Below are 178,838 nucleotides of genomic sequence, written 5' to 3'. Positions count from 1 at the left end.
TCGCGCACCGGCATCGACTCGTGCCAGTCGAGGCCGAGTCGTGGCATGTCCAACGAGACCGTGGCCTCCTGGGTGTGGTGAGGGTCGAGGTTCACCACCATCAGAACCGTGTCGGACTCGTCGCGCTTGCTGTACGCGATCACCGCGTCGTTGTCGGTGTCGTGGAAGTGGAGATTCCTGAGCCGGCGCAGTGCGCTGTGCTGCCGTCTGATCCGGTTCAGGGAACTGATGAGAGGCGCGATGGAACGTCCGTCACGCTCGGCGGACTCCCAGTCCCGGGGCCGCAGCTGGTATTTCTCCGAGTCCAGGTAGTCCTCACCGCCCGCCCTGAACGGCGTGTTCTCGCACAGCTCGTATCCGGCGTACATTCCCCAGGCCGGCGAGAGGGTCGCCGCCAGGACGGCCCGTACCTCGAAAGCCGGCCGGCCGCCGTGCTGGAGGTACCCGGGCAGGATGTCGGGCGTGTTCACAAAGAAATTGGGACGCATGTACGCGGCGACGTCGTCACTGGAGAGTTCGGTGAGGTATTCGGTCAGTTCTTCCTTGGTGTCGCGCCAGGTGAAGTAGGTGTACGACTGCTGGAAACCGACGCGTGCCAGGGCATGCATGATTTCCGGGCGGGTGAACGCCTCGGCCAGGAAGATGACATCGGGGTCCGTGCGGTTGATGTCCGCGATCACCTGCTCCCAGAACAGCACCGGCTTTGTGTGCGGATTGTCCACGCGGAAGATCCGTACACCATGGCTCATCCAGAACCGCAGAATCCGCCCGGTCTCGGCGACCAGCCCCGGCATGTCCTTGTCGAAGGCGATCGGATAGATGTCCTGGTACTTCTTCGGCGGATTCTCCGCGTACGCGATCGTGCCGTCCGATCGGTGATGGAACCACTCCGGGTGCTTCTCCACCCACGGGTGGTCCGGTGAGCACTGGAGGGCGAAGTCCAGGGCGATCTCCATGCCCAGGCTCTCGGCCCGCCGTACGAAGGCGTCGAAGTCATCGATCGTGCCCAGATCCGGGTGGACGGCGTCGTGCCCGCCCTCCGGTGAGCCGATCGCCCAGGGCACCCCGACATCCCGGCGGCCTGCCGACAGGTTGTTGTTGGGGCCCTTGCGGAAGGTCGTACCGATGGGGTGGATCGGTGGCAGGTACACCACGTCGAAGCCCATTTCCGCGATCGCGGGCAGCCGTCGCGCGGCGGTCCGGAAGGTGCCGCTGACCGGCGGCTTGTCGGGCTCCACCACCGCGCCCTCCGAGCGCGGGAAGAACTCGTACCAGGAGCCGAACAGCGCCCGCTCCCGCTCCACCAGCAAGGGCAGCGGCGCCGATCGGGAGACCCGTTCCCGCAGGGGGTGGTCCGCCAGCGCCGCGTCCACGTCCGGGGTCAGGGCGGCGGCGAGACGGGCGATCGGCGGCCTGGACTCGTCGCGCAGAGCGTCCACGGCGGTCAGTACCGCTGTTCTCCCCGCCTCGTGCGGGACCCCGGAGGCGGCCCGCTCGTACAGTTCGGCGCCCTCCTCCAGGACCAGTCCGACGTCGATGCCCGCCGGAATCTTGATGCCGGCGGTCCGGCGCCAGGTGGTCACGGGGTCGGACCAGGCCTCCACCCAGTACACCCAGTCGCCCACCGATCCCGGGGTGACGTCGGCGCCCCAGCGGTCGGTGCCGGGGGCCAGTTCGCGCATCGGGGTCCAGGGGCCCGTACGGCCCTGGGGATCGCGCAGGACGACGTTCGCGGCGACCGCGTCGTGACCCTCGCCGAAGACGGTGGCGGTGACCTGGAAGGCTTCGCCCGGGACCGCCTTCGCCGGGCGGGTGCCGCGGTCGACGGCCGGTCGGACATCCACCACAGGGACGCGGCCGATCGGGACGATGGGCACGCGGCCAACAGGGGGGACACGGCCGTCGGCCGGGTTGTCGGTCATGGATCTCACCTCCGTCGTCTGCTGCGAACTACTGCGCCTTCTTCGCTGTGCTTGCGTCCTTCGCCGTTCTCGTTGCTGTCGCCGTTCTCGCGCCCGGTCCGAACCGGGCAGCAGCGCGGGAGGCCCCGTTACGCCACAGGGCTTGTCGCGAGACCGTCGGAACGGCCGGGCCTGCCGGACTTGGCGGGGCGCCTGGCGTTGGCCGAGCCGCCTTTGGCCCGGTCGCGGCGGCGGGCGCCCGGCCCGACCGACAGGTAACGCTCGGCGGCGTGCACGGCCTCCCGCGCGCAGCGTTTGCCCATGAGCACGCACAGCGTGTATCCCGTGTCCTCGAAATTGCCCCGCGCCGCACGGTCGGCGGGGGCCGCGAGCATCATGCGTTCCCAGGCTCGGTACAGCTCGAGATGCCTGGCGACCTCGGCTTTGGCAGGCAGCAGCATTTCACTGGTCACCTTCCACTCCCTCGAATGCGCACGGTTCGCCCGGATCGTGCGTGAAGCCCGTGCGCGGAGAGGCATCGACCGACTACAGCGGCCGACGCCCTCACCCATGGTGCACGCGGTGACACCCAACGTCCTGTTGTCGCTTCAACTACATGCGGCGCTCTCTCGTGTTGCACGAATGGAGTACCGCTCCCACTCTGGGACTGACTCAGAAGCGATCACTGCTCACGCTTCGTGTTCGGGGCTCGGCCCGCAGGGGCGAGGAGGAGCAAGAGCTTCGCCGGTGAGGAGCCAACGACGATGAAGACCGTAGTGCCCTGCTACTACCACCTCGACGTGGAAGTCAGTTCGGAGCGGGTCGACCAGGTCAGGCGCATTCTGGCCGCCCATCTCCGGTACTGGAACCTTGGGAACCTCGTCGAGCCCGTCTGTCACTGCGCCGATGTGCTGCTCCGCTCGATCGGGGAGCACGCGGCCGACAAGAACACCACGATCGAGATGTGGTGGAACGGCCAGCACCTCATCACCGCCGTCGCCGACAACGACGGCGGGTTCCACCCGGAGTCCGCCACGCCCGGCTGTCTGGCCCGCATCGCCGCGCTGAGCGACGGCTGGGGCTGTTGCGGCACGGACACCGGCGGAAAGATCGTCTGGTTCTCGCGCCGGGCCCGTGCCATCGAGCGCGCCCCGCTGGTCCCGGCGGGCCCCGCGCCGAGTCTCCGCGAGGCCCGGCGGACGCCCCGCGAGATGCCCGTACCGGCGATGGCGATTTCCACGCCAGTGGGCTTGTTCGAGGACGAGGTCGTCGCGGCGGCCTCCGGGTAGATCCGGTCTCCGTCGAGAACGCCGCACCGGCCCGCAACCGCTCAGGCGGTCGCGGGCCGGTGGCGTTCCTCGCCGGGGCGCCCCGGCGGGAGAGTGGAGCCCGGGGTCCGCCCAGGTAGGCCCGGAGATCGGTCTAGCCACTCGGGCAACTCCGTCTGTAGGCGATGTCCTGGACGTAGCGGTCCCAGTCGTCCCGCGACAGCCCTGTGGTCACGCGACGGCAGACGGTCCGCGCCGCACGGTCCGGGGTGATCTCGTACGTCTGCAAGGGGGCGTGGTCCCCGGCGGCGTAGAGGGTGCTGCCGTCGGGGCCGAACGCCAGCGCGCGGACGGTGTCGCCCGGTGTGACGAGCGGGGATCCGATCCGTCGGCGGGAGGAGACGTCCCAGAGCTGCAGGGTGCCCTCGTCACCCGCGACGGCGAGCGTGCGGCCGTCGGCGGAGAAGGCCAGGGCCGACACGTACTGGTAGGTGGTCGTGTCCGGGTCGGCGAGTACACCGAGCCGTCGGCCCAGCCGCCCGTCCCAGAGGACGACCCGGCCGGAGCCGTCACCGACGGCCAGATGATCACCGTTCGGGCTGAACGCCAGGGCTGTGGACTTGCCGGGGCTTCTGACGGGTGGCAGCCGGGTGGCCGCGGGCATGTGGTAGGCCTGCCCGCGCTCCGTGACGAGCAGGTCGCCGTCGGGGTGCGAGGTCACCGCGCCGACGGAGCCCGGGAGCGTGCCGACGACGGTCCGGCGACGAAGGTCCCAGATACGGGTGGCCTCGGACATGGCCCCGGGCAGCGAGGAGAGGAGCAGCGTCCGGTCGCCGGTGCCGAAGGAGATACCGGTCAGTGGCTCGGGGCCGACTTCCTCGGAGCCGAGGGTGCTGGTGACGCGCCGCCGCGCAATGTCGTAGAGGGACAGCTCGGTCGCGGCGGTCGGCGACGTGTAGTTCCCCACGCCGTAGGCGAGTTCTCGGCTGGTGGAATCGAAGGCGAGCAGGGCATCGCACTCTCCGTACACCGCGGTTCCCGAGGGGACCCGGCACGGCAGACGCGGGGGTTCGGCCAGTAGTCGTCCCGTGCGTCCGTCGACCACGCGGAACCGGAGGTGCTTCCCGTCCTCGTCCGCGCGGGCGACGGCAAGAGTCCTGCCGTCCGGGCCGAACTCGACGGCCAGGGCGGGGGACGGCTCCCAGCGGGTGTGCACCACGCTGCTCACGTTCAGTGTGTGGACGGCGGGTCCCCATGAGCCCTCCGGGCCGCCGAGGTACCGGACGATGCCGGCCTCGGTGTCCACCCTGATCTCCTGGACGGTCTCGCCGGCCAACTGGTGCCGTACGACCGGGAAGTCGGGTGAGTCCATCCGCCAGACCAGGATCTCCTCGCCGTCCGACGCCACCAAGAACGCGCCGTCCGCGCTGAGTTGAGCTACCTTCAGGCCCGGGTACGCGACCGCAGGCAGCTCCTTGCCCGACGCGACCTCCCACGCCCGGAATCCGGTGGCGTCGATCAGCCCCAGATACTGGCCGTCGGGTGTGAACCCGGTCCGTTCCTTGACGCACTGCTCGATGGTCGCTTTCGGCAGCCAGGGCGCGGCCAGGCGGCGCTTCTCGGCGACATCCCACAACTCGAAGCGCTCGCCCGGGACGCACAGGGCGAGCAGACGGTCGTCCGCGCTGACCGTGGCATCCGTGAAGGCGGGGTCGTCCGTCAGGGCCGTGCCTCGGCCGTCCTTCCGCTGCCGGTTCATGTGGGCCGTGAGCCTCGCCCACTCCACTTGGGCGCCGGTCGTCGCGTCCGTCCTCGCGTCCGTGTCGCGCGCGATTTCGAGGAGCTTCCGCCGGGATCGGGCGTCCCAGAGCTGCACCCGGCGCTCGGATCCCTCGGCGTGGTAGACGAGGAGGCTGCGACCGCTCGTCCCCATCTCGACACCGCCGTCGGCGACCGCCAGCGGCGCCCCGTCCCGGCGCCCCGTGGCGAGGTTCCGCAACGCGGCCCTTCCCTTGTCGAACTCGGGGATCCACGACGCGCCCGCCCGGATGAATCCCACGTCCTTCGCCGCCCCGCCGAGTCCGGGCCAGGTGGCCGTACGCCGTCCCGCCCCCACGTCCCACCGGGTGACCTGATCGGCGCCGACGCTGAGGAGCGTGCGGCCGTCGGCGCTGAGATGCCGCATGGTCTCGTCGGTGCCGTCGGGATCGGTGAACACGTCCTGGTTCCGCTGCGCCGCGGCGCCGAGCAGCGCGGAGCGCGTCTCGGGCAGGTCGGCGACGCGCCACGCGGCGAGGCCGATCCGCATCGCCGTGACCGGGTCGGACAGGCGCAGACTCTCCGCGACACCCGCGAGTCGCCTGGCCTCCGCCTCGATCCGCCGCCGCTCGCCGGACTGGTTCTGCTGCCAGGCGACGAGCGCCGCGACAAGGCTGAGCACCACGAGGACGGACAGCACGACCGTACGGGTCCTGCGGCCTCGCTGCTCACCCCGGCGGGCGTCGAGGCCGGCGTCGAGGAACTCCCGCTCCAACGGGGTGAGATCGTCCGTGGCACCGAACTGCTCCTCGGCGGTGGACAGTCGCACGCCCCGGTACAGGGAACCCGCGTCCCGTCCGAGGTCCTGCCAGGTGGCCGCCGCCTCGGTGAGCCGGTGCTGGGACCTGAGCCGCTCACGGTCCTCGTCGATCCAGGTGCGCAGCCGGGGCCATGCGGTGAGCACGGCCTCGTGGGCGAGGTCGACGGTGTCCTCGTCGAGCGTGACGAGCCGGGCGCGGGCGAGCCGTTCGAGCACGACATCCGTGTCGGCGTCCGTAGCGCCGCCCAGCGCGGTGAGTTCCGTGCGCCGAGTCGGACGGCGTGTGTCCCCGGTTCCCTGACCCGGGCTCACCAGGCGGAGCAGGATGCGACGGGCGGTGTCGGCCTGCCCGCCGGTGAGGCTCTCGTAGAGTTCCTCGGCGGTGCGGGCGATCGCCCCGTGAATGCCTCCCGCGGCGTCGTACGCGGCCTCGCCCAGGGCTCTGCCCCGGCGTCTGCGCCAGGTCTCCCGCAGGGCGTGCGACATGAGGGGCAGACCACCGGGCTCGTCCTGGATCTCGGCGATGATCCGCGAGGTCAGCGTCCGCTCGACGATCAGGCCCCCGAGGGCGGCCGGTTTCACGATCGTCTCGCGCAGCTCTTCCGCGCTCATGGGAGCCACCAGGAGCGTGGCCTCCTGCGCGGCCTGCGCGAGTCGGCGGTACCGGGCGCAGTGGCCGTAGAAGTCGGCGCGGACCGCTATCACGACGCGGATGCCGTGATCGGGGCGGACGGCGGTGAACAGCAGGTCGAGGAAGCCTTTTCGCTCGGCGGGATCGGCGCAGAGGGTGAAGAGTTCCTCGAACTGGTCCACCACGATGACGGTTCCGGGGCGGGTGGTGCCCGGATCCAGGACGTCGGCGTGGGTCTGCGCCGGGTGCGCTCCCGGGGTGAGGATCCGGATCGTCGCGGGCCGGACACGCGGTGGGCCGGTCTTCCGCAGGCGGGGGATGAGACCGGCGCGCAGCAGGGAGGACTTGCCACTGCCTGACGGGCCCGTCAGGACGACGAAGTCCTTGTCCCGTACCAGGTCGACGAGTTGGCCGACGAGGTGGTCCCGGCCGAAGAAGCGTTCGCTGTCGCTCGCCTCGAACCGGGCCAGGCCGGGGTAGGGAGCTTCTGCCTCGTCGTCGGCCGCGCGGCTCTCCTCGGCCGTGTCCTGGGCGGCCCGGTGCCACCGTCGTTCCCACTCGTCGCGGTCCCCGCCGCAGGCCTCGGCATAGGCGAGGGCCACCGGCAGCGAGGCCAGCCGCTCTCCGGCCGCCGCGTGTGCGAGCGTGCCCGCGGAGTAGTGCGCCTGCCGGGCCATCGCGCGGTAGGTGATCCCGCCCGCCTCCCGACGCAACTTCCGCAGTTCGTACGCGAATTGCGCGACAGGTCCCTCGGCCGGGTCCAGTGGCCGCTCACGACGTCCCATGGCATCCCCCGTCGCCGTGTGCACCTTTCGCCCCGCACGCTACGAATCCTGGCGGCGGTGGGGAAAGGGGCATGGCGAGAACCCACCACTCGTGCCGCGAAATTGTCTGAAGTGGCGACAGGGGACTGCCGGACAATGGCCCGACCGTGAAGGCTGAGGTCATGGCGGGCCGGTGCGACCGACGTGGGCGTACGGGGGAGCACGGGGGAACAACGGGGGAGCGTTCCGCGGTGCCGGCCCGCCGACGCCGGACTGGGGACAGTGCCGGGCGAGTGGGGTTCCGGGAGGCCGGGGCAGGGGGAGCCCGGCCTCCCGGAACACCACGACGAGCTTCTAGTGGGTGGGCGGACCGACGCGGGCCTCTCCGTACGGCACGAGGCGTACCGGTCCCATCAGCCCGTACGCCTGCCGTGCCAGGCCGCCGTACACCCCGGGATCGCCGACCCGCAGCCGGTTGGCGAGCGGGGTGGCCACCTCGACCTCGATGACGTTCTGCCCGCGGCGGAGCAGGCCACCGAGGTCCACCACCGGGTGGATCTGGTCGACCGGGCCGAGGCGGTGGCCGTTGACGGTGACGCGGCAGGTGTCGGTGACGGCGCCCAGTTCGAGGCGTGCGCCGCGGCCGCCCGTCCAGGCGTCGCCGAGTGTGACCGTGGTGCGGTAGCGGCCGATGCCCGAGACGTCGGCGAGTTCCGGGATCTGCGACCAGGGCACCAGGGCGTCCAGGGTCAGGTCGTGCTCGACGACGGTGGTTCCGGTGGCCGTGGCGCCGGGCTGCCAGTCCTGTACGCGCAGGTGCCAGGAGGTGAGTTCCGTCGGCCCGGGAACGTCGTCGAGGGACGTACGCACCGTGCGTCCGTGGGACAGCTCGGTCCGGTACGTGCCCGCCGTCGTGGCGCGGACGGTGAGTCCGGCGTCCGCGAAGCGCACCTCGTGGGCCTCGCTGGCGACCGCGTGCGGTAGCCAGCCGTTGCGGTCGCCGAAGAGGCCGGGGCGCCCGATCGCCACGACGAGGGTCTCCGCGGGCTGGAGAGTGACCCGCACGGTGACCGTGTCGCCGTCCTCCGTGTACAGGGCGATGCGCTCGGCTGCGCCGGTCCACGGGTCCAGCAGATACGGCACCCCCTTGGCCGTCGTGCGATGCAGGGTGACGTCGTGGTCGATGGCGGCCACCGGCGGTTTCACGGTTTCGGCGTGCTTGCCGTTGCAGAGGTAGTAGTAGTCGACGCCGTCGGCCACCCGGTGGGCGTTCAGGAGGGTGGAGGCGGACGCGTATCCGGCGTCGGGCCGTACGCCGAGTTCGGTGAGCGCGGCCGGCACCGCGGTCTTGTCGGTGACGCGACGGACCCGCGGCTGGGCGAGCAACTCCGCCACCACCGCACGCAGTTCGTCGGTCTCGCCGTCGGCGGGGATGCCGGACGGCACGACGGCGTCCCACGCTCCGAGCAGCACGATCGGCAGTCCGGCGCGGGTGAGGCGCAGCAGGGCCCGCGCGTCGTGCAGGGCAAGGGTCACGGTGGAGCCGTGGAAGAAGTCGCCCTCGACGAACAGGGCCTTGTAGGCCGGGCCGTCGGGTGTGAGCCGTCCCCTGCGCACGGTGGCGGCGGGCAGGTCGAGCAGCGGGCCGCTGAGGAACTGATGGGTCCAGCCCAGGGTGATGCCCGTGGCGGTGAACCAGGAGGCGCCGATGCCGGTGGCGGTGTAGCCGGTCTGCCGGAACACGGCCACGTCGGCTCTGGGCCGGCCGATCTGCAGCACCTGGTGGACCCGCCCCAGGTAGCCGGAGACGTCCGGCACGTGCTTCCAGGTCGGATGACGCGGTCCCCAGGACTCGCCGTAGCCCACCGTGCCCTTGTACGGGGTGAAGGCCGCGTATCCCGGCCAGTTGACGCCCGGCAGCTCGGCGTAGGAGAAGCCGTGTACGACGGTCTGGTTGACGCCTGCCGCGTAGGCGCCGCCCATGGTGCGCAGGAACCGCTGCCAGGTGGTGCTGTAGGCGCTGCCGGAGTAGGCGCCTGCCTCGCACGAGAGCACGGTGTGCCCGGCCATGTCACGGCCGCCGGCCAGACAGCGGTAGTCGTCGAGGTTCTTGAAGCCCAGTGACTCGCCCTCGGCGATGTCCAGGAGCGCGGCCGATGCGATGGCGTCGGTCTGCAACCCGTAGGGCTGGGAACGCAGTTGAAGGCCTAGCGAGTGCGCCCAGGTGCGCAGCGCCCCGACGTGGTGCCTGTTGAAGAGAGTGGAGACCGTCTCCCAGAAGTCGTGCCGGATCTGGCGGGTGGCGGCCGCCTCGAAGGCGAAGACCTGGTTGCTGTTGTCGAGGATCACGGCGGGCAGCAGCGGCAGCAGGGAGCGGCCGGTGTGCTCCCGGAACGCGTCGGGCAGGCCGGGCGTCCACTGGAGCCCGTCGGTCTCCAGCTCGATGGAGTCCTCGAAGAGCGCGCCGCCGGAGACCTTCAGCAGGCGGCGGATCGCCGGGGTGAGGAGGTGGGCCTCCCAGAAGTCGGTCACCGCCCGGGTGCCGGCCGCGCTGAAGTGGTCGACGACGTAGGAGGGCGGGTCGGTGTGCGGGCCGGCCTCCGGTGTCTGGCCGGAGCCGCGCACCCAGTACGCGATCAGGACCCAGGTGCCGTCGTCGGGCGCGGTCCAGCCGATCGTGCCGTCGGAGACGGCGGCGGTGAGGTCGCGGACCGAGTCCTGGTCGAGGCCGGTCTCCTTGCGGGTGGAGTTCGCGGTGTTCACCCGCGCCGCCTGCACCAGGAGCAGCCGTTGCTCGGTGACGCCGGACGCCGCCTCGTGGACGGGCCCGGGGACGGGCCCGGAGTAGGCGGTGCCAGGGGCCAACGTGAGGGCCCCGTGGGCGAGTTCCTTGACGGCGGCCTCGCTGTCGGGGGTGATGCCGGGAACCGCCGCGGGCCACGCGGGGCCGACGGTGAGATCGATGGTGAGGCCGCGTCGGGCCGCCTGGCTCAGCGCGGCCTCGACACCGGCGACCCAGGAGGGGCTGCCCCAGCCGTGGCGCTCGGTGTCCAGCACCGACGGGTCGGAGACGCTGTGGTGCACGGCGGCTATCTCGGCGCCGCCGAAGCCCGCGTCGGCGATCTGCTCGACCTCCCGTCTGATCTCGTCGGGCCGCACCAGGCCGTCGGGCCACCACCAGCGGAACTTCGGCCGCACCGCGCGGCCCGGCTCGGCGAAGCCCGAGGCGGCCCCGGCGGTGGAGGCGGCCGCGGCGCTTCCGGGTCCCGCCCAGGTGAGCGCACCCGCCGCCGCTGTCGTGGCCGCGGCGGCGAGCAGCGTACGGCGTGGAATGCCCGGCCGGTGAACTGCGGTGAGGTCGTCCATGGTTCCTGTCACTCCTGGAGGGCAGCACGAAGAGACCCCCTGAGGGGCCTGGCGGTTGAATCGTTTTAATCGCTGCGAAAGTAAGTCTCTCGATCAAGAGGCGTCAAGAAGCGTGCACGACGCGGATTCCTGAGGAGAGCCGACCGGGCGGCGCGGCTGCCGCTCGTGACCCGGGACCTACCGGCGGATGTCCTCCACGTCGCCGAAGCCGTCCGTCCGGCTCCAGCGCAGCCGGGTCAGCCACTCGGTGGACGAGCGGGTGAACGTCAGGCGCTCGGCGCCGTCCGACGCCTCGACCTTCGCCCAGCCGTCGAAGCTCTCCTTGAGCTTCGTGTCCCACTGCGACAGGCCCTTGGTGCCGACCGCGGCGATGGACTCCATCGGCGGTTCACCGTCGGAACAGTAGGGACCCCAGTCGGCGATGGCCGCGACCGTACCGCCGTCGAAGGCCTTGAGCGTGATGCCCTGGCACGGATCGGACTTGGTCGCGTGGACCAGACGGGGCTTGCTCCACGCCCCGCCCGCGGAGTCCTGGTGCTGCTCCATGAGCCCGCGCTTCGCGGCGTAGTACATGCCCACGCGGCGTCCGTCGGCCCACTCGATCTCCTCGACGAAGCGGGCGTGCGACGGTGAGGGGCGGGCGGTGGGGGAGGCCTGGGCGGTGTCGGGGCCGGGCGAGGCGTCCCCGGCCCCCGATTCGGTGCTCCCACAGGCCACGACGGCCCCCAGGAGAGCCGTCACCCCGGCCAGCCGCGCCGGACGGACCCCGTGTACTCGTCGCATGTCTGTCTCCCCGGCCCTGACCACGTCAGGCGTCGTACGAATGGCTCAGGTGAACACGACGGCTCACCTGAAGACATTGTCCGCGTCGTCCCAGCTGTAGGGATCAGCGGCCGAGAGATTGCGGGGGATTCGCGAGGACGACTGGTACATGGCCTCGATCTCGGCGGCGTAGCGGTCCGCGATGGCGTCCCTGCGCAGCTTCATCGAGGGGGTGAGCATGCCGTTGGCCAGGTCGAACGCTTCCGGGAGTACGCGGTACACGCGGATCGACTCCGAGCGCGACACGGTGCTGTTGGCCGCGGCGACGGCTCGCTTGACCTCTTCGCGCAGCGCGTTCTCCTCGCGCATCTCGCGGTCGTGCACCTCGCCCGGTATGGCGAGGACCGAGCGCCAGTGCGCCAGGAAGTCCGGATCGAGCGTGATCAGCGCACCCACACAGGGCCGGTTGTCGCCCACGACGACCGCCTGATGGATGAGCGGATGGACCCGCAGCCGCTCCTCGAGAGCCGCGGGAGCCACGCTCTTGCCGCTGCTCGTGATGACGATGTCCTTCTTGCGCCCGGTGATGCTCAGATAGCCCTCGCTGTCGAGCCGGCCGATGTCGCCGGTGGCCAGCCAGCCGTCGTGCAGCGCGGCCCGGGTGCTTGCCTCGTCGTTGATGTAGCCCTGGAAGACCGAGGGTCCCCGCACCAGGATCTCCCCGTCCTCGGCGACGTGGACCTCCATGTCGGGCAGGGGGCGTCCGACGGTTCCGAATTTCTCCCGGCCCACCGGCTGGGCGGTAATTCCCCCGCTGGTTTCCGTGAGTCCGTATCCGTCGTGGACGAAAATCCCGATTCCCGAGTAGAAGAGGGCGAGTTCACGGTTGAGGGGTGAGCCGCCCGACACCGCGCCGCGGACTCTTCCGCCCAGCCCCGCACGCAGCTTTCGGTACACCGTCTTCTCGTAGAGGGCGTGTTGCAGCCGCAGATCGAAACCGGGGCCCGGACCGGTTCCCAGCCGCTGTCGCTCGGCGGCCGCGGCGAAATCCTGCGCCGTGCGGACCGCGCGCTCGAACAGGACGCCGCGGCCCGCCTCCTGAGCCTTGCGCAGGAAATTCTTGTAGATCTTCTCGAAGACGGACGGGACCGCGTAGAGGAACGTGGGGCGGAAGGAGAGGAGTGCGGCGGACAGCGTCTCCGCGCGCAGATCGGGCACGTGCCCCATCAGTATCCCGCCGCGCATGCACAGCCCCTGGATCATGAGGCCGTACACGTGCGAGAACGGCAGGAAGGCGAGGATGGCCGGCTGCTGCCCGGGGGGCGCCACCGTGTGACCCCACCCGGCCAGCAGGGTGTCGCAGGAACTCGCCAGGCTGCGATGGCTCAGGGCACATCCCTTGGGAGGCCCTGTCGTACCCGAGGTGTAGGCGATGACCGCGGTCGAGTCGGGCAGCACGATCCGGCGCATCGACTCGACGGTGGTGAACGGTACCGACCGGCCCAGCTCCATGAGGTCCGTCAGGGCCCCGGAGTCCAGCTGCCAGACGTGCTGCAGGGCCGGCAGCGAGGCGCACACGGAGCCGACCGTCATGATGCCCTGCTCGTCCTCCACCACGACCGCGACGCAGCCGGCGTCCTTGAGGATCCAGCCGACCTGCTCGTGCGACGACGTCGGGTAGATCGGCACGATCTCGGCGCCCACCGACCAGAGCGCGTAGCTGAGCACGGTCCACTCGTAGCGGGTGCGCGCCATGACGGCCACACGGTGGCCGGGGAAGATCCCGGCCGCGATGAAGCCCCGGGCCACGTCCACGACTTCGTCCCGCAGCTCGACCGCGGCCACCGGCTCCCAGGCCCCCGGAGCGGCGTCCGAACGGCGGGCCAGCTGAGACAGGGTGGGATCGCGTTCAGCCGTCTCGAAGAGACTGTCCGCGAGCCCTCCCTGCATCAATGGCCGAGCCGGTCTGACAACTTCCAAGGGGTGCATGTGCCGCTCCAGTAATTCCGCGCAGAGCGCCCCTCCGATGGAGTCCGGAATCGAGGCGTTCGAAATCTAGCCCACGGCGGCGGTGGGTGTAGCACGAACCGTCGAACGCCTGGCTTGATGTCCTTTCGGGAAAGAGCGGTTCAGGTGGTGCCGAGCCACTTCAGCCCGTCGAGCAGGAAGCGGTTCTGGGTCGCACTCGCGAACGTGGACGACAGCGGGGTGTTGGTGGCGTAGTCCATCGCGTTGTGGCCGAAGTTTGCATACAGCATGCGGTACTTCGCGTTCGTCCACAGGATCGGGTAGTACCCGCTGTACCAGGTCTGGTTGGGATCCGTGCCCAGCGGGAAACTGCTCGCGTCGACCGAGGCAAGGATCTTGATGTCCGGATTCCGTCGTAGGTCGTTGGACCAGCTGTACCACTCGCTCACGGACGAGGTGAACGTGGCGGGCAGGTTCCTGGTCGAGGCGTGTGTGCGGTCCTCGGTCCGCAGGACGGCGGTCGTCGGACCCCAGGTGTTGGACCTGAAGTTCCCGCTGCCGAGGAACTGCTCGTGGTACCAGGGCCAGTTCTGCGCCTGGGTCGTGAACGCCGAGACGTGGAAGCCCAGCCAGCCGCCGCCCCCGCGCATGTACCGCTCGAAGCCCGCCCGCTGGTTGGCGGTCTGCGGCAGATCGTCGAGGAACAGCACGACCTGGTACGCGTTCACGCCCCCGTTGGCCAGCAGGTTCCAGTCGGTGCTCGACGTATAGGTGAAGCCGTTCTCGGCGGCCCGGGCCGGGAACCACTGGTTGGCCTCACGGACGAAACTGATGTGCGCGGCGTCCCACGTACCGCTGTAGAGGGCGAGCACCTTGAACGGGGCCGCCGTGGAGGCCGCCTGGGCGGGTGGCGCGGCGAGGCCCAGCAGGGTCGCCAGCAGTACGAGGACCCGCAGCGCGACGCGCACCGGACCGGAGGATCTGATTCCGAGCATGGAACGTCCCTTCCTTCTCGCGATCACAGGCCTGTGGCCCAGCCGGTGGGGAGGGCGGCTGCCTGAGTGGCCTTCGTGGGCGGAGCCGCTGCCACGGCGGACGCGGCCGACGCCACCGGGGCGAGAGCGGTGAGGGGCGTGGGTATCCGACGGCCGGGCGATCTCGTCGATCTGGGCACGGATTCTCCTGCGTGAGTGGGGGGTTGAGGAGTCGCCGTTCATGAATATGAACGTTGGGCGCATGCGTGGGACCTCGGCGATGGGTGAACCTAAAGGTCTGAACCAAGCCCGTCAAGATCTGAAGCAAGGACAGCAAGAAGTCGCCCTGCGCCCGCAAGGAGTTGAAGGCGGTACGCCCGGACAAGCCGCCGAGAAGCCCCCTGGGAGCCGCTGGGCAGGAACCGGGAATCCGGGGAGAGGCCGGCCGGGAGGCTGCCGGAGGAGCGGTGGACCGTCCTGCCTTGGACGGGCGGTCCGCCGCACTCGTCATTACGATGAGAGAGATCGTGGTGCCGTCCCGCGGGTCCGCGTGCCAGGGGGCCGACCGACGTCAGGAGGGCCGCCGTGAGCGCGATCGCGGTGAAGTCCGCCCAGCTGAGGAGCGGGCTCGTCCTCCCGTACGCCGAGTCGGGCCGTCCGGAGGGCCTTGCCGTGGTCTTCGTGCACGGCCTCGCGGACTCCTGGTGGACGTTCGAACCGCTGCTCCGGCAGCTCCCCGCCACGGTGCACGGGTACGCGCCCACGCAGCGGGGCCACGGCGACGCCGAAGTGCCCGCGGACGGCTACGGGCCGGAGGACTTCGCGAACGACCTGGTGGACTTCCTCGACGCGGCCGGAATCGACCGGGCCGTCCTGGTGGGGGCGTCGAGCGGAGGGGTGGCCGCTCGGATGGTCGCCGGCAGCCATCCCGACCGGGTGGGGGGTCTCGTCCTGGCGGGCGTCCCCGCGACGCTCGCCGACAAGCCCGGCATCACGGCCCTGTGGGAGAGGATCCAGGAACTCGAGGACCCCGTGCCGCGCGCTTTCGTGGAGGACCTGCTCGGCGACCTCGCGTCCCGGCCGCTGGGCCGCGGAGTCCTGGCGACGATGGCCGAGGAGAACCGCAAGGTGCCCGCACGGGTGTGGCGGGAGACCATGCGCGGCCTGCTGGAGTCGGACCTCGCCGCGACACTGAGGGGAATCCTCGTACCCACGCTCGTTCTCTGGGGCGACGCGGACAGCGTGCTGCCGCGCGCCGACCAGCAGCGGATCCTCGACGCGATCCACGGTTCGGCCCTCGTCGTGTACGAGGGCGCCGGGCACCTTCTCTACTTGGAGGAGCCAGAACGGATCGTCCAGGACGTCGTAGGCTTCGCCGCCCGGGTCCTGCCGGCCCGCCCCGGCGGCGGGGGCGGGCCTTCCGTGTGACGTCGGGTCAGGCGATGGGTCAGGCGTTGGGGTCGAACGCGATCCCGGACGGCTTGGCCGAGGACAGGTGCGAGTTGAACGTGCTGTCCTTGATGCCGAGCGTGGCACTGCCGAAGTTGTACGACGTCAGCGTGTCCCGCACGCCTGCGGGATAGCCGTTCCAGCCGACGAGCGGCGGGTACTGCCAGGTCCCCTTGTGGTTCTCCGGCGGCTCGTCGCCCGCGGTCGCGGCGCGGAAGCAGTGCGTGCTGATCCCGTCCTTGTGGTAGACGATCTTCGGGTGCGTCCCGTCCCAGCGGATCGCCGAGCGGTTGTGGACCGTGAACGAGCCGTGGTTCGACGTCGAGACGTACTGGGCCACGTTGTTCTGCACCCAGACCACGACGTGCTCCCAGTCGTGCCGATGCCCGCCGAGACCGCTGCCGGCCACGGCCTGGTCCTTCTCGAAGTAGAGCGCGTAGACGATCGCGCACCAGCCGTTGTTGCACTTGGAGCGCGAGTAGCCGTTGGTGTTGTCGAGGTCCGAGGCGTCGCGGCACTGGCCGTTGAGGGCGCCGCTCGGGTTGAGGCCGCCGTTGACGGCGCCGCCGGGGCCGATCGCGGGCGTCGAGTAGCAGCCGTCCGTGTCGTAGTCGTAGGCGGGCTGGAACGTCTGGTCCAGCCCGTCCGCGTTGGCGGGCAGTGCGCCGGGCGGGGCCGCCAGGGCGGTGGACGGGAAGGCGAGGACCAGAGCGGCGGCGCCCGCGAGGACGCCGAGTGATCTCCGGCGCAGACGCCGGGATCCGGAAAGCTTCGATGCGGGACTGCCGTTCAACGTGTCCTCCTGATCGGCCCTGTGCGGGCCAACGCCCTTTGTGACATGTGCAGTTCAGAGTCCCGGGTTTTCACTCGCGTGCCAAGAGGCCGCAGGCGTCACATTGGTTAAGGACCGCCCAACACTTGGGCGCCGCGTCGCGAAAGAGCGCCACGGAGGGTGGGGTTGATGGGAAGGTGGGCCCCATGAGCGCGCCGCGGATCACCGGGCTCGACGGTGACGAGCACACCGCGCCCGACCTGCCCGCATCGACGGCAACGGGCGGGCGGCCAGGCCGATCCGAGGTGCTCAAGCGCTTTCTGCGGCACCGGCGTTCGCTCTACGTGCTGGCCGTCGTCGCGCTCCTCGCCCAGATGGCGGTCGCGATGGTCACCACGGCCGTCGAACAGACCCCGACCATCGACGAGCCCGTGTACGTGGCCTCGGCCGAGGTCTACCTCAAGGAGCACAGCCTCCGTTACAACCCCGAACACCCGCCCCTGGGCAAGCTGATCATCGCCTCCGGGCTGGTGTTCACCGACGCGCACCTCGACTCGGGCTTCGTCGGCAGCCAGTCGGCCCTGGGGCGCAGCCTGCTGTACGAGTCGGGCAACGACCCGGAGCGGCTCATGCTGTGGGCACGGCTCCCGGTGATCGCGCTGACGCTGCTGTTCGGGCTCGTCGTCCTCGCGTTCGCCCGCGATCTCACCGGCGCGGCGGGCGGGTTGGTGGCCCTCGCCCTGTACGCGTTCTCGCCGGACGTCATCGCGAACGGATCGCTGGCCACGCTCGACGTCCCCGCGGCCGGCTTCCTGCTCACGTCCGTCTGGCTCCTGTGGCGGGCGCGGCAACGACCGTACCTCTGCCTGCCGCTCGCCGGGGTGGCGGTGGGCGCGGCCGTGGCCACCAAGATGAGCATGCTCGCGGTGGTTCCCGTCCTGATGCTGCTGGCCGTCCTGTCGTTCTGGTATGCCCGGCGGACACCCGGGCTCGACCCACGCGAACGGCTGCGGATCCTCGCGCAGGGCGCCGCGGTCGCCGTCGGCCTGGCCCTCGTGGCGGTCGCCGTCGTATGGGCCACCTACCTCGTCGTCGACCCGCGCCTGCACTGGACGCAGCCCGAGAACGTGCCGGACATCCGCGGGACGCGCGGCCGTGTCGCCGCGTGGCTGCCCTTCCCGGAGGCCTACCGGGACGGCATGCGCATCCAGTTCGGCTTCGAGTACGACATCTGGCAGGGCTTCCTGTTCGGCCGGCTGTACGAGGGCTCGCTCTGGTACTACCTGCCGGCAGCGCTCCTGGTGAAGACCCCGCTCGGCATGCTCGTCCTGTGGTTCGCCGGCGCCGTCGCGGTCCTGGCAATGCGTCGATTGCGGCCCGCGGCACCGTACGTACTCGTCCCCGCCGGCCTACTGCTGGCCGTGTCCATGAACGGCGCCCGCGACCTCGGCGTCCGGTACGCGATCTTCGTACCGATGTTCGCGGCGGTCGCCGCCGCCGGTGTGACGCTCCTGCGCCGCCGGTGGGTGTACGGAGTGACGGCCGCGCTGGTGTGCTTCGTGGCCGTCAGCTCACTGCGGACGTTTCCGTACTACCTGCCGTACTCCAACGAGGCGTTCGGCGGGCCCTCGAAGACCCATCTGCGGCTCCACGACTCGAACGTCGACTGGGGGCAGGACCTCGGCCGCCTCGCCCATCGCCTCCACCGGGACCACCCGGGCGAGCGGGCGTGGCTCGTCTACAAGGGCGCGGGTGTGCCCGCGTACTACGGAATCAACGCGGCCAACCCGCTCAAGGCCCCGCTGGGCGAGGTGCACGGGCTGCTCGTCGTGTCCAACTCCTCGGCGGCGAAGGCCGACGGGCGGCTGGCCGCACTGCTCGAAACCAGCACACCGGTCGACGACGTCGGCCACTCGATCACGCTCTACCGACGGCGCTGAGCGCCCAACTGCCACGGGGGACTGGGCCATTCACATCTGGCACTGTGGTCCGGCCGGGTCACAGGTTACGACGGTATCTTCTATGTCATGACAACGCGTCGTACGAGGAGACGCGGCGGGGCCAGGGCAATTGTGCTGGCCCTGTTGTGTGTTCTGGTGGCACTCCCCGCGGGAAGCGGTGCCACCCCCGACGCGGCCGCCGCACCCGACGTGGCCGCCCGACCGAACGTCACCCAGGGCCACTATGTCGGCAGCTTCAACATCTACGGAAACATCGGTCATCGAGGCGACGCCGGCGACTGGATCAAGGAAGAAGCCGACGCCATCAGAAGCCTCAGGCGCGGCGGCATGGACCGCTGGCTGTTCATCGGCCTCCAGGAAGTCTGCAAGGCCCAAGGCGAGCGGTTCGCCCGGGAGTTGGGCCTGCGCAGCGCCTTCATCGACACCGGTACGGACTGCGTCGACGGCCAGCCGTACGGCAATGCCATCCTGTTCCACGCGGCCACGAAGATCCTGCCACCGGCCCTGCTGCCCAACCCGGACAACAGGGGCGGGGAGCGGGGAATCATCTGCGCCGTCGTACGCGCCGCCGGAGACCAGGGCCCCTCGGGACCCCAAGTCACCGCGTGCAGCACGCACTTGAGCGTCGGCGTCACGAAGGACGGTGAACGGGAGGCCCAGGCGGCGTTCATCCGGCACGGCTGGAAACCGGACGGCTCGCACACGCTGGGTGCGGACGGCCCGCTCGTCATCGCCGGTGACCTGAACGCCCTGCCCGACGCACCGGAGTTGGACGTCATGTACGACGGCGTCGAGGCGAGCGGCCCTCGTGAGTCCGAGCCGCCATACGCCTTTCCGACCTACGAGGACGGCCGCAAGCTCGACTACCTGTTCGTGTGGGGAGAGCGGGGCGCCGCACGCTGGGCCGGCACCGGAACCCGCCCGACCGTGCACTCGGACCACGACTTCTACTACAGCGAGTTGTCGATGGGAATCGGCTGAGCAGGGATCCGCGATACGGGTGAGCGGGCGGCCTCCGGGCGGTGGACGCCGCGCGGCCGGTAGTCCAGCCGGTCCGCCACACCCACCAGATCGGCCAGCAGCCAGATGATCGCCAGCCACATCTCGGTGCCCTGCAGCCCCGGGTCCCGACCGGGACCCGAACCGCCCTCGCCGGGCGGGCCGAACCCGAAACCGGCCCCGTCCCGCCACCGCTCCAGCGCCTGGGCCAGCTGTTCCCCGGCCCAGGCCCGCGCCTCGGCCGCGCGGTGGCGGGTCTGCCGTCCGGCGAGCCACAACGGGTGCGCCACGTCCAGCGCATTGCACGCGTTCTGACGGCCCGCCGCGAACCAGCGCGGATCACCGCCGTGGGCCAGCACGGTGTCCACCACCCGTTCCGGATACGGCACTTGCAGCCCGAACTGAGCGAACGAGCCGCGAGTGAGGCGGTAGTAGCCGTTGACCAGTTGGAGCCGGCCCGCCGCGGGGGAGGCGGCCTCGCCCCACATCCCCGTCCAGGGATCCACCCGGGTGCCCAGCCAGCCGAACAGCGCCTCCAGCGTGCCGGGCGCTCCTGCCTCGGCACCCAGCTCCAGGTTCCGGTGCGCGCCGGTCGCCCAGCAGTCCACCCACGCACCGGCCGACCACGCCCCCGTCCGCCACGGCAGCGAGTCCAGGCGCGCGACGAGCCGATCGGCCGTCATGCGCCGTACGACGTGGACCGGGTGGGCGAATCGGGAGCCCAGCAGGTCGAGCGCGTAGCCCACGGACAGTACGTGGTACTCCGCGCTGCCGTCGTCGATCCAGCCGTCCGCCGCAGGGGTCGGCAGCACGCCGGGACCGCCGTCCGAGGCGAGTTCGGGCACGAGTCCGCTGTCGGGGTCCTGCAACGCGCGCAGCCGCTCGGCGTGTTCGGCGGCGGACAGTTGCGGCGGATGCGAGCGCAGGAGGAGATCGGCGACCTCGACGGCGTCGCAGTGCGCGCGGACGGTCTCGGGCGCTCCGGGCCGGTCGCGGTAGCGGCCGGTGTCCGCGTTCCAGCCACGGGCGAGGAGGCCGACGGCCTGGTCCCGGGCCCGGTCCGCGAAACGGGCGACGGTGTCTCCCAGGCCGTCTGCCGTCACCGGGCCTCCGACGGGCGCGGACCCCTGACCGCGGCGGTCCCGGAGCGGGCGGGCCGGGTTCCCGGCGGCGACCGTCCACGGCGGCAGATCCTTGGTCACGACGGCGCCCGCGCCCACCACGCAGTGGTCGCCGATCGTCACCCCGTCGAGGACGACGACGTTCGAGCCGATCCACACGTCGTCGCCGACGGTGATGCCCTTCCTGGTGAGGGGCTGCTGGTGCACGGGCCGGTCGGGCGTGAATCCGTGGTTGAAGCCGAGCAGGGAGCTGTGGGCGCCGATCCGCACACCGTCCCCGAGGGTGACGAGGCCCCGCACGGTGGCGTACGGATTGACCGTGCAGTCGGCGCCCGCCGTCACCTCGCCGGTGACGTACGCGTGCCCGGCGATGTAGGAGTTCTCGCCCAGACGCAGGACGTCGGTGAACACCCCGGCGGCGGGGGAGACGTAGGTGCAGGGGCCGAAACTCGCGCCGTCGGCCGCGAGTCGCTTCTGAAGGGCCGCCTGCGCGGCGCGCTGCTCGTCGGACGCGCGAAGGACGAAGTCCCAGGGGCAGTAGTCGAAGTGGGAGTCGTCCACCGGGCTTTCCGAGTTCATCGCACGCGAGTTTAGAGAGCGCTTACTGCCCCCGGCAATCCTCGGCCGCCGGTCATGTCGCTGCTCCGGCCGCCGGTCGTGCCGCTGCTCCGGCCGCCGGTCAGCGGCACGACGGTCGTGTCAGCGAGGGCATGGGCGGGCCGGGCCGTAGCGTGGCCACCGCAGGGCAGGAACCCCGAGAGACGAAACACCTGGTGGCGTGATGTGCTGGAGCGCGACGGCCGATCTCGTGGCGGGCTGCGGCATCGCCGCCGTCGGAGTCGCCTGCGTGGCACGGACCCGCAGGGTCGGTGACCTGCCGCTGGCCGGGCTGCCGTTGCTGCTCGGGGCACACCAGGTGGTCGAGTCCCTGGTGTGGCGTTCCGGGGGAGGCACGGGACCCGCCACCGTGGCCTGGGCGGCGATGGCGCTTCCGCTGCTGGCGGTGTGGATGCCGGTGGCCGTGCTGTGCGCGACGCCGCCGAGTGTCCGCCGCAGGCTGATGATCCCGCTCGCCGCCGGTCTCGCCACCGCGGCGACCCTCTCGTACAACCTCGCCACCCACTCCGTGACCGCCGACATCCGCGGCCACACCGTCGGATACGTCATCGATCTGCCGCAGGCCGAACTCCTCGTGGCGGGCTACCTGCTGGCCACGGTCGGCTCCCTGCTGCTCTCCGGCGACCGGATCCTTGTGCTGCTGGGCGTTCTGGTCGCCGTCGGCGTGGTGGTCTGCTGGGCGCTGTGGGAGCTGGAGTTCGTCTCGACGTGGTGCGCGTTCGCGGCGGTGTGCTCGGTGGTGATGTACGGCTGGGTGCGCGGGCGGTCCGTGTCACCGGGCGCTCCCCGCGTTTCGGCCGAACGGTGACGGCGACCCGTGGCAGCGGCAGACATCGCCGGCGCGGGACATGCATCGATGAGCGTGTCAGGAGCCGATGAGTTTCGGCGCGGCGCAGAGTCGGTACTGGCCGGAGGCGGCGAGCGCCTCGAACCGAGGAAGGGCAGTGCACCATGAGACTGATTCTGCAGGAGTTCCTGTCGCTGGACGGTGTGGCACAGGGCCCGGGCTCCCCGGAGGAGGACACCAGCGACGGGTTCACACGGGGAGGCTGGCTCGTGCCGCACCTGGACGACGCGTTCATGCGGATCGTCACGGGCTGGCTCGACGAGGCGGACGCGTTCCTGTTCGGCCGCCGCACCTACGTCAACTTCGCCAGGGACTGGCCGAAGATGAACGACCCGGACGACCCGATCGGCACCAAGCTCAACGGCCTGCCGAAGTACGTCGCCTCGCACAGCCTGACGACTGCCGACTGGGACCCGTCCACCATCCTCTCCGGAGACGTACCGGCCCAGGTCGCCGAGTTGAAGCGTCGGCCGGGCCGTGAGCTGCAGATCCACGGCAGTGCTCGCCTGGGCGCTTCCCTGCTGGCCGCCGGGCTGGTCGACGAGGTGCGCCTGATGATCGCGCCGGTGGTCGTGGGCAGCGGCCGCCGGCTGTTCCCGGAGAACGGTGAGCCGTCCGGGCTGCGGCTCCTGCACAGCGAGACGACACCGAGCGGAGTGACGTCCCAGATCTACGAGACGACGGCCCTGCCCCAGTACGGGACCTTCGACTCGGGCGCGTAGACCCCGTCGACGCGGCGGTGACTCGGACGCGGTGGCTCAGTGAGTACACGTACCGCCGACCTGAGTATGTGAACTCATGCCTCACCGGACCCGGCCGAAGAGACTGGACCGCAGCGGGGAGCCGGAGTGGCCGGAACCTCTCGTACGAGGGAGCAAGCACGATGAGTTCAGTCACCGGGGGCCAGACGCTGAGCGCTCCTTTCGGCACCTGGCCCGCTCGTCTGTATCTCGCGGTGTCCGCCGCGCTGATCGTCTGGCTGGCCGTCGTGTCGTCGCAGCCCACGGGTGATGCCTCCTTCGCCGCGGTGATCCCGATTCTCTTCACGGCCCCGACCAGCCTGCTGATCCTGGCGGTGCCGGACGGATCGACGGCCTGGCTGTACGCCGTACTCGCCGCGTCCGCCATGGCCAACGCGTGGCTCATCGACCTCGTCTGGCGGCGGCTCAGCAGCCGGAAGGGCTGACCGGAAGAGGTGACCGGGAGGGCTGACCGGAGGGGCTGATTCGCCCCTGCTGCGGCCGACGTCGTGATGCGTATGCTCGCCCGATGACCGGACAGAAGATCACACAGGGGAGCCACCAGGGCCTGCTCGCGGGCCAGGTGGTCATGATCACGGGTGCGTCCAGCGGTATCGGCGCGGCCGCGGCACGGCTGTTCGCGGAGGAGGGCGCGGCGGTCGTCCTGACCGCACGCCGCGAAGAGCGGTTGAAGACGCTCGCGGAGGAGATCGGAGCGGCCGGCGGGCGGGCGCTCGCCGTACCGGGCGACGTCGCCGTCGCGGCCGACGTCCGCCGCGCGGTCGAGGCGGCCGTGGAACACTTCGGCGGACTCGACTCCGCCTTCAACAACGCGGGTTACGCCACCGTCGGCACCCTCCTGCACGAGACCGACGACGAGGTGTACGACCGCACGATGGACGTCAACGTCCGGGGCGTATGGAACTGCATGAAGCACCAGCTGCCCGTGATGCTCGCGTCGGGCAAGGGCGGCTCCATCGTCAACACCAGCAGTACGGCGGGCCGTTACGCGACCGGAGCCTCCGTCCCGTACGTCGCGTCCAAGCACGCCATCCTGGGGATCACCCGCGCGGCGGCGGCCGAGTACGGCGACCAGGGCATCCGCGTCAACGCGCTCGTCGTCGGTACGACACGCAGCGAGATGATCGAGGAGGCCGTGCGTCAGTACCCGGACCTGGAGCAGGCGTTCATCGCCCCGCAGATCCAGAAGCGCATGGCGTCGCCCCGGGAGATCGCCGAGGCGGCGGCCTGGCTGTGCAGCGACCGCTCGTCGTTCGTCACCGGTGTGGCGATGCCGGTGGACGGTGGCATCTCGGCCCAGGCCAAGGCCGGCTGAGCCCCGCGGGTTCGCCCGGACCGCCCCGTCCTCACCAGCGCTGCGGTTCGCTGCCCACGATCGGTGCCGACGGTTTGCCGTCCACGCCGACCGGGACATCGCCCGCGAGCATCACCCGGTGCATGACCCGGGGATGATCCAGGTGCGTCGTGTCGCTGGGGGCCAGGTGGATGGTGGCCCTGTTGTCCCAGAAGGCCACACTCCCCGGCTCCCAGCGGAACCGCACGGTGTACTCGGGCCGGGTCGCCTGCCCGAGGAGCATCTCCAGCAGCGGCGCGCTCTCCATGCGGGACAGCCCCAGGATCTGCTCGACGTAGTAGCCGTTGACGAACAGCACCCGCTCACCCGTCTCCGGGTGCACCCGCACCAGCGGATGGTCGGAGGCGATCTGCCGGTCCAGCAGATGCCGTACGTACGCGTCGTCGCCGGGTCGTGGCTGATAACCGACCCCCAGCCGGTGCTCCGCGCGCAGCCCGTCGACGAAGTCACGCAGGGGTGCGGAGAGCCCCGCGTACGCGGCCGCCAGGTTGGACCAGGTCGTGTCGCCGCCGTACGGGGGCACGTCCTCCGCGCGCAGGATGGTCGCGGCCGGCGGATCGACGCGGGCGCCGTGGTCGCAGTGCCAGCCGCGCAACAGCGAGTGCCGGCGCCTGCGCAGCCACTCGTCGTGGTCCATGCCGTAGCGCCCGCCGAGCTCCAGCCGGTCTGCCGTCGTCTCGACCTCCGGGAAGTCCGGGGGTGACGCGCTACCGCGCTTGCCGAGGCGGACCGGTTCGCCGAACCGCCGGGCGAACGCGACATGCGAGGAGTGGTCCAGGCGCTGCTCCCGGAAGAACACCACCTTCCAGCGCAGCACCGCCGCCCTGATCTGGGCGACCACCGCGTCGTCCAGGTCCCCGGCCAGGTCGACGCCCGTGATCTCCGCGCCGATGTGTCCCGCGACCGGCCTCACCTCGACCTGTGTGTCCCTGTCCGTCGTCATACGGGCTCCGTCGATCGTTCGTTCCGACTCGTCCGGGCAAGCATGACCGCTCCGTACGGAGGGCGACAGTGCGCCTCGGGGGAGCGGTTCACGCCCGCGCGTGAAGGGCCGAGGCCTTGGCCGCGAGTGCGTCGAGCAGCAGGTCCACGGCCAGTTCGAAGGAGCTCTCGGCCATGGCGTGCAGTTCGCCCCGCACCTCGCTCAGCGCCGGGTAGGCCGCCGGGTCGACGGACTGGTAGGCCTCTGTCCACGCCCGCTCGTCGGCTTCGCGCTGTTCTCGGGGGAGCGCATGGCATGCCGCGTCGAGAGCCGCGTGGCTGAGAACCGTGTCGATGAAGGCCAGGTAGAGGCGGACGGCATCAGCCGGCGGGAAGCCTGCGGAGAGCAGCAGACCGACCCCGGTCTCCACGGCACGGAACTCGTTCTCACGACGCGTGACCCGGTACGAGGCCATGGCAGCAGCCCGCGGATGGGCGAGGTATCCGGCACGTACCCGCATCGCCATGTCGCGCAGCGAGGCGATCCAGTCGGGACCCGCGACGAATCCGACCATGGTGTCCCCGATGATCCGGTCGGCAATGGCCAGCAGCAGGTCGTCGGTGTTGCGGAAGTAGCGGTAGAGCGCGCTCGGGTCGCACCCGAGGGCCGCGCCGAGGCGGCGCACGCTCAGCGCCTCCGGACCGTGCTCGCCGATCAGCCGCAGCGCGGTCTCGGTGATGAGTTCCTTGGACAGCACGACGCCCGAGGCGGTCGGGCGACGGCGGCGGCGTTCCTGTGGGGCGCGGGTGGGCATGAGGGCGGGTCCCTTCGCACGGTCGACGGGCCTCTGCACGCTCAGTGAACGGCTCACACCCGCCTTATGTCAACAGCATTGACGGAAGATGTGCGGCCGTTGTTCCATCCTTCGCAACCCCACACGGCTCTTCCTCCCGTCCCTCTCCCTCCTCGTGAGGAGCCCTGATGTCCTCCCTCGCTCCCGGCAAGTCCGCCCCGGACCGCCCGCCCGCCGAACTGCGCCGCTCGCTCGGCGTCGTCGACGGTGTCGCCATCGCCGCCTCCAGCACGGCGGCCACCACCAGCATCGCCATCGGCATGGGCGCCATCGGCACGATCGTCGGTCTCCAGGCCCCGGCCCTGCTGCTCCTGGCGTTCCTGCCCGTCCTCGGCATCGCCACCGCCTTCGCCCGCCTCAACCGCTCGGAACCCAACTGTGGCAACGGCTACACGTGGGTCGGCAAGTCCCTCGGACCCTGGCCTGGCTTCCTGGCCGGCTGGGTCACCCTCGTCGGCTCGATCATCTTCCTCGCCTACACGAGCGCGGTGACCGGCTCGGTCGTGCTGATCTTCGCCAACAAGGCCGGCCTGGACTCCCTCGCCGGGATCGCCCTCGACCCGACGTCCACCGCCGTGAGCACGGTCGTCGGTCTGGTGGTCCTCGCCGCCGTCACCGTCCTCGCGATCACCGGGGTGCGCAGCGCCACCCGGCTCCAGTTCGGCCTGCTGGTCTTCGAGTACGCCGTCCTGCTGGTCTTCTGCACCTGGGCCCTGGTCACCGGCAACCAGGGCTTCTCCTGGGCGTGGTTCAACCCCTTCGAGATCTCCAGCGGCACGGCCTTCGCACAGGGCATGGTCCTCGCGGTGTTCTTCTTCTGGGGCTGGGACGCGGCGTTCAGCGTCACCGAGGAGACCAGGAGCCCCGGCGACTCGGCCCGCGGCGGATTCATCGCCCTGTTCGCCATGCTCGGGCTCTTCATCTTCGCCTCGGTCGCCTTCCAGCGGGAGATGAGCCTGCCCGAACTCATCGAGAACGGCCCGCAGGCCCTCCCGTACCTCGGCGCCAAGCTCGCCGCCGAACCCTGGGCCAGCCTCCCGCTGCTCGCCCTTATGTTCTCGGCCGTCGCCTCGGTCCAGTCCTCCGTCATCCCCACCGCCCGCGGACTGCTCGCCATGGGCCGCGACCGCACGATGGGCCCGGTGTGGACCCGTATCCACCCCAAGTACGGCACGCCCGCCGCCGGAACCCTCGTCGTCATGTCGATCGCCACCGCCATCGCCCTGCTCGCCATGGCCATCCCCAAGCTGAGCGACATGCTGCTGGCCGCCGTCAACGCCATCGGTCTCGTCGTCGCCCTGTACTACGGCCTCACGGCGCTCGCCTGCGCCGTCCGCTTCCGCGCCGCCCGCCACGACGGACCCCGCGAGGCACTGCTCGCCGTCGGCGTGCCGGCCGCCTCCGGGCTGATCCTGCTGGGCCTCGGCGGCTACCTCGGATACTCGTACCTGACCATGACCGACCACATCGAACTCAGCCCCGACAACGGCTGGTTCATGCTCTCCCTGCCCGTCACCATCGTGCTGAGCGGACTCGTCATGGCGGCCGTCGCCAAGTACGCCCGCCGCTCGCCCTGCTTCACCACCGGGCGCGGCACCGACGCCGACGCGCTCGCCCTCCCGATGGACCGAACCGCCGTCTGATTCTCTCCCGCTGGACCGTCCGACCCCCTCCCCTCTGGAGCGTTGAACACATGTCCCACCCTCAGGCCGCCGACCTCGTCCTCACCGGCGGACCCGTCCACACCGTCGACGCCGCGCGCAGCCGGGCCACCGCCGTGGCCGTGCGCGGCGGGCGGATCGTCGCCGTCGGCCACGACGAGGTCCACGAGCTGATCGGTACCGGCACCGAGGTCGTCGACCTCGCCGGACGGCTGCTGCTGCCCGGCTTCCAGGACGCACACGTCCACCCCCAGGGCGCGGGCACCGAACTGGGCCTGTGCCATCTGAACGACACCGTCGACCCGCAGGAGTACCTGCGGCGCGTCAGGGCGTACGCCGACGAGCACCCGGACGCCGAATGGATCACCGGGGGCGGCTGGTCCCTGGAGGCCTTCCCCGGCGGCACACCCACTGCCGTGCTGCTCGACACGGTCGTCCCCGACCGGCCCGTGTTCCTGCCCAACCGCGACCACCACGGGGCCTGGGTCAACTCCCGTGCCCTGGAACGGGCCGGCATCGACGCCCGCACCCCCGACCCGTCCGACGGCCGCATCGAGCGGGACGCCGACGGCAACCCCACCGGCATGCTCCAGGAGGGCGCGGCCCACCTGGTGTCGCGCCTGATGCCCGACCGCACCCCCGAGGAACAACTCGCCGCACTGCTGAGGGCCCAGTCGGTGCTGCACTCGTACGGGGTCACCGCCTGGCAGGACGCCATCGTCGGCGAGTACGCCAACATGACCGATCCGACACCCGCCTATCACGAGGCTGTCGACCGCGGTCTCCTCACCGCCCGGGTCGTCGGCGCGCTGTGGTGGGACCGGGGCCGGGGCGGCGAGCAGATCCCCGAACTCGCCGCGCGCAGGGAGGAGTTGAGCAGGGGCCGGTTCCGGGCCACCAGCGTGAAGGTCATGCAGGACGGCATCGCCGAAAACCACACCGCCGCCCTGCTGGGCCCGTATCTCACCCGCTGCGGCTGCGCCTCCGACAACTCCGGCCTCAGCTTCGTCGAGCCGGGCGAGCTGAAGAAGTACGTCACCGAACTCGACGCGCTCGGCTTCCAGGTCCACTTCCACGCGCTCGGCGACCGGGCGGTGCGTGAGGCGCTGGACGCCGTGGAGGCGGCCCGCGCCGCCAACGGATGGCGCGACACCCGCCACCACCTCGCCCACCTCCAGGTCGTCCACCCCGAGGACGTACCGCGCTTCCGCGCACTGGGCGCGACCGCCAACCTCCAGGCGCTGTGGGCCGCCCACGAACCGCAGATGGACGAACTCACCATCCCGTTCCTCGGCCCCGAACGGGCCGCCTGGCAGTACCCGTTCGGCGACCTCCTGCGCGCCGGAGCCACCCTCGCCGCGGGCAGCGACTGGCCGGTCAGCAGCCCCGACCCCCTGGCGGCCCTCCACGTCGCCGTCAACCGCGTCGCCCCCGACGCACCCGAGGGCACCCCGGCCTTCCTGCCGGACCAGAGGATCGACCTCGGCGCCGCCGTCGCCGCGTACACGGCGGGCAGCGCCCACGCCAACCACCTCGACGACATCACCGGCAGCATCACCGTCGGCAGGCTCGCCGACCTCGTCGTCCTGGACCGGGACCCGTTCGCCGGGCCGCCGGAGAAGATCGCCGCCACGCGGGTGCTCCAGACGTTCGTCGACGGCCGCCGGGTGTACGCGGCGACCGACGCGTGACGGACGGGACAAGCACGGACTACGGCCTGCCGGACGACTGCCAGTCCGAGGCCAGTAGGCCGAACAGCAGGTCGTCCGTCCACTCGTCCTTGAGCCAGGTGGCCTGGCGGAGAAGGCCCTCCTGGACAAAGCCGAGCCGTCGCAGCAGCCGTGCCGAGCGGTCGTTGCGCGCGTCGCACTCGGCGGAGACGCGGTGCAGTCCCCGGCGCTCGAAGAGATCGCCGAGGACGGCTCGTACGGCCTCCGTGGCGTAACCGTGCCTCTGCCGGTCGCCGGCCAGGGTGAAGCCGAGCTCTGCCTGCATACGGTTCTCGTGCAGGCAGACCCCGACGTCCCCCACCAGACAGCGGTCGGCCTTGAGCTCGATCGCGTACTGGAACCATCCCGGTTCCTCGGGCGATCCCGCGGCCATGCCCCGCACCATCCGGACGGCCGAGTCGAGCGACACTGGTGCGGTCCAGCTCTGGTAGCGGGCCACCAGCGGATCCGACCGGTACGCGGCCAGCGGCGGCGCGTCCTCGGCACGGAAGCGGCGCAGTACGAGCCTGGGGGTCTCCAGCAGCATGGCCCGATCGTCCCACGACCGCGATACGCGCTCGGTTCCGCGGAGCGCCGGACGGGTCGTCGGGCCATGCCCACGGCCAGGGCGTCAGGACACGTACGAGGCGTTCTGCGCCGTGGTCACCACCTTCTGGCCGTCGGCCTGACCGAGAAGGCCCGCAGAGACCCAGGAGTTCACCGTGCTCTGGACACGCGAGACCAGCGTGGCCTTGGTGCCGAAGGGGGCGCCGGCCCAGATCTCGTCCAGGAGCGTCGTGCCATCGGACTTGGCCGGGTTCGTGACACCGGAGTCGGTGGTGCCGAAGACCACCCTGGGCTCGGAGCGCCGGAAGTAGGCGTGGGTGGGGTCCTCGGTGCCCTCGAAGAACGGGGCGAACTCCGTGCCGTTCAGGGTGTAGTGGAGCGGCTTGCCCGACACGGGGGAGAGGGTCGGCAGCAGGTCGCCGGAGAGGGCGGCGTTGCGGTAGAGCCCGAACTGCATATAGCTGGTACCGGAGTTGCGGGCGACCAGGTTGACCGGGCCGTAGAACAGGGTCTGCAGTCCCGAGTCGTCGAGGGCCTTCTCGACCCGGGCCCGGAAGGGGATGGCGACCTTCACGACGTCACCGCTCTGCCAGGTCCGTGAGACGGCGAAGTAGCTCCCGGCGACCGGAGTCCCGCTCACCGCACCGCCGTTGACCGTCACCCGGAAGCCGCTCGTCGCCCAGGACGGCACGCGCAGCCGCAGCTCGAAGGCAGCGCTGCCGCCGCCGAAGGTGAGGGTCGAGCCCTGCTCTCTCGGGTAGTCAGTGGTCTGCGTGACCGTGATGCCCTTCTCGGACCAGGTCAGAGTGGTCGGGCTGTAGAGGTTGACGTACAGCGCGCTCCCGTCGGCCTTCTTGAAGTACACCGAGTCTTGGTACTTGGTGGCGCTCTCCATGCCCGTGCCCTCGCAGCAGGTGGTGCCCTGCTTGGGGGTGTAGTCCCGGACATGACCGGGCGTCAGGCCTATGAAATAGGTGACGAGCGGCTTCTCCCCGTCCGCCCTGTCCTGCTTGGAGCCCAGGACCTGGTTGTAGAGGGCTCGCTCGTAGTAGTCCATGTACTTCGGGTCCTGCTCGTGGAAGAACAGCATCCGGCTGAGCTTGAGCAGGTTGTACGCGCAGCACGACTCGGCGGTGGTGTCGCTGATCGTGCCCGCGATGACCCCGCGCGCCTTCCAGAACTCGGCCGTACTGGTCCCGCCGATGCCGTACATGCGGTGGGGCACGACCATGCCCCAGAAGTTCTTCGCGGCGGTGAGGTAGCGGGCCTCGCCCGTCGCGTCGTACAGCCGGATCAGGCCGGTGAAGATGGGGATGTGCTGGTTGGCGTGCAGCCCGTCGAGCGTGTCGGTGTTCGCGGCGCAGGCGTCGATGAGCTTGTCGAGGTCGAACAGCCTGGCCAGCGCGAGGTGTTCGGCCTTGCCGGTGATCGTGTACAAGTCGACGATCGTCTCGACGATGCCGCCGAACTCGCCGCTGGAGAAGATGCCCCACATGCGCTGCAGGGTGGCCCCGGGCAGCTTGGACAGCCGGGAGTACATCCAGTCGCACATGCCGGACGCGAGGTCGAGTGCCCGCGCGTCGTCCGTGGCGAGATAGGCGTCCAGCAGGCCCTTGAGGATCTTGTGCGCGGTGTAGTACGGCGCCCACACCTTGGTGTAGTCCGGGCTGGTCCGTGACTCCAGGTCGATGAACTGCGTCTCCGGATACGCGGCGAGGAAGCCGACGTGGCTCGGCCCGCCCCAGGTGCGGCGCAGGGTGGCGGTCAGTCCGCGTCCCGAGGCGTCGGCGAAGGTACCGCCCGTGGTCTCGTCGAAGGTGTACGAGGCCAGGGTGCCGCGGCCCGCCGAGGAGGCGGCGGCGCGATTGCTCTGCAACGACGTGATCTCGGCCGCGGTCAGCGCCCGCGACCAGACGTTGAACTCGTCGTAGACGCCGGCGAACACCGGGTCGTCGAAGTTGGAGCGGCCGAGCCAGTTGTTCGTCAGGGCGCCCAGGGACGACGGGTTGAGCGTCATCGACGTGTTCTGGGCGACGGAGGCGCCGTTGACGTAGAGGGTGCCGGTGCTGCCCGAGATGGTGACCGCCAGGTGGCTCCACTGGTTCAGCGGCAGCGCGGCGGTGCCGTTGAGTCCCTGTTCCCCGCCGGGTCCGTTGGTCGAGATGGCGAAGCGCGGTACGCCGCTCGCGTTGCGGGCGGCCAGATACATGTACCTGGTGTTGTTGTTGCCGAAGTCGAAGACCCGGGTCCAGTTGGCGTCGTGGGTGGGCTTCACCCAGGCCGACAGGGTGATCGTCGCGGAGCCGTTCAGCACGGCGGCCGGCAGGCTTACGTACTGGTAGGAGCCGCGTACGTTCTCCGCGGCTGTGCCGAACTTCCCGGTGGCGCCGAGCACCGCCGGATCCTTGCGCAGGGCCGCGCGCACGTCGGTCAGGGCGCCGATCATGGTGCGGATCCTGTCGGCGTAGACCTGGTCGCCGGTGCTCGCGTACGCCTGGGACAGCATGGTCAGGAAGTGGCCGGTGTAGTGGCCGCGGAGATTGCCGTTGGCCTCACCGTCCAGGCCCTCCCAGCCGCCGGGGGCGACCGCCCCGCCGGTGGAGAGCCCGGCGTTGGCACGGAACACCTGGAGCAGCCGGTTCACGTCGTAGCCGCGGCCGTGGTCGAGCATCAGTTGACGCTTGGCGGCGAAGACGCCCTGACCGACCTTCACGTCCTTGAGCTCGAACGGCCGGAGCGTCCAGGCGGAGGGCGCGGGCAGCGTGGCGGCCGCGGCCGAGCCGCCACCCGCCGCGTACGAGAACGCCGGGGTCGCCGTGGCGAACAGTGCGGCCTGGAGGAGTCTCCGTCTGGGGAGGGCGGGGGCCATGCGTTCCTCGTCTCTGCGCGGGGGGTCGGGACCGTGCGACGGGTGTACGGAAGTCAGCAATGTTCGAAATGCCGTACAGCGTGCGGAAGTTCGACCAAAACATAGGTTTGGGGTGGGGGCACGTCAACGCTTCCGGCGCGTTCGGCTCCGGTTAATTTGGCGCGACGGATCTCTGTCGGGGGTGTCGCTCCCCGGGTCGGATGCGACTGATGGAAATCCAGTGGTGACGATCCGTTGACTTCCGTGTGGTGCGGGCCTAGCTTCGGCGTCCCATCGGTTCGACAAACCGTTCATCGTTCGGTATGTCGACCACTCGTGTGTGCTGGGTTGCCGCGCCCCCGGAAGGAACCCCCATGCCCTTTGAGCAGTTCGCCCCCCGTGCAAGACGTCTGTGCAGAGCCGTCGTTGTCCGCGCCGCCGTTCTCGCCCTGGCCGCCGGCGCCCTGGTCGGTCTCCAGGAGCAGGGGTCCACCGATCTCGACCGGGCTCAGCCGGTCGCGGTGACGTCGAACCAGATTCCGGTGCCCACGGCGCCGATGGGCTGGGCCTCCTGGAACACCTTCGCCGCCAGGATCGACTACAACGTCATCAAGACGCAGGTCGACGCGTTCGTCGCGGCGGGCCTGCCGGCGGCCGGCTACAAGTACATCAACCTCGACGAGGGCTGGTGGCAGGGCACCCGCGACAGCGCGGGCAACATCACGATCGACGAGTCCGAGTGGCCCGGCGGCATGACCGCCATCGCCGACTACATCCACAGCAAGGGCCTCAAGGCCGGCATCTACACCGACGCGGGCAGGGACGGCTGCGGCTACTACTTCCCGACCGGCCGTCCCGCCGCCCCGGGCAGCGGCAGCGAGGGTCACTATGAGCAGGACATGCTCCAGTTCTCGAAATGGGGATTCGACTACGTCAAGGTCGACTGGTGCGGCGGCGATGTCGAGGGCCTCGACGCCATGACCACCTACCAGGCCATCAGTGACGCGGCCGCGAAGGCGACGGCCACCACCGGACGGCCGCTGACCCTGTCGATCTGCAACTGGGGCAAGCAGAACCCGTGGAACTGGGGCGCCGGAATGGCCGCCCTGTGGCGGACCAACACCGACATCATCTTCCACGGCAACTCGCCTTCGTGGGACAGCATGTTGACCAACTTCGACACCAACGTGCACCCCGCCGCCCAGCACACCGGCTACTACAACGACCCGGACATGCTGATGGTCGGCATGGACGGTTTCACCGCCGCCCAGAACCGCAGCCACATGAACCTCTGGGCCGTCTCCGGGGCACCGCTCCTCGCCGGGAACAACCTGGCGACCATGAGCACCGAATCGGCGAACATCCTGAAGAACCCCGAGGTCATCGCGGTCGACCAGGACCCACGCGGGCTCCAGGGAGTCAAGGTCGCCGAGGACACCTCCGGTCTGCAGGTGTACGGCAAGGTGCTCTCCGGCACCGGCAAGCGCGCCGTCGTCCTGCTCAACCGCACCTCCAGCGCGCAGAACATGACGGTCCGGTGGTCCGACCTGGGTCTGACCAACGCGTCAGCGACGGTCCGCAATCTCTGGACGCGGGCGAACGTGGGCAGTTTCGGCACGAGTTACACGGTCAACGTGCCCGCCAAGGACTCGGTGATGCTCACGGTCACCGGCGCCACCGAGGCGGCGAGCGCCACGTACGAGGCCGAGGCATCAGGCAACACCAAGGGCGGCTCGGCGGCCGACGCCACCTGCGCCAACTGTTCCGGTGGCACCAAGGTGGGTGGCGTCGGCAACGGCGCGGCCAACACCCTGCGGTTCAACGGCGTCTCGTCGGCAGACACGGGCACCAAGGTCGTCGACATCGCCTACACCAACGGCGACAGCGCGGCCCGTACGGCGGTCCTCCAGGTCAACGGGCAGACGGCCACCAAGGTCTCCTTCCCGCCGACCGGCTCCTGGACCACGCCCGGCACGATCTCGGTCGAGGTGTCCCTGGCCAAGGGCTCGGCGAACACCCTGACGTTCTCCAACACCTCCGCCTGGACGCCCGATCTGGACGCGATCGAGGTACGGCCGCTGCCCGGCACCAACGGAACGCAGTTCACCGGGCAGCAGTCCAGCCGCTGCCTCGACGTCGACAACAACACCATCACCAACGGCACCCAGGCCCAGCTGTGGGACTGCGCGGGCGGCGTCAACCAGTCCTGGACGTACACCGCGCGCAAGGAACTCGTGGTCTACGGCAACAAGTGCCTCGACGCCTACCAGGCGGGGACCACCAACGGCACGAAGGTCGTCATCTGGGACTGCAACGGCGGCAACAACCAGAAGTGGAACGTGAACGCCGACGGGACGGTGACCAATGTGAATGCCGGGCTGTGCCTCGATGCCTACAACGCGGCTACCGCCAACGGTACGAAGGTCGTCCTTTGGACTTGTGGTGGGGGCGCGAATCAGAAGTGGACTCGTCAGTAAGGCTTCGCTGAAAGGGTGGTTGTTCGTCCGCGGCCCGGTGGGGGCTGGGCGCGCAGTTCCTCGCGCCCCTTAAGAGTCACGGGTGACGTTTGTCGTCAGTAGGCGGAGCAACTGCTTTGCTGTGGCGTCCTGTTCGGGGGTCAGGCCCATGGCGTCGCCTATGGCCACGGGGACGGTGCTCGCCCGATCCCTGAGTCGGGCTCCCGCGTCGGTGAGGCGGAGGGCGACGGAACGCTCGTCCTCCGCCCGGCGCTCGCGCCGCAGGAGGCCGTTCGCCTCCAGGCGCTTGAGGAGCGGGGAGAGGGTGCTGGACTCCAGTTGGAGTGCGTTGCCCAGGTCCCGTACCGAGATCTGGTCCTGCTCCCAGAGCACGAGCATGACCAGGTATTGCGGATAGGTCAGTCCGAGGTCGTCCAGCAGGGGCCGGTAGCGGGCGGTGACCGCACGCGAGGCCGCGTAGAGGGCGAAGCAGAGCTGGTCGTCCAGGAGCAGGGAACCCTCCTGGGTCGGTTCGGCTCCTGGTGTGCTCACGGTGTCGCTCCCTGTTCCTGTGCCTGCTCCGGTGCGTCGCACGGGGATCTCCACTCTACCGTTCGAGTCGACTCGACTCTATCGGACCCTAATAAGTTGCGCACGACTTAATAGCGCGCTACTTTAATGGTGTGCCGCCGCTCCGGCGAAGACAGCCGACGGAGCCTGCCCACGGCACCTGATCCGAGGAGATCGCCATGACCGACACCACCGGCCCCCGCCCGGTCCTCGAGCCCGCCGCCGCGGCCTTCGCCGAGGCGACCGCGAACCCGCCCTACCTGTTCGACCTCGGCCCGGCGGAGGGCCGCAAGACCGTCGACGAGGTGCAGTCGGGCGACATCACCAAGCTCGACGTCGACGAGGAGTGGGTCACCGTCCCCGGCGGCCCCACCGGACAGGTCCGGGCGCGCATCGTCCGCCCGGCCGGTGCCTCCGGCGTTCTCCCGGTGATCGTCTACATCCACGGCGCCGGCTGGGTCTTCGGCAACGCCCACACCCACGACCGCCTGGTCCGCGAACTCGCCGTCGGAGCGAACGCGGCCGTGGTCTTCCCCGAGTACGACCTCTCGCCCGAAGCCCGCTACCCCGTCGCCATCGAGCAGAACTACACCGTCGCCCGGTGGGTCGTCACCGACGGCGCCGCCCACAACCTGGACGCCTCCCGTATCGCGGTCGCGGGCGACTCCGTCGGCGGCAACATGAGCGCGGCCCTGACTCTGATGGCCAAGGAGCGCGGTGACGTGCCCCTCGTGCAGCAGGTCCTCTTCTACCCGGTCACCGACGCCGCCTTCGACACCGGCTCCTACCACCAGTTCGCCGAGGGCTACTTCCTGCGCCGCGACGCCATGCAGTGGTTCTGGGACCAGTACACGACCGACGAGAAGCAGCGTGCCGAGATCACCGCGTCCCCGCTGCGCGCCACCACCGAGCAGCTCACCGGTCTGCCGCCGGCCCTGGTCATCACCGGAGAGGCCGACGTCCTGCGCGACGAGGGCGAGGCCTACGCCAACAAGCTGCGCGAGGCGGGCGTCCCCGTCACGGCGGTCCGCTACCAGGGCATCATCCACGACTTCGTGATGCTCAACGCCCTCGCCGACACCCACGCGGCCCGCGCCGCCATCAGCCAGGCGGTGACCGCGCTGAAGGGCGCCCTCGCCACCGGCTGACCGGCCGTCCGGCCACCGATCCGGCCTCCCCTCCCTGCGCACCACGCGCAGGGAGGGGAGGCCGGGCCGCGTTCGGCCCCGAGCGGTCCGGACGGGCGTACAGCGAGCAGGCGTACAACGAGCAGGCGTACAGCGAGCGGGAGTCCGGCCGTGTACCGCCCGGTTCTTCGGGTAGGGCCGACCTACATGACAGCTGCCCTGTCCGGAGTTCACTGAGAGAGCGCTTGTGGAGACCGACCGGCCCACGGGCCGTGACCAGAACCCCGTACACGAGCCGGAGACGCTTGCCCGCCATGTCGTCGACACGGTGGAGAGTCTGGTGACGCTCTGGTTCGCGGCGGTCGAGGACGTCGTCCCGCAGCTGTCCGCGCGTCAGCTGTCCGCCCTGCAGACGGTCCGCCGCCGGCCCGAGCTCAATCTCACCGCTCTGGCCGAGCACCTGGAGATAGGGCTGCCCACCGCCAGCCGCCTGTGTGGCCGGCTCGTGTCCGCCGGGCTGCTCCAGCGGACCGTCCAGCCCCACAACCGCCGTGAGGTGCGGCTGCTGGTCACCGCCGACGGACGGCGGTTCCTGGCGGACATCACCGAGCGGCGATCCCTGTGTCTCGCGACCGTGTTCGAGGCGATGACACCCGGCGAACGTGCCTCTCTGCAACGGGGACTGGGAGCCTTCGAGCAGGCCCGCGCCCGCGCCCGTCCGCTGCCGCGGGGCGACACACAGGGCGGGGGAGAAGCGGTGACCGGCGGCTGAAGCCCGTCAGGCGGGCAGCCCGGCGGGTGAGGGCCGTACCGTCTCCGCCCCTCGGCTCGGGAGGTGGCACAACAGCAGACACACGTCGTCGTCCCGCTCGGAGTCGCTCAGCAACGGACGCAGGAGACGGTCGGCCGAGCCGTCCAGGTCCGTGTCGAGATCCTCGGAACGGAAGCCCCCGAGTACCGAGGCGAGACGCTCGATTCCGGGATCTATGCCCTGCGCGCGGCGCTCGACCAGGCCGTCCGTGTAGAGGGCCAGCGTCGAACCGGGCGCGAGGCGCACGGTGTGGTCGCCGATCTCCTGCCGCAGTGGGATGCCGAGCATGGCACCGGGCTTGGCGTCGAGTGTGTGCACCTGGCCGTCGGGGGTACGCAGCACCGGCGGCGGATGGCCCGCGGCGGCCCAGGTGAGCGTCGGATCGTCGGGGTGGAAGCGCGCGATGACGGCCGTCGCGTACAGATCGGGCTGCAGATGGTGCAGGAGGATGTGCAGCCGGGTGAGGAGCTGGCCGGGGGTGCCGCCGTCGACGGCGTACGCGCGCAGCGCCGTGCGCAACTGGCTCATCATGACCGCGGCGTGCAGTCCGTGCCCCGTCACGTCGCCGATGACGGTGATGAGGCTGCCGTCGGGCTGGCGGAAGGCGTCGTACCAGTCCCCGCCGATGTTCAGACCGTGGGTGGCCGGCAGATAGCGGGCCGCCAGGCGCAGTTCCGGAGTGGTGGGCAGGTCCGTGAGCAGGGCCCGCTGGAGTGTCTCGGCGATGTCGCGGTTGTGCTCGAAGCGCCGGGCGTTGTCGATGGCGATGCTGGCGCGGCGGGTGAGTTCGATCAGCATGACCGCGTCGTCGGCGTCCCAGCGTTCGCCGGGCGGCGTGAGGATCAGCACGCCCAGCGGTGCCCGCCGCGTCGGCAGCGGAACACACAGCAGGGGCCGCGTGGGATGCAGCGCCGAGGGCGGCTGGTCGTCGACGCCGGGCAGGCCGCCCGGATGGTCGGCGGCGTACTGAGGGCGCCCGCTGCGGGCCGCGACCACGGCGGCGGCCGGGCGTGGACTCTGCCGCGGCTCGTCGTCCTCGCCGTCGAAGAGCCATACATCGACACTGCGGGCGTACTCCGGCACGAGGAGACTGGGCAGCCGCCGCACGATCTCGTCCTGGTTGAGCGAAGCCGTGAGTACGGCGCTGGCGTCGGCCAGGAACGTCAGCCTGCGGCGGGCGGTCTCCGCCTCCGTACGCGCCTTCCGCTCTGCGGCGAAGAGCTCGCGCTGGGCCCGTCCCGCCGCATCCAGTTCCGCGTGCAGTGCCAGCACACCCTGGTTGGTCTGGTGGAGCTCCTCCCGGTGGAAGTCCACCAGCCCTTCCTGCTCGCCGAGTTTCTCCAGGACCAGGGCCGTGTCCTCGTCGGCGCCCAGCAGCGCCTCGGACAGGATCGCGGGATCGTCCGCCACGGGGCCGACGTCGGAGAGGTCCGCGCCCTCCGGGCATGTGACCGTCATGTGCCACGGCGGCTGCCCGTCGGCGACGCCGTCGTCGAACGAGGTCACGACGGCCCGCAGGAGACGGTCCCCGGGCGGTACCGAGGGCGCCTCCTCCAGGCAGAGCCGCCACGTGCCGCCCTTCGTGAGGCACTGCCGCAGATGCGCGCTGAGCGCGGTGGTCAGCCGGGTCCGCTCCAGACCGGGCACCCCGTACGCGGCCGTCAGACGAGCCGTGTCGATACGCGCCCGTGCGGCGTCGGTGACCGTGGTGATGTGCCAGGTACGCATCATGGTGTGCCGTCCGGCGGAACGGGGCTCAGTACGGCGACGGCTGTGTCGTCCCGTACCGGCCGGGCGGAGCTGCTCGCGTCACGCACCGTCACGGAGGCGATCACAGCCGGGTCGAAGGACGCGAGGCAGGCGTCCGCGGGCGGGGTCCAGCGGCTGGGCAGCCCGTCGCTGTGCAGGACGAGCAGACAGTCCGCTCCCCACGTCGCATGGTGTTCGGGGATGGTCGTGGGCCGGTGGGCGCCGACTATTCCGGGACGGGACAGCAGAGGCCGCCAGCCCTCACCCGTGCGCAGCCGGGCACCGATGTTCCCGATGCCGGAGAAACTCAGCCGCCCGGTCTCGGGGTCGAGCTGGGCGACGGCGACCGCGGCGCCCCTGGTAGGTCGCAGTTCCGCGTCCAGGTACCGGAGCACCTCGGCCGGTGGCAGATGGCCCGAGCGGCGCAGGGCCTCCACCGCCGCCGACGAGGCCCGGGCGGCGTCGGGGCCGTGGCCAAGACCGTCGGCCAGCATCAGGGTCGTACGGTGGCCCGCCCGGACCCACGCCCAGGCGTCACCGGAGAACTCCGCGCCGGCGAAGGGGATGTTGACCCCTCCCGCCCGGGCCGCGGTGGCAACCGGCGCGGGAGCGGCCGCGCGATCGCGACCGCGGGCGCCACCGGTCCTGGTGGTACCGATCCGTGCCAGCGCGACCGTGCCCCGCCCCGGCACGCTGTGCAGGTCGAAGTCGTCGGCGATGCGGCGGCAGGCGCCGAGGCCGGTGCCGAGGGTGGACGCCGTGGAGAAGCCGTCACGGAGCGCGGCCGGCACGTCGGCCATGCCGGGGCCGTGGTCGACCGCGACGATCTGCACCACGGAGGCCGCTTCCTGCCCGGCCGGCAGCACGGGCGGGGGCACGGTCTCTATGAGCAACTGGCCTCCCTTGGCGTGCTTGAGCAGGTTGGTGGCGAGTTCGGTGGCCACGAGCGCGGCGGCGGCGGTGCGGTTCCCGTCGAGCCCGGCCAGGGCGGCCGCGCCCTCCGCCGCGACCCTGGCGTCGCGCACGCGTGTCGAGTCGTGGACCGGAATGTCCCAGACGCGGGGCATCAGGTGTCCTCCCGGTGCCTCGGTGGACGGACGGTCCAGGAGGTCACGGTGACCGTGGTGCCGTTTCCGGGGCTGCTGTCGACCGCGAACTCGTGAACCAGCCGCCGGGCGCCGCCCAGACCCATCCCGAGGCCGTCTCCCGAGGTGTAGCCGTCGCTCAGAGCCCGCTCCAGGTCCGCGATGCCCGGTCCCTCGTCGATGAACGCCAGCCGCAGCCCCGGTGCGTGACCGTTCTTCAGGACGGTGGCCTCCACCTCGCCGCCCCCGCCGTGCACCAGTGTGTTGCGGGCCAGCTCGCTCGCCGCGGTGACCAGCTTGGTCTGCTCCACCAGGCCGAAGCCCAACTGAGCGGCCGTCTGCCGCACATGCTGACGTACCCACACCAGATCCATGTCCGAGTGGATCGGCAGGCGGGCGTCGACACAGCCGGCTGTCTGCATCACGGACTCTCCCGCCGTGTGCAGCGGGGACGGTAGGGCGAGGCCTCCCCGGCCGGACGGTACGGCGAGGCCTCCCCGGCCAGGAGGCCCAGGGCGTCCTCCGTGGTCAGCGCGGTGCGCAGACCCGGCAGCGTCAGACCCAGCTCCACCAACGTGATCGCGACCGCGGGCCGCATGCCGGCCACCACGGTCTGCGCGGCGAGGAGCCCCGCCTTGGCAGCGATCTCGGCCAGCACCCGCCCCAGGAACGAGTCGACCATCTCGACCCCCGAGAGGTCGATGACCACACCGGTCGTCGAACTGCTCGCGATGGTCTCGCTGATGTCCTGCTGGAGCTGTTCCGCCGTACTGTCGTGCAGATCGCCCTGGAGGGTCACGAGAAGGACGTCGCCGAGCCTGAGCACCGGGACGGATCCCCACGGAGGGCCGGCGTGCGCGTGGGTCACCGCGTGACCGCCCCAAGGGGCGCCGCGTTCACGATGCCGGAACCCTGCTGGTCGAGCGCGTACGCCAGGGCGTCGGCGAGGCTGGCGCGGGTGACCACCGTGCCCAGGTCCAGGCCGAGATGGACGATGGTCTGCGCGATGGCCGGCCGGATGCCGGAGACGATGCACTCCGCTCCCATCAGCCGCGCCGCCGCGACCGTCTTCATCAGGTGCTGCGCCACGAGGGAGTCGACGGTCTGCACACCGGTGATGTCCAGGATCGCGAAGCGCGCGTGCTGGTCGACGACGGACTCCAGGAGCGTCTCCATCACCACCTGGCTGCGGGCGCTGTCGAGCGTGCCGATCAGCGGTACGGCGACGATGCCGTCCCAGAGCTTGATCACGGGAGTGGCCGTCTCCAGCAGTTCCATCCGCTGCCGGTCGATGAGGGCCCGGCCCTCGTTCAGTGCCGACTCCATCACGACCAGCCGCAGCGTGCCCATCAGTACGGTCACCGCGGTGGCGCACTCGCGTACGTGCTCGGCGGACGCCTGCGACAGCTCGGCCACCAGGAGGTCCACGACGGGCGGTCGCAGGGCGTCCACCTCGTTCGACACCTGTGCCGAGCCGGCGCCGGCGCGTGACCGGGCGGCCGCCGTGCGCGTCAACTGCTCGCGCACCACGGTGAATCCGTCCGCCTCGGCGTCCTCGACGCGTCCGGCCGTGGCCACCGCGGCCAGTGCCTCGACCACGGCCTTGCCCGCTTCCACCGCTTCGTCCCTGGACACGGTGAAGACCGTACGGAACAAGGGGGTGTCCGCCCACCGCTGGGCGATCTGCTCGCGGCGGCGCCGCAGGAAGTCCCCGACCTCCCGCGCGGGCGATCCGTGCTGTCCTGCCGTTTCGTGCTCCGGCACCTGTTCCACTCCTTACGTGCGTCACGTGCGTCGAATCGCCCCGAACTTGCCGAAGGCAACGAGAAAGCGATGTAAATATTGCCGGATAACAACTGTAGCCGTGGCGCCGTCCGGCGGGACACCTACGGTGCGGGTGCCCGCCTAGGGGGCCGACTGCTTTCCGTGCCAGTCGAGACAGACCACCAACGCGTCGTCGTCCGGCTCGAGTCCGCCGCGATGCCCCGTCAGCTCCCGCAGGACCGCCCCGGGGACCTCGGGGGCTGGCACCAGGCTCGTGGACGTGACGGCCCGGGCCAGCGCCCGGTCGCCGTACCGCTCGCCGCCCGGGGCCACGACCGCGTGGACCCCGTCGCTGACGATGACGAGCCGGTCGCCGGGCTCGACGGTGAACTCCTGTGCCACATAGTCGGTTTCCTCGAACATGCCCAGCGGGAGCTGTGCCTTCATGTCCACGGTCGTGACGGACCGGTCGCGCAGCCGCAGCACCCGGGGTGAGCCGGCGTCGACGACCCGCAGGCGTCCGGTGGAGAGTTCGAGGTCCAGCAGCAGCACGGACAGGTGCGCGGCGCCGCGGTGGTGGGCGTACACCGCCTGGTCGGCGAGAGCCGCCTGGTCCGCGATGGGGATGCCCGCCCGCCGGGCGTTGCGCAGCGCGTTGATGCCGAGACTGGTCAGCAGCGAGGCGTCGATGCCCTCGCCCATGCCGTTGGTGACGTACAGCGTCAGCCGGTCGGCGGTGACGCACCAGTCGAAGTTGTCGCCGAACACGGCGTAGGCGGGCTCCAGTTGGGCGCCGAGTGTGAACTCGGGCCGGGCGCAGGAGCGCGCGGGCAGCAGTTGCCACTGCATCTCCGCCGCCAGGGTGAGCCGGTTCCTGCGCCGCGCCAGCAGATACAGGTCGGTGTCTCGGTCGGCCACGACCACTTCGTGGCCCAGCACCTCGGCCACCTCGGCCAGTTCGGTCCGGCACTCCGCGGCCGCCTGGGCCGAGGGCAGGGTGACGGTCAGCACTCCGAGCCGGTCGCCGCGCACGGTGACCGGCAGATGAAGACGCACGCTGCCGCCGCCGTGGTCCTCCGTGTACGGCTCCTGCGCCCCGAAGGCCCGGCCGGCCGGGCTGTCGTGCACCGGCAGCGGGTCCAGGGCGTGCTGCACCGCTGACACGGGCTGCAGCAGGGTCAGTCCGTAGTCCGCGAGGAATAGTTGGGCATCCTGCGCCGCGTACTGGTTGCACAGCACCTCGCGGACCGCGTCCGGCAACTGGTGCGGTGCCGCGGAGCGCAGTGCGCGCTCGGCTGCCACGAATCTGTTCACAATGGTGGATATGCCATTCTCTCCGCGTCGGCGTCGGGTCCGTGTCGTCGGGTACTCGACGTCGACGGTCTGTTGTGTGAGTCGGTGGTTGGGTGCCGGTGGCCCGAGGCGGCGGGCTGACAGCGTTCGGGAAGCCTGGGAGAGTGTCACCGTGACTTCCTCCTACGCGCGCCCGCGGCCCCAGGAAGTGGCGCGCGTGACCTCGGAGGCGGCGGAACTGCTGGAAGTCCTGTGGGGGCGTGCCTCGACGGCTCCGGTGTCGGCGTCCCAGCTGCGTGTGCTGTTCATCCTGGAGCACCACGAGGGCATCAACCTGCGCACGCTCGCCGACGCCCTGGGTTCCACGCCCCCCTCGACCAGCCGACTCTGCGACCGCCTCCAGGCCGTGGGGTTCGTCGAGCGCAGACCCGGTGCCACGAGCCGACGCGAACTGCGGCTGTACCTCAGCCGCCGCGGACGTGCCTTCCTGGTCGATCTGCGCTCCCGCCGCGAGCGGGCTCTGCAGTCCGTGCTGGAGCACATGCCGGCCGAGCAACGGACCGCGCTGCTGGAGGGTTTGGCCGCGTTCTGTGCCGCCGCGGCGCAGGAGATCCACGAGGACGACGTCGCCGACGCCAGGACGGCCTGACCGCCTCGCGACCGACCGTCTCGCAGTACCGGGCCGCGCGCGTCCGTACACGGAACCCGCGCGTCCGTACCTGGAACCCGTGCGTCCGTACGCGGAACTCGCCCCGCGCGCTTGTTCGTTGTCATCCACCGCCCCATCCCGGACCCCCTCCCGCACCGCCGTACCGCTCGCGCTCCCGTTCAGGTCCCGGGCTCGTCCCGCGGCTTGTCCACGAGGGTGAGTGCTTCGTCGACGGTGTCCGACACCGGCACGGTGATGCTGACCCCGGTGAGGTCCAGGATCCGCCGCACGGCCGGCGGCGGCCCGATGATGTGCACGCTCCCCGAGGACTCCCGGGTCTGCTGGTACGCCCTGATGATGATGTTCATCCCGGACGAGTCCATGAAGGGCACGGCCGAGAGATCGAGCAGGAAGTGCCGACGGCCGTGCTGGAACTGGTTCGCCAGATGATGCTGCAGCCCTGTCGCGGTGTCGATGTCCAGATGGCCCTCGACCGTGAGCAGGGCGACGCCCTCGCGAGGCAGCGTGACCTCGACGGACAGCGGGTTCTGGGCAATGGACACAAGTACCTCCCGAAGAATTGACGGCTTGGGCCGGTTACCCCCCTGTGCGCATTCGATGCCCCCGCCGGCCGCCCGCGCGACGTGATCAGACTCTCGTCGGCGCCGCGGCTACGACACGCGGATGCCGATGATGCACGTGTCGTCGTCGGTGTCCGACCTGCTGTACGTGAGCAGCCGGTCCAACTGCTGGTCGAGCGTGGACGGGGCCGCGCGGACCGTCGTCAGCAGCTGGGTCATGGACTCCTCCATCGAGCGGTCCCGGCGCTCGATCAGGCCGTCCGTGTACATCAACAGCGTGTCGTCGACCGCCAGTTGGATCTCGTCCTCCTCGTACGTCGCCCGGGGCGCCGCGCCCAGCAGCAACCCCTTGACGAGGGGCAGGGACGTCGCCCCCGTGTCGCGTACCAGCACGGGCGGCAGATGACCGGCCCTGGCCCACCGCAACGTACGGTGCTCCGGGTCGTAGAGGCCGCACACCGCGGTGGCGGTGACGGTGCCCGTCAGATGGTGCGCCACGCTGTTGAGCCAGGTCAGCAGCTGGCCCGGGCCCGCGCCCGTCACGGCCAGCCCCCGCAGCGCGTTCCGCAGGACGACCATGCTGGTCGCCGCCTCCATCCCATGACCGGCCACGTCACCCACGCACAGGAGCACGAGACCGGACGGCAGGACGACCGCGTCGTACCAGTCGCCGCCGACCAGGTGCTCCGTCTCGGCCGGCCGGTAGCGGACCGCCACGTCGATGCCGGGGGCCCGCAGCGGATCCTGGGTCGGGGGCATGATGGCGTGCTGAAGTTGCAGCGTGAGGCGGCTTCGCTCGTTCGCCTGCTGTTCGGTGTGGGCGAGCTGGACACGGGTGGCGGCGAGCGCGACCTCCGTCCAGTGCTGGGCGGAGATGTCCTGGTAGGCCCCCCGTACGACGGACAGTTGGCCGTCTGCGTCGAGCACCGGCTCGGCCACGACCCGGATGTGGCGCGTCACCTCGTCGGGACGGCGGAGCCGGAACGACGCGGACGCGGGTCGCCGGTGATGGAGGAGGGTGCGCAGGAAGCGGCCGATGGCGACGGCGTCGTCCGGATGCGCGTGGACGGGCAGCTCCTCCAGCGGCACGGGCGCGCTCGCCGGAGGCCTGCCGTACAGGGTGAAGAGCTGGGCGTTCCAGGTGATCTCACCCGTGAGCAGATTCTCCTCGAAGCCACCGATACGGCCCAGGCGCTGCGCGTGCTGCAGGATGCTCGCGAGCCGTGCCGTCTCGTCCTCGATGCGCCAGATGAGCAGCACGCTGTTGGCGTGCCGGCTGATGCTGATCTCCGCCACGGCGGACAGCGGCACCTGGTCGACGAGAGCCGTGAGGTTCATGCGCTCCGCGCGGAACGGCTCGCCCGTGGCGTAGACGCGCTCGATCCGCTGGAAGAGGTCGCTCTCCCCGGCGGCCATCGGGTACGCCTCCAGGAGCATCGCGCCGTTGACGAGCCCGCGCGGCCGGCCGGCCGGATCGAGGAAACGGCTGTTGACGTGATGGATGTGGAAGTCGACGAGCTGCCCGCCGTCGAGATAGGGGACGAGGACCAGGGCGGGGTCGTGCAACCCGTCGGCCAGGTCCACCAGTTCGGTGGCGTCGGGAACGACCCGCGGCTCGCGCAGGGCCTCGTCGCCGTGCACGAAGGCGTACGTCTCCAGCGTGCGGGCGCACAGTTCCGCCAGGGCCTCGACCTGCCGGACCACTTGGGGCGGTTGAGGTTCCAGGCGGGAGGGCCAGACGATCTCCAGGGCGCCGTGGATGCGGCCTCCGGTGCCGGCGGGAACGGCGGCCCTTCCGCCGTCGGGGTACTGGTGCTGGCCGATGGAGGGAAGCCCGGTCTCGGCGAGCGATCCGATCCACTGCCCGGAGCGCTCGGCGAGGCTGGTGCGGGCCACCGTCACCACTCCCGGGGGCACGTGGTGCCAGCGCTCGGCTTCCGCCGGGGAGAACCCGGCGCTGCCGGCCAGCGTCAGGGAGCCGTCGGAGCGCACGGTCCAGATGGCCACGGCCACCGCGCCGAGCGGGGTCAGCGCGTGCTGCAGCAGGGAGTCGGCGACGGCCTGGGTGTCGGGGGCGGCCAGCGCACCGCTCTCGGCCTCCCGCATCCGTACGGCGGGGGAGTGGCCCCTCGACGAGGTGTCCCCGGTGGGAGCGTCGGTGGACTTCGCGGCGGTCAGGAAGGCGTCGGCCACCTCCGAAAGCCGGTCGCGGGCCGCCTGGTTGATGACCTCGACGGCGAGTTCGAGTGTGCTCACACCGGCCTGCTCGGTGAGTTCGGCGAGCTGGCGGGCGGCCTGGGCGGGCCCGCACCCCAGTCGCTCCACCAGGATGCAGTTCGATCAGGGCACGTCCGTCGGCCTCGACCTGGGCCGCACGCACCTCGCGGCGCAGGCGTTCCACCGTGGCGGCGAGCCTGCCCACCGGGTAGGTCGCGAGAAGGGCGGCCGAACCCTCGGGCGACTCGTCCCCCGACCCGCCCTCTGGCTCGTCCGCCGTCTCGTCGGCCGGCTCCTCCGCGGACTCGTCCGGCGACCGCTCCTCGGCCGGATCAGGACACTGCTCGGTGCGGGTCACGCGGGCAGCCACTGGCGGACGCAGGCGATGAGGTCGTTGGTGTCGACCGGTTTGGTGACGTAATCGCTCGCCCCGGAGGCGAGACTCTTCTCCCGGTCGCCGGGCATCGCCTTCGCGGTGACGGCGATGATGGGAAGCCCCGCGTACTGAGGCATCTTCCGGATCTCCGCCGTGGCCGTGTAGCCGTCCATCTCCGGCATCATCACGTCCATCAGGACGAGCGAGATGTCCGGGTGCTGGACCAGCGTCTCGATGCCCTTGCGGCCGTTGTCCGCGTGCAGGACGTGGAACCCCTGGAGCTCCAGGATCCCGCTGAGCGCGAAGAGGTTGCGTGCGTCGTCGTCGACCACCAGGACCGTGCGGCCCAGGAAGGCGTCCTCGACGGGGTGCGGTGTCTCGGGCCGCGGCTCCTCGGCCCGGGCCAGGGAGGGAACATCTCCCAGCTCCTCCGCCGAGAGGTGCAGGGCGATGCGCTCGCGCAGTTCGTCGAGGCTCGACAGGAACTCCAGGGCACGCGTGCCCGAACGGGCCTGCAGCGCCTGTTCCTGTGCCAGATCGGCGCGGTGACCGCTGTGGACGAGGACCGGAACGTTCGCGAGCGCGGAGTCGCCGTGCATCGCGTCCAGGAACCGGGTCGCCTCGCCGTCCGGCATGCCGAGTTCCAGAACGACGCAGTGGCACGGTCCCGCGGCCAGCGCGCTCGCCGCCTCCTGCGCCCCGACGGCGGTGATGACGTCGACCGTGCCGCGCGGATCACCGGTGTCCGGGCCATGGGCGACGTCCGCGACCGTGCTCTCGGCGACCAGGGTCAGCAGGCCGCGCTGCCGTTCCTCGACGACCAGCAGACGACGCCTGCGGCTCCGGGGCGGGGCGGCAGGTCCCGAGGGCGGTGCCTGCGCCGCCGACTCCTCGGACGGAGCCGCGGTCAGGGCCTTCTCGGACGATCGGTCGCCGTTCAGGAGGTCCTCGAAGTCGGTCCGTGCCACGGGCAGGAACAGCGTGAACGTACTGCCCTGTCCGGGCGTGCTGGCGACGGTGACGGCACCGCCGAGCAGGTGCGCGATCTCCCGTGTGATGGACAGACCGAGGCCGGTGCCACCGTACTTGCGGCTCGTCGTCCCGTCCGCCTGCTGGAAGGCTCCGAAGATCGTCTCCAGATGTTGCTCCGGGATCCCGACCCCCGTGTCCCGCACGCGGAACGCCACGATGGTGCCGCCCCGGAGCACGCCGTCGGGCACCTCGTCGTCGGCCGCCGGTTCGATACGCAGCTCGACACCGCCCTGCTCGGTGAACTTGACCGCGTTCGACAGCAGGTTGCGCAGCACCTGGCGCAACCGGGAGTCGTCGGTGAGGAGGTCGGCGGGTGCGCCGGGCGCGGTGCGCACGGTGAAGTTGAGGCTCTTCTGCGTCGTCATCGGCCGGAAGGTCGCCTCGACGTACTCGAGAAGCTGCCGCAACGGGACGCGCTCGGGGGCGAGTTCCATCTTTCCGGCCTCGACCTTCGACAGGTCGAGGATGTCGTTGATCAACTGCAGCAGGTCCGATCCCGCGGAGTGGATGATGCCCGCGTACTCGACCTGCTTGGGGGTGAGGTTGCGTGAGGGGTTCTGCGCCAGCAGTTGGGCGAGGATGAGCAGGCTGTTCAGCGGGGTCCGCAGCTCGTGGCTCATGTTCGCCAGGAACTCCGACTTGTACTTGGAGGCCAGCGACAACTGCTGGGCCCGGGTCTCCAGTTCCTGCCGGGCCTGTTCGATCTGCAGGTTCTTCGCCTCGATGTCGCGGTTCTGTGCGACCAGCAGCGAGGCCTTCTCCTCCAGTTCCTCGTTGGAGCGCTGCAGTTCGTCCTGCTGGACCTGCAACTCCTCCGAACGGGCCTGCAGTTCGGTGGTCAGGCGCTGGGACTCGTCCAGCAGCTCGTCGGTCCGCGCGTTGGCCACGATGGTGTTGACGTTGACGCCGATGGTTTCCATCAGCTGGCCCAGGAAGTCCTGGTGGATCTGCGTGAAGCGGGTGACCGAGGCCAGCTCGATGACTCCGAGCACCTGGTCCTCGACCGTGATGGGCAGCACGATCAGGGCGGTCGGCACGGTCCGGCCGAGCCCCGAGGAGATGGTCACGTATCCCGGCGGCAGCTCGTCCACGGAGATGGTGCGGCGGCTGCGCGCGGCCTGGCCGACCAGCGAGCGGCCGAAGGGGATCCGGACGGGACGCCCGTCGTCGTCGGGCCAGCCGTACGAGCCGACGAGCCGCAGCTCGTGGCCGCGCCCGGCCTCCTCCGCGAGGTAGAACGCGCCGTACTGGGCCGACGCCAGGGGCGCGAGCTCGTCCATGATCAGCTCGGCCACGACGGACAGGTCCCGGTGCCCCTGCATCAGGCCGGAGATCCGCGCGAGGTTGGTCTTGAGCCAGTCCTGCTCCTGGTTGGCCCGGGTGGTCTCGCGCAGCGACTCGACCATCGAGTTGATGTTGTCCTTGAGCTCGGCGACCTCGCCGGAGGCCTCGACGGTGATCGAGCGCGTCAGGTCGCCCTCCGCGACGGCGCTGGTGACCTCGGCGATCGCGCGTACCTGCCGCGTCAGGTTGCCCGCGAGCTCGTTGACGTTCTCCGTCAGCCGCTTCCAGGTGCCGGAGACACCCTCGACCTCGGCCTGTCCGCCGAGCCGTCCTTCGCTGCCGACCTCGCGGGCGACACGCGTTACCTCGGCGGCGAACGCGGAGAGCTGGTCGACCATCGTGTTGATCGTCGTCTTGAGTTCCAGGATCTCGCCCCGGGCGTCCACGTCGATCTTCTTGGACAGATCGCCCTTGGCGACCGCCGTCGTCACCAGCGCGATGTTGCGCACCTGGCCGGTGAGGTTGTTCGCCATCGAGTTGACGTTCTCGGTGAGGTCCTTCCACGTGCCCGCCACGTTCGGCACCTGGGCCTGCCCGCCCAGGCGGCCCTCGGTGCCGACCTCGCGGGCAACCCGGGTGACCTCGTCCGCGAAGGCGGACAGTGTGTCGACCATCGTGTTGATGACGTCCGCCAGGGCCGCGACCTCGCCCTTCGCCTCGACCGTGATCTTCTGGGACAGGTCGCCGCGGGCCACGGCGGTGGCGACCTGGGCGATCGAGCGGACCTGGCCCGTCAGGTTGGACGCCATCACGTTGACGTTGTCGGTGAGGTCCTTCCAGGTGCCCGAGACACCGCGTACGGTGGCCTGCCCGCCGAGGTTTCCTGCCGTGCCGACCTCGCGGGCCACGCGCGTCACCTCGTCGGCGAACGCGGAGAGTTGGTCGACCATCGTGTTGATGGTCTCCTTGAGCGCGAGGATCTCGCCCCGGGCGTCGACGGTGATCTTCTGCGAGAGATCGCCCCTGGCCACGGCGGTCGCCACCTGGGCCACGTTGCGGACCTGGGCGGTGAGGTTGCTCGCCATGAAGTTCACGGAGTCGGTCAGGTCGCGCCACGTGCCCTTGACGCCCTTGACGTCCGCCTGGCCGCCGAGCCGCCCCTCGGTGCCGACCTCGCGGGCCACCCGGGTCACCTCGTCGGCGAACGCGGAGAGCTGGTCGACCATCGTGTTGATGGTGTTCTTGAGTTCAAGGATCTCGCCGCGGGCCGGCACGTCGATCTTCTGGGAGAGGTCACCCTTGGCGACCGCCGTCGCCACCTGTGCGATGTCGCGGACCTGGGTGGTGAGGTTGCCCGCCATCGCGTTGACCGAGTCGGTGAGATCGGCCCAGGTCCCGGAGACGCCGGGCACTTCCGCCTGTCCGCCGAGCGTCCCCTCGGTGCCCACCTCGCGTGCTACGCGGGTGACTTCTGAGGTGAACACGGACAACTGGTCGACCATGCCGTTGAAGACGGTGGCGATGTCGCCCAGGAGGCCCCCGCCGTCGTCCGGCAGACGGGTGCCGAAGTCACCGTCCCGTACCGCGGTCAGTCCGGCCAGGAGCCGGCGCAGCTCCGGCTCGCCCGGTGTGCGGCCGACGGGGTCGGTCGTCTGGCTGGTCATGAGCACCCTCGTTCCGTTCAAGACAAAGAGTCCCGTGAAAGGGGGGACTCGGAACTTCAGGCCCACTGCCGGACCCTCCTCGCCGGCGCGGACCCGTGAACCGGGGCCGCCCGTTGAGGAAGTACGCCGCAGGCTAACCCGTAGGTCATGCCGTGAACAAAGGTCGAGCCAGATTGGTGCCGGGGAGAGTGATCTTCCCCGGGAAGCGCCACCGGAGCCACGCACGACGGAGCCCGCCGCCCTGCTTTCGCGAGGTGAGAACGCTCGCGAGAACGGGACGGCGGGCTCGACGGTTCGGTGCGTGCTCAGGCGGCCGACGGGACGGTGCTTCAGGCCACCGAGGGATCGAGCAGGCCGGCGCGCAGCCGCTTGATGATGCGGCTGATCAGCCGCGACACGTGCATCTGCGAGATGCCGATGACCTCGCCGATCTCCGCCTGGGTCCGCTCCTCGACGAACCGCAGATGGATGATGAGGCGCTCCCGCTCGTCGAGTTCGGCGATGAGGGGGGTCAGGGAGTGGAGATCGTCCACGAGTTCCAGCGCCCGGTCGTCCTCGCCGATGAAGTCGGCCAGGACGCTCTCGCCCTGCGAGTCGCCGTCGGAGGTGAGGGCCGCGTCGAGCGATGAGGAGTTGTAGCAGTTCGCCGCCTTGCGGGCCTCGATGACCTCTTCCTCGGGCAGCGACATGAGCTGTGACAACTCGGCGGTCGTCGGCGTACGCCCCAGACGCGTCCGCAGTTCCTCCGTGGCCTTCGCCAGCTCGACCCGGGCCTCCTGCAGTCGGCGCGGCACATGGACGGCCCAGCTCGTGTCGCGGAAGAACCGCTTGATCTCGCCGACGATGTAGGGGACGGCGAAGGAGGTGAACTCCACCTCGCGGGTCAGCTCGAACCGGTCGATGGCCTTGATGAGCCCGATGGTGCCGACCTGGACGATGTCCTCCATCGAGTCGCCCCGGCCGCGGAACCGGGAGGCCGCGTACCGGACGAGGGACAGGTTCATCTCGATCAGGGTGTTGCGCGCGTACTGGTATTCGCGGGTGCCTTCCTCCAGCACGGCCAGGCGGTCGAAGAACTGTCGGGACAGATCGCGAGCGTCCTTCGGCTTGATCAGCGAGGGTTCGTCGATGAGCGGGAGTGCCGTCTCGTCGACCGTCTGCGTCCGCTGTGCCGTGGCCGTTGCTTCGCCTGCCGTCACGGCTGTCATGCCGTCCACCCCACTCGTCGGCGCTGATGTGTCAAAGCCCGCATGCCCTGCTTCGGGCCGCCCACTCCCTCCGCGAGGTACTAGAAGGCAGGTGCCTGGAGGATCTGGCCGGAAGTCGCCCCTTTGTTCCCCCTCTTGAGGAGGTTTCGGGCGGGCGTCGGCCAAGGACGAGGCCAGGCCGGGGCCGTGACGGAGCGAGAATCCCGCCGCCACGCCGTGTGGTCGATTTCGAGAAGCGGTGTTTTTCCTCGGGAAGCCCGGGCAAGCGGAATTTCGTGCTTCGGACCGGAGGCACGTCCGTGGGAGCGAGTACGTCTGCGCTCCGGGGGCCTCCGGGCGGCTCGGGCGCCACTCCTCCTGCGGCATTCCCCCGCAAGCCAATGTTCAGGAGCGGATCCGTATGCCTAGCGATTTGTCTACAAATCGACCTGACAAGCCCGTGAGCACGGAGACGGCCGTCCGGCCGGACTCGCCCACCCTGCCGTCCGGCCAGGCCAAGCACCCGTCGGCCCACGCGAGGCATTCGCACGACGACGCCCCCGACGCCGCGGCCGCGTTCGCCCGGCTCGCCGAACTTGAGGACGGGCCCGAGCGGGACGCCGTACGCGACGAACTGGTGACCGTGTGGCTGCCCATGGCCCACCGGATCGCGGGCCGTTTCCGCGACCGGGGCGAGTCGGTCGAGGACCTGCGCCAGGTCGCGGCCATGGGACTGGTGAAGGCGGTCGACCGGTACGACCCCTCCCGCGGGGCGTTCGAGAGTTACGCCGTGCCCACCATCACCGGTGAGGTGAAGCGGCACTTCCGGGACCGGATGTGGGCACTGAGGGTGCCCCGCCGGGTCCAGGAACTGCGCAACAAGGTGCGGCTGGCCCGTCGGGATCTCACGCTGAATCCCGGCGCCCCGGAACCGACGGTGGCCGCGATCGCGGCACACACGGGGCTGACGGAGGACGAGGTCGGCGCGGGGATGGAGGCGATGGAGAGCTTCAGCACGCTGTCCCTGGACGCCGAACTCGCCTCCGCGGACGACAACTACAGCCTCGCGGACACCCTGGGGGACGTCGATTCCTCGTACGAGCTGGTCGTCGACCGGGAAGCGGCCCGGGAGGGACTGCGCCGGCTGCCCGAACGTGAGCGGGCCATCCTGTACATGCGTTTCTTCGAGGACATGACGCAGACCCGTATCGCCGATGTGCTCGGCATCTCCCAGATGCACGTCTCACGTCTCATCAGCCGCAGCTGCGCGCGTGTCAGGGACGAGGCGATGGGCGGGCAGCAGCCGCGAGCCGGTCGCCCCGATTCCGACGGGCGGACCGACACCGACGGAAGCACCAGGGCCGCGTGACGCGGAAGGCCGAGGAAGCCGAGGAAGTCGAGAGATCCGAGGAGGTCGAGGAGTGAGCCCGACGCTGATGCCCCATCCCGCGACCCTGCGCAGGCTCGTGGACGAGTACGAGGCGCTGATCGCCGCCGAGGGCGAGGGCGAGGGCGAGGGTGGCGCCGTGGCGAAACCGGACCGGCGGGCGCAGGACCGCGCCTACACGCTCTGCGTGTCGACCGGCACGCGCGATGTGAGGTGTGCTCTGGAGAGGGCCCGCCGCCATCTCGCGGCCGCCGGGCAGGCCGTGGCGCCGATGGCTCAGCGGCCACCCGGTACGGGCGGTGCCGAGGTGCGTGACGGCGGAGAGGCAGTCACCAGGTGAACCCCGCGGGCCGGTCGCGCAATGGTGGCACCGGCCCGCGGGGTGCGCGGCGACGACTCGGACGCGTTTATGGAACGCCAGTGCGACGGCGTATTGTGTCCTCCCGGGGTGGCACCGGTGGACCTGATGGGCAGCACGGACACGTCGGTGTCGGTGTAGGGGTCCTGCGGCGGCGGGCCGCCCCGGCCGAGTCGGCCGACGGCCGGCTTCGCGCCCGGAGCCCACACGACCCGGGCCGGGCGGTGGCGGATTGCCCAGACCTCCCGGCCCCTACCCCGACGACTGGTGGGGCGGCATGACGACGACGGCCTCCGAGGACGCCCCCTTCGTCCATCCTGCGCTCTTCTACCGCGGTGACCAGGAGTACGTGGCCGGTACCGTGCCCTTCCTCCTGGAGGGAATCGCGGCGTCGGAACCCGTCGCCGTGGCCGCCCCCGTCCCGAGGCTGGAACTGATCGCGGCGGCGCTGGGAACAGCGGCCGACGCCGTGCACTTCGTCGACATGACCAGGGCCGGCCGGAACCCCGGCCGCATCATCCCGTCGGTCCTGCGGGCCTTCGCCGACGGGCGGCGCGGCGGCCATGTGCGCATCATCGGGGAACCGATCTGGTCCGGCCGCACCACCACGGAGTACCCGGCCTGCGTCCAGCACGAGGCCCTGATCAACGCGGCGTTCCGCGGGCGGGACGTGACCATCCTCTGTCCGTACGATGCCCGGTCGCTCCCCGACGACGTACTCGCCGATGCCCACGCCACGCACCCCGTGCTCATTACGGCGGGCCGACGGTCGCTCAGCGGCGCCTACGACCCCGTGAAGGTGCTCGACCGCTACAACGAACCGCTGCGGTGTCCGCCCGGGGCGGCGACTGTCCGGTTCGACGCCGAAGCCCTGCCCGTCACCCGGGACTTCGCGCTCCAGCAGGCACGGGAGCGGGGGATAGGAGCCGCCCGCCTCCAGGATCTGGCGCTGGTCGTGGCGGAGTTGACCACGAACAGCGTGGTGCACGCCGGCGGCCGGGGAACGCTGCGTCTGTGGGCGGAGAGCGAGCAGATCGTCTGCCAGGTCCAGGACACGGGCCGGCTGACCGACCCCCTCGTGGGCCGCCGCCCGGCACCCCCCGACCAGCTCGGCGGCCGAGGCCTCCTCCTCGTTCACCACCTGTCGGATCTGGTGCGCGTGCACACCGATGAGCACGGCACGACGATCCGCAGTTACGTGGCGCGTGCATAGAGCACGCGTACGTGGCGCGCGCACAAAGCACGCGGGAAGACCCTTTCGGCGAAATCGTTGCGAATGCCAGTCCGTCGGCAGGGTATTTGCTGCCCGTGGAGCATCACTGGCGGCGGATGTCCGGCCGCCGTGCTCCACCCGGGCTCACACGAGACGGAACGTACACGGGGCGGAAGGAGCGGCGTGGTCACCGACAGAATCTGGTCGTACGCAGGGGACAGCGGGCACACGGAGGGGCAGCGGCTCACCGGGTTCACGGTGGTGGCGTCCGACGGCACGATCGGGCGTGTGGACCGGCAGGCCGACGACTCGGGTCTGCGTCATCTGATCGTTGACACCGGAGTCTGGCTGTTCGGCAGCAGCGTGCTGATACCCGTGGGCGTCGTCACCGCCGTCGACGCCGAGGCCCAGGAGGTCAGGGTGGCGTGCACCGAGGAGGAGATAAAGGCCGCGCCGCGGTTCAAGACCGATCGCGAGACGCTGGACCCCGAGTACCTCGCCGGTGTCGGCGACTACTACCGGAGTCTGCCTCCACGACGGGCGACCACGCCCTGACCCGGCACGACGGTCGGGGGATTCGCACCCATGGTCGTGCGTTCAGCGGGAAGACGGACGTGGACGGACCCGTTCTGGGACCCGGCATCGAGCAAGCAGATCTCAGGGGCACGACGGATATGGACCGAATCGACACGACTGCCTTCGCGTCGCCGGACCGCGGGTCCGGTGGGACGGCGATGACGGCGGTTCCGATCACCACCGCGGCGATGGCCCGTGCCCACGTCCGCGCCGTGGTGCTGGAACAGTGGAGCTCCCCGCCCCGCAGGGCGACGGAGACCGCTGTCATCGATCTCCTGCTGGTCGTCTCGGAGCTGGCCGCGAACGCCGTCCGGCACGGAGGCGGGCTGGTCGGGGTCGAGGTGACGTCCACGCGTGAGGGCGTGCGGCTGGCCGTGCACGACAACAGTGACGTCGTCCCAGCCGCCGCCTTCGGCTCGGGCGATCTTCCCTCGGCGCATCATGGCAACGGGTACGGCTGGCCGCTGATCATCCGGCTGGCGCGCGACATCGCCATCGAAAGGCGTCCGGGAGGCGGCAAGACGATCAGCGTCCTGGTGCCGCTCCAGACCGTGCCGTAGGGGTTGTAGGAGCCGTACGGCGGTCCGGGGGACCGCAGGGGAACCTCACCACGGCATGAACACGTGGATGTCCTTGCCCTTCTCGGTCGGCACCACGCTCACCTGGTCGCACAGTGTATGGATCAGATGCCATCCCACGCCCCCGTCGTTCCGGCCGGGACGGAAGGGGCGAGGCGCCGGTGGTGTGGTGCTGGTGTCGTGCATCGTCACGTGCACACCGTCGAACGTGCGCCGCAGGTACAGCGTGAACGGGCCCGGCGCGTACTGCACCGCGTTGGCCGCCAGCTCCGTGACGACCAGCAGGATGTCGTCCCAGCGTTCGGGCTCCGTCGGTGGCGAGGTACGCGTGAGCGCAAGGAGGAACGCCTCCGCGGCGAGTCGTGAGCCCGTCACATCGGACGGTTCGCCGGCGAATTCGGTGGTCTGGGTGTACGTCTCCTCAGAAGGCAGTTTGTCGTCCCAACGCGGCTCGGTCGCCATCACGACTTCCCCCAGCCCGTTCCCTGTGGGGCCGTGGCGCTTGCTTTGCTTCCACCGTTGCTGCTTCCCGACGGCAAAGGGCTTACTCGTCCGGTTCCGGTGACGATGGCAGGGACTCCGGAATGCGGTGGTCTGCGGGGATTCCGCTGTGCTCGGCGAGTACCACGATCGGCCCGGGTCATGGGTGCCTGATCCGGCCGGACCGGGGCACTCGTGGAGTGGGAGTGGGATCTGAACCCACTCCGGAAACCGCAGAGAGGGGAATCCATGCTCGGCATGGCAGCGGCCGTCCTGTTCCTCATCGCGTTCCTGATCAACGCCGCGGAGATCTCGACCAACGATGTCTTCACCTCGACCAATGTGATGCTGATAGGTCTGATCGTGCTGGCCCTGCACCTCGCCGGGGTCGGCAGTGGCCTGGCGACCAGGGGCCGCCGAAGGTGACATACGGAGGACGGTCCCGTATCCCTCAGATCCAGGTGTCGAGCCACATTCTCGAATGCCAGTCGGAATACGGGATTGTCGCCCCCGTGTAGATAGGGAAGAAGTAGATGAAGTTCCAGAGGATGAGCAGTACGAGGACACCCGCGCTCATCGCTCCCACGGCCCGGCGTCTCTCGCTCGACCCCTGCGGTCCCAGCATCGCGCCCACCAGCATCGCGACGGCCAGGCACAGATACGGCACGAAGACGACCGCGTAGAAGGAGAAGACCGTACGGTCCTGGTACAGGAACCAGGGCAGATAGCCGGCACCCACCGCGCACAGGACGGCGCCCGCGCGCCAGTCGCGGCGCAGCGCCCACCGGTAGAGCAGATAGAGCAGCGCGAAGCACGCCGACCACCACAGCAGCGGTGTGCCCAGCGCGAGGACCGCCTGGGAGCAGCCGGACGCGGTACGGCAGCCGTCCTGTGCGAAGTCGGTCTCGTACGAGTACGCCACCGGCCGTCCGAGGACCAGCCAGCTCCACGGGCTGGACTCGTAGCGGTGCCAGGAGTCCAGCGCCACGTTGAACTCGTAGACCGCGTGCTCGTAGTGCCACAGGCTGCGCAGTGGGGCGGGGATCCACGACCACGGGCCGCCCCGGCCGTCCGCCCAGTGCCGTCCGTAGCCCTCGTCGGAGAGGAACCAGCCGGTCCAGGTCATCAGATACGTGACCAGAGCGACCGGTGCGAGGGAGAGCACGGACCAGCCGAGATCCTTGCGCAGCACCGACAGATACGGGCGGCGCGCGCCCGCGACACGGCGGGAGGCGACGTCCCACAGCACGGTCATGACCATGAAGAACGCCAGGACGTAGAGGCCGTTCCACTTGCTCGAGGCCGCCAGGCCCAGCAGCGCGCCGGCCGCGATCCGCCAGGGCCGTACGCCCATCCCCGCGTGCTCGCCGGTGTGTTGATGCGGACCCGCGAAGCCGACCGCGTCCACCGGCAGGGCTTCCGCGAGACGGGCCCGTGCCCGGTCCCGGTCGATCAGCAGGCATCCGAACGCGGCCAGGACGAAGAACATGACGACGAGGTCGAGCAGAGCGATGCGGCTCATCACGAAGTGCAGGCCGTCGACCGCCAGCAGCAGTCCGGCCAGACAGCCCAGTGCCGTCGAACGGAACAGCCGACGGCCTATTCGGCACAGCATCAGTACCGACAACGTGCCGAGCACCGCCGTCATGAAACGCCAGCCGAAGGGGTTGAGGCCGAACATCCACTCACCGAGGGCGATCGCCCACTTGCCCATCGGCGGGTGCGCCACGAAGGTCCCGGTGTCGGACAGCGGGATCACCTGAGGGTCCGCCAGGATCTGCGGGTCGGCGATCTTGCGGTCCGGCCACGTCCCCTCGTAGCCGAGCTTCAGCAACGCCCAGGCGTCCTTGGCGTAGTACGTCTCGTCGAAGGCGACGGACCGCGGCCGGCCCAGGTTCCAGAAGCGGATCGCTCCGGCGAGGACCGCGACGAGGACCGGACCGACCCAGCCCATCGCCTTTATGACGCGGTGGGTCAGCGCCGGGCTGAGACCCAGAGCCTCGCCGACGCGCGTGCCGGGCTCCGGGAAGGGCGGGACCAGAAGGTCGCGGGTGTCGGTCCGAGGGCGCCCCTCGTAGCCGAACCGGCGCAGCCGCCTCGCCCAGGGAGGAGGATCCGTCTTCGGGTGGGCGTCGGTGTCGGCGCCCACCTGCGCCGCGATGTCACTGGTCACCGGGTCATCGTAGGGAACGGATGTTCAGCTCAGGCGTTTTCGGCCACCCCTGTCCGGTCGCGGAACTCCGTGGCCCAGTAGAGGAGGGCCAGGACGGGGAGCGCGGTGCCGAGGAGAGACACCGCCGTCCAGCCGCCGGCGTGGAAGGCGAGCGAGCCGAACTGCGAACCGAGGGCGCCGCCGACGAAGAAGAGGGCGATGAAGGCACTGTTCAGCCGAGCCCGCGCGTTCGCGTCGAGCTGGTAGACGGTGTGCTGACCGAGGATCAGCGTGGTCTGCACGGCCATGTCGAGCAGCACGGCGGCCAGCGCCAGCAGGAGGATGTGTCCCTGGCCGAACCCGGCAACGGCGAAGGCGACGGCAGCGGCGACGAGCCCTGCCCCGGTCATCGGGCGCACCAGCTTGCGATCGGCCCAACGGCCCGCGAAGGGAGCCACGGCAGCTCCGGCCGCTCCGACGAGGGCGAACACACCGACGCCGACGGGGGAGTAGTGGAAACGCGGGCCCGTCAGGACGTACGAGACGGTGGTCCAGAACGCACTGAACGCACCGAACATCGCCGCCTGGTAGAGCCCGCGGCGCAGCAACGCCGGGTGGACGCGCACCAGTCGGACCGTGGAACGCAGCACCTGGGTGTACGGGATCGCCGTGGTCGCGGCCTGGCGGGGCAGGGCGGCGCGCAGGGCCAGCGCCAGCAGTGCCATCAGGACGGCGGAGCCCAGATAGACGACGCGCCAGCCGGCCACGTCGGAGACCAGGCTGCTGAGGGTGCGGGACAGCAGGATGCCGGTGAGCAGACCGCTCATCACCCGGCCCACGATCCTGCCGCGGGTGTGGTCCGGGGCGAGACTCGCGGCGAACGGCACGAGGATCTGGGCGACGACCGACGTGCCGCCGCTGATCAGGGAGGCGATCAGCAGCATGGGGAAGCTCGTCGCGAGACCGGCGGCGAGGAGGGCGAGCGTGGTGACCGCCAGCAGGACGGTGATCAGCTGGCGCTTCTCCAGCCGGTCGCCGAGCGGGACGAGCAGCAGCATGCCCAGGACGTAGCCGACCTGGGTGAGGGTGATCAGCCCGCCGGCGGCCGTCTCGCCGACGTGGAAGACGTCGCGCAGCGAGAACAACAGGGGCTGGGCGTAGTACAGGTTGGCGACCGTCATGCCGGAGGCGGCGGCCAGGAGCACGACCAGCCATCCCGGCACACCGAGTGCGGCCGTGCCGGTGGACCGGCCCGAGGTGTGGTCGTCGCGCGAGCTCTGGAGGACGTTCATGGTTCCGTCAGCGTTCGGGCGCACCTCTGTGCTTCCCTCATCGCGGCGATGGTTCGAGATGTCAGTCATCTCTGATGGAGATGAGGCTCGGAGCGGTGAGCGACCGGGGCCGGTCAAGCCATGGCACGGTCCGGCTTCCGTCAGGTCATGTGCCGCAGGAGCGCGGCGACCGCCGGGGGCGCCTCGCCGCGGGGCCGGACGACCATGACCTTCCAGTTCGGCGCGTGACGGTCGAAACGGTGTGTCGTCAGATCGGGGAACCGGTCGGCGATCGAGACGGGCATGACGCAGACACCCAGGTCGTTGCGGACGAGTTCGGAGGCCGCGACGATGTCGTTGACCTCGAAGGTCGGCTCGCGGTCGACGGAGGCCGCCCGGAACGCCTTGTCCACGGCGAGCCGGATCGCCCAGCCAGGAGTGAAGTCCACCAGCGGCAGCCGGGCGGCGTCGGCGAGCGCGACCTTCCCGTCCGTCACGGGGAACGTCCGCCCCGGAGCGCTCACGAGCACCATCTCCTCGCGGGACAGCAGCCGCGTGACCAGGCCCCGTTGTTGCTGTCGGTCGAGGGCGACCACGGCCAGATCCACCGTGCCCTCGCGCAGTGCCTGGCGGATGTCGACGACGGCCGCCTGCCGCAGCCGCACCACCACGCCCGGATGTTCGGCCCGCAGGGCGGCCAGCGGGCGGTGCAGGTCGGCCCAGACCCCCTGCATCGTGCCCACCGTGATCCGCCCCCGCAGCTGCCCCTGTACGACATCGACGGCAGCCCGTGCCTGGTCCGCGGCCCGTAACGCCGCCCGCGCGGCCGGTACGAAGGCCTCACCTGCCGGGGTCAGGGAGACCCGGTGCGTGGTGCGGTCGAACAGCGGTGTCCCCAGCTCGCGTTCCAGCGCGCGGACCGTGCTCGACACGGCGGACTGGACGACGTGCAGCCGCTGCGCCGCCGCGGTGAAACCGCCCTCCTCGGCCACCGCGATGACGACCTCCATCTGCCGCAGATCCACTGGCTCTCCCGGGGCGTGGTTCGGCTTCTTCAAACATCTTGATCAGAGATGGGCCTCTTCATCGGGCATCACACCATGAGGCCGCCCTCGACGGAGTGGTCAAAGGAGGAACGTCCGTGAACGCACCTCTGTGCCCGCCGTGCGCGACGGCGGGCACAGAGGTGTGCGACAGGCTGTGCGACAGAGGGTGCGGCCGGGCGCCTGCCCCCGGGCGGTGGCCGGGTCCTAGTCGGTCACGTCCGTGACCCTCCAGCGCTGGTTGGCGCCGGAGTTGGGTGTCCACAGCGTGACGGCGGCACCGTCGTTGGTGGCCTGGCCGCCGACCTCCAGAAGCCGTCCGGTGGCCGCGTTGACGAGGGTCCAGGTTCCGTCGCCGGTCGTCGACATGATCCACTGGGTGGCCTTGTCGCGCGGACCGGAGTCGGCCTCCAGGACCGGGGCGCCGTCACGGACCGCCAGACGCTTGTCCTCCACCGGGTTGGTGAAGACGTACCGCTGCCGGTTGCCGGTGTCGCCGGAGATCTGCCGCAGCTTCCACTCCTGGCCCGCCGCGTCTCCCGCGGAGGTCCTGATGACGAGGCCCGTACCGTTGTCGGCGACGGTGAGTGCCTTGCCGCTCTGGACGCCGGTCAGCTCGTAGGAGTGGCCCTTGCGCAGCTCGGCCGCGTCCTTCGCGACACCCGAGACGCCCTTGACGACGAACGAGGTCACGGACTGCGCGGGCACCGTGAAGGTGGCCTTGCGGTCACTGACCTTGACGGCCCTGTGGCGTTCGAGCTTGCCGTCGGCGCTGGTCACGACCGGGGTGACGGTGGCGCTACGGCTGACCTTGCCGAACTTCGACAGGTCGACGGTGACCGCGCGGGTCTCGGTGGTGCTGTTGACGTGGACGACCGTCGCGCCGTTGCCCTTCTTGGAGACGGCGGCGGCGCTGGAGGTGTCGTCGGTCTTGATCAGCCGGTCACCGGGTTTGATGTAGTGCGTGAAATTGCGGGCCGTGTCGAACTTCGTGTTCGTGTAGATCGGGCAGGACTCGAGGGTGTCCGTCGAGGTGCAGCTGAACGGGAGCTGGATGCTGCCCCAGTTGCCGCCCTTGGCCGACTCGCCGCCTGGCTTCATGTTGTCGTAGTCCTCGACGGGCTGCCAGAACACCCAGGCCTTCGGCTCCAGTTCACGCAGGTCGTCCACGATGCGCTGGGCGAGGCCGAGCCCCGGCCGCATGTCCGTGAAGCTCTGGCCGTCGCCCCAGTCGCCCTCGACCTCGCTCTGCCACAGCGGCTTGTCGGCCGCCTTCGCCAGGTCCCGTACGGTGGTCCGCTGGCCGGTGCCGTAGGTGTGGACGTTCATCTGGCCGACGAGGTCCCGCACTTCCTGCGGGTAGGTGTTCCAGTTCTGCGAGAAGATGGACGAATTGGTCTCGTCCATCGCGGAGATCTCTGCCTTGGTCCTCGCCTTCTTCAGCGCCGGAGCCAGGGCCTTGATGACCTTCTGCTGGAGTTCGGGGCCGATGTGCGCCCCTTCCTGACGGCCGCCGACCGGCTTGCCGTCGGCGCCCAGACGGGTGCTCCAGTAGCCGGTGTTGGGCTCGTTGAACGGGTCGATCGTGTCGACCTTGATGCCCTCGGCCTTCTCGAGACGCTTGGTCGCGCCCGCCATGTAGGCGGCGAAGTCGTCGACCGACTCGGTCTTGAGCTGGTCCTCGGTGGCGTTGAACCCGCCGGACACATAGCCGCTCTTCGTCATGAACCACGGCGGGGAGTTGCTGAACGTCTCCCAGTGGTCGATGTCCTTCTTGATGCGGTCGACCCACCAGCGCTGGGTGGCGTCGGCGTCCTTGTTCCAGTCCGCCGGGTCGTCGGCGCTCCACCAGTCGGTGTCCTCGCGGGTGGTGCCGGCCGGGGCCTTCCACCAGCCCTCGACCGCACCTCCGGCGCGCAGATAGTCCTCGACGTCCGGGGCGTTGCCACCGCCGATGTTGTAGCGGGCGATGTTCAGCGCCAGGCCGTCGTCACCGAAAAGCAGCTTGGCGAGCTTCTCGCGTATCTCCTTGGGATAGTCCCCGGTGGCGTTGGCGAACCAGACCAGACTGGTGCCCCAGCCCTCGAACTTCTCCTGCTCGTACGAGGGGTCGGGCCGCACGGTGACGGCGGCGGTGTCCGCGGCCGTGACCTGTGCGGTGGACGACGGGGCGGAGACCAGGGCGGCCCCGGTGGCCAGTGCGGTGAGACCGGCGGCTCCGAGGAGCCGTCTGTTGCGGGTGCGGCGTGCCATCTGTGCTCCCAACTGCGGTGGTGGTAGCTGCGGTTGACCTCCGGCCCGTCGGGCAGGAGGGATGGCCCTCGAACGAGTGCGGTGCCGTTCGAGGAGTCGGCGGTGGTGCGGGGGAGTGGGTCAGCCGGCGGGCTGTCGCACCACGGCGACGTCCCTCGGCCCGAGGACGAGGCTGCCCTCGGTGTCCGTGTCGCCGACCAGGACCTCTCCGGCGAGACCGGTCAGTGGCACGGTTTCGTCGGTCCGGTTGACCAGGAACAGGAAGCGGCCGTCGGGCCCGCGGCGTACGGTCTGCTCGACCGATCCCCGTGCGTCGGCGGGCAGTTCACTGCGGACGCCCGCCGGGCCGAGCAGCTCCGGCAGTAGACCGGCGAGCCCGTCGACGCCGAGCCGGGTGGAGACGTACGAGGCCGAGCCCTGCCCCGCCGCACGGCGGGTGACCGCGGGCATGCCCGCGTACGTCCCGGTGCGGTAGTGGGCCAGCACCTCCACCGTCGGGTCGGTGACGGTGATCCGGTCGGTCCACAGGGTGCCCGGGCCGGCGCCGTCCAGGTCGACGCTGTCACCGTCGAGCAGCGGCCCGAACTCCTCGATACGGATGCCGAGGAGGTCGCGCAGCGCTCCCGGGTGGCCGCCGAGCCAGACGTGGTCGTTCTCGTCGACGACACCGGAGAAGTACGTGGTGACCAGGTGGCCGCCGGTCTCGGCGTACCGCGTCAGCTCCTTGGCCAGCGGCGCCGGGATCACGTGCAGCACGGGTGCGATCAGCACGTCGTACCGGTCGAGGTCGGCCGTGGTGGTGACGACGTCCGCCCGGACGCCGAGGGCGAGGAGCGCGGAGTACCAGTCCAGCGCCTCCTGGCGGTAGTCGAGCAGGGCGGTCGGGTGGGAGTCCTGCTCGCTCGCCCACCACGACTCCCAGTCGTAGACGATCCCGACCCGAGCGGGCTCGCGCTCGGTGCCCGCGACCGGGGCCAGGGCCTTGAGCGTCCGGCCAAGAGCGGTGACCGCGCGGAAGACCTCGCTGTCGGCACCGGCGTGCGGCACCATCGCGGAGTGGTACTTCTCGGCGCCGGCCGCGGACTGGCGCCACTGGAAGTAGCACACGGCGTCGGCGCCGTGCGCGACGTGCAGCAGCGAGTCGCGGGCCAGATCGCCGGGCCGCTTGGCCACGTTGACGGGCTGCCAGTTGACGGCGCTGGTGGAGTGCTCCATCAGGAACCACGGGCGGCCGCTCGCGATACCGCTGGTGAGGTTCGCGGAGAAGGACAGCTCGTCGCGGTCCTGCGGGCCCGGGTGGACGTAGTGGTCGTTGGAGACGAAGTCGATCTCGCCCGCCCAGTCCGGGTAGTTCATGCCCTTGGTGTTGCCCATCACCATGAAGTTCGTGGTGACCGGCACGTCCGGCGTGATCTCCCGCAGCACGTCCCGCTCCGCTCGCAGGTACTCCTTCAGCGCGTCGGAGGAGAAGCGCTTGAAGTCCAGCTGCTGCGTGGGGTTCGGGTGGGAGGCGGCCAGCCGGGGCGGCAGGATCTGCTCCCAGTCGCTGTAACGCTGCGACCAGAAGGCCGTGCCCCAGGCGTGGTTGAGGGCGTCGAGGGTGGTGTACCGGTCGCGCAGCCAGTCGCGGAAGGCACGGGCCGCGTCGTCCGAGTAGTCGTGGATGTTGTGGCAGCCAAGCTCGTTGGATATGTGCCAGGCCACCAGCGCGGGATGGTCCGCGTACCGCTCGGCCATCGTCCGCACCAGGCGCAGCGCGTGCTCGCGGAAGACGGGCGAGGTGGGCCGCCAGTGCTGCCGCGCCCCCGGCCACACCGTCTCACCGGAGGCGGTCACCGGAAGGATCTCCGGGTGCGCCGTGGTGAGCCAGGGCGGCGGGGACGCGGTGGCGGTGGCGAGGTCGACCCCGATGCCGTTCGCGTGCAGCAGGCCCATGATCTCGTCGAGCCAGCCGAAGTCCCACTGGTCCTGGGCCGGCTGGATGCGGGCCCAGGAGAAGATCCCCACGGAGACCAGGTTGACGCCGGCCTCACGCATCAGCCGTACGTCCTCCTCCCACACCTCGCGAGGCCACTGCTCGGGGTTGTAGTCGGCGCCGTACGCGAGACGTGGGGTGGAGTCACCGTCCGGCCCGTTCAGCTGGGACAGGAGGGTGGAGATCATCGTGGTCCTTCCGGTGTGGCACAAGGGGGCGGCATGGGGTCGTGTGCCGAACTAGTCGACGGTGAAGCCCTGTTCCTTGCCGTACTTGATGGAGGCGTCCTGCCAGGACTTCAGGCCGGCGGAGAGCTTGGTGCTGCCGACGTAGGCCTTGCCGACGGTGTCGTTGAAGATCGAGTTGGCGTACTGCTGGAAGGGCAGGTACGACCAGTCGGAGGCGACGTTGGCCGCCGACTCGGCGAAGATCTCGTTGGCCTTCTGGCCGCCGAAGTACTCGAACTCCTTGTTCCGGAACGCGCTGTCCTGGAGTTCCGCGGTGGTCGCCGGGAAGGCGCCCTCCTTGATGCGGGTCGCGACACCGTCACCGGAGTTCGCGTACTCGACGAAGGCGTAGGCGAGTTCCTTGTTCTTGCCCAGCTCGGGCAGGGCGAGGGAGCTGCCGCCGTTCTCCGCGGTCGCCTTGTCGCCCTTGGTCCAGGCCGGCATCGGCGCCGCGCGCCAGTCACCGGCGGCGTTCGGCACACCGGTCACGAAGTTGGCGGGCATCCAGGCGCCGGTGGTCAGGGTGGCGATGGTGCCGTCGCCCAGGCCCTTGTACCAGTCGTCGGTCCAGCCGTTGATGGGCGAGACGAGCTTCTCGTCGATCAGCTGCTGCCAGGTGTCCGTGTACTTCTTGGCGCCCGCGTCGTCGAAGTTGATCGACACCTTGGTGCCGTCGACCTTGTAGGGACGCGAACCGGCCTGCCACAGCATGCTGGTGGTGAAGCCCGCGTCACCGGCGTCGTTGGCGATGTAGACCTTGGGGTCGGCCTTGTGCAGCTTGCGGGCGGCCTCGACGTACTCGTCCCAGGTGGTCGGGACCGCAACCTTGTACTTGTCGAAGACCTTCTTGTTGTAGAACAGCGCCATCGGGCCGGAGTCCATCGGCAGGCCGTAGACCTTGTCACCCTCGCTCACGGCGTTCCACGGGCCGGGGGTGTACTTGGACTTGAGCTTGTCCGCGCGGAAGGGGGCCAGGTCGCTGAGGCCCTTGGTGAGGGCGTACTGGCTCAGCGCGAAGTACTCGACCTGTGCGACGTCGGGGACGCCCTTCTTGGCCGAGATGGCGTTCGACAGGGCCGTGTAGTGCTTGTCGCCGGAGCGCTCGCCGACGAGGTTGATCTTGACCTTGGGGTACTTCTTCTGGAAGTCGGCGGCGACCGACTTCAGCGTGGGCTCCCAAGCCCAGACCGTGACCGAGCCGCCCTTCTTGAGGGCCGCCTGGATGTCGTCGGCGGAGACCGGCTTCTGGCCGGAGCTGTCGTCGTCGGAGCCGCCGCAGGCGGTCGCGCCCAGGGCGAGGACGGAGAGGACGGCGAGGCCGCGCATCAGGCGGCGTGTGGTTCTGCGCATGGAGGTGCTTCCACTTCTTCGTGGGTGGGACAGGGTGAGGGTGAGGAGCTGAAGGTGAAAGAGACGGGACCGAGAGGGCCTTGCGGGCGGGGTCACTCCTTGACGCTTCCGGCGGCGAGCCCGGACTGCCAGAACCTCTGCAGCAGCAGGAACGCGGCGATCAAGGGGATGATGGTGAGCAGCGAACCCGTGATCACCAGGTTGAAGATCACGTCACCGCCGATCGTCTGCGCCTGGTTGTTCCAGGCGTCCAGGCCCAGGGTCAGCGGGTACCAGTCCGGGTCCTTGAGCATGATCAGCGGCAGGAAGTAGTTGTTCCAGGTGGCGACCGTGGTGAACAGCAGAACGGTCACGGTGCCGGGGGCGAGCAGCGGCAGGGCCACCTGGAAGAAGGTGCGGATCTCGCCCGCTCCGTCGATCCGGGCGGCCTCCATCAGTTCGCCCGGGATCGCCTCGGTGGCGAAGACCCACATCAGATACAGGCCGAACGGCGAGACCAGCGAGGGGATGATCACCGCCCACGGGGTGTCGGTGAGCCCCATCTTGCTGAACATCAGGAAGGTGGGCACCGCCAGCGCGGTACCGGGAACGGCGACGGCACCGATGACCACGGCGAATACGGCGCGCTTCCCGGGGAACCTGAACTTCGCCAGCGCGTAACCGCCCAGGATCGCCAGGAGGGTTGCGCCGCCGGCACCGAGCACCACGTACAACAGGGTGTTCAGCAGCCAGCGGACGAAGATGCCGTCGTGGTACGTGAACGTCTCGCTGATGTTGTCCCAGAGGGCGAAGTCGTTGCTGAACCACAGCCCGGACGAGTCGCCGAGTCCTTCCTGGGTCTTGGTGGCGCTGATCACCAGCCACACCAGGGGCACCACGGTGTAGAGCAGGACCAGGCCGGTGAGGACGGTCAGCAGCACGCTGCGCTTGGGGCGCCCGGGGACGTGCGCCCGGCGCGTGCGCAGACGGGGCGCGCCCTTGGATCCGCCGGAGTTCTGGGCGGGTGCGGGCTGGGAGGTGGTGACGGAGCTGCTCATGTTCACGCTCCCTTGCGCATGCCGCGGAGCTGCACGACGTAGGCGATGACCATGGTGATCAGGCCCATGATGATGGCGACCGCCGCGGAGTAGTTGTGCTGCTGGCCGTTGAAGGACAGCGAGTACGTGTAGAAGTTCGGGGTGAAGTCCGTCGTGATGGCGTTGCGCGCGATCGGCCGCAGGATGGCCGGCTCGTTGAAGAGCTGGAAGCTGCCGATGATCGAGAAGATCGTCGCGATGACCAGGGCGCCACGGATCGCGGGGAGCTTGATGGCGCCGATGATCCGGAACTGCCCGGCGCCGTCGATCTCCGCGGCCTCGTACAGCGAGTTCGGGATGACCCGTAGCGCGGAGTAGAAGATCAGCATGTTGTAGCCGATGAACTCCCAGGTGACGATGTTGCCGATCGACGCCAGGATCAGGTCGGACGAGAGGGGGTCGGGCAGGGTGACATCGAAGGCCGAGTTGATGTCGCCCACCAGTCCGTACTTCGTGCCGTACATGAAGCCCCACATCAGGGTGGCGACCACGGCGGGCACGGCGTACGGCAGGAAGATCACGATGCGGAAGAAGTCCTTGCCGTACAGGCGTCCGCTGTCCAGCGCGAGGGCGATCAGCAGGGCGATGCCGAGCATGATCGGAACCTGTACGGCCAGGAAGAGCGAGACCCGTGCGAGCGAGTCCCAGAACTGCTCGTCCTTCAGGGCCTGTGTGTAGTTGTCCAGGCCGACGAAGGTGGTGCCACCGATCAACTGGTCCCGGAACAGGCTGAGGTAGATCGAGTACACGATCGGGGCCAGGAAGACGAGGGCGAACACGGCCACGAAGGGACCGATGAATCCCCACCCCGTCCAGGAGCGGCGGTCCCGTTTCGCCGGAGGCCGGTCCGGGCGCCGCTTGGCTGCCGCCGGCGGTTGTAGCGTCGTCATGTCGTTCCTCGCTCGTCCCTCTCGCGAACCCGGCGTCGCGCGCCGCTGATGTTTGCGTAAACATCCAGTCCCGAAGCGAGTCGTGGCCTGTTATGTTTACGTAAACATCTGATGGCGGCATGTCTACACTGCCCCGTTGACGGTGGTCAAGGGTCATTTGAGGAAACTGCGGCTCGGACAGCGAGGGAGACGGGTGGACACAGCGGACAACGCCTCGGTGAGCAGGCCGAAGGCGCCGGCACGGGCCGGAAAACGGGCTTCCCGCCGGACGCAGAGCGCGTCCATGGCGGATGTCGCCCGACTGGCGGGCGTCTCCTCGCAGACCGTCTCGCGAGTCTCGAACGGTTACGCGGGTGTGAACGAGGAGACCCGGCAGCAGGTGCTGGCTGCCATGCGCGAACTGGGCTACCGGCCCAACAGCGCCGCCCGGGCGCTCAAGCGCGGCGAGTTCCGCACCATCGGCGTCATCACCTTCGGCCTCTCCACCACGGGCAACGTGCGCACGCTGGAGGCGATCGCCACCTCGGCGGCGCACGAGGGATACGCGGTCACGCTGCTGCCGGTCGCCGTTCCCACGCAGGACGAGGTGCGCGGCGCGTTCTCCCGGCTGGGGGAACTGGCCGTCGACGCCGTCATCGTCATCCTGGAGGTGCACCTGCTCGACGCGGTGGCCCTCACCCTGCCGCCCCACATCCAGGTCGTCGTGGCCGACTCGGACGCCGGTGACCGCTACACCGTCGTCGACACCGACCAGGCCGGCGGGACCCGTGCCGCGGTGCGCTATCTGCTCGACCTCGGCCACCGCACGGTCTGGCACCTGGCCGGTCCCGAGGAGTCCTTCGCGGCCCAGCGCCGCGCCGACGCCTGGCGTGCCGAACTCGCCGAGGCGGGCTGCACGGCGCCGCCGCTGGTGCGCGGCGACTGGTCGGCCGAGTCCGGCTACCGGGCCGGCCTCGAACTCGCCGCGCATCAGGACTGCACGGCGGTGTTCGCGGCCAACGACCAGATGGCGCTGGGCCTGCTGCGGGCCCTGCACGAGCAGGGCCGGTACGTGCCCGACGACGTCAGCGTCATCGGCTTCGACGACATCCCCGAGGCGGGGTCCTTCCTGCCTCCCCTGACCACCGTCCACCAGGACTTCGCCGAGGTGGGGCGGCGCTGTGTCGAGGGCGTGCTGCGGCAGATGCGCCACGATGCGGCGGAGCACGGGACGACGCTTGTGCCTACGCGGCTTGTGGTGCGGGACAGTACGGCGGCGCCGCGGGTGCGGTGAGCGGGGCTCAGCCGGGTGTGTTGTGCGTTGTTGTCTGCGGGTGCGTTGAGCGCTCCGCGGGGCGGGCTGTGTGTCGTCCGCGGGTTGGTTGTGGCTGGTCGCGCAGTTCCCCGCGCCCCTTTGGGGCGGCCTGGGGAGCCGTCGGACGGATCTAGGCGGCCGTGTTCTCCATGGCCTGCGTGATCGCGTCCCAGAGGTGGGACCTGGCCTCCAGGGCTAGGGTCGCCGTTTCGGCGGCCTCCTTCCAGCGGGTGTCGTCGCCGCCGCAGAGGTCGGCCACCATGGCCATCGCCATGGGTGTGTGCTCCTCGCCGTCCACCTCGATGTGCCGGGCAAGGTAGTCGCAGAAGACCGGGAACCGGTCGGAGCCCTCCTTCTTGATCACCTGGTCGAACATGTCCGGGATGAGGTCCTCCCGGGAGAAGGCGAAGGCGGCCGCCCGGCAGTGGAGGGGCCTGTCGAGGATGATCCCGAACGTCGTGCTGACGAACTCGGCCGCGGGGCCGGGTACTTGGGCCGCCCGTAGCGCCGCCTGCACGTCATGGCCCTCCCCGAGCAGCGCGAGGAACGTGTCGAGGCGTGAGGTGTCCGCCCCGGCTTCGGCCATGCCGCCCCGGTAGAGCTCGAAGTGGCTGGTGAAGCCGCCGTCCAGCTCGTCGCTCTCCTCCACCAGCACGATGTCGTTGATGAGCCGCCGGCTCACCTGCGAGCCGCGCGGGACCCAGGGGACGTCCACACACGTCAGCTCCCGCTGCAGGGACTTCAGCAGCGACATGAAGTCCCACACCGCGAAGACGTGGTGCTCCATGAAGGTCGCCATGTCCTTGCGGGTGCTTATCCGCTGGTAAATCGGATGGACGGTCACTTCTTTTCGGGCCGGTTCGATATCGGCGCGCGTCCGGTCGATTCCCTCGTGGGTCATGCTCCAGTCGTACCTCGACATGGGTCTCCTTCTTGCTCTTTCAGAACCGGATTTCCCGGCTCGGTGTTCGGCTCTTCACGTCGCCGGTGAACGGTGAACCCGAGACCGATGGTGGCTCCTTCTCGGAGAACTGGGCAAGCGGTTTCAGGAATTCGTAAGTGTTACCCGAAGTACTGTGCGACAAAAGCTGTCAAGGCGGGCAGAAGGGTGACAAAGAGCTGCTTTCCCGGCTGCGCGCAAAAACTCCGTTGAGAGTTGAACATCAAGTCTTCCCTTTCCGTATTCAGAGGCGTGACCAGGAATCCCGTTACCGTCACCGTCGCGTATCGAGTGGTACCGGGCCGCGAGGCCGAGTTCCACTCCTGGGGGTGGGGTGTGCTGCGTGCGACCGCGCAGGAACCGGGCTTTCTCGGTGGTGGCGTACTCGTCGACGGAGAGGCGGAGTGGCATGTGGTCTACCGCTTCACCAGTGAAGGTTCGGCCCTGGCCTGGGACAACTCGGTCGAGCGGGCAGAGTGGCAGGCCCGTGGCGAGATGCTGGCCCGTGAGACGGGCCGACGGACCGTGCAGGGCTCGAAGGCATGGTTCGAGTCCCTGACCGAAAACCCTTCCGCGACCGCGGCGGCGCCACGTCCGCCACCGAAGTGGAAGTTATGGTTCGTGAATATGAGCGCGGTCTTCCCTCCCGTACTCATATTCAATTTGGTTGTGCTTCCTTATCTCGGTGACTTCAACCCTCTCATCCGCACCTTGTTCCTCTGCCTGGCCGTGACGGCCATTGTCACGTGGATTCTCATGCCGCGGCTGCAGCGTTTCTTCAAGAAATGGCTGTACCCGCCGTTGCAGGCGATCCGTGGACGGCACAAACGGCGGGCTGCACAAGGCTGAGAACGACCAAAGGGGGGTGGGCGGGTGAAGACCCTGCTCATCGACAATTATGACTCGTACACATACAACTTGTTCCAGCTGATTGCCGAGGTCAACGGCGAGGAGCCGGTGGTGATCCTCAATGACTCCCCGGCCGACGGTCTTCCGGACCTGCGGGGATTCGACAACGTGGTGGTGTCCCCGGGACCGGGACACCCCGCCCGGGCACGCGACTTCGGCATCAGCGCCACGGTGCTCGCCGAGTCCGAGATCCCCGTCCTCGGCGTCTGCCTCGGACACCAGGGCATCGCGGCGGGCGAGAGAGGCCGGGTGATGGCCGCGCCGGAGCCCCGGCACGGTCATCTCTCCAGAATCCGGCACACGGGCGAGGGCCTGTTCGGCGGACTCCCGCAGGACTTCACCGCGGTCCGCTACCACTCGCTGTCCGTACGGGAACCGCTGCCGGCGAGCCTCAAGGGCACCGCCTGGGCCGAGGACGGCGTCCTGATGGGGCTGCGCCACCGCACCCGGCCGCTGTGGGGCGTGCAGTTCCACCCCGAGTCGATCCTCACCGAGTACGGCCACCGGCTGTTCCTGAACTTCCGGGGCCTCACGGCGGCGCGCAGTCGCGGGGTCCGCCTGACCAAGTCCCGTACACATCAGTCCCGTACACGCGAGTCCCGTACCGAAGGCGGCGCCGCCACGGCGTTCGTACCCCGGCCCCGGCGCTCCGCGCCTGTCGGGTTCCGACTGCACACCCGCCGGATCGCGACCGCCGTGGACACCGAGACGGCCTTCACCCGGATGTGCGCCGACGCGCCCAGGGCGTTCTGGCTGGACAGTTCACGGGTCGAGGAGGGGCAGTCCCGGTTCTCGTTCTTCGGCGACGGCACCGGTCCGCTGGCCGAGTTCGTACGGTACGACGTCGAGTCCGGTGTCTGTGAGGTCGAGCGGCCCGGGCGGCCCCCGCGCAAGGTGCGGGCCAGCGTCTTCGACCATCTGAAGCGGCAGTTGGCGACCCGCCGGGTGGACGCCGGTGACCTGCCCTTCGACTTCACCGGCGGATACGTCGGCTACTTCGGATACGAGCTCAAGGCCGACTGCGGCTCGCCGAACCGTCACCGGGCCGAAACTCCGGACGCCTCCTGGCTCTTCGCCGACCGGCTGATAGCGGTGGACCACCAAGACGGTTTCACCTACGCGGTCTGCCTGGCGGAGAACACTCCGCAGGGCGCGCGGGACGCCGGCGACTGGCTCGACAGCGCGGTGGCGCAGCTGAGCTTCGTCTCGGCGGCCGGGCCCACCTCGACCCCGCCGGCCGCGTCCGAGCCGGACCTGCACGCCGCCGAACCCTGGCTGGTGCGCGACCGCGAGACCTATCTCGCCGACATCGAGGCGTGCAAGCGTGAGCTGAACGCCGGCACCAGCTACGAGATCTGTCTGACCAACGCCGCCGAATTACCCGCGCCGCCCGACCCGTTGGCCTACTACCGGGTCCTCCGGCGCATCAACCCGGCGCCCTACGCGGCCTTCCTGCGGTTCGGTGACCTGGCTGTGGCCGGCGCGTCCCCCGAACGCTTCCTGCGGATCACCCGGGACGGCGTCGCCGAGGCCAGGCCCATCAAGGGCACCGCGCCCCGCGGCGACCGGCCGGAGGAGGACGCCCGGCTGAGGGACTCGCTTGCCGCGGACGCCAAGACCCGCGCCGAGAACCTGATGATCGTCGACCTGCTCCGCAACGACCTGGGCCGGGTCTGCGAGACCGGCACGGTCCGGGTGCCCCGCCTCATGGCCACCGAGACCTACGCCACCGTGCACCAGCTCGTCTCCACCGTCGAGGGCCGCCTCCGCGAGGGCACGGACGCCGTGGACTGCGTACGCGCCTGCTTCCCCGGCGGCTCGATGACCGGAGCGCCGAAGCTGCGCACGATGGAGATCATCGACTCACTGGAGACCGCCGCCCGCGGGGTCTACTCCGGAGCCATCGGCTATCTCGGCTGCAGCGGTGGAGCCGATCTCAACATCGTCATCCGTACCGCCGTCCTCACCGGCGGCCGGATGCACCTGGGAGCGGGCGGCGCCATCGTCCTCGGCTCCGATCCCGAAGCGGAGTACGACGAGATGCTGCTGAAGACCGCCGCGCAGTTACGCGCCCTCCGCGAGTCCACGACAGCCGAGCCGGTCTCCTTGCAGGAGCAGATCCGATGACGCCCACGACCTCCGCCCCGAGCCCCACCGACACGGCCGATGGCATCGAGACGGAGGCCGGGAACCTGGCCTCCGGGCTGGCCGCGCTTGCCGAGGGCCAGGGCTGGACCGATCGGCCCGCCTTCCACCAGGGCCACCGGGCCTGGACCCACGGCGAGGTGCACGACCTCGCCGCCCGCGCGGCGAGCGTGCTCGCCGACCACGGTGTCTGCCCCGGCGACCGGGTGCTGCTCGCGATGCCCGACTCCCTCGCCTGGGTCACGGCGTTCCTGGCCACCGCCCGGCTCGGCGCGGTCGCGGTCCTCGTCAATCCCGAACTGCCCCCGGCCGACCACGAGTTCATGGCCGAGGACGCCGGAGCCACCCTGTGCGTGACCGGGCCGGGACTGGAGGAGCGGTTCGCAGGGCGGACCCGGCTGGGCGCCGACCAGCTCGTCGCGCTCACCCGCAGCACACCGCCGACCACCGGCGCCCACCCGGCCGGACCGCGCACCCCGCTCTACATCCAGTACACCTCCGGAACGACCGGCGCCCCCAAGGGAGTTGTGCACTGCCACGGCGACCCCGGGACGTACCACGAACTCATCGGCGACCGGCTGCTGCGGATCACCCCGGACGACGTGACCCTCTCGGTGTCGAAGCTCTTCTTCGCGTACGGCTTCGGCAACGCCTTCGCCTTCCCCCTCTTCTCGGGATCCTCCGCCGTACTGGTCGACCGGCGCCCCTCACCCGCCGCGGTGGACGAACTCGTCGCCCGCCACCGGGTGACCCTGCTCTACTCCGTCCCCTCGGCGTACGCCGCCCTGGTCGCCGACCGGGCCGACGGACACGCCGCCTGCTTCGCCTCCGTACGCGCGGCGGTGTCGGCCGGCGAGGGCATGCCCGCAGGACTCGGCGAGCGCGTCACCGAACTGCTCGGCGCGCCCGTCCTGGAACAGATCGGCTCCACCGAGGCCGGACACGCCTTCTGCGCCAACAGCTTCGACGCCAACACCCCCGGCACCGTCGGCCGCCCGGTCCCCGGCTTCGACGTGGAGCTGCGCGACCGCGCGGGAGCCCCGTTGCCGGACGGCTCGGAGGGCGAACTGTGGGTCAAGGGGCCGACGTTGACGACCGGCTACCTGAACCTGCCCGGAGAGACGGACCGCGTCCTCGTCGACGGCTGGCTCAACACCCGGGACCGTGCTCGACGCGAACCGGACGGCAGCTACCGGCACTTGGGCCGGGCCGACGACATGGAACTGGTCGGCGGCATCACGGTCTCCCCGCTGGAGGTCGAGGCCGTGCTGCGCAAGCATCCGGCGGTACGCGAGGTCGCCGTCGCGGCCGTCACCGACGACCGTGGCGCGACCGCACTGCGGGCCTATGTGGTCATCGGCGTGTCGCCCTCGACGGCTCCCACCTTCGCGGCGAGCCGGTCCGGCCTGGAGTCCGAACTCATCGGCCTGGCCCGTGAACACCTCGCCGCCTTCAAGGCCCCCAGAACCGTCCACGTCGTGCCGTCACTGCCCCGCACCCCGACCGGCAAGCTCCGCCGCCACCTCGTACGCCAGGGCGCGTGGTGACCGTGGGCACAACCGCGAACACCCCAGAAAGGAAAGGGCACATGCCACAGCCGCAGTCCCTGCTCTCCGATCGTGGGTTCTATCTCGGCCCGATGTTCCAGCAGGCCACCGCCCGGCACGGCGCCGTCCCGGTGACGCTGGACCGGCCGCTGGACGTCAACCCCGAACTCGGTCTCGACCTCAGCTACCCGGTACTGTCCGCCCTGGTCGAGGACCTGTCCGGGCGGCTGTGGGAGGCCGGAGTCCGGCCCTCCGAGCAGGTCGTCGTCCACAAGAGCGACAACGTCGACATCGTCCTGCTGACCTGTGCCGTCTCCCGGATCGGCGCCGTCCCCGTCCTGCTCTCACCGGGTCTGCAGGGCCCCGTCGTCGGCCAGCTCCTGAAGCGGCTCCACGAGCCCTGGCTGGTCACCGACCGGGCGAAGCTCACCGGGCCGCTCAAGGACATCGACGTCGCCCGGCTCGTCCGAGAGACCCTCAGCGTGGACGACGCGCCGGGATCGATCCCGCTGGACAAGTACGCTGGCGCCCCGCCCCACGGACCCGTCCGGCTGCACCCGCGCGAACCCGCGCTCATCACCCACAGCTCGGGCACGACCGGCACCCCCAAGCTCGCCGTGCACTGCCCGAACACCATGTGGAACCGGCTCGTACCACAGAAGGCCATGGGCTGGCCTACACGCGGTGAGACGGCCGCGCTGCACATGTCCTTTGTGCACTCGCGCTTCTACCACCTGCTCGGTGTACTGCTGCACTTCGGCAGCCCGCTGCTGTTCATCACCGACCCCGAGCCCGCCGCCGCGGGCCCGCTGCTCGCCCGGCACCGCCCCGGCATCGTCGAGACCCACCCCAACACCTTTGTTCTCTGGGAGGAGTTGGCCGACGCACCCGGCGCACCGCTGGCGCGCGTCCGCTCGTACGGCAGCACCTTCGACGCGATCCACCCGCGTACCGTGCAGCGGCTGCTCGGCGCGTCGAACCGGCGCTCGCCCTGGCTGATGCAGCTGTACGGGCAGAGCGAGACGGGCCCGGTCGCCTTCCAGTGGTACACGCGCCGCAGCGCGGCCCGGGCGGACGGCCGCCGCGTCGGTATCGCCGTCCCCGGCTTCACCCGGGTCCGGATCGCCGACAGCGAGGGGCGGCGGACCCAGCCCGGTACAGCGGGCCGTATCGAGGCCCGCACCAGGGGCCGGATCCTCACCTACCTCGGCGCCCAGGACCACTACGACCGTCAACTGGGCGACGGCTGGTGGCAGATGGGCGACATGGGTTACCGGAACAGGTGGGGCGCGCTCTATCTGATCGACCGTGAGATCGACCAGATCGACTCGGTGCACAGCAATCTGGAGATCGAGGACACGCTGATGTCCCGTCTCGACGAACTGCGGGAGGTCGTCATCGTGCCCGGCGTCGACCGCGAACCGGTCCCGGTAGTGGTCGTCCGGGGCGAACAGCCCCTCGACCTGCAACGCTGGCACGAGGCGACCGCCGACCTCCCCAGGATGACCTACCCGCGGCAGTGGCGGTTCGACGAACTGCCGATGACCTCCACCTGGAAGGTCAAGCGGGTGGAGATCACCCGCATGCTCACCGAGAGCGCGACTGCCACCGCGACCGTCACTTCCACCGCGACCACCGAGCATCCTGGTGGCGCCTGACGTGAACCCTGTCATCGTCGTGGGCGCCGGGCCCGTGGGCATGTCGGCCGCACTCGGCCTGCGCGCCCACGGACTCCCGGTCACCCTCGTGGAAGCGGACCCCCAGGGACGCGAACGGCCGGGCAGCCGTGCCCTGTTCGTCCACAAGGAGACCCTGCGGCTGCTCGAAGGGATGCGCCCCGGGCTGGCCGCCCACATCACGTCGTACGGACGGACCTGGCAGACCAAGCGCACCCTGTACCGGGGCCGCGAGGTGTACGCCAAGTCGTTCCCGCCGCCTTCCTTCCCGCCCCCCTTCACCAGTCTGCGCCAGGTGGACACCGAGCGGTTCCTGCTCGCCGCCTGCGAGTCGGCCGGGGTGGACTTCGCCTGGGGCGCGCGCGTGACGGGAGTCAAGGTCACCGACTCCGGTGTCGCGGTGAGCAGCGAGGACGGACGCGGCTGGACGGGCACCCATGTCATCGCCGCCGACGGCGCCCGCTCGGCGGTCCGGCGCGAGCTGGACATTCCCATGGAGGGCACCCGTTCGGAAGGCTTCCACGTCGTGGTGGACGTGTCCGACATCCCGGGCGCCGACCTGCCGCTGGAGCGCGTCTTCCACTACGAGCATCCCGGCGTCGGCGGCCGCAGTGTCATGCGCGTGCCGTTCACGGGCGGCTTCCAGGTCGACCTGCAGTGCCGTGACGACGACGCGCAGGAGTCCTACGGCACCCAGGAGGCGGTACGGCAGTGGCTGCCCGCGGTCGTGGGGGAGGGGTACGCCGACCGGATCCTGTGGGTGTCGACGTACCACTTCCTCCGCAAGGTCGCGGCCACCTTCACCGACGAGGAGCACCGCGTGCTGCTGGCCGGAGAGGCGGCCCACCTCTTCCCGCCCTTCGGCGCCCGCGGAATGAACAGCGGCATCGCGGACGCGGCGGCGGCAGCGGCGGCCGTAGCCGCCGGCACCACGGAGGCGGTCGCGGAGTTCGCGGCGGCCCGGCGGACGGCGGCCCTGTTCAACAGTGCGGCGGCCGGCGCCGCCCTCGACCATCTGCGGCCCAGCCGTCGGACCGTACGGGCGAAACAGTGGGCCGCGGCGGCCCTGGCACCCGTACTGCCCTGGTGCGGGGCCTGGTTGGAACACGCGCCGTACGGTCCCAGGCACGGATCACCGGCGAGCGCCGGCCGGAAGTACTGACCGGAGCACCTGAAGCATCTGACACACCGGCCGTGCTGACGGACGTACTGACGGACGTACTGAGAGGGGAAAGCATCTTGATGACACAACCGGCAACCGCAGAGGGGCTGTTGGCGTGGATGCCCGGCCGTGGTCTGATCGCCGGCCTGGCGGCCGACACACAGCTCCTGGTAGCGGACTCCTGGCTCGTCCGGGACGGACAGGTGCGCGGGCTCGACCGGCACCGGGAGCGGTTCCTGCGGGCCTGCGGCGACTGCGGAGGTCCGTCCCCCGAGCAACTCGACGAGTTCTGGCGGGACATGACGGCGGCGCTGCCCCGTACGGGATCGTGGTTCCCGCGTGTCGAACTCGTGGCCGGTTCCCTCCAGTTGCGGCTGCTCCTGCGGTACGCGCCGCCGACCGCTCCGGAGGTACGCGTGTGGGCGGCCGGTCAGCCGGACCCGAGAACCGTGCCACGACGCAAGGGACCGGACCTGGACGTGCTGGCCCGGGTCCGGCAGCGGGCGAGGGGACAGGGCGCGGAGGAGGCGGTACTGATCGCCCCCTCGGGCCTGGTGCTGGAGGGAGCGACCTCCAGCGTGCTGTGGTGGGAGGACGACACCCTGTGCCTGCCCCCGCAGCAACTGCCGATCCTGGCCGGTGTCACCACCGGCCTCATCCAGGAGCGGGCCGTGCACACCGGTATCCGGATGGCCCACCGCGAGCGGACCCTGGAGCAGCTCGCCGGGCGGGAGGTGTGGCTGGTGAACGCCCTGCACGGAATCCGGCCGGTGACCGGCTGGGAAGGCCGGCCCATGGAAGCGGGTCAGGACCTCTTCGCCAAGGAATGGCGAGAATGGCTGGACGGTCTGATGGAGCCGCTTCCCGCCGCCTGATCCGATAAAGAGAGAAAGTTTCACGCCGGGCCGAATGCATTCGGCCCGGCGCGACTGTCCATATCCGGATTCAGTGAATTTCGGAGATCATTTCTCGGGCGTCACGATAAATTCTGGGGTGTCATTGGGATTGCTTAGGCCTTCTTCTGGTGCTCAGGCCTTCTTCTGGGCCAGCTGATAGGCGCCCGGAACCATCCGTGTCGCGATGGCGATGCGGTTGTACGCGTTGATGACGGTGGCTGCCCAGATCAGTGCCGCGAGCTGTGCCTCGTCGAAGACCTCGGCCGCCTCCGCGTAGACCTCGTCCGGGACGTGCCCGTCGTGCACCAGTGTCACCGCCTCGGCCAACGCCAGCGCGGCGCGCTCCCGTTCGCTGAAGAAGGGCGTCTCCCGCCAGGCGTTCAGCGCGTACACACGCTGCTCGCTCTCGCCCTGCGCACGGGCGTCCTTCGTGTGCATGTCGATGCAGAACGCGCAGCCGTTGATCTGCGAAGCGCGAATCCGGATGAGCTCAAGAAGCTCCGGCTCGACCTTGGCGTCCTGCGCCGCCAATACGGCCGCGCCGTGCAGCGCGCCCATTGCTCCGGACACATCGGGGGTTATTTTCTTGAGGGCCACGCGGGGTGTGGATTCAATCTTGGGCATGGGTCGACTGTATCCGCCTTATGGACTCCATGAAAAGGAAACAGCGCGAATAGTCGCGCGACGATTTCCGGGAAGGACGACTATCATGCGGCCATGACCGGATCCGAGCGACGTCCACTGCTCTTCCTCGATGTCGACGGCCCGCTCATTCCCTTCGGGGCGGCATCGGGGCAGTTCCCGGGCGGGTATCCCACTTACGGGACGGCCCCGGCGGGGCCCGACGAGAATCCGCTCCTGGCCAGGATCAACCCCGCGCACGGACCCCGCCTGATGGCTCTGCCGTGCGAGCCGGTCTGGGCCACCACCTGGATGGCCGAGGCGAACGAGACCGTCGCCCCGCGGCTCGGTCTCCCCGAACTGGCCGTCGTGACCTGGCCGGAGCCGGACGACGAGCAGGCCGCCGGGGAGGCCGAACGGGACGCGCGGCGAGGACTGCACTGGAAGACCCGCGCCCTGGTCGACCGGGCGGCCGGCCGCGCGTTCGTCTGGGTCGACGACGAGATCACCGACACCGACAGGGCCTGGGTCTCCGCACACCATCGAGGGCATGCCCTGCTGCACCGGGTGGACCCCCGCCGGGGCCTCACCGACGCGGACTTCGCCGCCCTCGGCGAGTGGCTGGCCACCGAAGCCGCCGACGGTTCCTGACTCCTGGAGCACTCGACGGGCCTTCCGCCTCCATACGAAGCTCCGTATGACGGTGTGATCAAAGCGTCGTTTAATGGGGAAAACCTTGATCATTCACTGCGGGAGCAGCCCATGTCGCCAACGCGGTCCAGTACAGGGGACGGGCAGGTTGCAGCTGGGCGGCTGCGCAGGTTGGGGGAGTGGTGCGCCCGGCACTTCGCGATCGTCATCGTGGCCTGGCTGGTCGTACTGGCCGCCCTGCAGGTGCTGGACCGCTCGTTCGGCGGAGACTACTCGGACGACTTCCAGCTCCCCGGTGTCCAGTCGGAGAAGGGCCTGGACGTACTGAAGAAGCACGACCCGGCGGCGGGCGGCTACAGCAGCCAGATCGTGCTGCGCGACGACAAGCAGTCGCTGACGTCGGTCAGCTCGCAGATGGGCCAGACGATCACCGACCTGCAGAAACTTCCCCACGTGCTCTCGGCACAGAACCCGTTGACGGCCCCGTCCCAGCAGTCGTCGCAGTCCTCGGGCCAGTCCCAACAACCGAACGTGGGCCCGCTGTCCAGCGACGGGAAGACCGGCTACATCACCATCCGCTTCGACGTACAACCGTCGACGCTCGGCGACTCGTACCTCGACGGAGTGGACAACTCGGTCCAGTCCCTGAGGTCGGCGGGCGTGGAGGTCGAGTACGGCGGCCCCCTCGGCGAACTCGCCAGGCCCGCCCCCGACGACCGGATCAGCGAGCTGATCGGATTCGCGGTGGCGATCGTCGTGCTCCTCGTCGGCTTCGGCAGCGTGCTCGCGGCGGGCATCCCGCTGCTGACCGCCCTGATCAGCGCCGTGGGAGGGCTGGCCTGCCTGGGGCTGCTCGCCTCGGCCTTCACCTTCGCCACGGTGTCCCCGACGCTGGCCACCATGATCGGCCTGGGCGTGGGCATCGACTACGCGCTGTTCCTCATCACCCGCCACCGGCAGAACCTCATGAACGGCGACGACCCGGTCCGTGCGGCGGGCCGGGCCACCGCCACCAGCGGCCGGGCCGTACTGGTCTCCGGCTGCACGGTGATCATCGCCCTGGCCGGGCTGTCCGTCTCCGGAGTCAGCTTCATCGGCCTGCTGGGCGTGGCCGCGGCCGTGACGGTCGTCTCGGCCGTCGTCGGCGCGCTGACCCTCGTCCCCGCCCTGCTCGGGCTCATCGGCCACCGCATCGACCGCTACCGGGTGCGCCGCCCCGTCGCGGAGACGAACGCCGCCCCGGGCGAGCCCGTCGAGGGCACCTGGCACCGCTACGCCCAGCGTGTGCAGCGCCGCCCCTGGTGGTTCCTGGTCGGCGGAGTCGTCACGGTCCTCGTCCTGGCGATCCCGGTGCTCTCGATCCAGCTCGGCCACATCGGCGACGGCGCGGACCCCAAGTCGTTCACCGACCGACGGGCCTACGACCTCATGTCGGACGCCTTCGGGCCCGGCTCCAACGGTCCGTTGACCGTCGTCATCGACCAGACCTCCGTACCGTCCGACCAGCGTTCGTCGCTGGCGACGCAGGCGCAGAAGTCCCTGACCGATGTGCAGGGCGCGGCCACGAGCACACAGCTGACGCCCACGCAGGACGGTGACGTGCTGGTGGGCACGGTCTACTCCAAGGAGGCTCCGCAGAACGCGGACACCACCGACCTGGCGAACCGCCTGGTCGACGAGACCCTGCCCCAGGCCGTCTCGGGCACCGACGCCAAGGGCTATGTCACGGGCACCACGGCCGCCCAGGTCGACTTCCGTGACATCGTCGCGGAGCGCCTCCCGCTGATCATCGCGGTGGTGGTCGCCCTGGCCTTCCTCATCATCCTGATGGTCTTCCGGGGCCTGCTGGTCGCCCTCAAGGCGGCGGTCCTCAACGTCCTGTCCATCGCCGCCTCGTACGGCGTGGTCGTCGCCGTCTTCCAATGGGGCTGGGGCGGACCGGCGTTGGGCGTGTCGGGCAAGGTGCCCATCGAGAGCTACGTGCCCATGATGATGTTCGCCATCATCTTCGGCCTCAGCATGGACTACGAGATCTTCCTGCTGTCGCGTGTCCACGAGGCCTGGCTGCGCACCGGTGACGCGAAGGCCAGCGTGGCGCACGCCCTGGAGATCACCGCGCGTGTCATCACCTGCGCCGCCCTGATCATGGTGAGCGTCTTCGCCGCGTTCATCGTGAGCGACAATATCGTCGTCAAGATGCTCGGGCTCGGCCTGGCCGTGAGCGTGTTGATCGACGCAACCGTCGTACGCCTGCTCCTCGTTCCGGCCGTCATGACCCTGCTCGGCCGCCATGCCTGGTGGACGCCGGGCTGGCTCGACCGGATCATGCCGCACGTGGATCCGGAAGGGGACCACGGCTGAACGGCGACCACGACTGAACCGGCGACCACGACTGAACCGGCGGGGCCGCCGTCGCGATCCGTACGGGAGGTGCGGGCCCCCGCCTGCGCAGGGGCCCGCGGTCGGTCAGCAGGCCGAGTTGGTCTGGGTGAGCAGGCCGAGCCGCCACGGCAGACTGTTGTAGTCGCCGCTCGCGCCCGGGTCCTTGCCCTGGTAAAGGTACTGAAGCCGGCAGGAGTTGACGGTCAGGGTCTGGTCGTTGCCCGCGCGGACGAGTTCACCGTGGCTGATGTCTCTCGTCCAAGTCCCCGAGGGGAAGGCGACGTTGTTGGCCCGGGCGAACGGGTTGCTCTCGGACGCGGCCAGCGGAGACCAGGAACCGGCGAGGCTGCCGGCGGTCCAGGACCGGAAGTAGCGCCGCCCGTCCGACCCGATCGCCTCCACGAGCAACAGGTACTGGTTGGTGCCCTGCACCTTGTAGACGTTGCTCGCTTCGAACAGGGCGTACTTGTTGGGGTCCTGGGCCGCGATGACGGTGTTGGTGAACCCGTTCGGGAACTGGCCCAGCGTCGTCTGCGAGCGGTAGAGATGCCCGTTGTCGTCGGACGAGAACAAGTAGCAGTTGGCGCTGTCGCAGATCACCCACATGTCCACCCAGTAGCCGTTGCCGATGTTCTGCCGGATGATGTCCGGCATCGACGAGTAGAAGTGGCGCGGCGCGCTCCAGCCGTTCGGATTGCTGATGTCGGTGTTCGTCGAGTACGACGCGTTGCCGGTCTGGTAGACGAGGTACCACGTGCGCTGCGGAGCGAAGTAGAACACCTGCGGCGCGGCCCGGTATCCGGTGCCTATCGCACTGCGGTCCAGATAGTGGTGCGTGGCCGAGGAGGCCTGGGACCAGTCGGTGAAGTTCAGGTACACCAGGTTGTAGCCGGACGCGCTCGCGACGCTGGCGAACACGTGCCACCTGCCGTTGTGGTGGACGACCGACGGGTCCTTGAGCCCGGCGATGTTGTGGGTCGAGTCCGGCTTTGGGGACATCAGCACGCCGCTGGAGCTCCAGCTGTAGCTGCCGGGCAACGCGGCGGCGTCGGACGCGGTCCGTGTGGCGGCGGTGCCGCCCAGCGCGGTCAGTACCGACTGGAAAGCGGGCTTCTTGTTGCCGCTCCGGTCGAACAGCAGTGGGTTCTCCCCGGCCCGCCACGAGTCGCTGTCCCGGATGCCCCACACCGTGATGCCCGTGCAGCGTGACACGTTCATGCAGGCCCTCACCGTGTTCGCGTACGCGGTCGTCGGCGCCTGCGCGATGTCCAGTTCGGTGATCTGTACGTCCACGCCGAGCGCGGTGAAGCTGGCCAGCGTCGTCTGGAAGTTGGACGGCGGCCCGCCGGTACCGAAGTGGGCCTGGAAGCCGACGCAGTCGATGGGTACGCCGCGTGCCTTGAAGTCGCGCACCATGCGGTAGACGCCCTGGGTCTTGGCGGCGGTCCAGTTCTCGATGTTGTAGTCGTTGTAGCAGAGCCTGGCCGCCGGGTCGGCCGACCGAGCGGTGCGGAAGGCCTGCTCGATGAAGCCGTCGCCCAGCAGGTTCTGGAACACCGAGGGCCGGTGCTGGCCACCGGTGCCGTCGGCGAACGCCTCGTTCACCACGTCCCAGGAGTGGATCCTGCCCTTGTAGTGGTTCATCACCGTCGTGATGTGGTTGTTCATCACGCCGCGGAGCGTGTTCGCGTCCGTGATGCCACTGACCCAGCCGGGCAGTTGGGAGTGCCAGACGAGCGTGTGGCCGCGTACGCGCTGCCCGCGTGCGGTGGCGCGGTTGACGATCTGGTCGGCGGGACCGAACGTGAACGACCCTCGGGTCCGCTCGGTGGCGTCCCACTTCATCTCGTTCTCGGGCGTGACCGAGTTGAACTCCCGGTCGAGGATCGTCGAGTACGTCCCGTCGCCGAGCCTTCCGGCGGCCACGGCCGTCCCGAAGTACCGCCCCGTCTGGGCTGCTTGGGCGCCCAGGGTGGAGGCCTTGACCTCGGGAGAGTCGGGCGATTCGGGTGCGGCGGTCGCGGTACCGGGCACCACCATCGCGGCGGCGGCCAGCAGTCCCAATGCCGAGGATCGGCGTCGGCTGAGCCGGTTGAGAAGGTTCACGGTTCTCCTCAGTACGGATGCGGATGCGGATGCGGATGCGGATGGGTGCCCGTCAAGGCATGGCGCCGTCGCTGGCGGGCGGCCGTTGGACAGGTCCCTGAAGCTGTTCGGAAGTTGCGCCGTGACCGCCGATTCCTTCGGAGGCGGAGCGGAGTACGACCGCGTGGATGTGGTGATGGCGCGGGCGTAAGTCGCGTGCGGGTGCGGGCATGCGGGATCCCAAAGGAGGTCGGGGCTCGCCGCACGAACACCAGGTGCGCTCTTCGTCCGGAACAGTGGCGTGTGGGGAGAGCCTTGCCGGTACGGGTGATGCGGGTGCTGTCGTGCCCGGTTCGTACGGAGGGCGCATGAACCGCTGCGGCCGTGTCCTTGTTCGTGGAGTCGAACATCGACCGGTCAGTTGGACGCCTTGGATGATAGGAGCCTCACCAGAGGCGTCAATACCTCTCGCATCATTCGGTTCATGGACCGCATGTTTCGATGGGGTCTCGCCGGGCCTCCGGAGCCCGCTCCCGCCTCGCGGTCCACCTCCGTGTCACGTCCTTCCCGGCCGGTGGGAGCGGGTCGTGACCAAGTCGGAACATGGTGAACTCGTGAAGGATTGACGAGAGTTGTGAAAGGTGACAAGAATTCGGATCACTCCACTCCGCTGTGTCTCAAGCGAGTGAAGTGGCGCGAGTGACTCGGTCGCGCACGCCTTCGTTGCGTCCGCCCGCGTCGGTCACGCGCGCTCAGCCACCTCCCACACATTTCGAACCACAGAGGCCCATCTTGTCGCGTTCGCAACAACCCAGGATTCCGGCTGCCCTCGCAGCGTCCGCTTTCCTCGCAGTCGCCGCCGTGCCCGTGTTCGGGGCGGGCGTCGCAAACGCCACGCCCGGCGGGACGTGCCAGTCGGCCACGGTCCAGTACCGCCTCGTCGGCGCCGACGGAGGTGTCGTGGGCGAGGACTGGACCTCACAGGGAGGATTCCGTTCCTGGGACACCGTCCCCGGGCCCGTCGAGGTCCGCCTCGCCCCCGGGCAGAAGGTCGCGGACGGCTGCAAGTACCCCGTCTCCCTCGCCGAATACACCACCGAGGGGCCGAACTGGGCCACTTCCGGCCGCCAGACCATGGTGGACAAGGCCACCGTCTACCTCACCGCCGATGACGTGGCCGGTGACGACGACGCGAAGCGGACCTGGCAGAAGCTGGCCGTGAAGCTGCCCGACTGCTACGGCCAGATCGACCTGTACGGCGACGACGTCGCGTACGACGGCAAGACGGGCGAGGGGCACGGCCCCGCTCCCTACCAGCCCGACGGCGTCAACACTCCGTACCACCTCATAGCGGCGTGGAACGGAGGCGAGAAGGAGTGCGCCGACAGCCCGCCGGAGTCGCCCTCCCCGACCCCCACCCCTTCTGAGCCGACCCCGTCGACTCCCGCGGGCAGCACTCCGCCCGCGGAGGAGACGACTCCGCCGCCCACCCCCAAGCCCTCCGCGACGCCTCCCACGACACCGGACGTGCCGCCGCTGTCGTCGACTCCGCCCGCCACCCCGGAGCCGTCGTCCAGCGACAGCACGCCGCCGTTGGCGGAGACGGGCGCCGGCGCTCCGGTCGGCCTGATCGCCGGTGGCGCCGCCGTGGTGATCGCCCTGGGCGCCGGTGCGGTGTTCGCGGCCCGCTCGCGTCGCTCGTGACGGACGCGCACGGGATCGTCCGCGTGCCGTAGCGCGTACCTACGGCTCCGCCTCCCGGCCGACACCATCCGTGTCGGCCGGGAGGCGGAGCTGTTGCCCGAGGGCCCCGTCACGCTCAGGGGGTCAGGGGGTCAGGGGGCGATGCCCACGCCGTTGATCTGGCTCCAGGACTTCTCCTGGGCGGCACTCATGGCAGGCCAACGCAGCCCGCCCGGGCGGGGGTTGACCCGTGTGGCGTACGAACTGGGGTAGAAACGCGGGTCGTAGAAACAGCCGGTGCCGTACTTCTTGTCGAACGCGCCGCAGGACGCCGCGAGCGACTTCGGTGTCGGCTTCTTTCCGATGCGTACCCAAGTGCTGAGAGTGGAGATGGAGTTGGCGTACTCGGAATTGCTCAGCCCGCTGTGTTCGCTTTCCCGGGTGAAGGACTGCACGAGCATCTTGTCCCGGTGCGCGCCCTGAAGGCTGTCGCGGTAGGCCGCCTCGTGCTCGATGAACGCCGTCGGATCGTCGATGGCGTGGAGCGTGAGGACGGGAATCGAGACCTTGCCCGTGAGGTCACTGTCGTACGACAGATCGCGAACGGCGGTCGGATCCGCCGAGAACCGTTCGACGCCCGCGTTGAGCGCCTTGTCGTCATGGGACCCGGAATAGTGAACGCCCTTGTTGCTGAACGGATTTCGCCCGCCGAGCCGGGTGTGCACGATGTCGCGGAAGGTGAACGTCGCGAACCGCAGATGCGATTCCAGGGTGCGCTCCGGAATGCCCGTGACCGCGAGGATGTCGTCCAGATTGCGCTGCTGCAGGGCGGTCCGCTCCTCGGCGGGGGAGGAGAATCCCGTGCATTCCTCCAGGCGTGCGCGCAGCCCCGCGCTCGTCATGGTCGAGGTGGCACGCAGCCCCTCCCACAGCGGGTACTGGGGCTCGGTGGGGCGAGGGTGGTTCTGGCAGTAGTACTGGTAGACCACCCGCAGGTCCACGCGGTAGTCGTAGCCGCGGGAGCCGCCGCCGAGCACGCCGTTGGTGAGCAGGGCGCCGTCGTAGGGGCCGTGCTTCTTGGCGCCGTACGTCTCCACGACCTTCGCGGCGACGTTGCCGCCCCAGGACTGACCGTGCACATATGTCCGCCTCGGCTTGTCGAACTCCTCGACGAACAGGCGGCGCAGATTCTCCGTGTCGGCGGCGGCCATCCGCGTTCCGTAACCACCGCGGCGATACGACGAACCGGCCCACGCATAGCCTTCGTCGACCATGACCGACCAGCGTTCCAGATCGCCGATGCTGCGGTCCGGGTCGGAGTCCGCGCCGAGGTCGGGACCTCCGTGCGCGTGCATCACGAGCGAGCCGTTCCATTCCTTCGGGACGGCGATCGCGTAATAGGCGCCGTTGGAATCCTGCCCGGTGTAACAAGTGGCCTTTCCGGTCAGGGTGGTTGGGCACTCCACTGAGGCCGGTCCGTCCGCGGCCGTAGAGGTGGAGGAAGCCGACGTAGGTCCAGCGAGTGTGCCGACGAGAATTCCCGCGACGCCCGCGCCGATCGCGGCACGGCGGCGTCGAAGTCCTTTGGCCCCATTGCGGATGTCACGGATACCCGACGTTCCGAGTCTCGGCCGGTCCATGGGCGTGCTCCTTCTCCTCATCGGCGCACCGTTGCGCGGCGCGGCCGATGCTAAGGAGAGGCCGGGCGAAAACCCATGGCTTGATCATTGCGTTCATAGTGTTCATCCACCGGTGACCGCAGACTCGCCGGCAGTGGCGGGTATTCCTGCGGTCGGGAGGGACCGCCGATTTGTTTCAGGAGAGCCAGTCGGTGTAGCGGGTGGGCGCGATGTGGGCATCCTTCGGGGCGATCAGGACGGCACCGCGGACGGCCGCGAACATGCCCGCGCTGTCGTCGGTCGTGACCGTGCGGCCGTCCGGGTGGGCGTCCAGCGTGATCCTGCCGAGCTCGTCGAGCCGGTAGACGTCGGGGCCCGCGACATTGTGGATGCCCCGCAAGGGGGTGCCCGAGGCGACCTCGGCGACCGCGGCGGCGACGTCCTTGGCCGCGATCGGCTGGATCGGTGTGCTGGGCAGGCGGACGGTGTCGCCGTCGGTGGTCCAGGACAGGACCGCGTCGACGAACTCCATGAACTGGGTGGCCCGGACGATCGAATAGGGGACCGGCCCGGCCCTCAGCACGTCCTCCTGGAGGGCCTTGGCCCGGTAGTAGTCCAGTTCGGGCACCTGGTCCACGCCGACGATCGAGAGGATGACGAAGTGCTGGACGTCGCTCTTCCGGGCGGCCGCGAGCAGGTTGTCCATCGAGGTCTGGAAGAACGCCGGGGAGGCTTCGTCGAACGTCGGGGAGTTCGTCAGGTTGATGACGGTCTCGGCGCCCTCCATGGCCTGTTCCAGGCCCTTGCCCGTGATGACGTCGACTCCGCTGGACTGGGTGTGGGGCACCGCGTCGTGCCCGGCGTCGTTGAGTTTCGTGACGACCTGCGAACCGATCAGTCCGGTACCGCCGATCACTGCGAACTTCATGACACGGCCTTTCCGTCTGGGTCTGTCGCTTGGCATACCGATCGCTCCCGATTGGGGAGGGATCGTACGAGAAACGGTAGGGGAAGGTTCGAGCAGTCGCTCGGCATCCGGCGAGCGCGGACAGCCGACCGCGGTGGGTCAGCGCAGATGCTTCTCGAAGAAGTCCATCGTCGTCTTCATCGAGGCCGGCCACTGCGGGGCGAACGTGTGGTGCTCGCCCTTGTACTTCACCAGCTCGACGTCCTTGCCCGCCTTCTCGAACGCGGCGGTGGTCCGCTCCGACCAGACGATCGGGCAGCTCTCGTCGGCGGTGCCGTGATGGATGAGCAGCGGTTCGGTCACCCGATCGAAGTAGGTGATCGGGGAGGCTTCCCTCCAGAACTTGGGGTTCTCCTCAGGGGTGCCGTGCGTCTTGTCGATCTCGGCGACGACCGGATCGCCGTCGCCGCGCTGGAAGTGGTCGATGTTCTCGTCCGGACGCGAGCTGACGGGGGCGAACACCACGGCAGCGTCGACCAGACCGGGCGCGACCACCAGCGTGTTGTACACGACGCCACCGCCCATCGACCGCCCCAGCAGGCCGATCCGCTCGCCGTCGATCTCCGGACGCCCCGACGAGCGCAGCGCCATGACCGCGCCGATGGTGTCCTCGGTGTAGCCGAGGCGCAGGTTGACGTCATTGTCCGGGTCGTCGTCGGAGCCCGCGTGGTTGCGGTAGTCGGTGTGCAGGACCACATAACCGTTGCGGGCCAGCAACTCCTGCTCCCGGGCCAGTCCGCGGCCACTGGTGTAGACGGCCGGGTCGATGTACCCGTGCGCCAGTACCAGGGCGGGGAAAGGCCCCTTGCCCCTGGGAATGTTCATGATTCCCGAGATCGTCAGCCCGTTGGCCTCGTACGTGACCGCGTACTGGGTGTAGGCGTCGGTCCGCACGCGTACGTTCCCGAGCTTGAGGTCGGAGCCCCGGTGCTCGCGCTGGATCAGCCCCGGGATCGACACGGGGTTGGCCGGAGTCGGGGTGGGGGTGGGCGTCGCGCTGGGGGTCTTGGCGGAAGCGCGGGCCGACGTCGGCGGACTCGTGGGATCGGCGTCGCCGTCCCCGGTGCAGCCGACAGCGGCCACCAGCACCAGCCCCGCGGCACCACAGGCCATGCTCCGAAACCGCATAGGGCCAGTATCCCCCCGATCGGCCGCTGCGGGCGGTGCCGTACGAGTTCTCGACGGCGGGACGGCCGGGAGGGAACGACTCCGCGGCCGTCCATCAGCCCGGGACGGCGCCCGCCCCGCTGGAAGCGACCTGGCTCCCCGTGCCGGAGAAGATGACCCCGGGCTCGGAGGGCGCCTGGTTCAGGACCCAGAGACCGATCAGGGTGGCGAGCGTGAAGACGACCGCGATCAGGACCGCGAGGACGAGCCGACGCCGCCGCTCGCGCCGCAGCCAGTCGCCACGGGCCGTGCGGTAGGCGTCGGGGGCCGGGTGCACCCCGCCGGCCAGCGCCTCCAGGGCTGCGCGCAGCTCTTGCTCCGTACGGTCCGGCTCGTGTTCCGTACGGTCCGGAGAGGTGTCGTTCATCGCCGGGCCTCCATCGCCTGGGTCAGGGCGGCGATGCCGCGTGCGGTGTGTGTCTTGACCGATCCGCAGGAGATTCCCATCGCGGCGGCTATCTCGCTCTCCTTCAGGCCGAGCCAGTGGCGCAGCACGAGCGCTTCGCGCTGCCGCGCGGGCAGTTGCTGCAGCGCGTCGATCAGCACGCGCTGGTCGTCGTGGAGCAGCGCGGTGCTCTCGGCGGAGGCAACGACATCGCTCGGCGGGTTCTCGACGTGCTTGCGCGCGACCTGGAGGTGGCGTATCCGCATCCGGGTCAGATTGCACACCGTGGACCGCAGATAGGCCTCCGCCGCCTCGGCGTCCCGCAGCCGGCGCCACTTCCGGTAGATCTGGTAGTACGCCTCGGCCACGACGTTCTCCGGATCGTCGGCGCCGAGCAGTACGGCCAGGCGCAGCATCGAGGAGTAGTGCACCTCGAAGAGCCGGGCCAGGGCGGCTTCCCGTTCCAGGTCGACGGGATCGCCGACCGCGGGGGACAGGGGTGTCGTCTCCTCGGGCGCCCCTTCGTGTACGCCGTCGGGGCGGGACTCTTCGCCGGGGCCGGGACGGTCCGCGCCCGGCGGCCGGGCCGTCGCCGCGCGCGGAACGCGTGCCTCGGGGACGGCGGGCGGAACAGCCTGCGCCACCGTCGAGCGGGTGTGCTGTCTGCGTCTCACGGTTTGGTGGCTCCCGTCTCGGGGCGGCGCCTGACGGTCAGGCGCGACGGTAGGTCGGTGACATCGGCGCCGCGCGGGACGCCGAGCCGTTCGAGGGCCGCGGTCCCGACCAGGGTGACGGCCAGATTGAGGACCAGGGCCGCGAGTCCGGCGTAGATCTCCAGCGGCCGGTCGGCGGAACCGAAGGCCACGATGGACGAGAACCCCTCGCGGACCACCAGGAACGTGCCGGCCGTCATGCCCACGGCCCACCCGGCGATCAGCGCCCGCGGATGCATCCGGCCCGTGAACAGCCCGACGGCCACGGCGGGGAAGATCTGCAGAATCCATACACCGCCGAGCAGTTGGAGGTTGATCGCGTCCTGGTCGCGCAGCCCGAACACGAAGGCCACCGCCCCCACCTTCGCGGTGAGCGAGACCGCCTTGGCGATACGCACCTGCCGTTTGGGCGTGGCGGTCGGCTGCACGTACTCGACGTACACATTGCGTACGAAGCAGGTCGCGGCGGCGATCGACATCACGGCGGCCGGGACGAGCGCCCCCACGACGATCGCGCCGAACACCAGCCCGGCCAGCGGCCCCGGCATCAACCGGTCGACCAGCATCGGAACCGCCGCCTCGGCACCTCCCTCCGGGGCCTGAACGCCCGCCGCGAGGGCCGCGACGCCGAGGAAGCCGAAGAGCGCGAGCAGGCCCGTCCAGGCGGGCAGGGCCACGGCGACCTTGCGCAGGGTGCGCGGGCTGTCGGCGGCGAATCCGGCGGTGAGCACGTGCGGGTACATCAGCAGGGCCAGCGCCGAGCCCAGGGCGAGGGTGGCGTAGGCGGGCTGCTGCTCGGGGGAGAGGAGCAGGGCGGAGTGCGCCGTGTCCGTACCGCCGAGCCGTTGCGCGGCCCGGTCGAAGAGCGGGCCGGGGCCGCCGAGCCGGGCGAGGACCAGCCAGCAGACCGCGGTGAGCGAGACGAAGACGGCCACCGCCTTGAGCGCGGAGATGACCGCGGGCGCGCGCAGCCCGTGCCGGTACGTCGCCACCGCGAGACCAGCGAAGAGCGCCACCATCACGAGATCGCCCGCCGCGCCGCGCGGATAGACGCCCCCGGCGGTGAGCACTGCTCGTATCCCCAGCAACTGCAGCGCCAGATACGGCATCGTCGCAAGGATCCCGGTGAGCGCGACGACCAGGGCCAGCGGCGGCGAACCGTACCGTCCACGGACGAAGTCGCCCACGGTCACGTAGCCGTGGCGGCGGGCCACCGCCCACAGGCGGGTCAACAGGACGAAGGCCAGCGGACAGACGATCACCGTGTACGGGACCGCGAAGAAGGCGGGCGCCCCGTTGCCGTACGCCAGGCCGGGGACGGCGGTGAAGGTGTACGCGGTGAAGATCGTGCCGCCCAGCAGCAGCCAGGTCCACACCGGGCCCAGTCTCCGGTCGGCCAGCGCCCAGCCCTCCAGGGACGGCAGCCGGTCGGTGGGGCGCAGACGGCGCGCCGTGACGGCGAGCAGCGACGCCCCGCCGATCACGGCGAGAAACGTCGCGGTCATGGCGACATCCGCCATGGGTCACCGTCCTTGGTGTGCCTGTGCCCTTGCCGGAGAGTTGCGCGGGCACCCCACTCGGAGGACAGGGAACCGGCGGGAAATCTTCTGGAAATTCGCTGTCAACCAGTTCCGGCCGGTGGGCAACTCTTGCACAGACCGACAAGCACGGGGAGAGGAGCGCAGGTCATGGCACCCACGGATCATCACCGGCTACGGCGCGTCGCGATCGCCGTACTGCTCCTCGCGCCCGCCGCCGGTCTGCTGTGGGTCCCCTGGTACGCCGGTGAGAGCCCACGGCTCGCGGGGACGCCGTTCTTCTACTGGTACCAGCTCGCCTGGGTGCCGGGCTGCGGCCTGTGCCTCCTGGCCGCATATGCGCTGACCAGGCACGACCGCCACGATCCCTAGGCGGTACGTACGACCGGCACGACCCCTAGCTCGTACGCGTTCCGCAACCCGCACCGCCGACCCGTACGCATCCGTACGAATCCGTACGCATCCGTACCACCACACATCACCGTAGAGGTGAGGAGCCGCCATGCCCACGTCAGTCATGCCCGAATCCGGTCGCCCGGCGCCGGAAGAGCCGCCGCCCGCACGCTCCCGGATGACACCGCGGTCGCTGCTGCTGTGGGCCGCCGTCGCCCTGCTCGGCGCGATCGGCTGGGGCGTCCTCGCGCTGGCCCGCGGCGAGGAGATCTCCGCGGTCTGGCTGGTGGTGGCCGCCCTCGGCTCGTACGCCATCGCCTACCGCTTCTACTCCCGATTCGTCGCGCGGCGCGTACTGCAGCCCGACGACCGTCGGGCCACCCCCGCCGAACGCCTGGAGGACGGAGTCGACTTCCAGCCGACCGACCGCCGGGTGCTGCTGGGCCATCACTTCGCGGCGATCGCCGGCGCCGGGCCGCTGGTGGGGCCGGTGCTCGCGGCGCAGATGGGGTATCTGCCGGGCACCCTGTGGATCGTCGCCGGAGTGATCTTCGCCGGGGCGGTGCAGGACATGGTCGTGCTGTTCCTTTCGATGCGGCGGGACGGCAAGTCGCTCGGGCAGATGGCCCGGGAGGAGATCGGCAGGGCGGGCGGGGCCGCCGCGCTGATCGCCGTCTTCGCCATCATGATCATCCTGCTCGGGGTGCTGGCCCTCGTCGTGGTCAACGCGCTCGCCCACTCCCCGTGGGGCACTTTCTCCGTCGCCATGACCGTCCCCATCGCCCTGTTCATGGGGTTCTGGCTGCACCGCATCCGGCCGGGCCGGGTCGTCGAGACCAGCCTGATCGGCGTGGCGCTGCTGCTTCTCGCCATCGTCGGCGGCAGCTGGGTCCAGGAGTCCTCGCTGGCCGACACCTTCACCCTCAGCCCGACGACCCTCGTCTTCTGCCTCGTCGGCTACGGCTTCGTCGCCTCCGTGCTGCCCGTGTGGATGCTGCTCGCGCCGCGCGACTACCTCTCCACCTTCATGAAGATCGGCACCATCGCACTGCTCGCGGTCGGCGTGATCGTGGCCGCGCCCGTGCTGCGGACCGACGCGGTCAGCGACTTCGCCTCCTCGGGCACGGGCCCGGTATTCGCCGGATCCCTCTTCCCGTTCCTCTTCATCACCATCGCGTGCGGCGCGCTCTCCGGCTTCCACGCACTGGTCGCCTCCGGGACCACCCCGAAGCTGATCCAGAAGGAGTCCCAGGTCCGCATGATTGGCTACGGCGCCATGCTGATGGAGTCGTTCGTCGCGATCATGGCGCTGATCGCAGCCGCCACCCTGGAACCCGGCCTGTACTACGCGATGAACGCGCCCGCCGGACTGCTCGGCACGACAGCCGAGTCGGCCTCCCAGGCGGTGGCGGGCCTCGGCTTCACCATCACCCCCGACCAACTGACGCAGGCGGCCAAGGCCGTGGAGGAACAGACGCTCATCGCCCGCTCGGGCGGAGCGCCCACCCTCGCCGTGGGCATGTCGGAGATCTTCTCCGGAGTCTTCGGCGGCAGCTCGATGAAGGCCTTCTGGTACCACTTCGCGATCATGTTCGAGGCGCTGTTCATCCTGACCACGGTCGACGCCGGCACCCGCGTCGGACGCTTCATGCTCCAGGACATGCTCGGCAACGTCTGGAAGCCGATCGGCCGGGTCAACTGGAAGCCGGGCATCTGGCTGTGCAGCGCACTCGTCGTGGCGGCCTGGGGCTACTTCCTCCACTCCGGTGCCACCGACCCCCTCGGCGGAATCAACCAGCTCTTCCCGCTCTTCGGCATCGCCAACCAGCTCCTCGCCGCCATCGCCCTCACCGTCTGCACGACCGTCCTCGTCAAGTCCGGACGGCTGCGCTTTGCCTGGGTCACCGGGGTCCCGCTGGCCTGGGTGGTCGCGATCACCTTCACCGCGGGCTGGCAGAAGATCTTCTCCGCCGACCCGCGCGTCGGCTTCTTCGCCCAGCGCGAGCGGTACGCCGACGGCATCGACGCCGGTCAGGTCCTGCCGCCCGCCAAGACCCTCGACGACATGCACACCGTGGTCACCAACTCCACGGTCGACGGCGTCCTGATCGCCCTGTTCCTGCTCCTGGTCGCCGCGGTGATCGTCAACGCGGCCGTGGTGTGCGTACGCGCCGTACGGTCCCCGGTCCCGCTGCCGACGACCGAGACGCCGTACGTCGAGTCCCGCATCGACCTCCCGGAGCAGTCCGCCGAGCCGCTGGCGGGAGCCCGTTCGTGATCGTCCGGCGGTGGGCGCGTGCCGTGCGCTGGTACCTGCGCGAGCTGACGGGGGAGGCGGAGTACGACCGCTACTGCGAGCGGCATCTCCGCCACCACCCACTCGCCCCGGTACCGACACCACGCGAGTACCAGGCACTGCGGGCCCGGCACCGGGAGGACCATCCGCAGAGCCGCTGCTGCTGACCCGGAGCGTGGAGGGGGCCGCGGGGGCCCGGCGTCGCAAGGGCGCCGGGCCGCCGAGGGCCGCTACTCCGTGCGCAGAGCCACAGCCGTACGGGCCCTGGCCGCCCAGCCCGCCGGGAGCAGCGCGCCCAGCATCGCGATCGCGATCCCGGCCACTCCCAGCAGCACCAACTGCCAAGGCACGTACACATCGAGGACCGAGGGCGGCAGATCGGTGCCCGCGGCATGTCCCATCACCGGCAGCACGATGCCGTGCAGCGCGAACCCGGCGGGCACGCCGACCAGACCGCCGAGCACACCGATCCCGGCCACCGAGGCGAGTACGAGGCCCACGGTCTGCCGCGGCGACATGCCGAGCGCCTTGCAGACGCCGAGGTCGTGGACGCGCTCACGGGTGTCGATGACAACGGAGTTGAGCACACCGAGGCCGGCCACGGACACCAGCATGAGGGTGAGCAGCGCCGCCATCGACTGCAGGATGAGGACGAAGTTGTCCTGCTCCGAAGGGGAGTTGGCCATGGCGTCTCCGCCGAGGGGGCGCACCACCGTGGTGAGCTTCTCGGCGTAGTCGGCGGGAGCGACACCCGACTTCACCTCGACGAGGAACGTCCGGGGTTCGGCCGCGGGGAAGTCGGCCATTCCCGCGTGGAGTTGCATGCCGTCGTCCTCCGTGTCGAAGGCCTCGCCGACGATCCGCAGGGTCCGGGTGTCTCCCTGGTGGGTCACCCGGACGGTGTCACCGACCTTGGTGCCGGTCCGTTCCAGGAAACCCGAGGCAACCACGACCTGCCCCGCACCGTCGATCCAGTGCCCGCTGATCATCTCGTAGCTGCCGGGCCGGGAATCTCCCTCGTAGAGGCTGATCGTGACCGAGCCGGTGACCCCGGTCACGGTGACGTCCTCCTGTGTCGTGGCGTAGTACGAAGCGGTGCCCTCCTGCGCCTCGACCGCGGCGCGAATCCGCGCCGGATCGACGGGCGGGGCCTCGGAGCTGCCCCCGGCCGCGGCTCCGGGCCTGCCCTCGCCCGGCGGGGGCATGGGGCCACCGGACGGTCCGCCGGCGAACACGGTGACCGCGGCACGGTCCTCGGGATCCTGCGCCTCGCCGACCGCCGTGAGAGACGCGGTCAGCCCCACCGCGAAGGTCGCCGCGACCGTACCGAAGGCCACCGCGAGCAGCATCGCGACCGTGCGGACCGGGTGCGCGAAGGGGCTCGCGAGGCCGTACGTCACCGCCCTCGGCAGCGGCAGCCGCCCCGCCACCCGATGCGCCCACTGACCGCGACCCGTACGCGGGGCCCGGCCCACCGCGATCGCCTCGACCGTGCGCAGCCGCCCGGCCCGCAGCGCGGGAACCAGCGCGGCGAGCCCCACGACCACCAGCGCGGCGACCGGCACCACGACGTCCACCCACCACGCCACCGTCAGTGAAGCGGTGCCGTACGCCTGCTCGGTGTCGTCGAGGAGCGGCACGGCCAGCAGGTTCCCCAGCACGACGCCAAGCGCGATACCGACCGCGGCCGGGATCAACGCCTGGGCCACATAGGCCCGTACGACCTCCCGCGGTGTGAAACCGATGGCCTTGAGGATGCCGATCCTGCGCAGACTGGAGCCGACCGCGCCGCTGGTCACACTGCCGACGATGATCACCGACATCACGATGCCGAGGACGCCGAAGGCGATGAGGAAGGGGATGGTCGGGGCCGCGCCCTGGTCGGCGGCGCGCTTGGTCTCCAGATAGGACTGGCTGCCCAGCAACGCACCGGACGGCACGGCCGCGGCGAGCTTCTTCCGGCCGTCCGTGACCTGCTTGTCCGTTCCGGCCGAGTCGAAGCGGTACAGCATCTGACTGGTGAGCGGGTTGTCGGCCGACGCAAGTGCCCTTGCCTGCACGGGGGTTGCCCAGGCGTCGGCGGTCCTGCTGACCGACAGGGCGAGACCGACGACGGTCAGGGTCGAACTGCCCTCCGTGTCCGACGTCTTGAGAGTGGAGCCGAGTTTGAAGGCTGGGCCGGCGAACGCCTCATGGAGCACGATCTCGCCCGCTTTCGCCGCCCACCGGCCGGACTTGAGGTCCAGATCGTCCACGCCGGCCTGCGGACCGGACCGTCCGACGAGCGTCAGCGTCGGCATACGCAGGCCCGCCGAGTCCTCCGGCTGGATCGTCGTGGAGGGGTACGGCCCAGCGCTCGCGGTGACGCCCGTCAGCTCTCGGGTGGCCTTGAGCTGCGACGCAGTCACCTTGTCCGGGTCGAACTGGGCCGTCAGATGGGCGCCTCGCTGTTTCGCGAAGGTGTGGTCGAAGGGCGCGTTCGCGGCCACGATGAGCGACCCGGCGACCACCGCCGAGGCCACGGCCATCATCGTGGCCACGGCGATCACCACGGTCTGCACCCGGCGCCGCCCCACACCGGAACGTATGACCCGGCCCAGCGCACCGCCGCCGAAGCGGGTCATCGGACGGCCTCCGCCCGCGTGTCGAGGGCGAGATGACCGTCGACCAGATGGATCGTCCGGCTCGCACACGCCTCGGCGAGCGCGAGGTCGTGCGTCACCAGCACAATGGTCTGGCCGCCGCGGTGCAGCTCCACCAGCAGCTCCCGTACGTCCTGGCCCGAGGCGGTGTCGAGGGCACCGGTCGGCTCGTCGGCGAGCAGCAGCGCGGGACGGTTGACCAAGGCCCGGGCGACCGCGACGCGTTGGCGTTCACCGCCGGAGAGCCGGCCCGGGTAGGCGCGGGCGTGCTTCTGGATGCCGAGCACCTCCATGAGTTCCTCGGCACGGGCCGCCGTCCTGCGCCTCGCGGTGCCGGTCAGCTGGGCCGGGAGCTGGATGTTGTCGGCCACGGTGAGGTCGTCGAGCAGGTTGAAGAACTGGAACACCATGCCGATCTGCTCGCGGCGGAACCGGGCCAGCGCGTGCTCGCTGAGATCGTTCAGCCGTCGGCCGCCCACGGACACGGTGCCCTCGGTCGGCTTGTCCAGTCCCGCGACGAGGTTCAACAGCGTGGACTTGCCGCTGCCGGAGGGACCCGTCACGGCAAGGGCCTCGCCCTTCTCGACGGAGAGCGTGAGAGGGCCCAGCGCGGGCGTGCCGACGCTGTCGTAGCGCTTGGCCACGCCCTCCAGTTGGATCACCTGAGTCATGGGAGTCGACCGTCCTTCGGGTGGCATCGGTTCGCTTCGGTTGGGTCGGGCCCGGTACATGAGGCGCGTTGCCGGGCTCAGCGAACCTAGGAGCGCGGGGTGCTGGGGCGCGTCGGCCGCGGCACCGACATCAGGACCTCCCCGCGAACGACCGGGCCGGGAGGTCATCCCTGCGACGTACACCTCTGGGACGGGACCCTCTGGTCGCGCAGACGGACGCGGACCGGGGCGGGGAGCCACACAATGAGCCGATGGAGACGGAGGACCGCCGCGAGAGGCGCCGCCAACTGCGTGATGCGCTACGGCCGGAGGAGAAGCGCGCCCCGCTGTCGCGGTGGGCGCTACGCGCCGACGTGGCGCTGGCGATCGTGCTGACCGTCGTCGCGTTGGTCGTGGCGGCGCGTTTTCCCGGCGACGGGCCGGCCCGCGTCTCGACCGAGACCGAGCAGCGGACCGAGCAACGGACCGACCACCGGACCGAGGTGCCGCCCGTCCCGCGCGTCCCGCCGGTCCCGCCACGACCGCCCGTACCCGGCGTGGGAGTTGTGGAGCCGGAGCCCCGCACCGTGCCGTGGCCGCTGGTCGTCCTTTCGGCGCTGCCTCTCGCGGCCAGGCGGCGGTATCCGCTGGTCACGTTCGGGATCGTGATGGGCGCGGCGCTGCCCATCGGCGACGACGCCTCCTGGATCAACGTACTGACGTGCGTCATCGGCGCCTACAGCGCCGTCATGTACAGCCGCTACCAAGTGCGGGCGCTGGCCGGAATGGTCGTCGCGGCCGTGCTGGCCGGGTTCGCTTTCCGGGAGACGGATCCCGTGCTCCCGGGCTGGTCGAGCCCCGCTGTCGTCCTGCTGGTCGCCGGGGTGCTGGCCGGGCTCGTCCGCGTCGGCGGCCGACGGCTGCGGGCCAGCCGGGACCGGTTCACCCAGCTGCAGCGGGCCCAGGAGGAGGCCATGCGGAGGGCCGTGGAGGAGGAACGCGCCCGTATAGCCGCTGAGTTGCACGACGTCGTGACCCACAATGTGAGCGTGATGGTGATCCAGGCGGGCGCGGCCCGCAAGGTGATGGACACGGCGCCCGAGCGGTCCAAGGAGGCTCTGCTGGCGGTCGAGGCCGGGGGCCGGGCCGCCATGTCCGAACTCCGGCATGTGATGGGGCTGCTCGCCGCCCCGGACACCGGTCGTCCCGACAGCCCCGCCGACGGGCTCGAACCGCAGCCCGGTCTCGGACACCTGGACGCCCTGATCGAACGCGTACGCGCCGCCGGGACACCGGTCGCCGTCGCCGTGTCGCTGCCACCGGAACCGCTGCCGCCCGGGGTGGACCTCGCGGCGTACCGCGTGGTGCAGGAGGCACTGACCAACACGATCAAGCACGCACCCGGCGCCGACGCCGCCGTCACGATCGGCCACACCGACGACCGCCTGGAGATCGAAGTCACGGACACCGGAGCCGCCCACGACGCCCCCTCGACGGGCACCAACGGCACAGGCACCAACGGCACAGGCCTCGGCACAGGTACCGGCACCGGCGCCGGGCCCGGCAGGGGCAACGGCCGAGGGCTGATCGGGCTGCGTGAGCGCCTGACGGTCTACGGCGGCGACCTGACGGCCGGACCGACCCTCGCCGGCGGCTACCGGATCAGAGCCCGAGTCCCGTGGCGGACCGCGTGAACGGGCCGTCCCTGCGCGCCGTCATCGCCGACGACCAGGCCCTGGTCCGTACGGGCTTCGGGATGATCCTCGCCGCCGACGGCATCGAGGTGACCGCGGAGGCGGCCGACGGGGCCGAGGCGGTCGCCGCCGTGCGGCGCACCCGGCCCGACGTCGTCCTCATGGACATCCGGATGCCGCGGATGGACGGCATCGAGGCGACGAGGCGGATCCTCGGAGACGAAGGCCCCGGCGACACCCGCGTCATCATCCTCACCACGTACGACCTCGACCACTACGTCTACGCGGCACTCACCGCCGGCGCCAGCGGCTTCCTGCTCAAGGACGTCACGCCCGAGCACCTGGTGGCCGCTGTCCGCCTGGTGCGGTCCGGCGACGCGCTGCTCGCGCCCACCATCACCCGCAGGCTGATCGAACGCTTCGCCCACCGTGAGGAGCCCCGGCCGCCGACCCTCCACCGCGACCTGTCCGGCCTCACCCCACGCGAACTGGAGGTGCTCCGGCTGCTCGCGACCGGCCTCAGCAACGCCGAACTCGCTGACCACCTCTTCCTCAGCCCCACCACGGTCAAGACACACATCGGCCGCATCCTGTCGAAGCTGGACCTCCGGGACCGCGTCCAGGCGGTCGTGCTCGCCTACGAGACCGGCCTGATCGCTCCGGGAGACCCAGCACCCGACACGGGGTGACGACTACGCGGTCTCGGACCGCCCCGTCATTTCCGAGGTTCGATCACTTCCGGGGCTTGATGAATTCGGTGACAGGGCGCTCGAGCCGTTGCCCGTCGACCGTGATGTCGACGGCCTCGTTGAAGAAGGCCACCCGGTCCTTGATGACACCCACGGCCGAGAGAGGGTCGGGATAGCTCCACGCGATGTTCGGCGGTACGTCCTCGCCGGGCCACGACCAGTAGTCGGTCGCCACGCCCTTGTAGGGGCAGCGGGTCGTGAGGTCGCTGGGCGTGAACAGACCGAGGCGTACGTCCTCGCGCGGGAGGTAGTACCGCACGGGCAGACCCGTCTCGAAGAGGAGCACCGGCGCGCGGGTGTCCGCGACGACCGTGCCGTCGATCTCGACCTGGACATGCCGCGAGCTGGGCAGCGCGTCCACCCGTTTGTGCGGGTCACGCGGATGGACGAAGATCTCCTCGTCCTCCTCGTACCAGTGATCGAGCACCTCCCGCCCGAACCACTCGAACGAGATGTACGAGCCCAACTCCTCGCCGGGATACGTCCAGGCCGCGCCGGCGATCGTCTCACCGCCGATGTCGAGGTCGTAGAAGAGCGTCGTCCCGGCGTGCGGCCGCCCGGCGGACTTCTCCGTCTCCCGCAACAGATCCGTACGCACGTCCTCACGCGGGAAGGCGTACAACGGCACCGGCCGACCGGGCTCCCACACCAGCACCGGCCGCCGACTGTCGACAACGGTCACATCGTCTTTCGTCCCCCGCACCCAACGCTCGCTGGGTTCCCACAGGAGGCTGTCGGCGGGGGCAGGCGGGTGAAGCAGTACCGGGACGTTCTGTGAACTGTTGCCGGGGGAGTTCATGACTGCCTCCTTGACGAACGTGGGGCGTCGAACGAGTGGCTCGGGCCGGGCACGAAGGTGCCTCGGACAGCAGCCTAGGCGCCGACCTCGGCCCAGCCGTCGACTGTCGACGGAGGTGTCGTGATCACTCTCACGCCGGCATCGTTCAGGGCCACGCAGGTCGCATCGTCCGCCGATGCGGTGGTGACGAGCAGGTCCAGGTCCTCCGGGCCGCAGATTTTCACCATGCCGCTTCCGGGGAACTTGCTCCGGTCCGCCAGCAGCGCCACCTTGTCGCCGGCGGCGATCATGGCGCGCCTGGCGGGTACCTCGGCGACGGTGGTGTCCATGACCTGACCGCCGGAACGTACGCCGCAGGCGCCCATGAAGGTCCAGTCGGCGTGCACCTGGCGGAGGTTGTCCTCGGCCATGAAGCCGTCCAGCATGCGTGACTCGCGAATGACCATGCCGCCGAGCAGCATCAGGGCGATGTTCTCGTCGGTGGTGAGTTCTTCGTACACGGCGAGGCTGTTGGTGATCACGGTGAGCCGGCGTCCGTGCAGTCGGCGTGCCAGCCGGTGGACGGTCGTGCCACTGTCGAGGATGACCGACTGGCCGTCCTCGATCAGCTCGGCCGCGCGGGCGGCTATCGCGTCCTTCTCGGCCACCTGGACCTCGGCGGCCTCGTCGAACGGCGCACGGTCCTCCTCGATGACCGCACCGCCGTGCACGCGGCTGAGCAGCCCGTCCCCTTCCAGCTTGAGGAGATCGCGGCGGACGGTCGCCGGACTCACGTCCAGGTGCTCGGAGAGGTCGATCACGGAGGCGGTGCCGCCGGAACGCAGGGCCCGCAGGATGAGTTGGTGTCGTTGTTCAGCCAGCACGCGACGGAACACTACACACCATCACCAGGCGCAATCTGCCTACTTTCCGCTCACTTCCGGCCGACGTCGAGGCGCCGCCGCACGAGCGTCTCGTCGCCCGCGATCGCCTCCACCACCTCCAGGAGAGCCGTGAGGCTGTGGCCGCTCACAAAGGCGTCGCAGTGGGGGAGCGCGGCGGTCATGCCGGCGGTACGCGGGGCGTACCCGGGGGCGGCTTTGCGGGGGTTGACCCAGATGATGCGGTGGGTGAGGCGTGCGAGGCGGGCCATTTCGCGGCCGACGGCGATGGGGTCCTCGCCCTCCCAGCCGTCGGAGAAGATCACCACGACGGCGCCGCGTGCCATCCCCCGGCGGCCGAAGCGGTTGTTGAACTCGGCCAGCGCGTGGCCGATGCGGGTGCCGCCCGACCAGTCGGACGCGGCGGCGCCCGCCCGGCACAGCGCCGCGTCCACGCCGGACGGGCCGGTGTGCCGCAGGACGGGGGTCAGCCGGGTGAGGCGGGTGGCGAAGACGAACGCCTCGGCCGCCGCACCGGCCGCCGCCCGCGGGAAGAGGCGGAGGTAGGCGCGTGTGTACGGCTCCATGGAGCGGGAGATGTCGCACAGCAGCACCAGTCGTCGCGGTCGTAGGCGGTGGCGGGTGCGGGCCAGCAGTACGGGCTCGCCGCCGGTGCGCTGGCCGGTGCGCAGGGTACGGCGCAGGTCGATGCGGCGGCCCCGGCGGTCGGTCTCCTGGCGGCGGCCACGGCGCAGCGGTGCCTTGAGCGTCAACAGGGCGAGGATCCGGTTGAGTTCGGCCAGTTCGGCGGGGTCGAGGGCAGCGAAGTCCTTGTGGGCGAGGACTTCGGCCGTGGTGCCCGCCGTCGGCAGTTCCACGGTCCGCCGGTCCTTGTCCGGGGCCCGCGTACGGTCGGGGTCCGATGCCTCGCCGAAGGCGCCGCCCGGCAGGGGAGCGCGGGTGGGATCCGGGCCGACGCCGGAGAGCGGCGGGGGCCGGCCGGGTTCGGCGGTGCCCGGCGCAGGCTCGGATCCGGCACCGGCTCTGCGGACTGCCACCGAGCGCGGCCCGCCCGCGAAGACCGCATCGAAGACCCTCTCGAACGGTTCGATCTGCTCGCGATCCGTCACGAACGCCAACCGTGCTGCCCAGTACAGCGCCGTACGGTCCACCGGTGGCAGCAGACGCAGCGCCTCCAGGAACCGCACCGACCGCTCCGGAGTCACCCCCACCCCAGCGCGCCGCAGTTCCGCGCCGAGCCGGCCCGCGAACTCGGCCCGGTCGAAGAGCGGAACCGCCGTCGCCGTCACGGCTGTCTGCCCGCGACCAGCCAGTCCAGGCCGCGCTCCCGCACCAGCTCCTGGTCCTCGCGGTACTTCAGCAGGGATCCGAGAGTGCGCCCGGCGACACCGGCGTCGAGACGGGGCACGCCGAGCAGGTTCAGCGCGGAGATCCAGTCGATGGTCTCGGCGACGCCCGGCGCCTTCTGCACGTCCAGGGCCCGCAGCCGCCGTACCGCCGCCGACACCGCGACCGCCAGTTCCCTGGACGTCCCGGGTACCCGGCGGCGCACGATCTCGACGATCCGTTCCGTGTCCGGGTAGTCGATCCAGTGGTAGAGGCACCGGCGTTTGAGCGCGTCATGGAGATCACGGGTGCGGTTGGAGGTGAGCAGCACGACGGGCGGCACGGCGGCCCGGATGGTGCCGATCTCCGGGATGGTCACCGCCGCCTCGGCCAGCACTTCGAGCAGGAATGCCTCGAAGTCGTCGTCGGCGCGGTCGATCTCGTCGATGAGCAGCACGGCGGGGGCCGGGCCGGGGTGGGTGAGCGCAGCGAGCACGGGCCTCCGCAGCAGGTACTCCTCGCTGAACAGATCGGCCTCACTGAGCTGCTCGTCCCGGGACTCGGCCAGGCGGATGCCGAGCAGCTGGCGCGGATAGTTCCACTCGTACAGCGCCTCGGCCGCGTCCAGGCCGTCGTAGCACTGCAGCCGGATCAGCGGGCTGCCGAGGATCGCGGCCACCGCCTTGGCCGCCTCGGTCTTGCCGACGCCCGCCTCGCCCTCCAGGAGCAGCGGCTGTGGCAGGCGCAGGGCGAGGAAGAGCGCGGTGGCCAGACCGTCGTCGGCGAGATAGCCCAGCGAGTCCAGCGCGGCGCGCAGACTGTCCACACCCGGCAGACAGCGCTCTACGTACTCGCTCACGAGGCGTTGGCCTTCGCGTAGCGGGCGGGGCCCTTCTCGTACGCGGCACGACAACCGGCACAGCAGAACCAGCGGCGCTCGTCGCCGCCCTCGTCGGAGTACGGGGTGCCGTCCGCGACGGAGACCGTCATCCCGCACACGGGGTCGACGGCGGTCACGGAGCCGGTCTCCGGAGCCTTCGGAGGCGTCTCCACCTCCACCTCCACCTCCACGGATCGCCCCCTCACCGCCTGGATCACCTCCGCGAGGATCGACACCGCGATCTCGCCCGGCGTGCGGGCACCGATCCACAGGCCCGCCGGCGTGTGGATCCGCGCGCGTTCCTCGGCATCGAGCGCCAGCCCGTCCAGGACCGCCGCCCCGCGCCTGGGGCTGGCCACGAGCCCGATGTACGGCACCCCCGCGCGCACGGCCGAGACGAGCACCGGTTCCTCGCCCCGCCCGTGGGAGGCGATCACCAGCGCCTGACTCCCGGCCAGGTCCTCCGGCGTGATCCCGTCGGCGACGGACATCTCCGTGATCTCGTAACCGAGCACCGGCCCAAAGGCCCCCAACGCGCGGGCGATGGGGGACTCGCCCAGGACCACCACGCGCGGCATGGGTCGCAACGGCTCCAGGAAGATCTCCAACTCGCCGCCGGACAGGCACGGATTGGCGACGCTCACCGCACCCTCCTCGACGACCGGTTCCCCGGTGCCGTCCGCCGTCTCCTCCGGCGAGATGCGCAGCAGCAGCGACTCCCCGCTGCGCAGCGTCCGCAGCGCCTGCACCCGTACGGTGGCCTCCGCGCAGGCACCTCCGACGAAGCCCTCGACCCGGCCGTCCGCGAGAACCAGCGCGGTGTCGCCCGGCCGCGCGCTCGCCGGACGGCGAGCACGAACGACGGTGGCCTTCACGAACGGCACGTGGCGGCCGGTCAGTTCAGCGATGCGTGTCTCAAGTGGGGGTGCGGCGGGGCTCATTGCGGTGCCTCCACCTCGCCCCGGTGCAGCGCCTGCCACACCCGGCTCGGAGTCAGCGGCATGTCGGCGTGGCGGACGCCGATCGCGTCGAGGACCGCGTTGACGACGGCAGGCGGTGAACCGACCGTCGCCGACTCGCCGATGCCCTTCGCGCCGATCGGATGGTGCGGGGAGGGCGTGACGGTGTGGTCCAGCTCCCAGGACGGGACCTCCAGCGCGGTCGGCAGCAGATAGTCCATGAAGGACCCGGACAGACAGTTGCCGTCCTCGTCGAAGCTGATCAACTCCATCAGCGCCATACCGACCCCGTCGGCCAGCCCGCCGTGCACCTGGCCCTCGATGATCATCGGGTTGATACGGGTCCCGCAGTCGTCCACCGCGATGAACCGCCGCACCTTCACCGTGCCCGTCCCGGAATCGACGTCGACCACGCAGACGTACGCACCGAACGGATACGTCAGATTGGGCGGGTTGTAGACGGTCGTCGCCTCCAGATGGCCTTCCACACCGTCCGGCAGTTCCAGCGAGCCGTGTGCGGCGAGCGCGATCTCCTGGATCGTCTTCGTCATCGCCGGGTCGCCGGCGACCGACCAGCGGCCCTTGGTCCATTCGAGGTCGTCGGGGGAGACCTCCAGCATGGCCCCGGCGATGATCCGCGCCTTGTCCCGCACTTTGCGCGCGACCACGGCAGCCGCCGCTCCCGACACGGGAGTTGACCGGCTTCCGTACGTACCCAGCCCGAACGGCGTCTGGTCGGTGTCGCCGTGCACGACGTCGATGTCCTCGGGCGGGATACCGAGCTCCTCGGCGACGATCTGCGCGAACGTCGTCTCGTGGCCCTGCCCCTGCGTCTGCACGCTCAGTCGGACCACCGCCTTGCCGGTCGGATGGACGCGCAGCTCGCAGCCGTCGGCCATGCCGAGGCCGAGGATGTCCATGTGCTTGCGCGGCCCGGCGCCGACCGTCTCGGTGAAGAACGACAGCCCGATGCCCATGAGTTCGCCCCGGGCCCGCTTCTCGCTCTGCTCCTTGCGCAGCTCCTCGTACCCGGCGACATCCAGTGCCTTGCGCAGACAGGCGGGATAGTCGCCGGAGTCGTACGTCCAGCCGGTCTTGTTCTCGTAGGGGAACTGCTCGGGCCGGAGCAGGTTGCGCATCCTCAACTCGGCCGGATCGGCGCCGAGTTCGGCCGCCAGACAGTCCACCATCCGCTCGATCAGGTACACCGCCTCGGTGACCCGGAAGGAGCAGGCGTACGCGACCCCGCCCGGTGCCTTGTTGGTGTAGACGCCGGTGACCGAGCAGTGCGCGGCCTCGATGTCGTACGAGCCGGTGAAGATGTGGAAGAAGCCGGCCGGGTATTTGGTGGGCTGTGCCGTGGAGTTGAACGCGCCGTGGTCCGCGAGGACCTTGACCCGTACGGCCAGGATCTTGCCGTCCCGGGTCGCGGCTATCTCGCCGGTCATGTGGTAGTCGCGGGCGAAGGAGGTGCTCATCAGGTTCTCGGAGCGGTCCTCCATCCACTTCACCGGCCGCCCGGTGACGATCGAGCCGACGACCGCGCAGACGTAACCCGGGTAGATGCCGACCTTGTTGCCGAAACCGCCGCCGATGTCGGGGGAGACGACCCGGATCTTGTGCTCGGGAATCCCTGCCACCATCGCGTAGAGGGTGCGGTGGGCGTGCGGGGCCTGGGTGGTGGAGTAGAGGGTGAGCTTGCCGTCGACCGGGTCCATCGAGGCGACCGCGCCGCACGTCTCCAGCGGGGCCGGGTGGACGCGCGGGTAGAGCATGGTCTGCTCGACCACGACGTCGGCCCGCGCGAACACCTCGTCGGTGGCCGCGCTGTCGCCCGCCTCCCAGTCGAAGATGTGGTTGTCCGTACGGCCTTCCAGGTCGTCCCGGATGACGGGCGCGCCGGGGTCGAGGGCATGCCGGGCGTTGACCACCGGATCCAGCGGTTCGTACTCGACGTCGATCAACTCGATGGCGTCACGCGCCGCGTAGTGGTCCTCGGCGACCACGAACGCGACCTCCTGCCCCTGGAAACGCACCTTGTCGGTGGCGAGTACGGCCTGCGTGTCCATCGACAGCGTCGGCATCCAGGCCAGGCCCAGCCCCGCGAGCGTCTCGCCGGTGATCACCGCCTTGACCTTGGGGTGGGCCTCGGCGGCCGAGGTGTCGATGGAGACGATGCGCGCGTGCGCGAACGGGCTGCGCAGGACGGCGCCGTGCAGCATGCCGGGCAGGTGGATGTCGTCGACGTAGCGGCCCTTGCCGCGTACGAAGCGGGGGTCCTCCTTGCGCTTCATCCGGCCGAAGCCGATGGGCCGTTCGTCCGGCGCGGGGGCGACGGGGGCGACCGGGGGCTCGTCGACGGCGGTCATGTCCGGCCCCCCGCTGTCTCCGCGACTCCGTCGGCCTCGGCCCGTTGCCGCGCCGCCCACTGGATGGAGCGGACGATGTTCAGATAGCCGGTGCACCGGCACAGCTGGCCCGAGATGGCCTCGCGGATCTCCTGCTCGGACGGATCCGGGTTGCGGTCCAGGAGCGCCCGGCCGGTGAGCATCATCCCCGGGGTGCAGAACCCGCACTGCAGACCGTGCTGCTCGATGAACCCCTGCTGAACGGGGTCCAGTTGGTCTCCGTCCGCCAGGTCCTCGACCGTGCGGATCTCGTGGCCGGCCGCCATGACCGCCAGGACCGTGCAGCTCTTGACGGGCTCCCCGTCCATCAGCACCACGCACGTGCCGCAGTTGCTGGTGTCGCAGCCCCAGTGGGTGCCGGTCAGTTCCAGGTCGTCGCGGAGGAAGCGCACGAGCAGATGCCGGGGCTCGACCTCCCGGGTGTGGTCGTCGCCGTTGACGTTGACGGTGATCCGCATGCGCCTCACGCCTCCCTTGCCGTGGACCCGATGGGCCGCCCGGCCCGGGCGACCGCCCGCCGCAGCGCCCGCCGGGTGAGTTCGCCCGCCAGATGCCGTTTGTACTCGGCGCTGCCCCGCCCGTCGGTGACCGGCGAACAGCTGTCGGACGCCACCCGGCCCGCCTCCTCGTACAGCGCCTCGGACGGTTCGCTGCCGTTCAGCAGCGTCTGGACCGCGTGCAGGTTCAGCGCCCCGGCGCCGACCGCCGCCAGACCCACGCCCGCGTCGGCGATCCGCCCCTCGCGCAGCGTCAGGGCGACCCCGGCCGCGGCGACGGCCCAGTCCCCGGCCTTGCGCTCGACCTTCTCGTACGCGCTGCCCGCACCCGGCAGGACCGGCAGGCGCACCTCGGTCAGCATCTCGCCGACGCCCACGGCCGTTTCGTACGGGCCCTGGTGGAAGTCGGCCATCGAGACGATCCGTTCGCCGCCCACCCCGCGGATGACGGCATGGGCGTGCAGCGCGCCGCACACCGCGGAGAGGTCCTCCGACGGGTCGGCCTGGCACAGGGAGCCGCCGATCGTGCCCCGGTTGCGGACCGGCGGGTCGGCGATCACCTTCTCCGCGTCGTGGACGATGGGAAAGTACCGGCCGACCAGCTCCGACTCCAGCAGTGTGCGGTGCCGGGTGAGGGCGCCGACGCGCAGTTCGTCGCCGACCAGGACGATGTGGTCCAGTTCGTGGAGGTCGTTGATGTCGACGAGGACCTCGGGGGCGGCCAGGCGCAGCTTCATCATCGGCAGCAGACTGTGTCCGCCGGCCACGACCCGGGCCTCCTCGCCGTAGCGGCGCAGCAGTTCCAGCGCCTCGTCCACGCTCTCGGCGCGCTGGTAGTCGAACGAAGCGGGTACCTGCACGGCACGCTCCCTCCCGGACCGGGCCCGCCCGGCACGCCCGGGCGAGGCAGCGCGCGGGAGAACCGTCCGTCGATTGAGGACCTGGCCGGTTTCCGGCGGTCCGAGGGGAACAATTGCGCGACGGGGTGGGGCGGTCAACGGCGACTCAAGCGAATGCTTAAGAGACCTGGGCAACGGAGGGGGTCCTACCGGTCGAACAGCCGTTGTAATGGCGGACATGACGCTGACTCAGCTCCGCGCATTCGTCACGGTGGCCCGTCTGGGCTCGGTCAAGGGCGCCGCGGAGTCGCTCGGAGTCACCGAGGCCGCGGTCTCCGGCGCGGTCGCCGCGCTCCGCCGCGAACTCGGCGACCTGCTCTTCATCCGGGCTGCCGGCGGGATCAGTCTCACCCCGGGCGGCAGGCGCCTCGCCGCGGGAGCCGCCGAGATCGTCGGCCTCGCCGAGGAGACCCGCCACCGGGTCCGCCAGGCAGGCTCGGGCACCGCCCAACTGCGGGTGGCGTCCACCGAGGCCGGCGCCGAACAGGTCCTCCCCGCACTGCTCGCGGCCTTCGGGCGACGACAGCCGGACCTGGACGTCGACACCCTCGCCGTGCCGGTGGCGGTCTTCGGCGATCTGCTCCGCGACCGTCGCGCCGATGTCACGATCGGCCCGGCGTCGCGCCCGGAACCGGGCATCGAGTCGATCCCCTTTCTGCGCTTCCAACTGGTCGTCGTCGCGGCGCCGGACCACCCGCTCAGGCACCGGAAGCGGCTGGCACCCGCCCAACTGGCCCACGAGCCATGGATGCTGGGTCCCGCCGGACTGGACCCGGACACCCTGTCGGGCACCTTCCTGTCCCACATCGGAGTCGAAGCCGCCAAGGCCAAGGCGTTCCCCAGCGTCACGGCTTCTCTCAACGCGGTGGCCGGCGGGGCCGGGCTGTCCATCGCCTTCCTCCACGTCGTACGCGACGAGCTGCGCCGCGGGTCACTGGTTGTCCTCGACGTCTCCGGCGCCCGGCTCGGCGGCATGCTGTACGCGAGCGCGCTCACCGGCGAACGGCGCTCGACGACCGCCGCCGCGCTGTGCCGCTTCGTCACGACACCGGCCGCGACACAGGCGGTGCTCACCCGGTCCAAGGGCGTTCCGATGAATGAGTTCCGACCTCCGGTCCACGTCACGATCTGGAGCTGATGGAGCTGATGGGGGCTGGGGGAGGCGGTGCGGGTCACGGGTTCCGGCGTCCTGGGCGCGGCGTCTTAAGCAAACCCTGAAGAGCTCATTGACGGCCGGGCCGCCCGCGCCCATCGTGTGTCCGTCATGGACTTCACGAACGAGTTCCGAGTGAACCTGCCGCCCGACCAGGCCTGGTCCCTGCTGACCGACGTGGAGCGGATCGCTCCCTGCATGCCCGGGGCCCAGCTCACCGGTGTGGACGGCGACACGTACAACGGAGTCGTCAAGGTGAAGGTCGGCCCCATGACCGTCCAGTACAAGGGCGTCGTCTCCTTCGAGGAGAAGGACGACGAAGCGCGTACGGCGGTACTCCACGCGCGCGGCCGCGACACCCGCGGCCAGGGAAACGCCGACGCCCGCGTCACCGCCCGGCTCGTCCCGGACGGCGAAGGGACGCGGGTGACGGTGGACACCCACCTCACCATCACCGGCAGGATCGCGCAGTTCGGCCGAGGGGTGATCGAGGAGGTCAGCGGGAAGCTGCTGGCCCAGTTCGTCGACAACCTGGAGCGGCAACTCGCGACGGAGAAGGAGCAGGCGCAGGCGCAGGAATCGGTCGCACCGACGCCGACACCGGGGCCCGGCGCGGAGGCCGTGACCGGGGCGGGCGATGGGACCGGGGCCGGGGCGGGCGATGGTGCGGAGCCCGAGGTCGGTGCCGGGATCGCATCGAGCGCCACGCCGGAATCCGCTTCCGCCGGAGGGCCCACAGCAGACAACGCCCCCGCCGCCGAAGCCCCGAGGACGACCGCTCCGAGGACGACCGCTCCGAGCGTTCCGACCGCACCGGCCACCCCCGCCTCGAACGGCGTCCGCCCCGCGGAAGCGCCCACTGTTTCCCGTACACCGGCCGCGCCCGCACCGGAGCCCCTGGACCTGATGAGCGTCGCACGCGGTGCCGTACTGAAACGCGCTCTTCCGGCGGCGATCGTCCTCGCCGTGGTCGTGGTCGTTCTCGTCGTCTGGCTCACGCGATGATGGGGGCATGACCGACATCCATACCCCCCGTCTTCTGCTGCGCCGCTGGCAGGACGACGACCTCGTGCCCCTCTCCGAGATCCACGCCGACCCGACGGTGATGCGATGGATCGGCGACGGCACGCCCCGCTCCCTGGAACAGACCGCCGAGGACATCGAGGCATGGGAGGAGGAGTGGGACGAGGAGGGCTTCGGGGTCTTCGCCATCGAACTCCTCGGCTCGGGGGAACTGGCCGGGGCGGTCGGGCTGTACGTTCCGGACTCCCCGCCCGAGGTGGCGGGGCAGGTGGCGATCACCTGGCGGATGGCGCGTGTCTTCTGGGGACAGGGCTATGCCTCGGAGGCGGCCCACGCCACACTCGAATTCGCTCTGCAGGACCGCGGCATCGACCGGGTCGTCGCCGTGTGCCGAACGGCCGACACCGCGTCGTCGAACGTGCTGGACAAGCTCGGCATGCGGGCGGAAGGCGCGACGGTGGACCCGGCCTACGGGCACGACGTGCGAATGTACGGGATCGACCTGACGGAGTTCGAGGGCTGACCAACCCCTCGGCGGCGCGCCGAACGACCGGGCGGCCGACCGGACCGCAACGGAGGCCATGATGCAGATTCCTTCGCTGCCGTATCGCGATGAGCACACCACCGTCGTCGCGGCGGGAGCCGATGACGTGTGGCGCGGTCTGGGCGACACCCTGGACCGGTCCTTCTCGCGCCCCGGCGCGACCCGCTACGCGCGGCTGGTCGGATGCGCGGACCGCACGGCGTCGGGTCCGCGGCCCCTTGCCGAGGGCTCGACGTTTCCCGGGTTCCGGGTGGCCGCCGTGGTCCCTGGGCGAGAGCTGGTCCTCGGTGGGCGCCATCGCTTCTCGTCGTACGCGCTGATCTTTCGCCTGGAGCCCGCCGGTCCGGGCCGGTCACGGTTGACGGCCGAGACCCGGGCCACCTTTCCCGGCCCGGCCGGCGGCCTCTACCGGTTGCTCGTCCTCGGGACAGGAGGGCACGCGGTGGGCGTGCGGCGCCTGCTCGCGGCGGTCCGCCGCCGGGCCGAGACGTGAGGGCGGCCGGTCGCGGACACCGCCACCGGCACCTGTACGTTCACGGGCTCAGGCGGGCTTGAGCCCCTGGGCGCCCGCCTCGGTGACGAAGGACGCGGCGGTCGTGATCGGAGCCCCGGGCGTGGTGACGGCGGACACGGTCCTGAAGTCCGCCCGCGCCGCATCCGGCGTCAGCCGCACCCTGACGTAACCGCGTTGTCCGTTGTAGAACTTCAGGTGGGGGTTGGCGGACAGGTAGGTGGCCCAGTTCGTGGGTGTCGCGATGCCGTCCCCTCCGCTGGCGATGGACGGGGTGACGATCTCCGTGCCCAGGGTCCTGGACGAGGGGTTGTCGAAGTCGTCCTTGATGTCGAAGGCGTACCCGACGTGGACGTCCCCGGTGAGCACCATGAGGTTGTCGATTCCTGCCGCCTTCGCCCCGGCCAGGACCCGGTCGCGCGAGGCCCGGTAGCCGTCCCAGGCATCCATGGACACCTTGGCGACAGGGCTGAGGTCCAGCTTCCGCTGGGAGAAGCAGACCTGTTGCGGCATCACGTTCCACACGGCGTCGGAGGTACGCCATCCGTCGATCAGCCAGCGTTCCTGGGCGGCGCCGGTGATGGTGCGTGCCGGATCGTCCGACTCCGGGCCGGGGATGTGCGGCCGGTCGCCGTAGGCCTGGTCGGAGCGGTACTGGCGGGTGTCGAGGACGTCGAACTGCGCCAGCCTGCCCCAGTGCAGGCGCCGGTAGAGCTGGGCGTCGGGCCCGTTGGGCAGCTGGGAGGCGCGCAGCGGCTGGTTCTCCCAGTGGGCCCGGTAGGCGGCGGCGCGCCGCAGCAGGAACGCGGCCGGCGGGGTGCCGTTCTCGTCGCTGTCGGCCGCGTAGTTGTTCTCGGTCTCGTGGTCGTCCCAGGTGACGATGAACGGGTGCATGGCGTGGACGGCTTGCAGGTCCGGGTCCCTGCGGTAGAGGGCGTGGCGCAGCCGGTAGTCCTCAAGTGTCACCGTCTCCCGGTTGAAGAGGTCGGGCAGAACACGGTCGGTGTACTTACGGGCGCCGCCGACGGCGTCGACCGCGTACTCGTAGAGGTAGTCGCCGAGGTGGAAGACCACATCGACGTCGTCGCCCGCGAGATGCCGGTGAGCGGTGAAGTACCCCTCGTGGTACGCCTGACAGGACACGGCGGCGAAGGTGAGCGCGGAGGCGGGGCCGATGGCGGCGGGGGCGGTGCGGGTGCGTCCCGTCGGGCTGATCCAGGTGCCCGTCCTGAAGCGGTAGTAGTACACGCGACCGGCGTCGAGACCGTCCACCTCGACGTGCAGGGTGTGGTGGACCTCGGGGTGGGCGATGGCGGTGCCGCGCCGGACGATCGCGCCGAACCGCTCGTCGTCGGCCACCTCCCATTCGACGACGACACGCTGCCGGGCCAGGCCGCCGTCGGCCTCGTACGGCTCGGGCGCGAGCCGCGTCCACAGCAGTACGGAGCCGGGCCACGGGTCACCGGATGCGACGCCGAGTGTGAAGGGGTCGTCGGCGATCCTCGCCGCGTCGAGCTCGGCGGCACTCGCGGCGCCGGTGGCGGGCAGGTGTGTGCCGAAGGCGAGCGCGGCGGCCGCCGCGGTGACGGTCAGGAAGCGGCGGCGTGCGAGATGGCGCGCGGCCGCACGCAGTTCGGGAGCATGCTGCGACGACGGTCTCTGGCGGCCCGGGGGCATGGCTCTATCCCCTCACGGTGATGGCGCAGGGCAGCCCCGGCAACGGGCGCTGCGGGGCTTGTGAATGCTAATCAGATGAAGATCATGAACCCGGCAGGCGCGGCCTCCCGAAGCGCGGGCGGCGTAACGGTCGAGGCATGCCGCGGGCCCGCCGGCGCGGTGCGGCGCGCGGCCCGACGACCCGGATCGCCGAAGGTATACGGCCGGACGGGGTCGACGTCCGGGGGCGGTGGCTTGGAAGACGTCCAGGAATGGCCGGAGTTCGACCTGGCTGCATCCGCCGGGCGTACATACGATGCGACCGCTCCGGTCTTCACAGCTCCTTCACAGGGCCGGGCTCGCGCGGTCATGTGTTTGGCATGGGCATGACCATGGTTGGTGTCCGATCCATGCCTGATCCATGTCTGATCCAACGCACCTGGTCCGCGACGGCTCTTCGCGCATGCGAAGGCCGCACCCCCCAATTCGCGACGGGCACCTTCGCCCGCCGCCGGAACACCGACGCAACGGATTGGAGCACCATGGCTGGTGCGATGCTTCTGAGTGGCGCTGTCGCCGCTCTCTTCGCCACCGCGCTCCCCGCGCACGACCCGTCCACGGGGATCGTCGACCCACCCCCGGACAAGATCGTCATCAAGGTCGCCACGGTGAACGGCTCCGGCTGTCCCCAGGGCACCGCCGCCGTCGCCGTGTCCCCGGACAACACCGCGTTCACGGTGACCTACAGCGACTATCTCGCCCAGGTGGGAGGCAATTCGGATCCCACCGCGTTCCGCAAGAACTGCCAGCTCAACCTGACCGTCGCCGTGCCCGGGGGCTTCACGTACGCCATCGCCAGTGCGGACTACCGCGGCTTCGCCTCGCTCAAGGCGGGGGCGACCAGCACCGAGAAGGCCTCGTACTACTTCCAGGGCTCGCCGAACACGGCCTCGATCACACACCCCTTCAGAGGCCCCTACGACGACAACTGGCAGGCCACGGACAACACGGAGTGGGCGCAGCTCGTCTGGGCGCCCTGCGGTGTGCAGCGGAACTTCAACATCAACACCGAACTCCGCGTGAACGCGGGCACATCCGCTCCCGGCAGTACCAGCTTCATGACCATGGACTCGACCGACGGTGACATCAGCACCATCTACCACCTGGCCTGGAAGGAGTGCCCCAGCTCCTGACCCGACCGCCTTGGCCGGCTCCACCGCACCGGAGTCGGCCAGGGCGCGGCATGCGCGTGTATGACCCTGTCGGCGTTGGTGGCGTACGGCCCTGTCGGTCTTCGTGGCGTACGGCCCTGTCGGCCCTCGTGACCGCCGACCGGATACATCGTCTGGTCCGATGAAAACATGGCCCCGAACGAGGGGTGTGCGCTCGCTCGATCCGGTGTCCTGGCGTGCGAGGGCGTACCACCGGCGCACGAGCCCCGTTGCACGGACATGGACAGCACATTCGCCACAACGGGGCCCTTCCTGGGCCGCGAGGGTCAGGACCGGCCGTCCGTCGAACTCGCCGGCGGCCACTGGATGGACCCGCCGATCTACGCGGCGCTGGTCGCCGACTGGCAGGCCCGCGGACGCGTGGTCCCCCGGCGGCACGAGGCGCGTCGGCCGGCCTTCACCGCCCTGCGCACCACCGACGTTCGCCTCCCCGGTCCCGGCCGGCGTCGAAGCGACGGTCCGGGGTCGAACGGGCCCTGAGGGGCTCTGCCCGGGCGCGGGCACGGGCACCGGCTCGGTCGGCCGGTCCGGCCGGCTCAGCCGAGACGATCGCGACCCGGCCCGGGACGCACCGAGGTGCCGACGGGGCGCGCCCGTTCCCCGTTCACCAGCGCGGAGAGCATCTCGGCGGCCTGATGGAGCGCCACTTCCAGGGCGGTCGGGAGATGCAGGGCGCCCTGACCGTCGGGCGGAACCAGCCAGCGCAGCGTGCCGGTCGTCCGGCGGGGTGAGGGCACCGCGATCCAGGACCCCTTCCCGGAGTAGCGGATGTCCTGCCCCACCCAGTAGCTCTCCGGGTCCGGCGGAAGGAAGAACCCGACCCGGTGGGCGCCGAAATCGGCGAGCGTGGGACCGGGCATCGGCAGCGGGAGGCGCAGCAGGGCGTCCAGGGCGAACAGGCCGATCTCCTCCGGCACGCTGAGGACGTCCCAGAACCGGCCGGCCGGCAGCAGTGCGGCACCGCTGGCCCCGTGCTCCCATTCGCGCTTGCAGGCCCGGGGGTCCACCGCGGCTGCCGCGAGCCACTCCACGGCTTGTTGGTGGGGAGCGCTTCTCATGTCTCTCCTCTTCGACCGCTGGTCCGCGTGGGCGGACAGTGATACGCCCTCCGCGGGCGCGGCTCCGTGTGCAATTCCCGAGGCGATGCCCAGAGTCATATTCGTAGATATATCTATCCAGTGGAAGGGGTGGCGCGCCGTGGCGTTTGTCCGTAGAACACCCGAACTTCGGGCGAGAGTTCGATCCGCGTGTATGGCTGGGTGCGTCGTCGCGACGGCCGCGGTCTTCTCGCTGGCGCCGCTGGTGCGAACCTGCCGTCGAAGTCTCCTTCGACGCTTCCGATTCGGTGGCTTCGGGTTCGGTGGCTTCGGGATTCTCCGCTTCGGGTTTCCGCGCTTCGCGCTTCCTCGGAGGGACCCGTTGTCGCCGCTGGTGAAAACCGCGCGCAGCCTGAACTACGGTGCCGGGGAGTTCCTGGGGTCGGTCGATGCGGATGACGAGTCCGACTGACCCAGGCCTTCGAAGAGGTCGATCGGATGAGCCGCGATCAGACCGCGTCCGCGTCGGTCGCCGAAGCCGTCGCGCGTGGACGCAGGACCATGAGTGAGCCTTCCAAGGTCGCCACCATGGCGAAGGGGAACCGGTCGAGCTCAAGGCAGAGCTCGACGTCATCGGGATGGACTCCCTGGCGCACGCCCTCGGCCAGCTCGGTGGCGGCGCGTGACCCGGCGGCGCGGCGGAGGAATTGAGCCGCGTCCGTCCCGGGCTCAGTGGCCCTCCGGGCGATGTACTGGGCGCACGCCAGGTCTTCGTCGGCCTGCCCGTCCTCGCCGGTGACCACGAACGTGACACTGTCACTCCCACGCGCCCGCAAGAGCCGAGCCGTCGCCTCCGCCACCACGAAGCTTGCGCACAGCACCAGCGGCGCGTCCTTGACCGCGAGGGCGCCGACCGTCCCCGCCGTGGTCTTCTGCACAACGGTCCGTCCGCCAAGGTCGATCGACCGCAGCAGACCGGGGGAGTTGACGGTGTCGAACCCGGGCGCGGGCGGACCGTCCTTGAGCGCCACCCAATCCGGGTTGCCGGCCTTGAGCGCCAGGGCGTCGTCCAGCGACTCGGCGAGAACGATCCTCTCCGCGCCCTGCGCAAAGGCCCAGGCGGCCACGGTGAAAGCACGCATGACGTCCACCACGACCGCCACGGACGGGGTTTCGACCAGATCGGCGATGCCGAGGAAGCGAGTGTCCATTCGGATCATGATCGCGTATGGCGGCCCCGAAGCACCCGGAGAGTGGTACGCGTCATATCGTCGGCCGCCTGCGCGGAGCGGCCGGTGGTGTACGCGTCGTTGCCCGAGGTAATGGTGGTGAAGCCGAGGATCGGGGACCAGGTCGCGCCCCCGTCGGCGCTGCGGTCGACCCGGATCTCGTCGCCGGGCGCGCCGCCGGTGATGCGACCCCAGGCGCACTCGGTGGTGCCGTTGTAGCGCAGCTCCACGCTGCGGCCGAAGCCGGTGGTCGACCCGGCCGTCCGGGCGCCCGTGGAGTTGGGCTCCGTGCCGTTGCCGCAGAACGTGGTGTTCTCCGCGCCGGCCAGTGTGCCGCCGATCTCCGGGAAGTCACCGCAGGACGGCACATCCTTGAGCACGGCCGGACCCTGTACGAACAGGTCGCCGATCCAGCTGTGGTGGGCCGACCCCGCTCTTCCGGTTCCTCGGATTCCGCGAACTCTGTCGATCACGGCAGGCACTCCCCCTGGTCTCGGTGGCCCCGCTCCCCGGCCGCGGGACCGGCGTGCCTCTTGACTTCACAAGACCCCCGCGCCAGATTCCTGACTCCGTATCAGAACCGGGGCGCCACAGGCTTGTTGCTCCCGGGGCACAGCACGTCCTCACCTTCCTTCGCCCTGTTGGAGTGCTGCCATGTCGACAACCGCGGATGCTGCGAGACGCACCGAAGCCCCGTCACAGTCCGGGCCCTCACAGCCCGGCCCGTCGCGGCGTCGGGTGCTCGGTGCCGCGACGGCGGGTGGGCTCGCCCTCGCGGCCGGCATCCCGAGCACCGCCGACGCGGCCGAACTGCCCCTGCTCGGCACGTACGACGTGGTCGTGATCGGATCCGGAGCCGCCGGGATGACCGCCGCGCTGACGGCCGCTAAACAAGGACTGAGCTGTGTCGTCGTGGAGAAGGCGGCCACCTTCGGCGGGTCGGCCGCCCGCTCCGGCGCGGGAATCTGGATCCCCAACAACCCGGTGATCCTCGCCGCCGGCGTTCCCGACACCCCGGCGAAGGCCGCCACCTACCTGGCCGCGGTGGTCGGCCCGGACGTCTCCGCGGAACGCCGGCAGGCCTTCCTCGGACACGGCCCCGCCATGATCTCCTTCGTACTGGCCAACAGCCCGCTGCGCTTCCGCTGGATGGAGGGGTACAGCGACTACTACCCGGAGCTGCCAGGAGGACTGCCCGGTGGCCGTTCCATCGAACCCGCCCAGCTCGACGGGAACATCCTCGGTGCCGAACTCGCCCGGCTGAACCCGCCGTACCTGAGCGTCCCGAGCGGCATGGTCGTCTTCAGCGCCGACTACAAGTGGCTCGCGCTCTCCGCGGTCAGCGTGAAGGGCGCAGCCGTCGCCACCGAATGCCTGGCACGCGGCACCAGGGCGGCCCTCCTCGGCCAGAAGCCCCTCACCATGGGCCAGTCACTGGCGGCCGGCCTGCGGGCGGGACTGCTCGCGGCCCAGGTGCCGGTCTGGCTGAACACCCCGCTCACCGACCTCTACACGGAGAACGGAACCACCGCGGGAGCGGTCGTCACGAAGAACGGCGCCCCGGGCCTGATCAGGGCCCGGCACGGAGTGATCGTCGGCTCCGGCGGCTTCGAGCACAACGCGGCCATGCGCGCCCAGTACCAGCAACAGCCCATCGGCACCGAGTGGACCGTCGGGGCCAAGGAGAACACCGGTGACGGAATCCAGGCGGGCCGCCGGGCCGGTGCCGCGCTCGACCTGATGGACGACGCCTGGTGGGGCCCGGCGATCCCACTGCCCGACGAGCCCTACTTCTGCCTCGCCGAACGCACCCTGCCCGGCGGGCTCCTCGTCAACGCCGCCGGAGCCCGCTTCGTCAACGAGGCGGCCCCCTACAGCGATGTCGTACACACCATGTACGAACGCAACGAGACCGACCCGGACATCCCGGCCTGGCTGATCGTCGACCAGAGCTACCGCAACCGCTACCTCTTCAGGGACATCGCACCGACGTTCACGTTCCCCGACGCCTGGTACGCGTCAGGCGCCGCCCACAAGGCCTGGACCCTCGACGCCCTCGCCGCGGGGATAGGCGTGCCCGCGGCCGCCCTGCGGGCCACGGTCAACCGCTTCAACGGCCTGGCCCGAAACGGCACGGACACCGACTTCCACCGCGGTGACAGCGCCTACGACCACTACTACACCGACCCCGCGATCCTCCCCAACTCCTGCCTGGCACCACTGTGGTTGGCCCCCTACTACGCCTTCAAGATCGTGCCGGGCGACCTGGGCACCAAGGGCGGTCTGCGCACGGACGCCCGGGCCCGCGTGCTGCGCCCGGACGGATCCGTCATCCCCGGCCTGTACGCCGCCGGAAACGCCAGCGCGGCAGTCATGGGCCACAGCTATGCCGGCGCGGGCTCGACGATCGGACCGGCGATGACCTTCGGCTACATCGCGGCACGGGACATCGCGGCAGGGGCCCGGGCCTGAAGACCCGGGACCAGGTCCCAGGGCTTTGATGCACGAGGGGTCTTCCGCGCTCTGTGCCACGGGGCCGTCGCGTCACGCGCAGATGGCCCCGGGCGGCCGGAACGAGCGGTCGTCGGCCCACTCCTCGTCCACCTGGGCACGTACGGTCTCCAACTGCCGCAGCAGCGAGGCGAGATGCTTCTCCGCGGGGTCCCGGAAGAACTCCAGGACCGCGCGGTGGAAGGCGTCCCGGAGCTCGGGCGGCATCACGTCCGAGGCGTCGAAGCAGAGGGTTCGGGCGCGTGAGTTGAGCAGGCCGTCGATCTCCTGCTCGACGGGGTTCCCGGGCACTGCGGGCGGCAGGCCGGTGGTGTTCGGGAACAGCGGGCGCAGCGCCGGGACCGCCTCCGCCTGCCAGCGCTCCCGCCCGGCCGGACTCGACAGCCGCTCCACCAGCTCCTGGGCCGCCGGGTCGTCGCTGAAGACGGCAGCCATGTCGCCCGCTACCTCGTAGGCATCGCGGTACTCGGCCGGCCCACCCAGGAACCGGGCCGACGGCTCCACCCGGACGTCGTCGCCCGCGTACACGTACCGGATGAAGGCACTCTGGTGCTCGTGCGTGCAGTCGAAGCCGGGGGAGGCCAGCAGGCCGAGGGGTTCTTCGGCCCTGGACGTGCCCTCGTACGACGTGGTCAGGGACCGCCCGATCGAGGCCGGTGAACGGTCACCGAGCAGCCCTGCCCAGGTCGTCCAGGCCCGTTGCACGGCCGGATCGCGCCAGTCGAGCCGGCTGGTGGCCCAGTCCTGGTAGACGTCCGGGCCCGCCTGGTGGAGCAGGATGTCCTCGATCCAGTCGGTGCCGGGCCAGCCCGAGGTGGCCTGCGAGGCGAGCCCGACGCACCAGGTCGGATCGTCGCTGGACGTACCCTCCTTGCTCCACACCAGGCTCTTCAGATCGACCTTCAGCGGCACCCAGTACGTACGGCGCTTGTTGTCCACGAGGAGCGTCGGTGCCCACGGCTCGTACCCGCGCTCGGCGATCTCCTGGACGAGGGGCTTCAGCTTGTCGCGGCGCGCGTACTCGGTGAGTTCGCCGATGCTGTTGAGGATCGCCACGTCCGGCGGCGCGTCCGCCTCCAGCTGCGAGACGAGCGTCTCGCGCAGCGAGCGGGTGCCTTCGTACGTGTACGTCCTGCCGGTTCCGTCGTCGAGCCGGTTCAGAGCCGCCTCGAAGGCCTGGCCCTCCTTGCCGGTCCATGGGCCCAGCACGACGAGCGGGTCGGGGGTGTCCGACGTACAGCCGGGGACGAGGGCGAGCAGACAGCCCGCGAGGAGGACGCGCAGGACACGGCCGACGGCACGGTTCACAGGCCCGGTCCCAGGTCGGTTCATGGGCCGGCTCACGACACGGCTCCCGGGCGGGCGACCACCAGGTACTCGCGCCGGTACGCGTGCAGGGCCCCGCCTGCGACGACCGCGCTGACCAGGCCCGCCGGGAACACGAAGGGCGCGACCCCGTCCAGGAAGGCGAGCCGCCCGTCGGACAGCCCGTCGTCGATCCGTCCCTCCAACACCTCGATGGCCCGCGGGTCCGGACCGTCGAACGGCCGCTCCTCCGCGATCGTCTCCGTCCGGGGCGAGGTCCGTTTCGCGAGCGTTTCCGCCACGGGGACGGCCTCCTTCTGTGCGTGCCGCGCGAGCAGCGCGTCGGTCGTCAGCAGCGGTACGGCGAACAGCGGCAGCGCGGCGACCGCCAGCGGAACGCTGAGCCGGATCCGGAAACGGCGCCGCAGGAACGACACCGTGTGCCAGAGCCCGGCGGCGAGCAGCACCAGGGCGAGTCCGCAGACCGCGGTGGCGACGAGCACGGGCCCGCTCCAGGCGGCCCGGTCCGCGAGTCGTTCGCGCAGCTGCCGTTCGAGGCCGGCGACCCGGTCCACGATGGAGGTCGCGGCGGAGCCGACCGTGGGTTTGCACGGCGGATAGCGGTCCTGACGGTCCGCGACCTCCACCGGCGTCGAACAGAGCATGCTGCGCGCGTACGTCAGCTTCGCGTCCCGCAGCACGGGGTCGGCCACGTGGTTCTGCGCCTGGCCGATCCAACCCGTGTAGTCCACCACCAGCGCGGACACCACGCGCAGTTCCTGTTCCTCGGCCACGGTCAGGGCTCCGCTGCGCGTGACCTGGTTCAGGCTCTGCGTGGCCCGCGCCACCCGCGTCCGGTACCGCTCGCTGAGCCCGCTCAGCTCGGCGGCCTGACCTTCGGCGAGGTTCTCCTCGGCCTCGCCCTGCGCGATGAACAGCGAGGCCTTGGCGTTCGCGAGACCGACCAGCGCGGGTGCCAGCCGGTCCCGCACATACGCGGAGTCGTCCCGCACACCCGAGTACGCCCACCCGAGCGTCCCGAACGCCAGCACGGCGAGCAGAGGCAGCGCGACGAGCCGCTCCCGCAGATACGCGCGGTTGCGACGGCCGGTCGCCGACGGCCACACGTAGAGCCAGACCCGGCGGGCGAGTTCGGCGACGACGCGACGTGCCGCCCGCGCGGCACGCAGGACCCGTGCGGGCGGCGCGGCATCGTCCTCCGCGGGCTGCGGGTGCGCGGCTTCACTCACTCGCGGGCCGTCCGCGCGCTCTTCCCGGGTGCCGGCACCGAGGGCGGTCCCGGTGGTGGTGCCGGTGGCGGTGTCGGCGTACGGGCGATCGTCCGGAGCCAGGTCGTGGCTCTCTTTCCGAGCCATGGGCTGTCCCTGTGGTGTCGGAAGGCGAGCGGGCGGACCTCGTAGGCGCGGTCCAGCAGCGTTTCGGCGACGGCCGCGTCCTTGGGTGAGGCGGAACGGGCGGCCTGGTGGGCGAGGGTGAGATAGAGGTGGGAGAGGGCCTTGCGCAGACCGGGCCTGTCGGACGGGAGCCCGAGCCGTTCGTCGGCGCCCGCGGCCAGCGTCTTGAGGCCCTCCGAGTCGACGGCACCCCGCTCGAGCGCACCCTCCACGGCCTCCCACACCTCAGCCGTCATACGGACCCTGGCCTGCTCGTCCGTCAGCCCGTGCGCGTGGAAGAGCCGGGCCAGCCGCTCCAGCACCTCGCGGAGCCGCTCGGTCACCTCGTCGGGGCGCTCGGCGGTCCGCACATGCTCGACGCCGACGCGAACGGCCGCCGTACGTGCGGCAGTTCGGTGCCGCGAATGCTGCGGCACCGCGTCCAGGGCTCGCACCGCGTCGTCCCACGCCCGCTCACCGCCCAGCGCCAGGCGCGCCCGTACGGCGCCGAACGCCGCACTGCCCAGCGACGGATTGCGCAGTCGCACCGCCTCGTAGAACGTCAGCGCCTCCTGCCACTGGCGGAGCCACTCGGCGCAGTAGCCGAGCGCGAGTTTCGGCGCGTACTCGCCCGGGATAGCAGCGAACACCTCGTCGAAGTGCCCCCGGGCCGCGTCCACTTGGTCCCGGCCGAGTGCGAGCAGCCCGCGGTGCCAGCCGAGCCGCCAGTCGTGCGGAGCGCGCTCGGCCCCGATCAGCGTCTCGGCGGACCGCAGTTCACTCTCGGCGGCCGCCGTCCCGCCTCCGGCACCGCGCAACCGCAGTCGGCAGCGCAGCAGATGCACCTCCGGCGAGTCGCGCCAGTCCCCGGTGTGCTGGAGCAGCGCCTCCGGTGCGGCGTCGGCCAGCCTGCTCAACTGCGCGTGGTGGTAGTCGTGCCGGTCGGGCCGCGGTACGGGCAGCCGCTGCGCGGCCTCGGAGGGCGACGGCGGCGCGTACGGGGCGGAAGCGTTCGGGGTGGCCCACCGGGCCAGCGGCGGGGCGGACCCGAGCGCCGCGTCCAGCGCGTACGACGACTGGAGGAAGAGCGGCGACGGCTCGAAGGTCTCCAGGCCGGTCCGCAGCGACCGTAACTCCCGGAAGACCCCGCGCAGTTGCTCCTCCATCTCGCGTGCGGTGGCGAACCGCTCGGCCCGCTCGCTCCGGGTCGCGCGGTGCAGCACGCGGGCGAGCGACACCAGACCGAGCCCCACGGGAGGGGGTGCCGTCATCGGATGCATAGGTGCGGTCTCGGTCTCGCCGCCCGGTGCGCCGAGCCCGCCGATCACGTCCAGATGGCCGAGCCCCGCCAGATCGTCAGGCGATCCGCCCAGCCCGCTCAGCCGCCGCAGCGTCTCGCCCAGGCTGAACAGGTCGTCCTGGCCGGTGGATTCACCGGTGCGGCCGACGGTCGGGGCGCGATACCCCTCCGTGGTGTGGCCGGGCAGGCCGGTCATGCGGACGCTTCCCACGTCGATGATCTTCGTGGTGGTGCCGTCGTGCATGACGTTGTCCGGTTTGAGGTCGCCGTAGACCTTGCCGGGCCAGTCGCCGTGCAGATACCCGAGCGCGGCCAGGAGCCGTATCCCGTAGGCGAGTACGAACTCGTGGAAGCGGCCGCCGCCGAATTCCTCCGGGTTCACCTGCGCCCGCGCCCGCACCTCCTCCAGGGTGAGCCCGTCCACGTACTGGAGGACGAGGAAGTCCCCGATCTCGGGATGGTGCCCGTAGTTGAAGACGCGGATGATGTCGTCGTGGCTGAGGTCGACCAGAGCCCGCCGTTCCTGGGCCAGGGCCTCCGCCGCGTCTGCCGCCTGCTCGCCGCGCAGAACCTTGATCGCCACCTCGCGGTTGTCGACCTTGGTGTCGAGTGCGAGATACACCTCGCCCATACCGCCGTAGCCGAGGGGGCGGATCATCCGGTACTGCCCCGCGAGCATGTGCGGCGGTGGCAGCGGCAGCCCCTCAGGGTCGCTCCCGCGGGAAGCGGCGCGCTCCAGCAGCGTGATCGAGGGCAGCAGAACGGGGTCGGGATTCTCCTCGGGCAGCTCGACGCGCGCGGCCCGCAGGATCACCGGTTGCTGTGGCGCGATGAACAACGGCTCGCTGGATTCCGGAAGTTCACCGGTCGCACCTCTGCCCGCAGCCCCGTCCATACGTCCTCAGAATAGACGCGGGGGCCCTGAATGGCCCCGGGCCGAGGCGAAGATGATGTGCGGAAGTGACCCGAGGAGGCGTCCCACCCCTCTCGGGTCTTCCGGGATTCCGTGCGTGATCTCGGGCCGACTGCCCCGTGCGAGTCCGCCGGGGCACACGCCGACCCGCTGGATCAGCCGTCCTTCGCCTTCGCGTAGTCCGTCGCCATGCCTCCGGCGAAGTCGTACACCACGGCGGCGTCGTCTCCCACGACCCAGGCGTCGTGCCCGGGTGGGCAGACGAAGACGTCGCCCGGGCCGACCTCGCTCTCGGCGCCATCTTCCATACGGATCCGCATCCGGCCCTCGACGACGTAACCGTTGTGATGGACCTGGCAGCTCTCGGTGCCCGCGATCGGAGCCACGGACTCGGACCATCGCCAGCCCGGTTCGAACGTCGCCACGGCGAAGTCGAGCCCTGTGAGGTGGACCGCTTCGAGGTGGCCACGAGGGAAATCGCGCCGCTCGTCCGGCTTTTCGACCGCCTTGATCTCGATCATGACGGCTCCTTCCCATCTGGCCTTGCCCAGCATCGGCGGGCGGTCGGTCATCGCCTTACGACGACCCGGCCGAGCCCCTCTTCTCTATCGTCTGCCCGTCAGCCCGGCTCCGCCATTCGGGGGACGGAAGCCCGGCGGGAGGGAGGGTGAGGGAGGCGCAAGCTCTTCGACAGGGAGGGAGGCGGAAGCCCTTCTACAGGGAGATGGTCACCTCGTCCTCGACCGGCGGGTCGAGTTCCTGCTGTCGGTTGCCCGTCGCCGAGAAGCAGCGCAACCGGACCGAGCCAGGAGTGACGTCCAGGCGCAGGAAGCACTTGAAGAACGGCGGGCTGTACGTCGCCGAGCCCGGGGACAGCAGTTGCGTGTACGCCTTGCGCACGGGGAGGCGGAAGCGGGAGGTGCGGTCGGGGCGGCCGCCGGCGCCCAGCAGGCTCGCGACCAGGCGTGTACGCAGGGTGACGCGAGCGGGCGAGGCCTGAGCGCGGGTCGGGCGGACACCGAGCCGCTTCGCGATGACGGCGGTGGCCTCCGCCTCGGTGAGGGTGAAGAAGCGCCGCATGCGCAGCCGGCGCCCGTAGAGCCTGCTGTAGAAGGCGAGCGAGTCGCCGCGCAGCGGGTAGCAGCGGAAGTCGTCCTCGGCGACACCGGCTACGGAGACGCGCGGCACGGTGTGGGTGGCGTGCATGAAGGCGCCGCCGCCACCGGCGACCACGTACTGGATGGTGCGGCCGTCCACCGTCACGGGATAGCGCTGGTAGTTGTGGATGTCACCGCCTATCGCGGCCACGTAGTGATGTTCCGGGTCGCGCACGATGTCGTCGACGGTTCCGCCGCCGTCGATCGGGCAGGGGTGGTGTTCGGCGTCCACGTACAAGGGGGAGCCGGTGATGAGGATCTTCGGGGTGTCTCCCTTGGACACCTCCCGGAGCCAGCGGCCCTGCTCGGCGTCGACGGTCCCCAGCAGGCCGGTGTCGATGCCGATGATGCGTACCGGCCCGGCGTCGACGGCCCAGTACGGGCCGGGCTGGAGGGCCTGTTGGGCGGGTGCCGAGCGCAACTTCCGTGCCTCGGTCAGGCGTTGCTCGTCGGTGGCACGAGGCTTGTGCCACAGCAGTGACCGCAGCCAGGCGGGTGTCAGCGGGCGGTGCGAGGCATCCGGCGTGAGAGGCGGGGCCTCGCAGAAGACCCGCATGAAGCCCTGGAGGTCCTCGTACCAGTCGTGGTTGCCGGGTATCGCGTAGATGGGTGCCTGGTAGTCCTTGTACGGGCGGTGGAACTTCGTGCCGTAGTCGTCGGTGGTGCCGACCGGATACACCACGTCACTGGCGAGAACCGCGAACCGCGTGTCCTGACTGACCTTCAGAAAGCCCGGCACGACGGCGTACTGCGGGTCGTCGCCCTCTCCCGTGTCCCCGATGACCATGAAGGAGAAGTGGTCCGGATCATCGCGCCGGACCACCTTGTCGGCGGGTGCCCCGGCGACTGTCCGCTGCTCCACCCAGCGGCTGCGGGTCCGCCCGGTCGGGTCGCCGAACCAGGAGGCCAGTACGCCGTTGCGAGCGGGCCAGAGCGTCTTCGGGTTGAGCCAGGAGAGCTTTTCGACCCGGTGCGGCATCAGTTGTTTGTAGTCGCCGCGTTCCGCGGTGCCCCAGCCGGCGCCCTCGGCGGTGTCGCGTGAAGAGTGTGACATCGGTGCACGGTAACAACGCCTTCGTCCGGTGATCCGAGTGGGGCCGTCGAGGGCGGAGGGCACCAACTACCGTGATGTGTATGGACATCAGCGTCGTTGCCGCGGCACGAGAGGACGACAGCCCGGTCGACGAGCCGTTGCGGGTGGCCGCGCTCGCCGACCGGCTCGGATACCGGGAGGTGTGGGCCGGTGAGGGGCCCACCTGGGACGCGTTCGTACTCGCCACCGCGATCGGACTGGCCACCGAGCGCGTGACACTGACCGCCGGACCCGTCCCCGTCTCCGTACGAGACCCGCTGACCATCGCCAGGGGCGCGGCGTCGGTCGCCGCGGTGATCGGCCGCCCGGTCGGGGTGGCGCTGGGAACATCCAGCAAGCGGGTGGTCGAAGGCGTCCACGGCCGGCCCCGCACCCGGCCCGCCGCCGCGCTGGCGGAGTCCGCCGAGGCGGTGCGCGGTCTCATGCACGGGAAAACCGGCGATGCGATCGTGCCCGGAAGCACCTTCCGCCGACGTCAGCGGCCGCCCGGCGGCCCGCTCACCGTGGCGGCGTTCGGAGACCGCGCGATCGCCGTGGCCGCCGCGCACGCCGATCGCATGCTCCTCGACGTCGTCTCACCGGAACAAGTCCGCACCCTGCGCGCCAAGTTGGCCGCCGCCGCCGAGCTCGCGGGCCGGACGCCGCCCCGGCTGGCCGCCTGGCTGCCCGCGGCCGTCGACCCCGAGCCCGAGTCCGTCCGGCAGATCCTGCGGAGCATCGTCGGCTACCTGACCGTCCCGGGATACAGCGACGTGTTCACGGCGGCCGGCTTCGGTGAGGCGGTGGACCTGGCCCGCTCCGACGCCACTCCTGACACCCTCCTCACCGCACTCCCACCCGAGGCCGCACACACCCTCGCCCTGCTGGGAGACGCCCCCGCCGTCCGCGCCCGCATCGACGCGTACGCCGAGGCAGGCCTCGACGAGATCGCCGTGGTCCCGGCCACGGCCGGCGACCCGGCGGGGGAGCGCACGCTCACGGCGTTGGCGGACCTGGTGTCCGGGTGAGGGAGACGGACGAGGCCCGCCCCCTGCATCATGGCCGGATGAGTGATCGTGAGGAACTGCCGACGGCGGTGGACGCGGAGGCGCTGCTCGCGCTGGCCGATGGGTACCACGCGCGTGGGACACGGGCGTTGGGTACCCGCGAGGCCAGTGGCCATCTGGTGAAGGCGTACGCGATCGAGGCGCCGGGGCGCGTCGTGACGGAGCGGGACGAGGCGGCGGCGCTTCGGATCGCCGGAGCGCATCTGGCGCTCGGGCGCGCCCGGGGGTCGCTCGGGCTCGCCGTTCTGCTCGTCCACGCGGGAGGCGACGGGGACTATGTCCTCGTCTGCGACTGGATCGAGGGATACATGTCCGACCTGGCGGTCTTCTCCGGTCCCGCCGGGCAGCCCGAACTGCTGCGGCCGGGGCGGGTGGGGCTCGCACCCTGCGTCTGGGAAGCCGCCGTCCTGGCTCACGAGCGCGACGCGTTCACACGACACGTCCTTGACGGCAGCGGCCCGGTCGCCGACCGGCTGGCCGCGTGGGGTGCGGACACCATGGCGGGAGACGTCCGATGACGGGCGCTCCACGAGTGAGGCACGCACGCCCCGCCGACCTGCCGCGAGTCGCCGAACTGGCCGCGGAGCACGCCTCGTACGAGAAGTCCGCACCGCCCGTCCCGGACCTGACCGAACGGCTCGGGGTCCTTCTCTTCGACACGCCGACACCGCGGTTGCGGTGCCTCGTGGCGGAGTTGCCCGACGGCGAGGTCGTCGGTTACGCGACCTGCGCGCCCGAACTCTCCACCTGGGAGGGCCGCGAATACCTCGCCATGGACTGTCTCTTCCTTCGCGCCGACAACCGTGGCCTGGGCCTCGGTGCGGCGCTGATGGAGGCCGTGGTGGCCGAGGCGCGGAACCTCGGTCTCGCCGAGGTCCAGTGGCAGACCCCCGCGTGGAACGAGGGCGCGATCCGCTTCTACGACCGCCTCGGCGCACGCGCCAAGGAGAAACTCCGCTTCTTCCTGCCGGTGCAGGGCTGAGCCGTAGAGCCGCTGGGCGGCTGGGCCGTCGAGCCGTCGAGCCGTCGAGCCGTCGAGCCGTCGAGCCGCCAGGCCGCTGGGCCGTCGGTCTGGCGCCGCGGGCGGACTCCTCCCCTCAGGACAGGGGCGCCGTCGACCCCCTGATCACCACCCGGCAGGGCAGGGTCTCGACCCCCGAGCGCCGCGCCCCGGCGATCACGGTGAACAGGGCGTGCGCGGCGGCGCGCCCCACCTGTTCCAGGTTCATGTCGACGCTCGTCAGGGGAGGGCGGGAGGCGGAGGTCAGGACCTGCCAGTTGTCGAAGCCCATGACCGCCACGTCCTCGGGCACACGGTGGCCGCGCTCGCGCAGTACGTCCATGACACCGCGCGCGATCTGATCGCTTCCGCACAGGACGGCGTCCATGTCCGGGTGCTGGTCGAGCAGCATCGCGGTGGCCGCCCGGCCCCAACCCTCCGACCACACCCCGAACCGAGGCTCGCCGACCAGGGCGAGACCGGCGTCGGCGAGCGCGGCCAGGGCGCCCTCGGACCGCTCCTGCGAGGCGAGGTACCCGGGGTCACCGGTGATGTGCGCGATCCGCGTACGGCCGCAGGCGAGCAGATGCTCCACCGCGATCCGCCCGGCGCCCACGCTGTCCGGGACGATGGAAAGATCCGCCGGATCCTCGGACGGCGCGTACGCGTAGACGACGGGAACGGGCAGTTCGCGGCCCAGTGACGGACGAGGGTCGGTCCGGCTGCCCACCACGATGAGGCCGTCGACCCGGCGGCCGAGCAGTGCGCGCACATGGTGCTGCTCGCGGATCGCGTCACCACGGGCGTCGCAGAGGAACACGGCGACCTCGCCCGCGCCGAACGCGTCCTCGGCGCCCATGAGGATCGGGATGCCGAACCGGCCCTCCAGGTCGCTGGTGAGCAGCCCGACCGTGCCCGTCCGCCCGGTCGGCAGACCACGCGCCACCTGGTTGGGCCGGAACGACAACCGCTCGGCCGCCTCGATCACCCGCTGTCTCGTCTCGGCACGCACCTGGCTGCGGCCGTTGAGGGCCTTGGACGCGGTGGCGATGGACACGCCCGCCAGCCTGGCGACGTCGCCGAGCGTGGCGGGCTGCGAACGAGAGGGGCCGGTGGTCCGTGCCATGGGGGGGCTACTCCTGTCTCGCGTCACGTGCCGACGCCGTCGAGGGTGCACGCCGCCCGAAAACAGTACGCGAAACCATTTCGGTCTCGACGCTCACCGGGATCGAGGAATCCCCATCAGCCGTTACCCGCAAGGGGATTGACGGGTAGTGAGTCCCGTCCTAGCGTCCCAGAAAACCTTTTCGGTTCTGTTTCCTTCGCAGAGTTCAGTGCCACCACATCCATCGTCCCGACCGGCCGGCCCGCCCTGGGCCCGCCGCACACGAGGGGGATCGACCATGGGGAGCACGGCCGGACCGCTTGGACACCCACGCCGCCTCGTCACCGGTGCCGTCGCACTGCTCGCCGTCGCGAGCCTGGTCACCGCATGCGGATCGGGGGATGACGACTCGGGCGGTGGCGGCGGGGGTGGTGGAGCCGGGGACGTGACAGGCACCGACGACGGCGCCAAGCTGACGATGTGGACGCGTGCTGCGACCCGACCGCAGAGCGAGGCCCTGGTCAAGGCGTACAACGCGAGCCACAAGAACGAGATCGAGCTGACCGTCATCCCCACCGACGACTACCAGGCCAAGGTCGGCGCGGCCGCCGGGTCCAAGGACCTGCCCGACCTCTTCGCCTCCGACGTGGTGTTCGTCCCCAACTACACCTCCAGCGGCCTCTTCGCCGACATCACCGGCCGCGTCGACGCCCTGCCCTTCGCCGACAAGCTGGCCCAGTCGCACATCAAGGCCGGTACGTACGAGGACAAGAAGTACGTCGTGCCGCACACCCTCGACCTGTCGGTGCTCTTCTACAACAAGGAGCTCTACAAGCAGGCGAAGCTCGACCCCGAGAAGCCGCCCACCAGCCTGAGCGAGTGGGACCGGCAGGCACGGGCCGTCGACGCGCTGGGCAAGGGCGTCAACGGCACCTTCTTCGGCGGCAATTGCGGTGGCTGCGGCGTCTTCACCTGGTGGCCGTCCATCTGGGCCGCGGGCGACGAGGTGCTGAATAAGGAGGGAACCGAGGCCGAGCTCTCCTCCGACACCGCGAAGAAGGTCTACGACACCTACCGCGGCTGGGTCGACGACGACATCGTTGCCCCCGGCGCGCGCGACGAGACGGGCACGACCTGGACCGGGGTGTTCCCCAAGGGCAAGGTCGGCGTCATGCCGATGCCGTCGACCACCCTCGGGCTGATGCCCAAGGACCTCGACCTCGGTGTCGCGCCCATCCCCGGGCCCGACGGCGGCAAGTCCACCTTCGTCGGCGGTGACGCCATCGGCATCTCCGCCACCAGCGAGTCGGCCGACCAGGCCTGGAACTTCCTCGCCTGGTCCCTGGGCGACAAGGCACAGGTCGACGTCGTCGCCGCGAACAAGGACGTGGTGGCCCGCACCGATCTCGCGTCGAACAAGTACTCCGACGCGGACCCGCGCCTCGTGACGATCAACGAGCTCGTGACCGACGGCCACACCCCGTACGCGCTGAAGTTCGGCCAGACCTTCAACGACCCCAACGGCCCCTGGCTGACGCTGATGCGCAACGCGGTGTTCGGCGACGGGACGAAGGTCGAGAAGGACAACGAATCGGTCACCGCTTCCCTGGCCGACTGAGCCTTGAGGGGCCGGGGCGCAGCCCCGCTCCTCAGGGGCGCGGGGAACTGCGCGATCAGCCCCCACTCACCCGCAGCTCACCGTCAAGGCTCCGAGCCACAGGCCTGATCCCACCCACTCCCACCACATCGCACGGCAGAGGAGAGCCATGCAGGTGAAGGCGGCCGCCAGAACGGCGCCCACGCACCGGCGGAGCCCGCCGGAGCGCCGGATCCGCCCCCGAGGCACACCCGTGCGCCGGTGGACGTGGACGTCCCGCAAGGCCCAGGGCCTCGCCTACGCGGCCCCGACGGCCGTGTTCGTCACGGTCTTCTTCGTACTGCCGCTGCTGCTCGTCGGACAGATGTCACTCAGCGACTGGCCGCTGCTCGCGGGAGACCGGGGCATCAACGCGCCCGAGAACTACACGGACGCCGCAGACGGCACCCTGTTCTGGCCGGCGGTCCGCTTCACCCTCCTCTACACCGTGATCGTCACGGTCGTACTCCTCGCCCTGGCGCTCCTTCTCGCCCTGCTGGTGCAGGAGTTCCGCCCCGGCGCGGGCTTCTTCCGCACGGTCTACTTCCTGCCCGGCGCCCTGGGGCTGGCCTCCGCGGCCCTGCTCTTCTGGGGCCTCTACAGCCCCACCACGGGGCCGCTCAGCGGCATCCTGGAAAGCCTGGGCCTCGTCGACGACCCGGTGTCCTTCCTCGGGACATCGACGTCCGCGCTGCTGTCCACGGTGTTCCTCATCGTCTGGAAGTTCGCGGGCTTCTACATGCTGATCCTCCTCGTGGGCCTCCAGCGCATCCCCCACGAGGTGTACGAGGCGGCCCGGATGGACGGCGCGAGTCGCGGCCAGATCTTCCGCTCCATCACGCTGCCGCTGCTGCGCCCGTCCCTCGCGCTGTGTCTGCTGCTCTGCGTGACCGGATCGCTGCTCGCCTTCGACCAGTTCTTCATCCTCACCAAGGGCGGCCCGGACAACAGCACTGTCACCGTCGTCCAGTTGATCTACCGCGAGGCCTTCCAGCGGCTCGACCTCGGTACCGCCGCCGCTCTTTCGATCATCGTGCTGGCCGTGCTGCTTCTGCTCAACGTCCTCCAGTTCCGCGGTCTGCGCCGCGCCGACGAGTCATGACAACCGCCTCATGAGCCTCATGAGAGAGGACACCACCGTGCTCACCCGCGCCCTCGGCCGGACGCCTTACTACGTCGTCGCCGGTGGCCTGGCCGTCATCTTCCTGTTCCCGCTGGTCTGGAACGCCTGGGCCTCGGTCAGTGGACAGCCGGGCACCGCGCAGGAGTCCGGCCACGGCCTCGGCAACTACCGGACGCTCCTCGACCACGACGCGGGCCTGTGGCGCTATCTCCTCAACAGCACCGTCGTGTCGGCGCTCACCGTCGCCCTGACCCTCGGCGTGTCGCTGCTGGGCGGCTACGCCTTCGCCCGCTTCGACTTCCCGGGCAAGAACCTGCTGTTCCTCCTCACCCTGGCCATCCTCATGGTCCCGTACGCCACCCTCCTCATCCCGCTCTATGTGCTGCTCGGCAGGCTCCACCTGCAGAACTCGCTGGTCGGGTTGAGCCTCGTACTGGCCATGTTCCAGCTGCCGTTCGCCACCTTCATGATGCGGATCTCGTTCGAGGCGGTGCCGCGCGAACTGGAGGAGTCGGCGCTCGTCGACGGCTGCGGTACGGCGGGCGCGCTGCGCCGCGTCCTCCTGCCTGCGGTGCGGCCGGGGCTGATCACCGTGGGGCTCTTCGCGTTCCTCGCGGCCTGGAACGACTTCATCGCACCGCTGATCCTCATCTCCGACAGCGAGAAGGCACCGCTGCCACTGGCCGTCGCGAACCTGCGGCAGCAGAGCATGGGCGCCGTCGACTACGGCGCCACCGAGGCCGGTGTGGTGGTCCTCGCCGTGCCCTGTCTGCTCCTCTTCCTGCTGCTGCAACGGCACTACATACGCGGCTTCATGTCCGGCGCGCTCAAGGGCTGAAGTGCCGTTGAGCACGCCCTGAAGTGCCGGACGACCGACCCGTACCGACCTGACCTGACCTGAGCAGATCTGACCTGACTCGAACGGACAACCGGAAGGACGAACCGAAGGCATGAACTGGTGAGGGAGAACATGGCGCGGTCATCCGTCCTGCCGGTGGCGCCGACCCGGGGCAGGCTGCGGCCACTCGGTCTCGACGAGGTCAGGATCACCGGAGGTTTCTGGGCCCGACGCCGCCACATCAACGCGACCGCCACACTCGGACACTGCCGAGACTGGATGGAACGGGTCGGCTGGACCGGCAACTTCCGGGCCGCCGCAGAGGGCCGCATCCAACAGGACCGGCGGGGCCGCGAGTTCACCGACGCCGACGTCTACAAGCTGCTCGAAGCCATGGCCTGGGAGGCCGCCGGCCAGGGCGCCGGCGCCTCGCTGGACGCCGAGGTCGCCGCGCTCACCGAAGCCATCGCACCGGCCCAGCGGCCGGACGGCTACCTCAACACCGCCTTCGGCGGCCCGGGTCAGGAGCCCCGCTACAGCGACCTCGAATGGGGCCACGAGCTGTACTGCCACGGCTACCTCGTCCAGGCGGGCGTGGCCCAGACCCGCGCCCGGGGCGAGGGCGAGCTGGCGAAGATCGCCCGGCGGGCGGCCGACCATGTGTGCGCGACCTTCGGCCGGGGCGGCATCGAGCGCGTCTGCGGTCACCCGGAGATCGAGATGGCCCTGGTGGAGCTGGCGAGACTGACGGGCGAGCAGCGCTACCTCGACCAGGCCGCGCTCTTCGTCGACCGCCGCGGACACGGCACCCTCGCCGATCCAGAGTTCGGCCGCGCCTACTACCAGGACGACATGCCCGTCCTGGACGCCACCGTGCTGCGCGGACACGCCGTCCGCGCCCTCTACCTCGCGGCGGGCGCCGTCGACGTGGCCGTGGAGACCGGGGACGAAGCGCTGCTCGCCGCCGTCGTACGGCAGTGGGAGGCCACGGTCGCCCGGCGGACGTATCTGACCGGCGGCATGGGCTCGCACCACCGGGACGAGGCCTTCGGCGACGACTTTGTACTGCCGCCCGACCGCGCCTACTCGGAGACCTGCGCCGGTGTCGCCTCCGTGATGCTCAGCTGGCGGCTGCTGCTCGCCACCGGCGAGCCGCGCTTCGCGGACCTGGCCGAACGGACCCTGTTCAACGTGATCGCGACCTCCCCGTCCGACGACGGCAGGGCCTTCTTCTACGCCAACACCCTGCACCGGCGCCGCCGCGGCACCACACCCTCCACGGACACCGACAGCCCGCGCGCCGAGTCGAGCCTGCGCGCACCCTGGTTCGCGGTGTCCTGCTGTCCCACCAATGTGGCGAGGACCCTGGCCCAACTGCCCGGGTATCTGGCCACGGCGGACGACCACGGCGTGCAGCTGCACCAGTACGCCGACTCGGAGATCACCACCTCCCTCGCTGGTGGCGACGGCGTCGCGCTGCGGGTCCGTACGGACTACCCCTCCGGCGGGCACGCGGTCGTACGGATCGGCAGGTCCCCGGACCGGCCCTGGACCGTGTCGCTGCGCGTCCCCGCGTGGACGGCGGGCGCCACCACGTGGCTGGTCGACCCGGACGGGACACGCCGGGTCGTCGCCCCGGGCATGGCCGAGGTCACCCGGGTCTTCCGGCCGGGTGACGAGATCCGGCTCGAACTGCCGGTGGTCCCGCGCTGGACCCGCGCCGACCCGCGCATTGACGCGATACGCGGCACGGCGGCCGTCGAGCGCGGTCCACTGGTGTACTGCGCCGAGTCCGTGGACCTGCCGGACGGCTACGAAGTCGACGCGATACGAGTGGATCCGTCCGCCGAGCCGATGGACGGACCCGAGGAACCGGACGGGCCGGATGGCGCGGGCGGCACCGTCGTCGTGGCCGGGGGACTCGTCGCGCACTCCGAAGCGACCGACACGGCCTGGCCGTACGAGCCGCTCGACCGTCCCCTCGCGGCGAACGCAGTCCGTACGGGGATCGTGCTCGTGCCCTATCACTCCTGGGCCGGCCGAGGCCCCTCGACGATGCGCGTCTGGCTGCCCATCGCGGAACCGGACCGAATCTCGCGGCCGGGGAACCCCGAGGAGCACGACCACTCCGCAGAGCCGGACCGCAACGCCACAGGGAGGTAGTCGTGCTCGGACCACGAAGACGCCACCAGCGAAGAACCCTGGCCGCCCCGCTGTGACAGAACGGCCACCGCTCCCCGCCGTCGCCCCCTACGCACCGACGATCGGAGTCCGAGCATGTCCTCCCAACCCCCCACCCGCCGCCGTCTGTTGACGCTCGCGGCCGGGACGGCCGCCGACCCGCTCGTGCACGGTGCCACCTCGGCGCACGCCGCCACCGACGCGGCCCCGACCGCGATCGCCGCCCGGGGCACTACCGTTGCTTCGGTGCCCGCCCCGTCGACCTGGTCCGTAGTCCCCTTCGCGCTGGATCAAGTCGCCCTCGGCAACGGGGTGTTCCGGCAGAAGCGCGACCTGATGCTGGAATACGCCAGGACCTACCCGGCCGACCGCATCCTGGCCGTCTTCCGGGCCAACGCCGGACTCGACACCCGCGGGGCCCGGCCGCCCGGCGGCTGGGAGACCTCCGACGGCAACCTGCGCGGCCATTACGGCGGCCACTTCCTCACCCTCGTCGCCCAGGCGTACGCCGACACACGGGAGTCCGCCCTCAAGGCCAAGCTCGACCACCTGGTCGGCGCGCTCGGCGAGAGCCAGAGGGCCCTGGCGCAGAGCGGCTCGCCGAGACCGAGTCACCCCGGCTATCTGGCGGCGTACCCGGAGACGCAGTTCATCCTGCTGGAGAGCTACACGACGTACCCCACCATCTGGGCGCCGTACTACACCTGCCACAAGATCATGCGCGGTCTCCTCGACGCGCACACGCTGGCAGGGCACGCCGAGGCCCTGGAGATCGTCTCGAAGATGGGCGACTGGGTGCACAACCGGCTCGGCCGCCTGCCGAAGGCCCAGTTGGAGCGCATGTGGTCGATCTACATCGCGGGCGAGTACGGCGGCATGAACGAGGTGATGACGGACCTGTACGCCCTCACCGGCCGGGCGGAACACCTCGCCGCCGCCCGCTGCTTCGACAACACCGCTCTGCTGGACGCCTGCGCCGAGGACCGCGACATCCTCGACGGTCGGCACGCAAACCAGCACATCCCGCAATTCACCGGCTATCTGCGGCTCTTCGACCACACGGGGGAGGACGAGTACGTCGCCGCTGCCCGCAACTTCTGGGGCATGGTCGCGGGCCCCCGGACGTACAGCCTGGGCGGCACGGGACAGGGCGAGATGTTCCGGGCCCGGAACGCCATCGCGGCCACCCTGGACGCCAAGAACGCCGAGACCTGCGCGACGTACAACATGCTGAAACTGAGCAGGCAGTTGTTCTTCCACGAGCCGGACCCCGCCTACATGGACCACTACGAGCGGGGCCTGACCAACCACATCCTCGCCTCCCGCCGGGACACCCGCAGTACGACCAGCCCGCTTGTCACCTACTTCGTGGGAATGGGGCCGGGTGTCGTGCGGGAGTACGACAACACCGGCACCTGCTGCGGCGGCACCGGCATGGAGAACCACACCAAGTACCAGGACTCGGTGTACTTCCGCTCCGCCGACGGCAGCGCGCTGTACGTCAACCTGTATCTGGCCTCGACGTTGCGGTGGCCGGAGCGGGGCCTCGTCATCGAGCAGACGAGCGACTACCCGGCCGAGGGCGTACGCACCCTGACGTTCCGTGAGGGCAGCGGCTCGCTCGATCTGAAACTCCGGGTGCCGTCCTGGGCCACGGGAGGCTTCACCGTCACGGTCAACGGGGTGCGACAGCGGATCGTCGCCGAACCCGGCAACTACCTCACACTGAGCAGGAACTGGCAGCGCGGCGACCGGGTCGGCGTCTCCACTCCGTACCGTCTGCGCGTCGAGAGGGCGCTGGACGACCCCACCGTCCAGTCGGTGTTCCACGGGCCGGTGCTGCTCGTCGCCCAGAGCCAGGAACAGGCGTTCCGAGTGTTCTCCTTCTACAAGGACTTCAGGCTGCGGGGCGACCTCGCCGACGCGATCCACCCCGAGGGCCGGCCGATGCACTTCACCACGCACGGCCTGACCCTGGCGCCGTTCTTCGTCGGGGACGACATCCGGTACCACGCCTACTTCAGGCGTTCCGAACCCGTGGTCGTGTTCGGGGCGGCGAACTCGAGCGTAGCCAATCGCGCTCGCGCCGACGGTCCGACCTTCCTCGACGTGCTCTGGGCACAGGCACCTTTCGAGACCTCCGCCCGCTTCGTCGGGGCGGTGCGCGCCCTCGCCGACACCTGGCTCTCCGACGGGCTGTTCACGCGCACGGAACGGGACCGTGTCGTCGCTGCCGCGGTCGGGGCGAACCTGAGGAACTGACGCCGTCGGGGGCGCAGCGCACCGGTCAGGGCTTCACGGCCACCGCGCCGAACTGGGGGACCAGGGCAGGGCTGTCGGACTCGGAACGCCACCCCGCGCACGAGACGAGGCCGGGGTCGAGGAGGTCCAGGCCCTCGAAGAAGGCCGTGATCTGTGCGCGGCTGCGGGCGGTGATCGGCGGGGTGGCGTTCTCGTTCCAGAACTTCATGGCCGCGATGTTGCCCTCGCCGCCGAGGTCGGCGTCGGTGGTGGGATGGGTCAGAACCAGCCAACTGCCGGACGGGACCGCCGCCATGACCCGCCGCACGATGTCCTGCGCCCGTTCGGTGTCGAGGACGAAGTTGAGGACGCCCAGCATCATCACCGCTACGGGCCGGTCGAGGTCGAGCGTCGCTCCGGCGCGCTCGATGATGGTCTCCGGGTGGTGGGCATCGGCGTCCACATAGTCCGTGGCACCTTCGGGCGTGCTGGTCAGGAGCTTCCGGGCGTGGGCGAGCACGATGGGGTCGTTGTCGACGTAGACGATCCGCGACTCGGGGGCGATCCGCTGGGCGATCTCGTGGGTGTTGTCCAGCGTGGGCAGCCCGGTGCCGACGTCCAGGAACTGGCGCGTCCCGAGGTCGGCGGCCAGATGCCGCACCGCGCGGCCGAGGAACTCACGGTCCGCTCGGGCCACGTCCCGGATCACGGGGAACATACCGGCGACCTGGTCACCCACCGCCCGGTCGACTTCGAAGTTGTCCTTCCCGCCGATCCAGTGGTTCCAGACCCGGGCGTTGTGCGCCACCGCGGTGTTCGGACTCGCCGAACCGCTGGACGGGGTCCGGGCTTCACTCATGTCTTTCCCTTCCCCGGACAACACGTCGGGTGTCCTGGGTGTGTGCGGCCGCCGCAGCGACATCGGACCTTTGCGTCGCCCGCCATTGTGCCGCTCCTTGATCACGGAGTCCCGGGATTCGGCCCGAACGCCCGCACGTCTGTACGGCGTTGGGCGTCTGCATGACGCACAGCGTCCGGCCCGGGATCTCCGGGCCGGACGCCGCAACAGGAGGGGCATGTGCCGGGCTACGGCCAGTTGATGGGGGCGCCGTCCTTGTGATCCCCGAGCCAGATGACGCGTTCCGGTTCGTCGATGAGGGCGATGTCCGCGCAGGGGCCTTCCGGCTCCTTGTCGGCCGTCTGGAAGTGGGCTGCCTTCCAGCCGTCGAGGCCGTGCCGGGCGTAGAGCTCGCCGAGCACCCTCCGTAGCTCGGGGTGGGGGATGCAGGTGCGATCGGCGAAGTGTTCCCTGAGGTCGGCACGGAGACGGGAGAGGCCGAGCTGTTCCCGCGTCGGCCCGAGGTAGGGGTCGGCACGGTGGCGTGCGCACTGGTCCTTGCCGCCGGGATAGACCTTGATGGAACCCTGCAGAGAGCTGTCGACGCATGCGGTGAGCGCGTCGGGCACCGGTTGGCCGAACATCTCGGGCCACTGCTTCCGGCATACGGCCACCGGATCGTCCGCCCCGGGGTCGAAGCCGACAACGGCATCCCCCTGGGCGGGTCCTACGCAGACCAGTCCCGTCGAATCCAGGGTGTGTCCCTTGCCGTCGCCGGCCACCCAGGCGTACGTCCCCGCGGTCGCGCCCGCCACGACCAGTGCCACCACCGGAGCCATGATCAGGGTGCGCCTGCGCCGCTTCCGGGTGCGTCGGCGCACTCGGGCCAGGATCCGTTCCGCGGTGGGCGAGTCGGGGTCCGTGGCCGAGTCGGCGGGATCCGGATCGCTGTTGCGGAGCATTCGGTCGAGCACGTCATCGCTCAGCATGGTCCTTCTCCTTTGACGGATCCTGGTGCGGGTTCGCCGCGGCGAGGCGTTGACGCAGCCGCTGTCTGGCCCGGTGGAGGCGGGTGTCGACGGCGCCGACGGAGATGCCCAGCACGGTCGCGATGTCGCTGCGGGACAGGTCGTCCCAGTACGCGAGGCGCAGCAGTTCCCGGTCGGTGTCCGAGGCCTGCGCGAGGGCCGCTGCGAGGCCGTCGCCCGCGTCCCCTGTGTCCTCCGCGCCGTACGGGTCGGCGGCGGGCGGCGGATCAGGCTCCGCCCGTTCGGCCACCCGCATCAACAGCCGCGCCCAACGCCGTTGACTGCGGGCCTGGTTGGCCAGCACCCGGCGTGCGATGCCGAGCAGCCACAGCACGGCTTCCTCGTCATCGGCGGGCAGTTGCCGCCTCTTGCGCCAGGCCACCGCGTACACCTCGGCCACCGCGTCGTGCGCCGCCGCCTCACTCGCCCGGCGCAGGCAGTACGCCATCACCCGGCGGAAGGTCTGCCGGAACAACTGCTCCAGCCGTTCGCTCCGCTCATCCGCGTTCATGCCCAGCAATGTCCACCACGCCCCGATGCCTTACGGCTCTCCGTCACCGCCCTGATCCGACCACTGCCCTGATCCTGACCACTGGCGGGCCCCCGCGGCGGTGCTGAGGTCGACGCAACCCCCTTCCCGCTGCGGCGGTCTCTCCGGAGAGCGGACGCTCCCGGTACAGGTTCGCATCTCGTGCGGCACTGCCAGGGCCGGTCCAAGGTGACGGTCTCCACGCGGGACACGGCTTGCAGCGCGCGGATACCGTGGATGTCGACTGCGGTATCCGGACCACCCGGCGGGGGGACCAAGATGCGTCGTACGCACTATCGTCAGGGTGACGTGCTCGTTGTCGCGGTGGACGAGTTACCTCTTCAGATGCTTCCCGTCCCCCGTGAGGACGGGTTGGTCGTGCTGGCCCACGGGGAGGTCACAGGGCACCGGCACGCGATCGCCGAACCGCACGCGGAGCTGCTGGCCCCACCCGGGGACGATGACGAGACGCGGTTCCTGCGCATCGTCGGGGCGTCCGCGCGTCTGGTCCACGAGGAGCACGCGGCGATCATCCTGCCAGGCGGTGTGTACCAGGTGATCCGGCAGCGGGAGTACAACCCGGATGTGAACGCGGTCTTCGTGGAGGACTGACAGATGTTCGGCCGAACCCGCGCGCTGACGCCGGGCCAGGTGCGCCAGGCGGAGGACGTCATGGATGAGTGGCTGTCCTGGTCGCTGTCCACGGAACCGGCCGACCGCGAGGCCACCGAGGAGGCCGTCGCCGAGCTGTACCGGATCCAGGGTCTGCCGCCTCCGACGTTCCTGTGGGTGGACTCGCCGATGAGCGGTCAGCTGGTGGCATGGCTCCTCGTCCTCTGCCGATCGGTCCCGAGCGGCGTGCCCCGCCACGAGTGGCTCCATCAGTTCCTGTCGCCCAGGGCGTGGAAGGACGTCTTCGGTCGTTCGGTCATGGACTCGGTGGTGGAACTCCTCGACGGCTACCTCCAGTCGGACGATCCGCCCTTGCCCGACGTGTTCGACACTTCCTTCGCGCAACGGCTGCACAGCGTGCCGGGCACATGGCATCGGGGCGCACTGCGCGCCTTGTCGGCGGCGTGGTGGCACGATCCTCACGCGCGACGGCATCCCGGAGTGTGGCTGTGGAGAAGGTCGATGCGCTTGACCACATGGGAGGAGTGGGACGTCCAACTGGTGGGCCGGTTCCAGGCCCCGGGCTGGGTACGGGAGACTTTCGAACTGCAGCTGCCACGCCCGAACCGGCTGATCTGGGCGATCCGCGACCACTGCTGGGCGGGCTTCGACGACCTTGAGGAGAACGACGATCTCCTGTTGCCCTACTCGGAGCTTGGCGGCCCCTCAAACGTCGCTGACTTCTCCCGGGTGCATGGCCAGTGGGCCACTCAACTCGGCTGGTTCGACGCCTACCGCCGACTGGAACTCGTACGCTATCCCGGCTCGATCGAGCGGATCATGGATTTGCTGACCATCACCGCCCGGTCCTGCGGCAGTTGGTGGCCGAGTGAGCGCCTGTGCGTGGCAGTCGAACGGCCGGCACGGCTGAAGGTGGACCTGCCGCGGCCTCGCACAGCGCGCCCGCACTGTGCGGACGGACCGGCGGTGGCCTGGCGCGACGGCTCGGAACTGTACGCATGGCGCGGCATCCCGGTGTCCGAGAGGCTGATCAAGGGCAACCTGAGCGCGGCCGACTGGCTCGCCGAGTCCAACAGCGAGGTCCGCCGGGCCATGGCCGAACGGATGGGATACGAGTGGCTGCTGGACAGCGCCAACGCCAAGAAGATCGCCACCGACGAGTACGGCACCCTGTGGCGTATCACCGAACGGTACGAGGAGGACATCGTCCTGGTCGATCTGGTCAACTCGACACCCGAGCCGGACGGCTCCTTCAAGCGTTATGTCCTGCGCGTGCCACCCGACCAGACCGTACCCCGCGACGCGATCGGTTGGACTTTCGGCCTGCCGCCGGGGGCGTACGGCCCCGCGACGATGACCTGATGGGCCTCACCCTGATGGGGCGTCACTCGACAGCTCTGAGGGCCGCGAGGTAGTCCGGCCCAGGTGTCTCCAGACCTGAACCCGGCCTGGGCGCCATTCGCCCAGGCCGACGACCTGCCTCCGCCCTCGCTCCCGGCCCGATTCAGGACTGGTACGGCTGCTGCTGCGGCTGCCCGTACGGCTGACCGCCCTGGCCGCCCGCACCCTGAGCCTGCAGCTGCTCCGCCTGCTCCTTGGTCACCTTCTGCTCCGCACCGCAGAAGGTGCACTGCGTCTGGTACTTCGTAGAGAACGGGAACAGCGGCACGAAGAACAGCGTGAACTTCGTGACGCGCTTCCTGAGCGTGTGCGCTGAGGGATTCCCGCAGTGCCCGCACACCAGCGTCAGTATCGCGAGCTGGTACAGATATCCCTTGGTGCCAAAGATGATCATGCTGTCGGTTCCTCCCGGGTCAACGCCCGCCGACACACTGCCGACGAACAGCGAGGCGCGCTCACACAGGACAGTCTCGTGCACGTCGATCTGTTCGGCGGAGGGCGTCCACATTCTCGTGCGTCGAAGTGCCGCCTGCTGCGAGGCGATCACCTACGGGATGCCCGGCCCGAGTGGGATCCTCGGACTAGCATGACCAAATGGCCGTCGACCTGTTTGCAGGGATTCCCGTCAGTGACTACGCGAGGGCGTTGGGCTGGTACGAGCGGTTGTTCGGGACTCCGCCGACGTACGTTGCGAGTGACACCGAGGCTGTGTGGGAGCTCGCGGAGCATCGTTCGGTGGCCGTCGAGCAGCGGCCCGAGCATGCGGGGCATGCCCTGCACACCGTCTTCGTCGATGACTTCGACGCCCGTGTGGCCGGGATGGCCGACCGGGGAATCGAGCCGACGAAGCGGGAGACGTACGGCAACGGTGTGCGCAAGGCCACGTATCACGATCCCGAGGGGAACGAGATCGGGTTCGGTGGGGCTCCGGTGTGATCGCCTCCTTGGAGGCAGGGGAGTGGACTCGGTCCACGGGATGCTCTGGTCGCTGCCTTGAAGTTCCTTGCTCGCCGTCCGGAACCTGATCTTCGGACTGCGCGTCGTACTGGGCACGTCGTGCTCATGGATGTGGCGCGGGGACGGGGCCGGGGCAGATGGGTGGGACGTGGGGGAGCAGGCGAACAGCCGGGTGGCGCCGGGGGCGAAGGCCGCGGCGGTTCGGCGGTGGCTGAGGACCGTTGAACGGTGGCGGTGGGGCAAGGACACGCGAAGCCGGTCGCCCTGGGCGCGCGGGCGGGTTCTCGGGTCGCTCGCCGTGCTGACCGCTGGGCTGATGGCGTTCCACTCCATCGTGCCCAATGCGGTGGGCCGCCTCGGCAGCCTGCTGGAGACGTTTCTGCCATGGCTCGGCCTGGCCGTTCCGTTGCTGCTCGTACTGGCGCTGCTGCGCCGCTCGGCCCTCGCGCTGGTGGCCCTGCTGTTGCCCGTGGCGGTCTGGGGGAGCCTCTTCGGCGGGTCGGCGCTGGCCGACGAGGACCGCGGCGCGCACGACATCGTGGCGGTCCAGCACAACGTCAGCGACGAGAACAGCGACCCCGAGGGCACCGTGAGCGACCTGATCGAGGCCGCACCTGATGTCGTCGCTCTGGAAGAGCTGACGCCCTCCGCACTTCCGGCCTACGAGTCGGCCCTGGCAGCGGACTACCCCCACCACGCGGTCGAAGGAACCGTCGGACTCTGGTCGAGGTATCCGCTGTCGGACGTCCGGCCGGTGGACATCAAACCGGAGGGGATCCCGGAAGGCTGGAACCGCGGCCTGCGGACCACGGCACGCACGCCGCAGGGCGATATCGCGGTGTACGTCGCCCACTTGCCCTCGGTCCGCATCCGATGGAACGGCCTCAGTTCCGGTTGGCGGGACGAGAGCGCCGGCCTGCTGGGCGAGGCCCTCGCCGCCGAGAAGCTGACCAAGGTCCTCCTGCTCGGCGACCTCAACAGCACGGTGGACGACCGCGGGCTGGACCCGGTCACCGAGCAGATGGACTCGGCAGGGCGACACTTCGCCTTCAGCTGGCCCGCGACCTTCCCCGTCTCCCGGATCGACCACGTCATGGCCCGCTCGATGGTGATCACCGACATCCGCACCCTGCCCGCCACCGGCAGCGACCACCTTCCGGTCGCCGCAGGCATCAGGTTCGAGCCCTGAACCTGCCGCAATCGATCAGTCGGTGAGCCGGACGGGCACGCGATGATCCGGCTGTCCGTCCTTGGCCAGCACCGAATGCTCATCGGCGACCGCGCGGTAGAGGGCGACACCGGATACGCCTCGCGCGTCCTGGATGTCCTCCGCCGTCCATACCCGGCCACCGTGCGTGACCGACCGGCGGGAGAAGACTGCCAGCGCCTCCTCCGCATCCGCCGCGTCCACCGCGGCAGCGACGGCGGACATGTACACGCCTTGCCCGGTGCGATCGCCACCGAGGAGTCGAAGACCACGATGCCCACCTGAGGGCGTACCGCGATGTTGCGTGAGTGAGTGGCCTGCGGCGAGGAGACCCAGAAGAACTCGCGGTGTCCCCGATGGGCGAAGTACACCGGGGAACTCCACGGCATCCCCGCCTGGTCGGCGGTGGCCAGCACCATGTACCTGTTCGCGTCGACGATGTCCCGTGCGTCCTCGCCCGGTGATCCGCTGACCGTCATCTCAACCACTCCTGCGGTAGGTGAGTGTGAAGTCGTGCTCCCAGGTGGTCGAGTCGTCGTACGAAGTCTCCCAGCTGCCGCGGATGATGGTGCCGTCCTCGCTGACCTGTCCGGTGAACCGCTGCCGGAAGTCCAGCGGCGAGAAGTCCGGCGTCTCGCGCAGCAGTCGCCATACACCGCCGGCAAAGCTCATCGCGTACAACCGGGCGACACCCCGCGAGTCGAAGTAGTGCTGTGTGTACGCGCCCGTCTCCGGGTCGGCCGCGATGATCGCCATGCTGTCCGGAGCCTCGGCCACCGGGATCTCGGTGCGCTGGACCAGGAACCGTCCGTCCAGGGTCCACTCGAACACACTGCGCGCGGCAGGCGTGTCCAGGCCGGGAAAGTCGGCCTCAACCACCCACTCGCCCGCCAGAACGTCCAGCCTCTCCAAGGCTTCCTGCCGTACCGATCCGTCCATGGTGAACATCTCCTCCTCGTCGATCGCCCGTCGATCGTCGACGCCCATCGGGTGTAGGACGACCTCGGCGGGAGAAACTCATCGGTCCCACCGCTCGGGGGTGGAATCAGTCGACGAAGTCGTTGACGAGGGCGGCGAACTCGTCGGGCGTGGCCAGCCTGACGCCGAGGGATTCGGCCTTGGCACGCTTGGATCCGGCGCCCTCACCGGCGACGACCATAGTGGTCTTCTTGGAGACGCTGGAGGAGGAGCGGCCCCCGGCGCGTTCGATGAGCTCGTTCATCTGGTTGCGGCTCAGCTTCTCCAGCGGCCCGGTCATCGCACCGGTGACGACCACGGTCATCCCCGCGAGCGGACCGGCCGCCTCGCCCGTACCCCTCTCCTCGCCCTTCGCCTCGACGCTCCCCTCGCCGTTGTCCTCGCTGCTCTCCGCGGCCGGCTGGGGCGGGGTGGCGCCGGGCTCGGTCATGTTCACCCCGGCCGCAGCGAGTTTGTCGATCAGCGGGGCCAGTTCGGCCAGTTCGGCGACGATCGACGGGGCCTTCTCGGTGCCGATGCCCTCGACCTGCTGCATCGTTTCGGCGTCGGCCGCGCGAAGGTGGTCCATCGTGGCGAAGTACCGGGCGATACGCCGGGACATGGACCGGCCGGTGCCACGGACCCCGAGCGCGCACAGCACCCGGGACAGCGGTCTCCCCTTGGCTGTGTCGAGCGCGGCAAGCAGGTTGTCGGTGCTGGTCTCGCCCATGCGCTCCAGACTGAGCAACTGGTCGCGGGTGAGGGAGAACAGGTCGGCGAGGTCCTTGACCAGCTCCGCCTCGACGAGCTGGACGACCCGCGTGTGGCCCAGGCCTTCGATGTCGAGCTGGTCCCGACCGGCGGCGTACGAGAGGGCGGCGACCAGGTGGCAGTTGCGGCCGTTCTCACAGCGCCAGCGCTGTTCGCTGGTGTCGATGCCGGCCCCGCAGCGCGGGCACACCTCGGGGAAGACGATGGCCTGTTCGGCACCGGTGCGCAGATGGGCGACCGGGGCCTCGATACGCGGGATGACGTCACCGGCGCGGTGAACCATGACGTGGTCACCCAGGCGCAGATCGCGGCGGGTGATGTCGGCCGGGTTGTGCAGGGTGGCGTACGTGATGGTGGCGCCGTCGATCTCCACGGGCTCCAGCACCGCGCGCGGGGCGACGATGCCGGTGCGGCCGACGTTCCACTCCACCTCCAGCAGCCGGGTGATCTTCTCGACGGCGGGCAGTTTGTAGGCGATCGCCCAGCGCGGGGCGCGCGAACCCGAACCGGCTGCCTGTTGGTCGGCGGCCAGGTCCGCCTTAATGACGATGCCGTCGATCCCGAACGGCAACTCGGCCCGCAGCGCGGCGATCTCCCGCACCCGGTCCAGTACCTGCTCGGCCGTCTCTGCGGTCACGCCGGGCACGGCGGTCGTGGCGGTGGTGTTCACCCCGAGCCCGGCGGCCCGCACCATGAGGTCGCTGTGCGCGCTCTCACCCAGCCGCTCCGCGAGCTCCGCCCCGGTGCCGGCGAGAGGCAGCAGGCCGTAGCCGAAGAACGTCATCGGCACCGTGTAGGCACGCTCCTTGGCGCGCAGCGTGCCCGCCGAGGCGCCGCGCGGGTTCGCGAACGGCTGCCCGCCGTGCGCGGTGCGCACCTCGTTGGCGTGCTCGAACTGGGCGGTGGTCATCAGGACTTCACCGCGCACCTCCACGGTCACCGGCTCGGCCAGCTCCTGCGGCAGGCCCTCGATGGTGCCGATCGCGTGCGACACGTCCTCCCCGGCCGTCCCGTCGCCCCGGGTGATCAACCGGTCCAGACGCCCGCGTGTGTAGCGGGCCGCGATCGCCAGACCGTCCAGCTTCGGCTCGACACTGAACCGCTCCGCCTCGTGGCCGATGCGCCGGGCCAGCGACGCCGTCCAGGCGGTGAAGTCCTCGGCCGAGAACACGTTGTCCAGGCTCAGCATCGCCACCGTGTGCGGCACATCCCCCTCCACCGCGCCGCCGGCGACCTTCCCCGTCGGGGAATCGGGCAGCACCTCGTCCGGGTGGCCGGCCTCCCACGCCGCGATACCGCGCACCAACCGGTCGTAGGAGTCGTCGTCCAGCACCGAGGTGCCGCCCGCGTAGTAGGCGGCCGAAGCCTTCACCGCGTCCTCGACCGCCTGCGCGTAGGCGGCGGCATCCACGATCACTGCAGCTGGTGTTGTCATGCCCGTCATCTTGCCTGCCACCACTGACAACGCCCCCGGTGGCGACGTACCCGTCCATGCGTTCAGCCGCCTCCGTGGGACCGCGGCAGGCGGCGGGCGCGTCGAGACGTGCGGAGGGCACCACGGCCCGATCCGCGTGGCGGCGCCTCCCGGCTGGCACAATGACGGCGCATCAGCCCGAGCCGCCGCCCGAAAGGCTCCGTCGTGCCGCAGCAGACCGACACCGACTCCGGCTTCGCCGACCTCCTGGAGCCGTACCGCCGAGAACTGCAGGTGCACTGCTACCGCATGACCGGCTCGTACGACGAGGCCGAGGACCTGGTCCAGGAGACGTTCCTGAAGGCCTGGCGGAGCCGGGAGGCGTACGAGGGCCGGGCGGGCATGCGCACCTGGCTGTACCGCATCGCCACCAACACCTGCCTGGACCACCTGCGCCGCCACCGGCGCACCCCGCACCCGTACGAGCGGCTGCCCGGCATGGAGCACGGCAAGGGCGAACCGCCGACACGGATCGAGTGGCTGCAGCCGTACCCCGACGAGCTGCTCGCCGACATCCCCGCCGAGGAGGCGGGCCCCGAGTCGCAGGCGCTGTCGCGGGAGATGGTCGAACTGGTCTTCCTCGCCGCGCTGCAGCATCTGCCGCCGAGGCAGCGGGCGGTGCTGATCCTGCGGGACGTGGTGGGCCTGCCGGCCACGGAGACGGCCGGGCTGCTGGAGCTGTCCACTGCCTCCGTCAACAGCGCCCTGCAGCGCGCCCGGCCCGCACTGCGCGAGCACCTCCCCGCGGGCCGTCGTACGGAATGGGCCCCGGCGGCCGCGCCGACCCGCGAGGAGCGCGAGGTGGTCGAGCGCTACCGGGAGGCGGCCGAGCGGCTCGATCTGACCGCGATGGCGGAACTGCTGGCCGCCGACGCCAAGCTCACCATGCCGCCGAACCCGTTCTGGTTCGTCGGACGCGAGGCGATTCTCGCCTTCGTCGGCCAGACCCTCGACCCGGCCTCCCCGATGTACTTCGGCAAGTGGCGGCACCTGCCGACGTGGGCCAACGGGCTCCCGGCGGTGGGCGGTTACGTCCAGCGGCCGGGGACGACCGTCTACCGCGCGCAGACACTGGACGTCCTGCGCATCGAGAACGGTCGCATCGCGGAGATCACCACGTTCGAGCCACACCTGCTGCCGGCTTTTGGGCTGCCGCTGAAAATTTCCGAACAGGAGCGATGACTGACGCGCCCGCCGTGCGTCTGTATGGCCGACATCTTCGGATCACGACAGCTGCGGACCAGGAGCCATCATGCTGCTGCAGGACAAGAACGCGATCATCTACGGCGCCGGCGGGAACATCGGCGGTGCCGTCGCCCGCACCTACGCCCGCGAGGGAGCCCGTGTCTTCCTCGCCGGGCGGACGGCCGCCAAGCTGGAAGCGGTGGCAAAGGACATCGAGGCGGCAGGCGGCCGGGCGCACACGGCCGTGGTCGACGCGCTCGACGAGCGGTCGGTGGAGGAGCACGCCGACACCGTGCTGGCGGAGGCGGGCTCGGTCGACATCTCGTTCAACCTCATCACCCGCAACGACGTACAGGGCACGCCCGTGGTGGACATGTCGGTGGCCGACTACACCGCCCCGGTGACCACCGGTATCACCACCAACTTCATCACCGCCCGCGCCGCGGGCCGCCGCATGGCGGAGCAGGGCTCCGGCGTGATCCTCGCCCTCAACAGCGGCTCCGCGCACGCCAGTCCGATGATGGGCGGTACGTGTCCGGCGGACGCGGCGATCGACACGCTGATCCGCGCGCTGGCACATGAGCTCGGCCCGAAGGGCGTACGGGCGCTCGGGCTGTGGGTGGCCGGAGTGCCGGAGACCCTGACACCGGAGAAGCTCGGAGCCGTGAACCCCGAGATGGCGAGCCCCGAGGCACTGCGGGGCATCCTCGACATGCTGGACGGCCTGCGGATGCTCCCGGCGTCGCCGCGGCTGCGGGAGGTCGCGGAACTGGCCGCGTTCCTCGCCTCGGAGCGGGCCGGAGCGGTCACCGGGACGTGGGTGAACGGGACCGCGATGTTCACGAGCTGAGGCGTCCGGCAGGTGAGGACGAGGCATGCCGCGCCCACCCGAGACCACCGGCCTGGTGGCGACCGAGCCGCGACCACGCCACCGCCACCACGGTCACGGCGTTCACCGGCGTCGCCACGGTGGTCGACGACGGCCACACCTACGAGGGCGCCGCGGCGATCGAGGGACGGCTGGGCCGGGCCGCCGCCGAATTCACCTTCACCGTCCGGCTCACCGGCGCCCGGCAGACCGACGCGGACCACTTCATCGTCGCCCGGCACCTCGAAGGCGACTTCCCCGGCGGCACCGTCGATCCGCGCTGCCGGTTCACGCTGCGCGAGGGCCTCGTCGAACGCCTCGTCATCGAGCCCTGAGCCCGCGTACTCGCCGCGCACCGCCCCTTGCCCGGAGGGCAGCCGCCGCGTCAGCCCTTGGGGCGGTGTCCCGTCGCGATGAGTGCCTCCCCGAGCAGGCGAACCGCCTTCGGGCCGACTCCGTGCATGGCCAGCAGCTCGGCCTCGCTCACCTCGGCGACCTGGGCGAGCGTGGTGATGCCCGCATGGGAGAGCGCCCGGGTGGCGGGACCTCCGATGGCCCTGGGCAGGTCACCGACCTCACCGGCGGCCGCCGTCTCCGCGGCCTGTGCCTGTGCCGCCAGTCGCTTGGGCGCGTGCGCGAGCCAGGCGCGACGTACCCAGTGGTTGAGCTGTTGACCGTTGATGTCCCGGATCGGGAGCCGTACACCGACGGGCGTCGCGCCGCGGGTCAGCCGTTCGGCGGTCGGGTGCGCGGCAAGGACCTCGTCCGCTTCCCCCGCTGGCAGGTGCAGCTGCACGTGGTCGTCCTCGCTCATCGAGGCGAACCGCTTGTCGCGCACGGTGAACGACTTCGTGCCGGAGCCGGTGGGTCGCTCCGCCGTCCCGGGGAGCGAAAGCGCCGTCCTGCGCAGCTGGGCGAGGCTGGTCACGAGTGGGGGATCCTTACGCCTGTGGCTGGGCGCGGGCGATGAGCAGGGCCACGTCGTCGTGGTTGTCGGGGTGGTGCAGGGTGCTCAAGAGGAGGTCGCAGACGTCCTCCAGGGGGCGCGTGGGGTCGTCGAGGAGGCCCAGGAACGTGTTCAGACGGTCGTCGAGGTCGTGCTGGCGCGTTTCGACGAGCCCGTCGGTGTAGAACACGAGCTGGTCACCGGGATCGAGATCGACGGTGGTCGTGGAGAAGGCGACGCCGCCCACGCCCAGCGGTGCCCCGGTGGGCAGGTCGAGCAGTTCGGGAGGATGCCCCGCGCGGATTCGGGCCGGCGGCAGGTGCCCGGCGTTGGCGATCCTGCACTGGTGCCGGTGGGGGTCGTAGACGGCGTACACACAGGTGGCGATGGACTCGTCCAGGCCCCCGGTGGTCTTGTCGAGGTGTTCGAGGAGCCGGGCGGGATCGAGGTCGAGCGAGGCCAGGGTGCTCGTCGCGGTGCGCAGCCGGCCCATGGTCGCCGCCGCGTTGATGCCGCTGCCCATCACGTCGCCCACGACGAGCGCGGTCTTGTCGCCGTCCAGGGGGAGGACGTCGAACCAGTCGCCGCCCACCTCACCGGCCGCCCCCGCGGGCTGGTAGCGGGAGGCGACCTCCAGACCGGTGGTCATGCGGGGGTGGCTGGGCAGCAGGCTGCGCTGCAGGGCGACGGCGGTGTTGCGGGCGTTCTGGTACCAGCGGGCGTTGTCGATCTGCACGGCCGCACGGGCGGCCAACTCCCGGGCCAGTACGAGGTCGTCGTTGCTGAAGGGCAGCGGGTTGCGGGTCCGCTTGAGATCCAGGGCGCCGAGCACCTCGCCGCGCGCGACCAACGGCACCGCCAGGTACGAGTGGACGCCCGCCCGGCCCAGGAGCACGGCAGCCTGGGGATCCTGGGCGATACGGAGCAGGTCGTCGTCCTTCACCTGCGACACCATGACCGGGCTGCCCGTGCGTATGCACTGGGTGACGAGACGGTCGGAGCCGTACCGGGTCACCTGTCCGCGAGGCGCGGCCTCGTCGGGGCCGTCGGTGGCGGCGTGATCGGTCCGCACGGCCAGAGTGCGGATCAGGGTGGGCTCCGTGGGGCCGAGGTCGCTGCGGCGGCCTTCCACCACCGCCTCCAGCAGATCCACGGACGCGATGTCGGCGAGTTCCGGGACGGCGACATCGGCCAGTTCACAGGCGGTGCGGTCCAGCTCCAGCGTGGTGCCGATACGGGCCGAGGCGTCGGCGATGACCGTGAGGCGTCGTCGCGCGGTCTCCGCCTCGATCGCCGAGCGGTGCCGTTCGGTGACGTCGACGACCGAGACGGCGACCCCCAGCACGGTCTGGAGGGAGTCCTCCAGCCGGTAGTACGAGGCCGACCAGGCGTGATCCTCGTTCGGATCGGCCGGGGTCCGGCCGATCGTGGACTGTTCGAGGAGTGGGACACCAGTGTCCAGGACCTGGCGAGCCGCGGACTCTATGGCCTCGGCGTCCAGGAACGGCAGAGCCTCGCGGATCGTCCGGCCGACGTGCTCCGCGGAGGAGATCCCGTTGATCCGCTCCAGGGCCGGGTTGACCGACACGTACCGCAGGTCCCTGTCCAGGACCGCAAGACCGATGGGGGACTGCGAGACCATCTGCACGGACAGCGCGACATCCCGTTCGAGGCGGTGCACGGTCGACTGATCGGCCGCGAGCCCCAGGGCGTAGACGCCACCGCGGTCGTCCAGGAGCCGCATGTTCCGGAACTCCACGAGCCGCGTCGTGCCGTCCTTGTGCCGGACGGGAAAACCGCCGGCCCAGCCGCGACCGGTGTCCATGACGTCGGTGAACAGCTTCACGGCCAGGTCGAGGTGCTGCTCGTGCACCATCAGCCGGGCCGCGTACTCGCCCAGCGCCTCCTGCGCCGTGTAGCCGAACAGTTCCTCGGCCTGCGGGCTCCACAGCACGACGCGTCCCTCGGTGTCCAGCACCACCGAGGCCACGCCCAGCACGTCCAGCAGCGCGCTCGGCCGTAACGGCCCGCGGACCCGCTCGTCGTCGTCGGACACGGGAATTCCGGCTGCGCTCATTGCAGGCACCGCTTTCGCCCGTTTACGCGGCACGCCGTTCCCTGTGCCGACTGTCCCCTGTTCTATCGTGCCCACCGTTTCCTCCGGTGCCGTTCTCGTCTGCCTTCACCATCTCCCAACACAGCAGTGGTTGTCCGGCGAAGACGTCACGGAATTGGCCGGGAAATCAGGGCGCGGGGCACGGCGCCTCGGCGCGCGCCACCACTCCGACAGCGTGATCAGGAGCCACAGGCGTCACAGTGGTTACTGACCGCATATGAAATGTCGCGGGCTGTGCGGACCTTGGGGCGCGCTTCCGACAGGGGGCAGGCCGCGGGTTCAGACCTTGTCGGTCAGGGTTGCCCAGACCGCGTTGCCCCCAGTGAGCGCGGAGCGGTCGACTCCCCAGGTGTCGGCTATGTGCTGCACGAGGAGCAGCCCGCGGCCGTTCTCGTCGTCGGGGCCCGGATCGCATCGGGGGAGCAGGCGGCCCGTGCGGTCCTGGTCGTGCACCTCCAGGCGCAGGCTCCCCTCGGTCATGAGGCCGACGCCGCACAGAATCCGCGTACTGACCGTGTGCAGTACGGCGTTCGTGGCCAGCTCGGACACGAGCAGTACGGCGTCCGCACGCAACTCGTCGGGCAGGCGCCACGCGGTGAGCCGCTCGCCCATCGTGTTGCGGGCGACCTTGACGCTGGTCCGGTGTGCCGGGAGTTCGAGCCAGTGGGCTGTGTCCGGGCTCGTGGAACCTAAGGGCCGAAGGGAGGGGGTCGTGTGGGGGGACACGGTGATTGCCTTCCAACAAGGAGGAGCGCTGGGGGAGTTGGGGATCACGACCTTCGGGTCCGTCCGGCGGGGTGTTCCGGCGGCCTGCGGTCCGAACGCTGGGGTTCGCCAACTCCACGGGGCGTGGCGGGTGTTGACGGTGGTGCGCGCGCGTTCGCTGGGATCGCTCACAGAACTAACTATGGTGGTAGCTCAGTTCACGCTGCAACCGTCTCCCTGATAATTTCAGGAAGGAGGTATCCGTCTGGTGACATCAGCAAGTCACTGTCAGACTCCTACTGGTGACAGTTCCTCAGGAGGTAGGGCGTGAGCGAAGCTCGTTCGGGCGTCGGCACCAGTGCACCCACTGTTCTCCGCATGATCCTGGGCAAGCGACTGCAGGAACTGCGGCAGGCCGCGGGGGTGTCGCTGGAGGACGCGGCGAAGGCCCTGCACGTGAAGCCGCTGACCATCCGCAGGCTGGAGAAGGCGGAGGTCGCGCTCAAGACCCTCTACGTGGAGAAACTGCTGCAGACCTACGGGGCAGCGCAACAGGAGGTCGACGAGTTCGTCACCCTGGCCGAGCGGGCCAACGAGCCCGGCTGGTGGCACGCGTACCGCGATGTGGTGCCCGACTGGTTCAGCGCGTACGTGAGCCTGGAGACCGGCGCCAAGACGCTGCGCACCTATGAGCCGCACTACGTCACCGGGCTGCTGCAGACGTACGACTACGCGCGAGCCGTGCTGCGCGGGGGCTTCCCCAACGAGAGCGACGAGGACCTGGGGCGGCGGGTCGATCTGCGGCTGCGCCGGCAGGGCCTGCTGGAGAGACCCGACGCGCCCACGTTATGGGTCGTGATGGAGGAGACCGTACTGCACCGGATGGTGGGCGGTGCCGAGGTGATGCGGGAGCAGATCGAGCGGCTCCTGGAGGTCTCGGAGCTGGACCATGTGAGCGTCGACGTCGTGCCGTTCACCGCCGGGGCCCACGTCGGCGCCTGTGCGCCCTTCACCTACTTCCGGTTCGAGGAGCGGGAACTGCCGGACATCGTCTACAGCGAGATCCTCTCCGCCTCCGTGTACCTGGACCAGCGCTCCGATGTCGCCGGTCATCTGGAGGCGCACAACCGGATGTCCTTGCTCACCTCGTCCGCGGACAGCAAGGCCCTGTTGAACCGCATGCGCAAGGAGTACTCATGACCACCGACGGAAGTGTGTACAACGGAATGCCCGCGTCGGAACTCGGCGAGCAGGGCTGGGAACGTCCGTGGAGCGGCCCCAACGGGGGGCAGTGCGTGGAGACGAAGCAACTCGCCGACGGCCGCGTGGCGTTGCGGCAGTCGACCGATCCCGCCGGTCCCGCGCTGATCTACACACCGCAGGAGATCGCCGCGTTCGTCGCCGGCGTCAAGAAGGGCCTCGCCGATCACCTGGCGGCCGGCTGAACCGCACCACGAACGGGAAGAACCCGGGCCGATCCTGGCTTCGACCCGCCCGGCACACCGACGTACACCACTGAAGGGGCAAGAATGAGCAACTCCCAGGCCGCGCGGGACATCGACACCAGCAGGCCGCACTCCGCCCGTATGTACGACTACTACCTGGGCGGCAAGGACCACTTCGACATCGACAAGAAGGCGGCGGAGACGGTCGCGGCGGCCTACCCCGGCATCTTCGTGTGCGCCCGCGAGAACCGGGCCTTCATGCACCGGGCCACCAGGGTCCTCGCACGGGAGCACGGCATCCGCCAGTGGCTCGACATCGGCACCGGCATCCCCACCGAGCCGAACCTCCACCAGGTCGCCCAGACCGTGGTCCCCGAGGCCAGGGTGGTCTACGCCGACAACGACCCCCTCGTCCTCAAGTACGCCGAGCGCCTGATGCGCAGCACGCCCCAGGGCCGCACCACGTACATCGAGGCGGACGCCAACGACCCCGAATCGCTCCTGAACGCCCCCGAGTTGGCCGAGGTACTGGACCTGGACCAACCCGTGGCGCTGTCCCTGAACGCCCTCATGCACTTCGTCACCGACGCCCAGGGCCCGTACGGGATCGTCGGCCGCCTGCTGGACGCCCTGCCCTCCGGCAGCGCCCTGGCCCTCAGCCACTGCACGCCCGACTTCGACCCGTCCACCTGGGAGAAGGTCACCGCGATCTACACCGGCGCCGGTACCCCCGTGCAGTTCCGCTCCCAGAAGGACGTCGCCCGCTTCTTCGACGGCCTCGACCTCCTCGACCCCGGCATCACCGTCGGCCACCGCTGGCGCCCGGACGCACAGGATGACAACGCTGCCACGGAGCACCGGCCGACGGACGCCGAGGTCAGCCTGTGGACCGGGGTGGGCGTCAAGCCGTAGCCGGGCGGTGGGCGGCCGTGGTCCACGGCCGCCCCGCCACGGCCCACGGCCGCCTACCGCTGTCTCTGCCACTCGGCCCGGGTGAGTTCGTACTCGACCTCGCCGTGCTCGGAGCCCGCGAGGGCGTCCGGCCAGTCCTGGGTGAAGGTGCGGACGAAGGACAGTCCCGCCTTCTCCATCACCCGCCGGGATCCCGTGTTGACCGTCATGGTGTTCGCGGTGACCCGCTCGACTCCGAGGTCGGTGAAGCCCTTGTCGATGAGGGCCCGCGAACCCTCGGTGGCGTAACCGTGGCCCCAGGCGGCCTTGTTGAGCCGGTAGCCGAGTTCGACCACGGCCGGGCTGTCCTCGTCCAGCGGCCTGAACTCGAACCAGCCCAGGAACAGCCCGGCGGCCTTCTCCTCGGTGGCCCAGTAGCCACGAGTCCCGAGGCAGGGGTGGTCGTGGAGGAGCCGCGGCAGGGTCTTCGTCCGGATCTCCTCGCGGCTCACCGGCCGGCCACCGTTGATGAAACGCATGACGTCGGGATCGCCGTCCAGCGCGAGCAGCTGGTCGACGTCGGCGGCGGAGAACGGCCGCAGCACGAGCCGGTCGGTCTCCAGGAAGATGCCCATGCCGTGATGGTCACCGCCGCCGGACGGTGCCGCCACCGGATTGTCGGGAAGCCCGGCCGCACGAGGGCCGACCTCGACCCGGTGAGGACGGAGGGGTCCCTCATCCTTCGACGGCCCTGAGGAGGTCTGCCCGTGAGGGGCCGGGTGGCATGCGCCGCTCCACCTCGGGGACAAGCCGGGCGACCGCGTCGGCGAGGGCCGGAGCGCGAAGCGCCTCGCGGGCGCCGGGCAGGAGGTGGGCGGCCGCTCGTTCCGCGCGCAGTGCGTCGGTGTCGCGCCGGGCGAGCAGAGCGAGTGCTCTGGCGCGGCTCCAATCCGGGTTCCGGTAGGGGGTCCCGGCCGTGTGCGCGTCCATCTCGGCGAGGCGGTGGCGGGTGTAGGCGGCGGTCTGCTCGTAGGTCCGTCCGAGGCTGTCCCTGGTCGCCTCGGCGAACTGGGTGACAAGTTCGACGGGGTGGTCGGTGCCGGTCCGCCGCAGGGCGTCCCGCAGGAGCAGGCTGTGCTGCAGGCTCATGGCCAGCCCGCGTCCCACGGTCGGCGTGGTGATGGCCCAGGCGTCCCCGACGGCCACCAGCCCGGTGACGAGGGGCTGTTGGGTGTCGTACAGGGGCCGTTTGCGGTCCGTGAGGCCGGCCATGATCTGGATGCCGTCGGTGACGGGCTGCCCGTCGAGCCAGCGGTCCGCGCCGGGGAACAGACGCACGGCGGCGGACCAGGGGCGTTCGTGCCGCAGCGCCCGCCGCAACTGCTGGTCGTCGCTGCGGCCGATGAGACAGAGCGAATACGTGCCGTGGTCCGCCGGGATGCGCAGGAGGCCGAGCGATCCGTGCTCCACCACCAGGGGAAACCGGTCCGTCGGCATCGCGCCGTCGGCGGACCGGAAGTACTGGCTGTAGTAGGTGAAGCCGCGCCGGCCGGACTCGTCGACCGGACACGGCACGCCTATCTCCCGGAGCCAGGAGGGGAGTTGGGACCTGCGCCCGGTGCAGTCGACCACCAGATCGGCCGCCGTGAAGCCCGCGTCGGTCTCCACTCCGGTGACCTGGGGAACGCGATCGCCGGACGCGCCACCGTACGGGGTCCGCGGGCCCGGCGAACTGCGCAGTCCCCGGCAGATAGTGCCCCGCAGGATCCGGATGCCCGCCCTCTCGGCGACGCGAGTCACCGCTGATTCGAGCAGGGAACGCCGGGCGGCGAGGGTGTCGAACCGCTCGTCCCCGTCCAACAGCGGACCACGAAAGCCCGGCTCGGGCGCCAGCACGTTCATCCGGACGGCCCCCGCCTCCGTCATCTCCCGTACCAGGTCCGGGAGATGGGCCTCGGCGAGCTGCAGCCATCGCGCGAGCGGCTGGTGCGTCTGGCGCAGCTGGGCGATCCCGGGGCGAGGCCACTGCGACCACGCGGGTTCCGCGTCGGCCGGCGGGGGCTGCGGATCGCGTTCCAGGACGGTCACCTCGTGGCCGTCCTGAGCGAGAAGCAACGCTGTCTGCAGTCCGCCGAGCGCGCCACCGAGTACGACGATCCTCGCCATGGTCAGTTGTCCTCCTCCGGTCGTGAGTCCGTCGGTCGAGGCGGCTGCCTCACCACCCCCTGCCTCACCACCCCCTGCCTATCCACGGCAGGGGATGGTTGGTCCTGAAGCGGCGCCGCAGACTATGAGCCATGAACGGAAAGCGGCCCCTCGGGGAGTTTCTGCAGAAACGCCGGTCCCAGGTGCGGCCGGACGACGTGGGGCTCCCCACGTACGGGGAACGACGGCGGGTGCCCGGTCTGCGGCGCGAGGAGCTGGCGCTCCTGGCCGGTGTGAGTTCCTCGTACTACACCAGGCTCGAACAGGGGCACTCCTCGAACGCCTCACCGGAGGTCCTCGACGCGATTGCCCAGGCCCTGGATCTGGACGACGCCGACCGCCTCCACCTGCACGATCTCGCCATGGCGCAGCGCCGCCCGGCGAAGCCACGCAGGGTGCCGCCCGAGCAGGTGACGGCGTCGGTTCGTCAGTTGGTGACGACCCTGACCGATGTGCCCGTGGTCGTCCTCGGCCGCCGCTGTGACGTCCTGGCCTGGAACCGGACGGGACATCTGCTGTTCGCGGGGCATCTCGACCCGGAGAGCCCGGACCGACCCGCGGATCGGCCGAACATGGCGGAGCTGGTTTTCTGCGACGGCCATACGCGAGATCTGTACACCGACTGGCAGCAGAAGGCACGCGATGTGGTCGGAACGGTGCGTCTTGCGGCCGGCCGTCATCCGGACGACCCGAAAATGGCCTCACTCGTCGGTCATCTCCTGCTGAAGAGCCATGAATTCGAATCACTGTGGGCCGACCACCGCGTTCGTTCCAGCCCGGTCGCGGTCTACACCATGCGGCATCCGTTGGTGGGCTCGATCGAGGTGACCCAGCAGACCCTCCAGGCCGAATCGGACCAGCGGATCGTCATGGTCACCGCGACGCCCGGCTCGGCCTCCGCCCACGCGCTCGACCTTCTTTCCCGCACCGCGCATTCCGTGCCCGCACCGCGGACTCCGGTTCCGGCAGCGGGTCCAGCTCCCAGGTGATTTCACGCCGGAGAACCCTTTTCTGATCCGGCCTCAACCGCCCCGCGCAGAAACACTTTCGTCGCTGCGTTCCTTGTCATGCCCGAAAACCAGAAGGAATCATGAAGAAGAACCTCAAAAGCGCTGTTCTTGCCGCCGCTGCGGCTGGCCTTTCCCTCATGACGGTCGTCACGGCGACGGAGGCGGTGGCCGCCAACGCACCGCTGTCCCAGGCTCGGATCGTCACCCACTTCGACCTGGCCCAGGGGCAGCTGCCGGAGAACGCCGTCATCGAACCGAACGGCTCCGTGGACGTCACCTTCGCCGCCGCCCGCCAAGTGGCGCGCATCGACCGGGGTGGCGCGACGCAGGTCCTGGCAACCCTGCCGGCTCCCTCCGACGGCGGCGTCCACACCCCGGTGCTCGGCTTCCCCCTGACCACCGGGCTCGTCCGTACCGATGACGGGACTCTGTACGTCCTCTACGCCACCGGGACCGCGGACCTGACCGGCCTGTGGCGGCTGAAGCCGGGGCGCAAGACACCGGAACGCATAGCCGCCCTCCCCGCCGACGGCCTGCCCAACGGCCTCGCCTTCGATCCCCGCTCCCGAGCCTTCTACATCACGGATTCAGTCCTCGGCACCGTATGGCGGGTCCCCGTGAACGGCGGACGAGCGACGGCATGGTCGACCGCACCGGAACTCGCCGCACAGGGATTCCTCGGAGCCAATGGCGCACGCGTGCACGAAGGCGCGCTGTGGGTGACCAACCTCGACCAGGGCACCGTGCTGAGCTTCCCCCTCCGCGGCGGCCACCGCGCGAGCACACCGACCGTCAGGGCCACAGGACTTGAGAGCATCGACGACTTCGCCTTCACCGGCAGGGGCAACGAGATCCTCGCAGCGCTCAACGGGCCCGACACGGTCGTGCGCATCGCGGACGACGGCACGCACACCACCGTCCTGGACTCCTCCGACGGACTGCAGGACCCCACCTCCGTGGCGATCCGCGGCAAGGACGTCTACGTGCCCAGCGCCGCCTACCTCACCGCCACCGACCCCAACCTGCTCCACGCCCGCCTGAACCGTCACGGCCACTGAGCGCGGCAGCGATGTGGGTGTCACATTCGCGGCCCCGGCGGTGTCTTCATACCGAACACGCCGACAGGCCGACGGACAAGGAGAACATCGTCGCCTGCGAGATGCTCGGCTCGGCGGCCGACGCGGAGGACGTACTGCGTGGGTGTTCCGGACGGTTCCCGACCGTCCGGAACACCCACGACCGCCTCGGTGGACGGCGACGAGGCACCTAGTCGAGGCGCGAGACCTGGTAGTGGCTGATGTACCAGTCGTCCTCCGTCCGCTTCAGCACCACGCCGAGGCTGACGGTGAGCGTGGGCCGGTCCGAGAACGAGAAGTCCACGTTCAGATAGCCCAGTACGAGATCGTCGGCGAGGTGTCTGGTCTCGACGATCCGGTACGCGGCCGTCAGACCCAGGGGCTGGGACTCGTAGTAGTCCGCGATGCCCTGGCGGCCCACGCTGTAGGGGTGCAGACCCTGGAAGATCGCGTCCTCGGTGAACAGGGAGGCGACCTTCTGCGGTTCGTGGCTGTCGAGGGCGGCCTTCCATTGGTCGAGGACGCCGCGCAGGACCGACGCGGTGTCTGTGGTGCTGTTCATCGGGTTCTCCTCGCAGGTGGGACTGATGGCACTGATGGGGCCGGCAGGCCCGATGGGACCGTCAGTGACCCGCGCTCATCCCACCGTCGACGTGGAGGATCTCGCCGGTGACGAACGGCGCGTTCTCCAGGTAGATCACGGCGTCGACGATGTCGCTCTGCTCGCCCATCCGCCCGACCGGGTGCAGGGCGGCGAGGGCCGCGTGGGTCTCCTCGGGGTGCATGGGGGTCTTGATGGTGCCCGGGGCGACGGCGTTGGTGCGGATGCCGCGGGTGGCGTACTCGATGGCGAGGGACTTGGTGGCGGACTGCAGGCCGCCCTTGGTCAGCGAGGCCAGCACGGAGGGCACGTTGGCGTCGGCGTTGTCGACCAGGCTGGTGGTGATGTTGACGATGTGGCCGCCGCCCTGGGCGAGCATGCGCTCCACGGCCAGCTGGGTGATGCGGAAGAAGCCGGTGACGTTGACGCCCGTCGCGGTGGCGTAGTCGTCCTGGGTGTAGTCCGTGAAGGGCTTGGCGACGAAGACGCCCGCGTTGTTGACCAGGGTGTCGATGCGGCCGAACCTCTCCACGCCGGCGGCGATGACGCGCTCGGCGGTCGCGGGGTCGGCGATGTCGCCCTGGACGGTCAGGATGTCCGCGTCGTCGGCGGGGGCGATGGTGCGTGAGGTGGCGACGACGGCGTAGCCGAGCTTGCGGTAGGCGTCGACCAGTCCGGCGCCGATGCCCTGTGACGCCCCGGTGATGACGGCGACCTTCTGGTGCTGGGTGCTCATGATGACCTTCTCCGGTATGGGTGCTGGTTCCACGACCGATTTCCTACTAGCCAACCGGTCGACTATTTGGAAGGTAGGCGGCCTCAGGAGGAGAAGTCAAAGGTCAGAGGGGTGACGGCCAGGACCGGCTTCCTCCCAGCTGGTAGGCCTGGGCTTCCAGCGCAGGTCGGCGGGATGACGTGCGGGAAGAGGCCTCGTGTCGGCCTTGGCGTCGGTGTCGGCTAGAGCTTGTGCGGGTCGCCGTTGGGCAGCCAGGCGGCCGGGCCGTGGATGCCGAGGTCGCCGACTCCGTCGCAGAGGGCGTCGACGACGGCGAGTACGGCGGTACGGACCTCGCCGGCTCGCCACACCAGGGACCAGGTCCAGTAGATCTCCGGCGCGACGACCGGGCGTTGGACGAGGTCGGGCGGCAGCGGGGTGGTCTGCCCCTTGGGGGAGTTGATGACCGGGCGGCCGCCGCGTCGTACGTGGTCGAAGAAGGCGGGGCCGGTGATGCCGCCGTCGAGGATGGGTACCGCGTCGGCCCCGGTGTCCCGCGCCAGCTGCTCGGCGTAGGTGTTCCAGGAGGACCACGAGGTGGTGTCGTCGTCGAGGAGGACGACGGTGTCCTCGGCGGCCACCTCGCCGGTGTCGTCGCCTGCCGCGACGGCGTAGAGCCGGTCGGCGCCGATGAGCCGGGCCTCCAGGCCGTGCCGCTCCAGATCCTCGGACCGCACCCAGCACACGGCGAGATCCAGACTGCCGTCGGCGACCCGGGCGGCCTGGGTGTGGGAGGGCGCGATCCACGCGTCGATGTGCAGCTGGGCCACGGCGGAGGTGCGGGCGGTCAGGTCTGCAGGCAGCCAGTTGACGTAACCGAGCCGTACGGGATCCGATCCGGAGAGGCGGCGGGCGCGGTGCTGGAGGTCGTCGGCCCGTTCCAGCAGCGCGCGGGTGTGGGGGAGCAGGGCCGAACCGGCCGGAGTGAGCGACACCGAACGGCGGTCACGGTCGAAGAGGCGCACCCCGAGATCGCGCTCGAGCGCCTTGATCTGCTGGGACAGGGACGGGCCGGCGATGAGCAGCCGCTCGGCGGCCCGGCCGAAGTTCAGCTCCTCGGCCACCGCCACGAAGTACCGCAGTTGGCGCAACTCCACGCCCGCCATCCTACGTCCGGTAGGAGGCTGTACCTATCAGCAGCGAGGAAGCCGGTCGTGGCGTCGGGCCTGGTGGCGGGCGGACGATGACGACCACAGGACGCGATCACCGTCGCGCCGATCCGGTTCCCGCCGGACACCCCATCGAGCGGAGCAGGACCATGCGAGAGTTCCTGGTCGAGATCACGACCACTGTCCCCGAGGGAACCAGCCAGGACGAGGTCGACCGGCGGCGCGCTGCCGAAGCCGTCCGCGCCCGGGAACTCGCCGTCACCGGGAACCTGGCGCGGCTGTGGCGCCCGGTCGGCGAACTGCGCAGCATCGGCATCTGGCGGGCCTCCGACGAGGAGGAACTCCACGCGAAGGTGCTCGGCACGCTGCCGCTCGGCCCGTGGATGACGTTCACCGTCACCGCACTCCATCCCCACCCCAACGACCCGGGCGGCACCGACGCCACGCCGTGACGGCTCACCCGCGATACGACGCCCCTTCGCGCCGTGGCCACCGTGCACGCGCCTACGTAGGAATCGGGGTTCCAGTAGGAACGGAACCGGAAACCGGCATAGCTGTCAGAACTTTCGACGGGGCGTGAGCGGGGCTGTCCGGGTGGGACCGGTGAGCGACGCCCCGACCGACGATCGGCTCTCCGAGATGTTCCGCCTCGTACGCGGCATCGGGCACATCCTTGACGTGCTCGACGTCCTGCACCGCGACCAGGTGGCGCTGCGCATCGACGACGGCGCGCTCTCCGGCATGGACCTCACCGCACGCCACCCGCGCACCGGTGAGTTGCTGTCCACCGTGAAGTTCATGGTGCAGACCCTCGCCGCCGCCAGCTAACTCCAGCGCGACCTACAGCGGGAGCTGACGTACGACGGACTGCGGACCGCCGAGGCCAAGGGCAACAAGGACGGACGCCGCCCTGCCCTAGCGGGCGAGACGATCGCCGACGTGCGCACCGCCTACCTGGAGGCAGGCCGCCCTACCGGCAGGGCTGGAACGAGGCGATCTACGTGCGCATGCCGTTCGGGCCGGCGCCGCACGACCGCCACTGGCACTACTGCCACCGCCTGCACGACTTCGGGCGGGCGGAGATGGGAGACAGGGGGTGGAAGGTCCGCCCGCCCGCACCGATAGAACCCCACGTGGGCGGCGCCTCGCGGTCGAGCAGCCATGGCGCACGGTGATGGCACGGCCAGGTTCGCAGCGGGTGAGGAACTGCCGTAGGCCGTGCGCTGACCAGTGGATGCGGCGTGGGGCTGATGGGCGATCAGCACTGAGGGGTCAGAAGGTGACGGGTTCGCGGATCAGGGGGCAGGTCATGCAGTGGCCGCCGCCGCGGCCGCGGCCGAGCTCGGCGCCGACAATCTCGATCACCTCGACGCCCGCCTTGCGGAGCAGGGCGTTGGTCTGCGTGTTCCGGTCGTAGGTGAACACGACGCCGGGTTCGAGGGCGACGGCATTGTTGCCGCTGTCCCACTGCTGGCGTTCGGAGGCGTACACGTCGCCGCCCGTCTCGATCACCCGCAGCTTCGGCAGGCCGAGCGCGCCGGCGACGACGTCGGTGAACGCGGCGGAGCCCTCGTCGGTGATGTCGACGGGGACGGTGCCACTGCCGGGGCGCAGGGAGAAGGTGTGGACGGCGTCCAAGATGCGCGGGTAGAGGGTGACGATGTCGCGGTCGGCGAAGGTGAAGACGGTGTCCAGGTGCATGGCAGCGCGGAGTTTGGGCATGCCGGCGACGACGACGTGTTCGGCGGCGCCCTGTTCGAACAGGGCGGCGGCGACCTGGGTGATGGCCTGGCGGGAGGTGCGTTCACTCATGCCCATGAGGACGACGCCGTTACCCACGGGCATGATGTCGCCGCCCTCGAAGGTGGCCTGCCCCCAGTTCTGTTCAGGGTCGCCCCACCACACGGTGGCGTCCTTGAAGTCGGGGTGGAAGGTGTAGACGGCCTTCATCAGCAGGGTCTCGTCGTGGCGGGCGGGCCAGTAGAGGGGGTTGAGGGTGAGGCCGCCGTAGAGCCAGCAGGTGGTGTCGCGGGTATAGAGCGTGTTGGGCAGTGGCGGCATCAGGTACTCGCGGATGCCGGTCGACTCACGGGCCAGAGCGACGTAGCCGGGACGGAACTCGTCCGGAAGGTCGGCGGTGGCCAGGCCTCCGATGAGGAACTGGGCAAGTGCACGGGGTTCAAGTGTTTCCAGGAACGCTCGCGTGGAGTCGATCAGTCCCAGACCCGCCTCGTTGGCCACGATCTTGCGGTCGAGCAGCCACTCCCTCGCCCCCGGCACCGTCATGGTCTGCGCAAGGAGGTCATGCAACTCGACGACCTCAACCCCGCGGGAGGTGAGCTTGTTGACGAAGTCGGCGTGGTCGCGCTGGGCGTTCTCCACCCACATCACGTCGTCGAAGAGCAGGTCGTCGGCATTGGTCGGAGTGAGCCTGCGGTGCGCCAGTCCCGGTGCGCACACCAGCACCTTGTGGAGTCTGCCGACCTCCGAGTAGACCCCCAGCGGGCTGGCAGTCGTACTGTCACTGGTCATGTGTTTCCCTTTCCGGTGATGGCGAGGGGTCGCAGATACGTGGTGCGAGGTTGCCGATTCAGAGCCTGATCCAGCCGGCGGCCAGAGCGATCACGCCCATGGCGCCACCGGCGATCGATACGGCGCAGATGGCCAGTTCGCCGAGCGAGAACAGGCGTCGCCCCTGTTCGCGTCGGGCCATGACGAACAGGATGGTGGCCGGGGCGTAGACGATGAACGAGAGGAGGACGAACCTGAGCCCGGCCGCGTACAGCAGAAACGCCGTGTAGAGGGTGGCGAGGAGAGCGACGATGAGAGTCCTCGCGGAGCTTTCTCCTTGGGCGAGGGGGTCGGGCACGAGCGAGATCTTCAGTGCGAACGCGGCGGCGAGCAGGAACGGGATGAGGGTCAATGCGCTGGTCAGGTCGAGCGCGAAGTTGAACGCGTCGTCGGAGAACATCGTGATGATCAGCACCAGCTGAACGAGTACGGTGCTCATGACCAGAGCAGGCACGGGGACGTCGTCCGGGGTGGCACGACGCAGGAAGCGGGGCATGTCGTCGTCCTTCGCGGCGACGTACAGCACCTCGGCGGCCATCAGGGTCCAGGCCAAATAGGCGCCGAGGACCGAGATGATCAGGCCGACGCTGACGAACACCTTGCCCCAAGTGCCGACCGCAGCCTCCAGGACGCCTGCCATGGAGGGCTGCCGGAGCTCGGCGATCTCGCCCATCGGCATGATGCCGTACGACACGATCGTGACCGAGGCGAAGATCGCGAAGACGCTCAGGAACCCCAGGACGGTGGCCCGCCCCACGTCCTCGCGGCGCTTCGCGTGCCGCGAGTAGACGCTGGCACCCTCGACACCGAGGAAGACGAAGACCGTGACCAGCATCGTGCCCCGAATCTGTGCGAACAGGGAACCGGCGTAGTCCGCGCCGCCCCAGTTGTCCGCGAACACATCGGTGTCAAGGTAGAAGAGCGCGAGGACGATGAACACCAGGATCGGCACGAGCTTGGCCACGGTGACGATCCGGTTGATGGCCGCGGCCTCCTTGACCCCCCGCTTGATCAGCAGGAAGAACGCCCACAGCCCGATCGAGGACAGGACGACCGCGAGGAAGGAGTCCCCGTCCCCGAGCGCGGGCCAGATGGCGCCGATCGTCGACATGATCAGCACCCAGTACGTCACATTGCCGACGCAGGCACTCGCCCAATAGCCGAAGGCCGAAAAGAAGCCGAGGTACTCACCGAAGCCGGCCTTCGCGTACGCGTACACACCGGCGTCCAAGTCCGGACGGCGCACCGCGAGCGACTGGAAAACGAACGCCAGCATCAGCATGCCCGCACCCGCGATCGCCCACGCGATCAACGCCCCCGCGACACCGGTCTCCTGCGCGAAGCGGCTCGGCAGCGAGAACACTCCTGCCCCGACCATCGAGCCGACCACCATCGCCGACAACGTCATTAGCGACAGCTTGACCGCGGGGGACTTCACTTCAACGCTTGCGGACATACGTCACGGCCCTTCGTGGCACGGCTGTACGGCGGACGGATGCGGAGTCAGATGGAAGGGGTGGACTGGTCCGCGCCGGTGCCGGGTTCTGCACGAGTGGCGAGGTGACGGTTCCGCTGTCGGCCGCGAGCCGGGACAGGTTGGTGGGCGCGAGTCCTCGCTCGGCGAACTCCATCCGGAAGACTTTCGACGGCAGGACGAGTGCGATGTACTGGTCACCGGCGACTGTGTTCAGACCGAAGGCGCGGACGAAGTCCGTCACATACAGGCGGCCGGTGCTCTTCGCCGAACGGACCATCGGGTCGATCAGGCGTCCGATCAGGCCGAACTCCTCCAGAAGGGCGCCGAAGGTCACAGCGCCGACGATCAGCCACAGAATCAGCAGCATGCTGTCCATGACGCCACGGGACAGCAGTTGGTCCATCTCGCCGATGCCGGAGTCGATGGAGAAGCCGTTGGCCTTGGCACTCCAGACGCCTTTGAGCGACTCGATGACGGCGTTGCCGGAGCCGGAGATGAAATCTCAGCTCGGTGACAGAACCTGGATGCCGTAGTACACCAGGGTCGGAATGGTTCCGGACTGGGTCCATACCCCGATGAGCGCCCCCACGGCCAGGAGGATGAACACCGCACTGGTGATGGACGCCAGTGCTCCCTGGCCGACCTTCTGCACCGCCTGCCATCGGCACCCCATGCGGCATGGCGACCAGCGCGACGGACATCGCGCACAGGACCAGCGCGACCTGCAGCGGCCCGTCGAGGGCATCCAGGCCGAACAGCAGCAGCGCACCGGCGACTAGCACGACGAGGACGCCCATCGGCAGCGCGTCCGTCAGCGACGGCTCACGCGCCACGGGATCCGCTTCAGGCTTCATGTCTTCCGGCATCCGACCCCTCGCTCATGCTCAGAGGGCCCGAGAAGCAGCACCCTCCCATAGGGGTGGAATGTACCTTTCGTGGCTTCCTGGGGTTTGCTGTCGCGCTTGTGTCCCCGGATAAAGGGACGAATACGGGTCAGTGGCCGCGGGTGCGCTGGGCGGCATCGCGCGGCCCGGCCCACGTATACCGGGAGGTGCTGCGACAGCCGCGCGAGCTCGCGTCCCGCGTGTACGTCGACGGCGAGCGCCGGCGCCAGGGCGCCGTCCCGACTGAGCTCGGCCGGGCCGGCGTCGACGCGCCCCTGGGCGAAGCCGAGCAGCCCCCGGTAGACGGCTGATCCGGGCGGCAGCGGCCCCAGCGCGGCGGTGACATACAGCGGTGACGTGGTGCCCCAGTGACGTGGTGCCCCGGCGGCGGGAGGCGAACTGGCCGAACGGCCCGACCATGCCGACCGCGACGCCGGTGGCAGTGACCCGGCCCAGCCCATCTGCTCCGTCAAACTACCGAACGCGGCCCAGCCGATCGCCCCGTTCACCGCAACGAGAGCGACGATCCGGCGCGGGCACTGCAGCAGCAGAGCCCTCATCCGGTCCAGCCACGCCTCACCCGCAGCATCCGACGCAGAGAGCCCAACTGACGCAGTGCCTGCCGGGCCGCCGATCGGGACCGGCACTGTGGGACCGGCCGCCCGGCGTGCCCGAGTTCTGCGCAGACCGAAGAGCGGGGCCTGCCGATCGAACCGCATCCGGTCCTCCGCACCAACAAGGCCATGCAACCCGGCATAGTGACCAGATCGCCCACGCCGTGGAGAGGGGACTGTTGGCGCTGGAGCGGCTGACCAAGGCAGCGGCACGCAAGCTCGTCACCGCGCTGGTCGGTCCCTGAAGCTGTCCGAAAGGGCCGGGGTGAGGCTTGCCAGACCGGCACGGGGACGATGCATGACCGGCCGGTCCCGCAGCCTCGATGGCCGAGCAGGCCATCGAGGCTGACGGCCGTCCAGCGTCATGCGAAGGGCGTTGGGGGGTGAAGGCCGCCGCACCACGCTGGTCCATCGGATGGGGCCACGGGCAGGCGCCTGCCCCATGACGGCCCACTCCCGGTCCACCCGGCCGTACGACACGCCCCGGCCCTGGGGCCTGGCCGCTCCCGCAAACCGGGAGAAGCGGCGGCGTCGGGCTGCGCCCTGCTGTGCCCGGCATCGTCGTACGGCGATGGGGCGATGCCGGAAATCTCGGCAGCCGCACGTTCCCTCAGCAGCTCGGGTCACGGACTGTCAAAACTTCTGACAGTAACGCCGACTCCCTGCTCCGTTCCTACGCGAACCCCGAACCCCGAACCCTGGAACCAGCAGCCATACGGCGTGCGTTGGGACTCCATGCGGATCACGAAGTACACCCATGCATGTGTGCGGCTCGAACAGGACGGCCGGGTGCTGGTCATCGATCCCGGGATATGGAGCGAACCGGCGGCCCTGGACGGCGCGGATGCCGTGCTGGTGACGCACGAGCACGCCGATCACATCGATGTCCTTCGTCTGGCCGGGCTCGGCGTGCCGGTGTACGCCCCGGCCGACGCGGACATTCCACGGCTGGGGACCATCGGGGTGTCCTCCGGCACCGAGTTCACCGCCGCCGACTTCCGCGTACGAGCCGTCGGCGGGCGTCACGCGTTCATCTACGACGGCGAACCGGACTGCGCGAACCTCGGCTACATCGTCGAGGAGGCCGTCTACCATCCCGGTGACTCGCTCCACGTCCCTGAGCAGCCGGTCGAGACGCTCCTGGTCCCGGCCCAGGGATCGTGGATGAAGATGGCGGAGGCCATCAGCTTCATCAAGGCGATCGAACCGCGGCGGGCGTTCCCGATACACGACGCCCAGATCAACGATCGCGGCCTCGGCAGCGTGAACGGCTGGCTCGCCGAGTCGACCGACAGCGGCTACCGCTATCTGGCGCCCGGCGAGTCGCTCTGATCGCTCCGAACCGTCAGTGGGCGATGCCGTCGATCAGATCCCGGGCGCCCTGGCGCAGCAGGGCGACGGCGACGGAGGTGCCGAGGGTGGCCGGGTCGAGAGGGCCGGCCCACTCGTGGGCGTTGAGCTGGGTCTTGCCGTCCGGGGTGAACACGCAGGCGCGAAGGGAGAGTTCCCCGTTCCGTGCGGCTGTGGCGTAGCCGGCGATCGGGGAGTTGCAGTGGCCCTGGAGGACGTGGAGGAACATGCGCTCCGCGGTGGCCTCGCGGTGGGTGTCGGGGTCGCCGAGCGCGCTGACGGTGTCGATGACCGTCGTGTCGCCCTCGCGGCACTGCAGGGCGAGGATGCCCGCGCCGATCGGCGGCATCATCGTCTCGGGGGAGAGGATCTCGCTGATCACATCGGTGCGGTCGATGCGCTCCAGACCGGAGACCGCGAGCAGCAGCGCGTCCGCCTCGCCGGCCGCGAGCTTGGCCAGCCGCCGGTTGGCGTTGCCGCGGAACGGCACGCACTGAAGATGCGGGTGAGAAGCGGCCAACTGGGCGATGCGGCGCACCGAGGAGGTGCCGATCCGGGTTCCTTCCGGGAGCTCGTCGAGGGTGAGACCGTCGGGGTGGATGAGGGCGTCGCGGATGTCGTCCCGCTTGAGGAACGCGGCGAACATGGTGCCTGCCGGCAGCGGCCGGTCGGCGGGCACGTCCTTGACGCAGTGCACCGCCAGATCCGCCTCGCCGGCCAGGAGCGCGGCGTCGACCTCCTTGGTGAACGCCCCCTTGCCCTCGACCTGGGCGAGATCGCCCATCCACTTGTCACCGGTCGTCTTCACGGGTACCACTTCGGTGCGCAAGTGCGGGTAGAGCGCGGCGAGTTCGCCTTGGACGCGCTTCACCTGGGCCAGCGCCATGGGCGAGTCGCGGGAGACGATACGGATCAGTTCAGGGACGGACATGCCGACACGATAGACCCTTGGAGCCGCCGTTCCGGCATCCGCCGGAACGTGCGTACGGCATCGCACTCGCCGCCTGCGGAAACACCCCGCGCGCCGGCGCGCGGCCCGGCCCCCCGTCCCGGACCGCGCGCCGGCTCTCAGACCGCGGTCCGCTCCACGGGGATCCACAGCTCCGCGTCAGCGTGCGTGGCATCCTCCGACAATCGGGTCCGCAGGATCTCGGGCCCGGGCCGGCTCTGGTACGGATTGGACGGGAACCACTGGGTGAACACGTCCCGCCACAGGTACTGGAGCGCCTGCGGGAACGGCCCGGAGTTCTCGAACACGGCCCAGGTTCCGGCCTGGACGGTGAGCGCGTCCATGTCCTCGGGCACGGCGGCGTGCGTCACCACGCCGTGGTAGTAGTCGAGTTCGGTTCCCTCGGCGCGGCTGTCGTCCAGATTGTCGCTCGCCGAGATGATGCCCTCCGGCTGCTGGTCGGACAGCTGCTCGATGCGCTGGATCGTCTCCTTGCCGATGCCCCGGATGAAGTCGGCGATCGCCGGGTTCATCCCCTCGTGCACGAGGGGGACACGCGCCTTCTTGCCCACCACCCGGAATTCCTCCTTCTCCACGACCTTGTATCGCATGCTGCTGCTCCCTTCGATGACGAGTCGGAAGGACATCCGTGGCTGGGACTGCAGACTCGCACCGACCCGCCTGGCTTCGCCGGGACCGATGCCGTGCATCGTGCGGAACGCACGTGCGAACGCCTCCCCCGAGGTGTAGCCGTAGCGCACCGCGATCTCCAGGAGTGTCCGTTCGCCGGCCAGCACCTCGGCACCCGCGATCGTCAGGCGTCTGCGCCGGATGTACTCCGACAGCGGGATCCCCGCCAGCGCCGAGAACAGCCGCCGGAAGTGGTACTCCGACGTCACCGCGATCCGCGCCAGTTCGGACACCTCGATGCGCTGATCGAGGTGGCACTCGATGTGCTCCATGGCCTGGTTGAGCCGCTCCAGCACCCCGGTCTCCTTCCCTTTCGATCACCAACGTTAGGAACGACCCACCCTGCCGGACCCGACATCCTGTGCCCGGTTCGGTCGGGCACGACGGGGCTTCTAAGATCCACTTCTGCGAGGCCACGCGGATGACGTGGTGGCGGAGGATGACGCCTTGAGAACAGGGAACCGGGAAGCGCGATGACGGACGACACAACCACGGGCTTAACCACGCGTCAGGCCCTGGCCCAACGCTGCCGTGCCCTCACCGAGGCCCGCTGGTTCGCCATCCTCGTGTTCGGGCTGATCCTTGCCAACGCGGTCGTGCTCGGCGTCGAGACGTACGCGGGTGTCGTCCACCGTTGGCAGGAGGTGCTCAAGTTCGTCGAGCACAGCTTCCTGGTGGCCTTCACGGTCGAGATACTCCTGCGGGTCTGTGCGCACGCCGACCGTCCGCGGGACTTCTTCCGCGACCCGTGGAACCTTTTCGACCTGGCCGTCGTGGTTTCCGTGTTCCTGCCCGTAGTCCGGGAGAACGGCACCATCCTGCGGCTGCTGCGCCTCGCCAGAGTCCTGCGCACGGCCCGGTTCCTGCCCCAACTGCGCGTCTTCCTGGTCGCCGTCGGCCGCAGCCTGCCCGGCACCTTCAGCTTCCTGCTCATCGGCGCGCTGCTGCTGTACGTCTACGCGATGGTGGGCTGGGTCTTCTTCGCCGACAACGACCCCGGACACTTCGGCTCCCTCGGCCGCGCCGTGCTCACCCTCTTCCTCCTGATGACCCTGGACGGCCTCGGTGACGCGGTCCGCGCCGGTCTGGAGATCTCCCGCTGGAGCATCGTCTACTACGCCTCCTACGTCCTGCTCGCCTCCTTCGTTCTCGTCAACGTCCTCATCGGAGTCGTCATCAGCTCGCTGGACGAGGCCCGCGAACTGGAGCGGGAGCAGGAGCTGTTGGAGGAGGAGGCGCGCAGGCCGGCGGGGCCGTCGCCCGCCGTGACGGGGGAGGAGGCCGGACGTGAACTGCGCGAGCGGATCATGGACGCGCGCCGGGCTCTGGACGACCTCGAATCGAGCCTGCGACGGTTCCCCGGGCCCGCGCCCGGCGGAGTCGACGCAGGCCCCGACCAGCGCGTACCCGTCACCGCTGAGGGAGCCCGCGCACCGGATGCTTGCTCATGATCGAGACCCGGTTGAAGGCGTTGATGGTGAGGGCCACCCAGATCACGGCGGATATCTCGTCCTCGGTCAGGACCTGACGGGCACCCTCGTAGGCGTCCTCCTGGGCGGTCGCGTTCGCGATGTCGGTGGTCGCCTCCGCCAGGGCGAGCGCGGCCCGTTCCCGTGGCGCGAACAGTTCGGTGTCACGCCAAGCGGGCAGTACGCCCAGGCGTTGTGTGGTCTCGCCTGCGCGCAGGGCGGCCTTGGTGTGCACATTGAGGCAGAAGGCGCAGCCGTTGATCTGGGACACGCGGAGGTTGATCAGCTCCACGAGGATGCGGTCAAGCCCCGCGTCGGCGGCGGTCGTACGGACGGCTTCGGAGGCCTGGACCAGTGCGTGATAGGCCTTGGGGCTCTGCTTGTCGATGAAGACCCGCCTGCCCGCGGTGCCCGTCGTCGTGTCGCTCAAGCTGGACTCCTTCGGAGGGCCGTACCCGGCCCTGATCGTTCCGTCGCGTACGCGTCGTCATCATCGTCCCAGGCTGTGTGCGACCCCTAGTTCCTGGGGATTGAAACCGTTCAATCATCTCTAGCCGTGGATGCTGCGCACCGGGCCGAAGACGCACCCTAATCCGACTGTCCGTCAAGAAATCCCTGCACACTCATTGACCCTTGTCTCGCACGCACCTACCTTCACCTACGTCCAACGCCGTGAATCGATTCATCATTCTGCGTTAGGGGCCCACAGTGATAAGTAGGAGGAACATCCTGGCGAGCGCGGCGGCCACGGTGGCAGGTGTGGCCGCCGGAGCCGGGCCGGCCGTCGCCGCTCCGGCGTCCGCGTCCGCTCGGGCGTCCGTGCAACGCGGCGCCCTGCGCGTCACCGCGCCGACCGTCGAGTACGTTCAGCACCCCCTGGGCCTCGACGCACAACACCCCCGCTTGAGCTGGCCGATGGCCTCGGAGAAGCCGGGTGCGCGACAGAGCGCCTATCAGGTCCGCGTCGCCACCAGCGAGTCACGCCTGTCCCGCCCGGATGTCTGGGACAGCGGGAAGGTCGTCTCCGACGATTCGTCCCTCGTCCCGTACGCGGGCCCTCAACTCAAGCCGCGGACACGCTACTTCTGGTCGGTCCGGGTGTGGGACGGCGACGGCGAGGCATCCGGCTGGAGCGCACCCTCCTGGTGGGAGACAGGCCTCATGGGCGCCGCGCGGTGGTCCGCGGACTGGATCTCCGCTCCCGCGGCCCTCACTGACGCGCCGTCGCTCGAAGGCGCTGACTGGATCTGGTTCCCCGAAGGCGAACCGGCCAACAGCGCCCCGGCGGCCACCCGTTGGTTCCGTCGCGCCCTCGACCTCCCGGCCGGAGTCACGGCGGCGACCCTGGCCATCACCGCCGACAACGTGTACGCCGTCTCCGTGAACGGCACCGAGGTGGCCCGCACCGACCTGGAGACGGATCACGAGGGCTGGCGCCGGCCGGCCGTCGTCGACGTACTCGCCCAGGTGCGTTCCGGCGGGAACGTCCTCGCGGTCTCGGCGGCCAACGCCACCGTGGGACCCGCCGGTCTGGTCGCCGTCCTGACCGTCCGGACGCCCGCCGGCGAACAGAGGATCGTCACCGACACCTCCTGGAAGTCGACGGACAAGGAGCCTGCCGACGACTGGCGCGACGCCGGCTTCGACGACAGCGGCTGGCCGGCGGCGAAGAAGGCGGCCGCCTGGGGAGCCGGGCCGTGGGGCAGGGTCGTTCCGGTCGTCTACGCCGCCAACCAACTGCGGCACGAGTTCCGGCTGCCGCGCAAGAAGGTGTCACGCGCACGCCTGTACGCCACGGCCCTCGGCCTGTACGAGGCGCACCTCAACGGCCGCCGCGTGGGCCGCGATGAACTCGCCCCCGGCTGGACCGACTACCGCGAACGCGTCCAGTACCAGACGTACGACGTCACCACCCTCGTGCGGCAGGGCGCAAACGCCATCGGCGCCTACGTGGCACCGGGCTGGTACGCGGGCAATGTCGGCATGTTCGGGCCCCACCAGTACGGTGAACGCCCGGCGCTGCTGGCGCAGTTGGAGGTCGAGTACGCCGACGGTACGAGCGAGCGCATCACCTCGGGCACTCAATGGCGGGCCGCTCCCGGGCCGATCGCCTCCGCCGACCTGCTGGGAGGCGAGACCTACGACGCGCGCAAGGAGACCGCCGGCTGGACCTCGCCCGGCTTCGACGACCGGGCGTGGCTCACCGTGCGCGCCGCGGGAGAGGCCGCTCCCGACCTGATCGTCGCTCAGGCGGACGGCGCGGTCCGCGTGGCCAGGGAACTCCCGGTCAAGAAGGTGACGGAACCCAAGCCGGGGGTCTTCGTCTTCGACCTGGGCCAGAACATGGTCGGCTCGGTCCGGCTGCGCGTCGCGGGCCCCGCGGGAACCACCGTGCGCCTGAGACACGCCGAGGTCCTCAACCCGGACGGCACCCTCTACACCGCGAACCTGCGCACCGCCGCGGCCACCGACACGTACATCCTGAAAGGCCGTGGCGAGGAGACGTACGAGCCGCGCTTCACCTTCCACGGGTTCCGCTATGTGGAGGTGACCGGGTTCCCGGGCACTCCTTCGGCGAAGGCCATGACCGGCCGCGTCATGCACACGGCCGCGCCCTTCACCTTCGAGTTCGAGACGAACGTCCCGATGCTCAACAAGCTGCACAGCAACATCACTTGGGGGCAGCGCGGCAATTTCCTCTCCATCCCGACGGACACGCCCGCGCGCGACGAACGCCTGGGATGGACGGGTGACATCAACGTGTTCGCGCCGACGGCCGCGTACACCATGGAATCGGCCCGCTTCCTCACCAAGTGGCTCGTGGACCTGCGTGACGCACAGACCGCCGAGGGTGCCTTCACCGATGTGGCGCCCATGGTCGGGACGGTCGGCAACGGCGTCGCAGGATGGGGCGACGCGGGTGTCACGGTCCCCTGGTCCCTGTACCAGGCGTACGGCGACCGGCAGGTGCTGGAGGACGCCTGGCCGTCCATCCAGGCCTGGTTGAAGTACCTGGAGAAGAACAGCACCGGCCTGCTGCGGCCGGCCAGCGGGTACGGCGACTGGCTCAACGTCTCCGACGAGACGCCGAAGGACGTCATCGCCACCGCGTACTTCGCGCAAAGCGCCGACCTCGCGGCCCGGACGGCCGAGGAACTCGGCAAGGACCCCGCCCCCTACCGCGACCTCTTCGAGCGCATCCGCAAAGCGTTCCAGGACGCCTACGTCACCGCCGACGGCAGGGTGAAGGGCGACACGCAGACGGCGTACGTCCTCTCCCTGTCGATGAACCTGCTGCCGGACGCCCTGCGGAAAGCGGCGGCCGACCGGCTCGTCGCGCTGATCGAGGCCAAGGACTGGCACCTGTCGACCGGCTTCCTCGGTACGCCCCGGCTGCTGCCCGTCCTCACCGAGTCCGGGCACACCGATGTCGCCTACCGGCTGCTCCAGCAGCGTTCCTTCCCCAGCTGGGGCTACCAGATCGACAAGGGCGCCACCACGATGTGGGAACGCTGGGACTCCATCGAGCCCGACGGCGACTTCCAGACACCGGACATGAACTCTTTCAACCACTACGCGTACGGCTCGGTGGGGGAGTGGATGTACACGAACATCGCCGGCATCTCGGCGGGCCGGCCGGGCTACCGGGAGATCGTCATCCGTCCCCGTCCGGGCGGTGATGTCACCTCCGCACGAGCCACGTTCACCTCGGTCCACGGTCCGATCTCGACGCGGTGGCAACAGCGGTCCGGCGGCTTCGTCCTGGCGTGCACCGTGCCCGCCAACACGACCGCCGAGGTGTGGATCCCCGCCGACGGTCCGGACGCGGTCACCCACACCCGCGCGACGTTCCTGCGCGCGGAGGAGGGCTGCGTGGTGTACCGGGCAGGCTCTGGCAGCCACCGCTTCACCGCGTAACTCGGGTCCTGCCCGGGAAGGTTGAACACGTCGGGGGGGGGGGGGGGGGGGGGGGGGGGGGGGGGGGGGCCCGGGGGCGGGGCGGGGCGGGCGGGGGGGGGCGGGCGCGGGGGGGGGGGGGGGGGGGGGGGGGCGGGGGGGGGGGGGGGCGGGGGGGGCCGGCCGCCCCGGGGCCCGGCG

General features: G+C 70.2%; 151 protein-coding genes and 3 pseudogenes. 69 read left to right on the top strand and 85 right to left on the bottom strand.

The features are described 5' to 3' along the window. A partial coding sequence (locus tag ACIBEI_RS22370) for an alpha-1,4-glucan--maltose-1-phosphate maltosyltransferase (RefSeq protein WP_398891383.1) occupies positions 1-1,922 on the bottom strand: 1,922 nt, incomplete at its 3' end. Between the two features lie 128 nt (positions 1,923-2,050). Continuing rightward, positions 2,051-2,362 carry a DUF5133 domain-containing protein gene (locus ACIBEI_RS22365; protein ID WP_398891424.1) on the bottom strand — a complete coding sequence of 104 codons (312 nt, stop codon included), beginning with the start codon at positions 2,360-2,362 and terminating at the stop codon, positions 2,051-2,053. 303 nt (positions 2,363-2,665) lie between these two features. Here ACIBEI_RS22365 and ACIBEI_RS22360 point away from each other — a divergent pair, with 303 nt between their 5' ends. Beyond that, positions 2,666-3,190, top strand: coding sequence for a pep a2 (locus ACIBEI_RS22360; RefSeq protein ID WP_398891381.1), 525 nt, complete (start codon positions 2,666-2,668; stop codon positions 3,188-3,190). Positions 3,191-3,323: 133 nt separating this feature from the next. On the opposite strand, the gene ACIBEI_RS22355 is transcribed toward ACIBEI_RS22360, so the two are convergent. From ACIBEI_RS22355 to ACIBEI_RS22330, 6 genes and pseudogenes are all read right to left on the bottom strand, one after another. Beyond that, positions 3,324-7,163, bottom strand: a complete 3,840-nt coding sequence (locus ACIBEI_RS22355) for a hypothetical protein (protein ID WP_398891379.1) — start codon at positions 7,161-7,163, stop codon at positions 3,324-3,326. A gap of 333 nt (positions 7,164-7,496) precedes the next feature. Continuing rightward, positions 7,497-10,508, bottom strand: a complete 3,012-nt coding sequence (locus tag ACIBEI_RS22350; RefSeq protein WP_398891377.1) for a glycosyl hydrolase — start codon at positions 10,506-10,508, stop codon at positions 7,497-7,499. 177 nt (positions 10,509-10,685) lie between these two features. After that, positions 10,686-11,291: a hypothetical protein gene (locus ACIBEI_RS22345; protein ID WP_398891375.1), complete on the bottom strand. Its 606-nt coding sequence runs from the start codon at positions 11,289-11,291 to the stop codon at positions 10,686-10,688. A 63-nt stretch (positions 11,292-11,354) separates the two neighbouring features. Continuing rightward, positions 11,355-13,220, bottom strand: coding sequence for an AMP-dependent synthetase/ligase (locus tag ACIBEI_RS22340; protein ID WP_398891373.1), 1,866 nt, complete (start codon positions 13,218-13,220; stop codon positions 11,355-11,357). Positions 13,221-13,408: 188 nt separating this feature from the next. Next, a pseudogene (locus tag ACIBEI_RS22335) lies at positions 13,409-14,233 on the bottom strand (ThuA domain-containing protein); the annotation flags it as partial. A 23-nt stretch (positions 14,234-14,256) separates the two neighbouring features. Next, a complete protein-coding gene (locus tag ACIBEI_RS22330) occupies positions 14,257-14,412 on the bottom strand; it encodes a hypothetical protein (RefSeq protein WP_398891371.1) in 156 nt (51 codons plus the stop codon). A gap of 385 nt (positions 14,413-14,797) precedes the next feature. Here ACIBEI_RS22330 and ACIBEI_RS22325 point away from each other — a divergent pair, with 385 nt between their 5' ends. Then, positions 14,798-15,640: an alpha/beta fold hydrolase gene (locus tag ACIBEI_RS22325; protein ID WP_398891369.1), complete on the top strand. Its 843-nt coding sequence runs from the start codon at positions 14,798-14,800 to the stop codon at positions 15,638-15,640. Positions 15,641-15,659: 19 nt separating this feature from the next. On the opposite strand, the gene ACIBEI_RS22320 is transcribed toward ACIBEI_RS22325, so the two are convergent. Next, positions 15,660-16,454, bottom strand: coding sequence for an NPP1 family protein (locus ACIBEI_RS22320; RefSeq protein WP_398891367.1), 795 nt, complete (start codon positions 16,452-16,454; stop codon positions 15,660-15,662). 185 nt (positions 16,455-16,639) lie between these two features. Here ACIBEI_RS22320 and ACIBEI_RS22315 point away from each other — a divergent pair, with 185 nt between their 5' ends. Both ACIBEI_RS22315 and ACIBEI_RS22310 read left to right on the top strand, forming a co-directional pair. Then, the gene (locus tag ACIBEI_RS22315; RefSeq protein ID WP_398891365.1) at positions 16,640-18,373 is read left to right on the top strand and encodes a phospholipid carrier-dependent glycosyltransferase; all 1,734 of its coding nucleotides are present in this window, start codon (positions 16,640-16,642) and stop codon (positions 18,371-18,373) included. An 87-nt stretch (positions 18,374-18,460) separates the two neighbouring features. Beyond that, positions 18,461-19,375 carry an endonuclease/exonuclease/phosphatase family protein gene (locus ACIBEI_RS22310; RefSeq protein ID WP_398891363.1) on the top strand — a complete coding sequence of 305 codons (915 nt, stop codon included), beginning with the start codon at positions 18,461-18,463 and terminating at the stop codon, positions 19,373-19,375. On the opposite strand, the gene ACIBEI_RS22305 is transcribed toward ACIBEI_RS22310, so the two are convergent. Beyond that, a complete protein-coding gene (locus ACIBEI_RS22305) occupies positions 19,345-21,093 on the bottom strand; it encodes an acyltransferase (RefSeq protein WP_398891361.1) in 1,749 nt (582 codons plus the stop codon). The two genes, ACIBEI_RS22310 and ACIBEI_RS22305, sit on opposite strands and share 31 nt — an antisense overlap. Positions 21,094-21,295: 202 nt before the next feature. Here ACIBEI_RS22305 and ACIBEI_RS22300 point away from each other — a divergent pair, with 202 nt between their 5' ends. From ACIBEI_RS22300 to ACIBEI_RS22285, 4 genes are all read left to right on the top strand, one after another. Beyond that, positions 21,296-21,940, top strand: coding sequence for a DUF6629 family protein (locus ACIBEI_RS22300; protein ID WP_398891359.1), 645 nt, complete (start codon positions 21,296-21,298; stop codon positions 21,938-21,940). 143 nt (positions 21,941-22,083) lie between these two features. After that, a complete protein-coding gene (locus ACIBEI_RS22295; RefSeq protein WP_398891357.1) occupies positions 22,084-22,701 on the top strand; it encodes a dihydrofolate reductase family protein in 618 nt (205 codons plus the stop codon). Between the two features lie 161 nt (positions 22,702-22,862). Beyond that, positions 22,863-23,165: an SCO4225 family membrane protein gene (locus ACIBEI_RS22290; RefSeq protein ID WP_398891355.1), complete on the top strand. Its 303-nt coding sequence runs from the start codon at positions 22,863-22,865 to the stop codon at positions 23,163-23,165. A gap of 83 nt (positions 23,166-23,248) precedes the next feature. Continuing rightward, positions 23,249-24,055 carry an SDR family NAD(P)-dependent oxidoreductase gene (locus tag ACIBEI_RS22285; RefSeq protein ID WP_398891353.1) on the top strand — a complete coding sequence of 269 codons (807 nt, stop codon included), beginning with the start codon at positions 23,249-23,251 and terminating at the stop codon, positions 24,053-24,055. Between the two features lie 31 nt (positions 24,056-24,086). Here the strand turns inward: ACIBEI_RS22285 and ACIBEI_RS22280 are convergent, their stop codons facing one another. Together ACIBEI_RS22280 and ACIBEI_RS22275 are read right to left on the bottom strand one after the other, a co-directional pair. Next, positions 24,087-25,037, bottom strand: coding sequence for a TauD/TfdA dioxygenase family protein (locus ACIBEI_RS22280; protein WP_398891351.1), 951 nt, complete (start codon positions 25,035-25,037; stop codon positions 24,087-24,089). Positions 25,038-25,125: 88 nt separating this feature from the next. Beyond that, the gene (locus tag ACIBEI_RS22275; protein ID WP_398891349.1) at positions 25,126-25,830 is read right to left on the bottom strand and encodes a TetR family transcriptional regulator; all 705 of its coding nucleotides are present in this window, start codon (positions 25,828-25,830) and stop codon (positions 25,126-25,128) included. 167 nt (positions 25,831-25,997) lie between these two features. Between ACIBEI_RS22275 and ACIBEI_RS22270 the strand changes: the two genes are divergently transcribed. Together ACIBEI_RS22270 and ACIBEI_RS22265 are read left to right on the top strand one after the other, a co-directional pair. After that, positions 25,998-27,512: an APC family permease gene (locus ACIBEI_RS22270; RefSeq protein ID WP_398891347.1), complete on the top strand. Its 1,515-nt coding sequence runs from the start codon at positions 25,998-26,000 to the stop codon at positions 27,510-27,512. A gap of 50 nt (positions 27,513-27,562) precedes the next feature. Further along, positions 27,563-29,221 (top strand): amidohydrolase, encoded by a 1,659-nt coding sequence (locus ACIBEI_RS22265; RefSeq protein WP_398891345.1) that lies wholly within the window; start codon positions 27,563-27,565, stop codon positions 29,219-29,221. A gap of 19 nt (positions 29,222-29,240) precedes the next feature. Here ACIBEI_RS22265 and ACIBEI_RS22260 read toward each other — a convergent pair whose 3' ends face one another. Further along, complete coding sequence (locus ACIBEI_RS22260; protein WP_398891343.1) at positions 29,241-29,786, bottom strand: GNAT family N-acetyltransferase; 546 nt, start codon at positions 29,784-29,786, stop codon at positions 29,241-29,243. An 84-nt stretch (positions 29,787-29,870) separates the two neighbouring features. Beyond that, entirely contained in the window at positions 29,871-32,675 is a 2,805-nt protein-coding gene (locus tag ACIBEI_RS22255; protein WP_398891341.1) for a beta-L-arabinofuranosidase domain-containing protein, read from the bottom strand. A 353-nt stretch (positions 32,676-33,028) separates the two neighbouring features. Here ACIBEI_RS22255 and ACIBEI_RS22250 point away from each other — a divergent pair, with 353 nt between their 5' ends. Then, positions 33,029-35,131 carry an RICIN domain-containing protein gene (locus tag ACIBEI_RS22250; RefSeq protein WP_398891339.1) on the top strand — a complete coding sequence of 701 codons (2,103 nt, stop codon included), beginning with the start codon at positions 33,029-33,031 and terminating at the stop codon, positions 35,129-35,131. Between the two features lie 69 nt (positions 35,132-35,200). Here the strand turns inward: ACIBEI_RS22250 and ACIBEI_RS22245 are convergent, their stop codons facing one another. Further along, positions 35,201-35,662 (bottom strand): MarR family winged helix-turn-helix transcriptional regulator, encoded by a 462-nt coding sequence (locus ACIBEI_RS22245; protein WP_398891337.1) that lies wholly within the window; start codon positions 35,660-35,662, stop codon positions 35,201-35,203. A gap of 197 nt (positions 35,663-35,859) precedes the next feature. Between ACIBEI_RS22245 and ACIBEI_RS22240 the strand changes: the two genes are divergently transcribed. Next, positions 35,860-36,828: an alpha/beta hydrolase gene (locus ACIBEI_RS22240; protein ID WP_398891335.1), complete on the top strand. Its 969-nt coding sequence runs from the start codon at positions 35,860-35,862 to the stop codon at positions 36,826-36,828. Positions 36,829-37,054: 226 nt separating this feature from the next. Then, positions 37,055-37,579 (top strand): MarR family winged helix-turn-helix transcriptional regulator, encoded by a 525-nt coding sequence (locus tag ACIBEI_RS22235; RefSeq protein ID WP_398891333.1) that lies wholly within the window; start codon positions 37,055-37,057, stop codon positions 37,577-37,579. A 6-nt stretch (positions 37,580-37,585) separates the two neighbouring features. On the opposite strand, the gene ACIBEI_RS22230 is transcribed toward ACIBEI_RS22235, so the two are convergent. From ACIBEI_RS22230 to ACIBEI_RS22205, 6 genes are all read right to left on the bottom strand, one after another. Further along, on the bottom strand, positions 37,586-39,349 hold the full coding sequence (locus ACIBEI_RS22230) for a PP2C family protein-serine/threonine phosphatase (protein WP_398891331.1): 1,764 nt from the start codon (positions 39,347-39,349) through the stop codon (positions 37,586-37,588). Further along, positions 39,346-40,434 carry a SpoIIE family protein phosphatase gene (locus ACIBEI_RS22225; RefSeq protein ID WP_398891330.1) on the bottom strand — a complete coding sequence of 363 codons (1,089 nt, stop codon included), beginning with the start codon at positions 40,432-40,434 and terminating at the stop codon, positions 39,346-39,348. The genes ACIBEI_RS22230 and ACIBEI_RS22225 overlap by 4 nt, the downstream gene beginning before the upstream one ends. After that, positions 40,434-40,874, bottom strand: a complete 441-nt coding sequence (locus ACIBEI_RS22220) for an anti-sigma regulatory factor (protein WP_398891422.1) — start codon at positions 40,872-40,874, stop codon at positions 40,434-40,436. The genes ACIBEI_RS22225 and ACIBEI_RS22220 overlap by 1 nt, the downstream gene beginning before the upstream one ends. Further along, a complete protein-coding gene (locus tag ACIBEI_RS22215) occupies positions 40,874-41,320 on the bottom strand; it encodes an STAS domain-containing protein (protein ID WP_398891328.1) in 447 nt (148 codons plus the stop codon). The genes ACIBEI_RS22220 and ACIBEI_RS22215 overlap by 1 nt, the downstream gene beginning before the upstream one ends. Then, positions 41,317-42,216, bottom strand: a complete 900-nt coding sequence (locus ACIBEI_RS22210) for an STAS domain-containing protein (protein WP_398891326.1) — start codon at positions 42,214-42,216, stop codon at positions 41,317-41,319. Before ACIBEI_RS22210 ends, ACIBEI_RS22215 begins: the two co-directional genes overlap by 4 nt. Before the next feature lie 141 nt (positions 42,217-42,357). After that, a complete protein-coding gene (locus ACIBEI_RS22205; protein ID WP_398891324.1) occupies positions 42,358-43,530 on the bottom strand; it encodes a PP2C family protein-serine/threonine phosphatase in 1,173 nt (390 codons plus the stop codon). Positions 43,531-43,681: 151 nt separating this feature from the next. Between ACIBEI_RS22205 and ACIBEI_RS22200 the strand changes: the two genes are divergently transcribed. Next, positions 43,682-44,158, top strand: coding sequence for a MarR family winged helix-turn-helix transcriptional regulator (locus tag ACIBEI_RS22200; protein ID WP_398891322.1), 477 nt, complete (start codon positions 43,682-43,684; stop codon positions 44,156-44,158). Between the two features lie 179 nt (positions 44,159-44,337). On the opposite strand, the gene ACIBEI_RS22195 is transcribed toward ACIBEI_RS22200, so the two are convergent. The 4 genes and pseudogenes from ACIBEI_RS22195 to ACIBEI_RS22180 all read right to left on the bottom strand — a co-directional run bounded on the left by ACIBEI_RS22195 (position 44,338) and on the right by ACIBEI_RS22180 (position 52,520). After that, positions 44,338-44,721, bottom strand: coding sequence for an STAS domain-containing protein (locus ACIBEI_RS22195; RefSeq protein ID WP_398891320.1), 384 nt, complete (start codon positions 44,719-44,721; stop codon positions 44,338-44,340). A gap of 108 nt (positions 44,722-44,829) precedes the next feature. Further along, a pseudogene (locus ACIBEI_RS22190) lies at positions 44,830-47,326 on the bottom strand (SpoIIE family protein phosphatase). Then, on the bottom strand, positions 47,311-51,312 hold the full coding sequence (locus ACIBEI_RS22185; protein WP_398891318.1) for a HAMP domain-containing protein: 4,002 nt from the start codon (positions 51,310-51,312) through the stop codon (positions 47,311-47,313). The pseudogene ACIBEI_RS22190 and the gene ACIBEI_RS22185 overlap by 16 nt, the downstream one beginning before the upstream one ends. Positions 51,313-51,641: 329 nt before the next feature. After that, positions 51,642-52,520 (bottom strand): RNA polymerase sigma factor SigF, encoded by an 879-nt coding sequence (locus tag ACIBEI_RS22180; RefSeq protein WP_398891316.1) that lies wholly within the window; start codon positions 52,518-52,520, stop codon positions 51,642-51,644. Positions 52,521-52,920: 400 nt separating this feature from the next. Here ACIBEI_RS22180 and ACIBEI_RS22175 point away from each other — a divergent pair, with 400 nt between their 5' ends. The 5 genes from ACIBEI_RS22175 to ACIBEI_RS22155 all read left to right on the top strand — a co-directional run bounded on the left by ACIBEI_RS22175 (position 52,921) and on the right by ACIBEI_RS22155 (position 56,593). Next, positions 52,921-53,868 (top strand): SigB/SigF/SigG family RNA polymerase sigma factor, encoded by a 948-nt coding sequence (locus ACIBEI_RS22175; RefSeq protein ID WP_398891314.1) that lies wholly within the window; start codon positions 52,921-52,923, stop codon positions 53,866-53,868. 67 nt (positions 53,869-53,935) lie between these two features. After that, on the top strand, positions 53,936-54,226 hold the full coding sequence (locus ACIBEI_RS22170; protein ID WP_398891420.1) for a DUF5133 domain-containing protein: 291 nt from the start codon (positions 53,936-53,938) through the stop codon (positions 54,224-54,226). Between the two features lie 295 nt (positions 54,227-54,521). Then, positions 54,522-55,457 carry an anti-sigma factor RsbA family regulatory protein gene (locus ACIBEI_RS22165; RefSeq protein WP_398891418.1) on the top strand — a complete coding sequence of 312 codons (936 nt, stop codon included), beginning with the start codon at positions 54,522-54,524 and terminating at the stop codon, positions 55,455-55,457. A gap of 183 nt (positions 55,458-55,640) precedes the next feature. Beyond that, positions 55,641-56,012, top strand: a complete 372-nt coding sequence (locus ACIBEI_RS22160; protein ID WP_398891312.1) for a PRC-barrel domain containing protein — start codon at positions 55,641-55,643, stop codon at positions 56,010-56,012. 119 nt (positions 56,013-56,131) lie between these two features. Further along, positions 56,132-56,593 carry an ATP-binding protein gene (locus ACIBEI_RS22155; RefSeq protein WP_398891310.1) on the top strand — a complete coding sequence of 154 codons (462 nt, stop codon included), beginning with the start codon at positions 56,132-56,134 and terminating at the stop codon, positions 56,591-56,593. A gap of 45 nt (positions 56,594-56,638) precedes the next feature. On the opposite strand, the gene ACIBEI_RS22150 is transcribed toward ACIBEI_RS22155, so the two are convergent. After that, positions 56,639-57,073, bottom strand: a complete 435-nt coding sequence (locus ACIBEI_RS22150) for an ATP-binding protein (protein ID WP_398891308.1) — start codon at positions 57,071-57,073, stop codon at positions 56,639-56,641. 267 nt (positions 57,074-57,340) lie between these two features. On the opposite strand from ACIBEI_RS22150, the gene ACIBEI_RS22145 reads away from it, so the two are divergent. Further along, positions 57,341-57,517 (top strand): hypothetical protein, encoded by a 177-nt coding sequence (locus ACIBEI_RS22145; RefSeq protein WP_107102281.1) that lies wholly within the window; start codon positions 57,341-57,343, stop codon positions 57,515-57,517. 25 nt (positions 57,518-57,542) lie between these two features. Here the strand turns inward: ACIBEI_RS22145 and ACIBEI_RS22140 are convergent, their stop codons facing one another. From ACIBEI_RS22140 to ACIBEI_RS22105, 8 genes are all read right to left on the bottom strand, one after another. Continuing rightward, positions 57,543-59,264, bottom strand: coding sequence for a dolichyl-phosphate-mannose--protein mannosyltransferase (locus tag ACIBEI_RS22140; RefSeq protein WP_398891306.1), 1,722 nt, complete (start codon positions 59,262-59,264; stop codon positions 57,543-57,545). A gap of 29 nt (positions 59,265-59,293) precedes the next feature. Next, positions 59,294-60,535: an MFS transporter gene (locus ACIBEI_RS22135; RefSeq protein WP_398891304.1), complete on the bottom strand. Its 1,242-nt coding sequence runs from the start codon at positions 60,533-60,535 to the stop codon at positions 59,294-59,296. Between the two features lie 140 nt (positions 60,536-60,675). After that, on the bottom strand, positions 60,676-61,539 hold the full coding sequence (locus ACIBEI_RS22130; protein ID WP_398891302.1) for a LysR family transcriptional regulator: 864 nt from the start codon (positions 61,537-61,539) through the stop codon (positions 60,676-60,678). 225 nt (positions 61,540-61,764) lie between these two features. After that, the gene (locus ACIBEI_RS22125; RefSeq protein WP_398891300.1) at positions 61,765-63,810 is read right to left on the bottom strand and encodes a glycoside hydrolase; all 2,046 of its coding nucleotides are present in this window, start codon (positions 63,808-63,810) and stop codon (positions 61,765-61,767) included. Between the two features lie 120 nt (positions 63,811-63,930). Then, positions 63,931-65,973, bottom strand: a complete 2,043-nt coding sequence (locus ACIBEI_RS22120) for a beta-galactosidase (protein WP_398891297.1) — start codon at positions 65,971-65,973, stop codon at positions 63,931-63,933. A gap of 51 nt (positions 65,974-66,024) precedes the next feature. Next, positions 66,025-67,362, bottom strand: a complete 1,338-nt coding sequence (locus tag ACIBEI_RS22115) for an ABC transporter substrate-binding protein (RefSeq protein WP_398891295.1) — start codon at positions 67,360-67,362, stop codon at positions 66,025-66,027. A gap of 92 nt (positions 67,363-67,454) precedes the next feature. After that, positions 67,455-68,399, bottom strand: coding sequence for a carbohydrate ABC transporter permease (locus ACIBEI_RS22110; protein ID WP_398891293.1), 945 nt, complete (start codon positions 68,397-68,399; stop codon positions 67,455-67,457). Positions 68,400-68,401: 2 nt separating this feature from the next. After that, positions 68,402-69,328: a carbohydrate ABC transporter permease gene (locus tag ACIBEI_RS22105; RefSeq protein ID WP_398891291.1), complete on the bottom strand. Its 927-nt coding sequence runs from the start codon at positions 69,326-69,328 to the stop codon at positions 68,402-68,404. Positions 69,329-69,611: 283 nt separating this feature from the next. Here ACIBEI_RS22105 and ACIBEI_RS22100 point away from each other — a divergent pair, with 283 nt between their 5' ends. After that, on the top strand, positions 69,612-70,601 hold the full coding sequence (locus ACIBEI_RS22100; protein WP_398891289.1) for a LacI family DNA-binding transcriptional regulator: 990 nt from the start codon (positions 69,612-69,614) through the stop codon (positions 70,599-70,601). A gap of 151 nt (positions 70,602-70,752) precedes the next feature. Here the strand turns inward: ACIBEI_RS22100 and ACIBEI_RS22095 are convergent, their stop codons facing one another. Further along, positions 70,753-71,544: a DUF3050 domain-containing protein gene (locus ACIBEI_RS22095; RefSeq protein ID WP_398891287.1), complete on the bottom strand. Its 792-nt coding sequence runs from the start codon at positions 71,542-71,544 to the stop codon at positions 70,753-70,755. Positions 71,545-71,778: 234 nt separating this feature from the next. Between ACIBEI_RS22095 and ACIBEI_RS22090 the strand changes: the two genes are divergently transcribed. The 6 genes from ACIBEI_RS22090 (at position 71,779) to ACIBEI_RS22065 (ending at position 79,876) form a co-directional block, all read left to right on the top strand. Then, positions 71,779-72,411, top strand: coding sequence for an antibiotic biosynthesis monooxygenase (locus ACIBEI_RS22090; protein ID WP_398891285.1), 633 nt, complete (start codon positions 71,779-71,781; stop codon positions 72,409-72,411). Positions 72,412-72,435: 24 nt separating this feature from the next. Then, positions 72,436-74,598, top strand: a complete 2,163-nt coding sequence (gene pabB, locus ACIBEI_RS22085; RefSeq protein ID WP_398891283.1) for an aminodeoxychorismate synthase component I — start codon at positions 72,436-72,438, stop codon at positions 74,596-74,598. Next, positions 74,595-76,163, top strand: coding sequence for an AMP-binding protein (locus ACIBEI_RS22080; protein WP_398891281.1), 1,569 nt, complete (start codon positions 74,595-74,597; stop codon positions 76,161-76,163). The genes pabB and ACIBEI_RS22080 overlap by 4 nt, the downstream gene beginning before the upstream one ends. Before the next feature lie 41 nt (positions 76,164-76,204). After that, complete coding sequence (locus ACIBEI_RS22075; protein WP_398891279.1) at positions 76,205-77,821, top strand: class I adenylate-forming enzyme family protein; 1,617 nt, start codon at positions 76,205-76,207, stop codon at positions 77,819-77,821. A gap of 1 nt (position 77,822) precedes the next feature. Continuing rightward, positions 77,823-79,001: an FAD-dependent monooxygenase gene (locus ACIBEI_RS22070; RefSeq protein ID WP_398891277.1), complete on the top strand. Its 1,179-nt coding sequence runs from the start codon at positions 77,823-77,825 to the stop codon at positions 78,999-79,001. 80 nt (positions 79,002-79,081) lie between these two features. Then, on the top strand, positions 79,082-79,876 hold the full coding sequence (locus ACIBEI_RS22065; RefSeq protein ID WP_398891275.1) for an aminotransferase class IV: 795 nt from the start codon (positions 79,082-79,084) through the stop codon (positions 79,874-79,876). 153 nt (positions 79,877-80,029) lie between these two features. Here the strand turns inward: ACIBEI_RS22065 and ACIBEI_RS22060 are convergent, their stop codons facing one another. Further along, a complete protein-coding gene (locus ACIBEI_RS22060) occupies positions 80,030-80,521 on the bottom strand; it encodes a carboxymuconolactone decarboxylase family protein (protein ID WP_398891270.1) in 492 nt (163 codons plus the stop codon). Positions 80,522-80,614: 93 nt separating this feature from the next. Here ACIBEI_RS22060 and ACIBEI_RS22055 point away from each other — a divergent pair, with 93 nt between their 5' ends. Next, entirely contained in the window at positions 80,615-81,169 is a 555-nt protein-coding gene (locus ACIBEI_RS22055; RefSeq protein ID WP_398891268.1) for an HAD domain-containing protein, read from the top strand. Positions 81,170-81,280: 111 nt separating this feature from the next. Next, positions 81,281-83,530, top strand: a complete 2,250-nt coding sequence (locus ACIBEI_RS22050) for an MMPL family transporter (protein ID WP_398891266.1) — start codon at positions 81,281-81,283, stop codon at positions 83,528-83,530. A gap of 105 nt (positions 83,531-83,635) precedes the next feature. Here the strand turns inward: ACIBEI_RS22050 and ACIBEI_RS22045 are convergent, their stop codons facing one another. Continuing rightward, positions 83,636-85,657 (bottom strand): non-reducing end alpha-L-arabinofuranosidase family hydrolase, encoded by a 2,022-nt coding sequence (locus ACIBEI_RS22045; protein ID WP_398891264.1) that lies wholly within the window; start codon positions 85,655-85,657, stop codon positions 83,636-83,638. Between the two features lie 840 nt (positions 85,658-86,497). On the opposite strand from ACIBEI_RS22045, the gene ACIBEI_RS22040 reads away from it, so the two are divergent. Beyond that, positions 86,498-87,340 carry a hypothetical protein gene (locus tag ACIBEI_RS22040; protein WP_398891262.1) on the top strand — a complete coding sequence of 281 codons (843 nt, stop codon included), beginning with the start codon at positions 86,498-86,500 and terminating at the stop codon, positions 87,338-87,340. A 131-nt stretch (positions 87,341-87,471) separates the two neighbouring features. Here the strand turns inward: ACIBEI_RS22040 and ACIBEI_RS22035 are convergent, their stop codons facing one another. The 6 genes from ACIBEI_RS22035 to ACIBEI_RS22010 form a co-directional block, all read right to left on the bottom strand. Then, positions 87,472-88,959 carry a hypothetical protein gene (locus tag ACIBEI_RS22035; RefSeq protein ID WP_398891260.1) on the bottom strand — a complete coding sequence of 496 codons (1,488 nt, stop codon included), beginning with the start codon at positions 88,957-88,959 and terminating at the stop codon, positions 87,472-87,474. Positions 88,960-89,134: 175 nt separating this feature from the next. Further along, positions 89,135-89,866, bottom strand: a complete 732-nt coding sequence (locus ACIBEI_RS22030) for an SDR family oxidoreductase (protein WP_398891258.1) — start codon at positions 89,864-89,866, stop codon at positions 89,135-89,137. A gap of 138 nt (positions 89,867-90,004) precedes the next feature. After that, a complete protein-coding gene (locus ACIBEI_RS22025; RefSeq protein ID WP_398891256.1) occupies positions 90,005-91,033 on the bottom strand; it encodes an alpha/beta hydrolase family protein in 1,029 nt (342 codons plus the stop codon). A 94-nt stretch (positions 91,034-91,127) separates the two neighbouring features. Continuing rightward, on the bottom strand, positions 91,128-91,439 hold the full coding sequence (locus ACIBEI_RS22020) for a hypothetical protein (RefSeq protein WP_398891254.1): 312 nt from the start codon (positions 91,437-91,439) through the stop codon (positions 91,128-91,130). Further along, on the bottom strand, positions 91,436-92,131 hold the full coding sequence (locus ACIBEI_RS22015) for a SigE family RNA polymerase sigma factor (RefSeq protein WP_398891252.1): 696 nt from the start codon (positions 92,129-92,131) through the stop codon (positions 91,436-91,438). Before ACIBEI_RS22015 ends, ACIBEI_RS22020 begins: the two co-directional genes overlap by 4 nt. After that, the gene (locus ACIBEI_RS22010; RefSeq protein WP_398891250.1) at positions 92,128-93,690 is read right to left on the bottom strand and encodes a sodium:solute symporter; all 1,563 of its coding nucleotides are present in this window, start codon (positions 93,688-93,690) and stop codon (positions 92,128-92,130) included. Before ACIBEI_RS22010 ends, ACIBEI_RS22015 begins: the two co-directional genes overlap by 4 nt. A 168-nt stretch (positions 93,691-93,858) precedes the next feature. Between ACIBEI_RS22010 and ACIBEI_RS22005 the strand changes: the two genes are divergently transcribed. From ACIBEI_RS22005 to ACIBEI_RS21995, 3 genes are all read left to right on the top strand, one after another. After that, the gene (locus ACIBEI_RS22005) at positions 93,859-94,080 is read left to right on the top strand and encodes a DUF3311 domain-containing protein (protein WP_189841783.1); all 222 of its coding nucleotides are present in this window, start codon (positions 93,859-93,861) and stop codon (positions 94,078-94,080) included. A 130-nt stretch (positions 94,081-94,210) separates the two neighbouring features. Beyond that, entirely contained in the window at positions 94,211-96,379 is a 2,169-nt protein-coding gene (locus ACIBEI_RS22000; protein WP_398891248.1) for a carbon starvation CstA family protein, read from the top strand. Beyond that, the gene (locus tag ACIBEI_RS21995) at positions 96,376-96,564 is read left to right on the top strand and encodes a YbdD/YjiX family protein (protein ID WP_398891246.1); all 189 of its coding nucleotides are present in this window, start codon (positions 96,376-96,378) and stop codon (positions 96,562-96,564) included. The genes ACIBEI_RS22000 and ACIBEI_RS21995 overlap by 4 nt, the downstream gene beginning before the upstream one ends. A 63-nt stretch (positions 96,565-96,627) precedes the next feature. Here the strand turns inward: ACIBEI_RS21995 and ACIBEI_RS21990 are convergent, their stop codons facing one another. Continuing rightward, positions 96,628-99,021, bottom strand: coding sequence for an ABC transporter permease (locus tag ACIBEI_RS21990; protein WP_398891244.1), 2,394 nt, complete (start codon positions 99,019-99,021; stop codon positions 96,628-96,630). After that, complete coding sequence (locus ACIBEI_RS21985) at positions 99,018-99,710, bottom strand: ABC transporter ATP-binding protein (protein WP_398891242.1); 693 nt, start codon at positions 99,708-99,710, stop codon at positions 99,018-99,020. The genes ACIBEI_RS21990 and ACIBEI_RS21985 overlap by 4 nt, the downstream gene beginning before the upstream one ends. A gap of 251 nt (positions 99,711-99,961) precedes the next feature. On the opposite strand from ACIBEI_RS21985, the gene ACIBEI_RS21980 reads away from it, so the two are divergent. Further along, positions 99,962-101,383 carry a sensor histidine kinase gene (locus tag ACIBEI_RS21980; protein ID WP_398891240.1) on the top strand — a complete coding sequence of 474 codons (1,422 nt, stop codon included), beginning with the start codon at positions 99,962-99,964 and terminating at the stop codon, positions 101,381-101,383. Then, entirely contained in the window at positions 101,368-102,072 is a 705-nt protein-coding gene (locus ACIBEI_RS21975; protein ID WP_398891238.1) for a response regulator, read from the top strand. Before ACIBEI_RS21980 ends, ACIBEI_RS21975 begins: the two co-directional genes overlap by 16 nt. A 43-nt stretch (positions 102,073-102,115) precedes the next feature. Here ACIBEI_RS21975 and ACIBEI_RS21970 read toward each other — a convergent pair whose 3' ends face one another. From ACIBEI_RS21970 to ACIBEI_RS21935, 8 genes are all read right to left on the bottom strand, one after another. Next, entirely contained in the window at positions 102,116-102,931 is an 816-nt protein-coding gene (locus tag ACIBEI_RS21970; protein ID WP_398891236.1) for a DUF427 domain-containing protein, read from the bottom strand. A gap of 74 nt (positions 102,932-103,005) precedes the next feature. Continuing rightward, on the bottom strand, positions 103,006-103,794 hold the full coding sequence (locus ACIBEI_RS21965) for a DeoR/GlpR family DNA-binding transcription regulator (protein WP_398891234.1): 789 nt from the start codon (positions 103,792-103,794) through the stop codon (positions 103,006-103,008). 50 nt (positions 103,795-103,844) lie between these two features. Continuing rightward, positions 103,845-105,101, bottom strand: coding sequence for a VWA domain-containing protein (locus ACIBEI_RS21960; RefSeq protein WP_398891232.1), 1,257 nt, complete (start codon positions 105,099-105,101; stop codon positions 103,845-103,847). Next, positions 105,098-105,997, bottom strand: a complete 900-nt coding sequence (locus tag ACIBEI_RS21955) for an AAA family ATPase (protein WP_398891230.1) — start codon at positions 105,995-105,997, stop codon at positions 105,098-105,100. Before ACIBEI_RS21955 ends, ACIBEI_RS21960 begins: the two co-directional genes overlap by 4 nt. Next, on the bottom strand, positions 105,994-106,959 hold the full coding sequence (locus ACIBEI_RS21950) for an XdhC family protein (protein WP_398891228.1): 966 nt from the start codon (positions 106,957-106,959) through the stop codon (positions 105,994-105,996). Before ACIBEI_RS21950 ends, ACIBEI_RS21955 begins: the two co-directional genes overlap by 4 nt. Next, entirely contained in the window at positions 106,956-109,346 is a 2,391-nt protein-coding gene (locus ACIBEI_RS21945; RefSeq protein ID WP_398891226.1) for an aerobic carbon-monoxide dehydrogenase large subunit, read from the bottom strand. The genes ACIBEI_RS21950 and ACIBEI_RS21945 overlap by 4 nt, the downstream gene beginning before the upstream one ends. Then, positions 109,343-109,843 carry a (2Fe-2S)-binding protein gene (locus ACIBEI_RS21940; RefSeq protein WP_189841793.1) on the bottom strand — a complete coding sequence of 167 codons (501 nt, stop codon included), beginning with the start codon at positions 109,841-109,843 and terminating at the stop codon, positions 109,343-109,345. Before ACIBEI_RS21940 ends, ACIBEI_RS21945 begins: the two co-directional genes overlap by 4 nt. A gap of 5 nt (positions 109,844-109,848) precedes the next feature. Next, positions 109,849-110,742, bottom strand: coding sequence for an FAD binding domain-containing protein (locus ACIBEI_RS21935; RefSeq protein WP_398891223.1), 894 nt, complete (start codon positions 110,740-110,742; stop codon positions 109,849-109,851). 217 nt (positions 110,743-110,959) lie between these two features. On the opposite strand from ACIBEI_RS21935, the gene ACIBEI_RS21930 reads away from it, so the two are divergent. From ACIBEI_RS21930 to ACIBEI_RS21915, 4 genes are all read left to right on the top strand, one after another. Beyond that, positions 110,960-111,919, top strand: a complete 960-nt coding sequence (locus tag ACIBEI_RS21930; RefSeq protein ID WP_398891221.1) for a LysR family transcriptional regulator — start codon at positions 110,960-110,962, stop codon at positions 111,917-111,919. A 126-nt stretch (positions 111,920-112,045) separates the two neighbouring features. Next, positions 112,046-112,939: an SRPBCC domain-containing protein gene (locus ACIBEI_RS21925; RefSeq protein ID WP_398891219.1), complete on the top strand. Its 894-nt coding sequence runs from the start codon at positions 112,046-112,048 to the stop codon at positions 112,937-112,939. Positions 112,940-112,946: 7 nt separating this feature from the next. Further along, complete coding sequence (locus ACIBEI_RS21920) at positions 112,947-113,480, top strand: GNAT family N-acetyltransferase (RefSeq protein ID WP_398891217.1); 534 nt, start codon at positions 112,947-112,949, stop codon at positions 113,478-113,480. Positions 113,481-113,541: 61 nt separating this feature from the next. Then, on the top strand, positions 113,542-113,994 hold the full coding sequence (locus tag ACIBEI_RS21915; protein WP_398891215.1) for a hypothetical protein: 453 nt from the start codon (positions 113,542-113,544) through the stop codon (positions 113,992-113,994). Between the two features lie 48 nt (positions 113,995-114,042). Here the strand turns inward: ACIBEI_RS21915 and ACIBEI_RS21910 are convergent, their stop codons facing one another. Further along, positions 114,043-115,689: an alkaline phosphatase D family protein gene (locus ACIBEI_RS21910; protein ID WP_398891213.1), complete on the bottom strand. Its 1,647-nt coding sequence runs from the start codon at positions 115,687-115,689 to the stop codon at positions 114,043-114,045. 521 nt (positions 115,690-116,210) lie between these two features. On the opposite strand from ACIBEI_RS21910, the gene ACIBEI_RS21905 reads away from it, so the two are divergent. Both ACIBEI_RS21905 and ACIBEI_RS21900 read left to right on the top strand, forming a co-directional pair. Then, the gene (locus tag ACIBEI_RS21905; RefSeq protein WP_398891211.1) at positions 116,211-116,861 is read left to right on the top strand and encodes a DUF4360 domain-containing protein; all 651 of its coding nucleotides are present in this window, start codon (positions 116,211-116,213) and stop codon (positions 116,859-116,861) included. A gap of 258 nt (positions 116,862-117,119) precedes the next feature. Then, positions 117,120-117,380, top strand: coding sequence for a hypothetical protein (locus ACIBEI_RS21900; RefSeq protein WP_398891209.1), 261 nt, complete (start codon positions 117,120-117,122; stop codon positions 117,378-117,380). 56 nt (positions 117,381-117,436) lie between these two features. Here the strand turns inward: ACIBEI_RS21900 and ACIBEI_RS21895 are convergent, their stop codons facing one another. After that, positions 117,437-117,958: a hypothetical protein gene (locus ACIBEI_RS21895; RefSeq protein ID WP_398891207.1), complete on the bottom strand. Its 522-nt coding sequence runs from the start codon at positions 117,956-117,958 to the stop codon at positions 117,437-117,439. Here ACIBEI_RS21895 and ACIBEI_RS21890 point away from each other — a divergent pair. Beyond that, positions 117,957-118,409 carry a hypothetical protein gene (locus ACIBEI_RS21890; protein ID WP_398891205.1) on the top strand — a complete coding sequence of 151 codons (453 nt, stop codon included), beginning with the start codon at positions 117,957-117,959 and terminating at the stop codon, positions 118,407-118,409. The two genes, ACIBEI_RS21895 and ACIBEI_RS21890, sit on opposite strands and share 2 nt — an antisense overlap. 37 nt (positions 118,410-118,446) lie before the next feature. Here the strand turns inward: ACIBEI_RS21890 and ACIBEI_RS21885 are convergent, their stop codons facing one another. Next, positions 118,447-119,148 carry a 2-phosphosulfolactate phosphatase gene (locus ACIBEI_RS21885; protein WP_398891203.1) on the bottom strand — a complete coding sequence of 234 codons (702 nt, stop codon included), beginning with the start codon at positions 119,146-119,148 and terminating at the stop codon, positions 118,447-118,449. A 5-nt stretch (positions 119,149-119,153) separates the two neighbouring features. Continuing rightward, positions 119,154-119,639 (bottom strand): hypothetical protein, encoded by a 486-nt coding sequence (locus ACIBEI_RS21880; RefSeq protein ID WP_398891201.1) that lies wholly within the window; start codon positions 119,637-119,639, stop codon positions 119,154-119,156. 181 nt (positions 119,640-119,820) lie between these two features. Here ACIBEI_RS21880 and kstD point away from each other — a divergent pair, with 181 nt between their 5' ends. Then, the gene (kstD, locus tag ACIBEI_RS21875) at positions 119,821-121,638 is read left to right on the top strand and encodes a 3-oxosteroid 1-dehydrogenase (protein WP_398891199.1); all 1,818 of its coding nucleotides are present in this window, start codon (positions 119,821-119,823) and stop codon (positions 121,636-121,638) included. 72 nt (positions 121,639-121,710) lie between these two features. Here the strand turns inward: kstD and ACIBEI_RS21870 are convergent, their stop codons facing one another. The 5 genes from ACIBEI_RS21870 to ACIBEI_RS21850 form a co-directional block, all read right to left on the bottom strand. After that, complete coding sequence (locus ACIBEI_RS21870) at positions 121,711-123,009, bottom strand: alpha-glucoside ABC transporter substrate-binding protein (protein ID WP_398891197.1); 1,299 nt, start codon at positions 123,007-123,009, stop codon at positions 121,711-121,713. Positions 123,010-123,017: 8 nt separating this feature from the next. Continuing rightward, positions 123,018-124,109 carry a hypothetical protein gene (locus ACIBEI_RS21865; RefSeq protein WP_398891416.1) on the bottom strand — a complete coding sequence of 364 codons (1,092 nt, stop codon included), beginning with the start codon at positions 124,107-124,109 and terminating at the stop codon, positions 123,018-123,020. Between the two features lie 119 nt (positions 124,110-124,228). Further along, on the bottom strand, positions 124,229-126,571 hold the full coding sequence (locus ACIBEI_RS21860; RefSeq protein ID WP_398891195.1) for a tetratricopeptide repeat protein: 2,343 nt from the start codon (positions 126,569-126,571) through the stop codon (positions 124,229-124,231). Between the two features lie 173 nt (positions 126,572-126,744). Continuing rightward, positions 126,745-127,110, bottom strand: coding sequence for a cupin domain-containing protein (locus ACIBEI_RS21855; protein ID WP_398891193.1), 366 nt, complete (start codon positions 127,108-127,110; stop codon positions 126,745-126,747). A gap of 193 nt (positions 127,111-127,303) precedes the next feature. Beyond that, positions 127,304-128,800: a metallophosphoesterase family protein gene (locus ACIBEI_RS21850; protein ID WP_398891191.1), complete on the bottom strand. Its 1,497-nt coding sequence runs from the start codon at positions 128,798-128,800 to the stop codon at positions 127,304-127,306. A gap of 80 nt (positions 128,801-128,880) precedes the next feature. On the opposite strand from ACIBEI_RS21850, the gene ACIBEI_RS21845 reads away from it, so the two are divergent. Genes ACIBEI_RS21845 through ACIBEI_RS21835 form a run of 3 tightly spaced genes read left to right on the top strand, consistent with a single transcriptional unit; the run spans position 128,881 to position 130,867 of the window. Further along, complete coding sequence (locus tag ACIBEI_RS21845) at positions 128,881-129,846, top strand: LLM class F420-dependent oxidoreductase (protein WP_398891189.1); 966 nt, start codon at positions 128,881-128,883, stop codon at positions 129,844-129,846. A 38-nt stretch (positions 129,847-129,884) separates the two neighbouring features. Then, positions 129,885-130,403 carry a hypothetical protein gene (locus ACIBEI_RS21840; RefSeq protein ID WP_398891187.1) on the top strand — a complete coding sequence of 173 codons (519 nt, stop codon included), beginning with the start codon at positions 129,885-129,887 and terminating at the stop codon, positions 130,401-130,403. Next, on the top strand, positions 130,400-130,867 hold the full coding sequence (locus ACIBEI_RS21835; RefSeq protein WP_398891185.1) for a GNAT family N-acetyltransferase: 468 nt from the start codon (positions 130,400-130,402) through the stop codon (positions 130,865-130,867). Before ACIBEI_RS21840 ends, ACIBEI_RS21835 begins: the two co-directional genes overlap by 4 nt. A gap of 115 nt (positions 130,868-130,982) precedes the next feature. On the opposite strand, the gene ACIBEI_RS21830 is transcribed toward ACIBEI_RS21835, so the two are convergent. Further along, complete coding sequence (locus ACIBEI_RS21830) at positions 130,983-132,011, bottom strand: LacI family DNA-binding transcriptional regulator (protein WP_398891183.1); 1,029 nt, start codon at positions 132,009-132,011, stop codon at positions 130,983-130,985. Positions 132,012-132,288: 277 nt separating this feature from the next. Between ACIBEI_RS21830 and ACIBEI_RS21825 the strand changes: the two genes are divergently transcribed. From ACIBEI_RS21825 to ACIBEI_RS21805, 5 genes are all read left to right on the top strand, one after another. Beyond that, positions 132,289-133,608: an ABC transporter substrate-binding protein gene (locus tag ACIBEI_RS21825; RefSeq protein ID WP_398891181.1), complete on the top strand. Its 1,320-nt coding sequence runs from the start codon at positions 132,289-132,291 to the stop codon at positions 133,606-133,608. A gap of 148 nt (positions 133,609-133,756) precedes the next feature. Further along, positions 133,757-134,728 (top strand): carbohydrate ABC transporter permease, encoded by a 972-nt coding sequence (locus tag ACIBEI_RS21820; RefSeq protein WP_398891179.1) that lies wholly within the window; start codon positions 133,757-133,759, stop codon positions 134,726-134,728. Positions 134,729-134,765: 37 nt separating this feature from the next. Then, positions 134,766-135,587: a carbohydrate ABC transporter permease gene (locus ACIBEI_RS21815; RefSeq protein ID WP_398891414.1), complete on the top strand. Its 822-nt coding sequence runs from the start codon at positions 134,766-134,768 to the stop codon at positions 135,585-135,587. 132 nt (positions 135,588-135,719) lie between these two features. Then, positions 135,720-137,750 carry a glycoside hydrolase family 127 protein gene (locus ACIBEI_RS21810; RefSeq protein WP_398891177.1) on the top strand — a complete coding sequence of 677 codons (2,031 nt, stop codon included), beginning with the start codon at positions 135,720-135,722 and terminating at the stop codon, positions 137,748-137,750. A gap of 114 nt (positions 137,751-137,864) precedes the next feature. Continuing rightward, the gene (locus ACIBEI_RS21805; protein WP_398891175.1) at positions 137,865-140,030 is read left to right on the top strand and encodes a beta-L-arabinofuranosidase domain-containing protein; all 2,166 of its coding nucleotides are present in this window, start codon (positions 137,865-137,867) and stop codon (positions 140,028-140,030) included. Positions 140,031-140,055: 25 nt separating this feature from the next. On the opposite strand, the gene ACIBEI_RS21800 is transcribed toward ACIBEI_RS21805, so the two are convergent. The 3 genes from ACIBEI_RS21800 to ACIBEI_RS21790 all read right to left on the bottom strand — a co-directional run bounded on the left by ACIBEI_RS21800 (position 140,056) and on the right by ACIBEI_RS21790 (position 142,386). After that, positions 140,056-140,868 (bottom strand): SAM-dependent methyltransferase, encoded by an 813-nt coding sequence (locus ACIBEI_RS21800; RefSeq protein WP_398891173.1) that lies wholly within the window; start codon positions 140,866-140,868, stop codon positions 140,056-140,058. 227 nt (positions 140,869-141,095) lie between these two features. Then, on the bottom strand, positions 141,096-141,836 hold the full coding sequence (locus ACIBEI_RS21795; RefSeq protein WP_398891171.1) for a hypothetical protein: 741 nt from the start codon (positions 141,834-141,836) through the stop codon (positions 141,096-141,098). Beyond that, complete coding sequence (locus ACIBEI_RS21790; protein WP_398891169.1) at positions 141,823-142,386, bottom strand: RNA polymerase sigma factor; 564 nt, start codon at positions 142,384-142,386, stop codon at positions 141,823-141,825. Before ACIBEI_RS21790 ends, ACIBEI_RS21795 begins: the two co-directional genes overlap by 14 nt. A gap of 297 nt (positions 142,387-142,683) precedes the next feature. Between ACIBEI_RS21790 and ACIBEI_RS21785 the strand changes: the two genes are divergently transcribed. After that, complete coding sequence (locus tag ACIBEI_RS21785) at positions 142,684-143,016, top strand: hypothetical protein (RefSeq protein ID WP_398891167.1); 333 nt, start codon at positions 142,684-142,686, stop codon at positions 143,014-143,016. Positions 143,017-143,019: 3 nt separating this feature from the next. After that, on the top strand, positions 143,020-144,399 hold the full coding sequence (locus ACIBEI_RS21780) for a DUF6745 domain-containing protein (RefSeq protein WP_398891165.1): 1,380 nt from the start codon (positions 143,020-143,022) through the stop codon (positions 144,397-144,399). A gap of 142 nt (positions 144,400-144,541) precedes the next feature. Here the strand turns inward: ACIBEI_RS21780 and ACIBEI_RS21775 are convergent, their stop codons facing one another. Beyond that, positions 144,542-144,832, bottom strand: a complete 291-nt coding sequence (locus tag ACIBEI_RS21775) for a zinc-ribbon domain-containing protein (protein WP_189841982.1) — start codon at positions 144,830-144,832, stop codon at positions 144,542-144,544. A gap of 200 nt (positions 144,833-145,032) precedes the next feature. On the opposite strand from ACIBEI_RS21775, the gene ACIBEI_RS21770 reads away from it, so the two are divergent. Continuing rightward, positions 145,033-145,374 carry a VOC family protein gene (locus ACIBEI_RS21770; RefSeq protein WP_398891162.1) on the top strand — a complete coding sequence of 114 codons (342 nt, stop codon included), beginning with the start codon at positions 145,033-145,035 and terminating at the stop codon, positions 145,372-145,374. Between the two features lie 337 nt (positions 145,375-145,711). After that, positions 145,712-146,584 carry an endonuclease/exonuclease/phosphatase family protein gene (locus ACIBEI_RS21765; RefSeq protein ID WP_398891412.1) on the top strand — a complete coding sequence of 291 codons (873 nt, stop codon included), beginning with the start codon at positions 145,712-145,714 and terminating at the stop codon, positions 146,582-146,584. A gap of 15 nt (positions 146,585-146,599) precedes the next feature. On the opposite strand, the gene ACIBEI_RS21760 is transcribed toward ACIBEI_RS21765, so the two are convergent. The 4 genes and pseudogenes from ACIBEI_RS21760 to ligA form a co-directional block, all read right to left on the bottom strand. Then, a complete protein-coding gene (locus tag ACIBEI_RS21760) occupies positions 146,600-146,827 on the bottom strand; it encodes a hypothetical protein (RefSeq protein WP_398891160.1) in 228 nt (75 codons plus the stop codon). A 44-nt stretch (positions 146,828-146,871) separates the two neighbouring features. Next, positions 146,872-147,081: pseudogene (locus ACIBEI_RS21755) on the bottom strand (pyridoxamine 5'-phosphate oxidase family protein); the annotation flags it as partial. A 1-nt stretch (position 147,082) separates the two neighbouring features. Then, complete coding sequence (locus ACIBEI_RS21750; protein ID WP_398891158.1) at positions 147,083-147,589, bottom strand: hypothetical protein; 507 nt, start codon at positions 147,587-147,589, stop codon at positions 147,083-147,085. Between the two features lie 58 nt (positions 147,590-147,647). Beyond that, entirely contained in the window at positions 147,648-149,765 is a 2,118-nt protein-coding gene (gene ligA, locus ACIBEI_RS21745; RefSeq protein ID WP_398891156.1) for an NAD-dependent DNA ligase LigA, read from the bottom strand. A 204-nt stretch (positions 149,766-149,969) separates the two neighbouring features. On the opposite strand from ligA, the gene ACIBEI_RS21740 reads away from it, so the two are divergent. From ACIBEI_RS21740 to ACIBEI_RS21730, 3 genes are all read left to right on the top strand, one after another. Next, positions 149,970-150,986: a sigma-70 family RNA polymerase sigma factor gene (locus tag ACIBEI_RS21740; RefSeq protein ID WP_398891154.1), complete on the top strand. Its 1,017-nt coding sequence runs from the start codon at positions 149,970-149,972 to the stop codon at positions 150,984-150,986. A gap of 70 nt (positions 150,987-151,056) precedes the next feature. Continuing rightward, the gene (locus tag ACIBEI_RS21735) at positions 151,057-151,839 is read left to right on the top strand and encodes an SDR family NAD(P)-dependent oxidoreductase (RefSeq protein ID WP_398891152.1); all 783 of its coding nucleotides are present in this window, start codon (positions 151,057-151,059) and stop codon (positions 151,837-151,839) included. Further along, positions 151,806-152,192: a nuclear transport factor 2 family protein gene (locus tag ACIBEI_RS21730; RefSeq protein WP_398891150.1), complete on the top strand. Its 387-nt coding sequence runs from the start codon at positions 151,806-151,808 to the stop codon at positions 152,190-152,192. The genes ACIBEI_RS21735 and ACIBEI_RS21730 overlap by 34 nt, the downstream gene beginning before the upstream one ends. A 50-nt stretch (positions 152,193-152,242) precedes the next feature. On the opposite strand, the gene ACIBEI_RS21725 is transcribed toward ACIBEI_RS21730, so the two are convergent. From ACIBEI_RS21725 to ACIBEI_RS21715, 3 genes are all read right to left on the bottom strand, one after another. After that, entirely contained in the window at positions 152,243-152,785 is a 543-nt protein-coding gene (locus ACIBEI_RS21725) for a hypothetical protein (RefSeq protein WP_398891148.1), read from the bottom strand. A 13-nt stretch (positions 152,786-152,798) separates the two neighbouring features. Next, positions 152,799-154,880 (bottom strand): SpoIIE family protein phosphatase, encoded by a 2,082-nt coding sequence (locus ACIBEI_RS21720; RefSeq protein WP_398891146.1) that lies wholly within the window; start codon positions 154,878-154,880, stop codon positions 152,799-152,801. Between the two features lie 318 nt (positions 154,881-155,198). Continuing rightward, positions 155,199-155,645, bottom strand: coding sequence for an ATP-binding protein (locus ACIBEI_RS21715; RefSeq protein WP_398891144.1), 447 nt, complete (start codon positions 155,643-155,645; stop codon positions 155,199-155,201). A gap of 306 nt (positions 155,646-155,951) precedes the next feature. Between ACIBEI_RS21715 and ACIBEI_RS21710 the strand changes: the two genes are divergently transcribed. From ACIBEI_RS21710 to ACIBEI_RS21700, 3 genes are all read left to right on the top strand, one after another. Then, complete coding sequence (locus tag ACIBEI_RS21710; RefSeq protein ID WP_398891142.1) at positions 155,952-156,824, top strand: helix-turn-helix domain-containing protein; 873 nt, start codon at positions 155,952-155,954, stop codon at positions 156,822-156,824. Then, positions 156,821-157,069, top strand: coding sequence for a DUF397 domain-containing protein (locus ACIBEI_RS21705; RefSeq protein ID WP_398891140.1), 249 nt, complete (start codon positions 156,821-156,823; stop codon positions 157,067-157,069). Before ACIBEI_RS21710 ends, ACIBEI_RS21705 begins: the two co-directional genes overlap by 4 nt. 84 nt (positions 157,070-157,153) lie before the next feature. Then, positions 157,154-157,981 (top strand): SAM-dependent methyltransferase, encoded by an 828-nt coding sequence (locus tag ACIBEI_RS21700; protein WP_398891138.1) that lies wholly within the window; start codon positions 157,154-157,156, stop codon positions 157,979-157,981. Between the two features lie 53 nt (positions 157,982-158,034). Here the strand turns inward: ACIBEI_RS21700 and ACIBEI_RS21695 are convergent, their stop codons facing one another. After that, positions 158,035-158,595, bottom strand: a complete 561-nt coding sequence (locus ACIBEI_RS21695; protein WP_398891136.1) for a GNAT family N-acetyltransferase — start codon at positions 158,593-158,595, stop codon at positions 158,035-158,037. A gap of 100 nt (positions 158,596-158,695) precedes the next feature. Further along, positions 158,696-160,126: a hypothetical protein gene (locus ACIBEI_RS21690; protein ID WP_398891134.1), complete on the bottom strand. Its 1,431-nt coding sequence runs from the start codon at positions 160,124-160,126 to the stop codon at positions 158,696-158,698. 131 nt (positions 160,127-160,257) lie between these two features. Between ACIBEI_RS21690 and ACIBEI_RS21685 the strand changes: the two genes are divergently transcribed. Both ACIBEI_RS21685 and ACIBEI_RS21680 read left to right on the top strand, forming a co-directional pair. Further along, entirely contained in the window at positions 160,258-161,154 is an 897-nt protein-coding gene (locus ACIBEI_RS21685) for a helix-turn-helix domain-containing protein (protein ID WP_398891132.1), read from the top strand. Between the two features lie 158 nt (positions 161,155-161,312). Then, positions 161,313-162,233, top strand: a complete 921-nt coding sequence (locus ACIBEI_RS21680; protein WP_398891130.1) for an SMP-30/gluconolactonase/LRE family protein — start codon at positions 161,313-161,315, stop codon at positions 162,231-162,233. Positions 162,234-162,441: 208 nt separating this feature from the next. Here ACIBEI_RS21680 and ACIBEI_RS21675 read toward each other — a convergent pair whose 3' ends face one another. The 3 genes from ACIBEI_RS21675 to ACIBEI_RS21665 all read right to left on the bottom strand — a co-directional run bounded on the left by ACIBEI_RS21675 (position 162,442) and on the right by ACIBEI_RS21665 (position 164,733). After that, positions 162,442-162,813, bottom strand: coding sequence for an SgcJ/EcaC family oxidoreductase (locus tag ACIBEI_RS21675; protein WP_398891127.1), 372 nt, complete (start codon positions 162,811-162,813; stop codon positions 162,442-162,444). Positions 162,814-162,874: 61 nt separating this feature from the next. Next, on the bottom strand, positions 162,875-163,588 hold the full coding sequence (locus ACIBEI_RS21670; RefSeq protein ID WP_398891125.1) for an SDR family NAD(P)-dependent oxidoreductase: 714 nt from the start codon (positions 163,586-163,588) through the stop codon (positions 162,875-162,877). A 221-nt stretch (positions 163,589-163,809) separates the two neighbouring features. Further along, positions 163,810-164,733 carry a LysR family transcriptional regulator gene (locus ACIBEI_RS21665; RefSeq protein WP_398891123.1) on the bottom strand — a complete coding sequence of 308 codons (924 nt, stop codon included), beginning with the start codon at positions 164,731-164,733 and terminating at the stop codon, positions 163,810-163,812. 152 nt (positions 164,734-164,885) lie between these two features. Between ACIBEI_RS21665 and ACIBEI_RS21660 the strand changes: the two genes are divergently transcribed. Further along, positions 164,886-165,188: a muconolactone Delta-isomerase family protein gene (locus tag ACIBEI_RS21660; RefSeq protein ID WP_398891121.1), complete on the top strand. Its 303-nt coding sequence runs from the start codon at positions 164,886-164,888 to the stop codon at positions 165,186-165,188. A 151-nt stretch (positions 165,189-165,339) separates the two neighbouring features. Beyond that, positions 165,340-165,564, top strand: coding sequence for a hypothetical protein (locus ACIBEI_RS21655; protein WP_398891119.1), 225 nt, complete (start codon positions 165,340-165,342; stop codon positions 165,562-165,564). A gap of 444 nt (positions 165,565-166,008) precedes the next feature. On the opposite strand, the gene ACIBEI_RS21650 is transcribed toward ACIBEI_RS21655, so the two are convergent. From ACIBEI_RS21650 to ACIBEI_RS21640, 3 genes are read right to left on the bottom strand one after another with little or no spacing between them, the layout of a single operon-like run. Beyond that, complete coding sequence (locus ACIBEI_RS21650; protein WP_398891116.1) at positions 166,009-167,268, bottom strand: arginine deiminase; 1,260 nt, start codon at positions 167,266-167,268, stop codon at positions 166,009-166,011. A 58-nt stretch (positions 167,269-167,326) separates the two neighbouring features. Continuing rightward, entirely contained in the window at positions 167,327-168,763 is a 1,437-nt protein-coding gene (locus ACIBEI_RS21645; protein ID WP_398891114.1) for a basic amino acid/polyamine antiporter, read from the bottom strand. Further along, positions 168,747-169,208 carry a Na+/H+ antiporter NhaC family protein gene (locus ACIBEI_RS21640; RefSeq protein ID WP_398891410.1) on the bottom strand — a complete coding sequence of 154 codons (462 nt, stop codon included), beginning with the start codon at positions 169,206-169,208 and terminating at the stop codon, positions 168,747-168,749. The genes ACIBEI_RS21645 and ACIBEI_RS21640 overlap by 17 nt, the downstream gene beginning before the upstream one ends. A gap of 175 nt (positions 169,209-169,383) precedes the next feature. On the opposite strand from ACIBEI_RS21640, the gene ACIBEI_RS21635 reads away from it, so the two are divergent. After that, positions 169,384-169,563, top strand: coding sequence for a hypothetical protein (locus ACIBEI_RS21635; RefSeq protein ID WP_398891112.1), 180 nt, complete (start codon positions 169,384-169,386; stop codon positions 169,561-169,563). A gap of 1,454 nt (positions 169,564-171,017) precedes the next feature. Further along, entirely contained in the window at positions 171,018-171,614 is a 597-nt protein-coding gene (locus ACIBEI_RS21630; RefSeq protein ID WP_398891110.1) for an MBL fold metallo-hydrolase, read from the top strand. A 13-nt stretch (positions 171,615-171,627) separates the two neighbouring features. On the opposite strand, the gene hemC is transcribed toward ACIBEI_RS21630, so the two are convergent. Together hemC and ACIBEI_RS21620 are read right to left on the bottom strand one after the other, a co-directional pair. Further along, a complete protein-coding gene (hemC, locus tag ACIBEI_RS21625) occupies positions 171,628-172,563 on the bottom strand; it encodes a hydroxymethylbilane synthase (RefSeq protein ID WP_398891108.1) in 936 nt (311 codons plus the stop codon). A gap of 137 nt (positions 172,564-172,700) precedes the next feature. Next, entirely contained in the window at positions 172,701-173,567 is an 867-nt protein-coding gene (locus ACIBEI_RS21620; protein WP_398891106.1) for a GyrI-like domain-containing protein, read from the bottom strand. A gap of 177 nt (positions 173,568-173,744) precedes the next feature. On the opposite strand from ACIBEI_RS21620, the gene ACIBEI_RS21615 reads away from it, so the two are divergent. After that, positions 173,745-174,722 carry an ion transporter gene (locus tag ACIBEI_RS21615; protein ID WP_398891104.1) on the top strand — a complete coding sequence of 326 codons (978 nt, stop codon included), beginning with the start codon at positions 173,745-173,747 and terminating at the stop codon, positions 174,720-174,722. Here ACIBEI_RS21615 and ACIBEI_RS21610 read toward each other — a convergent pair. Then, positions 174,682-175,170, bottom strand: a complete 489-nt coding sequence (locus ACIBEI_RS21610; RefSeq protein WP_398891102.1) for a carboxymuconolactone decarboxylase family protein — start codon at positions 175,168-175,170, stop codon at positions 174,682-174,684. The two genes, ACIBEI_RS21615 and ACIBEI_RS21610, sit on opposite strands and share 41 nt — an antisense overlap. A gap of 278 nt (positions 175,171-175,448) precedes the next feature. On the opposite strand from ACIBEI_RS21610, the gene ACIBEI_RS21605 reads away from it, so the two are divergent. Beyond that, positions 175,449-178,658 (top strand): alpha-L-rhamnosidase, encoded by a 3,210-nt coding sequence (locus ACIBEI_RS21605; protein WP_398891100.1) that lies wholly within the window; start codon positions 175,449-175,451, stop codon positions 178,656-178,658. The last annotated feature ends 180 nt before the right edge of the window (positions 178,659-178,838 follow it).

The organism is Streptomyces sp. NPDC050988 (assembly GCF_044456225.1).
Lineage (GTDB): Bacteria > Actinomycetota > Actinomycetes > Streptomycetales > Streptomycetaceae > Streptomyces.
This window is presented reverse-complemented; position numbering and strand designations above follow the sequence as displayed.

Bases quoted from the DNA above. Each gene is read 5' to 3' on its own strand.
- ACIBEI_RS22365 (WP_398891424.1), bottom strand. From the start codon at position 2,362: ATGCTGCTGCCTGCCAAAGCCGAGGTCGCCAGGCATCTCGAGCTGTAC.
- ACIBEI_RS22360 (WP_398891381.1), top strand. From the start codon at position 2,666: ATGAAGACCGTAGTGCCCTGCTACTACCACCTCGACGTGGAAGTCAGT.
- ACIBEI_RS22355 (WP_398891379.1), bottom strand. From the start codon at position 7,163: ATGGGACGTCGTGAGCGGCCACTGGACCCGGCCGAGGGACCTGTCGCG.
- ACIBEI_RS22350 (WP_398891377.1), bottom strand. From the start codon at position 10,508: ATGGACGACCTCACCGCAGTTCACCGGCCGGGCATTCCACGCCGTACG.
- ACIBEI_RS22345 (WP_398891375.1), bottom strand. From the start codon at position 11,291: ATGCGACGAGTACACGGGGTCCGTCCGGCGCGGCTGGCCGGGGTGACG.
- ACIBEI_RS22340 (WP_398891373.1), bottom strand. From the start codon at position 13,220: ATGCAGGGAGGGCTCGCGGACAGTCTCTTCGAGACGGCTGAACGCGAT.
- ACIBEI_RS22315 (WP_398891365.1), top strand. From the start codon at position 16,640: ATGAGCGCGCCGCGGATCACCGGGCTCGACGGTGACGAGCACACCGCG.
- ACIBEI_RS22310 (WP_398891363.1), top strand. From the start codon at position 18,461: ATGACAACGCGTCGTACGAGGAGACGCGGCGGGGCCAGGGCAATTGTG.
- ACIBEI_RS22305 (WP_398891361.1), bottom strand. From the start codon at position 21,093: ATGAACTCGGAAAGCCCGGTGGACGACTCCCACTTCGACTACTGCCCC.
- ACIBEI_RS22300 (WP_398891359.1), top strand. From the start codon at position 21,296: ATGTGCTGGAGCGCGACGGCCGATCTCGTGGCGGGCTGCGGCATCGCC.
- ACIBEI_RS22295 (WP_398891357.1), top strand. From the start codon at position 22,084: ATGAGACTGATTCTGCAGGAGTTCCTGTCGCTGGACGGTGTGGCACAG.
- ACIBEI_RS22290 (WP_398891355.1), top strand. From the start codon at position 22,863: ATGAGTTCAGTCACCGGGGGCCAGACGCTGAGCGCTCCTTTCGGCACC.
- ACIBEI_RS22285 (WP_398891353.1), top strand. From the start codon at position 23,249: ATGACCGGACAGAAGATCACACAGGGGAGCCACCAGGGCCTGCTCGCG.
- ACIBEI_RS22280 (WP_398891351.1), bottom strand. From the start codon at position 25,037: ATGACGACGGACAGGGACACACAGGTCGAGGTGAGGCCGGTCGCGGGA.
- ACIBEI_RS22275 (WP_398891349.1), bottom strand. From the start codon at position 25,830: ATGCCCACCCGCGCCCCACAGGAACGCCGCCGCCGTCGCCCGACCGCC.
- ACIBEI_RS22270 (WP_398891347.1), top strand. From the start codon at position 25,998: ATGTCCTCCCTCGCTCCCGGCAAGTCCGCCCCGGACCGCCCGCCCGCC.
- ACIBEI_RS22265 (WP_398891345.1), top strand. From the start codon at position 27,563: ATGTCCCACCCTCAGGCCGCCGACCTCGTCCTCACCGGCGGACCCGTC.
- ACIBEI_RS22260 (WP_398891343.1), bottom strand. From the start codon at position 29,786: ATGCTGCTGGAGACCCCCAGGCTCGTACTGCGCCGCTTCCGTGCCGAG.
- ACIBEI_RS22255 (WP_398891341.1), bottom strand. From the start codon at position 32,675: ATGGCCCCCGCCCTCCCCAGACGGAGACTCCTCCAGGCCGCACTGTTC.
- ACIBEI_RS22250 (WP_398891339.1), top strand. From the start codon at position 33,029: ATGCCCTTTGAGCAGTTCGCCCCCCGTGCAAGACGTCTGTGCAGAGCC.
- ACIBEI_RS22240 (WP_398891335.1), top strand. From the start codon at position 35,860: ATGACCGACACCACCGGCCCCCGCCCGGTCCTCGAGCCCGCCGCCGCG.
- ACIBEI_RS22230 (WP_398891331.1), bottom strand. From the start codon at position 39,349: ATGATGCGTACCTGGCACATCACCACGGTCACCGACGCCGCACGGGCG.
- ACIBEI_RS22225 (WP_398891330.1), bottom strand. From the start codon at position 40,434: ATGCCCCGCGTCTGGGACATTCCGGTCCACGACTCGACACGCGTGCGC.
- ACIBEI_RS22220 (WP_398891422.1), bottom strand. From the start codon at position 40,874: ATGCAGACAGCCGGCTGTGTCGACGCCCGCCTGCCGATCCACTCGGAC.
- ACIBEI_RS22185 (WP_398891318.1), bottom strand. From the start codon at position 51,312: ATGACCAGCCAGACGACCGACCCCGTCGGCCGCACACCGGGCGAGCCG.
- ACIBEI_RS22180 (WP_398891316.1), bottom strand. From the start codon at position 52,520: ATGACAGCCGTGACGGCAGGCGAAGCAACGGCCACGGCACAGCGGACG.
- ACIBEI_RS22175 (WP_398891314.1), top strand. From the start codon at position 52,921: ATGCCTAGCGATTTGTCTACAAATCGACCTGACAAGCCCGTGAGCACG.
- ACIBEI_RS22170 (WP_398891420.1), top strand. From the start codon at position 53,936: ATGCCCCATCCCGCGACCCTGCGCAGGCTCGTGGACGAGTACGAGGCG.
- ACIBEI_RS22165 (WP_398891418.1), top strand. From the start codon at position 54,522: ATGACGACGACGGCCTCCGAGGACGCCCCCTTCGTCCATCCTGCGCTC.
- ACIBEI_RS22155 (WP_398891310.1), top strand. From the start codon at position 56,132: ATGGACCGAATCGACACGACTGCCTTCGCGTCGCCGGACCGCGGGTCC.
- ACIBEI_RS22150 (WP_398891308.1), bottom strand. From the start codon at position 57,073: ATGGCGACCGAGCCGCGTTGGGACGACAAACTGCCTTCTGAGGAGACG.
- ACIBEI_RS22145 (WP_107102281.1), top strand. From the start codon at position 57,341: ATGCTCGGCATGGCAGCGGCCGTCCTGTTCCTCATCGCGTTCCTGATC.
- ACIBEI_RS22135 (WP_398891304.1), bottom strand. From the start codon at position 60,535: ATGAACGTCCTCCAGAGCTCGCGCGACGACCACACCTCGGGCCGGTCC.
- ACIBEI_RS22125 (WP_398891300.1), bottom strand. From the start codon at position 63,810: ATGGCACGCCGCACCCGCAACAGACGGCTCCTCGGAGCCGCCGGTCTC.
- ACIBEI_RS22120 (WP_398891297.1), bottom strand. From the start codon at position 65,973: ATGATCTCCACCCTCCTGTCCCAGCTGAACGGGCCGGACGGTGACTCC.
- ACIBEI_RS22115 (WP_398891295.1), bottom strand. From the start codon at position 67,362: ATGCGCAGAACCACACGCCGCCTGATGCGCGGCCTCGCCGTCCTCTCC.
- ACIBEI_RS22110 (WP_398891293.1), bottom strand. From the start codon at position 68,399: ATGAGCAGCTCCGTCACCACCTCCCAGCCCGCACCCGCCCAGAACTCC.
- ACIBEI_RS22105 (WP_398891291.1), bottom strand. From the start codon at position 69,328: ATGACGACGCTACAACCGCCGGCGGCAGCCAAGCGGCGCCCGGACCGG.
- ACIBEI_RS22100 (WP_398891289.1), top strand. From the start codon at position 69,612: ATGGCGGATGTCGCCCGACTGGCGGGCGTCTCCTCGCAGACCGTCTCG.
- ACIBEI_RS22095 (WP_398891287.1), bottom strand. From the start codon at position 71,544: ATGTCGAGGTACGACTGGAGCATGACCCACGAGGGAATCGACCGGACG.
- ACIBEI_RS22080 (WP_398891281.1), top strand. From the start codon at position 74,595: ATGACGCCCACGACCTCCGCCCCGAGCCCCACCGACACGGCCGATGGC.
- ACIBEI_RS22075 (WP_398891279.1), top strand. From the start codon at position 76,205: ATGCCACAGCCGCAGTCCCTGCTCTCCGATCGTGGGTTCTATCTCGGC.
- ACIBEI_RS22065 (WP_398891275.1), top strand. From the start codon at position 79,082: ATGACACAACCGGCAACCGCAGAGGGGCTGTTGGCGTGGATGCCCGGC.
- ACIBEI_RS22060 (WP_398891270.1), bottom strand. From the start codon at position 80,521: ATGCCCAAGATTGAATCCACACCCCGCGTGGCCCTCAAGAAAATAACC.
- ACIBEI_RS22055 (WP_398891268.1), top strand. From the start codon at position 80,615: ATGACCGGATCCGAGCGACGTCCACTGCTCTTCCTCGATGTCGACGGC.
- ACIBEI_RS22050 (WP_398891266.1), top strand. From the start codon at position 81,281: ATGTCGCCAACGCGGTCCAGTACAGGGGACGGGCAGGTTGCAGCTGGG.
- ACIBEI_RS22035 (WP_398891260.1), bottom strand. From the start codon at position 88,959: ATGGACCGGCCGAGACTCGGAACGTCGGGTATCCGTGACATCCGCAAT.
- ACIBEI_RS22030 (WP_398891258.1), bottom strand. From the start codon at position 89,866: ATGAAGTTCGCAGTGATCGGCGGTACCGGACTGATCGGTTCGCAGGTC.
- ACIBEI_RS22025 (WP_398891256.1), bottom strand. From the start codon at position 91,033: ATGCGGTTTCGGAGCATGGCCTGTGGTGCCGCGGGGCTGGTGCTGGTG.
- ACIBEI_RS22020 (WP_398891254.1), bottom strand. From the start codon at position 91,439: ATGAACGACACCTCTCCGGACCGTACGGAACACGAGCCGGACCGTACG.
- ACIBEI_RS22010 (WP_398891250.1), bottom strand. From the start codon at position 93,690: ATGGCGGATGTCGCCATGACCGCGACGTTTCTCGCCGTGATCGGCGGG.
- ACIBEI_RS22005 (WP_189841783.1), top strand. From the start codon at position 93,859: ATGGCACCCACGGATCATCACCGGCTACGGCGCGTCGCGATCGCCGTA.
- ACIBEI_RS22000 (WP_398891248.1), top strand. From the start codon at position 94,211: ATGCCCACGTCAGTCATGCCCGAATCCGGTCGCCCGGCGCCGGAAGAG.
- ACIBEI_RS21990 (WP_398891244.1), bottom strand. From the start codon at position 99,021: ATGACCCGCTTCGGCGGCGGTGCGCTGGGCCGGGTCATACGTTCCGGT.
- ACIBEI_RS21985 (WP_398891242.1), bottom strand. From the start codon at position 99,710: ATGACTCAGGTGATCCAACTGGAGGGCGTGGCCAAGCGCTACGACAGC.
- ACIBEI_RS21980 (WP_398891240.1), top strand. From the start codon at position 99,962: ATGGAGACGGAGGACCGCCGCGAGAGGCGCCGCCAACTGCGTGATGCG.
- ACIBEI_RS21970 (WP_398891236.1), bottom strand. From the start codon at position 102,931: ATGAACTCCCCCGGCAACAGTTCACAGAACGTCCCGGTACTGCTTCAC.
- ACIBEI_RS21950 (WP_398891228.1), bottom strand. From the start codon at position 106,959: ATGAGCCCCGCCGCACCCCCACTTGAGACACGCATCGCTGAACTGACC.
- ACIBEI_RS21945 (WP_398891226.1), bottom strand. From the start codon at position 109,346: ATGACCGCCGTCGACGAGCCCCCGGTCGCCCCCGTCGCCCCCGCGCCG.
- ACIBEI_RS21940 (WP_189841793.1), bottom strand. From the start codon at position 109,843: ATGCGGATCACCGTCAACGTCAACGGCGACGACCACACCCGGGAGGTC.
- ACIBEI_RS21930 (WP_398891221.1), top strand. From the start codon at position 110,960: ATGACGCTGACTCAGCTCCGCGCATTCGTCACGGTGGCCCGTCTGGGC.
- ACIBEI_RS21925 (WP_398891219.1), top strand. From the start codon at position 112,046: ATGGACTTCACGAACGAGTTCCGAGTGAACCTGCCGCCCGACCAGGCC.
- ACIBEI_RS21920 (WP_398891217.1), top strand. From the start codon at position 112,947: ATGACCGACATCCATACCCCCCGTCTTCTGCTGCGCCGCTGGCAGGAC.
- ACIBEI_RS21915 (WP_398891215.1), top strand. From the start codon at position 113,542: ATGCAGATTCCTTCGCTGCCGTATCGCGATGAGCACACCACCGTCGTC.
- ACIBEI_RS21910 (WP_398891213.1), bottom strand. From the start codon at position 115,689: ATGCCCCCGGGCCGCCAGAGACCGTCGTCGCAGCATGCTCCCGAACTG.
- ACIBEI_RS21905 (WP_398891211.1), top strand. From the start codon at position 116,211: ATGGCTGGTGCGATGCTTCTGAGTGGCGCTGTCGCCGCTCTCTTCGCC.
- ACIBEI_RS21900 (WP_398891209.1), top strand. From the start codon at position 117,120: ATGGACAGCACATTCGCCACAACGGGGCCCTTCCTGGGCCGCGAGGGT.
- ACIBEI_RS21890 (WP_398891205.1), top strand. From the start codon at position 117,957: ATGTCTCTCCTCTTCGACCGCTGGTCCGCGTGGGCGGACAGTGATACG.
- ACIBEI_RS21895 (WP_398891207.1), bottom strand. From the start codon at position 117,958: ATGAGAAGCGCTCCCCACCAACAAGCCGTGGAGTGGCTCGCGGCAGCC.
- ACIBEI_RS21885 (WP_398891203.1), bottom strand. From the start codon at position 119,148: ATGGACACTCGCTTCCTCGGCATCGCCGATCTGGTCGAAACCCCGTCC.
- kstD (WP_398891199.1), top strand. From the start codon at position 119,821: ATGTCGACAACCGCGGATGCTGCGAGACGCACCGAAGCCCCGTCACAG.
- ACIBEI_RS21870 (WP_398891197.1), bottom strand. From the start codon at position 123,009: ATGAACCGACCTGGGACCGGGCCTGTGAACCGTGCCGTCGGCCGTGTC.
- ACIBEI_RS21860 (WP_398891195.1), bottom strand. From the start codon at position 126,571: ATGGACGGGGCTGCGGGCAGAGGTGCGACCGGTGAACTTCCGGAATCC.
- ACIBEI_RS21855 (WP_398891193.1), bottom strand. From the start codon at position 127,110: ATGATCGAGATCAAGGCGGTCGAAAAGCCGGACGAGCGGCGCGATTTC.
- ACIBEI_RS21850 (WP_398891191.1), bottom strand. From the start codon at position 128,800: ATGTCACACTCTTCACGCGACACCGCCGAGGGCGCCGGCTGGGGCACC.
- ACIBEI_RS21845 (WP_398891189.1), top strand. From the start codon at position 128,881: ATGGACATCAGCGTCGTTGCCGCGGCACGAGAGGACGACAGCCCGGTC.
- ACIBEI_RS21840 (WP_398891187.1), top strand. From the start codon at position 129,885: ATGAGTGATCGTGAGGAACTGCCGACGGCGGTGGACGCGGAGGCGCTG.
- ACIBEI_RS21835 (WP_398891185.1), top strand. From the start codon at position 130,400: ATGACGGGCGCTCCACGAGTGAGGCACGCACGCCCCGCCGACCTGCCG.
- ACIBEI_RS21830 (WP_398891183.1), bottom strand. From the start codon at position 132,011: ATGGCACGGACCACCGGCCCCTCTCGTTCGCAGCCCGCCACGCTCGGC.
- ACIBEI_RS21825 (WP_398891181.1), top strand. From the start codon at position 132,289: ATGGGGAGCACGGCCGGACCGCTTGGACACCCACGCCGCCTCGTCACC.
- ACIBEI_RS21820 (WP_398891179.1), top strand. From the start codon at position 133,757: ATGCAGGTGAAGGCGGCCGCCAGAACGGCGCCCACGCACCGGCGGAGC.
- ACIBEI_RS21810 (WP_398891177.1), top strand. From the start codon at position 135,720: ATGGCGCGGTCATCCGTCCTGCCGGTGGCGCCGACCCGGGGCAGGCTG.
- ACIBEI_RS21805 (WP_398891175.1), top strand. From the start codon at position 137,865: ATGTCCTCCCAACCCCCCACCCGCCGCCGTCTGTTGACGCTCGCGGCC.
- ACIBEI_RS21800 (WP_398891173.1), bottom strand. From the start codon at position 140,868: ATGAGTGAAGCCCGGACCCCGTCCAGCGGTTCGGCGAGTCCGAACACC.
- ACIBEI_RS21795 (WP_398891171.1), bottom strand. From the start codon at position 141,836: ATGCTGAGCGATGACGTGCTCGACCGAATGCTCCGCAACAGCGATCCG.
- ACIBEI_RS21790 (WP_398891169.1), bottom strand. From the start codon at position 142,386: ATGAACGCGGATGAGCGGAGCGAACGGCTGGAGCAGTTGTTCCGGCAG.
- ACIBEI_RS21785 (WP_398891167.1), top strand. From the start codon at position 142,684: ATGCGTCGTACGCACTATCGTCAGGGTGACGTGCTCGTTGTCGCGGTG.
- ACIBEI_RS21780 (WP_398891165.1), top strand. From the start codon at position 143,020: ATGTTCGGCCGAACCCGCGCGCTGACGCCGGGCCAGGTGCGCCAGGCG.
- ACIBEI_RS21775 (WP_189841982.1), bottom strand. From the start codon at position 144,832: ATGATCATCTTTGGCACCAAGGGATATCTGTACCAGCTCGCGATACTG.
- ACIBEI_RS21770 (WP_398891162.1), top strand. From the start codon at position 145,033: ATGGCCGTCGACCTGTTTGCAGGGATTCCCGTCAGTGACTACGCGAGG.
- ACIBEI_RS21765 (WP_398891412.1), top strand. From the start codon at position 145,712: ATGGCGTTCCACTCCATCGTGCCCAATGCGGTGGGCCGCCTCGGCAGC.
- ACIBEI_RS21760 (WP_398891160.1), bottom strand. From the start codon at position 146,827: ATGTCCGCCGTCGCTGCCGCGGTGGACGCGGCGGATGCGGAGGAGGCG.
- ACIBEI_RS21750 (WP_398891158.1), bottom strand. From the start codon at position 147,589: ATGGGCGTCGACGATCGACGGGCGATCGACGAGGAGGAGATGTTCACC.
- ligA (WP_398891156.1), bottom strand. From the start codon at position 149,765: ATGACAACACCAGCTGCAGTGATCGTGGATGCCGCCGCCTACGCGCAG.
- ACIBEI_RS21735 (WP_398891152.1), top strand. From the start codon at position 151,057: ATGCTGCTGCAGGACAAGAACGCGATCATCTACGGCGCCGGCGGGAAC.
- ACIBEI_RS21720 (WP_398891146.1), bottom strand. From the start codon at position 154,880: ATGAGCGCAGCCGGAATTCCCGTGTCCGACGACGACGAGCGGGTCCGC.
- ACIBEI_RS21705 (WP_398891140.1), top strand. From the start codon at position 156,821: ATGACCACCGACGGAAGTGTGTACAACGGAATGCCCGCGTCGGAACTC.
- ACIBEI_RS21700 (WP_398891138.1), top strand. From the start codon at position 157,154: ATGAGCAACTCCCAGGCCGCGCGGGACATCGACACCAGCAGGCCGCAC.
- ACIBEI_RS21695 (WP_398891136.1), bottom strand. From the start codon at position 158,595: ATGGGCATCTTCCTGGAGACCGACCGGCTCGTGCTGCGGCCGTTCTCC.
- ACIBEI_RS21690 (WP_398891134.1), bottom strand. From the start codon at position 160,126: ATGGCGAGGATCGTCGTACTCGGTGGCGCGCTCGGCGGACTGCAGACA.
- ACIBEI_RS21685 (WP_398891132.1), top strand. From the start codon at position 160,258: ATGAACGGAAAGCGGCCCCTCGGGGAGTTTCTGCAGAAACGCCGGTCC.
- ACIBEI_RS21680 (WP_398891130.1), top strand. From the start codon at position 161,313: ATGACGGTCGTCACGGCGACGGAGGCGGTGGCCGCCAACGCACCGCTG.
- ACIBEI_RS21675 (WP_398891127.1), bottom strand. From the start codon at position 162,813: ATGAACAGCACCACAGACACCGCGTCGGTCCTGCGCGGCGTCCTCGAC.
- ACIBEI_RS21670 (WP_398891125.1), bottom strand. From the start codon at position 163,588: ATGAGCACCCAGCACCAGAAGGTCGCCGTCATCACCGGGGCGTCACAG.
- ACIBEI_RS21665 (WP_398891123.1), bottom strand. From the start codon at position 164,733: ATGGCGGGCGTGGAGTTGCGCCAACTGCGGTACTTCGTGGCGGTGGCC.
- ACIBEI_RS21660 (WP_398891121.1), top strand. From the start codon at position 164,886: ATGCGAGAGTTCCTGGTCGAGATCACGACCACTGTCCCCGAGGGAACC.
- ACIBEI_RS21650 (WP_398891116.1), bottom strand. From the start codon at position 167,268: ATGACCAGTGACAGTACGACTGCCAGCCCGCTGGGGGTCTACTCGGAG.
- ACIBEI_RS21645 (WP_398891114.1), bottom strand. From the start codon at position 168,763: ATGTCCGCAAGCGTTGAAGTGAAGTCCCCCGCGGTCAAGCTGTCGCTA.
- ACIBEI_RS21635 (WP_398891112.1), top strand. From the start codon at position 169,384: ATGAACACCGCACTGGTGATGGACGCCAGTGCTCCCTGGCCGACCTTC.
- ACIBEI_RS21630 (WP_398891110.1), top strand. From the start codon at position 171,018: ATGCGGATCACGAAGTACACCCATGCATGTGTGCGGCTCGAACAGGAC.
- hemC (WP_398891108.1), bottom strand. From the start codon at position 172,563: ATGTCCGTCCCTGAACTGATCCGTATCGTCTCCCGCGACTCGCCCATG.
- ACIBEI_RS21615 (WP_398891104.1), top strand. From the start codon at position 173,745: ATGACGGACGACACAACCACGGGCTTAACCACGCGTCAGGCCCTGGCC.